We start from the raw sequence: 230,686 nt of genomic DNA on the forward strand, positions 1-230,686 counted from the left end.
ACGACATTACGCTTTCCGGCGCGACCTTAATCTCCCCAAAAACCCAGCATAGCCTTGTTGCGCCGTGGCAGGGCCAGTGTCTGGATATGGCGAAAATAACGGAGCTTCTGGCCCATATTTCTGACTGGTATATCAGCCGGGGATATATCACCAGCCGCGCCTTTCTTACCGAGCAGGATCTCTCCGGTGGTCAGCTGAATATTGTTGTACTGGAAGGCCGGCTGGAAGCAATCCGTCTGGAAGGTGAAACGCCGCGGATGCTGAAAATGGCGTTTCCGGGGCGCGTGGGACGCATCCTTAATTTACGCGACATCGAACAGGGTATGGAGCAAATAAACCGTTTGCGCGCCGAGCCGGTTCAAATTGAAATTCTGCCGGGGACGCAGGCCGGATATTCGATTGTTAATCTCACGGCAAAACCGGAATTTCCCTTAAGTGCATCCGTAAGCCTGGATAATAGCGGCCAGAAGAGCACCGGTGAAGACCAGCTGAACGGCGTACTCACCGCGAATAATATGCTGGGGCTGGCGGATAAATGGTTTGTCAGCGGCGGGCGCAGCAGTGATTTTGCCAGCGCGTACGATGCGCAGAATTTTCAGGCGGGCGTCAGCGTGCCGTTTGGCTATGGTTTGCTGGACTACAGCTACGTCTGGAGTAACTACCGCACCACCATCAATAACCAGGGGTTCAACTGGCTCTCCACGGGCGATACTAAAACCCACCGCGTCAACGCGTCGTGGGTGGTTTTCCGCAACGGGGATGTGAAAACCGGCATCGCGGCAGGCGTGGTTCAACGTTCAAGCCGTAACTGGCTTAACGACGCGCCGCTTCAGAGCAGCACGCGCAATCTCTCCAGCCTGATCCTCGGGGTTACCCACACGCAAAAAATGCTGGGCGGCGTGGCGACCTTCAACCCGACCTGGAGCCACGGCATGCCGTGGTTCAATGCCGAAACCGATGAAAATAAATCCGGCGATATGCCGCGGGCAGAATTCCGCAAATGGAGCCTGAACGCCAGCTTCCAGCGTCCTGTCGCCCGTAACGCCTGGTGGCTGACCAGCGCCTACGGCCAGTGGTCGCCTGACAGGCTGTACGGCTCCGAGCGCCTGACGCTCGGCGGTGAAAGCTCCGTGCGCGGTTTTAAAGAGCAGTATCTGTCCGGGGATAACGGCGGCTACTGGCGTAACGAGCTGGGTTACTCCCTCTTCACCCTCCCGGTGATTGGCGCGGTGAGCGCAACGGTCGCCGTTGACGGCGGCTGGCTGGAAAAAGACAGTCAGGACCGCTTTGCCTCCGGCACGTTATGGGGAGCCTCTGTGGGGCTGAGCAGCGCAGGGCGCTGGTACAGCAGCCAGGTTTCAGTCGGCACGCCGCTGCACTACCCCGACTGGCTCGGCCCGGATCATGTGAGCGTTAACTGGCGCATTGCCTTTATGCTTTAAGAGACTCTACGACTATGGATACCCGTCACCCACCCGTTCGTTTCTCGCAGCGTCTGATTAGCTGGATTGTCTGCGGCTTAATGGTCTGGCAGCCGATGGCACCCGCCGTCGCGGCGGCGCTCACGCCGACCGGGCAGACCACGGTGGATCAGGCGGGGAACGGGGTTCCGGTCATCAATATCGCCACGCCGAACGGGGCGGGCATTTCGCATAACCAGTTCCAGGATTACAACGTCGGCAAAGAGGGGCTTATCCTCAACAACGGCACGGACCGCTTAACTCAGACCCAGCTGGGCGGGCTTATCCAGAACAACCCCAACCTGCAGGCCGGGCGGGAAGCAAAAGGCATCATCAACGAAGTCACGGGAGCTAACCGCTCCCAGCTTCAGGGCTATACGGAAGTCGCCGGCAAGGCGGCAAACGTCATGGTGGCTAACCCGTACGGTATCACCTGTAACGGGTGCGGATTTATCAACACCCCCAACGCCACGCTGACCACGGGTAAACCGCAGTTTGACGCTAACGGTAACCTGCTGGCGCTGGATGTAACGAAAGGCGCCATCACGGTCGAAGGCCAGGGGCTGGATGCCAGCAAGAGCGACGCGCTGTCGATTATTGCGCGCGCAACGGAAGTGAACGCCGCGATTCACGCGAACGACCTGACGGTAACGGCAGGGGCAAACCGCGTGGGCGCGGATGGCAGCATTAAGCCGATTGCCGGTGAGGGCGCTGCGCCCGTGGTGGCCGTGGATACTGGCGCACTCGGCGGGATGTATGCCAACCGTATCCGTCTGGTCTCCAGCGAGAAGGGGGTTGGAGTAAATCTCGGCAACCTCACCGCGCGCCAGGGGGATATTCAGCTTGATGCGGGCGGCAAACTGACGGTCACGAACAGCGTGGCCAGCGGATCGATCGCCGCGAATGGCGCGGGGGTGACTCTCAACGGTAGCCATCAGGCCGGTGGCGCGCTGAACGTGACCAGCTCGCAGGATGTGGCACTCAATAACAGCACGCTCGCCAGCAGTGGCGACATGCGCCTTTCCGGTGAGGGGAAAGTGCAGATCGCGGGCGGCAGTGTGACCAGTAAAGGTGCGCTCAGCGTGGCGGCCGGAAAGGATATCGCGCTGACCCATACCCGCAGTGGAAGCGATACCCGCACGACGCTGACCAGCGGCGGCACGCTGTCAGCCACGGGCAGTGCGATCTCGGCAGGGGAGAACCTGGCGCTGAGCGGCGGACAGCTGGTGCTGGACGGCCAGAGCCGGGCCGATGCCACGGATGATATCCGCCTGACGGGCAGCACTGTCAGTAACCAGGGACAGGTGAATGCGGGGCGCGACCTTATGCTCTCCGGCGACAGGGTGTCAAACGGCGGGCAGCTGGCGGCGAAAGGCCATCTGGATGTGAACGCTGGAGACCTGACGAACGGCGGCACGGCGCAGGGTAACGAAATCACCCTGAAGGGCCAGACGGTCATCAATAATGGCACCCTGCAGAGCGCCGGAAAACTGACGTTAAATGCCGATACTCTGGAGCAACAGGGCACGCTGAGTGCGAAAGGCGATGCGAACGTCACGGCGCAGCAAACCCTGCGTAACGGTGGCAGCCTGCTGGCTGACGGCGCGATGAACGTGACCGCAGGCACCCTTGAACAGAACGGCACCCTGTCCGGCGCGACGGCGCTGACGGCGCAGGCCGATACCCTGACGAGCGGTCAGGCGTCCCGTATCACCAGCCAGGGCAACGTCCAGCTTACCGCGACCCGCAGCGCCAGCCTGAACGGGCAGACGGACGCGGCGGGAGCATTAACCGTTTCCACCCGCGATCTGATCACCGATCGGGATGCCCACCTGCAGAGCGGACAGGCGCTTACTCTTCAGGCGCAGAATGCGACGCTGAACGGCACCCAGGCGGCGAAAGGGGCGCTGTCGGTGACGGCGGGCACGCTGATGCACGCCGGGAAATCCACTGCTAACACCCTGAGTTTTAACGCGACCAACGACCTGACCAGCAGCGGGGAACTTTCCGCCGGTACGCTCAGCCTCAGTGGAGAGAACATCCTCCACTCCGGCGTCGCAAAAGCGGACCGCATGACCCTGACGGCAGCCGACCGCATCACCACCCGTGCTTCGCTTGTGGCCGATAGCCTGTCGCTGGACGGTGCGTCGGTAGAGAACGGCGGGCTGCTGCAGGGAACCACTCTGCTCAATCTGAAGACCGGATCGCTCGCGAACCTGGCCGGGGGCTCAATCTACAGCGCGCAGGATTTAACGCTGAACATACCCGTGCTGGCTAACAGCGGGCTTATCACCACCGACGGCACGCTGCGCGTCACAGGCGACACGCTGACAAATCAGGGTGAAATCAACGGCGTCAACCTGAGCAGCGATTATCTCAACCTGACCAACAGCGGACGCCTGCTGGCGGACGAGCAGGTCACGCTGAACGGCACCACGCTGGTTAACGCGGGCAATATTGCGGCCAGCGACCTGCACGTGACGGCGAACAGCCTTCAAAACCAGGGCACCGTGCAGGGGGAAGATACCCTGACGCTCGGCGTGGCAGACATCACTAACCGTGGCGCGCTGCGCAGCAGCGGAACGCTGACGCTTAGCGGCGACACGCTTGCCAACAGCGGCGAGCTCAGCGCCACCGCGCTTCTGCTGAACCTGACCCGCCAGGCCAGCAACGATGCCGACGGGCGGGTGATTGCCCGGGACGGCCTGACCCTGACCGCCGCCAGCCTGACGAACAGCGGGCTGATGGCCGGTACCGACGCGCGGTTCAACAGCGTGGCGGTCATCAACGGCGGCACGCTGCAGGGAACCCATTCCCTGACGGCGACGGGGGCACAGCTCAGCAACCAGCAGTCGGGCATGCTGCTCTCCGGCGGCGCGCTCGAACTGCACCACACCACGTTAAACAATGCCGGGCTGTTGCAGGGCAAAACGCTAAATCTGGCCACCGGCGAGTGGATCAATACCGGTAATGCGCTGGGAGAAATGGGCGTGACGGCGGCGGTGACCGGAGCGCTGACCAACAGCGGCAAGGTGCTCAGCCAGCAGGCGCTGGACGTGCAGGCTGGCAGCACCGATAACCGGGGCCAGTTGCTGGCGAAAGTGCTGACCCTGCGGGGCGATCTGCAGAACAGCGGTCTGCTTCAGGGGAGCAGCACGCTGGCCTGGTCCGGCGATACCTTCGCGAACCAGCCTCAGGGGCAGGTGACGGGCGGCGAGACCCTGACCCTGAGCGGAAAAAACCTCAGTAATGCGGGCAGCCTGCAAGGGCGCAGCGCGACGCTTGGCGCAGAAAACCTGAGCAACCAGGGCAGCGTTCAGACGCTGGACGCCCTGACGCTTTCCACGACCGGCAGGCTGGACAACAAAGGGGCCCTGCTCAGCCAGAACCTGTTTACGCTGACGGCGGCGCAGCTGTTTAACGACGGTCAGCTGGCCGGGAAAACGCTGACGGTGAAGGCCGCGCAGCTGACCAACACCGGCATTCTGCAGGGTAACGACGCGCTGTCGCTGACCACCCGCGCGCTGAGCAACGGCTCCACCGGACAGCTGGTGAGCGGCAGCGGCCTGAACGTGTCCCTCGATACGCTTGATAACGCCGGTCTGCTGCTGGTGGACGGCGGGTTCACCCTCCGGGGAAGTGGCCTGACTAACCAGGGTGATATTCAGGCGCAGAGCCTGGATCTTGGCCTGAGCAACACCCTGACAAATACGGGGAACCTCGTTGCCACTGACGATGCCGCGCTTAACGCGACGATGTTGACCAACAGCGGCACGGCGGCGGGCAAAACGCTGACCGCAGGCGCAGCGGAGCTACGCAACAGCGGCCTGATGCAGGGCAGCAACGCCGTTAACGCCACCGCCGATCGCTTTATCAACGAGCTGAACGGCAAATGGCTCTCCGGCGGCGGCTTCACGCTGAAGGGTGGGCAAGTGACGAACGCCGGTACGCTGCAGGGCGCGACGCTGGGCATGACGGGCAGCACCCTCATCAACAGCGGTACGGTGAACGGGCAGACGGGACTCAGCGGCACGCTCAGCGGGGCATTAACAAATACCGGGCTGCTGCAGAGCGGCGGCGCAACGACCTTCACCGCGGACACCCTGGCGAACCCGGGGCGCATCATGGGCGGCACGCTGTCCCTCAACGCCCGCGATCTCAACAACGGCGGGCTGATGCAGGGAACGAACGGCCTGGCGCTCACCGGCACCACGCTGAGCACGGGGGCAAACTCGCGCACGCTTTCCGGCGGCATGCTGATGCTGGACGCAGACCAGCTGACCACCCAGGGCACGCTGCAGGGGAATGGCGCAGAGATCGGCGCTACCGACTGGTCGCACGGCGGGTCACTGCTCAGCCAGGGAACGCTGACGGCAAATGCAGGCGGCACGCTGACCTCAACCGGCTCGCTGATGAGCCAGGGCGGAGCGGATATCACCGCCCGGACGCTGGATAACCGCGGGCAGCTTCTCAGCGAGGATAACGTCACGCTCGGCGGCAGCACGCTCAAAAACAGCGGCACCGTGCAGGGGAACAGCCTCACGCTGGGTCAGAGCAACATCAACAACCAGGGCACCTTAACCGGCCTGCAGAGCCTGACCCTGCAGGGGCAGCAGCGGCTGATGGCACGCATGGCGATGGCCGCGCCGCAGCAGGAACTCATTAACGGCGCAGGCGGCAAGCTGCTCACCCAGGGCACCCTGACGATAGCGTCCGGTGCGGTAACCAACGCCGGTAGCTGGCAGGCACAAAACATTCTGCTTAACGCCCAGTCGCTTACCAACAGCGGCGCGGTGCAGAGCGCCGACGCGCTGCAGATGACGCTGGCCGACGCGCTCACCGGGACCGCAGGCAGCAAGATCACCGCGCTGGGCAGCGCGACGCTGCAGGCCGCCACGCTGGCGAACCAGGGGCAATGGGCGGCGAAAAACCTGACGCTGAAAAGCGGCACGCTCAGTAACAGCGGCGCCATCAGCGGCGTGAACGGTCTGACCCTCAGCCAGACCGGCGCGGTGAGCCAGCAGTCATCCGGCACTATGCTCTCCGGTGGGGCGCTGAACGTCACGGCGGCGTCCGTTACCAGCGACGGGAAGATTCAGGGGAGCACGCTCGGTATCACCACCGGGACGCTCACCAACGGCGGACGTCTGCAGGGCGATAACGGCGCGACGCTGGCCCTCAGCGGCACGCTGACCAACAACGGCGGGGGCGAAATCGTCAGCCGCGATGGCCTGACGCTGACCACGCCCACATTATTTAACTACGGCCTGATTCAGGGCGGCGGCGAGACGCGCGTGACCGCCTCCTCGCAGGCGCGTAATGACGGCAGGCTGCTTTCTGGCGCGCGGCTGACGCTCGGCACGCCGCAGTTCACCAGCACCGGCTGGCTGCAGGCCACCGACCTGATCCTCAATGCGGCGAACGCCACTAACGGCGGAACGTGGGTGGCCGATCGCGCCACGCTGACCGGCACCACGCTTGCCAGCCAGGGCACTACCCAGGCGGGAGAGCTGGCGGTTAACTACGGCCAGCTGAACAACAGCGGCATGCTGCTCGGCAACGCGCAGCTGAGCATCAATGCCGACCAGGTGACCCAGAGCGCGGGGGGCAAGCTGCTGAGCGGCGGCAACCTGTGGCTGCAGAGCAAGGGGCTGGACGCGGTTGGTCAGCTGGTCTCTCTCGGTGATTTAACGCTGCAGCTGACGAACGCATATACCAGCAAAACCGCCGTGGCGGCGGGCAGAACCCTGACCATCAATAGCGGCGGCGACATCGATAACCGCAGCGTGCTGCAGGGGCAGGCGGTCAACCTCAGCGCGGGTGGGCAGCTCAGCAATAACGGACAAATCACCATCGGCGGCGGTGCCAGTACGCTCTCCGGCAGCAATGTGGCGCTAAACGCCGCGGGCTCGGTGCAGGGCGGGGGCGACATCACCGTTGCCAGCCGGAGCAATATTACCGTCGACGGATTTACCGGCACGCGCGGCTCGCTGACCCTCAGCGCGCCGGGCTCCATCGTCAACACCGCGCTGCTGTACGCGGCGAATAACCTGGCGCTATTTGCCGACAGCATCACCAACCAGCGCGGCGACATCATGGCGGGAAACAACCTGTGGATGCAGCGGGATGCGGCGGGGAATGCGAACAGCCAGGTGGTGAATACGTCGGGGAATATTGAGACGCAGGGTGGGGATATTGGGATCAGGACGGGGCATTTGCTGAATACCCGTGATGGGCTTTCGGTAAATAGCTGGACGGAAACTTCACAACTGGCTGAAAACGTCGGTGATGCAACGATTGAACTTCTTGTCCTGAGTCTCCCTTCAACGTCTTACAGCATTAGCAATACGAAAAGCAAAGGGTATCGCAATTGCACATGTGCAATTGAATACGATATTTACAGTTCATCATTTGTTCCTACCGCAGAGAGCAGTCAAATGCGCTTTGCTGGCTCAGTGGTGCATTTTGATGTGAGTGCGAGTGGTGGCGCGGGGCGCATCGCTTCGGGACGTGATTTGGTTATCAATGCTGGTGCTCTGGAAAATAAATCAAGTCAAATACTGAGTGAACGTAACGCATTTCTTTCAGGCTCACAGCTGAACAATGAGAGTTATCAATCAGGAACAACGGGGACTTTTTATAATTATAAATATCTCAGGTCTACAGGGGGATCATCTTCGGAAACGGGATATCCTGGACCAAAAGCCAACTCGACCTTTATTTATGAGTTACAAGGTCTGACGAATGAATCGGTGGAGGGCGAAACCTTACGCGCCGTCATCCAGGCAGGCGGCAACGTCACCGCGAACTTCACCAGCAACATCAGCAACACCAATACCACCGCTAACGCGGGCGGCGTTAGCACCGTTATCTCCACGCCGTCCCTGAACACCCTCAGCAACCAGACCATCGGCAGCGGGGTGCAAAAACAGGGGCTGAGCAATACCGGCACCGTGGCGGTGAATTCCCCGCAGTGGAACGATCAGCTCCAGGGTGCGCTGCAGCAGCTTAACGGCGGCGGCGCGCTGGAAACTAGCGGCGCGTCTGGCACCTCTCTCAGCAACATTGCCACCACGCAGAAAGGCAACGCCAGCCTCGGCCAACTGGGCGCACTGGCGAACGCCGGGGCCACCACCGCCGATCTCAAAACCGCTCAGGGCGGTACCGTCGGGCACTATCAGGGCCAGCGCGTCGATACCAGCGCTTACCCGCTGCCGTCGGGCAACAGCGGCTATTTTGTCTTCAACGACAATCCGAAAAGCCCGTACCTGATCAACATTAACCCGAAACTGAACGGTCTCGGGCAGCTCGATCCCGCCCTGTTTGCCGATCTGAACGCCATGCTCGGGGTCAAGCCGTCGTCCACTGCCCCGCAGGAGACGCGGCTGGCCTTTACTGACGAGAAGCAGTTCCTCGGCTCGTCTTATATGCTGGGCCGCCTCAACCTGAATCCGGACTACGATTACCGCTTCCTGGGCGATGCGGCGTTCGATACCCGCTATGTCTCCAACGTGTTGCTCAACCAGACCGGCAACCGCTACCTGAACGGCATCGGCTCCGATCTGGATCAGATGCGCTATCTGATGGACAACGCCGCGGCGGCGCAGCAGTCGCTGGGCCTGCAGTTTGGCGTTTCGCTGACTGCGGATCAGATTGCCGCGCTCGACCACAGCCTTTTATGGTGGGAGAAAGCCACCGTCAACGGCGAAACCGTGATGGTGCCGAAACTCTACCTGTCGCCGAAGGACGTCACCGTCAATAACGGCAGCGTGATCGCGGGCAACAACGTCACACTGAAGGGCGGCAGCATCACCAACAGCGGCAGCTCAATGCTGGCGAATAACAGCCTGACGCTCGACAGCCAGAACAGCATCAGCAACCTCAACAACGGCCTGATGAAAGCGGGCGGCGACCTGAACCTGAGCGCCATCGGCGATATCAATAACATCAGCTCCACCATCAGCGGTAAAACGGTCGCGCTGGAGAGCCTGGACGGCAGCATCAACAACCTGACCCAGGTTGAGCAGATTGATATCAATGCCACAGGGAAATACGGCAACATCAGCCTGAAAGACACGCTTCTGGGCAACACGGCGTCCATTACCGCGCAGGATGGCCTGTCGCTTGAGGCGGGGAAAAACATCACCGTGACCGGGGCGAACCTGGCCTCCGGCGGGGATATGCTGCTGAACGCGTGGGGCGATATTGCCGTCAACGCGAACCAGATCAACGACGCGTACAGTTCCAGCCGGGAGAAAACCAGCCGCTCGTCCGTCACGCATCAGGGCAGTAGCGTCACCGCGGGCGGCAACCTGCTGGTGAATGCCGGGCACAACCTTGACGTGACCGCCAGCGACCTGAGGGCGGGCGGCAGCGCGGGGCTGAGCGCGGGCAACGATCTCAACCTGAACGCGGCACAGACCAGCGAAAGCAGCCAGAAAGGGAAAAGCGAATCCCACAGTACCGGGATCGACCGCACCACGATTTCCGCAGGCGATAACCTGGTGCTGAAGGCCGGGCAGGATATCAACGCGCAGGCCGCCGCGCTGGCGGCGGAGAAAAGCGTCGGGCTGCAGGCGGGGCGCGACGTGAATCTGGCTGCGGAAGAAACCACGCAGGGCGACAGCTACAGGTCAGGCAAGAAAACCGTTATTAACGAGTCGGTACGCCAGCAGGGAACGGAGATCGCCAGCGGGGCGAATACGCAGATCCTCGCCGGACGCGATGTCACCACTGAAGCCGCGCAGGTGACGGCGAAGGGAGATATCGGCGTGGCAGCAGGCCGCGACGTCAGCCTCGATACCGCAACCGAAAGCGATTATCACTACAAAGAGGAGACCAAAACTAAAAAAGGACTCTTCAAGAAAACCACTACGCACACTATCGATGAGGAGAGTGCGACTTACGAGAAAGGATCGTCATTCAGCGGAAATAACGTCACTGTCACAGCCGGAAATGATGTGACAGTGAAGGGGTCCTCGATCATTGGTGATAGTGATGTTGTTCTCAAAGCGGGTAACGATGTCAATGTTGTGGCCGCGACCAATGAGCAATCTTCATATCATTTGAAAGAGAAGAAAACCAGCGGCCTGATGGGTAGCGGTGGTATCGGCTTTACGATCGGGACCAATTCCACTCGTCACCGGGTTAACGAAGACGGCACGACGCAAAGCCAGAGCGTGAGTACCATCGGCTCCACTGGCGGTAATGTCAGCATTATTGCGGACAGCAAAGCACATATTAGCGGTGCAGATGTAATCGCTGCTAAAAACCTGAATGTAGCTGCCGGAGAAATTGCAGTTGACCCGGGCAATGATCTGCTTCGCCGAAAAGAAACGTATGAACAGAAGAAAAGTGGCCTGACGCTGTCCGTTTCGTCTGCCATTACTGATGCGGCAATGGCGGCAAATAACGCCATTAAGCGCGGCAGCGAAGTCAGCAACGATCGCCTGAAGGCTCTTTATGATGTAAAAGCCGCGCAGGAAGCCTGGGTTGCTGGCTCTGGTGTAGCTTCCATGGTTGGCGGCGCAGCCGGTGGTGACATGAATGCTGTTCGGGTGGAACTGAATATTGGCTCCAGCAAAAGTAAGTCCACTTCTGAACTGAAGCAAAATGAAGTCCGAGGCAGCACACTCACTGCCGGAGGCGACGTGAATATGGTCGCTACCGGGAAAAATGGGGCGAGCGGCGATTTGCATATTACAGGCAGTGGTGTAACGGGAAATAACGTTACGCTAGTGGCGCAGAACGATCTGATACTTAATGCTGCCTCCAATAATCGTGATCAAAAAAGCTCTAACAACAGTAGTGGGTGGGCTGCTGGTGTGCATGTCTCGGTCGGAAAGGAAACAGGGATTGGTGTTCAGGCGAGTGGCTATCAGTCCAAAGGTGGTGATGACGGGAAAACGACCGAGCATGTGAATAGCCGTGTCAATGCCCGCGACGATCTGAGCATGAGCAGCGGACGTGACATGGTCATTGCCGGTGCGCAGGCGCTGGGTGACAAAATTACTGCCGATGCGGGCCGCGACCTGCTGATAACCAGCCTGCAGGATACTGATGACTACCGCAGCTGGCAGAAAGACGTCAGCGGGGGAGCCAGTTTCACGTTCGGTACCATGACGGGGTCAGCTTCACTCAACATCAGTAACAGCAAAACTAAAAGTGAGTATGCGAGCGTCGGTGAGCAGAGTGGCCTTTTTGCGGGGGAAAAGGGTTTTGATATCACCGTCGGCAAACACACGCAGCTGGACGGGGCTGTCATCGCCAGCACATCTACAGCGGATAAAAACTCTCTGGAAACGGGCACTCTTGGCTGGCGTGACATCCATAACAATGCCGAATATAGCTCAGACACGAAAGGAATCAGTGCAGGATACGCAGGCGACAAGAATGGAAGCGGCGGTAGCGCAGTACCAGTTATTGGAATAGGGGCGCAGGGTGATAAGTCCGGCACGACACATTCTGCAATAGCTGACGGCGCAATAACCATTCGTGAAAAGGAAAATCAACAACAGGATGTCGCTGAGTTAAGTCGCGATACGAATAACGCCAACGGCCATATTGATAAGATCTTCGACAAAGAAAAAGTTCAGGAGCAGCAGGAATTAGCTGGCCTGTTCGGCCAGATCGCGAATCAGGCTGCTGGCGACCTCGGCGCTAAAATGGGCTGGGGTGCAGACAGCAAAGAGAAAGCCGCTATTCATGGCGTAATTGGTGCGCTTCAAGCGAGCCTGGGTGGCGGAAATGCCCTGGCTGGCGGTGTTGCAGGTCTTAGCAGCGAAGCCTTTGGCGAAATGGTAACGGATTATCTGGGCACCCATACGTCACTCGGTGAAAGTGAGAAAGGGGCGATTGTTCAGTGGGCGGCAGCGATAAGCGGCGCCACCATTGGCGGGATCATTGCCGGAACGAACGGGGCGCAGTCGGGGGCGGCGGCTTCAATAGATTCTGTGCGTTACAACTACCTTAATCATAAAGAGGCCGAGCGTAAAAAACAGGTTGAATATCAGCTTGAGAACGGTGATTTAACCGCAGAAGAACGTCAGACGCTAACGCAGGAACTGGCTGATATCAACGCCATGGATAAAGCCCGCGATCAGCAAATTTTGGATGTCTGTACCCAAGGAAACAAGAGCAGTGCAGGCTGTGGACAACTTGTTGTACAAGCACAGAAAGCATTGGAAGGATATGGCGATAGCGCAGCGGGTTATAGATTATCATACAAGGACATCTTCCCAGAAGATTACAGTAATGCTGCCGCAATTATGGAAGGTCTTGATTCTGGGAGCATAACTCGCGATGCGGCAATTAAGGGTATAGTTGATAGCACTGGCAAAAAATGGGATGAAGTGGCTAAAGCCTATGATGACGCAATGCAGACACATGCGATTGTGAGCATCATTGCAGGAATGAAAGGAACTGATTCTGTAACACCAAAAACAACTGTTGTTGAAACGGCATCCGGTCAAAAAGCTACAATAAAAACCACAGGTAACGTTGCAGAAGTAACTTATCCTGACGGAATTAGCTTTAAAATAAACCAACCTGCTCATCTTTCAACACTTGATGGCTACTCGCAGAAAAAAGGCATAACTGGCGCGCATAATGCAGAGGAATTTTATGCTGCGGCAAAAAAATACAATGTCAAAATTGTTAGTAAAACGTATACTGAGACAAAAGGAATAACTCAAGTAACTTATCAGATACCGTCCTACGATAGAGCCGGAAATGTGACTGGATACAAAGCTGCAGAGTTACCTAAAACTATTTATGATCCTAATGTTTTCACTGATAGCAAAATGTTGGAGTTAGGACAACAAGCAGCAGCCAGCGGTTATGAGGCAGCTATGAAACAGGGGTTGCAGGCATATGATGCCCATGCTGGGGGTGTGAGTTTTAGAGTTTATATCGATAAAGCTACTGGCATGGTCAATAATTTCCATCCTCAGTGAAAGGTAATAAAATGAGCAAAGAGTTATTTGGACAACCATATGATAAAAATGATCCATATTGGATTGTTAAGTCATACTTCGATCGAATGTACGGAAGTGGATTGTTCATTAAGGCTATCGGTTACATGGCCGAAAAAAATAGTTTCCATCTTGATGGCGCATATTGCAGCTTTCCTGATATGGACAGTTGCTTTGAGGAAGAGCATTTTGAAGGGGTTGAATTTTCATATGGCTATCCTCCAGATGATAGCGATACGATCATTGTAAGTGAAAGTATTTGCTATAAATACCTTGCAAAAGCTTGCGATAAATATTTAAAGTATCATCCAGAAGATGATTTAAAAGTCAACTCCATTTTGGGAAGATCATTTCTTAAAAATGGTTAATTGATGACTAGATTCTCTTTTATGATCACCTTGAGTCTTGAAGTCAATGGTTTCTTTATATAGGATTACATTTTAATTAAAACCTTTGACTATTTAAGCTGTGGGTGATCGCTAAAGATTATCATTGAGACGTAATCGAAAATTCATCTCCTTATGCTCGTATGAGTAACTTTTTTTAATTAAAGATAGAGCGATTGTCAGGGCTATAATATATGGAAATTAATACTTTAAAAATTTTCATATTTTTAATTCCACCTAAGATTAGGTAATTTTATTCTTCTCAACCATTAATGATTGATTTGCATCTTTCAGAGAGTTGATTAATCTCCGGCGGTCTGGCCTCACCAGCCCCTTTATATGGTTAAGCAGGGCTGGGTATCTGGGGTTCTTTATTGGCATGATTCGCTGAAGCGAGATGCGGAAAAACAGTCTCCGTACTCCTGGAGACTACCCCAGCCTCTCCACCCTCGTCTCCCCCTCCGCCATAGACAGCTGATACAGCGAAAACGATCTCTGCTTCTCAATCAGCTTCGCCAGCTCCGGCGAGTGGCTGGTGAGCCAGATCTGCGAGTAGCGGCTGGCCTCGGCGATTAAGCTCGCCAGCGCGGGCAGCATCTGCGGGTGCAGGCTGTTTTCCGGTTCGTTCAGTGCGATAAACGCCGGTGGGCGCGGGCTTAACAGCGCCACCGCCAGGCACAGAAAGCGCAGGGTGCCGTCGGAGAACTCCGCCGGTTCCAGCGGCCTGCTCAGCCCCTCGCGCTGCATCATCATGCGAAAACGTCCGCCGGTGTTGTCGCTGTAAAACACGCAGCCGGGGAAGGCCTGGTCGAGAATGCGCATCAGCAGCAGCTCGTCGCCAATCTCCACGATGGTCTGAAATGCGGCCGCCAGGTTAGCGCCGTCGCTGGCCAGCACCGGAGAGCGGAAACCGACCTGTGGGGCGCGCATCGCCGAGCCGGATGAGACGGAAAACTCATGATAAAAGCGCCAGTTACGCAGGGATTCGCGCATCTGCGACACTTCCGGGTAAAGATGTGGTTCACCGAGCTGCCCGAATACCGATTCGTTCTCATACAGCGTGCCGCTGTGGGTCACTTTCTCGTGATGCACGTTGTTCAGAAACACCGCCTGATTCCTGCGCTTCATCAGCTGTGACGACGGTCGACGGTGCTGGCCGCTCAGCCAGATGGACTCCTCTTTGATCACCGGGTCGAGCTGAAACTGCGAGGGATAGGGCAGCTTCTCCACAAACCCGACCTGCAGCTCGTATTCGTAAGTCTCTGTTTCCACCGCCAGATTCATCCGCCGCAGCCGGTCGCTACGGGTTTTGCCTGCCCAGAACACCTTCAGAATGCCGCCCTCGTTCGCCAGCGCCTGGGAAAACTGCCCCTGGGCGGCGCTGTGCATCAGGTGTATCGCCTTGTAAATATTGGATTTCCCGGTGCCGTTCGGCCCGAAGACGATATTGAGCTGCTCCAGATCCAGCGACATCTCGCGGATGGAGCGGTAGTTTTGGATGTGCAGGGTGTTGATCACAGGCAGGCCCCTTTTTGCAGAATAAGCCTGTATATAATCACAGTCTTTAAGATGAAATGCAAAAAAGAGACGACAGTGAGGATGTCGTCTAAACGGGGTACTGCTTTGGGCCTCTATGGGTCAATGGGGCCTTCGCATTTTATGATCACTTGACTGCCAGACGCAGACTCAAATCATCAGGATAGGGATCAAAGTAGTTTTGCGTCATCAGATACCGGTCGGGGTATTCGGCCAGGTAGTGCTTCAGCAGCGTGATCGGGGCGAGGATAGGCAACTGTCCGTTGCGATAGTGCAGGATCACGTCGCGCAGCTCGCCGCGCTGGCGGGTGTTGAGCTGGTTACGAAAATACCCCTGAATATGCATCAGCACGTTGGTGTGATTCTTCCGCGAGGCGGGTTTTTTCAGGATCGTCATCAGCTTTTCCCGGTACGCCACGAAGAAGGCGTCCAGGTCTTCCCACTCGTGCAGCGAGGCAACGAACGGGCCGATTTCACGGTAGCCTGCCTGATGGTGCGCCAGCAGCTGGAGCTTATAGCGGCTGTGGAAGTCCAGCAGCGCGCGGCGCGTGAGGCCATTTTTACGCAGCGTGTTCAGTTCGTGCAGCGCAAAAACGCGCTCGACGAAGTTTTCCCGCAGCACCGGGTCGTGCAGGCGTCCGTCTTCTTCCACAGGCAGCCACGGCCAGGTTTCAAGGAGGGCGGCGGTGAACAGCCCGACCCCCTCCTTGCGGCCCCGGTTGCCGTTTTCATCGTACAGCCGCACGCGTTCCATGCCGCAGCTTGGTGATTTTGCGCAGACGATAAAACCAGCGAGATCGCCGATTTTCGGCAAAAAGTCTGCCGTAAAGTCAGCCATTTTCTGCGTGAGGTCATCATGAGGCGGCTTGCTGAAACGGAGTTGAGTTTCGCCGCAGTCCGTCAGCGTCAGGCGTATGGCCGGGCGAGGGGTCGGCAGGCCAATGGCCATTTCCGGGCAGACGGGCCTGAAATTCACCCACTGGGCCAGCTCATCCATGACGAAGCCCATACGCTTGTGTCCGCCGTCAAAGCGAACGGCGGAGCCGGTCAAACATCCGCTAATACCGAGCACAGGTTTCGTTGTCATGGTGTAGTCCTCCCGTTCATATAACTAAAACTTACACAACATGACTAATTTGTCCAAGTATTCGCGGAACTATTTTTTATAATTCTTTAAAATCAAGGCGTCTCAACTGCCCTTGTAGGTTGAGTAGCCGTACTGGCTCAGCAGAAGCGGGATGTGCAGCTTTTCGTTAGTGCGGGTCACGGTAAACAGCACCGGGACTTCCGGGAAGAAGGAGTCCAGCTTTTTGCCGTGGAAGTATTCTGCGGTTTTAAAGGTCACTTTGTACACGCCGGGCTGCATGTCCTGATCCTGCGGATAGAGCGATTTGATGCGACCGTCATGGTCGGTTTTACCGCTGGCAATTTGAGTCCACTTGTCCTGCTGTTGCTTTTCGAGGGTCACGGTCACGTCCGACGGTGGCATCCCGGTTTGCTGGTCGAGAATGTGGACGCTCAGCGTGCCGGCAGGGGCGCTAAAGGCAGCAGGGGCAAAGGCCATCGAGGCCAGGATCAGCAGAGGGGCAGTTTTTTTCATGGTGTTTTCCTGTGGAGTTATTCGTCACAGGAAAACGTTAGCATCTGCGGCGCGGGAAAATATTCAACTTTTCGTGAAGATTCCCGCAGGAGAAAATTATCAGAGGATAATCACTTCAAGCGATACCTGCTGCTGCCACTGCTCCACCTGCTTTTTCCGCCCGGCGTTGAGTTTGCCGCTGGTGACCAGAAGCCATTTGCGCTCCGGGAAAATTTCCGGTGCCAGCGCGTCAGGCGGAACAGGCAGGATGTCGATGCGGTGGCCCTGCCCGGTGCGCGTCAGGGCTTCGAGCCAGATCTCGCATGGGTCGTTCAGGTGCCAGCCGCTGAGCAGAATATTATCGCCCGGCGCTTTTTTATCGCCTTCGAGGCAAAACGAGGTGTAGGCGATGATGATGCCGTCGAGGATCGCGCGTAGGGTCATGGCGGCGGCGACGTTGGCCGAAACCTGGCTGCGCAGCGGACGCAGTACGTTCGCGACCAGCTCTGGCCTTGGGTATTCGCGTCCGGCGTCGTAAATCATCTGGCGCAGGGACTCGACTTTGCCGTCCTGCAGGCGTTGCAGCATGTTTTGTTGCAGGGTTTGCCAGTTGTTGGTCCGCCCCGGCGTCGGACGTTCCAGCAGCGGTTTGACCTGGCCGATCGGGACGCCTTTTTTTACCCAGTCGAGAATTTTTAGCGCCTGCTGGACGTCCTCATCGCTGTACTGGCGGTGGCCGCCTTCCGTGCGCTTTGGCTTGAGTAAACCATAGCGACGCTGCCACGCCCGCAGGGTGGTGGCGGTGATGCCGCTGAGTCTGGCGAATTCGCCGATGGAGTAAGCCATGTCCGTGTCCAGAGTGAAGGAATACTCTCAATATACTACGAATTTTCCCGAACGGGATGAAGCGCCGAAACGGTGCACTACACTTAACGTCCAACCGTGCAAATGAAAGGAATTCTCATGAAGCTATGGCCTGTTGTGACCGGTGTTGCCATTGCGCTGACGCTGGTCGCCTGTAAATCCCCTACGCCGCCGAAAGGTGTGCAGCCTATTACCAACTTTGAAGCCAGCCGCTATCTCGGCAAATGGTACGAAGTCGCCCGTCTGGAAAACCGCTTTGAACGCGGGCTGGAGCAGGTGACGGCGACCTATGGCGAGCGCAGCGACGGCGGCATCAGCGTGCTTAACCGGGGTTTTGATCCGGTGAAGAACAAGTGGAGCGAGAGCGAAGGGAAAGCGTACTTTACCGGCGAGCCGACCACCGCCGCGCTGAAGGTGTCGTTCTTCGGCCCGTTCTACGGCGGATATAACGTGATCAGGCTGGACGATAAGTACCAGTACGCGCTGGTTAGCGGCCCCAACCGTGACTACCTGTGGATCCTGTCGCGCACGCCGACCATCCCGGATGCGGTGAAGCAGGATTACCTGAACACCGCGCGCAGTCTGGGCTTCCGGGTTGACCAGCTGGTGTGGGTGAAGCAGTAAAAATCGTGCTTTCTTCCTGGAGCGTTACAGCAGTTACAGGATATTCACCTTGCGGCAGGCGTGCCGATGGAAAACGTGACCGTGGTGGTACCGAGGGATGGGGTGATGGGGAACAGATCGCAAAGAGTGGATTGAATAAGTTCGGTTTTTTATTCATGATCCCCCCATGAAAATAGAAACCGCACTCCCCATACACTTTGAACGTCTGGTTGCGATCTGGGAATCTTCCGTTCGCGCTACCCATCACTTTCTACAAGAAAGCGATATTGCGGCGCTGCGCCCGTTATTGCTTAACGCTTATCTGCCTAACCTCAAGGTCGTGATAGCTCGCGATGACGCAGGCGTTATTCACGGCTTTTTGGGCGTGGATGAAAACCGCATTGAAATGCTTTTTGTGGATGACGCGAGCCGAGGGAAGGGCGTCGGGAAATTGCTGCTGCAACACGCCATCGCAGAGTTCGGCGTGAACGAGGTGGACGTGAATGAGCAAAACCCGCAGGGCGTCGCATTTTATCGCTATATGGGGTTTGAGCAGGTCGGACGCTCGGAACTGGACGGGCAGGGGAATCCGTTTCCGTTGTTGCATATGCGGTTGGGTGAGTATAAATAATTATTAGATAATTTAAAATGTTACCGTAATTTTTCAGGAATATAATTACACCCTTATCATTCATTAAAAAAATAATTGTATTAAGTTACGGTGATATTAATATAGCTCTCGCAAAAGGAGAGCGCAGATGAGCGATGGAATAAAAATTGGCGGAGTGCGACTGCTAACGCTCGGTGAAATTAACCTTGCCAAAACGCTTTATGGTTTAAGTATTCGTTATAATGAAGTGTGGATTCATCGGGGAAGTTATTTGCCCTTCAATATGCAGAATTTCAGAACCGCAATGACGCCAAACGGTGAGATTTACTTTATGGAAGGTACGTATGAAAACGACTTTTCCATGTCCCATCAAAGAATGTCTCGTATCGTCGGAGCACATCTTTTTCTGCATGAAATGATGCATGTTTGGCAGCATCAGCACGGTATGATGGTACGCCTTCGTGGAGCATTCTCCTGGGCTGTCGACTATTCCTACCATTTAGATAAACATCACTTGCTTGATTACGGTCTCGAGCAACAAGCCTCTATCGTCAGTGATTTCTGGCTGCTCAATACCTATGGATTTGATCCCCGCAGCAACCTGCATAAGCTCATTGATTACGACCCATCGGAACCAAAACAGGATCTTCTCAGGCGGTATGAAGCTATTTTAGGAGACTTTCCACAGTGAAACTAAAAATTCTTTTCATTCCGATTATCTCAATGTTGACCGGTTGTCCGGGTGAAAACCTGAATATTCCTGAGCAGCGAACGATCATGATAAATGGCAATCATTTTTGTTTTAGTGTTGACGAAAAAGATATTTTGAATGGATATACTATTTCGTCTATGCAACAAGGTGAATATAAAGAGTTTGCGGCCGAATTTCAAAGGCGTTCATATCCAGATAGTTGTATCGAGATTGCCCTGCCAGCTGGCTATGCCTATGAAATCTCTTATACCTTGAATGAGCGAAATTATTACTATCCATTTTTCAAGGATAATGACGGCAGAGTCATCAATTATCATTAAGAGGAAAGTCAATGTCATTACCCGCATACATGTTTCTTTATGATGAAAATGGAAACCCGATCAAAGGCAGCTGCAATGTTTCGGGCAGAGAAGGTGCGATTGAGATCCTTAACAGCAATTACCACATCCATCAGGTTTGCAGCGCCAGCACGGGCAATCTTATGGGGGCCAGAGAACATGGGGCATTTACTATCCATAAGCAGATCGACAAAACGTCCCCTTACTTTGCAGATGCCTTATGTCAAAGCAAAAGGCTACAGAAAGCGGTTATCCACTACTTTGATGTAAACGAAGCAGGATTTGAATTCGAGGTGTACCGCATAACGCTGGATAGTATCGTGATTATGTCTGTCGATGCTGCCCATACCTGGGTTCCGGGGGCGCCTGGTCATAATATGATGGAAAGCATCGGGATCCGTTATCGCGGTATCGAGTGGTTTTATCTGGAAGGACACATTAAATATGAGGATCACTGGAATAAGGTGCCTCAGTGAGGCCGTAGTGAAGATTGGATCCCTGTCCCTATAGGGAGGGGGCTAAATGATTTAGTTAGTGCACTGAACTTAATAATCGTAAAGAGCATTTATGTTCTTTTTGATAAAAGAATGTATAAACCTACGATTGTAACAAAAATCCATATTAAATTCATTGCGGTTTTTTCTGGTAGCCATGTTACAGCAAACAAAGCAAAAATAATAACACATAGTAATGGTACTAAGCCTCGAAGAATGAAGAGAATTTGTTCTTTTAACCAGAGCTTGATACTATTCATTACAGTCCACTTTTAGTATAGTCATCTCAAATGTTCTCATAATTTTTACTTTGTCTTTTATATGTGCCTTGTTCAAAATAAAAATCATCCGCCGACTTTGGTCTCATTAAAAAGCTTAATATGCGGAGTGAAATTAAACTGTGACTAACCTTGCAAAGCCTCCAACAATAAATGCGATAAAATATTAACAATTAGCGCGATGAATATTTTATATCTATCAATAGATAAAAAGAATGTGCTAAAGCTTATTGAAAAATAAAAAGAGGCTTTCATGTAGGGAGACATCTCATATGTCGCCTCCCTCTTTTTGAAGATTAACCCAACTCACTTGTAGTATGCCAGAAACAGCCGCTAAGCCGGGTGGTTTGTATTTGATTTTGCGAGGCGCTTTCCAGCATGTGGAATTTGGATCGCTGCAAGCGCATCCTCTATCTCAATAAGCTTTGCTTTCGTCCGTTTATAATCATCCTGCAACCGCTGCTCCTGCTCGTTATACGCCACCAGAACGATGCACCCTTTCATGACCTTTACCGTGACCTGCTGTCCGGTATCAAAACCTGCCGCGCGCAGCCACTTGCCGGAAAGGATGATTTTTGGCGTAGATTTGTCGTAAACATTCGGGCGGTATCCCACAATTAACGAACGCTCGGTTCCGGATTGGTCGGTGTCTGGGGTAGAATGCGAATCAGCCATAATCAACTCCTTGATAGTTGTTGAGGTTAGCTCTCGTCCGGTATTGCGAGTACCTGGCGAGGGCGTTTCAATCTCAGGTTATCGTGTGTCAAAGTGCGTACATGTCAACAGCTAAACGCGATCCTAACAAATCAACATCCGGAAAAGCACCGAGTTTTCAGATACGTATTACGCCAGAGTTGAAGACGCAGTTTGAGGCTGCGGCGAAGGCTGAAGGGGAGAGTTTGGTGAGTTGGTTGAAAAATTTAGGTCGAAATGAATTAAATAGATTGAAAAAGAAGTTATAACGGATCTAGTACAATCTCAAATCTTGAATTTGATTTTCTAGCCTGTATAAAACTGATATGATTATAGTCGGTTCGTGAACTTACTAACCTGAACATTTTAGTTTTAAAATGTTCTGAGGTATTGCAACCAAAAATTATCGTTTTGATAGCACCGGATGGTAGTTCATAGAGATCAAATTCTTTTTCATATACATTAATTGTTTTACCAGAATTCGCCTGTGGTAATAACATTCGCCATTCATGTTCATATTCCCAATCTTTGCTTTTTATTAAGAAGTGATTTATTTGTTCGTCTGAGAGTGGATCCAAAAACGGATATTCTTTCTGATATATAACTTTTCGTAAATAACCAAATTCATCTTTTTGACTGCGACGTTGTGAGAAAAATGGATGGTTGATATCAAACTCAATAATAAACCCGCTGTGTGCCTGTGCGTAGTGTCCCCACATTAAAATATTTGTAGGGATTTCTGTTAATGATAGAATTCTCGTTATTCCTATTAACTTTGAGTTAAAACCCTGCATTGTGGTGTCTGCTGCTCTTATTATATTTTCTTTTTCTTTTTTATATATCCAGAGCATTGTTTTTTTTGCATCTTTAAGTATCTTGGTGGCAATTTCTTCAGGCAGTTTTTCAATCTGATTTAATAATCCGGCTGGAATTTCTTTGAGAAGGTCTAAAGTGCTTAACGAATCGTATAAATTGGATTCAAAGCTACTAAGGTTAAAAGAAGTATTGAATTCAAATGGATCGTTAAAATTTAAAGGGTTATTAAAACATATTAAGTTATTTTCAAGTATATCAATTCTTTCTGAGGGAAGATATTTATACATGTTATTAACTCTGAAAGTAGATTTAGTTGTATTTTGGCGGAAGATCACAGGAGTCGAACCTGCCCGGGAACGCTGGCGTCCCCAACTGGATTTGAAGTCCAGCCACCTCACCGGAGATGACGATCTTCCGCGCCTCGATTGCTACATGGAGGCGGGGCGCATTATAGCTACTTTCAGGCATTTACCACATACCCCACACCACTTTTTTCACCTCTCTTTTGACCTTAACCCCCCTGTTTCAGTTAATTCTTAAGAAAATCCTCAGGTTAGCATTTTGTGCTCGCCAACCTTTATCCCGATCACAAAAAACAAGAAACGTAACCTGCTAACCAGAAAACGCAATACTCGCTAATGAAACAATGGTTTAAAAAACGGTAACCGGTCTCAGCGCCCCCTACAGCGTGAAGGATAAAAAATATGAGCGAAGTATTGTCAGTAAAAGAGAAGATTGGCTACGGCATGGGAGACGCCGCCAGCCACATCATTTTTGATAACGTCATGTTGTACATGATGTTTTTCTACACCGATATTTTCGGCATTCCCGCCGGGTTTGTCGGCTCCATGTTCCTGCTGGCCCGCGCGCTGGATGCGATCTCCGACCCGTGCATGGGGCTGATAGCCGACCGCACCCGCAGCCGCTGGGGCAAGTTCCGTCCGTGGATTTTGTTCGGCGCGATCCCGTTCGGCATCGTCTGCGTGCTGGCCTATACCACGCCGGACCTCAGCCTTAACGGCAAAATGGTTTACGCCGCCGTGACATACACTCTGCTGACCCTGCTCTATACCGTGGTCAATATCCCCTACTGCGCACTGGGCGGCGTGATCACCAACGACCCGACGCAGCGTATCTCCCTTCAGTCCTGGCGCTTTGTGCTGGCGACCGCGGGCGGCATGCTCTCCACGGTGCTGATGATGCCGCTGGTGAACCTGATTGGCGGCGACGATAAGGCGTTCGGCTTCCAGGGCGGGATCGCCGTGCTGTCGGTGGTCGCGTTCCTGATGCTGGCATTCTGCTTCTTCACCACCAAAGAGCGCATCCAGGTGCCGCCGAGCACCACCTCCATGCGGGAAGACCTGCGTGATATCTGGCAAAACGACCAGTGGCGCATCGTTGGTGTTCTCACCATCCTCAACATCCTCGCCGTCTGCGTGCGCGGTGGCGCGATGATGTACTACTGCACCTGGATCATGGGTTCGCCGGAGGTGTTCGTCGCGTTCCTTACCACCTACTGCGTCGGTAACCTGATCGGCTCCGCGCTGGCGAAACCGCTCACCGACTGGAAGTGCAAGGTCAGTATCTTCTGGTGGACCAACGCCGCGCTGGCGGTGGTCAGCGTGGCGATGTTCTTCGTGCCGATGCATGCCACCGTGCTGATGTTCGCCTTTATCTTCGTCATCGGCGTATTGCACCAGCTGGTGACGCCGATTCAGTGGGTGATGATGTCCGATACCGTCGACTACGGCGAATGGACCAACGGCAAGCGCCTGACCGGCATCAGCTTTGCGGGCACGCTGTTCGTGCTGAAACTCGGCCTGGCGCTGGGCGGGGCGATGATCGGCTGGATGCTGGCAGGCGGCGGCTACGACGCGGCAGCCAAAACCCAGAACAGCGCGACCATCAGCATCATTATCGGCCTGTTTACCCTGGCCCCGGCGGTCTGCTACGTGCTGAGCGCCATTATCGCCAAACGCTACTACACGCTGAAAACCCCCTTCCTGACCAAAATCCTGGGCGAGCTAGCGCAGGGCGCACGCCGCAATCAGCAGGAGTTTGAAACCCTGCCGGTCAGTAAAGAATTGCAGAACTAAGAGGACGAAAGCATGAAAATCAGTGATGGAAACTGGCTTATTCAACCGGGCCTGAACGTGACGTATCCGGTTCAGGTGTTCGATGTGGAGCAGCAGGGAAATGACCTGGTGGTGTATGTTGCGCCGCGCGACGTGCGCGAACGCACCTGGCAGCTCGACACGTTGATGTTTACGGTGCGCCTGTTTGCCCCGCAGGAAGGGATCGTTGGGGTGCGCATCGAGCACTTCCAGGGCGCGCTGAATAACGGCCCGCACTATCCGCTGAACGTTCTGAAGGATGTGAAGGTAGAGATTGAAAACAACGCCGAGTTTGCCGAGTTGAAAAGCGGTAGCGTCAGCGTGCGCGTCACCAAAGGCGAGTTCTGGGCGCTGGATTTCCTGCGCAACGGCCAGCGCATTACCGGCAGCCAGCTGAAAAACAACGGCTACGTGCAGGACAGCAATACCGACCGCAATTACGTGTTCGAACGTCTGGATCTGGGCGTGGGGGAAACGGTCTACGGCCTGGGCGAGCGCTTTACCGCGCTGGTACGCAACGGCCAGACGGTCGAAACCTGGAACCGCGACGGCGGCACCAGCACCGAGCAGTCCTACAAAAATATCCCGTTCTACCTGACCAACCGCGGCTACGGCGTGCTGGTTAATCACCCGGAAAACGTCTCGTTTGAAGTCGGCTCCGAGAAAGTCTCCAAAGTGCAGTTCAGCGTGGAAGGGGAGTATCTCGAGTACTTCGTGATCGACGGCCCGACGCCGAAAGAGGTGCTAAACCGCTATACGCAGTTCACCGGGCGTCCGGCGCTGCCGCCTGCGTGGTCGTTCGGCCTGTGGCTGACCACTTCATTCACCACCAACTACGACGAAGCCACGGTGAACAGCTTTATCGACGGCATGGCCGAGCGCGACCTGCCGCTGCACGTGTTCCACTTCGACTGCTTCTGGATGAAGGCCTTCCAGTGGTGCGATTTCGAGTGGGACCCGGTGACCTTCCCGGATCCTGAAGGCATGATCCGCCGCCTGAAGGAGAAAGGGCTGAAGGTCTGCGTGTGGATCAACCCGTACATCGGGCAGAAATCGCCGATCTTCCGGGAGCTGAAAGAGAAGGGCTACCTGCTCAGGCGCCCGGAAGGCTCCCTGTGGCAGTGGGACAAATGGCAGCCGGGGCTGGCGATTTACGACTTCACCAACCCGGACGCGTGCCGGTGGTATGCCGACAAGCTGAAAGGCCTGGTGGATATCGGTGTCGACTGCTTCAAGACCGACTTCGGCGAGCGTATCCCGACGGACGTGCAGTGGTTCGACGGGTCCGATCCGCAGAAGATGCACAACCACTACGCCTACATCTATAACGAGCTGGTATGGAACGTGCTGAAAGAGACGGTGGGTGAAGAAGAGGCGGTGCTGTTTGCCCGCTCCGCGTCCGTCGGTGCGCAGCAGTTCCCGGTGCACTGGGGCGGCGACTGCTACGCCAACTATGAGTCGATGGCGGAAAGCCTGCGCGGCGGGCTGTCGATTGGCCTGTCCGGCTTCGGGTTCTGGAGCCACGATATCGGCGGGTTCGAAAACACCGCTCCGGCGCACGTCTACAAGCGCTGGTGCGCGTTCGGGCTGTTCTCCAGCCACAGCCGCCTGCACGGCAGCAAATCCTACCGGGTGCCTTGGGCGTACGATGACGAGTCCTGCGACGTGGTGCGCCACTTCACGCAGCTGAAGTGTCAGCTGATGCCGTACCTGTATCGCCAGGCGGCGCTGGCCCGCGAGTTCGGCACGCCAATGCTGCGGGCGATGATGCTGGAGTTCCCGGACGATCCGGCGTGCGATTACCTCGACCGCCAGTACATGCTGGGGGATGCGGTGATGGTCGCGCCAGTCTTCTCCGAGGCGGGGGACGTACAATTCTACCTGCCGGAAGGCCGCTGGACGCACCTGTGGCACAACGATGAAATTGAGGGCAGCCGCTGGCATAAGCAGCAGCACGATTTCATGAGCCTGCCGGTCTACGTGCGCGACAACACCCTGCTGGCGCTGGGCAACAATAACCAGAGGCCGGACTACGCGTGGAACGCGGGAACGGCCTTCCAGCTGTTTAACCTGGGCGATGGCGCAACGGCGGTGAGCGAAGTCCCTGCGGCGGATGGCTCCGTGGCGTTTACGCTGAAGGCGTCACGTCGGGGCGACACCGTGACCTTTACCGGCACGGGAGACGCGCAAAACTGGTCGGTGTGCTTGCGCAACGTGCAGAAGGTGAGCGGTGTGAAGGGCGGTTCACACGCGGCCAGCGAGTGGGGTGTGGTGGTGAAAGCGGAGGGGAATGAGGTGATGGTTTACCTTTAATTCCCCTCACCCTAACCCTCTCCCCAAAGGGGCGAGGGAATGGTTTGCTCCCTCTCCCTTTTAGGGAGAGGGCTGGGGTGAGGGTGGTGTCGATACCACACCGCCCGTCATGGTCTGCTGCACCTGCTGTTTATCCATATTCACCGCGTTCAGCTTGCCGTTCACCGTCGGCTTAAGCGGGGCATTCGCCTGCACGCTGCCGCTGGCGGTCATCTGAATATTGCCGTCGCCCGTAATCGGCAGCGCAGGCCAGCCCCACTGCTGCAGCACGTTAAGCGGCACGCCGCGCCCGTTCAGGCTCACCGTGGCCTGCCGCTGTGGCAGCTGCGAAACCGTCGCCGTGGCTTCCAGAATGCCTTTCTCGGTAAACGCGCTCAGGTCGGTAATGTTCACCGTGGCGGCGTTTGCATTCAGCGCCAGCGACGGACGGCGAACGTCCACGCGATTAAAGGTTGCCGCCGCGCCGTTCAGGGTTGCGCTGCCGCCCCAGACGCCCCACTGGCGATCTTTTACCAGCTGCAGGTTTGCACCATAGCCGTCCAGAGAGGTGATCTGCCACGGGAAAGCGGGATCGATGTCGATCACCAGGTTGCGGCTCAGGCCAAATTTTTGCAGCGTGACGCTGTTCAGCCATTCCGGCAGCGGTTCCATCCACAGTGTTTTCCAGTTTTCAGGCAGGGTGTATTCCAGCCCGGCGATGGCAACATCGTCCAGCACCAGCGCTTTGCCGTCGCGCAGCCAGTTGCCGGACGTGCGCACCATGCCGCCCTCCCAGCGGGAGGTGAACTGGCGCAGCGCCATGCCCTGCGGGGAAAACTCCGCATTCAGGATCGGGTCAAACAGATGCAGCGAGCCGTAGATAAACTCGCTGGCGTTCATGGACAGGCGGCCTTCCTGGCTCTGCCAGTCGCCTTTGCTCAGCGTCAGGTTGCGCAGGCTTAAATCGAGATCGGTCACCGCCCAGTCCGGGCCCTGCAGGCGGGCATCGGTGACCTCCAGACGGCCAATTTGCAGGGAAGGAATATTGGCCAGCGGTGCAAAGAATGCTTTCAACATTTTGTCGCTCTGCAGGCGGATCTCGTTCAGGCGCATGGTGTCGATTACCCAGCTTCCGTCGGCGTTGCGCAGGGCGGAGCCTGTGAGTGAGCCACGGGCCATGTCGGCACCAATGGTGTTCAGCACCACTTCCTTGCCGTTAAGCCGGCCTTCGATCAGCACGTTGGTGGCCGGTACGCCGTTCAGGGTGAGCGAGCCCGCGCTCATCTGGATGTGCGCGTTTTTACCCAGCACGTTGCCCGCTTCCGGCTGCCACGGGCTGACGCCGCCCGTGACCTTCTGCGCGCTCAAGTCCCATTCGGTATTCGGGCTGTTAAAGGCCATGTTGTTCAGCTGCAGACGATCGGCCTGGAAGGGCAGCGGCGCCGTTTGAGGCGAGAGATTCAGCGTACCGTCGAACAGGGTGATGGTGCCCATATGCAGCGGATCGGTGATCTGACGGCTGCTCAGGCCAATATCGACTTTTTTGGCAACTAATGTGGCGGGTTTACCGTCCCGCCCAAAGGTGACATTTTCCAGAATGAGGTGGGAAGGCGACGAAAAGCGGTGATTCATCTTATCGAAACTGAGTTCGTAGTCGGTATTCACCGTAATCCAGCTGCTGACCTGCGCCGCGCCCCAGCGGGTCTGGAGCAGAATATACAGCGCCAGCACGACGATAAGCAGGGCTATCAGCAGATAGACGAGTAGCTTTCCAATAAATTTCATGGTCTTCCATCCCGCAAAACGAACATAAGGGAGTTATGCACGATTTATGCGCAATGCTCAAGGCGGGAATGGTGTAATTAGATGTCACGGCAGGCATTGACGGCCTGCCGTGAGGGAGATCAGTTCTTCTCAGGCGGAAAAACGAGGTTAAGCACGATAGCGGTGATACCACCGGCGGCAATGCCGGAAGATAGCAGGTTTTTCACCCAGTCAGGCGCAAACTGCAGAATCAGCGGCTGCTGGGATACGCCCAGACCGACGGCCAGCGACAGCGCGATAATCATGATCGCGCGGCGGTTCAGCGGCTCGCGGGAGACGATACGCACGCCGGAGGCCGCGATAGTCCCGAACATCACCAGCGTTGCGCCGCCCAGCACCGGCTCAGGAATGTGCTGCACAAAGCCGCTCACCGCCGGGAACAGGCCGAGGACGATCAGCATCAGCGCCACCACGAAACCAACGTAGCGGCTGGCCACGCCGGTCAGCTGGATCACGCCGTTGTTCTGGCCGAAGCAGGAGTTCGGGAAGGTGTTGAATACCGCAGAGACAAACGAGTTCAGGCCGTTCGCCAGCACGCCGCCTTTCAGGCGCTTCATGTACAGAGGGCCGGACACCGGCTGCTCGGAGACGTCAGAGGTGGCGGTGATATCACCGATGGTCTCCAGAGAAGTAATCATAAAGACCAGCATCAGCGGCAGGAGCAGGCCCCAGTCAATGCCCAGACCGTAGTAAAGCGGTGTGGGAACGGTGATCAGCGCGCTGTTGGCCGGCGCGGTGTTCTCCGGCAGCATCCCCAGCGCCCACGCCAGCAGATAGCCCGCCGCCATGGCGATCACCAGCGAGGCCACGCGCAGGTAAGGGTTACGCTGGCGGTTAAGCAGAATGATGATCGCCAGCACCACGCCCGCCAGCAGCAGGTTTTTCGGCGCGCCGAAGGTGTGGTCGCTCATTGCGGCATAGCCGCCGCCGATGGAGGTGAGGCCCACCTGAATCAGCGACAGGCCGATAATCATAACGACGACGCCAGAAACCAGCGGAGTAATGACGCGGCGAGCCAGGTGCAGAATACGGGAGATGACCATCTCCGTGCAGCTGGCTAGCATCAGGGTGCCGAACAGTGCTGCCATCATGGTTGGGACATCCGCACCGCCTGTTTTCAGGGCTGTGCCGCCCATGATCAGTGGCGCCACGAAGTTAAAGCTGGTGCCCTGAATCGACAGTAACCCCGACCCCACCGGCCCCCACGCTTTAATTTGAATAATGGAGGCCACGCCGGAGGCAAAGAGGGACATGCTGATGATGTGCTGCGTATCCTGCGCCGGTAAGCCGAGCGCCTGACAAATCAGCAGCGCCGGGGTGATCACCGCAACAAACATCGCCAGAAGATGCTGGCAGGCGGCGAAAAGCGTCTGCGGCAGCGGCGGTCGGTCTTCAAGGCGGTAAATCAGTTCGCTATTTTGCTTCTGCGCAATCGGTTGCGCATCAGGCGACTCTATGGTGTTAACGGACATCGGCGGCAATCCCACGGTGGAAAAGCGGGCATTTTATCTGACCACCTGGTAAAAGCAAACGATTGCCAACAAAAAAAGACAAGAAAATCTGCCGCCGTGAGCAGGTTTTCTACAACCCATCGGAAAAAAAAATTACACTTTTTGCGCCGGGGGCTCATGAAGAGCGCAACCCGGCCCAGGATAACGCCGCGTGTGTATGGAACACGCGCATAACAGGAGCCTTTTATGATTCATCTCGATACGTTGTCGACCCTTGTTGCCGCAACGCTGGTTCTTCTGCTTGGTCGCAAGCTGGTTCACAGTGTTTCCTTTCTGAAAAAGTACACCATTCCTGAACCTGTCGCCGGTGGTCTGCTGGTGGCGCTGGCCTTGCTGATACTGAAAAAAAGCATGGGCTGGGAAATTGATTTTGATATGTCCCTGAAAGACCCGCTGATGCTGGCTTTCTTTGCCACTATCGGCCTGAACGCCAACCTGGCGAGCCTGCGCTCGGGCGGTAAGGTGCTCGGCGTATTTCTGATTGTGGTGGTGGGGCTGCTGCTGATGCAAAACGCGATTGGCATCGGTATGGCAACGCTGCTGGGGCTGGATCCGCTGATGGGGCTGCTGGCGGGGTCAATTACCCTTTCGGGCGGTCACGGGACCGGCGCGGCGTGGAGCAAGCTGTTCATCGAGCGCTACGGTTTTGAAAACGCGACGGAAGTGGCGATGGCCTGCGCCACCTTTGGCCTGGTGCTGGGCGGCCTGATTGGCGGCCCGGTAGCGCGTTATCTGGTGAAGCACTCCACCACGCCGAACGGCAGACCCGACGATGAAATGGTGCCGACCGCGTTCGAAAAGCCGGACGTTGGCCGCAGCATCACCTCACTGGTGATGATTGAAACCATTGCCATGATAGCGATCTGCCTGACGGTGGGTAAGGTCGTTGCGCAATGGCTGGCGGGCACGGCTTTTGAATTGCCGACCTTTGTCTGCGTGCTGTTTATCGGGGTTATTCTGAGCAACGGTCTGGCGCTGATGGGCTTTTACCGCGTGTTTGAACGTGCGGTATCGGTGCTCGGCAACGTCTGCCTGTCGCTGTTCCTGGCGATGGCGCTGATGAGCCTGAAACTGTGGGAGCTGGCCTCGCTGGCGCTGCCGATGGTGGCGATTCTGGCGGTGCAGGCGCTGTTTATGGCGCTGTACGCCATGTTCGTGACCTGGCGCATGATGGGGAAAAACTACGATGCGGCGGTGCTGGCGGCCGGTCACTGTGGGTTTGGTCTGGGGGCGACCCCAACGGCTATCGCCAACATGCAGGCGATCACCGAACGGTTCGGGCCATCGCACATGGCGTTTCTGGTGGTCCCGATGGTCGGGGCGTTCTTTATTGATATCGTCAACGCGCTGGTGATCAAGCTGTACCTGATGCTGCCGATGTTTGCCTGAGATCAGGCGTTGGAATACCGTTCGGTTTCCGGCATCCAGCGCTCAATTAACGCTGCCGCCTGTTCGGGGTAGCGTTCATGAATATGGCGTGCAAGGCGCTGAACTTCGGGGATCATGGCCTGATCGCGCAGTAAATCCGCCACTTTGAATTCCGCGTTCCCCGTCTGACGCGTGCCGAGCAGTTCGCCCGGGCCGCGTATCTCAAGGTCTTTTTGCGCAATCACAAAGCCGTCGTTGCTGTCGCGCAGCACCTGCAGCCGCATCTGGGCGGTTTTGGAAAGCGGGGCTTTGTAGAGCAGCACGCAGTGGGACGCTACCGCGCCGCGGCCAACGCGCCCGCGCAGCTGATGGAGCTGGGCAAGCCCCAGACGTTCCGGGTTTTCGATGATCATCAGGCTGGAGTTGGGCACGTCCACACCCACTTCGATGACCGTCGTCGCGACCAGCAAATGCAGTTCCCCCTGTTTGAAGGATTGCATCACCGCCTGCTTCTCGGCAGGCTTCATGCGGCCATGCACCAGGCCAACGTTCAGCTCGGGCAGTGCCAGCTTGAGCTCTTCCCACGTGGCTTCGGCGGCCTGGGCTTCCAGCAGCTCAGACTCTTCAATCAGGGTACAGACCCAGTAGGCCTGGCGCCCTTCATGGGTGCAGGCGTTGCGCACGCGGTCAATGATGTCGCTGCGGCGCGTATCCGGTATGGCGACCGTCGTCACCGGCGTTCGGCCTGGGGGCAGTTCGTCGATGGTGGAGGTATCCAGATCGGCGTAGGCGGTCATCGCCAGGGTACGTGGGATCGGCGTGGCGGTCATGATCAGCTGATGCGGGTGGAAGCCCTGCTGCAGCCCTTTTTCCCACAGCGCCAGACGCTGATGCACACCGAAGCGGTGCTGTTCGTCGATAATCACCAGCGCGAGGCCGTTAAACTGCACCTGCTCCTGGAATATCGCATGCGTACCGACAATCATCTGTACCTGACCGCTGGCGATGGCCTCCTGCTGCGCAAGACGCGCTTTGCCTTTTTGCTTCCCGGCAAGCCAGCCCACCTCAATTCCGAGCGGTGCGAACCAGGCGCGGAAATTATTGGCATGCTGCTCGGCCAGCAGCTCGGTCGGCGCCATCAGCGCGACCTGTTTGCCGTGGGCAATCGCGCGCAGGGCCGCCAGGGCGGCAACCAGCGTTTTACCGGAGCCTACGTCGCCCTGCACCAGGCGCATCATCGGCACGTCGAGCGCCATATCGCGTTCAATCTCGGCGGTAACACGTGCCTGCGCGCCAGTCGGTTTAAACGGCAGCGAGGCCAGCAGCTTATCTTTGAGCTCATCACGCGGGCTTAATGGCTGGGCGTGGAAACGCTGTGCGCCAGCGCGAAGCGCCAGCATGCTCAGGTTATGCGCCAGTAATTCCTCAAGGATAAGACGCCGTTGGGCGGGGTGTTGACCGCTTTCTAAATCGCTGAGCTGAAGCGTGGGCGGCGGGCGATGCAGGGTACGCAGCGCCTCGGGCAGGCTCATCATACCCTGCGCCAGTTCTGGCGGCAGCAGCTCGGCAATGGCGCAGGTATCGAGCAGTTCCAGCGCCTGATCGGTGAGCTTACGCAGCGTCGCCTGCTTGATGCCTTCGGTCGTCGGGTAAACCGGCGTGAGCGTCTCCTGCAGCTCCGGCGTGCTGAGATCGCCCTGTACGCGGTATTCCGGGTGGATCATCTCCGCGCCGTATTTCCCGCGTTTGGCTTCGCCATAGGCCAGCACTCTGCGGCCTGTCGCCAGGCTGTTTTTCATCGCCGCGCTGAAGTTGAAGAAACGCATGGTGAGGATGCCGGTGCCGTCGCTGATCTGACAGGTCATCATCCGGCGGCCGCCGAAAGTGATGTTGCAGTTCAGGACTTCGCCCTCAACGGTGGCGTAAATGGCGGGAAGAAGATCGCCAATCTTGTAGAGCTGAGTGCGGTCTTCGTAACGCAGGGGGAGGTGAAGCAGGAGATCCTGCACGGTGTGCAGACCAATTTTTGCCAGCTTATTGCTTTGCGCCGCGCCCACGCCCGTCAGGCTGTTGAGCGGGATAGCATCCAGCAGGCGGCCTTTCATCGGTTACCCGGCGTACTGCATGGTGGCCCACCACTCGGCATCGGCTTCAATCTCGCCCTGCGCGTTGACGTGGGGGTAAGGCAATTTTTTCTGCTTCGCAACGCGTGCCAGCACCGGATAGCCTCCTTCAAACAGCAGGCGCTGCTGTTCTTCTTCCGGGAGCATACTGTTGCTGCGCTCGTACATCCCGGCATTCTGACGCTGGCGCTGCGCTTCATAGAGAATGAGCGCGGACGCCACGGAGACGTTAAGGGACTGAACCATGCCGATCATCGGAATGATGATGTCCCGATCCGCCAGATCCAGCGCTTCCCGGGAGATCCCGGTTTTCTCCTGACCCATCAAAATGCAGGTCGGGCGGGTATAGTCGATCTCGCGGAAATCTACGGCTTTTGCGGACAGGTTTGTCGCCAGGATCTGCATCCCGCGCCCTTTCAGGTGCGTTACGGCATCGCCAATCGTCTGGTGAGATTTGACGGACACCCAGCTGTTACTTCCCGCAGCCGCAGAGACCATGGTTCGCATCCGGTGACCCGGCCAGACGGCGTGCACTTCATGCACACCGACGGCATCTGCGGTACGGACGATGGCAGAGACGTTATGAGGTTTATGCACCTGCTCCATGCAGACCGTCAGGTCAGGCTGTCGCCTGGCGAGCATTTCGCAGATACGGGCATAACGTTGTGAATTCATAAACCTAGTTTCGGTTTCGGGTGACTTTAATCACGTCCGGCATGACGCGGATTTTGCGCATAATATTCGCCAGATGCACGCGGTCGCGGGCGGTCAGACGAATAAAGGCGCTATAGACGCGACCATCTTTTTCTTCCGTGTTCAGGCTCTGAATGTTGGAAGAAGCCGTGTTGATGGCTGCCGTCAGGTTCGCCAGTGCACCCTGGTGGTTGAACATATCCACCTTAATTTCGGTGATAAATTCCTGCGCCGTCTCTTTATCCCACTCGACTGCCATAAACTTCTCGGCTTCTTTCTGGTAGCCGCGAATGTTACGACAGGATTCATGGTGGATAACCAGCCCTTTGCCCGGGCTGACGTGCGCAATAATCGGGTCGCCAGGAATTGGACGGCAACATTTTGCGAAGGTGATCAGCACCCCGTCCGCGCCTTTGATCGGCAGATGGGCATGGCCGGATGCACCAGGAGCCGAAGGCGTCGCTTCGCCCTGCTGCAGGTTTTTCGCTACCACGACGCTCATCGCGTTACCCAGACCAATTTCCGCCAGCAGATCGTCCAGAGACGTCAGCTTCATACGGTCGAGTTCACGCTGAATATGCTCCGGTGGGATCTCAGCCAGTTTACGGCTGCCGCCCAACGCGTGGTTGAGCAGACGACGCCCCAGACTGACGGAATCATCACGCTTGAGGTTTTTCAACAGCTGACGAATTTTTGCGCGCGCTTTGGAGCTCACGACAAAGTTCAGCCAGGCCGCGTTCGGACGTGCGCCCGGCGCGGTAATAATTTCGACCGTCTGGCCGCTGGAGAGCGGCTGAGACAGCGGGTAAGGCTGTCTGTCGACGCGCGCGCCCACGCAGGCGTGCCCGATATCGGTATGCACGGCGTAAGCGAAGTCGACCGGCGTTGCGCCCGCAGGCAGTTCGACAATGCGACCTTCTGGGGTGAAAACGTAAATCTCATCCGGGAAGAGATCGGATTTAACGCTCTCGATAAATTCGAACGAGCTACCCGCACTCTGCTGAAGTTCCAGCAGGCTCTGCATCCAGCGCTGGGCGCGGATTTGTGCGGTCGTGCTGCTTTCGCCACCGTGCTCTTTATACGCCCAGTGTGCGGCTACACCCATCTCTGCCATCTGGTCCATGTCTTCGGTGCGGATCTGCACTTCAACAGGCACGCCGTGCGGACCGATCATCGAGGTATGCAATGATTGATAGCCGTTCGCTTTTGGAATGGCGATGTAATCTTTCATGCGCCCCGGACGCGGTTTGTAGAGGCTGTGCATCTGCCCCAGCACGCGGTAGCAGGTGTCCGAGTCGTGGACGATAACGCGGAACGCGTAAATATCCATGATTGAGTGAAAACGCTGCTCTTTGAGCACCATTTTGCAGTAGATGGAGTAAAGATGTTTTTCGCGACCGCTGACACGGCACGGAATTCCCGCTTCCTGCAAACGCCCTTCAATTTCCGAGAGGATCTTTTGAATCATCTCTTTACGGTTTCCGCGTGCGGCTTTCACTACCTCTTTAATCACGCGATAGCGGTTCGGGTACAACGCCTCAAAACCCAGCTCTTCCAGCTCGGTTTTGATGTGATGGATACCTAAACGGTGCGCCAGCGGACTGTAAATTTCGAGGGTTTCACGGGCAATGCGGCGACGTTTATCCGGGCGAAGTGAGCCCAGCGTGCGCATGTTGTGGGTACGGTCAGCGAGTTTGATGAGAATGACGCGGATATCCTGCACCATCGCCATAATCATCTTGCGGAAGTTTTCGGCTTGCGCCTCTTTCTTGTCGCGGAATTTCAGCTTATCAAGCTTAGAGACCCCTTCCACCAGCTCGGCAACGCTTTTGCCAAACAGCTGTTCCATATCCTGGTAGGTGGCAGGGGTATCTTCGATCACGTCGTGCAGCAGGGCGGCCATCAGCGTTTCGTAGTCGAGTTTCATCTCGGCCAGAATACAGGCTACCGCAACCGGGTGCGTGATGTAGGGTTCACCGCTTGAACGTGTCTGGCCCTCGTGAGCGTCACGTGCAACGAGATACGCCTGCTGAAGACGCTTAATCTGGTCTTCAGGCAGGTAGGTTTGAATCAGTTGATTCAGGCTTTCAAACAGATACAAGGGCGACCCGCAGGTTTAATTAACGACGACCTTCAGCAATGGCGGTTACGGCCTGCAGTTCTGCGGCTTCCTGCTCTTGCTGCTCCTGGCGCTCACGTACGTCGAGGATCTGGTTGTTGATCAGACCTTCTTCGATTTCGCGAAGTGCAATAACGGTGGTTTTATCGTTTTCTTCCGGTACCAGCGGATCTTTACCGCCTACCTGCATCTGACGAGCGCGACGCGCGGCGACCAGCACCAGGTCAAAACGGTTACCAATTTTCTCTACAGCGTCCTGAACAGTTACGCGTGCCATACTTAAAATGCTCCACAGGTGAAGAAATGACTGGGCATGATACTGAAAGTGGGTTCAGTCTGCCAACAGTTTGGTGATTAATGCGTCATGTCGCTGCTTCTGGCGGCTCATACGCAGACGTTCTGCGCGAAGAATGGTTTTGAGATCGCTCAGCGCGGCATCAAAATCATCATTCACAATAAGGTAATCATATTCCGCGTAATGGCTCATTTCTGCAACTGCCTGTTCCATACGCTTTGCGATGACTTCTTCACTGTCCTGACCGCGGCCACGCAGGCGACGATCCAGCTCATCTTTCGACGGCGGTAAAATAAAGATACTGCGCGAGTCAGGCATTTTCTTGCGAATTTGCTGCGCGCCCTGCCAGTCGATGTCCAGGAACACATTCACGCCCGTGGCCAGAACCTGCTCAATGGTTTCACGCGAGGTGCCGTAGTAGTTACCAAACACTTCTGCGTGTTCAAGAAACGCGTCTCTGGCGATCATCGCTCTGAACTCGTCGTGATCCACAAAGAAATAGTGTTCTCCGTGCACTTCACCCGGACGCGGCGCGCGCGTGGTATGAGAAACAGAAACCTGTGTATCGTACAACGGTTGGGTTTTTAACAGTGCCTGAATAAGGCTGGATTTACCCGCGCCGCTAGGGGCAGAAACAATATAAAGCGTGCCTTGAGCCATGAGAGTCTTTTGTATGTGTTAGCGAAGAAGTCCTACATACGGGCTTATTATACACGTCGGCGCAGTGTGACGTAGCCTTTGTCACACTTTTTCCCCTGGATTATTGAATTTTGCGTACCGTTTTCAGGTTTTACCTGCGGTTTGCAGCAATAAAAATTAATGCTGGATAGCGCCTCGCAAGGTGAGAGGTTGCTATTAGCGTCGTTTCTCACGCCAGGTTATACCTCCTGCACTGCAAAGGAGGGGTAGCGATGTGGCGATGGATAAGCGGATTCATGTTGTTGTGGTGTGGTTACGGGGCGGCGGTGTGTCCGGTGTGGTCACCGGCAAAAGCCGCGAAAGAGATTGCGTCTTTAAGCGCACAAATCAAACGCTGGGATGATGCCTACTGGAAGCAGGGGGTGAGCGAGGTCAACGACGACGTGTATGACCAGCTCAACGGGCGCTTAACCCAGTGGCAGCGCTGTTTTGGCAACGAACTTGCTGAGAACACGCTTCCTGCATTAACAGGAAGCGTAAAGCACCCTGTCGCCCATACGGGGGTACGTAAAGTCGCCAGCAAAGAAGCGCTGGGCCAGTGGATGCACGGGCGGAGCCCGTTATGGATGCAGCCAAAGGTCGACGGCGTGGCGGTAACGCTGGTGTATCGCAACGGAAAGTTAGCCCGGGCCATCAGCCGTGGTAATGGCCTTAAAGGCGAGGACTGGACGGCACAGGTGCGTTTAATTCCGTCCGTGCCTAAGGACGTGTCCGGCGCGCTGGCAAACAGCGTTTTACAGGGTGAGCTGTTCTGGTTGCGCGAGAATCACGTCCAGCGGCAGATGGGCGGAATGAATGCACGGGCAAAAATTGCGGGTGCGATGATGCGGCAGAAAGACAGCGCACTTCTGAACCAGACGGGAATATTTATCTGGGCCTGGCCGGATGGGCCGCAAAGGATGGAAAGCATGCTGTCTGAACTGTCCAGGGCAGGATTCTCCCTGACGGCGCGCTATACCCTGCCCGCACAAACTGCTGATGTTGTTGAAAAGCAGCGTTTGGCCTGGCAAAACACCGCCTTACCCTTTGCCACGGATGGCATTGTGGTTAGGTCTGCGGAGTCTCCTTCAGGGGAGCACTGGCTGCCTGGTGAAGGCAACTGGGTTGTCGCATGGAAATATTCGCCTGCTGCACGGGTTGCCGAAGTCAGGGATATTCATTTTTCCGTGGGACGCACGGGCAAAATTTCTGTCGTGGCGGCCCTGGAGCCTGTACAGCTGGATGATAAACAGGTGCAGCGGGTGAGCCTGGGGTCGGTCGGGCGTTGGCAGAGACTGGACATTGCGCCGGGCGATCAGGTGCAGGTGAGCCTGGCCGGGCAGGGTATTCCCCGGTTTGATAAGGTTGTCTGGCGAGGGACGGACAGACGAAAACCAGCGCCACCGGACTCGCGTTATCACTCCCTGAGCTGCTTTTATGCCTCGCCGGAATGTATGGAACAGTTCTTTGCCCGGCTGACGTGGCTCAGTTCGAAGCAGGTTTTCAACATTGAAGGACTGGGAGAATCAGGCTGGCGGACGCTCTGGCAGGCGCATCATTTTGAACATCTCTTTTCATGGCTGCTGTTAACGCAGGAACAGCTGCAGTCGACGCCGGGATTCTCTGCCGCACGCGGGCTGGCGCTCTGGCATCGCTTCAATCAGGTGCGCGAGCAACCTTTTATCCGCTGGATTATGGCGCTGGGTGTTCCGCTGCCACAGGCCTCGCTGAAGGCGTTAAGGGATGTGTCGTGGCAGAAGATGAGCGAACGCAGTGAAAAGGCCTGGCAGGCCTTGCCGGGTACGGGAGAAGAGAAGGCGCGGCAAATAATTACCTGGCTGCACGCGCCAGAGATCGATGTGCTGGTCAGGTGGCTTGCTCAGCAGCACATCAACGGGTTCTTGGATCAGTGAGCGCTGTGCTTATAGTGAAACACGGGCAATCCGAGCTTCAGACGCAGCGCCAGCATGCGGGCCGTAAAGCCAAATAGCAGCGTGGAGATGACCACCACGTCATGGTTCGAAACGTAGTGCTGCAGGGCAATGTAGAGCACCGCTGCGGCGAAAGAGATGCCGGCATACAGCTCTTTTTGGAAGACCAGAGGAATGCGTTTGCAGAACATATCGCGCAGCACGCCACCGAAAACGCCCGTCACCACGGCAGCAATGGTGGCGATAACCGGGCCTTCCCCCATATCGAGCGCGATTTGCGCGCCGATGATAGAAAAGACGATCAGCCCCAGCGCGTCAAGCACCAGGAACAGGCGGCGAAGATGAGGCATAACGGGTGCCACTATGGTGGTTAATACGGCAGCCGTTGCGACGATAATGACATACTCGGGATGCTTCACCCAGCCGAGCGGGTAATGGCCCAGCAGGATATCGCGCACGGAACCGCCGCCCAGCGCGGTCGCAGTGGCAATAATGATCACGCCGAAGGTGTCCATCCGGCGACGCCCTGCAGCGAGCGCCCCAGTCATGGCTTCTGCGGTGATACCAATGAGATAAAGAACGTGAAGCAGCATATACCCTCCGGTGTGAACGCGGGAAGGTTAGCGATTTGTGCGCAAGATCACGATTGAGATTTTCTAAGGTGAGTCACTTTGCCCTATAAATTTTTATCAATTTACAGGTAATGGTACTGATAGTTGGCGGTAAAGAAACAAAACAAGATAAAGAAAGGATTAGAAATAGTAATGGGTGGCCCCAGCCGACGCCACCCAGATGACATTACTCGATGTTGGATCTGCTCATTGAGTAATTGCTATAAACCCTTGTGTTTAGCTGATTTGTTGTTTCGTGATTTTTTGTTGGGTACACCCTTGGGTACAAAGCAAAAGAGAGTGCTCAATTACTGGTCGGTGAACAGGTGGGGATCCAGGCAGGGGGATTTCTTTCCGGCGGTCTACGTTTTGCTACGGCGAACGGTTTTACCGGCGGGCTGTGCCCTAACTATTTTTCACGACAAACGCGCGCGTGCGCGAGTACACCGAGAGGTAAATTTAGTCAATTTGATGTCGCCATTCCGATCGGCATAACGCGAAAACAAAAAACACACTTCTATACGTATGCTCAAAAAACCTGTTTCAGCTGTTTCTCTGTTTCAGTACCCCTGCAAGCCTTGTGCCGCAAGGGTTGTATTGAAACAACAAGATAAAACAACTTATGATTCAACTGTTTCACAGTTTTATACTCTGGTTTTTTGTTCGAAGATGATTGGTTTTTAGGGGAATATCTTGCGATATTTTGCAAGAAGCACAAAAAAGCCCGCGTCATGATGACTGTCGGGCCTGTTTGCTGTTTTTTACATGTTTATTTCGCTGGTTCTGCTGTCTCTTCCTCTGCTATTGGCACCAGCATGAGGGCATACGTCCTGTGCTGTTGCCCATTTATGCGCGGGGTTAGTGACTGGTAAGAATTCGGGTCTTTCTTCATCAATAAACCTTCCGCATGCAGCACCTTCAAAGATTGTGTTGGCGGCTTACCGGGGATCGCCTCAGCTTTGAATACCGCGGGCAGTACGTAATAAACGCTTCGACCGTCTGGCGACCCGTTCAGCGCCAGCCACCCCGCTCGACGTGCGATATCCGTTGATAACTTGGGAATATCATCCGGGCTGTAGATAACGTCAAAGCGGTTCTCGTTCACCAGCAGAAAGTTTTCAACCATCTCAACCAGCTGTCCGTGCTCACGATTTCCCGTACCGTATAGCGAGATCCACTGGTTAAAGCTGTGCTCTATTGCTGCCCGGCATTCTGTAGCCTCCCAACCGGTCAGAGGGGCCGACAGGATGAGGGCCGCTTCCAGAATAGCGAAGCAATCGGCAACACGGCCCGCCTGTTCGCCACCCCGTGCCGGCAACAGCCCCTTCCATCGTTGTTTCGCCGCGGCTACGGCTTCCTGAGTTGCTTTCGGGTTCTCCGCGAGCGTTGATATCCATTTACGCCCGACAGCTCCATAGTGGTTCTGGTAAGCGGTTTTAAGCGCATCCGCATGAGACTTACCATCGGGCAGGGAGTGAAAGTCACTGGCACGGGTTAACGGGATATTCAGCAGGCGCACCAGCTGCCCCGCGTTAATACTGCCACCATCTTCCCGAATGAAACTTTCGAGATCTGTCTCGCCGGTGCTCAACGCCACCGTGGTGTAGCGCATTACCTCCCGGTTGCCACCGTCCCGCCGCCCCTGCAGCTTACCGACGCCGTTAAAGAGGGCGTACGCCGATTCGGCAACGTCACGGCGCCGGGTGTTCTGGCTGATCTCGTCCAGCGCCATGAAACCATCATTGTGCGCTGCGGCTTCATTCACCATACCCAGCGCCGTACCGTACCAGGTCAGTTTTGTTTTATCCGGTGAACCATAGAGACTGGCAGCTGTGTTGGCGGTTGTCGTTTTACCGGCGCTGGACTGCTCATAGAAATGAATACCGAAACCGTCAGCGCCCACCAGCGACAGCATAGGTGCAGCGAACGCAGCTGCAATGGCGGTCACCATTGATGAGTTGCCAGCCGCCAACCGGGCAACATTATCGCGCCAGCTCTCCGGCGTACCTTTGACGGTGTAACCCTGTGCCGTGGCTGAGTGGCCGCAGAAAATAACCGGCTTAGAGGATGTGCCCAGGATCTCTCCGTCCGGCATGATGTACGCGCCATGCTGCCAACCCGTTGTTTTTGCCACATTCCATCGGGCCAGCTCGTCGTGCAGTTGAAGATAATCCCCCAACACTGCCCGGAGACTGTTTTTAGACGTTACGTTAAGGCCACCGGCTTTCATCCGTCGCCAGCCATCCCGCTCGCCGATATCGCACAGCGGGATCGCCTCAGTGACTTTACGCACGTTGCACTGCCATGACAGTACAATGAACTCCTCGCTTCCATCGGTACCACGGCCAAGCACATCGACTGCCGAACAAAGCCAGGCAGGGGGTTGTTCTTCAATTTCACCAGTCCGCTTATTGATTCGGGGAACGATGTAATACATCCCATCGTCCCGCCTTTCCACACGGGGATTTAAGCGATCTGCGGCACGTTTGGTTGCTGCGTTGACCCAGCCCAGCGCCTGTGCATCTGCAAAGATGGCTTTATAGCTGGTTTTGTCCGGCTCCAGACCTTCCCATCGTGCAGCTGCTCCTTCAGATAAATCCTCCTCATAGGCGTCCTGCGCTGTTACCGACCAGTCTATCCATAGCTGCCGCGCGTCGTCCTCGAAATCGGTTCCTTTGAGAGAGGCCAGCCGGTAACCCTGATCAATCCATGCGCCGTTGTCGTGTGCCTTTTGCAGCATGCCAGGATGCCAGAGAGCACTACGCAGGTCGGAGATGACAGAGGTATCCGGCCCGATACTCAGATCGTCAAAATCTGCATCCGTTTCCGGAGATGCTTCATGCCCGGCCTGTTTTTTAGCTTTTGGTTTAGGCGCTGCTACTGGTTGAGCTGGTTCCGGGAGCGCATCAACGGCAATTACCGCTCCCGCATGCAGCTGGCTTTTGGCGCCGACATGCGGACAGTAAAGATAGCTCTGAGCACCGTAGACGCTGCGGTCAAGTACCAGATAGTTACTGCCGCTCTCCCAACGGGCTTTTTGACCCGTAAGGTTGGCCAGAGTAAAACTGGCTTCCTGCATCAGCATCGACTCTGTGGCCTCACAGACCGCCCGCCGCTCGTCTGGCTCCACCAGCCGGGAAAACTCATAGACAATGCGCATACGTGGGCTGGCAGCGGTGTGGCTGGCCGTCTGGTAAATCAGCACTGAATGACGAGTGAGCGATGCTAAAAGCGCCTGCATAGCGCCCGGGCTACTCTCGTCGATATCAGCACATCCAAAGGCGCACGCGGCCATATTACCCACGATCCGGCGCTGACCAGCCTGCTGTGTTGGGGCAGAGAACCAGTACAGCTTTTGCTTTTCCTCGCGCCGCTCTTCATCAGTCATCTCTGGTCTGATGGAAATTCGTACACTATGCGATAGAATAGCTTTGCAAAGCTCATTAAAGCTGTTTGCGGTAAAGCGGGCGGGGGTGAGGGTTATCCCCCGGTCCATCAGGTAACCAAATCCGCTCATAGCTTCCTTTCCTTGCGTAACATAGCTTTGATCCGGCGACGTGTAAGTCGGTTGTCGCCGGCGTCGGGAGTTACATCACCTTGTGTGTTATAGCTGAATCCCTCCATTACTACCGGGTTGCCGAGTTGGCGGGTACGGACAGCAAAGAGATGTGCGCTAGAGTTGTTTTTACGCATGATTTGTCCCCCGCGGGTAATTATTCCAAACGACACGTGTACGACGCTCTCTACGATTAGGGGTGGTCACTGGTGCTACCTCCCTGTTGATTCGCTTCAACAATATCCGCAGTCGACTCCATAAAACCCGTCATAAAATCCACTGCTCGAGCCATATCGGCGGTGTGTTTCAGGAACAGCCCAAGAGCCTGCAGATCTGTTTGATGGTCGCTATAGTTCTCGTTTTCACAGGCCCAAAAAATCAGATTGCCGATAGCGCCGAGACCGCGCAGATAAGCTGTATGAGCTTCATCACCCGTTGCGGCCAGCATGCGTAAATCACCAGGACTAGCTTCGGTAATCTCACCAGTCAAAGGAATAGTGAAAAGTTTCCATGTAGTTGGATTAAGCATTGTCGTTCCCCTGTCCGTTGTGTGCGTTTGCCGCATGAGCTGCAGTTTCCTGCGCCCATGCAATAAGGTCTGCGGCGAGATCTTTGCCATTTGGGTCAAGTACGATGAACTGTGCGGCTTCCAGAGCTATGGCAATCGGGCGCAGAATGTCTTTAGGACTGGTGTACACTTCGAGAATGTCGCGCTCATGCATGGCGCACCTCCTGAACTGGCAGGACGGCGGCAAGAGACAGGATGTAGTGAGCGGCAAGCACCTTACGCGCTTCGTACTCGCTGGTGGCCTCCACGATGATTTTGCAGGGCTTCGCCAGACGGTCAGCGCGATCGAGCGCCATAAAACGGTACTGATATTTGGGGTGAGAGAGGGCCGCCCCGGTTTGGGGTGTGATAGTATTGCTCATAGCTACCTCGTTACTTTCGCTAACGTTGGTGGTCAGACGCCCTGTATGTGTTGCGAGCACTACGGGGCGTTGCTTTTTGGGTGAACCGAATTTAAAGTGGTTCATACCGTTTAAAATAACATTAGCATAGTGGTATGAACCGATGCAAGAATCCCCGATAAAGAACAAAACAGACCGCACAAACAGCACGCGAAAGATCATTCGCTTTGAAGATGGGCTGCTGGAACAGATCAACGAACTTGTAGGTGAAGGCAATTTCAGCTCGTGGGTTAAGGATGCCTGCCGTGAGAAATTGCGTAATGCCGGCATCAAGCCAAAAGCCTGATCTCGATGTACCGGGCAGGGTGTGTACACGGTGGCGTTAAGCATGCTGGCCCCCGATTCGCTGTTCATTCCATTGGCGCACCGCCGCGGCGTCAAAAACAGTAACACCGTCAGTTAGCCGATGAGGTTTTGGAAAATCAGAACGCTGTGCGTAACGCCATACCGTGCTGATATGTACGCCGAGGTAGTGGGCGACATGCCGGGCGCGGGCGTTGCCACTGGTGGGGAAGGTGAATTGTTGCGACTTCATGCGATTACCTGCTATTGAGTGAGAAGGTAATCGCAAGGCTACGGATTAGGTGGTTATGGGTGGGGGAGTTATGAAAAACTCACCGGAGTTATGAAAACTCAGTTACCGAACCCCTCCCTTTTTCAACCAGTCAGTAAGGGTATTATCATCTATTTCGGGATCGCCGATTGAAGGGATCCGGTTAGATATCTTGATTCTCAGGTCTCCAATGCTCCCCTTAAAATCATCGTCAGTCAGGTTATACGATCTGAGTAATGCGACGATAAAGCGGCATTGCTTAGCGGTGACACGCTCAGGCGTTGGTTTTTTTTCATAAGGTTGACACGTCAAAAAGCACCATACCTTTTGCAATTCGGCGCCCGGTATTCGTAATTTTTCCCTACCATAAGTTTCCCTTAACGCTTCGCAAAGCCCTTCCCCGTTATCATTGTGAGCGTTGTAGTGCGGGTCTGTTGGTATCCATAGAGACCGATCACTGAATTCGCTATCAGAGCCATATTCTTTCACTGAAAAGTTAGCATTTAAGTTCGGTGGGTAATCAACTCTTAGCCAGAACAGGTTAAAGCTATTCGGATCTACAGATAACAGAAAGCTGTGACCATGCCCGGGAAAATTAACATCCTCACAGGCTATGTAGTCAGGCAACGAGAAGCACAGCTCGATAACTCCTTGGCTCCACAGTTCCAATAAATCGTTGCCGGTACAATTTGCTCCCTTGCCGGTCAGCATCTCTGCTGCTCGGACAAGATCATAACTTGGTAGAGGGGAATAAAAATCAGTCATTCACGTTCGCCTTACACGTTCTCGCCTGGATAGTTGCTGAGGCAGGCGGTCAGGCGTAGACCGCTTTTCTCCCCGTCGGGATAGCCTCTGTTTCATTGTGTCAGATAGAGAAATTCCAGCAAGCCAAAAAATACGGGCAGGGGAGATAGCGAAAATGTCAATCTTGCCTTATACCTTGCGGCGCAGCTCCTTGCCGGCGCTGACGCTGGGCTCGCGGCTGGTATAAGTTCCATCGGTCGCAATGATCAAATATGGCGCCGGAAATTGACGTTTCACTTTGACGTTACTTTGATCTGAATATCTATAAGGCTGCTGGTGGCCAGATGATTTTTCTCCCGGCAAGGACACCGGTGATATTGCTTTTTTTCTAGGACTTTGGTTTTTCATCAAATGAAAAACGGCGCAGCTTACGCCGCACCGCCTCTTATTAACAACGGACTAAGAAAGCCCACGCTTCATACCCATATTCATGAGCATCAAGCACTTTGTTGGATTTCCCACGCACCTTACGGTAGCGGCAGAATACCCAGCGGAACCCTTTAGGGGCCGCTTTTTGTACAATTGAACGTAAACCCATTCATAAAACACCTCCTTACCGAGAGAGATTTTTCCCTTGAACATCCTCCCCGAAGGTGTTAATTTCGGGCTGTCTATGAAGTTGTTCACGGTGGTGACGCCTCTTGGATTCATCACCTAGAAACCCCTTGCATTGGTTGCCGCCTTGCAGGGGGTTTTACATTTTACTCAACTGATATCGTGCTGCGATGAGCGATACCCCGCATATCTCAGCGACTTCCTCAGCTGTCATATCCCTTAGCACGTTGGCATGCATTGCGGGCACTAGTAGCTCCCCGCTAAAGCACTTTGCCTGCCATTCACTACTTTCAAAGGGCCGAATCTTAACCCCAGGGGCCGCACGCGCGAACGCGATGTTTTTATGCATGAGTAGGTGGCCTAACTCATGTGCTGCGGTCATACGATCACGGCCCACCCCGTTTAATGCCCCTTCGTAAATATCTTCGCGAAGGATCAGTAAATGGTCTTGGGGATAGGTAAGCCCGTGTGTCTCACCCATCTCTTCCATTCCACCAATTTGGAATTCGAAATCCGGTATCAATCGGGGTAATGCGAACTCGATCACCCCCATGATAGGAAACTGTAATCCTGTGATGCCGAATGTGGTTCGTAGCGTTCTCACCAGAGAGCGTATTGACTCACGATTCTGCGGGGGTACACGGTAATCTTGTCCGCTCAAGTGGCCTCCTACTGCACTTTCTTATTCAAAATCTGACGTAAATTACGGAAATCTTCTTCGCTTAACTCATCGAAACTGCGAGCAAACGCAATTGCGACCTCACGAGCATGGCCGTTCCTACCTGACAAGCTGATCTCTACTGATTGCTGAGAGTCACGAGCCGCATTGATAAGCTTTTCTTTTTGTTTTTCATCCGCATTGAGATAGCCAATGATGCTATCAAGTACGGGTTTAGTGACCGCCCTTTTACCAGTTTCAATTGCTGAAAGATAAGACGAGGTCATGCCAATAGACTCGGCCATGCTTTTCAGCGTGATCCCTAGGTCTATGCGCATTTTTCTTACTGTCTTACCAAACGGCGTTAACATGGTTGTATCCTCGTTGATTACTGGTGAGCAAGCGTGTTGCTATGCTTGCCTAGTTTTAGATTAACAGGCTTTAAAATAAAATCAACACATTTTTGTTGATTTGTTGTCTTGGTTTCGCGCATCTATGCAACGGATGCCGAACGATTTCATATACTATCTTAATACCTACTCCTGCATTTATCGATAAACGCCTTCACGTTTCTGCGTTCGTAGCGCACTACCTTCGCGGAGAACCTGATCGGCGCCAGTGTTGCTCGGTGTCGATGGTGGATATTCCATGCGCAAAGCGTTTTCTGAGTAATCCCGCCCAGCAGTTCGCACACTTCGTCAGGGGTTAGAAGATCGTCGTCAGACAGGTTCTGAGGCTTCATGTTAGTAATATCTCCGGTGGTCAAATGGGACCACCATATTATTCATAAAGGAGATTTATTGTGCAGAAGTGTGATTACATGAGTGACAAGGAACTCTTTGAGTTATTGGATAAAAAGCGAAGCGCCGTATACAACTTAATTAAAAAGCATGGGTTTCCGCCTCCGGTTTTAACGCACCCTGCGAGATTTAGCCGCAGAGCCGTCGAAAAATGGCTAAGCGATGGAGGTGTGAATAGAAGGAAGGTTGCACAAGATGAATAATTAATAATTCATCGCCACCCGTAACAATAACAAGGCCACATCATCATGGCCTTGTTATTATCAATATCCTGAGCGCATGCATGGTGAAAATATGAATACAATGCTTCTTTTAATGGCAGAGTACGAAACCTCCAATATCCTTTTGGCTGATATTTCCGAGAAGTATCTCGGAATGGCGTCATCCACTGCCAACAAGAAAGCAGCGGCGGGCCTACTACCATTCCCCGTCTACCGTATAGGGAACAGCCAAAAAGCCGCCTGGGTAATCCACGTGCAAGAACTGGCGGAGCATATCGATAAACGAAGAGACGCAGCAAAAGCAGAGTGGCAGGCTACGAGAACATCGCTTGCCACCGTAACGTAACTGGGTTAATCACTTACCCTAATTACTCGCAGGGGGCGAATTTTCGTGATCCAATCTGGCATCCATTATGATTTTTATAGCAAAAGGTTTGGTTTGCTCTTGAAAAAGTGCTCTTATCTTTTGCTGTTGTACAGGGGAAAGTTCTGGTCCAGCAGCATAAACGGCTTTTGTCTCGAATGATCTACAGCTTTGAATTGCTGCTATAGCTGCCGTTTCCGCAGATTCCGAGCTCTTGGAATACTTTAATGATTCTCTTTTAACACAAGAATAATACTGATACCGGGGATCATTTTCCCTGGACGGGTTTGCGGAACATAATGCCGGCAGGAACAGGATTAGCAGAAATAGCTTTTTCATAGCGTTCAATCCAAGATTGATAAGAGATTGTATTTTATGGGCAATACTTACCATCTACTGTTACATCATTTCTGTCCATCTTTCCATTTTACCCAGCCGTTATACGCTTTAGCTCCACCAGCCAATAAAGAGCTACCTGCGTCTATATAGCCTGCAGTCGCTGCATTACTACCGCTAAATCGCGCAGCCTGCGCCTGCGCCTGTAATCGGCTAGCGGAGTTCGCGCCGTTTAGGATGGTCTGGTAGGCGTCCTGCTCCGAATCTTCGGTAATGCCGGAAGTGATCCGCAGCGCGGTACCTTCGCCAGTCTCGACGCCGGATGAAGCCAGAGAGGCGTTAGCCGCCGCGGCCTGTTCACGCCCCGCTTTACGAATACGTTCGGCTTCAACCTTCGCCGCGGCTTTTGACGCGTCGGCGTCAGCTTCTGCCTGGGCGGCCTGATAGTTCGCCATTTTTTTTTTGCTGTTGTCCGCTGTACACCGCCCCACCAGCTGCCAGTGCTGATGCAGTTGCGCTTAGGGCGACGGCTTCAAGTCCTGTACACATATGATTTCTCCAAGGGTAATCTGGCTACTCATGTAGAAAAAATAACCTTTTTATTATAGTTTTTATAGAAAATAATTCTCTTGCAGTGGTGTGTTTATGCCTGTTGTTGTGTCCTACCGCTGCGACTGGTTTCGCATCATCGAAGATATTTCGCGGACAGGGGTACCGCTGGCCAAAGTGGCGAGCGAGATAGAGGTTTCGAAATCGGCTCTTCTGGGTTGGAAGTCAGGCGCAGAGCCAGCGCACCGGGCGGGGGAGAGGCTTATCGAGTTCTGGTGTTTTGCTATGGAAAGGAAACGGGAAGATCTCCCGGTGCTGGTACACTCACGCCGGTTTATGCGCACTCCTAAGATGGTTCATTCAAATGACCCCGCCTCTGCTTAACGCAGAAGAAAAATACTCCCCGCAATAAACATCCCGAAGAAAAATAATCTCTTTGCATAAGTCATCCCTCTAGGGGGTGTGGGCTTGGCGCATCATCAAAATTTGGATGATGATTATAATCAATGCGTTATGGAGTTTCTGAGGGGGCGGGCTGGCATCTTTTCGGGCAGGGGGTGAAACAACTACGGGAAAACCTGTTTCAGCAGTTGTTTCACTTAATATACTGATTTAACGTAATAAATATATGATTGAAACAATGAAACAACTGAAACAGGTAAAATAAAGCTCGTATGTGAGAGAATTACGCACCACGAATCATAGGCACAACGTTGTATTTTTCTCCCTGCTCCAGGGAAACCAGTAGGCCGGCCCATAACTCCAACGCTGCCCGGCGTTCCTCGAAGTACTGGTGTCTGTTGTAAATCCCCTCCACACCTTTGATTCGGTGATTCAGGCAGCGTTCGGCAACTACGGGATCGACGCCCAGCGCTGCTAAGTGGGTACGGGCGGTGCGGCGGAAGTCGTGAATGGTGAAGTTTGGTACATCGGGCATTTCATGGCGTACTTTGGCCAGCGCCACGGGGAGGGTGCTTTCCTGAATGTGGGGGATCATTCGGTGCTGCATTTTCCGTGCTGGCAGAACCCACTTACTCTCACTGCCCGCTATACTCCGCAGCTCCCGCAGCCATCCCACCGCTGGTGGGGGCAGGGGAATATCTATCGCATCGCCGTTTTTAGCGCGTTCTGCTGGCAGGTGCCATATTGCATCGCTTAAATCGAATTCGGCCCACTGAGCGCCGCACAGCTCCATTTTGCGGCAACACAGGCACAGTATCAGCTTCATCGTGAGTTCGTTCTCCCGGCTAAACCCTTTGGCCATACGCATCGCCTGGAAAAACTGGATAAGCTCCTCACGTGTCAGCCAGCGTTCGCGGCTTTTCTCCTGGCCGCCGGCGTCAGCAATTTCAAAAGCACCGGTAGGATTGACCTCAAGCATATGCCGCCTGATGCCATAATCGAAGATACGGCGCGTCCAGCGCAGTACATCGTTGGCAATGGTTGGCGCACCACGGGAGACGATCTTTTGCAGCATATCGTCGATGTGGCGCGGGCGAACGTCTTCAACCTTGAGGTTGCCTATGTTGGGGTTTATGTCCTTATCAATTCGGCGGCGCAGTATATCCGGATGTTTCCAGCGGCCCAGAATCTGCCGTTCGAAATACTCAGCTGCTAATTCTGAAACCCGGAGAGCATTTTTCTCCTGTTCCATTTTCTCGATAGCGGCCGCTTTACGTTCTTGCTTTTCCCCGGCGACATCGAACCCAAGGGCAACTCGTGCCGACAGTTCTCTGACCGTCTCCCGCGCTCTGGATAGCGACATCTCGCCGTAAGAGCCGATCAGCATTACCCGTGATTTACCGGCAAACTGGTATCGGAAGCGCCACACAGGAACTTTATCCCCTGCCCGGTAACGTAGGTACAGTCCGCTCCCGTCTGAACGTCCTTCAAAGCGTTCTCCCACTTTAATCCATGCCTTTATCTGGATATCTGTCAGTTTGGCCATTGTTTCACCTGAACATTGATTAGTTCTTTGTACCCAAAATGGATCTCTGAAATTGCTTAGGGTACAACCATGGGTACAAAGAGTTTGCGCGATGTTATGCAATCATATGCGACGATATGAAAATAAAAAAGCCCGCATTTAGCGGGCGTTACTGGTTTTTTGCGATTCTATGCGACGGCATGCAAAATCATTCGATGTTCTGGATCTGCTCGCGCATCTGCTCAATCAGAACCTTGAGTTCAATCGCTGAGTTGGTCACTTCAGCATTGATAGACTTAGACGCCAGGGTATTCGACTCGCGGTTGAACTCCTGCATCATAAAGTCCAGACGGCGGCCTACAGCTTCCTTCTTCTTCAGGATGTTGTAGGTTTCTTTCACGTGCGCTTCCAGACGATCCAGCTCTTCGGCGACGTCAATACGCTGCGCCATCAGCACCAGCTCTTGTTCCAGACGGGTGTTTTCCAGCTGAACTTCTGCTTCTTCCAGCTTTGCGACCAGGCGCTCGCGCTGCCATTGCAATACTTCTGGCATATGGGTGCGGACTTTGGCTACTTCGGTGCTCACGCCTTCAAGACGCTGCTCAATCATCGCTTTAAGCGCCTGGCCTTCGGTTTCACGAGCAACGATAAAATCATCCAGCGTGCCGTCGAGGGCTGCCAGGATTTCTGCCGCAATGGCATCCAGATCCTGTTCACCGGCGGCCATGACGCCAGGCCAGCGCAGAATATCAACCGGGTTGATTTCGCCTTCATCACTCTGCATTTTGACCCAGTTCGCCGCATTCACGAGCTGTTTCGCCAGCTTTTCGTTGAGGATCAATTCGCCCTGCGCGCTGGCATCTGGCTCAAAGCGCAGGTTGCATTCCACTTTCCCGCGGGTCAGACGCGTGCGGATACGCTCGCGCACCACAGGTTCAAGGCTGCGGAACTGTTCCGGCATACGGAAATATGTTTCCAGATAGCGCTGGTTTACCGAACGCATTTCCCAGGTAGCGCTACCCCAGCTACCCTTGATTTCACGCCGGGCGTAGGCGGTCATACTGCGGATCATAGACATTCCCGTTTTTAAAGGAGAGATGGGGGGATTATAGCTTTCGGGGGCTTCTCAGGATAGGAATAAGCGTCCTTTATCCGTATAATGCGCAGCCACATTCGTTTCAAGCCGGAGAATCCATCATGCGTCCATCAGGTCGTAGCGCCAACCAGGTGCGTCCCGTCACCCTGACCCGTAACTATACAAAACACGCTGAAGGCTCCGTGCTGGTTGAGTTTGGTGACACTAAAGTGCTGTGCACCGCCTCCATCGAAGAAGGCGTTCCGCGCTTCCTGAAAGGTCAGGGCCAGGGCTGGATCACCGCCGAGTACGGCATGCTGCCACGCGCAACGCATACCCGTAATGCCCGTGAAGCGGCAAAGGGTAAGCAGGGCGGTCGTACCATGGAGATTCAGCGTCTGATCGCGCGTGCGCTGCGCGCCGCCGTTGACCTGAAAATCCTCGGCGAATTCACCATCACTCTCGATTGCGACGTCATTCAGGCTGATGGCGGTACGCGTACCGCGTCCATTACCGGTGCCTGCGTAGCGCTGGCCGATGCCCTGAACAAGCTGGTTGCGGCCGGTAAGCTGAAAACCAACCCAATGAAAGGGATGGTCGCGGCGGTTTCTGTTGGTATCGTTAACGGCGAAGCGCTTTGCGATCTGGAATACGTTGAAGATTCCGCAGCCGAAACCGACATGAATGTGGTGATGACCGAAGATGGTCGCATCATTGAGGTGCAGGGCACGGCAGAAGGCGAGCCGTTCACCCATGAAGAGCTTCTCTCCCTGCTGGCATTGGCCCGAGGGGGAATCGAATCCATTGTAACGACGCAGAAAGCGGCGTTAGAAAATTGATTTTAAAGGCGACCAATGAGTCGCCTTTTTTTTGCCTGTAAGACAGAAAAACCAAAGGAGCAAATCCATGAAATCGTATCAGCGCCAGTTTATTGAGTTTGCGCTTAACAAACAGGTGCTTAAGTTTGGCGAGTTTACGCTGAAATCCGGGCGTAAGAGCCCCTATTTCTTCAACGCCGGGCTGTTTAATACCGGGCGCGATCTGGCACTGTTAGGCCGTTTCTATGCCGAAGCGCTGGTGGATTCCGGGATTGATTTTGACCTGCTGTTTGGCCCGGCCTACAAAGGCATTCCGATTGCGACCACCACTGCGGTGGCGCTGGCGGAACACCATGACCGCGATGTGCCCTACTGCTTTAACCGCAAAGAGGCTAAAACCCACGGGGAAGGCGGGAATCTGGTCGGCAGCGCGCTGCAGGGCCGCGTCATGCTGGTGGACGATGTGATTACCGCAGGCACGGCGATCCGTGAGTCGATGGAGATTATCCAGGCCAACGGTGCGACGCTAGCCGGTGTGCTGATTTCTCTGGATCGTCAGGAGCGTGGCCGCGGCGACATTTCCGCTATTCAGGAAGTCGAGCGTGATTACGCCTGCAAAGTGACTTCCATCATCACCCTGAAAGACCTGATTGCGTATCTGGAAGAGAAGCCAGAGATGGCGGACCATCTGGCGGCGGTACGTGCGTACCGGGAAGAGTTCGGGGTGTAGTTAAATTGCCCGGTGGCGCGACGCTTACCGGGCTTACGGATTACTGCAACTGAGCAGCCACTAACGGCCAGCGGGCGTCAAAATCGTCCGTTGGACGGTATTTGAATTCGCTGCGCACGAAGCGGGAGAGCATGCCTTCACAAAACGCCAGTATCTGGCTTGCCAGCAGCGTTTCATCAATGCTGTATCCTTCGCCTTCACGCATTTTCTTCTCGCGCAGTACCTGGCGCAACTGCGCTTCAATACGTTCGAAAAGCTGATTGATGCGGCCCTGCAGCCTGTCCTGCTCAAACATCAGTGCGTGGCCGGTCAGGATACGGGTTAAACCCGGATTGCGTTCCCCAAAGCCCAGAATTAACAGCACAATCAGACGCAGACGCGCGGTGGTGTCTTTTTCGTCTTTCAAAATCAGGTTGATGCGCGTGATCAGGCTGTCTTCGATAAACTCGATCAGGCTGTCGAACATCCGGGTTTTGCTCGGAAAATGACGGTACAGCGCCGCCTCAGACACGCCCACAGAGGCGGCCAGTTTGGCGGTGGTGATGCGTTGACTGCCATCGCTGGATTCAAGCATCAGAGCCAGAGATTGAAGTATTTCTTCGCGACGATTCCTTTTCGCGGTTTGTTTTTCTGCCATGTTACAAAATACCCCTGAAAATAAGCACTTGCCAGGCTGGCATCCACACAGCGACCGCAAACTGACGTTTGCGGTTTGTTATTGCATTATGGCGCTGCGAGATACGTATATGTCGGGCGGTTATTTGCGCCCGGAATGGCCGAAGCCGCCTTCGCCACGGTCGGTGGCATCAAAGTCTGCCACCAGGTTAAATTCTGCCTGAACCACCGGTACAAAGACCATCTGCGCGATACGCTCGCCGGGTTCAATGGTGAAACTGTCCTGACCACGGTTCCAGACGGACACCATCAGCTGACCCTGGTAGTCGGAGTCGATCAGGCCGACCAGGTTACCCAGTACAACGCCGTGCTTATGTCCCAGGCCAGAGCGCGGCAGGATTACTGCTGCCAGAGACGGGTCAGCAATGTGGATCGCAAGGCCAGTCGGGATCAGGGTAGTAGCACCCGGAGCCAGTTCTACGGCGTCATCGAGACAGGCGCGCAGGTCAAGTCCAGCAGAGCCGGAGGTGGCATAGGTTGGCAGCGGGAATTGCTCACCAACACGCGGGTCCAGAATCTTAACGTCGATTTTTTTCATCATAACGGGTAACGATCTCGTCCAGTAATTGTTGGCCCAGGAGTTCCTTGCGCTCAAGCGGTAAGATTTTATCTCCATCCTGCCAGAAAAGGTGCAGTGCGTTGCTGTCGCTGTTAAATCCTTGCGTGGCCAGCGATACGTCGTTCGCGCAAATTAAATCGAGGTTTTTGCGGGTACGTTTTTGCCGGGCATATTCTTCCACATTATTCGTTTCTGCGGCAAACCCAACAACGTAAGGACGATGGCTTTTTAATGCGGCGACACCAGCAACGATGTCCGGGTTTTTCACCATTTTCAGTGTTAATTCATCGCCTTGCTTTTTGATTTTCGACTCGGCGATGGTCTCGGCGCGATAGTCTGCCACGGCCGCACAGCCGATAAAAATCTGCTGACTTTGCGCATGGGCCTGCACGGTGGCTTCCATCTCCAGCGCGGTGGTCACATTAATACGCTGCACAAAAGGTGGCGTAGGTAACGAAACCGGGCCGCTGACCAGCGTGACGTTAGCACCGCGTTTTGCCGCTGCGGCAGCAATTGCAAAGCCCATTTTACCGGAACTGTGGTTGGTGATGTAACGCACCGGGTCCAGCGGCTCGCGCGTCGGGCCCGCGGTAATCATGATGTTGAGATGTTGCAGGTCGTTGACAGGCGAGAAATGGGCGGCGGCCATATCGACAATCGTCAGAGGGTCGAGCATACGCCCCGGGCCAACGTCGCCGCAGGCCTGGCTGCCGCTGTCCGGGCCCCAGATAAGCAGGCCGCGCGAGGCCAGTGTCTCCAGGTTGTGCTGGGTGGCAGCGTTGCGGTACATCTGCTGGTTCATGGCCGGCACGACGGCGACGGGTGCTGGCGTTGCGAGACAAATGGTCGAAACCAGATCGTTCGCCATTCCGGCCGCCACGCGGGCAATTAAATCTGCCGTGGCAGGGGCAAGAATAACCAGGTCTGCCCATTTACCCAGCTCAATGTGGCCCATCGCGGCTTCGGCTGCGGGATCGAGCAGGCTGTCAGATACCGGGTAACCTGAAACCGCCTGCAGGCTCAGAGGGGTGATAAAGGCTTTACCGCCTTCCGTTATCGCGACCCGCACATCCGCCCCGCGCTCACGCAGACGACGCACCAGCTCCGGCGCTTTATAGGCGGCAATACCGCCACTTACGCCAAGAACGATTTTTTTACCGGCCAGGCTCATCATGATTCTTTCCTGTTGGGTTTCACCAGAGAGCGGGCATTTTATCACAATCCCTAAAACGGGGTGATGATGTCCTTTGGTCACTTTGCGAGGCGCTACGCAAGAACGTAACGTCGCCGTCGAGTCCCCGATCCTGCTGTGGCAGCATGTGAATAAACACAGGGAGAAAGAGCATGGAAGAAGAGGATGAACTGCTATTGCCGCGTGAAAAAATGCTGCGCTATGGCGTCACGTTGTTAAAAGATGACGAGTTGCTGGCGCTCTTTTTGCGGACCGGGACACCGGGAAAAACGGTCTTTACGCTGGCAAAAGAGCTGATTGCGCATTTCGGTTCACTGTATGGTTTGCTGACCGCCGAACTGGTGCAATTTAAAAACGTTGAAGGAATTGGCGTGGCGAAATATGCCCAGTTGAGGGGCATTGCTGAACTTGCCCGCCGTTTTTACAACGTCCGCATGGAGATGGAAGATCCTATCCTGACACCCGCGATGACGCGTGAATTCCTGCAAAGCCAGTTAACCGATGTCGAACGCGAGATCTTTATGGTGATCTTTCTCGACAACAGGAACCGGGTACTGAAGCACAGCCGCCTGTTTTCAGGTACACTGAGCCACGTTGAGGTACATCCGCGTGAAATTGTGCGTGAAGCGATAAAAGTGAATGCAGCGGGCGTGATCCTCGCGCATAATCACCCCTCTGGCTGTGCAGAACCGAGCAGAGCTGACAAAGAAATCACCGAACGCATTATCAAATGCTGTCAATTCATGGACATTCGTGTGCTGGACCATTTGATAATTGGCCGCGGAGAGTACATTTCTTTTGCCGAACATGGCTGGATTTAGGCTATTTCTGGCGATCCATCGGGATCTTTGTCTGTTCGGGACTTGAGCACACCGCCGAGTCAGCGTATACTACGCCACCTTTGAGAATCTCGGGTTTGGCATTTGGGCCTGGCAATCGAGAGTTCACTTAGAACTACGCGATGACCGGGCTGTAAAGCCTGACGAGGCGCCGATACCCCATACGAAGCTCGAGCTAATTTGATTTTTGGAGAATAGACATGTCCCGAGTCTGCCAAGTTACTGGCAAGCGTCCGGTGACCGGTAACAACCGTTCCCACGCACTGAACGCGACTAAACGCCGTTTCCTGCCGAACCTGCACTCTCACCGTTTCTGGGTTGAGAGCGAGAAGCGTTTTGTCACCCTGCGCGTATCTGCTAAAGGTATGCGTGTAATCGATAAGAAAGGCATCGATACAGTTCTGTCTGAACTGCGTGCCCGTGGCGAAAAGTACTAAGTACTTAAAGAGGAAATAAATCATGGCTAAAGGTATTCGCGAGAAAATCAAGCTGGTTTCTTCTGCTGGTACAGGTCACTTCTACACCACCACGAAGAACAAACGTACTAAGCCGGAAAAACTGGAACTGAAAAAATTCGATCCAGTTGTACGCCAGCACGTACTGTACAAAGAAGCTAAAATCAAATAATTTTAGCCTCCTTGTATTGAAAAACCCCGCAACTGCGGGGTTTTTTGCATTCTGCATCTCAACGGAGGAACCATGCCTGAATTACCTGAGGTAGAGACCAGCCGTCGCGGCATTGAGCCCCATCTGGTCGGCGCGACTATTCTTCATGCTGTCGTTCGCAATGGGCGACTGCGCTGGCCGGTGTCCGATGAGATCCACGCGTTAAGCGACAAACCCGTCCTTAGCGTGCAGCGCCGCGCGAAATACCTGCTGCTGGAGCTACCTGACGGCTGGATTATTATCCATCTTGGGATGTCGGGGAGCCTGCGCATCCTCACTGAAGAACTGCCTGCGGAAAAGCACGACCACGTCGATCTGGTGATGAGCAACGGCAAAGTGCTGCGTTACACCGATCCAAGGCGTTTTGGCGCGTGGCTGTGGACGAAGGAGCTCGACGGACACAACGTGCTGGCGCATCTCGGGCCTGAACCACTCTCAGACGCGTTTAACGCGGAATACCTGAAAGAGAAGTGCGCGAAGAAAAAGACCCCGATTAAGCCCTGGCTGATGGATAACAAGCTGGTGGTCGGCGTGGGGAATATTTACGCCAGTGAATCGCTGTTTGCGGCCGGGATCCATCCCGATCGGTTGGCCTCGTCGCTGTCCGCGCAGGAGTGTGAGCTGCTGGTTCGGGTCATTAAAGCGGTACTGCTGCGCTCTATCGAGCAGGGCGGGACGACGCTGAAGGACTTCCTGCAAAGCGACGGTAAACCGGGCTATTTTGCCCAGGAGCTGCAGGTGTATGGCCGTAAAGGTGAGCCATGCCGGGTATGCGGGACGCCGATCGTTGCCGCGAAGCACGCCCAGCGCGCCACCTTCTACTGCCGTCAGTGTCAGAAATAGGGCTACTTTAGCTTTTCCATCAGCGCCTGGTGGACGTTATTCGGCAGGAAATGGGTAACGTCCCCGTGATGGCGCGCCACCTCTTTCACCAGCGTGGACGAGATAAACGACCACTCTTTTGACGGCATCAGGAATACGCTTTCCAGCTCCGGCATCAGGTGGCGGTTCATGTGCGCCAGCTGCATTTCATACTCGAAATCTGCCACCGCGCGGAGACCACGAATCAGAATATTGGCCTGCTGGGTGCGAGCAAAGTTCGCCATCAGGTCGCTGAACCCGACGACTTCAACATTCGGCAGGTGCGCAATCGCATCGGTGGCAAGCGCCACGCGCTCGTTGAGATCAAACATCGGTTTTTTGCTGGGGCTGGCGGCAATCGCCAGAATCACCTTGTCGAACATGCTCGCCGCACGGGTAATGATATCAAGATGACCGTTAGTGATCGGATCGAAGGTACCCGGATAAATCGCTTTTGTGCTCATGGCTCACGTTTTCTCTGAGTAGCCGCGGCAGAGCGCCCACAGCTCGGTGTATTTGTTGAAAGTATACTGGGCATTCACTACCGCGAGTAACCAGCCCTGCTTACCGTCCAGCACGCCGCCGCGCAGCAGCAGCGTTTTCAGGAACGCCCCCAGCGTATGGGTGAAGATACCCGTCAGCGAAGCCTTCTTGCCGCGCTGGTGACGCTCCTGCGCCCATGCGGTGGCATAGTTGAGCTGCTTTTGCTGGAAGCTCGCGAAATCCCGGCAGGTCAGGTGCAGCAAATCACCCGTCAGGGGGATGACCCGGGCGCTGTCGCAGGCCAGTGACTCATGGACCAGGTTGTCGTTGTACTGATAGCGCTCGCGCTCGTAGAGGCGCATCACGCGGTCGGGATACCAGCCGCTGTGGCGCATGAAGCGGCCAAGGAAGTAGTTACGACGCGCAATGCTGTAGACCGCGCCAGGCTGAGGAGCGGTGAGTACGGCCTGAATGGCTTGCTGAAGCTCCGGCGTGATGCGTTCGTCGGTGTCGAGCATCAGCACATAATCACCGGTGGCATACCCCTGTGCGCGCTGGCGCTGGATGCCATAGCCTTGCCAGTCAGTATCGGTAAAGACTTTTGCACCCGCTGCCCGGGCAACGTCCACCGTGTTGTCCGTGCTTCCGGAGTCGAGGATAACAATTTCGTCGGCCCAGGCGACGGAGGCCAGGCAGTCCGGAAGCAGGTCGGCGGCGTTTTTGGCGATCATCACGACCGACAGACGCGTTGACATTAGTGGCTCCGCTGAGGCAGATAAGGTTGCAGAAGCTGCAGCAGACGGGTGAGTGCGCCCTGATTCTGATGCAAGACTTCGACGGCGTGGCGACCGTACCACAGGCGGTAATCTTCGTCCGTCAGAAGGGTCGATACCTCTTTGACGACCGAATCCGCATCGGTCACGGTAATTAAACCATCGGCCTGCTGCAATTTCGCGCAGATATCTTTGAAGTTAAACGTGTGTGGGCCCATCAGCACCGGAATGGCGTGTGCTGCGGGTTCCAGCGGGTTATGACCGCCGCGCTCGACAAGGCTGCCGCCGACAAACGCGAGGTCAGCAATGCCGTAGAGCAACATCAACTCGCCCATCGTATCGCCAATCACTACCTGAGTGCTGCCGGAGGGGATCTCTCCGCTGCTGCGCAGCGTGAAGCTGAAGCCGCCTTTCTGCACCATTTCACGGGCATCTTTAAAACGCTCAGGATGGCGGGGAACCAGAATCAGCAGTAAATCCGGGAATGTTTCCAGCAGCTTACGGTGAGCCTGGAGGATAATCGCCTCTTCGCCGTCGTGAGTACTGGTCGCAATCCAGACCTGACGACGCGGCGCCCACTGGCGACGCAGCGTGATGGCGCGGGCAGCCAGTTCAGGGGTCACGGAAATATCGAATTTCAGGCTGCCGGTTACGGCAAGCTGATTGCGTTTCAGGCCCAGCGCGATAAAACGCGCCGCGTCTTCTTCATTTTGCGCGGCAATCAGTGTGATTTTGCTTAGCAGACGACGCATAAATTTGCCCAGCTTGCCGTAGCCCTTCGCCGAACGCTCAGACAGGCGCGCGTTGGCAATCACCAGCGGAATTTTACGGGCATGCAGAGCGGAAATCATGTTCGGCCACAGTTCGGTTTCCATCACGATCACCAGCTTCGGGCGAACGGTGTTCAGGAAACGATTCATGGCGCAGGGCAGATCGTAAGGCAGATAGACGTGATGCACGTCTTTACCAAATGCGGATAACGCGCGCTCTGAGCCGGTTGGCGTCATGGTGGTGACGGTTATCGGCAGAGATGGGTAGCGGTGACGCAGGGCGCGAACCAGCGGGATTGCCGCCAGCGTTTCACCGACAGAAACGGAATGGAGCAAAATACCGTCCGGGGCGACTTTATTGCGGCAAAAGCCATAGCGTTCAGCCCAGCGTTTACGATACGCAGGCGCTTTACGGCTACGAAGCAACAGTCTCAGCCACACCAGTGGCTGAATGATATAGAGCAGGGCGGTATACAACAATTCCAAGCGATTATCCGTCTTTTTAGTTTCGGCGGGCAAATTCTAAGCATTTAAGCCAGGTAAAGCTATCTCTTATGCCAGATACCGTTTTAAACGGAAGTAGCGTCGGCCCAGGCGCCAGCGCAAACGCGGGCTTTTGGCACTTTTCCAGATAAGCTTCCAGATCCCGGTATCGAAGAACTCTTTGATAATCATTGTTTTCTTCGTCTTATCCTTCATGTTGTCGAAGGTATGAATGATCCCGAGCCCCTCTTTGGCGATTTGCCAGTGGCAGGCGGGGATATTTTTCACTTTATCCGGGTAACGCTGGTTAATGGCATCAAGCATCTGCAGGATTTTCATGTAATGGCGCGCGGAGCGAATCAGCGTGTCGTCATTATCCGGCATGTGCGATACCGAGGCAGAGTGAATGTAGTAGTCATAAAAGCGTTCGCTGGTGTACTGAACGCGCTCTGCGGCAAGCAACACTTCGGTGGTCCACGGGATATCCTGATGGCGCAGGCCGGGTTCGAAATGGAAACGGTGCTTACGGATAAAATCGTGGCGGTAGATATTAAGCCAGGTCACGTGCAGGAATTTACGCGAATCCAGCGCCATTTTTAGCCATGCCGGGCCCGTCATAACGCCCGTCGAGGCGAGTTTATCCTCAGGGAAGATAGGACGAGATGGTTTCTTATCATTTTCCCAGACGTAGTTGCCGTTGCAGGTGGCGACATCCAGATCCTGCGTAACGGCCATATCCAGCAGACGCTGGTACATGCCTGGTTTGAAGACGTCATCAATATCCGGGAAAGAGAGATATTGACCAGTTGCAACGGCCAGGCCGGTATTACGCGCGATGGAAACGCCCTGGTTTTGCTGTTCAATCACCTGCAGCTGCGGCAGTTTTTCACGCCAGCTTTCGACGATCTGCAGCGAGCGGTCAGTCGAGCCGTCATTAACAATGATGACTTCCATGCTGTCGATGCGTTGATTCACAAGGCAGGTAAAGAACTGATCCAGAAAAGCTTCGCCGTTATATACGGCAACCACCACGCTTAACAATGGCGCTGAATTTTGCATAAGAAACCTGATTATTTTTGATTGTCGACCAAAGCAATGTATTGCTGGCAAATGGCATTAATACCGAACGACGCAATCGTTGCATCGCCAACGACCGGTGGGGCGGTATAAATGTCCACCAGCGTTTTTGCCAGTGACGCGTCATCTAGCTCTGCCAGCCCGCGCGCTAAGGATCCGGTGAGGATTTCTGCGGGGCCGCCGGGGCAATTGGTACTGACCGGTGGCGTCTGGCAGATAATGGATTCCACCAGCACATTACCAAAACCTTCGCAGTCAGAACTTAACACTAAGAGGCGTGCCCCTTTTATCCAGGGGTAAGGGTTGGCGTCGAAGGGACGGAAAACCGTTTTATTTTCAATACCCAAGTCGCGGGCAAGCTGTTTGAGCTTTTGAATTTTGGCGTCGGAACCATTGCCCATCATGACAAGCGTAGTGTCAAGCTGACTCAGCGCGAACGCGCGTAAAAGGCGGTCGTGACGCTTGTGTTCATGGAAGCGGCCTACGTGGATGATGTAATCCTCCCCTTGCATCTCAAAGGGAGCACCTGCCAGACGCTGAATTTCAGGGATATCGAAAGGATTGTGGATAACCGCCTGGCGCCGAAGCTTGAGGGCCAGCGTCTCTGAAAGATCTTTCAACACGGCGCCGGAGACGGCGACAACGTTTCGGTTTTCGTAGGTATGACGAATTTTAAGGTGTTTAAACCAGCGTGAAAGCCCGCTGCGATGGCGAAGATAAGAGAACGAGAACATGCCATGCACGCAGAACCAGACTTTATCACGCTCCAGCGCGCGGCAGTGCGCCACAATGCGGTCCGTTTTGTGCAGGTGAGAGAACACCACGTCAAATTTTCCACTGCGTTCAGCCCGCTCAATTGCCTGATCCAGCAGACGGGCGCGGCGTGGGATCTCCGTCAGCTTTCGCCACGGTTTTTTGCAGGTATCCTGAACGACCTGATAATCGATGCCTTCCGGGATGGCGTAGTCGCACACTTTCCGCAGAGAGAAGAGAGAGACCTGATGCCCCATCTCTGTTAATCCACTGGAAAGTGTAAGAACCGTTTTTTCAGCTCCCCCACCGGGTAAACCATCAATAATCATTAGGATGCGCATTTTTAATCCAGTAATTTTTGATAAAGCGTAATAAGCTGACTTGACAGTTTTTCAGGGGTGGCGTCTTTAACACGTTCACGTGCCGCTTGCCCCATATTGTTATTTTTTCCCAGAGAAGGGGTTGCAGCAATCGCTTCCTTCAATGTGTGGATATCAAGTGCGTCACAATAAAATCCGTTCCGGCCTTGCTGAATAAATTCGGCACCTCCACAACTTTCTGAAGTAATGACGGGCAATCCGCAGGCCATCGCTTCAAGAATGACGTTTGGAAAGGGATCATACAGCGTTGGCAGCAGTAAACCATCGGATAGCTGATAAAAAGGCAGCGTCTCTTTTTGCACCCCCAGGAAGCGGATTTGACCTTCGCAGCCTAATGAGCGGGCGAGGTCGCGATAACGGCTTTCTGCTTTATCCTGTCCCACCACAATCAGCCAGGCTGCTGTGCCTGCGATAGCGCGTATAGCGCTGGCCAGGCCTTTTCGTTCAAACCCTGACCCAACGAAGCAAAATATTACGGCATCGGCTGGCAAGCCAAACTGCTGACGTAGTGTAATACGCTGTGCCTCTTCAACCGGAACGAAACGGGTGGAATCTATTGAATTATAAATCACATGTATTTTTTTTGCGTCAATATCAAAGTCTTCTACGATTTCGCGTTTGATCATCTCCGCATTACAAATAACCGCTTTCAACTCGGGCGCCTGGTACATTTCACGTTCGGCGTGCATCACGTAGCGGTGATAGCGGTCGACCATCAGCATTTTCGCGCGCCAGGCGGGCAGAATGCGCGCGCGCTGCAGCAGCCAGCGTCGATGGACGCCATCGCCAGCGCGGTAAATGTCGCAGCCCGGAATTCGCTCGTGGCTTTGCACAATATCAAACTGCTGTTGCTGCCACAGCGCACGGGCAGCATGGGCAAACCCGCGCTCGCGGCTAATTCGGCCCCATTTGCGTGGGTCGCAAATATGGATATGCCAGTCGTCCTGCTTCTCGCCCTGCCACTCACGCGTAATGACGTTGAGTTCAAGATTCTGGTTGCTCAACGCGGTGAGCGCACGTGAAACGAAGCGCTCCGCTCCGCCATCAGGGCGATATTTTTGGCGAACAATCGCCAGACGATGGTGTTTCATGGCAAATATCTCCTTGCAGCGGAGACGACAGCATCAACAGGAATGGCGTCGAGATAGCGTTCTTTCGTTTTGGTATCAATAGCGTCGGGATCGGGGAGGGGGCCGTAGTCGCCAGCCCAGATGACTTCACCGTTGACTTGCCATGGAGACCAAAACGTCAGTTTGGAAGGACCAAACAGCGCCACGCAGGGCGTCTGCAGCGCGGCGGCCATATGCATTGGAACGGAGTCAACGCCAATAAAAAGACGCGCGTGATCGATAAGTGAGGCCAGCTGGCGCAACGTGAGCTGGCCCGCCAGCGAGACGACTCCCGTCTTCGGTGAGGTGGCGAGAATGCGTTCGATCATCGCCAGCTCTTTTTTATCCGGCCCGGCCGTGAGTACGATAGTGTGACCATCCTGCTGCAGCGCGGTGATGGTTTGCGCCATTTTGCCTTCGTCCCAGCATTTAAAGAACCAGCGCGACGTAGGCTGAATCACGATGTAGTTGTCGCCCACACCGTTTTGCCTCAGCTTTTGATGAGCGTCGTGCCAGTCTTCGGCACGGTAGGCCATGGTCACAGCAGGTTGAGCGGTTACCGGTAATGGCGACAAAATGGCGAGGTTCTGTTCGACAGTGTGTAGCGTGTTGTGACCGGCCACAGAGACCAAATCGCTATGGCAAAACCGCCAGAATGCGTTGTTGCGCTTGTTAAAAGCGAAGCCAAGTCGAACCGGCGCACCGGTGAAACGGGTGACGATAGCGCTGCGCCACTGATCGGCAAGATTGATCACCAGGTGATAGTGCTGTTTTCGTAACGTGCTGAGCAACTGCCACTCTTTTTGCAGATGTTTCAGCGTGCCCAGCTGCTTCCATTTACGATCGATCCCGTAAACAGTACCGATCGCCGGGTGCGCAGCGAGCATATCGCGGGTTTCTTCATACAACAGCACATCAATCTGTGCCTGCGGCCATTTTTGACGTAATGAATCAATGACGGGAGTGGTCAGCAACATATCGCCGTGATGGCGGAGTTTGATAAGTAAAATGCGCAAATCAGGCGTGTCAGGTAAGTTATTCATCATCATCTTATCGGCGTTGTACTGTTGGCAATTCTAATAGACCTGATAGCGACTTGCACTCTTTCTCCATAATCTCAGGAATTTCCCAGGAAGGGTTTACTCAGGCTTTGGAGAGTGCGTAACATAGCGCTAACTTCCCTGTCTTGCGGACTCATTATGAAAAAACCAGCGTTTATCATCACGATTGATACTGAGGGCGATAATCTCTGGCAGAACCACCGCGTCATTAAAACGGAAAACGCGCGCTATCTGGCCCGGTTCCAGACCCTGTGTGAGCGTTTTGGTTTTAAGCCCGTCTGGCTGACAAACTATGAGATGGCGATCGAGCCCGTTTTCATCGAATTCGCAAGGGACGTGATCGCCCGTGGTCAGGGGGAGGTGGGAATGCACCTTCACGCATGGAATAGCCCCCCTGAGCACGATCTCACGGGAGATGACTGGCGCTGGCAACCTTATCTGATTGAATTTTCAGACGAGATGATGCGTGAGAAAGTGCTGTACATGACCCGTCTGCTGGAAGAGACATTCCAGACCAAAATGCTGAGCCACCGCGCCGGTCGTTGGTCATTTGATAGCCGCTATGCAAAATTGCTCGTTGAGCTGGGCTACCAGGTTGATTGCTCCGTGACGCCGCGCGTGAACTGGCGCAACGCGAAAGGCGCCCCGCAGGGGAATGGCGGAACGGATTATCAGCATTTCCCCGACCATGCCTATTTTATGGATTTGGATACGATTTCCCGGGCAGGCAATAGCCCCTTACTCGAAGTGCCGATGAGCATTCAGTATAAACATCCGGCCTGGCTGAATACGATCAAACAGGGATACGATCGGCTTCGCGGTAAATATCGTTCGCCCTCCGTGAACTGGCTACGACCGACCGGTGGCAATGCCTCGCAGATGATTCAGGTGGCGCAGCAATGCCTGTCGCAGGGGCAGGATTATGTGGAGTTTATGCTTCACTCGTCTGAATTTATGCCGGGTGGAAGTCCTACGTTTAAAGACGAAGCGGCGATTGAAGGGTTATATCAGGATTTAGAAGCGCTTTTTAGCTGGCTATCCGATAAGACGACAGGGATGACGCTGGCGGAGTTTTATCAATACAAGAAAAAATAATGCCCGCCAGGCGGGCATTATCGCTTAGTGATGTTGTCTGGTTTGCGAGAACGGTGTGCTCAGTGCAAACACGGTGACAAAGAAGATTAGGGCTTCTGAGCTCAGTAAAATAACGTCCGTCAGGCCATAAAGTAATAAAAGCAGCATGGTCGATAGCAGCAGGCCATTTCTGTTCTTCAGCGCGTACGCGATCATCGAAACGAAGAAAAAGAGTAATATCGCCAGACCCGGAAGCCCCTGCAGGGAGTATTTTTCGATGAATTCGTTGTGCAGATGTATCCTAATATACTGCAGCGCCGAGACGAGGTGGGGATGCCCCTCTTGAATATAACGCTGCGTCCATACCTCTCGCTCTTCAATTGATTGTCCCAGTGGGTGGGCAAGTCCGTTCTGAATACCAACAATCCACATGGAAAAACGCGCGCCGAGTGACGTGGCGTCATAGCCTTGTTGGTAGCGCTCTACTTCCATCTGCGTTTGATCTATTTTTGGCGAGATCAACGGCTTGTAGCTAACGATAATAATGCCCGCCACAACACATAAGAAAATGAGCATCGATTTAAGATGAATTCTTCTGAAGTGGTAAAGCGTTAGCACAATCGCCAGAAGCAAATACAGCCCCATTGCAGCACGCGTCCCCGTCAAAAGAATGACGAACCAGGAAATTAATACGGTGAAACCCGCTACCACATACAGTTTTCTGTTTTTTTGAAGATAAAGACTGTATACCAACGCCAGCGACAGAACAGAGTAAACATAGGCCGATACGGTAGGACGATTTATGGCCATCTCAACACGATCTACACCCTGCGTCGCCTGCCACAAGCCATATCCCGTGGCGAGGACAAACCCTGCACCTGCCGCGTACAGGAAGTACTTCTGGAAAGCGCGTTTATCGACGTAAGTTTTAAAGCGGTCAAGATAGAAAACGAGAACGCTCGCTAAGATCAGTTTCTTACTGGCACCCAGATAATCGCTGTAAGCGTTTAAACCTTCGCTATGATATTCGTACACCATATACCAGACAAGATTGAGCAACCCAATCAGCAATATGGGGAGCGCGATTGAAAAGGGGCACAGGGTGATTTTTTTATATTCGCAAGCTAAGCCGATAATGCTGGCATAAACCGCAATATAGAAAAATTCACGTTGTTTACCTGAGCTCACCAGCGCCAGTGCAAACGAAATGAGGCTCAAAATCAGCGTCAGCTGATAGAGCCGCAGTTTTACTTTTTCCATAATGCCTCAATGACCCTTTTTTTGTAGCTGAAACGTACATCTCCGGAGAGGAAGAAAGAGAAAGAATAAAGTGCGTTTACCCGCTGCTTAACCAGTATGAGCTGCGGGTCGGTCAGATGTTGCCGATGGTTACTGTAGATATCAAACCAGTGGCAATTAACAAGATGCTTAAACGAGCGCGGGAATGTTTTTTCCATCTGTAACGTACATTCAACGAGCGTAGTGATTTTACCGGCGTCGAGACGGCTCGATAAACTGTCGCTGCGTTTGATGTAATAATAGTGCCCCTGACGCTGGTAGAATATTTTACCCGCTTGCATCAGCATGCCGGGAAATACCGCGAAATCCTCATAACAAACCATTGAAGGGATCGGATTGCGTGCATAAAGTTTGCGATGCACGAATTGCCCGATGAGATGCGCCTGAAAATCTTTGTGCTGCAGGAAACGCTTTATTGCATCGCTTTGCGACAATATGGCAGGCGTGAATCCCTGCCAGTCGGAGGTGATTTTCCGCATGTCCCGTATTTCCAGCAGGCGCGTCAGCAGCATATCAGGCCGCTCTGCTTTCAGGAATGCGACGGCGTCCCGGATGCTGCCTGGTTTCAACAGGTCATCGCTATCCAGCATCGTAATGTATTCGCCTGATGCCAGAGAGACCGCGCCGTTTCGAACATGTCCTACGTTACGGTACTCAACGTATCGGGATTGCGCATTCGGAAGCTTTGGTAACCACGTATCAATGATATCCTGAGTGGCATCATCGGAACTGTCATTAAAGATAATGATTTCTACATCATCGCCTGCATTCTCTATCGCGTTTTGCAGGCTTTCCAGCGTGGCGTGAAGCGTGTTTTCGGCATTATGTACGGCAATAATGATGCTGAGAAAAGCCATAGTAATTAGTTTCCCTGCGCATCAAAGGCAGAATTTGCTGTTGGCAGCCCGCAAATGAAATATTTGAGTTCGTCCAGCGATTCATCTGTTACCGCGAAGAGCTCTTCCCGGCTTTGTGAGAAGTAATAACGAGTTTCAAAAACATACGAGCAAATGTTGTCATCGTTGCCTATCAGCAACACGTTGCCAAGCGGGCGCTGCTCGTAGTGACAGCACGGGCCGAACAGTAAGACGACCGGCACGCCCACTGCATCGGCAATATAGACATTTCCGGAGTCAGACGCGATATAGCAGTCCATCTTAGAAATGGCCCACGGAAGTTCTTCCAGCGAGAGCTTGCCAATAAGATTAATAAAGTTGGGCAACTCACCGTAAGCGCGGGTGATATCGTCCATCCATGATTGTTCATTTGGCGCGCCAAACACGTAAAACTCGCAGGGCAGGTCGGCGAGGCGATCGGCAATCCGTTTCCAGATGCCCGGTGGAACGGTTTTCGCTTTATTCCCTGCGGCGATACTGATGCCAATGCGGATAACGCCGGGTTTATCAAGAATAGCCGGATAGGTTGCGGGTTTAAACAGTGGCTTTGTGGCATGCTTGGGAGAGTCTTTCCAGGTCAGCGAGCGATCCGCCAGCTTAAGATAGTTCGTGACGGACAGCGTCTTCTTTTCGTGCTCAACCGTACCGTCTGCCGTTGCATAGAAAATACCGTGATACCACCTGCGCGTGTAAGTGCTCAAAAATTGCTTGTTTTTAGCATTGCACACGGAGGCGAAAAAGAGATTTACGCTGTTGGGTTGCAGGAGATAGACGTTGTCATAGCGGTTCATGATCCTGCAGGCAAAGAGCAGCTTTCGCCACAGGTTACGCTTATGCTGCTCGATAAAAAAAATCTCTTCGATTGTCTCATCATTCTTCGCCAGCGCGCCTACGCCGCGACTGATGAGCACGTCGCTTTTTTGCAGCCAGGCCAGAAGGGGCGTTGCATTAACAAAATCGCCGATTTTGGCTGTCTGAATGACCAGGTTTTTCCCTGTCTCTTTGCGGAACAGCTTTCGGAGAAGCTTTACCGGAAAGAGTAAAATCAGCAGAAATACGTAACTCATGGGTTAAATATCCCTGTTGGAAAGCCAATGGCTGCCCTGTAAAAATGAAAAAATTGCATCTGCGCTGATATCCTTCGTTTGCTGAGTCGGGCTGACCATCTGATGCTGGTTTTTGCCATAGCCCCCGATCAGGCCGGGATCGGTCGGGCCAAAAAGAGTGATATTTGGACGATCCAGCGCCGCGGTTAAATGGCTTAAACCCGTATCCACGGAAACGACGGCGTTAGCGCCTGCCAGCTCTGCGGCAACCTGTGCCAGCGTGAGTTTGGGTAACACCTCGACGTGGGTAAAGCCTGCTGCCAGACGCTCCGCACGTTGCCGCTCATGCTCAGCGCCCCACGGGAGTTTAATATGGATACCGGCGGGTTGCATTAGTTCAATCAGCCTTCGCCAGTGCGTTTCCGGCCAGTGCTTATCGTCGCGCGTTGTGGCATGCAGGAAGACAAGATAAGGCTGAGCAGAGGGATCTGTATTGTGCAAAAAATGCTGTGCAATGGCATAGTCACCCTGGGTTTCCGGTTTCGCATAGCCCAGGCTTTTCGCGAACAGCTCGCGGGTGCGTTCCACAGCGTGCTGCTGCTTCGCAATATGATGGCGACGGTTATAGAACAGGCTCGCCAGCGGTTCGCGGGCGGTGTGCCAGTCCATGCCGTGCTTTATGCCGTGCGCTAAACGCGTCACCAGCGCGGCGCTTTTGACCAGCCCCTGCGCGTCGATAATCGCGTCGTAACGCTGCGCCTGCACCGCCTCGCGGAAGGCTTTGCGTTCGGCCTTAATCGGTGCGGAGAACCACGCTTTGCGCCAGCGGCGAATCGCCACCGGGATCACGCGGTCAACCGCTTCATGCCAGGTGGGGATCTGCGCGAAGCCTTCTTCCACCACCCAATCAAAACGGATGCCGGGAATGGCCCGCACGGCGTCCGTCAGCGACGGCAGCGTATGCAGAACATCGCCCATCGAGGAGGTTTTTACGATCAATACCCGCATCCGTTATCCTTCTTCGCTCAACAGCAGTGCGTTGAGCTCTTCGAGAACACGCTGGGGGGTAATGTCGATCAGGCTCTGATGGTAACCTTCTGCGGCGTCGCCTTTGCGTACCTTGTGGTAGCCGGTGATCAAACGAATTACGCGCGCTTTGTGCGACAGCGGCGGCGTGAAGTCCGGGCTGCTTGGGCCATACAGCGCGACCAAAGGACGGTCCAGTGCGGCGGCGACGTGCATCAGACCAGAGTCGTTGCTGACCACGGCCTTACAGGCGGCAATCAGGATAACCGCCTGCTCGAGCTGCGTTTCGCCGGCCAGATTGCGGCACCAGGCCTGCTGCTCGGTGCTCAGCGTGGCGAGAATTTCGTTGCCCGCCTCGTGATCCTTTGCCGAGCCAAACAGGACAATCTGATAACCTTCGTCGATCAGCTGTTTTGCCAGCTCGGCGTAGTGGTAGTGCGGCCAGCGTTTCGCCGGGCCAAATTCCGCGCCAGGGCAGAAGCCAATCATCGGGCGTTCGGACGAAATGCCAAACGCGTTACAGATTTGGGATTTCTCCCCGTCGTTAACCTGAAGCTGCGGCCACAGCAGCGGCTGCGGCAGGTCTTTCGCGCTGCGCATCACGCCTTTGTCGTAGGCCAGCGCCACGTAGCGCTCCACCATCAGCGGCCAGGCCTCTTTATCCAGCACTCGCGCGTCGTTCAGCAGGCCGTAGCGCATTTCACCGCGCCAGCCGGTACGGTGCGGGATGCCCGCAAAGAAAGGCACGAGGGCGGATTTAAAGGAGTTTGGCAGCACGTACGCGCGGTCATAGCGCTTCTCGCGAAGGCTATGGCCGAGCTTGCGACGTTCGCCGATCTCCAGCGCCCCGTGGCCAAGCGGCATCGGGATCGCCTCGTTTACTTCCGGCATACGCGATAACAGCGGACGGCACCATGCGGGTGCCATCACGTCGATTATCGCCTGGGGATAACGCGCCTTGAGCGTGCGATAGAGACTTTGCGACATCATCATGTCGCCCACCCATGACGGGCCGATCACCAGAATCTTCATGCTTATGCGTCGCGGTTCAGCCAGGACATATATTCCGTTACGCCTTCGGCAACGGTCTTGAACGGCTTGTCGTAGCCCGCGGCGCGCAGGTTGGTCAGGTCAGCCTGGGTGAACGCCTGGTAGCGGCCTTTCAGCTTGTCCGGGAACGGAATGTACTCAATGCTGCCTTTCTTATGGTATGCCAGCGTCGCGTCAGCCACCGCCTGGAAGGATTCTGCGCGGCCCGTGCCCAGGTTAAAGATGCCGGAGACACCGTTTTCCCAGAACCACAGGTTTACGGCCGCAACGTCGCCCACGTAGACGAAATCACGCTTAAAGCCGTCGCTGCCTTCGAACAGTTTCGGGCTTTCGCCGTTATTCAGCTGGGTGTTCAGGTGGAACGCCACGCTCGCCATGCTGCCTTTGTGGCCTTCGCGCGGACCGTAGACGTTGAAGTAGCGGAAGCCGACAATCTGCGAGTTCGCTTCTGGCAGAACCTGACGCACGTATTCGTCGAACAGGAACTTGGAGTAGCCATAGACGTTCAGCGGCTGCTCGTACTCGCGTGACTCGATGAAGTCAGAGGTGCGGCCGCCGTAGGTTGCCGCGGAGGAAGCATACAGGAACGGAATTTCACGCTCCAGGCAGTAGTGCAGGAGCTCTTTGGAGTACTGATAGTTGTTGTCCATCATGTACTTGCCGTCCCACTCGGTGGTGGAGGAGCACGCACCTTCGTGGAAGATGGCCTCGATCTCGCCGAACTCTTCACCCGCCATAATCTGGATAAGGAAGTCTTCTTTATCCATGTAGTCAGCGATGTTCAGATCCACCAGGTTAACGAACTTGGTGCCGTCTTTCAGGTTGTCCACCACCAGGATGTCGGTGATGCCTTTGTCATTGAGGGCCTTGATAATGTTGCTGCCGATAAAGCCCGCGCCGCCGGTAACGATGATCATAACTGTAACCTTTGAAGTGTGGAGCCCGGGGACAATCCCGGACGCTAATATTCATATCATATCATTAGTATGGCGACCCTTCAGCCATTCACCGATATGCAGCAGGGTTACACGTGATTTATGCTGCAAAAACGAGAAGAGATACTGCGTCATCTCGTCATGAACTATAGGTTTGGGTAATATGTGCCGAAATTTGCCGAGTCTGGAGAATTGCAATGCGTGGTGATTTTTACAAACAGTTAAACAGCGACCTCGACACCGCACGTGCGGAAGGGTTGTTCAAGGAAGAGCGTATTATCACGTCTGCTCAGCAGGCGGACATCACCGTTGCCGACGGCAGCCACGTGATCAACTTTTGTGCGAACAACTATCTGGGGCTTGCGAATCACCCTGAGCTGATTGCCGCTGCAAAAAACGGCATGGACACCCACGGTTTCGGCATGGCCTCCGTACGTTTCATCTGCGGTACGCAGGACAGCCACAAGCAGCTTGAGCAAAAGCTGGCGAGCTTCCTTGGGATGGAAGACGCGATTCTATACTCCTCCTGCTTCGACGCCAACGGCGGTCTGTTTGAGACCCTGCTCGGCGCAGAAGATGCGATTATCTCCGACGCCCTGAACCACGCCTCCATCATCGACGGCGTACGCCTGTGTAAAGCGAAGCGCTTCCGCTACGCCAACAACGACATGGTTGAGCTGGAAGCCCGCCTGAAAGAGGCCCGTGAAGCGGGTGCTCGCCACGTGCTGATCGCCACCGACGGCGTGTTCTCCATGGACGGCGTGATCGCTAACCTGAAGGGCGTGTGCGACCTGGCGGATAAATACGACGCGCTGGTGATGGTCGATGACTCTCACGCGGTTGGCTTTGTGGGTGAAAACGGCCGTGGTTCCCATGAATACTGCGACGTGATGGGCCGCGTGGACATCATCACCGGTACGCTGGGCAAAGCGCTCGGCGGCGCGTCCGGCGGCTATACCGCCGCGCGTAAAGAGGTGGTCGAGTGGCTGCGCCAGCGCTCCCGCCCGTATCTGTTCTCCAACTCCCTGGCACCGGCGATTGTGGCTGCGTCCATCAAAGTGCTGGAGATGGTGGAATCCGGCGCCGAACTGCGCGACCGCTTGTGGTCCAACGCCCGCCTGTTCCGTGAAAAAATGAGCGCCGCAGGGTTCACCCTGGCCGGTGCCGACCATGCGATCATTCCAGTGATGCTGGGCGATGCGGTCATCGCGCAGAAGTTTGCCCGCGAGCTGCAGAAAGAGGGGATCTACGTCACTGGGTTCTTCTTCCCGGTGGTGCCAAAAGGTCAGGCGCGTATCCGCACCCAGATGTCTGCGGCGCACTCGCCTGAACAAATTGAACGTGCGGTGGAAGCCTTTACCCGCATCGGTAAACAGCTGGGCGTAATTGCCTGAGGACGTGTGATGAAAGCGTTATCCAAACTGAAAGCGGAAGAAGGGATTTGGATGACCGACGTGCCGGAGCCGGAAGTCGGTCATAACGATCTGCTGATCAAAATTCGTAAAACCGCCATCTGCGGTACTGACGTTCACATCTACAACTGGGACCAGTGGTCGCAGAAAACCATTCCGGTACCGATGGTTGTCGGTCACGAATATGTCGGCGAAGTGGTCGGCATCGGCCAGGAAGTGAAAGGCTTCAAGATTGGCGATCGCGTCTCCGGTGAAGGCCATATTACCTGCGGCCACTGTCGTAACTGTCGCGGCGGACGCACGCACCTGTGCCGCAACACCGTCGGCGTGGGCGTAAACCGTCCGGGCTGCTTCGCGGAATACCTGGTGATCCCGGCGTTTAACGCGTTCAAAATCCCGGACAATATCTCTGACGATCTGGCCTCCATCTTCGACCCGTTCGGCAACGCGGTACACACCGCGCTCTCCTTCGACCTGGTGGGTGAAGACGTGCTGGTCTCCGGCGCGGGCCCAATCGGCATTATGGCCGCCGCCGTGGCGAAGCACGTGGGTGCGCGCAACGTGGTGATCACCGACGTAAACGAATACCGCCTGTCGCTGGCGCGCAAAATGGGCGTCACTCGCGCGGTGGATGTCTCGAAAGAGAGCCTGACCGACGTGATGGAAGAACTGGGCATGACCGAAGGCTTTGACGTGGGTCTGGAGATGTCCGGCGCGCCGCCGGCGTTCCGCACCATGCTGGACACCATGAACCACGGTGGCCGTATCGCGATGCTGGGTATTCCGCCGTCAGATATGTCCATCGACTGGAACAAAGTCATCTTCAAAGGGCTGTTCATCAAGGGCATTTATGGCCGCGAGATGTTCGAGACCTGGTACAAGATGGCGGCGCTGATCCAGTCCGGCCTGGATCTGTCCCCGATTATCACGCACCGTTTCTCCATCGATGAGTTCCAGCAGGGCTTCGACGCGATGCGTTCCGGCCAGTCAGGGAAAGTGATCCTGAGCTGGGATAAGTAATAAAAAAGGGGGCCAGCGGCCCCTTTTTTTACTGATTCTTTTTCTCTTCGTCCGTCAGATAACGCACCTTGCGGGTGTAATCCTGACCTTTGAACAGCAGCTTATTATCCGGCGATTCAAGATACTTCTGCCATTCGGAAAGCGGGAAACCACCGTGCGCGCCAATCACCTCTTTCGGCACAACGGCTTCCTGACCGCCGATCTTCTTGGACACCGGCCAGTTCATCCAGTCGCCCAGGTTAACCGTTTTTAAATCCAGCATGTCCAGCAGCGCGGCGAGCGGCAGCTGATCGGTCGGCGGCTGCGTGTCGTCCATCAGCTCCCAGGTATCCTGGAACAGCGTCAGCCACAGCGGGCAGATTCGGCGCCAGGTCTTTTTAGTTGCCGCAAGAAACGCGCCGTTAACGTGATCGACCAGATATGGACGCACCGTCTCTTTGTAATACGCCGGCACTTTCTCCGCTGGCGCACCGTCCAGCTTGGCAATCATTTTGCCCTGACGGAAGCTGGAGTAGATGTGCATATCGGCCATGTTAATTTCCGGCATTTTCAGCAGGTTGAGATCGGAGTCGATCATCAATACCCCTTCACCGCGCGCCTGCAGCGGAGCGTTCAGCTTCACCAGACGGCTGAGGTAGATCTGCTTATAGCGGTAACTTTCCTCGCGTACCGGAAGGGTAAGCGTAACGACGCGGGTTTTTGGCGGCAGTTCGCCGAAAGCGGATTCAGGCTGATCGCTGACGATAACAATTTCGCTGACGCCGGTGGCATAACGCTCTGCAAAGGTCGCTGACAACAACGCTTCTTCTACGAAATCCGCGCCCGTACATGGGATCACGATGGAGTCCACCGCCACGAGCTCGCGCGTGACCGGAAGGGAAGCGTACGGAATGTTATGTCGCCCGGTGATGTGGCGGTAGCGGGCATTCAGGAATTTAAACATGTTGTTCTCGTTTGGTTATTGCGCGCCAAGCACGGCCTCGACACCGTTAACATAGCTTTCAATGGCATACACGTTGCAGACATTCTGATGCGCAGCCGCGGCGAGCCGGGCGCGTAATTCAGGATCCTGCCAGATATTATCCAGATGTTGAGCAAGTTGCGATACATCGCTCCACGGGAAAAGCAGCCCGGTCGACTCGTGGTCGATCAATTCTGCCGTGCCGGTCACCTTTGAACCAATGACGGGGATTTTCAGCAGCATCGCTTCCAGCACGACGCGGGGAAGACCTTCGCTCTGCGAGGCGAGAATAAACGCGTCAAAGGTAGCGAGATAGTCAAAAGGCGTATTCTGGAAACCGGTAAAAATCACGTGTTCAGCAATACCCAGCGCGTCAGCCTGTGCTGCCAGTGCGCCACGCTCACCCCCTTCACCAACCAGCACCATTTTCCATTTTGCCTGAGGGTGCTTCTGGCTGAACTGGGCCAGTGCCTCCAGCGTGTGGTGGTTGGCCTTGCGAGGGATCAGCGACCCAATGCTGCCGAACACAAACGTCTCATCATCAATGTTCAGGCGCTGGCGCATGGCGCGTCGGTCGGGCAAAGGCTGGTGGATGTCGATGGCATTGTTGACCGTGGTACACAGTTCGGGCCGGACGCCATGCTGAAGTAACACGCGCTCAACGCCGTGTGACACGGCGATGATTTTTGTGGCATGGGCATTCACCAGCTTCACCAGCGGCGGCGTCAGCACCGGTTCAATGCGGCAGTGCTGGATGATCCGCGCGCGCAGCTTCGCGCCCGCCAGATAACCTTCTTCGTTAGAGCCCGGCTGATTGTTCATGTAAAGCGTATCGAAACCGCCATCCCTGAAAATCGTCTCGATCTTGCTGACGTTGGGGCGAATGCGCCACAGGGTATCAATATGGCGCGTAAACGCCTTCCGCGCGCTGCGCGAGAAAAACAGCAGGCTGCGGCCCAGCTCTTTGGCAATCTTCGCCCATGCAGGCTGCTTATCCTGAGGAATGACAATTAAGGGGATGCCAATGCCGTTCAACACCTGGCCGATGGTTTGCCCTTCGGCCCGACTGTAGTCACTGTAAAAACAACAGGTAATATCGAACTTCTCGCGGTTAATGCGCTTCAGAAGTTCGAGCATGCTGTTGGTGCCTCCTCCCCACTCTTTACCGGTATCGAGGAGGAGAATCTTGTGTCGTTGCGGCATTTTTCTACCTTAATCGCCTGTCACTGGGGTTGGTTCGCTGAGACTTTTTTACCCCATCCCTGCCACTGGTGCTGGAAGTATTGCACCAGCGTACTCTGGCCCACGCTTTCGCTGATGACCGTAAAGAAGCGGGATGCATGCACCGGCTCGATCGGCTTTTTCAGTGTGCAGTTCTTCACGCCGCGGAACGGATTACGCGGCTGCGTTGCCGGAGGTTGAGCGCTCTCCGGACGAGACGTATCTACCTGCGGTTCATTGAGCAGATCGCTCGGGCGTACCAGCGTGATATCGGCGGGTAAGGTCGGCAGCATTTGCTGTAAAACGCGAACGGTAGATGGATGCGGGTGCCCAATGGCAATGGCCGAACCGTTACGGCGCGCAAGCTGCACGGCGCGGTTAAACTGCGCGCGAATGTCAGCTTCGTTCTGGGTATCGTCAAGAAACACCTTGCGCTTAATCACCTTTACGCCCGTACCCTGAGCGGCACGCATCGCCTGGCTGTTGCCGATGGTCATGCTGTCGAGGAAGTAGAGATTGTAGCGTTCCAGCGCCTGCATCACTTTCAGCATTCCGTACAGGCTGGAGGTCATCGCGCTGCCCATATGGTTGTTCAGGCCTACGGCATACGGCACTTTGTTGTAGGCGTCGCGGATGATGCGCTCGATCTCATCGCTGCTCATATCCGGGCGCAGGGTATCTTTTTCCAGCGGCTGCTTGCTGAGCGGTGCCATCGGCAGATGGATGAGCACCTGATGACCGCTATTGTGTGCTTTGGTCGCCATCTCATGCGCGTGCGGCGCATTCGGCAGGACGGCGACGGAAATGGCCGACGGCATCGCCAGCACCTGATTTTCATAGTGTGGACGATAACCGAAGTCATCAATCACGATGGCGAGTTTACCTGCGTATACCGGTGCAGCCAGCGCCAGCGCGCTGACGACGGAGAGAATCATTCGACGAAACTGAAGCAAAACTTATCTTCCCAACCACGGCTGTGGATTGACCGCCTGACCCTGACGACGAATTTCGAAATAGAGTGACGGGCGGCCCTGACCGCCACTGCTGCCCACAAGGGCGATGGGTTGGCCCGCGCGCACCTGGGTGCCGACGCTGACCAGCGCGCTCTGGTTGTAGCCGTAAAGACTCATGTCGCCTTTACCGTGTTCGACCACCACCACCAGCCCGTAACCCTGCAGCCAGTCGGCCAGGATCACGCGGCCATCGGCGATGGCTTTCACTTCGCTACCTTCAGACGCACCGATAACGATCCCTTTCCACCGTAGCTCACCCTGCAGCTGTTCGCCATAGCGATGCAGAATAGTGCCGCGAACGGGCCAGTAGGCCTGGCCGCGAGGGGAACCCAGACCGCCGGTACGGGACATCAGGGAGCGTTCGCTTTCGCTTGGCTTGTAGGTGGTCCCTTTGCGGGAGGCTTCCTGCTGCTTGTCGCGAACCGCCTGCGCCTCGCGGGCCTCTTTTTCGGCACGCGCCTTCGCTGCGGCTTCCGCACGGGCGATACTGTTACGCAGTTTCGATTCGTTGGCGCGCATTTCGCTCAGTTGGCTCTGACCTTCCTGAATGGAGGATTCAAGACCGGACAGCGTTTTCTTGCGCTCGTTACGGGCCTGCTCAAGTTTTGCCTGCTGCGCTTTTTGTTCGTAGAGCAACGTCTGCTGCTGGCTCTGCTTCTCTTCCAGCTCCGCTTTTTGGGTGGAGACCTCTTCACGCGTTTGTTTCAGCTGCGCAATCGTCTCCTGACGCGCCTGGTTCAGATAGCCGAAATAGGCCTGCAGACGCTGGCCGCGCTGGCTCTCTTCACCGCTGAGGATAAGCTGCAGACCGGTGTGTTCACCCTGACGGAAGGCGGCATCGAGCTGAGCCGCGAGGTTGCGTTCCTGTGCATCACGCTGGCGTTCCAGTTTGGCAATCGACGCGTTCATTTCGTCGATCTGTTTATTCAACTGAGCGAGGGTGTTTTGCGTTTCACGTAACTGACGCGCTGCAGCGGAGATCGCCTCTTCCTGCTTTTTAAGCTGGGCGAGCAGGGTGGCGCGCTGCTGTTGCTGCTGGCGTACCGCACGCTCTTTGGCGGCGATATCGGCCTGAATGGATTTCAGCTGGTCGCGGTCATCCGCGTGGGCGGATGCGGCGCACAGCAATACGCCAGCGCTGAGTGCGCTGGCGCAAAGCAGAGGTCTGACTGATAGCCTAAGCGGCTTCACGACCCATGTGATTGAAAAAATCGCCTTTCCCCTCATGGGGAGCGATTATTCCACGATGAACAGCGGCTTACCAGTCATCTCTTCAGGGATCGGCATGCCCATCAGCGACAACATGGTTGGCGCGATATCGGAAAGCTTGCCGCCTTCTACTGCTTTCAGTGATTTATCACCCACATAAATCAGCGGAACCGGCAGGTTGGTATGGGCGGTGTGCGCCTGACCGGTCGCCGGGTCGCGCATCTGCTCGGCGTTACCGTGGTCAGCGGTGATCAACAGCTGGCCGCCAACGGATTCAACCGCTTTCGCAACCTGCTCAACGCAGTGATCCAGTGCTTCAACCGCTTTAACCGCCGCTTCCATCACGCCAGTGTGGCCCACCATGTCACCGTTCGGGTAGTTACAGATGATGGTGTCGTACTTGCCGCTTTCGATGGCCGCAACCAGTTTTTCAGTCAATTCTGCAGAGCTCATTTCTGGCTGCAGATCGTAAGTCGCCACTTTCGGCGAGTTGATCAGAATGCGCTCTTCGCCTTTGAACGGCTCTTCAACGCCGCCGTTAAAGAAGAAGGTCACGTGCGCGTATTTTTCGGTTTCGGAGATACGCAGCTGCGTTTTGTCGTTCTTCGCCATCCACTCGCCGAAGGTATTGGCCAGCGAGGCAGGTGGGTAAGCGCAAGGCGCTTTGATGTCTGCCGCGTATTCGGTCAGCTGGATGAAGTCGAGTTTAACCACTTTTTTACGGGCGAAACCGTCGAAATCGCTATTCACGAACGCACGGGTGATTTCGCGCGCGCGGTCAGCGCGGAAGTTCATGAAGATCAGCGCGTCGCCATCTTCCATGGCGGCATCGGCCTGGCCTTCAGCGCGGATCACACTTGCTTTCACGAATTCATCGTTTTCATCACGCGCGTAAGCGGCTTCCAGCGCTTCAACCGCAGTCGCGAACTGGAATTCCCCTTTTGCCAGGGTCAGCAGGTCATAGGCCTGTTCAACGCGATCCCAGCGGTTATCGCGGTCCATAGCGTAGTAACGGCCAATGATGGACGCTACGCGGCCTTTACCCAGCGCGGCGAATTTCTCTTCGAAGGCTTGCAGAGAGCCTTTTGCACTGCGCGGTGGCGTATCGCGGCCATCAAGGAAGGCGTGCAGGTAGATTTTTTCCGCACCGCGTTCAGCGGCCAGCTCAACCATCGCCATGATGTGATCTTCGTGGCTGTGCACGCCGCCCGCGGAGAGCAGACCCATGATGTGCACCGCTTTACCTGCCGCAACGGCTTTATCTACCGCACCGCAGAGAACCGGGTTCGCGAAGAAGGTGCGTTCTTTGATTTCGACGTCCAGACGGGTCAGATCCTGATACACGATACGGCCTGCGCCGAGGTTAACGTGACCCACTTCGGAGTTGCCCATCTGGCGATCCGGCAGGCCGACTTCCAGACCGGATGCATCAATCAGGGTATGCGGACGTTTTGCCCACAGCGCATCCATGACCGGGGTTTTTGCGTTGAAAATAGCGTTATCCTGGCTGTCTTCACGGTAGCCGTAGCCATCCAGAATCACCAGTACCATAGGTTTTTTAGAAACCGACATTGCAACAACCTCATGCTCAAGAGTCAAAAATTTGCGTAATTTTACTACAGCTGAATCGATCAAATAGCCGCAGAAGATCAAAGAAAGCGCGGGGGCAAGGTACTGACCAGACCATTTTGAGGCATTTTTTTAGGTGGCATGCCGCAGAAAATGGATTAGGTTATGGTCGCTGGCTGTATTTGCCAGAACGCACAGGTATACTCCTGTCCTGGTTTTTTTATCACTTAGTCGGGAGTAGTTACCCTCCATGCAAGAAATTATGCAATTCGTTAGCCGCCATCCGGTTCTGAGCATCGCGTGGATTGGCCTGCTGGCTGCTGTGCTGTTCACCACATTTAAGAGCCTGACGTCTAAGATTAAGGTTATCACCCGTGGTGAAGCGACGCGTCTGATTAACAAAGAAGATGCCGTCGTTGTCGATCTGCGTCAGCGTGACGATTTCCGTAAAGGTCACATTGCTGGCGCAATCAACCTGTTGCCAGCGGAAATCAAAGCCAACAACGTCGGCGAGCTTGAGAAACACAAAGCCCAGCCGATTATCGTTGTTGATGCGACCGGTATGCAGGCGCAGGAATCTGCCAGCGCGCTTTATAAAGCGGGCTTCGAAAATGTAACGGTACTGAAAGAAGGGATTTCCGGCTGGAGCGGGGAAAATCTTCCTTTGGTTCGCGGTAAATAAGGAGTTCAGTCATGGCCAATATTGAGATCTACACCAAAGCGACGTGCCCGTTCTGCCACCGTGCGAAAGCGCTGTTGAACAGCAAAGGCGTCACGTTCCAGGAACTGCCGATCGACGGTGACGCGATTAAACGCGAAGAGATGATTCAACGTAGTGGTCGTACGACGGTTCCGCAGATTTTTATTGATGCGCAGCACATTGGCGGCTGTGATGACTTGTATGCGCTCGACGCCCGTGGTGGACTCGATCCGCTGCTGCGCTAAGAGACTTTAGGACAATTAAAAAGGGTATTTCCATGTCAGAACAAAACAACACCGAAATGACTTTCCAGATCCAGCGTATCTACACCAAGGATGTCTCTTTCGAAGCGCCAAATGCGCCGCACGTTTTCCAGAAAGACTGGCAGCCAGAGGTTAAACTTGATCTGGATACCGCATCCACCCAACTGGCGGATGACGTGTATGAAGTCGTACTGCGTGTGACCGTGACCGCCTCTCTGGGCGAAGAAACTGCATTCCTGTGCGAAGTACAGCAGGGCGGCATCTTCTCCATCGGCGGCATCGAAGGCAACCAGATGGCGCATTGCCTGGGTGCATACTGCCCGAACATCCTGTTCCCGTATGCCCGTGAATGCATCACCAGCCTGGTTTCTCGCGGTACATTCCCGCAACTGAACCTTGCGCCAGTGAACTTTGATGCGCTGTTCATGAACTATCTGCAGCAGCAGGCTGGCGAAGGTGCCGAACAACATCAGGATGCCTGATGAGCACTGTTAATGCGTCAATGACTGTGATCGGTGCCGGCTCATACGGCACCGCTCTTGCCATCACGCTGGCAAGAAATGGTCACGACGTGGTCCTGTGGGGCCACGATCCAAAACATATCGCCACGCTGCAGCATGACCGTTGCAATGTGGCGTTTCTCCCGGACGTTCCGTTCCCTGACACCCTGCACCTGGAAAGCGATCTTGCGACCGCGCTGGCGGCCAGCCGCAACATTTTGATTGTGGTGCCGAGCCATGTCTTTGGCGACGTGCTGAATCAGATCAAGCCGCTGATGCGTCCTGATGCGCGTATCGTCTGGGCGACCAAAGGGCTGGAAGCGGAAACCGGACGCCTGCTGCAGGACGTTGCCCGCGAAGCGCTGGGTGATGAGATCCCGCTGGCGGTCATCTCCGGGCCGACCTTTGCCAAAGAGCTGGCTGCGGGCCTGCCGACAGCGATTTCGCTGGCATCCACTGACCAGACCTTCTCTGACGATCTCCAGCAACTGCTGCACTGCGGCAAGAGCTTCCGCGTCTACAGCAACCCCGATTTCATCGGCGTGCAGCTGGGCGGCGCGGTGAAGAACGTGATTGCCATCGGTGCCGGGATGTCTGACGGTATTGGCTTTGGCGCCAACGCGCGTACAGCGTTGATTACCCGCGGCTTAACCGAGATGTCCCGTCTGGGCGAAGCGCTGGGTGCCGATCCGGCCACCTTTATGGGGATGGCGGGCTTGGGCGATCTGGTGCTGACCTGTACCGACAACCAGTCTCGTAACCGCCGCTTTGGCATGATGCTCGGACAGGGCAGCGATGTAAAAAGCGCGCAGGAGAAGATTGGACAGGTGGTGGAAGGCTACCGCAATACCAAAGAAGTTCGCGAGTTGGCGCACCGGTTTGGTGTCGAAATGCCAATAACCGAGGAAATTTATCAGGTATTGTATTGCGGAAAAAATGCGCGCGAGGCAGCATTGACCTTATTAGGTCGTGCGCGCAAGGACGAGCGCAGCAGTAACTAGTCGGAACCGTTGTCACCTGAATGACCCAGCCAGCGCAGAACTGGCTGGTCATTATACTATCGTCTGGAGTTAGCAATGCCGTGTGAAGAACTGGATATCGTCTGGAATAACATTAAAGCCGAAGCCCGGGCGCTGGCCGACTGTGAGCCAATGCTGGCCAGTTTCTACCACGCGACGTTACTCAAGCACGAAAATCTCGGCAGCGCGCTGAGCTATATGCTCGCCAACAAGCTCGCCTCCTCGATCATGCCCGCTATCGCCATTCGTGAAGTGGTGGAAGAGGCTTACGCCGCAGACCCGGAAATGATCGCCTCTGCCGCCTGTGATATCCAGGCCGTGCGCACGCGTGACCCGGCGGTGGATAAATACTCTACGCCGCTGCTGTACCTGAAAGGTTTCCACGCGCTTCAGGCTTACCGCATCGGCCACTGGTTATGGAATGAAGGCCGCCGCGCGCTGGCGATCTTCCTGCAAAACCAGGTCTCCGTGACGTTCCAGGTTGATATTCACCCGGCGGCGAAGATTGGCCGCGGGATCATGCTCGACCACGCCACCGGGATTGTCGTCGGGGAAACGGCGGTGATTGAAGATGACGTCTCAATCCTGCAGTCGGTCACTCTGGGCGGTACCGGTAAAACCAGCGGCGATCGCCACCCGAAAATCCGTGAAGGGGTGATGATTGGCGCGGGGGCTAAGATTCTCGGGAATATTGAAGTCGGGCGCGGCGCGAAGATTGGTGCGGGCTCGGTTGTGCTCCAGCCCGTGCCGCCGCATACCACCGCCGCTGGCGTACCGGCGCGCATCGTTGGTAAGCCAGACAGCGATAAGCCGTCGATGGATATGGATCAGCACTTCAACGGCATTCACCATACCTTCGAGTATGGTGACGGCATTTAACTTCTGAGAATGGCGCCGGGATAACCCAGCTGGCGCCAGGCTTCATACACCACCACCGACACCGCGTTCGACAGGTTCATGCTGCGGCTGTCCGGCATCATCGGAATACGGATTTTTTGCTCAGCGGGCAGGGCATCCAGGATCGTGGCCGGCAGGCCGCGGGTTTCCGGGCCAAACATCAGATAGTCACCTGCCTGATAGCTTACGGCGCTGTGCGCTGGCGTGCCTTTGGTGGTCAGGGCGAACATGCGCTGCGGCTTCTCGGATTCCAGAAACGCGGCGTAATCGTGATGGCGCACCACGGCGGTAAATTCATGATAATCCAGACCCGCGCGGCGCAGACGTTTGTCGTCCCACGTAAAGCCCATCGGCTCGATAATGTGCAGGCGAAAACCGGTGTTGGCGCACAGGCGGATGATATTGCCGGTGTTTGGCGGAATTTCTGGTTCGAATAAAACGATGTTAAGCATGCTGCCCCCTTAATTGCGGGGGCAGAATAGCAGAAAAGAGAGGAACTACGCGACGCCGGGTTCCTGCGAGCGGCTGTACAGCATTTTATAGACGGTTGCCGCCGCGGCCACCAGGGCGGGCACGCTGAGGATCATTAAAATACTGTCTGCCTGCCACTGCATGGAAAGAAGCTGGGCGCTGGTCATGGTGCCCGCCACGCCGCCAAAGCGGCCGATCCCCTGCATCCAGGCGATGCCCGTCGCGCGGCACTCGGTAGGGTAAAAGGTGGCGGCCAGAGTCTGCATGCCCGACTGCGCGCCGTTCATGGCGATCCCCATCAGGAAAATCAGCCCGCCAAACAGGGCGATATGGTTATGCTCAAGGCCGAGTAACAGGATCAGGCCCATCGTCAGGACAAATCCCCCTGCGACCACCTTGTGCGCTTCCCAGCGGTCCATCATCCAGCCCGCGAGCAGAATGCCTGCGGTGCCGCCGAAGGTGAACAGCGAGGTGAGCCAGGCGGATTCCGCCAGCGCATAACCCATCCCCTGCATCAGCGTCGGCATCCAGCTCAGCAGGACGTAGTAAATCACCAGTCCCATAAAGTAGGTCACCCACAGCATCAGGGTGCCGGGCAGCCAGGGCATGGAAAACAGCTGCGACACGCTCCCTTTTTTAGACGTGATTTTCTCCTCCGCCAGGAAAAAGCCCGTGACGCTCTCCAGCGTACTGCAGGCGAACCGGCTGGCGATGCGGCGAACCTGCATAACGTCCTTCCCGCGCTGCACCAGAAACTTCACCGATTCCGGCAACAGCAGCGCCAGCAGCACGGTTAAAATCAGCGGGGCAATCGCGCCGGTCAGCAGCACGCTTCGCCAGCCGTGGTGGGGAATAAGCCAGGAAGAGATCGCGCCGCCGCCCGCCGCACCCAGAGGGAAGCCGCAGTACATGGTGTTAATCGCCATGGCGCGACAGCGCTGGGGAGCGAACTCCGAAATCAGCGTGATGGCGTTTGGCATCGCGGCACCGAGCCCGAGACCCGTCAGAAAGCGCCACAGCGTCAGGGTATTCAGGCTTTGCGCCCAGGCCGTACCCAGGCTCGCCAGGCCGAAGAACAGGCATGAAAAGACCAGCACGCGCTTGCGTCCCATCCGGTCCGATACCGGGCCTGCAATCAGGGCGCCCAGCGACAGCCCCAACAGCGCCGCGCTCAGCACCGGCCCCAGATCCTGTTTGTGTATCCCCCATTCTGCCGACAGCGTAGGCGCGATGTAGCCCATCGCTGCCGTATCAAAACCATCGATCGCCAGAACCAGAAAGCCCAGCACGATAAGAAGCCAGTGAAACCCTGAAAAGGGACTCTCATCGATTACCTGCTGAATATCCACCTTACCTGAATAGGCCATACGCTCCTCTCTGATGTGATGTTGTTTTTGTGCTCTTGTATTTGCTTGTCTATACAATTGCGAACCGGAGGGGTGTGTCAAATTTTCTTATCCAGAATGTTACGTAGGTGTTATTTTCGACAAAAAAAAGCGCCCGAGGGGAAATCGGGCGCATGAGAAAGGGAGTTTAACCGGAGGAGATCAGGCCGCGTTTCCCTGAGAAAGGGGGGCCAGCGCCGCAGGCAGCTTACTCAGCTCCTGCACCAGCGAGTCCTTGCTGATTTCGCTGATCGACTTCGCACCGGTCAGCGTCATCGCCACCTTCATCTCTTTCTCGATCAGATCCAGCAGGTTCGCTACGCCCGCCTGACCGCTGGTGGCCAGCGCGTACAGATACGCACGGCCCAGCAGCACGCTGTCGGCGCCCAGCGCAATCATGCGCACCACGTCCAGCCCGTTGCGGATGCCGCTGTCGGCCAGGATCGCGATATCGCCTTTCACCGCATCGGCAATGGCGGGCAGCGCGCGGGCAGAAGAGAGTACGCCGTCGAGCTGGCGTCCACCGTGGTTAGAGACCACGATCCCGTCCGCGCCAAAACGCACCGCGTCGCGGGCATCCTCCGGGTCGAGGATCCCTTTGATCACCATCGGGCCGTCCCAGAATTCACGGATCCACTCCAGGTCTTTCCACGAGATCGACGGATCGAAGTTGTTCGCCAGCCAGCCGATGTAATCCTCCAGCCCGGTCGGTTTACCGAGGTAGGCTGAAATATTTCCCAGATCGTGTGGACGGCCGTTCACGCCCACATCCCACGCCCACTGCGGATGCGTAACCGCCTGCCAGTAGCGGCGGAGCGCAGCATTCGGGCCGCTCATGCCGGAGTGGGCATCACGATAGCGCGCGCCGGGTGTCGGCATGTCGACGGTAAAGACCAGCGTGGAGCAGCCCGCCGCTTTCGCGCGCTCGAGCGCGTTACGCATAAAGCCGCGATCCCGCAGGACGTACAGCTGGAACCACATCGGGCGCTTGATGGTTGGGGCGACTTCTTCAATCGGGCAGACGGACACGGTTGAGAGGGTAAACGGAATGCCTTTGGCATCCGCGGCGGCGGCGGCCTGCACTTCGCCCCGGCGGGCGTACATGCCGCATAAGCCGACAGGCGCGAGCGCCACGGGCATGGAAAGCGTTTCGTTAAACAGCTTCGTCTCAAGGCTCAGGTCAGACATATTCTTCAGCACGCGCTGGCGCAGAGCCACCTCTGACAGATCCTCCACGTTGCGGCGCAGGGTGTATTCGGCATACGCCCCGCCGTCGATGTAGTGGAACAGGAACGGCGGCAAAATGCGCTGCGCCGCGGCGCGGTAGTCACTGGCTGCTGAAATAATCATGCTTTGTTCTCCCTGGAAATATCACTGTCGCCAGGCAGACGGGTAATACGCGCCTGTCGGGCCTGGTCTTCATCGAATCGTTTAATGGTGGTGTGCACGAAGCCCAGATGCGCCATCATCGCTTTTCGCGCGGCTTCGGCATCACCGGCCAGAATGGCGTTGAGCACCGCCTCGTGCTGTTCGGTCAGCCGGGCAAACACCGGCGGGACCAGATACATGCGCTGGCGGCTCTGCTTCACGGAGGATTGCAGCAGGTCGAAGAACCCGCGCATGGTCTGGAGCAGCACCACGTTGTGCGACGCCTCGGCAATCGCCAGATGGAAGCGGACATCCGCCTGGGAGGCGATGTCCGGGTCGCTGCTTTGCGTGGCTTCGAAGCAGGCTTTGAGCTTCTCTTTATCGTCCTCCGTTGCCCGCATCGCCGCGTGCCACGCGGTACTGGTTTCGATGGCGTGGCGCGCTTCAAGAATGTCGAAGCTGTAGTCCGGGTCGTTTTCCATCAGCGTCTTCAGCGGCTGGACGATGTTTTGCTCGGACCAGTCGTCATGCTGCCAGCGCACAAAGGTGCCGCCGCCGCGACGGCTCACCAGCACGCCTTCGCTGACCAGCGTCGCCAGCGCCTCGCGCAGTGAGTTACGCGACACGCCAAGCTGGGCGGCGAGTTGACGTTCGGCGGGCAATTTCATGCCCGCTTCCAGCTGTTGTTCTTCAATCAGCGCCCGCACGCGAGAGGCAATCTCGTCGGACAGGCGTCTGGGCATCACTATCATGGGATCATCCAGGTTAAGACATAGGCCTGCAGGGTGGTGATCACCCCGACCATGCAGGTGAATATCAGGCTGTGTTTAACGGTAAAGCGGAACAGGTCGGACTCTTTACCCACCAGCCCCACCGCCGCACAGGCAATGGCGATGGACTGCGGGGAGATCATTTTCCCGGTTACGCCGCCGGTGGTGTTCGCGGCGACCAGCAGCACGTCCGACACGCCAATCTGCTGAGCCGCCGTTGCCTGCAGGGCGGCGAACAGGGCGTTAGACGAGGTATCTGAACCGGTCAGGAACACCCCCAGCCAGCCGAGGAACGGTGAGAAGAAGGTAAACGCGTGTCCGGTGTGGGCCAGCGCTAACGCCAGCGTCGACGACAGGCCGGAGTAGTTCGAGATAAACGCGAACGCCAGCACCATGCCGATGGAGTAGATCGGCAGCATCAGCTCTTTAATCGTTGCTGCAAAGGTTTGTACTGCCGCGGCAGGCTTCATGCGCAGCCACACCACGGAAAGGAGTGCCGCAAACAGAATCGCCGTACCGGTGGCGGAGAACCAGTCAAACTTAAACACCGCTGCATACGGGGTGGCGTCGTGCACCACCGGCGGCATACGGGCGACCATCTTGTCGAGGAACGGCACGGAGATGTTAATCACCATGTCGTACAGCGCGCCGCCGGGAGCGAACAGCGCTTTAAACAGCGGTATGCTCCACAGCGTCACGGTGGCGGTCAGGAACAGGAACGGCGACCAGGCGCGAACAATTTGCCCGGCGGTATAGCCCGTGCGGGCGAGGGTCTGATCCACGTGCGACGCGCCCATGTCGGCAAAACGGAAGATGCGCACCGGCTGCCAGCGTTTCAGGAACAGCGTCAGACAGACCAGAGACACCAGGGAAGAGATAATGTCCGGCAGTTCCGGGCCGAGGAAGTTGGAGCTGAGATACTGGGCAATGGCGAACGAACCGCCCGCTACCATCACCGCAGGCCAGGTCTCCTTCACGCCGCGCCAGCCGTCCATAATCGCCATGATCCAGAACAGGACGATGATGGTCAGGAACGGCAACTGGCGGCCCACCATCTGGCCGATCTCAAAGCTGTCCAGCCCGGTCACCTGTCCTGCTACCAGAATCGGAATACCCATCGCGCCAAACGCAACCGGGGCGGTGTTCACAATCAGGCACAGGCCCGCGGCATACAGCGGGTTAAAGCCCAGCCCGACCAGCAGCGCGGCGGTGATTGCCACCGGTGCGCCGAAACCTGCCGCGCCTTCCAGAAATGCCCCGAAGGAGAAGCCGACAATCAGCATCTGCAGGCGCTGGTCCGGCGTGATGGAGAGAATCGACGAGCGAATAATGTCGAACTGCCCGGTTTTCACCGAGATTTTATAAACAAACACCGCGGCGATGATGATCCACGCAATCGGCCACAGGCCGTAGAAGAAACCGTAGACGACGGAGGCCAGCGCGCGATCGACCGGCATTTTATAGAAGAACAGCGCCACCAGCAGGGCGATAGCAACGGTATACGTCGCGGCGAGGTAGCCCTTCAGCTTGAGCTTAATCAGCGCAAAGAAGAAGAACAGGATCGGAAGCGATGCGATCAGGCTCGACAGCCAGATATTACCGGCCGGGTCGTAGTTTTGTTGCCAGAGGCTCATGCAGGTCTCCTGGGGACCATACAACCAGTGCTGCGGGTGAGTCTCCGCTCATCTCTGCGTCACAGGTTGTGTAAAAGTGGTCCTGCCAATGTTGTGTTGTAGGGTTAATGACAACAAATGGTTAACCAGATGTTATGGAGTGGCAATGGTTTTGTGAGCGGAAATAATTGAATTGTGAACCAGGGAAGGAAGAAAAGGGGGATTGGTTGGGCCAATTTGAAGCGGGAGTGTGGCTGAGGCCCCCCCTCACCCTAACCCTCTCCCCAAAGGGGCGAGGGGACTAAACTGTGCGGTTTTCTCCCTCTCCCTTTGGGGTGTACGGTCCGGGGACATGGTAGACAGGTGTTCGGGGACATGGTGAACACTTTTTAACATCCTTTACCCATGGTGATCGACTTTTTCTTCAGGTCGATCACCCCCACTTTCGTGCTGTACCACCACACTTCATAGCTGCCGTCTTCCTGCGTCTCCTTCAGCCCCACCCGTTCTCCCCTGAACGCCTTGCCTGCACTCAGGCTTACCCCTTTCACGCTCAGCTTTCCGCTGATATCCACTTTCCTGACCATCACGCCTTCATCATATTCCGGCGGCGTTACGCTCCCGCTGTACTGCCGGGCAGACGGCTGATACCGCGAGGCCGGTACCGCCATATCCAGCCCCTCATGCGGGCGTTCAAGGTTGTAGACCGTCCGCCAGTGGTCGAAGGCGCGCTGCAGCTCTCCGCTGTCCGCGAACCATTTTCCCTGCAGCACTTCCGACTTCAGGCTGCGGTGAAAACGCTCCAGCTTGCCCTGCGTCTGCGGATGGTAAGGCCGGGAATGCCCCACCCGGATACCGTGGCGCATCAGCCACAGCTCCAGCGCCGTCCAGGTACCGGTGGTGTCGCCCCACGGTGAGCCGTTGTCCATCGTCATCCGGTCCGGCAGGCCGTAGCGTTCAAACACGCTGACCAGCTGCTGCTGCACGGTCTCACGCCGTTCATCGGTACAGGGCGCCAGGCACAGGGAAAAACGGGAGTGGTCGTCCAGCAGGGTGAGCGGATGGCAGCGGCCACCGCCAAAGGGAAAGTGGCCCTTAAAATCCATCTGCCAGAGGCGGTTCGGCGCGTCGTGTTCGAAGCGTCCCGTGGCCGGAATGCCCGGTGAAACGCCCGGCAGCAGGCCATGACGGGCCATCAGGTGATGGACGGTGCTGAAGGCGGGCATGGTGTGCCCCTGGTCCTCGAGCCAGCGCTTAATCTTGCGTGCGCCCCAGCGTTCATGACGGTCATGCGCCATGCGCAGCAGGGCCGTGGTGTCGTCTGACGAGCGGTTCGGGGAGTGATGAGGTGCGCGGGAGCGGTCCTGAAGGCCGGATACGCCTTCCTGAACCCAGCGCTGAAGCCACTTGTAGCCGGTGGCAGGAGAAATGCCGTACTGACGGCAGAGGAAACGGATGTTCGCCCCGTCCTGCGAGGCGAACAAAACAAACTCGGTACGTAATGACATGGTATCTCTCGCATCCCAGGGCATAAGCGACTCCATAAACGGGTTCTTATGCATCAGTTGTAAGTGTCTACCATGTCCCCGAACAAGTGTTCACTATGTCCCCGGACCGTACAGGGGAGAGGGCGGGGTGAGGGGAAGAACGGTTAAAAAGCCGTCTTACAAAAACCCGTCATCTCTTTCAGGCCCATTTCACGGCCAAGCTCGGTCATCGGGTGCACCACCACCAGGCCACGGACGCTTTTCTTCAGCTTGCCCATATCGGCCTGTTCTTTTTTGGTGATCGCGCGGCGGTGCGGCATGTTCATCAGCTTCTGCGCTTCTTTACTCAGCTTCTGGCCTTTCACTTCGCGCAGGTGCTCGATTTCCGCTTCCAGCTTCGTGGTCTCTTTCTCCAGCTCGGCGTACTTCTCGGCGGAATCAACCAGTGACAGGCCAGCCATCTGGTGACGGATCAGATCCAGACGGTCGCTCAGGCGTTTAATTTCGTTTTTTTCGACTTCTTTCATGACAAATGACTCTGAAAACGGGGAATTTACAGGGAAGGATACACCAATGTGGACGGGCTTACTTCTGAAACGCTTTTTTTAAGCTGATTTTAGAAATCAGCTCAGTCAGGGAGAGGACCATCGTGGAACGGACAACCTGTTGATAGCGCAGCTTTTGCATCGCGTACAGCTCAGGGTCGCTGTTATCAAAATGGGGAGCAGGGGGCAGGGCAGTGACACAGTGAAGTTCGCCGAAAGGTCCCAGAATCTCATCATCGGTAAAGGTGTACTCATTACCGTCATGATTGAGTTCTTCGCGCAGCGCCATTAACAGTTCCGCATCTTCATACTCTTGTCGGTTGAGCACGCCAAGCCCATAAATCAGCTTCAGACGCACCGACAGATCGCCCAGCGGTCCGTCTCCGTCCAGTAACGGTTCTACAGCATACTTTACCGCGTAGTCGTCTTTGCGAAACACCTGAAGCACCAGAATGTTCACCGCCTCGGTCAGTAATTCGACGGCGGCAATCAGGAAGCTTCGTACGGTTTTGCCAGCATTCAGACGCTCAAGCACACGATTTTCAAAGGCCTGGGTTTGTTCCATTATTGCCTGCATATCTGACAATCTGTTATTCGGGCGCAGGCTAACCTGCGCCGGATTCTGCATCATTTGGTTGCGTTGTATGCGTTAACCGCCTCCGCAACCACGTCGCTGTTGGCGTCCAGACCGGAAATCTGCGCCAGCGCAGCCTGCGCGCCTTTGTCATCAATCAGCTGAGCCAGCTCAATCGCCTGCGGGTCCTGCTCGCTGCGGTAGTGCATCGCGGCGGCAATCCCTTTCACCAGGTTGGCGTGCGGCAGGCCGTATTCCAGCGTGCCCAGCAGCGGCTTAATCAGGCGGTCACCCGCGCTGAGTTTACGCAGCGGCTGACGGCCCACGCGCTCAACGTCATCTTTCAGATACGGGTTTTCAAAACGACCGAGGATTTTCTGGATGTATGCTGCGTGTTTATCAGCATCAAAACCGTAGCGTTTGATCAGCACCGCGCCGCTCTCTTCCATTGCCCCTTTTACCACCGCGCGGATCTGCTCATCGAGGATCGCGTCACGAATGGTCTGATGACCGGCCAATTTACCGAGGTACGCGGTTATAGCATGCCCGGTGTTCAGCGTGAAGAGTTTGCGTTCGACAAATGCCATCAGGTTATCGGTTAATTCCATACCCGGAATGGTCGGCAGTTCGCCCTTAAACTGGGTTTTATCCACGATCCACTCGCTGAAGGTTTCAACAGTGACTTCCAGCAGATCGTGGGTGGCGGATTCGGACGGCGGAACGATGCGGTCCACGGCGGAATCAACAAACCCGACGTGCGCTTCCACCCAGGCTTTATCGTCGTCAGCCACGGCTGCCATAACGTGACCTTTCAGCTGCGTGGTGCCGCGTACCATGTTTTCGCAGGCGATGATGTTCAGCGGAGCGTCGTTGCCCTGCGCTTTGCGTTTAGCCAGGCCTTTCGCGACCGCAGGGGCGATGCGCTCAAGCACCACCGGACCCACGGCGGTGGTCATCAGATCAACGCTGGCGATCAGGTCGATAACGTCGTCGCCGATGCTGCTGACCGCGTTGACGCCAGAGACGGTTTCAACCTGCTCGTTTTCACCCACCACATGAACCTGGTAGCTATGACGGGCATTCAGGGCATCCAGAACCACCTGATTCACATCGGCGAATGTCAGGGTAATGCCCGCGTCTGCCAGCAGTTTACCGATAAAGCCACGACCGATATTACCTGCGCCAAAATGTAATGCTTTCATAGTGTTAACCTTTATCAATGTTTTTACCCGAGAGGGCTGGGGTGAGGAAACGCATAACTTTCCCCTCACCCTAGCCCTCTCCCCAAAGGGGAGAGGGAAGAGGCGCTGTTATTTGTTAAGCAGAGCCAGAACTTCTTCAACGCTTTCAGTTTGTGCCAGGCGCTCGATGACGGACTCGTCGTCCAGCGCGTTGGTCAGGCTGGTAATCACCTGAATGTGCTCGTTATTACGAGCGGCGATACCAATTACCAGACGGGCGATGTCGTCCTCTTCTTCACCGAAGCGCACGCCATCTGGATACTGACAGAACACCACGCCGGTTTTCAGCACGCGGTCTTTCGCTTCAACCGTACCGTGCGGAACCGCGATGGATTCACCCAGGTAGGTTGGCGTCAGTTTTTCACGTTCCAGCATCGCGTCAACGTATTCTGGCTGAACGTAGCCGCCTTTCACCAGTTGCTCACCCGCGAAGCGAATCGCCTCTTCTTTGGTGCTCGCGGTACGGCCGAGGAAGATGTTCTCCGCGCCCAGCTTAAACAGGTGAGCATTGCTCTCGTCAAAGCTGTCCTGCAGGCTGGTACGCACTTTCACTTCGTTGTCTTCGTGACGCTGCGCGGCAACCAGACGTTCGGTCAGGCTGGTGTACAGGCCGCTGTCCAGGAAGTTGGTCAGAGAGATGTGCTGTGCCTGCGGTACCTGACGCATAGCGCGCTCGGTCAGATCGCGGTGCGTGATCACCAGGTCAACGTCCGGCGGCAGGTTGTTAATCGCGCTGTTGGTCACGGAGATATTGGTCAGACCCGCATCCTGCACTTTCTTACGCAGCACGCCTGCACCCATCGCGCTGGAGCCCATACCAGCGTCGCAGGCAACGATGATTTTACGCACGTGGCTCAGGTCGTTAGAGACATCGCCAGCCGCCAGCGGGGTCGCGCCTTTGGATTCGGCTTTCATATCGTGCATACGACGGGTTGCCGCTTCGATATCGTCGTCTTCTTTCACCTTGCTGGTTTTCAGAAGGATAGAAGAGACCACGAAGGAGACCGCCATCGCCGCACAGATAGCTGCGATATTCGCGAAGTACGCGCCTTTCGGGGTCATTGCCAGCACTGCCAGGATTGAACCCGGAGAAGCAGGGGAGACCAGACCGCCGCCCAGCACGCTCAGAGTGAACACGCCGGTCATACCACCGAGGATTACGGCCAGGATCAGACGTGGGTTCATCAGCACATACGGGAAGTAAATTTCGTGGATACCACCCAGGAAGTGGATGATAGCCGCACCGCCAGCAGACTGCTTCGCGCTGCCGCGGCCAAAGAACATGTACGCCAGCAGAACGCCCATACCCGGACCCGGGTTCGCTTCAATCAGGAAGAAGATGGACTTGCCGAGATCGTGAGACTGCTGAATCCCCAGCGGCGAGAAGATACCGTGGTTGATGGCGTTGTTCAGGAACAGGATTTTCGCTGGTTCAACGAAGATAGACGCCAGCGGCAGCATGTCGTGCGCCACCATGAAGTTAACGCCCGCAGCCAGCAGTTTTGAGAGCACTTCAACCGCCGGACCAATGCCGAGGAACGCCAGAATCGCGAGGATCATCCCGATGATGCCCGCAGAGAAGTTGTTCACCAGCATTTCGAAGCCGGATTTGATCTTGCCATCAACCCAGACGTCGAATTTCTTAATCGCCCAGCCGCCCAGAGGACCGGCAATCATCGCACCGAGGAACATCGGCATATCCGCACCGACGATAACACCCATGGTTGTGATGGCACCCACGACGCCACCACGGTCACCGCCCACCAGACGACCACCGGTATAACCGATGAGCAGCGGCAGGAGATAGGTAATCATTGGGCCAACAAGTTTCGCCAGCGTTTCGTTAGGCAACCACCCTGTCGGAATGAACAATGCGGTGATAATACCCCACGCGATAAACGCGCCGATATTTGGCATCACCATGTTGCTGAGGAAACGACCAAAGCTTTGAACTTTGATCTTGAAATCGGATGACATAAAACACCCCTTCTTATGTTTACGCTTAGGCTTGCGGCCCGAGGTTTATCGTTAATGTGCGGCGGCAGAGGTAGCCGGGCCCTGTTCTGATGCTGTGAAATCTGGCACTGAATCGTTCAACTGTCCAGACAATGAAAATTTATGTGACGTGTGTCACGTAAATGTGGGGGGTTGAGAGATTAATGAGGTGATCTGAATCACAAAATAAGTGGGCAAAAAAAATACGATGGCGATAAATGAAGCAAAAACCACCCATTTCTGTGATTGCGATCTCGTTTTGATTTTGTGGCTTTGTTTCTGGATTGTGACTGATTTCACAAAATATTTTTATGCAGAAATCTCCGACTGCGATCGGCGTCAGGATGGCCTGAAGTGACACGGAAAGCTAAAAAAACACTTTTCAGATGTAGTATGGCGGAAAGTTAAAACGTGGATTACGCTCATAATGTAAGGTTAAGTATATTATTATTCAGGATATATTTTGACACGCTTATAAACTTGCATGGAGATATTATAAAAAACGATACTCCCCGGCTCTGAAATAACCAGCATACCTTTTGTATTTAAAAATAAATTAATTAGGTTGCGTACTGTTTTATTAATTTAATGAGTTGACGTGGTTTAAGTGAGGAGAATATGTTTCTCAACTATTTTGCGCTGGGCGTGTTGATTTTTGTATTCCTGGTTCTTTTTTACGGAATCATCGCCATTCATGATATTCCCTATAATATGGCCAAAAAGCGTAATCATCCCCATGCCGATGCGATTCACACGGCTGGCTGGATCAGCCTGTTTACGCTCCATGCCATCTGGCCGTTTCTGTGGATTTGGGCCACGCTGTACCGCGAAGATCGCGGCTGGGGCATGCAGAACCACATCACTAAGCCTGATGAGGTTCCGGGTATGGATGCGCTGGCTAAACGCGTGGCCGAATTAGAACAAAAGCTGGCAGCGGTACAGCCCGCGGCTGATAAGAACACGCTGGAGCGCTAATCATGGATCTGTTGATTATTCTGACCTATGTGGCATTTGCCTGGGCGATCTTTAAAATATTCCGTATTCCGGTCAACCAGTGGACGCTTGCTACCGCGACGTTGGGCGGAGTATTTATTGTCGCCGGGCTCATTCTGCTAATGAACTATAACCATCCGTACACCTTTACGGCGCAAAAAGCGGTTATTTCTATTCCGATTACGCCACAGGTTACGGGGGTGGTTACTGAAGTCACTGATAAAAATAACCAGCTCATTAAAAAAGGCGAAGTGTTATTTAAACTGGATCCAGGCCGTTATCAGGCGCGCGTCGACAGGCTCCAGGCTGACCTGGTGACCGCGACGCACAATATCGACAATCTGAAAGCGCAGCTGTCGGAAGCGGTTGCCAATACCACCCGCGTGTCTGCGGAACGCGATCGCCTGTTTAAAGATTATCAACGCTACCTGAAAGGCAGCCAGGCGAAGGTGAATCCGTTCTCTGAAAGCGATATTGATAACGCGCGGCAGAACTACCTGGCGCAGGATGCCATGGTGAAAGGCTCCGTTGCTGAACAGACGCAGATTCAAAGCCAGTTAGACAGCATGGTGAACGGCGAGCAGTCGCAGATTGCCTCGTTACGCGCTCAGCTTGCTGAAGCGAAATATAACCTTGAACAGACCGTGGTGCGCGCGCCGAGCAATGGCTATATCACCCAGGTGCTGATCCGTCCGGGAACCTATGCCGCCGCGCTGCCGCTGCGCCCGGTGATGGTGTTCATTCCTGAACAGAAGCGCCAGATTGTGGCCCAGTTCCGTCAGAACTCGCTGCTGCGTCTGAAGCCGGGCGATGAAGCGGAAGTGGTGTTTAACGCGCTGCCGGGCCAGGTGTTTACCGGTAAGCTCACCAGCGTTCTGCCGGTGGTGCCGGGCGGGTCGTATCAGGCGCAGGGCGCGTTACAGGCACTGACCGTTGTGCCGGGTACGGATGGCGTACAGGCGCTGATTGAGCTGGAGCCTAACGCCGACGTCGATGCACTGCCAGACGGTATTTATGCCCAGGTGGCGGTCTATTCGGACCATTTCGCCCACGTCTCGGTGATGCGTAAAGTGCTGTTGCGTATGACCAGCTGGATGCACTACCTCTATCTCGATCACTAATCCTTCCTGGGCAGGAATGCGACACGCATACCTGCCCTTTTTTCATCGCTTGATCCATACTGACTCTTTTCCGGCATCAAGGATCAGGCAATGAAACTCATCGGTAGCTACACCAGTCCCTTCGTGCGAAAAATTTCGATTCTCCTGCTGGAGAAAGGAATTGAATTTGAATTCGTCAATGAACAGCCCTACAACGCCGAAAACGGCGTCGCGCAGTATAACCCGCTGGGGAAAGTTCCGGCGCTGGTAACGGACGAGGGCGAATACTGGTTCGATTCCCCGATTATTGCGGAGTATATCGAACTGCTGGGCGTCGCCCCGGCAATGCTGCCGGCTGACCCAAAAGCGGCGCTGGCGATGAAGCAAATTGAAGCCCTGGCCGACGGCATTATGGATGCGGCACTCACCTCCGTTCGCGAGCAGGCAAGACCCGCCGCCCAGCAGTCAGAAAGCGAGCTGTTGCGCCAGCGGGAAAAAATCAGCCGCAGTCTGGATATGTGCGAAAAGCTTATCCGGGAGGGCAAGATTCACGCCGACAGCCTGAACCTGGCAACCATCGCCATCGCCTGCGCCATTGGCTATCTCAATTTCCGCCGGGTGTCCCCTGGCTGGTGCGTGGACCGTCCGCTGCTGGTGAAACTCGCAGAAACGCTTTTTAGCCGCGAGAGCTTTGCCCGTACCGAACCGCCAAAGGCTTGACGCGGGTTATAACACTTCGGCGTCGGAGGCGGTACAATCCCTCCACATGTTAACTCCCTCTCCCGTCGGGAGGGGGGAAGATATTTACTCGCCAGGCGCTTTCATGACTACTCATCATTCGCTGTACAGCCAGATCCCCGCGACCGACCGACTTCTTCGCGATCCCCGCATTCATGCTGCCGTTGAGCGCTTCGGCCATACCGCGACGGTGGAGATGCTGCGTCTGCTTCAGGATGAAGCCCGTGGTCATATCCAGGCTGAAAACGCCTTGCCCGACTGGTGCGCAGCGTGGGAAAAAGAAGTTGAGCATCGGCTGGGCGAGAAGGCGCAAAGCGCGTTACGCCCGGTGATTAACCTGACGGGGACCGTGCTGCACACCAACCTGGGACGCGCCCGGCAGGCGGAAGAGGCGGTGGCTGCGGTCGTGCAGGCCATGCGCTCGCCGGTAACGCTGGAGTACGATCTGGACGGCGCCGGTCGCGGGCATCGCGATCGCGCGCTGGCGGAACTGCTGTGCCAGCTGACCGGCGCGGAAGATGCCTGCATTGTGAATAACAACGCGGCGGCGGTGCTGCTGATGCTGGCGGCGACCGCGAGCGGCAGAGAGGTGGTGGTGTCCCGCGGCGAGCTGGTGGAGATTGGCGGTGCGTTTCGCATCCCGGACGTGATGCGCCAGGCGGGCTGCACGCTGCATGAGGTGGGTACGACTAACCGTACCCATGCGAAAGATTATCGCGCGGCGGTGAATGAAAACACCGCCCTGCTGATGAAGGTCCACACCAGCAATTACCATATTGAAGGCTTCACCAAAACGGTTGAAGAGGCCGAGCTGGCGTCGATGGGGCAGGAACTGAATATTCCGGTGATTGCCGATCTCGGCAGCGGCTCGCTGGTGGATCTGAGCCAGTACGGGCTGCCAAAAGAGCCGATGCCGCAGGAAATGATTGCCGCCGGCGTCAGCCTGGTCAGCTTTTCCGGCGACAAACTGCTGGGCGGGCCGCAGGCCGGGATTATTGTCGGCAAGCGTGAGATGATTGCGAAGCTGCAGCAGCACCCGCTGAAACGCGCCCTGCGAGCCGATAAAATGACCCTTGCCGCGCTGGACGCGACGCTACGGCTCTATCTCCACCCGGAGAAACTGGCGGACAGCCTGCCCACGCTGCGTCTGTTAAGCCGGGATGCCGCTTCGATTCGCGCGCAGGCCGAACTGCTGTTGCCGCGCATTGCCCCGCACTACCCCGATTTTGACGTTCGCATTGAGCCCTGCCAGTCGCAGATTGGCAGCGGTTCGCTGCCGGTGGACAGGCTGCCGAGTGAAGCGCTGACCTTCACCCCGCGTGACGGGCGCGGTAGCCGCCTTGAGGCCCTGTCGTTGCGCTGGCGCGGCCTGCCGACGCCGGTCATCGGGCGGATTTACGACGGCCGAATGTGGCTGGATCTACGCTGCCTTGAAGATGAAGAGCGATTTCTGGAGATGTTGTTGAAATGATTATTGCCACCGCCGGTCACGTCGACCACGGAAAAACCACGTTGCTGCAGGCGATTACCGGCATTAACGCCGACCGCCTGCCGGAAGAGAAAAAGCGCGGCATGACCATCGATCTGGGCTATGCCTACTGGCCCCAGCCGGATGGCCGCGTGCTGGGCTTTATTGATGTTCCGGGGCATGAAAAGTTCCTTTCTAACATGCTGGCGGGCGTTGGCGGCATTGATCACGCTCTGCTGGTGGTGGCCTGCGATGACGGCGTGATGGCGCAAACGCGTGAGCATCTGGCGATCCTCCAGCTGACCGGCAACCCGCAGCTGACCGTGGCGCTGACCAAAGCCGATCGCGTGGACGACGCGCGCGTCAGCGAGGTGCGCGAAGCGGTACAGACGACCTTACGGGAATATGGTTTTGCCGATGCACCGCTTTTTGTCACCGTGGCGACTGAAGGGCGCGGTATCGACGAACTTCGCCATCATTTGCAGCAGCTTTCGTCGCGTGAGCACGCCAGCCATCACCGTTTCCGTCTGGCGATCGACCGGGCATTTACCGTCAAAGGCGCGGGCCTGGTGGTCACTGGTACGGCGCTGAGCGGTGAAGTGAAGGTGGGCGATAGCCTGTGGCTGACGGGCGTTAACAAACCGATGCGCGTGCGCGGGTTACATGCGCAAAACCAGCCCGCGGAGCACGCCCACGCCGGGCAGCGGATCGCGCTCAACATTGCCGGGGATGCAGAAAAAGAGCAGCTTAACCGCGGCGACTGGCTGCTGGCCGACGCCCCGCCCGAGCCGTCTGACCGCGTCATCGTCTCCCTGCAGGCTAATGTGCCGCTGACCCAATGGCAGCCGCTGCATATTCACCATGCGGCGAGCCATATCACCGGGCGCGTGTCCCTGCTGGAAAACGATCTTGCCGAACTGGTTTTTGATTCGCCGCTCTGGCTGGCGGACAACGACCGGCTGGTACTGCGGGATATTTCCGCGCGGGAAACGCTGGCCGGAGCGCGGGTGGTGACGCTGAACCCGCCGCGACGCGGCAAGCGTAAACCTGAATACCTGCAATGGCTGGCTGCGCTGGCGAAGGCCAGCGACGATAACGCCGCGTTGCATGTTCATCTTGAACGCGGGGCGGTGAGCCTGAGTGATTTTGCATGGGCACGCCAGCTGAGCGGTGAAGGGTTACGCCAGCTGAGCCAGCAGCCGGGCTTTATTCAGGCAGGAAACAATCTTCTGAACGCCCCGGTTGCGGCAAACTGGCAGCGTAAGATCCTGAACACGCTCGCCATTTACCATGAACAGCATCAGGATGAGCCTGGCCCAGGCCGCGAGCGCCTGCGCCGCATGGCGCTGCCGATGGAAGACGACGCGCTGGTGCTGCTGCTGATTGAAAACATGCGTGAAAGCGGGGTGATTAAAAGCCACCACGGCTGGCTGCATCTGCCGGATCACAAGGCCGGGTTCACCGCAGAGCAGGACGCAGTATGGCAAAAAGTGGCCTCGCTGTTTGGCGATGAGCCGTGGTGGGTTCGCGATCTGGCGCGTGAAACGAACACCGACGAGCAGGTGATGCGCCAGGTATTGCGCCATGCGGCGCAGCAGGGGCTGATAGTCGCGATCGTGAAAGATCGTTATTACCGTAACGATCGCATTGTGGCGTTTGCTAACCTGATCCGCGAACTGGATCAGGCGCGCGGCTCCACCTGCGCAGCGGATTTCCGCGACCGGCTGAACGTTGGCCGCAAGCTGGCGATTCAGATCCTGGAGTATTTCAACCGCATCGGCTTTACCCGTCGCCGGGGTAATGACCATCTGCTTCGCGACGCGCAGCTGTTTCCCTGAGGATTACGTGTCGCGGGAGAGTTTCTGCTTAGCCAGCCATACCGCGCCCAGTCTTCCCGCCTGGTTACCCAGCTCGCAGGGCAGAATGGGCACCTTGAGAGCCTCCCACTCCTCGAAACGCTGCAGATATTTATCGAGCAGGAGATAGATTTTCTCCTGCTCGCTTATTCCGCCGCCTATCAGCACGGCCTGTGGATCGAACATCGAGATCACGCTGTAAACGCCGCGCGAGAGGCAATGCGCCCACTCCTCAATGGCCTCACGCAGATGCACGTCGCTGTCCATACGTTTAAACAGCTCTTCACCGTCAGGCATCTCTTCTTCTGATACGGCCAGCGCGCGACGACAGGCTTTCATCAGGCCGCTGGCCGACGCCACATCATGCATGGGTTCGCCGTTATTGCCCACGGGCAGCACGCCAAATTCACCAGCACGGTAATGCGACCCGCGATAAAGATCGCCTTCCATCACAATCCCACCCCCGATGCCGGTGCCGATGGTGATGCAGACAAAATGCTCGTAGTCCTTACCCGCGCCCTGCCAGCGCTCGCCCAGCGCCGCACAGTTGGCGTCGTTTTCTACGGTAACGGGAAGGTCGGTCAGCCCGGCGAAAAGCTCGCACAGATTTTCGCCGTCGAGATAGTCGAGCGCGCCCGCTTTTGCTGCTTCGCCGCTGTGGTGGTTAATATGGCCGGGAAAGCTCACGCCGATGCCGACGATGTCATGTTCTTTCTGATACCCTTCAACCACCGCTTTCCACTTCTTTTTGAAGGTGTTTTCATCTTCAGGGGTATCGTACTCGTCCGTCGTCAGCTCCTTGCCATTTTCATCAATCACGCCGTGTTTGATGTGGGTTCCGCCTACGTCAAAACCGATAAACAGCCGCATCGCATCGTTCCTCATGAGCCCTTGAGCTGTTAAGTATGGCTCAGTAGCAGAAACGAAACGTAAAGTACGGTAATCCGTGATACGGCTCGTAAACCCGTCACCCACTGGCGAGAAAACCGCCAGCCGGGGCTACCCTTGTTGTACACCAACAGCAAGGAGACGGTCATGACAAACAATCCTCCCTCTTCGCGTATCCAGCCCGGCGAGTATGGTTTTCCCCTCAAGCTGAAGCCCCGTTATGACAACTTTATCGGCGGCGACTGGGTGGCCCCCGTCGATGGCGAATACTATTCCAACCTGACGCCCGTTACCGGCCAGCCGCTGTGCGAGATCGCCAGCTCCGGCAAGCGGGATATCGATCTGGCGCTGGATGCGGCGCACAAAGCGAAAGATAAGTGGGGCCACACCTCCGTTCAGGATCGTGCGGCCATCTTGTTCAAAATCGCCGACCGGATGGAGCAGAACCTGGAGCTGCTGGCGACGGCGGAAACCTGGGATAACGGCAAGCCGATCCGGGAAACCATGGCCGCAGACGTGCCGCTGGCTATCGACCACTTCCGCTATTTTGCCTCCTGTATTCGCGCGCAGGAGGGCGGAATAAGCGAAGTGGATAGCGACACCGTGGCGTACCATTTCCACGAACCGCTGGGGGTAGTCGGACAAATTATTCCGTGGAACTTCCCGCTGCTGATGGCGAGCTGGAAAATGGCGCCCGCGCTGGCGGCCGGGAACTGCATTGTGCTCAAACCGGCGCGTCTGACTCCGCTCTCGGTTCTGCTGCTGATGGAAATCGTTGGCGATCTTCTGCCGCCGGGCGTGATTAACGTGGTCAACGGTGCGGGCGGTGAGATAGGGGAATATCTGGCTACCTCAAAACGGATCGCTAAAGTGGCGTTTACCGGGTCGACGGAAGTGGGCCAGCAGATTATGCAGTACGCTACGCAGAACATCATTCCGGTGACTCTGGAGCTGGGCGGGAAGTCCCCGAACATCTTCTTCGCAGACGTGATGGAGGAAGAGGACGCCTTCTTCGATAAGGCGCTGGAAGGGTTTGCGCTGTTTGCCTTTAACCAGGGCGAAGTCTGCACCTGCCCAAGCCGCGCGCTGGTGCAGGAGTCCATCTACGAGCGCTTTATGGAGCGGGCCATTCGCCGCGTCGAGACTATCCGCAGCGGTAACCCGCTCGATAATGTCACCCAGATGGGGGCGCAGGTCTCGCACGGACAGCTGGAAACCATCCTCAACTATATTGATATCGGCAAGAAAGAGGGCGCGGATGTTCTGACCGGCGGTCGCCGTAAAGTGCTGGGAGGGGATCTGCAGGAAGGGTATTACCTGGAGCCGACGATCCTCTTCGGGCAGAACAACATGCGCGTGTTCCAGGAGGAGATTTTCGGACCGGTGCTGGCGGTGACCACCTTCAAAACGATGGAGGAGGCGCTGGAGATTGCCAACGACACGCCGTATGGACTGGGGGCAGGCGTCTGGAGCCGCAACGGCAACCTGGCCTATAAAATGGGCAGGGGCATACAGGCCGGGCGCGTATGGACTAACTGCTATCACGCTTACCCGGCGCACGCGGCATTTGGCGGGTATAAGCAGTCGGGCATCGGGCGTGAAACGCACAAGATGATGCTGGAGCATTACCAGCAGACGAAATGTCTGCTTGTCAGCTACTCCGATAAACCGCTGGGGCTGTTCTAATCGCCCAGCTCAGGCCGTCCATGGGCGGCCTGAGCGATTTGCTGGCGCAGGCAGTTGAGGACACCATCCAGAACATACTGTACGCGCCAGGGCTGATATTCGCGCTTGCGGAAGATGGCGGTCAGATCGAGCCACCACTCTTCCTGATGCGGGAAGCAGGGAACCAGCATCCCTTGCGTTAATTCTTTTCTCAGGCTCTCTTTCGGCGCGAACACAATGCCAAGGTTATTTCTTGCCAGCTCCAGGGCTGTCTGCGTATTGTCGCAAATATAATTTCCGGTGACCCGGTAGTCATTGACGTTATCACTGCCATGTACGCGAAAACGCCAGATGTTTGCGTCATCAACCAGCATAGAATCTATCAGGATACAGGAGTGATTAATTAAATCCTCCGGCCCGGATAAGGGATGGTTATTTAAATATTCACGGGTTGCGAATGCCGTAACGGAATATTTTGTTAATACGCTGGCGACCAGACTTTCATCTTTTGGCTGAGCATAGGTAATTAAAATATCGCAGTCATCGGGGAAGGAAACGCCTTCTGAAAACTCATTGCGATCCAGATTGTAGGTTTTCAGGCAGATGCGAATGTCACCGATGTCGTTTATCTGGTGGATCACATGGCGCGCGAGATAGGTCACAATCCCCGTTGGGGCGTAAAGGGTCACTTTTCCGCTTTTTTCATGCTTATAATCGGCAATGAAATTAGCAAGTTGGTTGTTTTTTTCCAGCGTGGCGTCCACATACGGAAGCAACGCTTCACCGAACTGGGTAAGGGCCAACTGGCGCGTGGTACGCTCGAAAACCTTAAGCCCAACTCGCGTTTCAAAATCAGAAAGATATTTGCTGACGTTGGCCTGCGCCATACCCAGCAGGGCGGCGGCATCACCAATGCTGTGGGTGGCTGCGATGACGGAGATTATTTTTAATTCGCGTGGCTTTAGCTGTAATTTATTCATCATGCGCACCCATCTATATGGTTTTATATATAATATTATATAAACCGCAGCGTTGCACAGGCAAATTTGTAACCATTATTATTCGCCCCGCTTATTTGGCGTTTAAATGGATTACTTCACATGACTATTAAATACAATTTACTCATTGCTGCCACGTTATTTGCAACATCTTCTGCAATGGCCGGTGACTTTTCACTTGGCGCGGGGGCCGTATTTAATGAGTCTCCTTACAAAGGCTATAACGAAAATACCACCGCGGTGCCGTTAATTAGCTATGAAGGCGATCGCTTCTATGTTCGCCAGACCACGGGCGGATGGATCCTGTGGAAAGACGCAAAAAATGAATTCAGCCTGACCGCATCCTGGATGCCGCTGCATTTTGATCCGGATGATAACGACGACCATCAGATGAAGCAGCTGAATGAGCGTAAAGCCTCTGCGTTCCTCGGCGGTGCGTACTACCGCCATGAAAGCTGGGGCTCGCTGAAAGTTGCCGTTTCGGGTGATGCGATGGATGAAAGCGGCGGCGTGGTGGGTGAGGTCTCTTACTTCCGCCCAATCAGGATGGAACGTCTGACCCTGACGCCTTCTGTCGGTATTTTCTACAGCGACGAAAGCTATAACGATTACTACTACGGCGTATCCGGCAGCGAGTCTCGCCGTTCAGGACTGGATGAATACACCGCCGGTGACAGCTGGACGCCATACATTGGCCTGGCGGCTAAATATCAGTTAACCCAGAAGCTGTACCTCAACGCCAGCGCGGTTTACACCGTGTTGCCTGATGACGTGAAGAACAGCCCGATGATCGACCGTGACGACAGTTTCGCGCTGATGACCGGCCTGACCTGGCGTTTCTGATGCGGTAAAGCCGGGTGGCGGCGTTGCCTTGCCCGGCCTACGATCGTGCCTGCATATTTGTCTGCAATACAATGTATTCCTTTTTCATTTCTCGATGCTTCTTCCCGTTCCGTCAAAACACCGCTGCACTGATGTTCCTTGTGCGCTAATGTGATTTAACCCGGTAGTAATGGTGTGTATCATGTGTATAATCATGGAAGGGTTGGGATGTGAAAAGTGCGGATGTCATTACCGTTCTGATTGGCCACGGCTGGAAATGTGTCAGAACGAAAGGAAGCCATCATCAGTTTCGCCATCCCGTGCAGAAAGGACTGGTTACCGTCCCACATCCTAAAAAGGATATTAAACCGGGCACGCTCGCGCAGATATGGCGGCAGGCGGGAATTAAACACTGATATCAGGAGTAGTTATGTTTTATCCGGCTTACATTCATTCTGACACCGACGGCAGTGCCAGCGGCTTTTTCCCTGACGTTCCAGGCTGTTTTTTTGCAGGTGATTCCCTGGATGACGCATTTCAGGATGCACGTGAGGCGCTCACAGCGCACTTCGAAGCGCTGTTTGAAATGGATGAAGCGTTGCCGCTCCCGGGTAACGTGGAAGCGCACCTGGAAAGTCACCCTGACGACTTCACTGGCGGACAATGGCTGCTGGTGGATATTAATATGAAACAGTTCGACGGCAGGGCCGAGCGAATCAACATCACGATGCCTCGTCGTTTACTGATGAAGATTGATTCCTTTGTCAGCGAGCATCCTCAGTTCAGCAATCGAAGTGCGTTTCTGGCTGAGGCAGCACGTCGCGTGCTGCCTGGATAAAAATTAATTATATAGTGCTGCTGTTGCTTTCAGGATGTCTGCAAAGGAATAGATATCATCGACTGTCGATATAGGGTGACGCGTTTCGTTTTTTTCTATGTCGAAAAGTCCGATGTATTTTTGCGTACGATTAAAATGCAATCGGCAAATTGGTTTGCGGTTGTTATCGTCAACAAGGATGCCAAAGTAGCTTTTGGTATCTCTGTGAGTGATACGTGATGCCTCTAGCACTGCTCTGGTGATTGCTTTAACTACATGATATCCTTCAAGTTCTTCTAGCGTTGTTATCACATCGCTTTCATCTTTATGGTCTTCTTCTTCAATATGCGATGGCTCATTTGATGTTTCGGTAATTACTGGGGTTATACCCGTAATGGCAGACTTAAGGCGCTCATTAACTTGATCATTTATATACTGACTTGAAGCCTTTTTAGTTAAATTTAAAAATGAATCTCTTACTTTTTGAGTCAGAATTCCATCATAAACTCTGGATGCAAAAAATTTCACAAAATCATCTTCGGGATTATTAAGCTGAGAATGTAGAATTTTTTTGATTTGGCTAACATATTTTAACTCACCAGCAGCATTGATAATTGATTCGAGATCAAATGAAGATTTCGTTAGTTTCTTTAGTTCAGGTATTATATTTTCGTCAATATCAAGTAGGTCCACTTCCAGAAATGGTTTCTCGTCCATTTTGTTCGGTGCGTCAAGGTCAGTGAAAAATTTATAATTTCGACCATTGGTAAGAATTGAAATCCTTGCGTTTGTTACGTGAAAATATCTAAACAACTGCGACGCATGATTTATATTTAATGGTTCGCCAATTTTCTTACATTCAATAAGTATTTGTACGTCATTATTTTTCATTATGGCGTAATCGATTTTTTCGCCTTTTTTTGTGCCAATGTCACAGACAAATTCAGGTGTTACCTCTGAAGGATCAAAAACATCGTAGCCCAGGACATTATGAATGAATGGCATTACAAATGCAGTTTTTGTTCCTTCTTCAGTATTAATTACATCAATTTGTTGTTTTATTTTATTTGATAAGGCATTTAATCTTTCAGTGAATTCCATGGGATATCCTTATTTTTAGCTGTGTGTCTTTATGGAATAACACTAAAATGTGTACCAGACAATGGTATGCTGAGGTGATGGGCACCAAAAAAACAATACCGAGGGTTAGATCACATTGTTTTTCGATTGATAATAAATCACAGAGCTCGGCATCACCGAGCTCGATAAAAATATTATATATTATGAAAATTAGTATTGCCCTTATTTATGCTTCATCCACCCATATCCGCATTTCCCCTTCTCCCCGGTTAGCCCAGCTAAACCACGGAATAAAGGTCAACGTCTGGGGCGGACGCTGTACCGGCGAGCAATCGTACTGCCACAGTGCATTCGTGTCCTTTGCCTGGCACCCAATCCCCTCTGTCTGTATCAGCATCTTGTGCGCGAAAATGCCTTTGCCTTCAAACAGCCGGAACTCGCTATCCTGAGGCAAGGAGAGGTTATGCAGGTTGGCGCCGTTATCGGCTTCTTCCAGGCAGTAAACGAGCGGTCCGCGCTGAAGCGCGACTTTACCCGCCTGCTGGCGCACCATCGGGTTGCCGTACACGCGGCGGACCGGCATCGGTAGCGTCAGGGTCAGGGTGTCGCCTTCATGCCATTGGCGGGTGAGGTAGAGATATCCGCGTGACACCTCACCGGTCATGGCTTCGCCATTCAGCGAAACGACAGGCTCTGTGCACCAGTCCGGCAGCCTGAGTGCCAGCGTGTGGGTGACCGGAACAGGCGAGGTGATTTCGATCTTCACCTGTTCTTGCCACGGATAGTTACCGCTAATGCGCAGCTGTAGAGCGTTATCGCCAACCGGAATGGCGACGTCGTTCCCCACGTACAGATTGATCAACAGCGCATCCGGGCGAACGGTATAAATGTAGTGCCCCAGCGAGGTCAGCACGCGGGCGATATTCGGCGGGCAACAGGCGCAGCCGAACCAGCGCTGGCGTACCGGCTTCACGTGGTCATAGATATGGTTAAAGGCCAGCGTTTTCGGATGCACTTCCAGCGGGTTCACATAAAAGAAATGCTTACCGTCCAGCGCCATCCCGCCCAGCACCGTGTTGTACAGCGCGCGCTCCATCACGTCGGCGTAGTGGCCGTCTGCCTCCATCTCCAGCATCCGGCGGGCAAACATCATCAGGCCGATTGAGGCGCAGCTTTCGGCGTATACCGTATCGTTGGGCAGGTCGTAATCGCTGCTGAACGCCTCCCCGCTGCTCTGCGAGCCAATCCCACCGGTAATGTACAGCTGGCGCTGCGCCATGTTGTTCCACAACCGCAGACAATCCTGGCGTTTACCTTCGTCGTTGCTCAGGCGCGCCAGATGCGCCATGCCCGCCATCAGGTAGACGAAACGCACGGCGTGACCGATGGCCGTTTGCTGCTCGGCAAGCGGCTGATGCGCCTGGCTGTAGGCTTTGTCCTTGACCATCCACGCCGGGCCATAGATGTTCCAGTATGACGTTTTGCCGCGCTTCTCATATTCAATGTCGTAGAAGTGAGGTTGCGCGCCGCGTTCCTCAATAAAATATTTCACCAGATTGAGGTAACGCGGCTCCTGCGTCACGTCGTAGAGCCGCATCAGCGCCAGCTCGATTTCCGGGTGGCCAGGGTAACCGTGTAGCTGTGTTTCGCCCGGGCCAAACACGCCGTCGATATGGTCCGCCAGCCTGCACACCACGTCCAGCAGGCGACGTTTTCCGGTTCCCTGGAAATACGCCACGCCCGCTTCAATCATATGCCCGGCGCAGTATAGCTCGTGGCATTCGGCCAGATTCGTCCAGCGTTCCTCGGGAGCTTTTACCGTAAAGTAGGTGTTGAGGTAGCCATCTTCACACTGCGCTGCCGCGACCAGCTCGATCACCTCGTCGGCGGTTTTTTCCAGTTCGGCATCCGGCTTCTGGCACAGCGACCACGCCACGGCTTCGAGCCATTTCGCCACGTCGCTGTCCTGAAACACCATCCCGTAAAACTCCCCCCGTTCCTGACCGGCCGCAATGCGGAAGTTGGCGATGGCGTGGCTGGGTTCGGCCTCCGCCACGCGGTCGTTAAGCGCATCCCACTGGTAAGGGATCACCACGTCACGGACCAGCCGTTGGTACTGACCAAGAAACGGGTCGTTGATTTTCAGCTGATGCAGGTCGGGTTCCATTATGGACATAGCATTCTCCTCAGGACGTTACGTGACGCTGGCGCAGGTCGGTGGCAATGCGCGACATCATTGGGTTGTTAAGCCTGCACCAGCGGATAGCGACCGCCAGCAGCAGGTGGAAAAGGGCAGGCAGCAGCGTCTCCATGGCGGTGATGCCCTGCAGTGAGGCTGGCGTCTGGTTGCCCGCGCCTGGCTGATAGGCCACGGCAATAAACACCAGGCTGATAATCCCGGCGCTGGATGCCCACGCAAGCTTGATGAAAAACAGGTTGAAGGCGAAGTTCATGCCCGACGAACGCACGCCGGTTTTCCACTCGCCGTAGTCATCGGCAAAGGCCATTAGCGAGAAGTGCAGCGGCAGGGTGAAGCCCAGGATCACGCCGTTGCTTAAAATGACGATCAGCCAGAGCGTCTGGTGCGCCGGGCCACCCGGCAGGAACCACATGCCCACCGCAAGCGCCGCGAGCACCAGGTTGGTGTAGTAGTAGAGTTTGACGGTATCAATTCGGCGCGACAGCGGGTTGACGATCACCGCGCCCAGAATGGCGGCAAAGGTCACCATCGTGAAAAACAGCGAAGTGTACGCCGTGCTGCCCTGAAGCACGTAGGTGATGAAATACATGTACCCGCCGCCGCGAATGTTGAAAACGTTGATCAGCAGAAACGACATCACCAGCATCAGCAGCAGCTGATCGTTTTTACGCAGGCCCGCCAGATGCTCGCGCAGGGTGAATTTGCCCATCAGCGCCAGCGGGACGCGCTCGCGCACCCAGAAGAAGCAGCACAAGAACATCACCACGGCGATGGCGCACAGCACGCCGACGCCGAGCTGATAACCCCTGGCGGCATTGCCCTGGCCCAGCTCCGCCACCAGCCACGGCAGGCCAACGGAGACCAGAAAGCCTGCCACGCCGCACAGCACAAAGCGCCAGGACTGGCAGGAGATGACCTCGTTGTGGCGGGTGGTCATGGTGTTGATCAGCGCGCAGTAGGGCACGTTGATGGCGGTATAACCCACGGACAACAGCAAATAGGTGCCGAACGCCCAGGCGATTTTCACGCCCATGCTGGCTTCCGGAACGGTGAAGGTCATTACGCCGATAACGCCTATCGGGACGGCGACCCACAGCTGCCAGGGACGAAAACGCCCCCATCGGCTCTGCGTGCGGTCAGCAATCACGCCCATCACCGGATCGGAAATCGCGTCGAACACGCGAAGGGCAATAAACAGCGTACCCACGAGTGCAGGGGTGAGGCCAAATACATCGGTATAGAAAAAGGTCAGAAAGTTCATGATCAGGCAGGTAATCACCGTGCCGCCCGCATCACCCAGGCCATAGCCAATTTTTTCGCGGACGGACAACCGGTCATCTGCCGCGCCTTGTGTCACGTCTGATTCTGTAATCGGTGTGGAAGTCATGAAGTAACTCCTCGGAGATCGAATTTATTATCGTATTTATGCAAGGTACCTCTTTATTCTGCATCGAACGGGAAGGCCAACAAGGGAAGGGAAAAGTATAAAAAGGTGACGATTCCGACCTGATGATAAAAATGTGATTCCGATCGGACAGATATTCGAATATTGATTAATAATCAACGTGTAAGTCGAATATTAACGGCAATAAAAGCGGAATGGTGAATATCCATGCTCGAATTATCCATAGCGCTTCCGATTAAGGTTCAAAATGGCGGGCTATTTATCTCCCGCGGAGTGGGCCGCCATCCTGCGCGAAAATTAACGTCGTGGGAGATTATTTTTGTCGAAAAAGGGACATTAACGATCCAGGAAGAAAATCATGTTTTTGTCGTTAATGCGGGAGAGAGTTTGTTGCTCTGGCCGCAGCGTCGGCATGTGGGCGTGGAGGATTTCCCGCCGGATCTGCGTTTTTACTGGCTGCATTTTGAGGTGGAGCCGCAAGATTCTACGTTACCCAACGCGGCTCCTCTGGCAATAGAACAACACTGTCGCGTAAGGGATGCGGAATATGTGATTGCGCTCTTTCGGCAATTTCTCAGCGAGCAGGAGAAATTACAGCGCAGCCTGGCGCTGGAGATGATTTTATTATTGATTTTACAGCAGGTGTCGAACTCTTCAGGATATGAAGACAGCGCCGATCAGGCCGGCGCGGCGATGGCATGGAAGGCAAAACAGCTTATTCGCACGCAGTTTCATTTACCGATATCCACCTCGCAGCTGGCGAAAGCGTTGCACTGTAATGCGGATTACCTCGGGCGCGTCTTTCGCCGGACATTCCATTTAACCCTGACGGAGGCGATACATCGCCAGCGCGTCAGGGCGGCGGAAAAACTGCTGCTCAACGACGCTGCGTCATTAACCGAGGTAGCAGCGCGCTGCGGCTTTAACGACGTGGGGTATTTCCGGCAGATATTCTCGAAGCACACCGGGTTAACCCCCGCCGTCTGGAAACGGCGGTACTGTAAGGAGCATATTAACTCCGGTTGATTATTGCCCGTAATAGGCATTCGCCCCGTGCTTGCGCAGATAATGCTTGTCCAGCAGCGCCTGCGGCATAGCCGGTAACTGTGGCGCGAGCTGGCGTGAGAACAGGCCCATATAGGCGCACTCTTCCAGCACGACGGCATTGTGTACCGCATCGGCAGCGTCTTTACCCCAGGCGAACGGGCCATGGGAGTGAACCAGTACCGCCGGGATCTGCATCGGGCTGAGATCGCGCTCCTCGAAGGTTTTAATGATCACTTCGCCCGTCTGGTATTCGTATTCCCCTGCAATTTCTGCCGTGGTCATCAGCCGCGTGCAGGGGATCGCCCCATAGAAATAGTCCGCGTGCGTTGTGCCCCAGGCGGGTAAATCCTGGCCCGCCTGCGACCAGATGGTGGCGTGGCGGGAATGGGTATGTACAATGCCGCCAATCTCCGGGTAACGGCGATACAGTGCCAGATGGGTTGGTGTGTCAGAGGAGGGTTTTTTACTGCCTTCGACCATCTGTCCGGTGGCGATGTTCACCACCACCAAATCCTCCGCCGTCATCACGTCGTACTCCACGCCGGACGGCTTGATCACCATCATGCCGCTTTCGCGATCTATTGCACTGACGTTGCCCCAGGTAAAGGTCACCAGCTGGTGGGCGGGCAGCGCCAGGTTTGCCGCCAGCACCTCGGCTTTGAGTTGTTCTAACATGTCATGCCTCCTTCCTGCATACGGGCTTCAATCCAGCGGCGTGCCTGAATGATCTCCAGCACCGGCTCTTTGGCTTTTTCGGTCCACATTTCAATCAGAAACGCGCCGCGATAGTTCAACTGATTCAACGTGTTAAACACGCCGACAAAATCGACGCAGCCATCGCCAAACGGCACGTCACGGAACTGTCCGGGGCTTTGCGCGGTCACGGGCTGGGTGTCTTTCAGGTGAATAGCAGCAATGCGGTCAATGCCCAGCGTCAGCTCGGCGGTAACGTCGTTACCCCACGCGCTGAGGTTGCCGACGTCCGGGTAAACGCTGAACCACGGCGAGGCGAGCATGTCGTCCCACTTCTTCCACTTGCTGATGGAATTCATAAATGCGGTATCCATGATCTCGACTGCCAGCATCACCTGTGCGGCGGCGGCCTGCTCGACGGCCCAGGCCAGTCCTTCGGCAAAGCGCTGCTGCGTGCCTTCATTGTGCTCTTCGTAATAGACGTCATAACCCGCAAGCTGAATAGTGCGAATGCCTAAGTCGCGTGCCAGCCTGATGGCTTTGGTCATGATCTCACGGGCGCGCTGGCGCACCGTTTCGTCGCGGCTGCCAAACGGGAAGCGACGGTGGGCGGACAAACACATTGACGGGATCGCCACGCCCGTTTCGAGCATGGCTTCGACCAGGGATGCACGCTGCGTGGTGCTCCATTCAAGGCGCGATAAACGCTCGTCGGTTTCATCAACCGACATCTCAACGAAATCGAATCCGCAGCTCTTCGCCAGGACCAGGCGTTCCGGCCAGGAGAGATCTTTCGGCAGCGCTTTTTCATAAATACCTAACGGATGTTGACGCATGGTTACGCTCCCCAGATATCGCGGATTTGCGAATGGAATGCCTGTGCCACCTGCGGCGGATTGGCAGCGCCTGCCAGCGCGCGCCCGGCGATAAACGCTTTCACGTTGATTTGCTTAAACAGGGGGAGATCGGCAGGCGTGATGCCGCCGGTAATTGAAAGCTGTAAACCGATATCTGAGAGGGCTTTCATTCTGGCGAGATCCGCCTCGCCCCACAGCTGACCGCTGGCCTGCGCGTCTCTTCCGCGGTGGTATATCGCCTGTTTTACGCCGATACGGTGCCATGCGCGCGCGTCGTCCAGCGTCCAGTTGCCAAAGAGCTCTATCTGGATTTCTCCCCCGCAGCGCAGTGCCACCTCGTGGCCTCGCTCAACGGTCGCCAGCGGGGCGGCGCAGATGATGGTCATCCAGTTGGCGCCCGCGCCAAACGCCTGTTCTGCCAGCGTCTCCCCTGCATCGGCGACTTTCCAGTCCGCCACGATAATTTTCTCCGGGCACTGTTTGCGCAGCTCGCGGACGGCGCTTAGCCCTTCGGTCAGGCATAAAATGGTACCTGCTTCGACGATATCGACGTGATCCGCAAGCAGGGCAACATCGCGCTGCGCGGCCTGAAGTGAGGTGTGATCGAGCGCCAGCTGCAGTAATGGTCGGCTCATAGGTCGTGCTCCTTAACCTGGGCGTGATAGCCCTGTAATGCTGAAATCAGTAACTGGTAGCGGTGATATTTGCGTTGATAGGCCGCATGGGCGCCCATGTCGGGTTCAATCACCCGGATATCATGTTTAAGGGCGCGTTGCGCCGTGTAGAAATCGGGATAGATGCCTGTACCGACCAGTGCGGCCAGCGCTGCACCGGAACAGCCAGTCTCTTCGACCTGGGGTAGTTGAATTGTCAGACCGCTGACGTCCGCAAGCATCTGCATCCACACGTCCGAATGGGCCGGGCCACCCGTGACGCGCAGTGCCTGCACCTGGGTAAAGCGCTCAAGCATACGGTTAAGATGGGTCATATGGCTGAACACCACGCCTTCGTAAACCGCCTGTAGCAGGTGCGCGCGAGTGTGCAGCACCTGCATGCCGTAGAAACCGCTGGTCATCTCCAGCCCGGCGTTGCTGCCGTAGAGGAACGGCAGGAAGAACAGATCGCTTCCGGCTTTTGGCAGACCGGCGACGGCATGGTTGATTTCATCGAATGACATATCGCCCCACTGCGCGGTGAGCCACTCAAGGTTGCCGGAGGAGGTGGGGCTGGCTTCGTGAACGATATACTGCTGCGGATGAACGTAGCGGCCATAGACGTAGGGGAACGGCTCGCTGTCGCGGATGCCGTGCGCAATCCCGCTGGTGACGGCCCAGGTGCCCATCACGGCATTCAGCGTATGTTCGTCGTGCAGACCGGCGCAGATCGCGGTGGAAACCACATCAAACAGTCCACCAACGACGGGCGTGCCCGCCGCGAGACCGGTCAGGGCGGCTGCCTGAGCGGTGATTTCCCCGCAAATTTCTGCTGAGCCGACAATCGGCGGCAGGGCGCCGTCAATTTCGCTGATACCGAGCCAGCGCGTAAGTTGTGGGTTGTATTTCCCGGTATTCATGTTGTAGAGGTTGGACTCGGAGATATTGCTCTCCTCGCAGCTTTTCACGCCGGTCAGACACCAGCGCAGATAGTCGTGCGCCATCATTACGCTGCCAATCTGCTGGTAACGCTGCGGTTCGTTCTCTTTGACCCAGCGCAGAAGCGAGGCCGGGTGCCCGGTCCACAGCGTCTGGCGCGTATGCGGATAGAGCTTTTCGGGAATGCCGTCCTGTTGCCAGCGTTGCACAATCTCCAGCGCCCGGCGGTCAGAAGAGAGCATGGCGTTGCCCAGGGGGCGATCCTGTTTATCGAGAAGAAACAGTCCTTTACCCTGCGCAGAAATGCCGACGCCTTTGATCTGCTCTCCGTCTACGCCTGAACGTTTGAGCAGCGTGGCGACGGTAGCGTGGCAGTGCTCCCACAGTGACGGCATATCCCGCTCCGCATAGCCTGCGCGCGGGCTGAGCGTGGCCACCGAGCGACGTTCGATACACACTTCCTTTCCCTGGCGGTTGTATAATCCGGCTTTCAGATAAGTACCGCCACAATCGATACCCAGCCAGAAGGGCTCTTTTTCACTCATCTTTGACTCTCTCGTCTTGCTCCCTCTCCCCGTGGGAGAGGGCTGGGGTGAGGGCATCAGGCCGCACGCTTATGCGGATTCACCGTGGGATTGGGTTCTGCTCCGGCATCACATTTCGCTGGTAACAGCAGTGCCAGCAGCGCGGCCAGTGCCAGAGAAATCGCCAGGCAGTAAACCCCCGCGTCTTTGCTGTACAGCGTAATCAGTACGCCTACCGCATAAGGGCCGCAGAATCCGCCGAGGTTGCCAAGCGCATTGATCACACCGCGCGCACCGCCTGCCATTTCGGCGCTGAACAGACGTGCAGGAATCGTCCAGAACACCCCAGCGGCGGACTGCAGGAAGAACCCACAGCCGACCAGGGCGGCATAGGCCAGCCAGGTGTTTGCTTTCAGCGCCACGGAGAGGAACATGCAAAGCGCGAAGCCAATCAGCGGCAGGGAGACAAACAGCTTGCGCTTGCCGGTGCGGTCAGAAAGCGTAGAGAACAGGAACATCCCCGCAATGGCACCGATGTAAGGCAGAATGGCGAGCATCCCGACCTGGCCGATGCTGGTGTGCGTCAGCTCTTTCAGAATGGTTGGCAGCCAAAGGGTGTAACCGTAAATCCCGGTCTGGTAGAAGAAGTTCAGGGCGATTAATTGCCACATGGTTTTGTCTGACAGTACCGCGCTGAGAGAGGCATTTCTCACCTCTTTTCCGGCAATGGCCTGCTGTTCAGCGGCCAGCGTTTGCACCAGATAGTTTTTCTCGGCCTCTGAGATCCAGCGGGCTTCCTGCGGACGGTCATAAACGGTGAACGCCCAAAGCACCAGCACAACGATGGACATCAGCCCTTCAATGATGAACAGCCAGCGCCAGTCGAGTGCGGTGATGATCCAGCCAGAAAGCGGCGCGGTGATGATCCCGGCAATCGGCACGAACATGATCACAATCGCGTTGGCGCGGCCACGTTCGGTATCGGGGAACCAGTTACTTATCATCGTTAACACAACGGGCAGCATCCCGCCTTCCGCCACACCGAGCAGGAATCGCAATACCAGCAACTGATACTGGTTGGTGACAATACCGGTCAGGACTGAGATGACTGCCCAGGCGACCAGGGACCAACCTATAAACTTCTTGCCGCTACCATGAACAGCAATCTTGCCACCCGGAACCTGCAGGAACAGATAGCCGATAAAGAAGATCCCGCCTGCCAGGCCTGCCATGGTGGCGGAAATACCCAGTTCTTCATCCATGCCACCGGGCATCGCAAAAGCGATATTTACGCGGTCCATATACGAAATAATACAGGCGATAAGAATAGGGGGAATGATTCTTAGCCAGCGCTGGCGCGGAATATCCGCATGTAGAGCATTCGTTGAAATATTCATGGTTAATGTCTCAGTGAATGTAATCGGAATACGTTTTTATTTTTATTGTGTCGCTTTATTCATAGCGCTAATGCCGTCACGCAAAATGGCGATGCGATGGCTGACATCAGCATTAGCATTTATTTCCAGTAATTTAATACCGGAGAATTTCAATGTTGCGGCGCTCGCCGCAGTAAAGAGTGATGTAGCCTGTTCAGTCGTCATTAAACTGTCGGCACAGAACGAAGAAAACGGCGCGTGCAGATCCTGCCACTCCCCATATTCGCCGCAGGTGGTGGTGCCGGAGAACATCAGCGCGCCCAATTTTCCGGCTTTACATGCGGCCTGAACGTGTTCAAGCGGAACGGTGGAATTACGCCCTTCAATGGCTGACCGTGCCCAGTTGATGCAGACGTTGATGTCGGTGTCTTTCACCACCTCCAGCACCTGTTTTAAGGGCAGGAAACCCTTGCGCGGTGCCGGGCCGTTCATGGCATCGCAGTGTTCCAGCACCAGATCGCAATCCCAGTCCCAGCCCGCGATTTCCCGAATCGAGCGGGAAAACGCTTCGGTAGCCTGTTCGACGGATGTATTCCCGGCCTGCGGCGCCGCCTGCATTTCCAGGGCTATGACTTTTCCTGGAAAACGTGCATTTACAGCGTCAATTTTCTGGTGCAGATGCCGGTAAAAGTCTACACATGTTTTACGCTGCGCTTCGTCGGCTGACGCCAGGCCAAACGCGCCGTTCGTGCCACGACGGCGCATGGTTTCCATCACCGCCGTGACGACGATTTGCCACTCGCCCGGCGTATGACGGAACAGCCACTCGTCACCAAAAGGATGAAGGTTTTCCAGGCAAGGTTGTTCCAGCCCGCGTATATACGGTGTGTCGGAAAGTTCCCGCCAGAAGGATTGTTCTTCTTGTTCCCCTTTCTGGTGAAACGAGGGTGCGCAGGGGTACGCACCAATAATAAAACCGGTGTTGGTCATTTCGCGTTCCTGTATTTGTCAGAAAATTACAATAATTCGCTGATTGCCACTTTCACCACAATTTTACGAATTACCGTTTCCTTGTTTTTAATACAGGCAGGACGATGCTTATCCTGCGGGAAAAATATGGCATAACTGCCGGGTGTCATTTCGATAAACGACTCATTTTCGCTGTCGTGATAAAAAATAATATCTCGTTGTTCCAGTAATGATTCGCTTATTTCGTTATTTCCGGTATCAATAGCGATACCGATTTTCTCTTCACCCCAGGCCAAAAACTGAATATCCAGATAGCGGCGGTGCACTTCAGGACGGTTTTCGTGTTGTTCCTTTGTGGTGAGGTCGAGCACCTGGGCAAAAATAGTGCGGCCTTCAATTTCCACCACGCCTGGCGCCAGGGTGGTGAAATCCGTAGTGCGCAGAAAATGAAGCGCTTTTTCAATCGCCAACGGCAGGCGACACGGATTGGGCTGGGAAATATGTCCGAATATCATGGTCCACTCCTTACAGAGACTGGATTTTCGCCCATACACTGTCGTCAATGGTGATGCCGTTGCGACGGTTCTCTTCCTGCAGACGCGTGAATTCATGTCCCGGCAGACGAACGGCAACATTTTCATCAGCGCGTTCGGCGGTAGTGATGAAGTCCATGATGCGTTGCAGTTTTGCATCGCGGGTTGGCCCGTCGATCAGGCGATCCACTTCGATGGCGATAAAGATCTGCGATACGCCATATTCGTCGCTGTTGTCCTGGGTCACTTCTGCGACGGAAGATCCGTTCGAGAGCAGGGTGGCGATCATGTCGAGCACGATGGATAAGCCTGAACCTTTCCAGTAGCCCATCGGCAGAATACGGCGGTTTTTCTCAATCACGCCAGGCTCTCGGGTGAGATTGCCCTCGTCGTCAAAGCCGCCATCTACAGGCAACTCGCGCCCGGCCAGGCGGTTCACTTCCAGCATGCCGTAGGAGAACATCGACATCGACATATCGACCATGGTGATGGGATTCGACGGGATAGAGACGATCAGCGGGTTTGTGCCGATGCAGCATTCTTTTGATCCCCATGCGGGCATAACGGCAATGGAGTTGGTCCAGCAAATTCCAATATAACCTTTCTCAGCCGCCTGCCAGCCGTAGCTGCCGCCGCGCATCCAGTGGTTGGCGTTACGCAGCGCCACCAGGCCGATACCGTGGTCGGAAGCCAGTTCGGTGGCGCGATCCATCATCTTTTTCGCCGTCAGGTTGCCAATGGAGCGTCGGGCATCCCACTGTTCGATGGCGCCTAATGAGGTCACCCGCTGTGGCTGGGCGTCAGGAATGATGTCGCCAGCATCCAGTTGCTGAATAAAACGCGGGAAGCGGTTTACGCCATGCGAGTAGACACCGGATTCGGTGGTGCGGGCAAACATCTCTGCGCAGGCATCGGCAGTCTCCACTTTTACGCCGCGATCGAGCAGAACCCGATTGAACGCCGCTTTCAACTCTTCGAAGGTCACTTTCATCCCTGTTCTCCTGTTTTTTAGGGGTAATTGCGAATGCTTTTTTATCGCTAAATTTCACTATGCGAAATCTGATTTCAAATATAGCGATCAAATTTTGTCAGATCAACGACATTCATGTTTTTCAAAAACCATTAAAATCAAATGGTTGTGTTTTTTCTGTTGAGATCGTGAACTAAACCACACTTTGCGCTACCATCAGGAGCGCGATAAAAAGGAGTGATTTGATGAGCATGAAAGAGAGCGAAATAACGCAGGAAAAAGAGAGGCCAGCAGGCAGCCAGAGCCTGTTTCGCGGCCTGATGCTGATTGAGATCCTCAGCAACTACCCGAACGGGTGCCCGCTTGCGCATTTATCGGAACTGGCAGGTTTGAATAAGAGCACCGTCCACCGGTTACTCCAGGGACTGCAGTCGTGCGGGTACGTTACCCCGGCGCCAGCGGCGGGCAGCTATCGTCTGACCACTAAATTCATTGCCGTCGGGCAAAAGGCGCTGTCATCGCTCAACATTATTCACGTGGCGGCCCCGCATCTTGAGGCGCTGAACATTGCCACTGGCGAAACGGTGAACTTTTCCAGCCGGGAAGATGACCACGCGATCCTAATCTACAAGCTTGAACCAACAACCGGCATGCTGCGTACACGTGCTTACATCGGCCAGCATATGCCGCTCTATTGTTCTGCAATGGGCAAGATCTATATGGCCTTTGGTCATCAGGATTACGTGGCGAGCTACTGGCAAAGCCATCAGGAACAGATCCAGCCTTTGACCCGCAATACCATCACTGAACTGAGTGCTATGTATGATGAGCTGGCGGAAATTCGCGATCGCAGCATGGCAATGGATAAAGAAGAGAACGAGCTGGGTGTCTCCTGTATCGCCGTGCCGGTGTTTGATATTCATGGTCGCGTGCCGTATGCGATCTCCATTTCGCTGTCGACGTCCCGGATGAAGCAGATTGGCGAGAAAAACCTGCTCAAGCCTCTGCGCGAAACGGCAGAGGCGATATCAAAAGAGCTGGGTTTTAACGTGCGTGAGGGGTAGCGTGTTACTGACCGCCTTCGTGCCACGCTTTTTCAATTTCTTCAGCGAGAATTTTGACGCCCGCTTCGATTTTTTCCGGATCGGGCACGTAGTTCATGCGCATGCACTGGTGCGTATGCGGCCAGGGCTTATCCAGACCCGGGAAGAAGTAATCGCCCGGCACCATCAGCACGCCGCGCTTTTTCAGGCGCTGGTAGAGCAATTCTGTGGTGATCGGCAAATCCTTAAACCACAGCCACAGGAAAATCGCTCCTTCAGGTTTGTGGATCAGGCAGCGTTCTTCCGGTAAGTAGCGGCGAAGCGTCGCAATCGTCTCCTGAACGCGCTGGTAATAGAATGGCTTGATGACGTCATTAGACAGACGCAGCAGGTCGTTGCGCTTGATCATTTCGCACATCATCGCCGGGCCGATACCGCCCGGTGAAAGGCTGATAATGCCGTTCATATTGGTAATGGCGGTGATGATTTTCTCGTTGGCGATGATGATACCGCAGCGGCTGCCCGGCAGACCCAGCTTGGAGAGGCTCATGCAGAGGACAATGTTCGGGTTCCACAGCGGGCGTGCTTCGCTGAAGATAATGCCCGGGAACGGTACGCCGTAGGCGTTATCGATAACCAAAGGGATGCCGTGCTGATTCGCCAGGACATCCAGCTTCATCAGTTCGTCATCGGTAATCACGTTGCCCGTTGGGTTAGTCGGACGTGATACGCAGATCATGCCCGTCTCTTCACCAATATGCAGGTGTTCAAAATCGACGTGATATTTGAACTGGCCTTCCGGCAGCAGCTCGATGTTCGGGCGCGCGGAGACGAACAGATCCTCTTCCAGGCCGGAATCAGCATAGCCGATATACTCCGGGGCCAGCGGAAACAGCACCTTTTTGGTGGTGCCATCGGCACGACGCCCTGCGAACAGGTTAAACAAGTAGAAAAACGCGCTCTGGCTGCCGTTTGTTAGTGCAATATTCTGTGGTTCGATATCCCAGCCCAGCTCTACACGCAGCATTTTGGCAAGGAGAGACAGCAGCTCGGTTTTACCCTGCGGACCGTCGTAATTGCAAAGCGCCTCGGTTGCTTTGCCGTTTTCCAGCATCTGCGTCAGTAGCGTCTGGAAATAGGTCGTCATCTCCGGAATTTGCGCCGGGTTTCCGCCGCCGAGCATGATGGCACCCGGTGTGCGCAGCCCGTCGTTGAGATCCTCCATCAGGCGAGTAATACCTGAATGGCGGGTGAATTTGTCGCCGAAAAGTGAAAACGTCATAGCAGGTGTTCTATCGAGCTTATTTTGAAAGTGGGTAACCATAACGCTAGCACCGTGCTGGTGCAAATCGGGGGATGTGGTCGGATTTGTTGTTTTGTATGGCGGAGTTGGATTTGGGGAGTGAATAGTTCTGGTGGGTTTTCCACCCCTCACCTTAACCCTCTCCCCAAAGGGGAGAGGGTTAAGGTGAGGGGTGGGGGAAATTATTGATTACCCGCCCATACCACCATCACCTTATCGCCATTATGCTCACGCACAAAGCCGTACCCCTCTTTTAGCGACAGCGTGGTTTGCTTGCCTTCACCGATCGCCGGATGGCGGGCGCGGAACTGGCCCAGCGTTTGCCAGTGGGCGACGGTTGAGGCCTGCTTGCCCGTGACGTCCTGCCAGTTCATATCCGAACGGGTACCCTGCAGCGGGTCGGACCCCGTTGGGCCGAACGGACGCTCTGATTCATCCCCGTAATAGATTTGTACGCTGCCCGGCGCGAGCAGGAGCAGCTCGGCTGCGCGCTGGCCTCCTTCGCGGAACAGGCGGGTATCGTGTGAGGAGAGATAGCTCAGCACGTTGAAGCTTTGCAGCTTTTCCGCCATCTGCTGCCAGGTAAGATCCATGTCGGCCAGGCAATCCACCGCTTTTGCTGCCTGCTCCTGATAATCAAAGTTGATCATCGCGTCGAAACCGTGGCGGTAGTAGTCGCTTTGCATCACCCCGTGGCCCCAGGACTCGCCGGTCATCCAGAAGGGCGCGTTATCGAGCTTTTTGTCCGGGTTGGCCCCTTTCCACGCGGCCAGCGCCTGGCTTGCCTGATCCTTTAACTGTTGCCATGCCGCAAGCTCAACGTGCTTCGCGGTGTCCACCCGGAAACCGTCGATGCCGTAGTCGCGTACCCACTGGCTGAGCCAGTGGGTGAGGTAGTCGCGCGGGGTATATCCCGGGATGGCCTTCGCGTGGGTATCGGAATTGTGCTGATAAAAGTTGGGTAATCCGGAAGGGACGGTGGATTCCGTTTTCAGATCCGGGAGAAACGCCAGCGACATGGTCAAATCGTCGAAGCCGGGGTTGTCGTAATCACCGATGTCGGTGCGGATCCATTTCTTGCCCCACCATTTTTCCCATGCGGCTTTGTCGCTAAAGTTAATGTAATCGTTGAAGCTATGCCAGCTTTGGCCCGCGCCCGGCTTCCAGTCTGTCCAGCGTTCGCCCAGGGTTTTTTTTAGCTCATCACCCTGCAGATACAGCGCGCCAAACTGGTACGCCTGCATGTCCGCAAGCGTCGCGTAGCCCGCGTGGTTCATGACGATATCGAACAGGACGCGAATGCCGCGCCTGTGCGCTTCATCAATAAGATGGCGCAGGTCATCCTCGGTGCCCATGTTGGCGTCGAGCTTCGTCCAGTCCTGGGTGTAGTAGCCGTGATAGGCGTAGTGTGGGAAGTCTCCTTTGGTGCCGCCGCCTACCCAGCCGTGGATCTGCTCAAGCGGCGAGCTTATCCAGAGCGCGTTCACCCCCAGCTGTTGTAAATAGTCGAGCCTGCTGGCGAGCCCTTTGAGATCGCCACCGTGAAAGGTGCCAATCTCCTGCATGCCGTCTTTGTGGCGGCCATAGCTATTATCGTTGCCCGGGTCGCCATTCACAAAGCGGTCGGTCAGCACAAAATAGACGGTGGCGTTCTGCCAGCTAAACGGCGCAGGTTTGTCGGTTTCGGCGCGCTCAAGGAGCAGCAGGCCATTACTGCCCGCGGCGGGCTGCAGGGTTATATTTCCATTCTGTACCGTCGCGGTCTGTTTGCTGTAGAAGTCACGCACCACGGTGCCTTCCGGGAAGGTATGGCTGACGTCCAGCGTCAGCGGTTTACCGTCCCACTTCGGGCACTGGCGGATAACGCTTGCAACCGGCTGTTCTGTAGTACTCTGAATTGTCAGCAACAGGGTGGGCGTGCCGGATCGGGTATCAATCCGCATCTGGTATTCACCGTCGCGGAAAAGGCGCCACGGCGGCGGAGACCCGTCGCAGGGCTTGAGCGACAGCATCTCATTGAGTTTTATCGCGTCAGCAGGCTGCCAGCACGTCTTGTCAAAACTCAGCGTCAGAGGACGCGTACCCTTCGCAAGCTTTGCCTGGCTGGTAAAAACTCCGGTGCCTTCGGCGTTAAATGCGTCAAACCCCGGCGATGACCAGTCAGCATGTGCCAGAGCGGGTAACATCAGAAAAGCTAATGCGGTGCGTTTCATTCCATTTTCCTGTCGCGGCATTTTTGACCAGTGTGCCATCAGGTGGAGGGTAAAAACTCATCCCCCATCGCTTTCTGCCAGGAGGACGCGTGAGGATGAGTGATCCCGCGCAAAATGAGGCAGTTATCTGCGATAGCGCACACATTTTTTCAGCAATGATGTTTTTATGAGCAAGTTTCAGGTGACATAGTTTCGGATTTGGACTATTTCTATACGTGCTCTTGAAGTCTATTTTTGATATGATTTGAGATTCCGCTCTCAAATTTGTGAAAAAATAAGGTGTTGGGATGATTACATCCGACCAGGAGACCTAATGATATCGACTCCCATTCGACGATATGGGGCTGCGATACTCATGTTACTCACCACGGCATTTTCGGGTGAGGTGCTTGCGAAGACGCACACGGATACAACGAGTAAGAAAGCCCACGTAATAAAGACGACAAGTAGTAAGGTTAGCAGTAAACAAGAGTATTCTCGCAATAGTGCAAAGAGTAGTTCACTTCCTGATTTGCGAAAATACCCTTCCGGAACACCAAGAAAAAAAGCGTTTCTCCGGACGGTAATGCCTTACATCACAAGTCAAAATGCCGCGATTACGGCAGATCGAAACTGGTTGATTTCCAAACAGTACGATAGCCGCTGGTCGCCGTCTGAACGCGCACGTCTGAAAGACATCACGAAGCGCTACAAGCTGAGCTGGAACGGTAACACGCGCCGCGTGCCGTGGAATGCGCTTCTTGAGCGTGTGGACATTATCCCGGGCAGCATGGTTGCGACCATGGCAGCAGCCGAAAGCGGCTGGGGAACGTCTAAGCTGGCGCGTAACAACAACAACCTGTTCGGCATGAAGTGTGCGAAAGGGCGTTGTAATAATGCGCCCGGCAAGGTGAAGGGCTATTCTCAGTTCGAATCAGTTAAAGATTCCGTGAATGCTTACGCGGTGAATCTTAATACGCACCCGGCCTACTCATCGTTCCGTAAATCACGCGCTCAGTTGCGTAAAGCGGATCAGGAAGTGACGGCCAGTACGATGATTCACAAGCTGAAAGGGTATTCCACTAAAGGACAGAGCTATAACAACTATCTGTTCGCGATGTACCAGGATAACCAGCGCTTAATTGCCGCCCATATGTAATCTCAAAACAACGCCTTCCACTGGAAGGCGTTTTCTTTTCTAGATCAGCACTTCGCTGTGGCGATCCCGATACTCTTTCGGCGTGGTGTCATACTCTTTGCGAAACACTGAATAGAAATACTGCAGCGACGGGTAGCCGCACATCTGCGAGATTTCGTTGATCGACAGTGACGTGGAGACGAGCAGGCTGCGGGCCTTCTCCAGCTTCTCCGCATGAATGACGGCATGGATGGTTTCGCCCACTTCTTCTTTGAAACGCTTCTCCAGATTCGAGCGGGAAATGCCCACCGAATCCAGCACCTGATCGACCTTAATCCCTTTGCAGGCGTGGTTGCGAATATAGTGCATGGCCTGAATGACGGCCGGGTCGCTTAAGGAGCGATAATCGGTTGAGCGGCGCTCAACGACGCGGACGGGTGGCACCAGCAGTCGCTGAAGCGGTAGAGCCTCTTTATCCAGCAGACGGTGCAACAGCTTCGCCGCCTGATAGCCCATCTGACGTGTGCCCTGGGCAACGGAGGAGAGCGCCACGCGAGACAGATAACGGGTCAGTTCTTCATTATCAATACCAATCACGCACAGTTTTTCGGGCACCGGGATGTGCAAATGTTCGCAGACCTGCAGCACGTGGCGGGCGCGGGCGTCCGTCACGGCAATAATCCCGGTCTGCGGCGGCAGCGTTTGCAGCCAGTCCGCCAGGCGGTTTTGCGCGTGCTGCCAGTTTTCCGGCGCGGTCTCCAGCCCCTGATAGACCACGCCGCGGTACTTCTCCTGCGCGACCAACTGGCAAAACGCGTGCTCGCGCTCGACGGCCCAGCGTTTGCCGCTGGTGGCGGGTAACCCATAAAATGCGAAGCGATGGACACCTTTCTCCTTTAAATGGAGAAAGGCGGCCTCGACCAGGGCATGGTTATCGGTAGCGATATAGTGAACCGGGGGATAGTGTTCGGGTGAATGGTAGGAGCCGCCGACGCCCACTATCGGGACGTCGACGTCGGTCAGCAGTTGTTCGATGACGGGATCGTCATAGTCAGCAATGACGCCATCACCCAGCCAGTCTTTGATGTTCTCCAGACGGGTGCGAAAATCTTCTTCAATAAAAATATCCCATTCGGATTGCGACGCCTGCAAATATTCACCCACGCCTTCAACCACCTGACGGTCGTAGGCTTTGTTGGCATTGAATAACAACGTAATGCGGTGACGCTTTTCAAACATGGCTCGCTTCCCAATTAAGTCACAATGCGGTTATCAGGCTCGTCGCTTGGTGGCAGAGTCCATCCAGACTGCCAGTAAAAGAATGGCCCCCTTGACGATATACTGCCAAAACGTCGGGACGTCCATCATACTCATCCCGTTATCCAACGACGCCATGATAAATGCCCCCATGACCGCACCCGCCACGCTACCGATACCGCCTGCGAGGCTGGTACCACCGATGACGCAGGCGGCGATAGCATCCAGCTCGGCGATGTTACCGGCGGAGGGAGAGCCTGCCCCCAGACGCGAACTGAGGATCAACCCGGCGATAGCGACCATCAGGCCGTTAATGGCGAAAACCGCCAGCTTGGTGCGTTCGACGTTAATACCCGACAGGCGAGCGGCTTCAAGATTGCCGCCGATGGCATAAATACGACGGCCAAACGCGGTGCGCGTCGCCATAAACATGCCGCCGAGCAGCAACAGCGCCAGCAGCAGTACCGGCGTCGGAACGCCGCGATAGTCGTTAAGAAGCCAGATGGCGCCCAGCACAATAACCGCCGTCAGCGCCTGACGTCCCACCACCGACGTTGATGCAGGCGACGCCAGACCCATCGCCTGACGGCGCATGCGTCCCCGCCACTGCCACGCGACAAACGCCAGCAGCCCCACCACGCCGATCGTAAAGCCTATGCTGTCGGAGAGGTAACTCTGGCCAATTTGCGACATCGCCGCGCTGGTCGGGGAGACAGTCGTACCGTTGGTAATACCGATCAAGATCCCACGGAAGGCCAGCATTCCCGCCAGGGTAACAATGAACGATGGCACTTTACGATAGGCAACCCACCAGCCATTCCAGGCCCCTAAAACCAGCCCCAGCACCAGCGTGACAGCCACGGTCAGCGGCAGCGGCCAGCCGAGCCAGACGTCAAAAATAGCCGCCACGCCGCCGAGAAGACCCATCATCGACCCGACCGACAGGTCGATTTCCGCAGAGATGATCACGAACACCATGCCCACGGCCAGGATGCCGGTGATGGCGGTCTGGCGGAGCAGGTTTGAGACGTTACGCGCGCTTAAGTACGAGCCATCCGTCATCCACGTGAAGAACAGCATGATGACGATAATCGCCGCGATCATCACGAAAACCTGCAGGTTCAGTGCTTTTAGCCCCGCGAACGCGCCGGGCGTCGGAACAGCGACTTTGATATCAGACGGATTGCTTTTCGACATGACGTTCGCTCCTTAAAGCGGCTTCCATCACCTGCTCCTGCGTCAGGTTTTGGTTAATCAGGTTGGCTTTCAGTTTTCCCTCGTGCATGACCAGCACGCGGTCGCTCAGGCCGAGCACTTCGGGTAACTCAGACGAGATGACAATGACGGCAATCCCTTGCTGTACAAGCTGATTAATCAGTTTGTAGATTTCGTATTTGGCACCGATATCAATCCCGCGCGTCGGCTCATCAAGGATTAATATGCGTGGATTGAGGAGCAGGCAGCGCGCCAGAATCGCCTTCTGCTGGTTACCGCCGCTCAGGCGGCCGATCGCCAGTTCCGGCGAGGAGGTTTTGACCTTCAGCCGGGCAAGTGACTGAAGGATGCACTGCTGCTCGGCGGCATCATCCAGGCTGCTCAGCGCGCCGGAGAACCGATCGAGCGCTGCAAGGGTGATGTTTTTACCCACCGCCATCACCGGCACGATGCCGTCTTTTTTGCGGTCTTCCGGCACCATGGCGATGCCGCGGGCAATCGCCTGCTGGCAGTTGTCGATTTTCACCGGCTGACCGTCGATATAAATCGAGCCCTCCCAGCGCCCCGGCCACACGCCAAACAGGCACTGCACGGCTTCGGTGCGCCCGGCACCGACGAGCCCAGCAATCCCAAGAATTTCGCCGCTGTGAAGGGAAAACGAGACGTTATTTACACGCTTGATGTGGCGGTTAACGGGGTGCCACGCGGTCAGGTTTTCCACGCGCAGTACTTCATCGCCCTGAGTGTGGGGCTCATTCGGGTAGAGTGCGGTCAGCTCGCGGCCCACCATCATGGTGATGATGTCATCTTCACTCATGCCCGCGGCTTCACGCGTGCCGATGTGTTGCCCGTCGCGGATCACGCAGATGGTGTCCGAAATGGCTTTTACCTCGTTCAGCTTGTGCGAAATGTAGATGCAGGCGATACCGTGGTTTTGCAGATCGCGGATGATATTGAGCAGAACCGCAGTTTCCTGTTCGGTGAGAGACGCCGTTGGCTCATCGAGGATCAGCAGCCTGACCTGTTTATTCAGCGCCTTCGCAATTTCGACCAGCTGCTGTTGCCCGAGGCCCAGATCCCCCACGCGGGTATCCGGTGAAATGTTGAGGCTCACCTGCGCCAGCAGCTTTTCACAGCGGAGCGTCATGGTGTCGTAATCCAGCACGCCGTGGCGGGAAATCTCGGCTCCGAGGAAGATGTTCTCCAGCACGGTGAGATGCTTCACCAGCGCCAGCTCCTGGTGGATGATGGCGATGCCTTTACGTTCGGTGTCGCGAATGTGCGTCGCCTGGATGACTTCACCGGCAAAGACAATTTCGCCTTCGTAACTGCCGTGCGGGTAGATCCCACACAGGACTTTCATCAGCGTTGATTTGCCCGAACCGTTCTCGCCACACAGCGAAACCACTTCGCCGGGGTTCAACCGGAGACTGACGTTGTCGACGGCTTTCACCGCGCCGAAGCGCTTGGTGATGCTTTTCATTTCAAGTAAATAAGGCATAACTGCTCCACATAACCCGAGGGAAGAACAGTACAACGTGATGCGCCCCCGCAGAGCAGGGGCAGCGCCGGATTACAGTTCGCTCTTCTTGTGGAAACCGTCTTTAATCACGGTGGCGTCAATGTTCTCTTTATTGACTTCAATTGGCGTGAGCAGGCGAGCCGGAACGTCTTTCAGGCCGTTATTCAGCGTCGCGTCTGCTTTAGGTTGCTTACCGTTCCCCAGCTCAACGGCAATTTCCGCCGCCGTATTGGCAAGCTCGGTAATCGGTTTGTAGACCGTCATGGTCTGAGTCCCTGCGATAATGCGTTTTACGCCCGCCAGGTCGGCATCCTGACCAGAAATCGCGACTTTACCGGCCAGCCCCTGGGCACTCAGAGCCTGAATAGCCCCGCCTGCTGTGGCATCGTTGGAGGCCACGACAGCATCAATTTTGTTGTTATTGGCCGTCAGCGCATTTTCCATAATCTTCAGGGCGTTTTCTGGCAACCATCCGTCGGCCCACTGATCGCCAACCACCTTAATTTTCCCGCTGTCGATGTACGGCTTAAGAACCTTCATTTGCCCTTCGCGGAACAGTTTGGCGTTGTTATCCACCGGCGAACCGCCCATCAGGAAATAATTGCCCTGAGGCACTTTGTCGATCAGGCTTTGCGCCTGTAATTCGCCCACTTTTTCATTGTCGAAAGAAATATAATAATCAATATCCGCATTATTAATCATGCGGTCATAAGCGAGAACTTTTATGCCTTCCTGCTTCGCTTCTTTCACCACGTTACTTAATACCTGGCCGTTATAAGGGATAATGACCAGAACATCGACACCGCGGTTGATCATATTCTCGATCTGCGACATTTGCGTTTCTTCATTACCGTTAGCCGACTGAACAAACACATTCGCACCGAGTGATTCCGCTTTTTTCACAAAAATATCGCGATCTTTTTGCCAGCGCTCCAGACGCAGGTCATCAATCGCCATACCAATTTTGACCTCCTTGGCATGCCCTGCAAAGCTTGCAAGGAGGAGCGTAGTGCAGAGCGTTAGGGTCAGGTTCTTTATCTTCATAATTATTAGGCCTTTTTGTAGGGGTATGTGTTGCTGAGATAAAAGAAACATTCACTGCTGGGTCGCAGCAAATTTTTAACGCGGAAAGGCGGGCTGGCAATTACAGATTTTTATCTTCTCATTACGATATTTGGTTTATTTCTGAATTTATGACCGCGATCGGATTTTAAAATTCGTAACGCCTTAATTACATTTGATTCTGGAATGTGCGCCGAAAAATAGTTTGTCTGCGCATTATTTTGCGAGCCAGCGCACAGTTGTGCATTCTCTCAATAGCAGTGTGAAATAACGTAATTGAGCAACCCAAAATGTCTATTCACTATTACTCCTGTATCAACGACTCGCCGCATACCCTGATTATGGAGCTCAATATGCAAGCTTATTTCGACCAACTCGATCGCGTTCGTTACGAAGGCCCAAAAACGACCAATCCTTTAGCATTTCGTCACTACAATCCGGATGAGCTGGTGCTGGGTAAGCGCATGGAAGATCATCTGCGCTTTGCCGCCTGTTACTGGCATACCTTCTGCTGGAACGGCGCCGATATGTTCGGCGTGGGTTCCTTTGACCGCCCGTGGCAGCAGCCGGGTGAGGCGCTTGAGCTGGCGAAACGCAAAGCCGACGTGGCGTTTGAGTTCTTCCACAAGCTGAATGTACCGTACTACTGCTTCCATGACGTGGACGTGTCGCCGGAAGGCGCGTCGCTGAAAGAGTACCTGAACAATTTTGCGCAGATGGTGGACGTGCTGGCAGAAAAACAGCAGCAAAGCGGCGTGAAGCTGCTCTGGGGCACGGCAAACTGCTTTACGAACCCACGCTACGGTGCGGGTGCGGCCACCAACCCGGATCCGGAAGTGTTTAGCTGGGCGGCTACGCAGGTGGTGACGGCAATGAACGCCACGCATCAGCTGGGCGGCGAAAACTATGTCCTGTGGGGCGGCCGTGAAGGCTATGAAACCCTGCTCAACACCGATCTGCGCCAGGAGCGCGAGCAGATTGGCCGCTTTATGCAGATGGTTGTCGACCATAAGCACAAAATCGGCTTCCGCGGCACGCTGCTGATCGAGCCGAAGCCGCAGGAACCGACGAAGCACCAGTATGACTACGACGTGGCGACGGTGTATGGCTTCCTGAAGCAGTTCGGTCTGGAAAAAGAGATTAAAGTGAACATTGAGGCCAACCACGCCACGCTGGCGGGCCACTCTTTCCATCACGAAATCGCGTCTGCGATTGCGCTGGGTATCTTTGGCTCTGTCGATGCTAACCGTGGCGATCCACAGCTGGGCTGGGATACCGATCAGTTCCCGAACAGCGTGGAAGAGAATGCGCTGGTGATGTACGAGATCGTCAAAGCGGGCGGCTTCACCACCGGCGGCCTGAACTTTGACGCCAAGGTGCGTCGCCAGAGCACCGACAAATACGATCTGTTCTACGGCCACATTGGCGCGATGGACACCATGGCGCTGGCGCTGAAAGTGGCGGCCCGTATGATTGAAGACGGCGAGCTGGATAAACGCGTGGCGAAGCGTTACAGCGGCTGGAACAGTGAGCTGGGCCAGCAAATTTTGAAAGGCCAGTTATCGCTTGCGGACATCGCGAAGTACGCTGAACAACAGCAGCTGGCGCCGCAGCATCAGAGCGGGCATCAGGAACTGCTGGAAAACCTGGTTAATCACTACCTCTTCGATAAATAACAGCCTGCAGGCCCGGTAAGCGGAAGCTCTACCGGGCATTTCTGTCAAAGGAGTCACCACAATGTATATCGGCATCGATCTTGGCACATCGGGTGTGAAAGCCATCCTGTTGAGCGAGCAGGGCGAGGTGTTAGCCACTCAAACGGAAAAGCTGCAGGTTTCACGTCCGCATCCGCTGTGGTCGGAGCAGGATCCGGAGCAGTGGTGGCAGGCGACGGATCGCGCGATTAAGGCGTTAGGCGAGCAGCACAGCCTGCGCGAGGTGAAAGCGCTGGGGATTGCCGGCCAAATGCACGGCGCTACGCTGCTGGATAGCCAGCATCGCGTGCTGCGTCCTGCGATCCTCTGGAACGATGGCCGCTGTGCGGAAGAGTGTGCGCTTCTTGAGGAACGCGTACCCGCTTCCCGCGAGATCACCGGTAACCTGATGATGCCGGGCTTCACCGCACCAAAACTCTTGTGGGTACAGCGCCACGAGCCGGAGATTTTCCGTCAGGTGGCGAAAGTTCTGCTGCCAAAAGACTATCTGCGTTTTCGCATGACGGGCGATTTCGCCAGCGACATGTCCGATGCCGCGGGCACCATGTGGCTCGACGTGGCGAAACGCGACTGGAGCGAGGTGATGCTGGATGCCTGCCATCTAACCCGTGAACATATGCCCGCGCTGTTCGAAGGTAGCGAGGTGACAGGCACGCTGCTGCCGGACGTTGCCGAACGCTGGAACATGCCTGCCGTACCGGTGGTAGCTGGCGGTGGCGATAACGCCGCGGGCGCTGTCGGCGTTGGGATGGTTGAAGCGGGGCAGGCGATGCTTTCGCTGGGAACCTCCGGCGTCTATTTTGCCGTTAGCGACGGGTATCGCAGCAACCCTGAAAGCGCCGTACACAGCTTCTGCCACGCCCTGCCTGGGAAATGGCATTTGATGTCGGTGATGCTCAGTGCGGCGTCCTGCCTGGACTGGGCCGCAAAACTCACCGGCATGGCCGACGTTCCGGCGCTCATCTCCGCGGCGCAGCAGGCGGATGACGCAGCGGGTACGGTCTGGTTTTTACCGTATCTTTCCGGCGAGCGTACGCCGCACAACAACCCGGAAGCAAAAGGGGTGTTCTTTGGTTTAACCCATCAGCACGGCCCGGCAGAACTGGCGCGTGCGGTGCTGGAAGGCGTGGGGTATGCACTGGCCGACGGAATGGACGTGGTGCACGACTGCGGCCTGAAGCCGACGAGCGTCACCCTGATTGGCGGCGGCGCGCGAAGCCCTTACTGGCGACAGATGCTGGCGGATATCAGCGGCTTGCAGCTGGATTTCCGCACCGGCGGGGATGTTGGGCCCGCGCTCGGTGCCGCGCGTCTGGCGCAGATCGCCATGAACCCGGAAAAACCGCTTTCGCAGCTGTTACCGCAGCTTACGCTTGAGCAGACGCATCTCCCGGACGCGGCACGCCATGCGCGTTACGCGGAAAGGCGCAGTGTGTTCCGCAAAATCTATCAGCAGCTGCTGCCGCTAATGTCGTAAATACGGTTGTCTGGCAGAGGCACGAGGATGTCCTTTTTTGGTCTGTTCGTGCCTTCGTTTTCTCGTCAGGATAAGGTCATACCCACCGACGAGGAGTTCCATTATGTCCCGCATCGCATTAATCAACATCGATACTCAGCAGTCATTCCATCACCGCAATTACTGGCAGGAAAGCGAGATCCCTGCCTTTCAGCAGGCAATGCTGGGGCTGATTGAAGGCTGCCAGGCGCGCAATATTCCGGTCGTTGATATTTTTCATGTGGATGAAGACGGCCCCTTCACCCTGGAAAGCGGCTATGTCAAACCGATGGCCTTTTTGCGTCATCAGCCGGATGTGATTTTCCAGAAACACGTCCATAATGCCTTCACGGATACCGGGCTTGACCGCTGGCTGCGTGAACGCGACATCAACCAGCTGATTATCTGCGGCATTCGCACTGAACAATGCTGTGAAACCACCGCTCGGGTGGCATCCGATCTGGGTTATGCTGTGACCTTTGTGAGCGAGGCAACGCTGACGTTTCCCATGACGTACAAGGGCATTACCCTTAGCGCAGCGGAGATTCGCCATCGTACCGAGACGGTGCTGGCCGGGCGTTTTGCCGAGATTAAAACGGTAGCGGAGACGCTGGAGTCACTGTAATGCGTATCGACGTCTGGTTTGTGATGTTGCCCGGGGTGCTGTCATTAGACATGACCGGCCCGGCAGAAACCTTTGTTCTGGCAGGCGATGCGTTTCGCCTGCATTACATAGGCCCGCAGCCTGATGTTCAGACGTCGATTGGCCTGTCGATGAGCGGCATTCAGCCGCTGCCGGAAAGCCTGCCTTCAGGCAGCCTGCTGGTATTGCCGGGTGTGAGCGACTCCCGATTTCAGTTCTCAACCCCACAGGCGCAGCAGATCCAGCACTGGCTGATGCGGCTGCAGCCGCAAATACAGTGCCAGGAAATCACCGTGATGTGCGTCTGTTCAGGGGCGCTGCTGGCGGCGAAGTCGGGCCTGCTGAACAACCGACAGTGCACAACCCATCATGATGTCATTAGCCGTTTACGCTCCGCGGCCCCTACGGCGACGATTAAAGAGAACCGGATATTTGTGCAGGATGAAAATATCTGGACCAGCGCAGGGATTACCTCCGGTATCGATCTGGCGCTGCACACGATCAACCGCCTGTGCGGCCCCGAAAAGGCGCTGGCCGTGGCGCGTGAGATGGTGGTCTGGTTCCGCCGTTCCGGTGACGATCCCCAGCTTTCTCCGTGGCTACGCTACCGCAACCATCTTCACCCGGCGATTCATCGGGCGCAGGATGCCCTCATCGCCGAGCCGCAAAAAACGTGGAGCTTGCCTGATATCGCCGCGCTGGCGCACGTCAGCCCGCGCCACCTTACCCGGCTTTTCCAGTCATATTTAGGGATTAGCGTTCGCGATTATCTGGAGCAGCTGCGTCTGGCGGTGGCGGAGCAGTGGCTGATGCAGGGACGCGGCGTGGAGCAGGCCTCACTGGCGGCAGGGTTTTCCTCCCCGCGCCAGTACCATCGCGCCCGGCAGCGAAGCATTAGCTGACGAAGCGGCGAACGTCTATTTTTTGCAGCAGCATCGACAGCAGCAGGCTGACAGCCAGCGTGGCGGCAAAAATCCAGATGATATCCAGCACCGGCCAGCTTTTTAGCTCAACGCCCCGCGTTCGCAGCACGTGGATCACCAGCGCGTGAAAACCGTAAATCCCGAGAGAGTGCCGCGAGATAACGTTTAGCACGGGGAGAGGGCGTGTATTCAGAGTGTTTTTAACCAGCGTGAGCAGCGAAACGGCACAGATAAAGACCATCGGCCCGCAATACAGATACCAGGTATCGGCAAAATTGCCGCGCCATTGCAGCTCATGCAGCGTTCCGCGTGAAATCACCGCCACGCCTGCGATAAACAGCGCCCCGCAGAGCCAGTTCAGACCGCGTTTTTGCGTGTCCATCATCCCGATGGCGCGCCCGAGCATGCCGTAAAGCACGTAGTAGAAGGTATCGCCATTGATATAGAGGTTCACCGGCAACCACTCAAATCCGTCGATTTTCTGCGAGATCGTATTCGGGTTGGCGAGGATGCCAATCACTACCATCAGAGCCAGGAGCATTTTTCCGCTGACGTTTTTCACCTGAATAAGCGGCGAGACCAGATAGATCACGATAATGGCGAAGAAGAACCACAGGTGATAGAAAACCGGCTTTTGCAGCAAATATTTGAGGGATAACTCAGCATTAATGGAGGTGAACAGGGTGATATAGAGCAAGGCAACGGCGCTGTAGAAACCCAGACAGGCCGCGATGCGGATAAAGTGCCTCGGTTGCGCGCTACGCTCGCCAAAAAAGAGAAAACCGGAAATCATAAAGAACAGCGGCACGCTGACGCGCGACGCGGAGTTAAGGATATTGGCAATATCCCAGTTAACGGGGCTGACGCTGTGGGCATTCGTGACGTACCAGGTCGTCGTGTGGATCATGACCACCATCAGACACGCTATTCCCCGCAGGTTATCAATCCAGTTAATTTTTGACGGCATCAGTTCCTCTGTATTCCCTGTAAAGTGAGTGTGACTCCCATTGTCCAAAAGTCTTCGTTTGGAAAATTCTGAGTTTTATGCGCAGGCTTGCCGGGAGACCGTGAGATTCGCAGAATGGAAGACCTTAATCTATAAAAGTGTTGATACTAAAAATAACAGCCGCTGACCAGGACGGTAATAAAAATGATGATGAAGCGTGGGATATCACTCTTTCTGCTGCTTTTGTTGGCAGGATGCAGTGCTTCTCAGGAAGCACCTGTGCAAAAAGCGCAGCAGGGAAAAATAAGCCCGGAGCGTTCACTGAATATGGAAGAGCTCTGTAAAGATCGGGCCGCCCGCCGCTATAACTCGGACGTTCAGAAAATTAACGTCATCGGATTCGAGCGCTTTCAGGGTAGCTATGAGCTTAGAGGATATACTGCGCGTAAAGAGGGCTTTGTCTGCTCGTTTGATGCGGATGGTCAGTTTTTACACCTCTCCATGCGCTAACCTGCTTGCATAATCAACAGCCAGACGCCGTATGCCTTCTGGCTGGAAAGCTTATTTCCCAATTTTCCCTAAACAACCCCGTTTCGTACTGTATATCTTGCAGCCAGCGGGTATACTGGTCCCTTCCATTTAAAACCACACGTATCCAGCACGAAATACTATGCAAAAGTTTGATACCAAGACCTTCCAGGGCCTGATCCTGACCTTACAGGATTACTGGGCTCGTCAGGGCTGTACCATTGTTCAACCTTTGGACATGGAAGTCGGCGCCGGCACTTCACACCCGATGACCAGCCTGCGCGCGTTGGGGCCAGAGCCAATGGCGACCGCGTATGTGCAGCCTTCCCGTCGTCCGACCGATGGTCGTTACGGTGAGAACCCGAACCGTCTGCAGCATTACTATCAGTTCCAGGTGGTGATTAAGCCATCACCCGATAATATTCAGGAACTGTACCTCGGGTCGCTGAAAGAGCTGGGTATGGATCCAACCATCCACGACATTCGTTTCGTGGAAGACAACTGGGAAAACCCAACGCTGGGTGCCTGGGGTCTGGGCTGGGAAGTGTGGCTGAACGGTATGGAAGTGACCCAGTTCACTTACTTCCAGCAGGTTGGCGGTCTGGAATGTAAGCCGATCACCGGTGAAATCACCTACGGTCTGGAACGTCTGGCGATGTACATTCAGGGCGTAGACAGCGTTTACGACCTGGTCTGGAGCGACGGCCCGCTGGGTAAAACCACTTACGGCGACGTGTTCCATCAGAACGAAGTGGAGCAATCCACCTATAACTTCGAATATGCGGACGTGGACTTCCTGTTCACCTGCTTCGAGCAGTACGAGAAAGAAGCGCAGCAGCTGCTGGCGCTGGAGACTCCGCTGCCGCTGCCTGCCTACGAGCGTATTCTGAAGGCCGCCCACAGCTTCAACCTGCTGGACGCCCGCAAAGCCGTCTCCGTGACTGAACGTCAGCGCTACATTCTGCGTATTCGTACCCTGACCAAAGCCGTTGCAGAAGCTTACTACGCGTCCCGTGAAGCCCTTGGCTTCCCGATGTGCAACCGAAACAAATAAGAGGCGGCCATGTCTGAGAAAACTTTCCTGGTGGAAATCGGCACCGAAGAGCTGCCACCAAAAGCCCTGCGCAGCCTGGCTGAATCTTTTGCTGCGAACGTGACCGCCGAGCTGGATAACGCTGGCCTGGCTCACGGTAAAATTGAGTGGTTTGCCGCCCCGCGTCGTCTGGCGCTGAAAGTGGCAAATCTGGCGGCGTCTCAGCCGGATCGTGAAGTCGAAAAACGTGGCCCGGCGATTGTCCAGGCGTTCGACGCGGAAGGCAAGCCGAGCAAAGCGGCAGAAGGCTGGGCGCGCGGCTGCGGCATCACCGTTGATCAGGCCGAGCGTCTGACCACGGACAAAGGCGAATGGCTACTGTATCGCGCGCACGTGAAAGGCGAAAGTGCGGAAGCGCTGCTGCCGGACATGATCGCCACTTCTCTGGCGAAGCTGCCGATTCCTAAGCTGATGCGCTGGGGCGCGTCCGACGTGCACTTCGTGCGCCCGGTGCACACCGTGACCCTGCTGCTGGGCGATACCGTTATTCCGGCGACCATTCTGGGCGTGGCGTCCGATCGCGTGATCCGCGGCCACCGCTTTATGGGTGAGCCTGAGTTCACCATCGACAATGCTGACCAGTACCCGCAGATCCTGCTGGAGCGCGGCAAGGTCATTGCTGACTACGAACAGCGTAAAGCCAAAATCAAAGCGGACGCAGAAGACGCGGCGCGCAAAATTGGCGGTAATGCCGATCTGAGCGACAGCCTGCTGGAAGAGGTGACTTCGCTGGTCGAATGGCCGGTTGTACTGACCGCGAAATTCGAAGAGAAATTCCTGGCCGTTCCGGCAGAAGCGCTGGTTTACACCATGAAGGGTGACCAGAAGTACTTCCCGGTCTACGCCAACGACGGCAAGCTGCTGCCAAACTTCATCTTTGTGGCGAATATCGAATCGAAAGATCCGAGCCAGATCATCTCCGGTAACGAGAAAGTGGTGCGTCCGCGTCTGGCAGATGCTGAGTTCTTCTTCAATACCGACCGTAAAAAGCGTCTGGAAGATAACCTGCCGCGCCTGCAGACCGTGCTGTTCCAGCAGCAGCTGGGCACACTGCGCGACAAGACTGACCGCATTGCGGAGCTGTCCGGCTGGATCGCCCGTGAAATCGGTGCCGACGTCAACCACGCGACGCGTGCTGGCCTGCTCTCTAAATGCGACCTGATGACCAACATGGTGTTCGAATTCACCGACACTCAGGGCGTGATGGGCATGCACTACGCGCGTCACGATGGTGAAGCGGAAGACGTGGCCGTGGCCCTGAACGAGCAGTATCAGCCGCGCTTTGCGGGTGACGATCTGCCGTCCAACCCGGTTGCCTGCGCCGTGGCGATTGCCGATAAGATGGACACCCTGGCAGGTATCTTCGGTATCGGTCAGCATCCGAAAGGTGACAAAGACCCGTTCGCGCTGCGTCGTGCCGCGCTGGGCGTGCTGCGTATCATCGTAGAGAAAAACCTGAACCTCGATCTGCAAACGCTGACCGAAGAAGCGGTGCGTCTGTACGGCGACAAGCTGACTAACGCGAAGGTTGTGGATGATGTTATCGACTTTATGCTCGGTCGTTTCCGCGCGTGGTATCAGGACGAAGGTTATACCGTTGACACCATTCAGGCGGTGCTGGCGCGTCGTCCGACCCGCCCGGCTGATTTCGATGCGCGCATGAAGGCGGTTTCCCACTTCCGTACGCTGGAAGCGGCATCCGCGCTGGCTGCGGCTAACAAGCGTGTGTCCAACATCCTGGCGAAATCCGACGAGACGCTGAACGAGCGCGTGAACGCCGCGACCCTGAAAGAGCCGGAAGAGATCGCCCTGGCGATGCAGGTTGTGGTGCTGCGCGACAAGCTCGAACCGTACTTCGCTGAAGGCCGCTATCAGGAAGCGCTGGTGGAGCTGGCCGAACTGCGCGATGTTATCGATGCCTTCTTCGAGAAAGTAATGGTCAACGTAGAAGATAAAGATCTGCGTATTAACCGCCTCTCCATGCTCGAAAAACTGCGTGAGCTGTTCCTGCGCGTGGCGGATATTTCGCTGCTGCAGTAATGTGCCCGTCGTTACAAATGCTAAAAACCCGCTTCGGCGGGTTTTTTAATACCGTGTCGCCCAAAATTTAACCTTGAAATGGTCAACACATTACCGCTATTCTTATCACCGTTAAATTTCTCGCGCTGGAGCGCCCCCCAAAAATGAACAAACACGACTGATGAATTTCGATCCTTGCTAAACGCTACCGCGTCGGCAGGGGATGTTTTGATTTCATTCAGGAGTGCTTATGGCTCATTTTGCGCAGTCCCCTTCTTTTATTTTGCATCAGGTCACCTGTCAGTTTGCGACGGGCGATACCCTTTTTGGTCCACTGAGTTTTTCGCTGGAACCGTCTCCGTGCGCGCTGGTTGGCCGCAACGGCAGCGGGAAAACGCGTCTGCTGCGTCTGCTGGCGGGGCTTGATGAGCCTGCAAGTGGGCATATCGAACGTACCGGAACACATGTCTATGTGGCTCAGCAGCAGGACATTTTGCCGCACACGACGCTTGCTGAGCTGCTCGGGTACGAGGCTATCTTCGCGGCGCGAGCGCGCATCGACAGTGGCGATTACCAGCCTGACGATCTGGAAACGCTTGATGGATTCTGGGATTTAGCTGAACGTCTGGGCGAGGCGTTTGCCCGGGCGAAGCTCCCGCCGTTTGACCCGAATAACCCTGCCGGTGAACTCAGCGGCGGCGAGCGCATTCGCGCCCTGCTGTGCGGGGCATTTGCGGCGGACGCGGACTTTCTTCTGCTGGACGAGCCCACAAACCACCTGGACCGACAAGGCCGGGCGTGGTTCAACGACCAGCTTAGTCGTTACCAGGGCGGCGTGCTCGTCGCCTCCCATGACCGTGAGCTGCTGGCGCAGGTGCCGCGTATTCTTGAGCTGAGCAGCGGCGGCCTGCGCAGCTACGGCGGGAATTATGCGGATTATCAAACTCAGCGCAACGCCGAACAGCAGGCGGCTCGCGCGGCGCTGGAGCATGCTGCGACGGAGCGCAAACGCACTCGGGCGCGAATGCAGAAAGAGCATGATGACAGCCAGCGGCGTTCGGCAAAAACATTGCGCACCGTCGATACCCTCAATATCGCGTCGTTCGAGCGGGTCAAATATAAAGGCGCGGCGAAGGAGCGGATCGGCTCCTGGAAAAAACAGCATAGCGAGCAAAATGAAGCCCTGAACGCCGCGGTGAATAAGGCGCGTGAGCGGGTTGAAGAAGATAACCCGGTGATGTTCACCCTGCCGGGGAGTCAGATCCCGGAAGGCAAACAGGTGCTGGTGCTGGAAGATCTGGTGCTGCCGCATGTGCCTGTTCCTCCACTCAACTGGCGGATAGACGGACCAATGCGCGTGGCGCTAAAAGGACCGAACGGCTGCGGAAAATCGACGCTGTTAAAAACTATCCTCGGCGAGATTGTCCCCCGTTCGGGTACCTGTAAGGTTTCAGTCAGCTGCGCTTATCTCGATCAGCATCTGTCCCGGCTCGATCTCTCGCAGTCGGTCATGACGCACCTCAACCTGAGCAATACGCCCCTGGAAGAGGGCGTATTACGAACCCGTTTAGCCCAGCTTCAGCTGGGGGCCGACAAAGTCACGCTCCCGCTGGCGGAACTGAGCGGCGGTGAGCGTATTAAGGCTGCGCTGGCCTGCGTGCTTTGGCGCGTGGAGGCCACGCAGCTCCTGTTGCTGGATGAACCGACCAACCATCTGGATCTGGCCTCGGTCCAGGCGATTGAAGCGGCACTGGCCGGTTTCCCCGGCGCACTGCTGGTAGTGTCACACGATGAGGCATTTTTAAGAGGATTAACGTTGACGCACGAGATGGTGTGGGAGGAGACGGGCTGGCGTTGCGAGAGCCTTTAAACACAAGCCCCCGCAGAGGCGGGGGCGTTCAAACTTCACTACGCAATCTGTTTGCTGAGTGCAGGGTTGGCCTGAATCAGGCGCATCAACTTTAACTCGGTTGGGGTGGGTTTCTCTCGTTTTGACTCCCACTCCAGCACCATAGCCACGCTGACACCCATCGCTCTGGCGAATTCTTCAGTTTTCAGTCCTGTCCCTTTGCGCAATTGCTCATATTCTGTAAAGGGATTGGATTTTTGTTGCAGGGTAATGGTCTGCGGTACATCTTTAAAAACGATCTGTTCCAGACTGCTCAGCAGCTCAAACTCAGGATCTTTATATTCCATTGAGAACTCCTCTTAAATCTCACATCGTGATCAAGAACATCAGAGAGCCAATTAAGAATAGTCCCTAATACAAACCGAGGATCGTCACGGTTGTGATTAATTGTGCGGTAACGATCGCTTTACGCGATTCAGCCATATGGATAGTTATGCTAATTCCCTGATTAACCATATGTCGGCTTCGCCAGGTATTTTTTTGTAAATGGTAAGAAATAAATCGGCAATAGCCGTTTTACATGAAAAGAGTATCTTGCAAGGCTGACCTGGACTATCCTTGTCAGCGTCGGGCACGCGTGTGCCGGTGTGCGCTTTTTTGGGTGAAAGGAGTAATAAAATGGCGACAGGAAAGTCCTGCTCTCGCTGGTTTGCGCCTATTGCGGCGTTGTTGATGGTTGTTAGCCTGAGTGGGTGTTTTGATAAAGAAGGCGATCAGCGCAAAGCGTTTATCGATTTTCTGCAGAATACAGTGATGCGCAGCGGCGAGCGTTTGCCGACGCTGACTGCGGATCAGAAAAAACAGTTTGGCCCCTTCGTGTCCGATTACGCCATTCTTTATGGTTATTCACAGCAGGTGAGCCAGGCGATGGATTCCGGTATCCGCCCGGTAGTGGATAGCGTGAACGCCATCCGTGTTCCCCAGGATTACATGACTCAGCGCGAGCCGCTGCGCCAGTCCAACGGCGCGCTCGGCGTGCTGAGCCAGCAACTGCAGAATGCGAAAATGCAGGCTGACGCGTCACGTTCTGCGTTGAAGCAGGGCGAAGATCTTAAACCGGTCTTCGATAAAGTGTATGAGAAAGTGGTGACGAAACCGTCTGAAGCGATACAACCGCTGATTCCGGCCGCGCAAGTCTTCACTCAGCAGCTAGTTCAGGTAGGGGACTTCATCTCGCAGCAGGGCACTCAGGTGAGCTTTGTTGCCAACGGCATTCAGTTCCCAACCTCGCAGCAGGCAAGTCAGTACAATACGCTGATTGGGCCGCTGGCCGCCCAGCACCAGGCCTTTAGCCAGGCGTGGAGTGCAGCCGTCGCTGCCACAGAATAACCCGAAAAACCCCGCTTCAGGCGGGGTTTTTTTATGCCTGCTGAAAATAACGCTTGTCATTCCTCTACCACATCGGTATAACTATCCCCGTCGGTTTGTTACACAGACCTAAAGCAGTTTAGTAAAGCAGTCCAGATTGTTATCCATAGATACCCTTCGTAGTGACCCTTCCTTCATCGCTTAAAAATCTGTAACGCAATCCATCAAGCCGGAAGGCACAATATATTTGTTAATAAGGTAATTTCTATGTCTGCTAAAATGACTGGTCTGGTTAAATGGTTCAACGCTGATAAAGGTTTCGGCTTCATCACTCCTGACGATGGCTCTAAAGACGTGTTCGTACACTTCTCCGCTATCCAGAACGATGGCTACAAATCTCTGGACGAAGGTCAGAAAGTTTCCTTCACCATCGAAAGCGGCGCTAAAGGCCCAGCAGCTGGTAACGTTGTAAGCCTGTAAGCTTCCAACCCAGTAGCACAAAATTCAAAAACCCGCCTTCTGGCGGGTTTTTTCGTTTCTACTGTTGGATCTGCGGGTTAACGCAGTTCTTATCCACTTTTCCGGCAAGCGCGGCAATCAGGTTGTCTACCGCCGTCGCCGCCATGTTGTAGCGCGTTTCGTGGGTAGCAGAGCCGATGTGGGGAAGGGCAACGACGTTTGGCATGCTCAGTAGCGGGGAATCCACCGGCAGCGGCTCCTGTTCAAACACGTCCAGACCGGCGGCGTGGATCTCACCGTTTTGCAGCGCTTCAATCAGCGCCTGCTCATCCACCACCGGGCCACGACCCGCGTTGATGAAAATGGCGGATTTCTTCATTTTCTCAAACGCGGATTTGTCAATCAGATGACGCGTTTCATCCGTCAGCGGCAGGATCAGGCAGACGAAATCGGCTTCCTGCAACAGCGTATCCAGCTCGCAGTAACGCGCGTTGAAGCGTTCTTCAGCTTCACTGTGATGACGGCGCGCGTTATACAGAATCGGCATGTTGAAGCCGAAATGCGCGCGCTGCGCCAGCGCCAGCCCGATACGCCCCATACCCACGATGCCCAGCGTTTTGCCATGCACATCCACGCCGAACCAGTCCGGCCCAATGCTTTTCGTCCATTCGCCGGCTTTCACACGCTCGGCCACTTCCACCACGCGGCGGGCCGTGCTGAGCACCAGCGCCATCAGCGTGTCCGCCACGGTTTCCGTCAGGGCATGCGGCGTGTGCATCAGCAGGATTTTACGGGCGTTCAGGGCATCCACGTCGAAATTGTCATAACCCACGGAAACGGTAGAGGTAGCACGAAGCTTCGGCATTTTCTCCAGCAGGGTGATATCCACTTTTTCGCTTGAACCCAGCAGGCCTTCGGCGCTGGCGAACGCATCGGCGTGCTGCGCCACGGTTTCCGGACTCAGGTTCTTCACCTGCGTAACGGTGAAGTGGTCTTCCAGGCGTTTCTGCAGATCTTCCGGCAGAGCTTTATACAAAATGACGGACGGCTTCATGCTAATCTCCGTTGATTTTTAAGGATTCAGGCGTGACGAGCGCCGACGGGGTGCTGTTGATTATTAGCAGGCTTAACAATCAGAGTAAGCCACACGGAGGCGAAAAGCGCCACCCCCATAAAGATGTACGACGCGGACGGACTGCCGGTGGCACCGTTCAGGTAGCCGACAAACCAGGAGCCGCAGAACGACCCCAGCGCGCCCATACTGTTAATCAATGCCATCGCGCCACCCGCGACGTTACGCGGCAGCATTTCCGGGATGATGGCAAAGAACGGACCGTACGGGGCGTACATGGCGGCACCGGCAATCACCAACAGGGTATAAGAGGCCCAGAAGTGATTTGCGCCCACGGCCCACGAGCCGATGAAGGCGAAAGCAGCAATCAGCAGCAGCGGCCAGACGAACAGCTTGCGGTTTTGCAGCTTGTCCGACGCCCAGGAGACGATAATCATGGCGATGGTCGCGGCCAGATACGGTACGGAAGAGAGCCAGCCCACTTCCACCATGCCGAGGTTTACGCCGCCGCTGCGGATAATCGACGGCAGCCACAGCACAAACCCGTACACGCCGATACTCCAGGCAAAGTACTGCGCGCAGAGCAGGATAACGTTGCGGGAGCGGAACGCTTCACCGTAGTTACGTACCGCCTTCAGCCCCTGCTGCTCTTTATCCAGCTGCGCCTGCAGTGCGGCTTTTTCATCTTCGGAAAGCCACTTCGCCTGGGCAGGCTTATCTTTTACCAGCACCCACCAGCAGAATGCCCAGATAATCGCGGGTACCCCTTCGATGATAAACATCTCGCGCCAGCCGAAGGACTGGATCAGGTAGCCGGAGACTACCGACATCCACAGTACGGTGACCGGGTTACCGAGGATCAGGAAGGTATTCGCGCGTGAACGCTCAGATTTGGTAAACCAGTTGCTGATGTAAATCAGCATCGCCGGCATGACCGCCGCCTCAACGACGCCGAGGATAAAGCGAATGGCGGCCAGGGCAGGAATATTATTCACCACGCCGGTCAGTGACGCGCAGGCGCCCCACAGGATCAGGCAGATGAAGATCAGCTTACGCACGCTGCGGCGTTCCGCGTAAATCGCACCGGGGATCTGGAAGAAGAAGTAGCCCAGGAAGAAAAGGGCGCCCAGCAGGGATGAAATACCTTTGGTGATCCCGAGGTCTTCGGTGATCCCCGCCGCGGACGCGAAGCTGAAGTTGGCACGGTCGAGGTACGCCAGGCTGTACGTGATAAACACGATTGGCATGATGTACCACCAGCGTTTTACTGCATTGGTCGAACTGTTCATAGGCTTGCCTCTGTTGTTGAGGTTGTTACCACCCGTTGTCTGTAGGGTACACGGTGGCTTAATTATTTGGTGCGGCTTGCTGCCCTCACCCTGACCCTCTCCCTGTGGGAGAGGGAATTTAAACGCCGAGCTCTGCTCGCGTTGGCAATCCTTCGCTGTCTCCCTGCACCTGAATGGCCAGTGAGCCAATCTTGTTACCCCGCGCGATGGCCTGCTGCAGCGGTTTGCCTTCCAGCAGCGCGCTAATGACGCCCACGGCAAAGCCATCGCCCGCGCCGACGGTGTCGACCACGTTCTCAACCTTCACCGCCGCGACCGCGCCCTCTTCGCCGTCGGCCGTTTTGAACCATGCGCCATCGGCTCCGGTCTTCAGCACGACCGCTTTTACCCCTTTGTTCAGGTAGAAATCAGCAATGCCTTCCGGCGTATTTTCACCCGTCAGGATCATCCCCTCTTTCAGGCCCGGCAGAACCCAGTCCGCCTGGAACGCCAGTCGGTTCAGCTTCTCGACCATTTCCGCTTCGCTTTTCCACAGCACCGGGCGCAAATTCGGATCGAAAGAGATCGTTTTGCCCTGTGACTTCATGGTCGTTGCCGCATGGTCCAGCAGTTCATAGGAACTGTCAGAGAGCGCTGCCGCCACGCCGCTGAGGTGCAGATGGCGAGCGGAGGCAAAATAGTCGGCGTGATAGTCTTCCACTGAAAGATAGCTTGCCGCCGATCCCTTACGGAAATACTCCACAATGGGATCGGTTCCATTTTCGACTTTTGATTTAAGCTGAAAGCCGGTCGGGAAGCGTCCGTCGAGGGTGACGCCGGCGGCATCAATACCCTCTTTTTTCAGCGAGTCGAGAACGAAATGGCCAAAGCTGTCATCCCCCACGCGGCTGACCCAGCCGACGTTCAGGCCGAGACGCGCAAGTCCCGTCGCGACGTTCAGCTCTGCGCCCGCCACGCGTTTGATAAAGTGCTCTACCGCGCTCAGCTCGCCCGTTTCGGTGGCGACAAACATCGCCATGGCTTCGCCAATGGTGATGACATCCAGCGTCTTGTGCATGGTTTACTCCTCGCGCAGCAGGTTGACGTAATGGCGGGTAACGGCGGTCAAATCCGCCCCTTCCAGCGGGAACTCGATACCGCGCGGGGCATCGGCGGGCAGCTGGCCGAGCAGATCCAGCCAGCGCGCATCGGCACGATCTGGTGCCACGGCGCGGAAGTTATCTTTATGCGGCACGGCAGCTTTAACGTGGATATAGCTCACCGCAGGAGCCAGGTGACGCGCGGCCTCTTCGGGAGAATCGCCGACCCACAGCCAGTTGCCCATGTCGAAGGTCAGCGTGACGGGCAAGGCCAGTTTCCGGCAGGCGGTCTGGAAGCGACGCATGGGCGCGAGCTGCCCGCAGTCGGTCTGATCGTTCTCCACGACCAGCGCCATACCGCTGGCATTCAGCAGGGCGCGCAGGGCGTCGAGAGGCTGAGCAGCGTCGCGGAAATGGCCCAGAGAAACCTTCAGCCACAGGGCGTTAAGGGTGTTGGCCTCAGAGAGATAGCGGGGCAGGTCCGGGTTGAGAGTGCCGTCGGACATAAACAGGGCGGCGGGCGCAGAGTAGCACGCCAGCAGACCCATCAGCTCAATGGATTCGCTCAACGCAGGCAGCGCCAGCAGCTCTTCGCTGTTGAACAGTTCGCGGCGGATCTCCACGCCGTCGGCGCCTGCACCCGCAATAACGGGAAGCATCGCCCGCTGACCGCCTGCCTGTCGCACCTGTTCCGCGCCATACGCGGCGGTGACCACCATGATTTTCCTGCCCATCTTCGGACTCCATCGCAACCTATCAATACTATTACGCTAGATGGAACCGGTTCCAAAGAAAAGATCAGGATGTCGAATTTATGATCGGTATCACAAGGGGAAATTAACGGGCAGTGGAGCCGCGGACGATCAGTTCACCGGAGAAGACCTGCTCGCGTACGGCATCGCGGGTGCCTTCTATACGACGAACCACTTGTTCGACAGCGGCATAGCCAATCTGCCAGGTGGGTTGTTTGAGAGTCGTAATGCCAACGCCTGCCAGCTCCGCCCACTCCAGCTCATCAAAGCCCAGCAGACCGATATCGCTGCCCCAGTGCAGGCCAATGCGCTTGAGCGAGCGGGCGACCTGAAGCGTCAGCGCCCCGTTGGCTGAGATAACGGCTTTGCGCATCCCGCGATGGCGGGTATGGAACTGGCGCAGGGTGTTGTCAATCTGGTCGGCTTCGTGAAGCGGCGTTTCGGCATTTTCGGCGATCGCGCCGGGATAACGGGCAAGCGTGGCGCGAAATGCCGCCAGGCGATCGCGTCGGGTATTTACCATGCCCAGCGGTTCGCTCAGGAAAAGAATCGCTTCGAAGCCCTGTTCGATCAGGTGCTCGGTCGCGGTTGTGGCCGCCTGGGTGTTATCCAGCCCAACCACATCGCAGGCGAATTCCGGGATTTTACGGTCGATGAGGACCATGGGTAGGGAGGATTGCTGCAGGCGGTTCAGGCCCTCTTCACGCATGCCTACCGCGTTAACCACAATCCCTTCCACCTGGTAGCTGCGCAGCAGATCGAGGTAGTGCAGCTCCTGGTCAACCTCGTTATTGGTATTACAGACCAGCGGCGTGAAACCCTTCTCGCGGCAGGCGGCTTCAATACCGCTGAGGACGTTGACGGAGTATGGGTTGGTGATATCGGCGATGATAAGGCCAATCAGTCGGGTGCGGCCGCGTTTGAGCCCGCGCGCCATCAGGCTGGGGCGGTAGTCGAGATCGGCGATAGCCTGTTCAATACGCGCCAGCAATGCGTCGGACAGCAGATGTTTCTCGCCGTTAAGGTAGCGCGAAATGCTGGTTTTACCGGTTTTGGCGGCTTTCGCCACGTCGCTGATGGTGGCCCTGGCTGGTTTGCTCATCGCTGATTTCCCTGAATTTAGTGAGAATACCTTAGCGGGAAAATCAACGATGGCAAGTGGTTCATTATGGAAGGTGCTGCTTGATGCCCTCACCCCAACCCTCTCCCACGGGAGAGGGTGCAAACACTAAAAACGGCAACGGGGTTGCCGTTTTGCTTTTACCTACTGCACAGGACTCAACGTAATCTCTACGCGACGGTTCTGCGCTTTACCTTCCGCCGTGCTGTTGCTGGCGATAGGGTTGGCAGGGCCCATGCCGCTGGTGCGGATGCGGTTTGCTTCAACGCCCTGGGTAATCAGGGAGCTGGCCACGGAATCGGCGCGCTGCTGAGAAAGACGCATGTTCAGATCCTGGCTGCCGGTGCTGTCGGTGTAGCCAATCACGTTCACGGCGGTCTTGTTGTACTCTTTCAGCACCATCGCCACGCCGGTCAGGGTGTTCGCGCCCGCAGGTTTCAGCGTGGCGCTGCTGCTGTCAAAGGTCACGTTGTTCGGCATGTTCAGGATAATGTTGTCGCCGCTGCGGGTGACGCTCACGCCGGTTCCCTTCATTTTGTCACGCAGTTTTGCTTCCTGTACGTCCATGTAATAACCGACGCCGCCGCCCAGCGCTGCGCCTGCTGCTGCGCCAATCAGCGCACCTTTGCCGCGGTCTTTCTTGGAGGAGGAGAGCGCCCCAACGCCTGCGCCGACCAGCGAGCCGATGCCTGCGCCGATGCCGGATTTACCCGCTTCGCGTTCGCCGGTGTGAGGGTTGGTTGTGCAGCCAGAAACAGCCAGTGCACCGCTCACCAGAGCGGCAATAACGAGTACGCGTTTTTTCATCTTCTTTCCTTAATCCTTTTTATTCTTTGCCACGGCGAGCGTGGCAGTTGATTATGACGTCCAGATACGGAGAAAATTCCGGGTATAACTCTGAAATTTGTGACAAACCATAAACGGTCTCAACGAGAAGGCCGTAATACCTGCACGCAACCAGGAGCGCACGCTTGAGCACCTCAACAAAAACCATTCTGACCGCCGCCCACTGGGGGCCGATGCTGGTCGAAACCGATGGCGAAAATGTTCTGTCGTCCCGCGGGGCACTGCCAACCCAACATCCCAACTCGTTACAGACCGTCGTGCGCGATCAGGTGCATAGCAAAACGCGCGTGCGCTGGCCGATGGTGCGTAAAGGTTTTCTGGCCTCTCCGGATAAACCGCAGGGGATCCGTGGTCAGGATGAGTTTGTTCGCGTGAGCTGGGATGACGCGCTGGCGCTGATCCACGCCCAGCATAAGCGCATCCGCGACAGCTACGGTCCGTCGTCCATTTTCGCCGGCTCTTACGGCTGGCGTTCGAACGGCGTGCTGCACAAGGCCTCGACGCTGCTGCAGCGCTACATGAGCCTGGCGGGAGGCTATACCGGTCATCTTGGAGACTATTCGACCGGCGCGGCGCAGGCGATCATGCCGTACGTCGTGGGGGGAAATGAGGTTTACCAGCAGCAGACCAGCTGGCCGCTGGTGCTCGAGCACACCGACGTGGTGGTGCTGTGGAGCGCCAATCCGCTGAATACGTTGAAAATTGCCTGGAATGCCAGCGACGAGCAGGGAATCGGGTATTTCGACGCGCTGCGCAAAAGCGGCAAGCGCATCATCTGCATTGACCCGATGCGCTCTGAAACCATGGACTTCCTCGGTGACAGCGCCGAGTGGGTTGCCCCGCATATGGGCACCGACGTGGCGATGATGCTGGGTATCGCCCATACGCTGGTGGAGAACGGCTGGCACGACCGCGATTTCCTCGCCCGCTGCACCTCCGGCTTCGACAAATTCGCCGACTACCTGACGGGCCAATCCGATGGGGTAGTGAAAACGGCAGAGTGGGCCGCGGAAATTTGTGGCGTCCCTGCCGCTAAAATCCGCGAACTGGCGGGGCTTTTCCATAAAAACACCACGATGCTCATGTCCGGCTGGGGAATGCAGCGCCAGCAGTTTGGCGAGCAGAAACACTGGATGCTGGTGACCCTTGCCGCAATGCTCGGACAGATTGGTACGCCGGGCGGCGGTTTTGGTCTTTCCTATCATTTTGCGAACGGCGGTAACCCAACGCGTAAAGCGGCGGTGCTGGCGTCCCTCCAGGGCTCGGTGCAGGGCGGTGTGGATGCTGTGGATAAAATCCCGGTGGCGCGTATTGTTGAAGCCCTGGAAAACCCCGGCGGTTTTTATCAGCATAACGGTCTGGACCGCCACTTCCCGGACATTAAGTTTGTCTGGTGGGCGGGCGGGTCGAACTTCACGCACCATCAGGATACCAATCGCCTGATCCGCGCCTGGCAGAAGCCGGAGCTGGTGGTGATTTCCGAGTGCTTCTGGACCGGCTCGGCTAAACATGCCGATATCGTGCTGCCGGCGACCACGTCGTTTGAGCGTAACGATCTCACCATGACCGGCGACTACAGCAACCAGCACATGGTGCCGATGAAGCGCGTGGTAGCCCCGCGCGATGAGGCGCGTGATGATTTTGACGTGTTTGCCGAACTGAGCGAACTGTGGGAAGCGGGCGGCCGCGCGCGTTTTACCGAAGGGAAAAATGACCTGCAGTGGCTGGAGAGTTTCTACCAGATCGCCGGGCAGCGCGGTGCGGCGCAGGGCGTAACGCTGCCTCCTTTCGCCGAATTCTGGGAAGCGAACCAGATTTTTGAGATGCCGGAGAGCGAACAGAACGCGCAGTTTGTCCGTTTCGCCGATTTTCGCCGCGACCCGGAGAACCATCCTCTGAAAACCGAGAGCGGCAAGATTGTGATCTACAGCGAGCGCATCGCCAGCTTTGCCTATGCCGACTGCCCGCCACACCCTATGTGGCTTGAGCCGGACGAGTGGCACGGCAACGCCCAGCCGGAGCAGCTCCAGGTGCTGTCTGCCCATCCGGCGCATCGTCTGCACAGCCAGCTCAACTACACCTCTCTGCGCGAGCAGTATGCGGTCGCCGGGCGAGAGCCGATTACGCTGAACACCCTTGACGCCAAAGCGCGTGGGATTGCGGACGGTGACGTGGTGCGCGTCTGGAACCAGCGTGGGCAGGTGCTGGCAGGGGCGGTGGTGAGCGACGGGATTAAGCCTGGCGTTATCTGTATACACCAGGGAGCATGGCCCGACCTTGAACCTGCCGAAGGTGGGATCTGTAAAAACGGGGCGGTTAACGTGCTGACCAAAGATCTCCCCAGCTCGAAGCTGGGGAATGGTTGCGCGGGGAACACGGCGCTGGCCTGGGTTGAGAAATATCAGGGGCCGGAACTTACGTTGACGGCGTTTGATCCGCCTGCCAGCTCATAATCCACGTCGGGTGCTGGGTATCATCCTGCCAGGCGCTGTCTTCGATGCGAAAGCCCTGAGCGTGGTAGAAATTCACCGCCCGGACGTTTTTCTGGTACACCTCCAGGCTTAAGTGCGGGAAGCGCTGTTGAACATGATTCAGCAGCGCGCGCCCGATGCCTTTTCCGATATACGCAGGCGTAACGAACAGCGCCCCCACAAACTGCGACTGTATCACGCTGATAAACCCGCGCGGCGTGCCGTCCTCTTCCCACACCCAGGTTTCCGCCGCGGGCAGGTAGACTTCCCGCACCATGGCTTCGTTCTCTTTCCAGTAGCTTGCGCTAATAAACGGGTGCGCCTCGGTGGTGCTTTCAAGCCACAGGCTCAGGAGCGGGTCAGCATTTTCACTTTGCCATTTGCGGATCATGTTGCCTCCCCGGATGACAGAAGCAGCCGGTAACATGGTCATTGACCAGGCCACAGGCCTGCATAAAGGCGTAGCAGATGGTGGAGCCGACGAACTTGAAGCCGCGTTTTTTCAGCGCCTTCGAGAGCGCGTCCGACGCGGGTGTGGACGCCGGGATCTCCGCCAGCGTGGCGGCCTGCGTGATTTGCGGATCGTTATCCACAAACGACCAGACAAACTCTGAGAACGACTCGCCGTTTTGCTCCATCGCCAGCCAGGCGCGGGCATTGCCGATGATGGCCTGGATCTTACCGCGATGGCGGATGATCCCGGCATCCAGTACCAGCCGCTCTACGTCATCTTCGGTCATGGCGGCGACGGCAACAGGATCGAACTGGTGGAAGGCGTTGCGGTAGTTTTCGCGTTTCTTCAGCACCGTAATCCATGACAACCCCGCCTGCTGGCCCTCCAGGCAGATCATCTCAAAGAGTTTTTTGCCATCCGTCTCCGGCACGCCCCATTCCCGATCGTGATAGTCGATATAAAGCTGATCCTGGCTTACCCAACCACAACGTTCCATCCGACATCTCCCTTATTGATACTGATTTCGAAAAAATTTCATTCCGTCTGTCTTGACGTGCCTGGTATAAAGACAATAGTTAATACAGGGCCATATGCTCTCTAAAGTCTTCCTGAATAACGACAAATATCGCCGAATTCGGCTCTCTCTGGGGTCGCTTTGATGATGATAAAAACAATCAGTGGTCGCCATGCTGTTTCTGGCCTGGTGGGGATTTCAGCCTGCCTGTTATTGTGTAATACAGCGTTTGCCTGGCAACAGGAATATATCGTTTCAGACGCCCAAAATAATACGGCGGAACGCTATACATGGGACGCGGATCACCAACCGCGTTATGAGGATATTCTTGCTGAGCGTATTCAGTCTTCCCAAAATTCGCCTGGGCTGGCGCTGGCTGTGCCCTCTGGCGCCAAAACGGAAGCGTCGATGAGCGTAGGCTGGAATTTTCCGGTTTCAGCGCGGGTAACCACCGGTCCGGTGATGGCCTGGCGGTACGACGGCTCGACGCCGATGATGGTCAATGAGTTTGGTGACAGCGCGACGACGCAGGGACTTGCCGACCCGCTCTGGCATGCCAGCGTCAGTACGCTTGGCTGGCGCGTGAATACCCGGTACGGCGAGCTTCGTCCCTGGGCGCAGATCAGCTATAACCAGCAGTTTGGTGAAAACCAGTGGAAATCGCAGTTTGGCATGCCGCAGACCCCAACTCCGGCACAAAACGGTAACTGGATGGATGTCACCGTGGGAACCGATATTCCGTTTAACACCCACATGGCGGCGTATGCGTCGCTGGCTCAGGGGGAACGTACCACCACCGGTGAGGAGTTTCTCTATACTCTGGGCGTAAGTGCGAATTTCTGAAGTTGTTACTTTTTTAAACGTTGCGATAACATCTCGAATACAATAATCACAGGCTTTACAGCGATAGCAGGCACTAACTCGCTATCGCTTTATTCTCAGTCCAGGCTATTCATTCCCGATTCCAGGCATTTCATTCCGTTCCGCCTGCATTTCATGCCGTTTTACCCCAGGCATATTAAGGATTTGTTTATCGTTGTCCTCAGCGAACTTCCTTAATTTCTGTTGCAGGACAACGGCCATGAACACATCAACCTATAACCGTACGCGCTGGCTCACGCTTTTTGGCACCATCGTTACCCAGTTTGCACTGGGTTCGGTCTATACCTGGAGCCTGTTTAACAGCGCGCTTTCTGACAAACTCGACGCGCCGGTCAGCCAGGTGGCGTTCTCCTTTGGCCTGCTGAGCCTGGGTCTGGCCATTTCGTCTTCCGTTGCGGGCAAACTGCAGGAACGTTTTGGCGTGAAGCGTGTGACCATGGCCTCCGGCATTCTGCTGGGCGTGGGCTTTTTCCTGACGGCGCATTCCAGCAACCTGATGATGCTGTGGCTGAGCGCTGGGGTGCTGGTGGGGCTGGCAGACGGTGCGGGTTACCTGCTGACGCTGTCGAACTGCGTAAAGTGGTTCCCGGAGCGTAAAGGCTTGATTTCCTCGTTTGCTATCGGCTCCTATGGCCTGGGCAGCCTCGGTTTTAAATTTATCGACGCCCACCTGCTGGCGTCCGTTGGCCTGGAAAAAACCTTCATGATTTGGGGCGCTATCGTTCTGGTGATGATTCTGTTCGGCGCCACGCTGATGAAAGATGCGCCGCAGCAGGAAGTGAAATCCGTTAACGGTGTAGTGGAGAACGACTTTACCCTCGCGCAGTCCATGCGTAAGCCACAGTACTGGATGCTGGCGGTGATGTTCCTGACGGCCTGCATGAGCGGTCTGTATGTCATCGGCGTGGCAAAAGATATCGCGCAGGGGATGGTAAAACTGGATGCCGCGACGGCGGCGAATGCGGTAACCGTTATCTCCATTGCCAACCTCTCCGGTCGCCTGGTCCTCGGCATTCTGTCTGACAAAATTGCCCGCATCCGCGTGATTACGATTGGACAGGTGGTTTCGCTGGTGGGTATGGCGGCGCTGCTGTTCGCACCGCTGAATGAAGCGACCTTCTTTGCCGCGATTGCCTGCGTGGCCTTTAACTTCGGCGGCACCATTACCGTCTTCCCGTCGCTGGTGAGCGAGTTTTTCGGCCTGAACAACCTGGCGAAAAACTACGGCGTGATTTATCTCGGCTTCGGCATCGGCAGTATCTGCGGCTCGCTGATTGCTTCCCTGTTCGGCGGGTTCTATGTGACCTTCTGCGTAATCTTTGCCCTGCTGATTATTTCGCTGGCGCTGTCCACCACGATTCGTCAGCCGCAGCGTGAAGTGTATAAAGAAGCGCATGCTTGATTTGATAAAAAGAGGCCGCAGGGCCTCTTTTTTTATCTCCGCATCGCCGCCTGGCCTGTTATTTTGTAAAAATCTTCATCGATCACATTCTCTGCTGCCACTTTTTTCCCCGCTGTGGTCTACTTATCGCGCTTGTAGACGTTTCTGATAACGGTTTCTCTCGCACCTACTTACTCTGTCTGCTTTCTCAATGAGATTCGGCGGGTCTTTATACCCCTTCCCCCAGGGTTGTTTGCATGAAATATATTAGGTCTCTTACCCAGCAAAGATTGTGTCTGATGCTGGCTGTCTATATCGGTTTGTTTCTGAATGGCGCGGTGCTGTTCAGAAGAGTGGAAGGTTATTTAGAACACCTCACCGTAAGAAATGGGATTTTCGCCGCGATTGAAGTGTTTGGCTCTGTTCTGGCTACTTTCTTCCTGTTACGTCTGCTCTCTCTCTTTGGCCGCCGTACCTGGCAAATTCTGGCCTCGCTGGTGGTGATTATTTCCGCCGCCGCAAGCTATTACATGACATTCATGAACGTGGTGATTGGCTACGGTATCGTTGCCTCGGTGATGACCACGGATATCGACCTCTCGAAAGAGGTGGTAGGTAAAGGCTTTATCGTCTGGACGATTTTAACCTGCCTGATACCGCTCTTCTTTATCTGGAGTAATACCTGCCGCTATACCTTATTACGCCAGCTGCGTACGCGTGGGCAGCGGATCCGTAATATCGTCGTCGTCCTGCTGGCCGGCCTGCTGGTGTGGGCGCCTATTCGCCTGATGGAAACACAGCAAAAACGCATCGAAAAAGCGACGGGCGTGGATATGCCAAGCTATGGCGGCGTAGTGGCGAACTCCTATTTGCCGTCTAACTGGCTGTCAGCGTTAGGTCTGTATGCCTGGGCACAGGCGGACGAATCCAGTGATGTGAAGTCGCTGATCAATCCACTGAAAAAATTCAAATACGAACCGCCGGCGGACGGACTGGATGATACTTACGTGGTCTTTGTCATCGGCGAAACGACGCGCTGGGATCATATGGGTATTCTCGGTTATGACCGTGATACCACGCCAAAACTGGCGCAGGAAAAGAACCTGGTGGCCTATCGGGGTTACTCCTGCGATACCGCAACGAAGCTTTCGCTGCGCTGTATGTTTGTGCGTGAAGGTGGGGCAAGCGATAACCCACAACGCACGCTGAAAGAGCAAAACGTCTTTGCCGTGCTGAAGCAGCTTGGATTTAGCGCTGACCTGTTCGCCATGCAGAGTGAGATGTGGTTCTACACCAACACGCTGGCAGATAACATCGCGTACCGCGAGCAGATTGGCGCCGAACCGCGTAACCGTGGCAAAAACGTCGACGACATGCTGCTGCTTGAGGAGATGTCCCAGTCTCTGAAGAATCACCCGCAGGGTAAGCATCTTGTCATTCTGCATACCAAAGGGTCGCACTACAGCTATTACCAGCGCTACACGCGTGATTTCGCGAAGTGGCAACCTGAGTGCGTTGGCATTAATAAAGACTGCAGCAAGCAGGAGCTGATCAACGCCTACGATAACTCGGTGCTGTACGTGGACACTTTCCTGAGCCGCGTGATCGACCAGCTGCGTGATAAAAAAGCGATTGTTATCTACGCCGCAGACCACGGTGAGTCGATCAACGAGAAAGAGCACCTGCACGGTACGCCGCGTAAGCTGGCACCGCCGGAGCAGTTCCGCGTGCCGATGATCATGTGGATGTCGGATAAGTACCTTGAAAACCCTGACAAAGCCAAAATGTTTGCCCATCTGAAACAGCAGGCTGAGATCAAAGTGCCGCGCCGCCACGTTGAACTGTACGACACCATTATGGGTTGTCTCGGCTATACCTCACCGAACGGTGGGATTAACGAAAACAACAACTGGTGTAAGCTCCCTGATAACACCACAAAAGCCGCGCAGTAGCTGCTCTGGCGAGAATATCGCCAGTTGAATGGCTTTTTGAAAATAAGGGATTGACGGGGGCGCACCTCAGCAGTAAGATGCGCTCCGCATTCGGCGAGTAGCGCAGCTTGGTAGCGCAACTGGTTTGGGACCAGTGGGTCGGAGGTTCGAATCCTCTCTCGCCGACCACATTCTGAAAAGGGCTAACCGCAAGGTTAGCCCTTTTTGCATTAACGGCTTACTCATCCTGATTCAGTAAAATGCCCCTTATCCCCGCTTCTTCCTGCCTGTTAACGATTTTGTGACATAATCCATTGTATTTTTTTATATATAGATTGATCTTTTTTCGCGTTGCTTATGGATAACCTCAGCATTTTTCGCTGTGCGTTTTAACGTTCGCGGTATTTAGTGCTCAGATAATCACCATTCTGCAAGAAAATTTATCCATTCTGAATAAAAGTTAATCACTGATTGTTGCGAAATATGAAGATATTTGTGCTGCAACATGGCGAGTAGCATAAATTTCCCTGCTGAAAACTGGCGTTCAGGGTTTTTTTAATCTTTGTTTGCGGTTTCTCACACTCAGCGCAAATCCCCGTCACCTGTATTGACGTTTTCACATTCTGTTGACAGATTGTAGGGCATGAGGGGCATTTCAGGGACGATCTGCGCTGCAACTCAAACGCTCTTCTGAAAGGATTCTCCATCCCTTTAACGCCTTCGGGCACCTCCGACCGGACCGGGTAAAAAATAAATAAAGGTCTGGCGGCGTAACACAACAAAGCAAAACATCACATTGGAGCAGAATAATGAGTATTTCCTTGAAGAAGTCAGGGATGCTGAAGCTTGGTCTGAGCCTGGTGGCTATGACCGTGGCAGCAAGCGTACAGGCAAAAACCCTGGTTTATTGTTCTGAAGGCTCGCCGGAAGGCTTTAACCCACAGCTCTTTACCTCTGGTACGACTTACGACGCAAGCTCTGTACCGATCTATAACCGTCTGGTTGAATTCAAAACCGGCACCACGGAAGTGATCCCGGGACTGGCCGAGAAGTGGGACATCAGCGAAGACGGTAAAACTTATACCTTCCACCTGCGCCAGGGCGTGAAGTGGCAGGACAGCAAAGAATTCAAACCAACGCGCGACTTTAACGCCGACGACGTTGTGTTTTCCTTCGACCGTCAGAAAAACGCCCAGAACCCGTACCATAAAGTGTCTGGCGGCAGCTACGAATACTTCGAAGGGATGGGTCTGCCGGACCTGATCGCCGAAGTGAAAAAAGTGGACGATAAAACCGTTCAGTTCGTACTGACCCGTCCGGAAGCGCCATTCCTGGCTGACCTGGCCATGGACTTCGCCTCTATTCTCTCTAAAGAGTACGCGGACAACATGCTGAAAGCCGGCACGCCGGAAAAAGTGGACCTGAACCCAATCGGTACCGGCCCGTTCCAGCTGCTGCAGTACCAGAAAGACTCCCGCATTCTGTATAAAGCGTTCCCGGGCTACTGGGGCACCAAGCCGCAGATCGACCGTCTGGTCTTCTCCATCACGCCTGATGCGTCCGTGCGTTATGCAAAACTGCAGAAAAACGAATGTCAGGTTATGCCGTACCCGAACCCGGCTGACATTGCGCGCATGAAGCAGGATAAAAACATCAACCTGCTGGAGCAGGCGGGCCTGAACGTGGGCTATCTCTCCTTCAATACCGAGAAGAAACCGTTTGATGACGTGAAAGTGCGTCAGGCGCTGACCTACGCGGTGAACAAAGAAGCGATCATCAAAGCCGTTTACCAGGGCGCGGGCGTTGCGGCCAAAAACCTGATCCCACCAACCATGTGGGGCTATAACGACGATGTTAAAGACTACAGCTACGATCCTGAAAAAGCGAAAGCGCTGCTGAAAGAAGCGGGTCAGGATAAAGGCTTTACCGTTGAGCTGTGGGCGATGCCTGTTCAGCGTCCGTACAACCCGAACGCACGCCGTATGGCGGAAATGGTTCAGGCTGACTGGGCGAAGATCGGCGTTCAGGCCAAGATTGTGACCTACGAGTGGGGCGAATATCTGAAGCGCGCCAAAGCGGGTGAGCACCAGGCGGTAATGATGGGCTGGACCGGTGACAACGGGGATCCGGACAACTTCTTCGCCACCCTGTTCAGCTGCGCGGCCGCGAAAGACGGCTCTAACTACTCTCGCTGGTGCTACAAGCCGTTTGAAGACCTGATCCAGCCGGCGCGTGCGACCGACGATCACAACAAACGTATTGAACTGTACAAGCAGGCTCAGGTTGTTATGCACGATCAGGCTCCGGCGCTGATTGTTGCTCACTCCACCGTGTACGAGCCAGTGCGTAAAGAAGTGAAGGGCTACGTGGTTGATCCACTGGGCAAACACCACTTCGAAAACGTATCGGTTGAATAATAAGTAGGGTGTTCTCCCTCTCCCTGTGGGAGAGGGCAGGGGTGAGGGTCGTGCATGCATCCCCTCACCCTAACCCTCTCCCACAGGGAGAGGGAATTTACATTTGTGAGCAATACAGACGTCACGCCACTGGTCGTGCGTCATCAGAGAGAATCCGGGTTATGTTGCAGTTCATCCTCCGACGTCTGGGACTTGTTATCCCGACGTTTATCGGTATCACCCTTCTCACTTTTGCCTTCGTCCATATGATCCCCGGCGACCCGGTAATGATTATGGCGGGCGAGCGTGGTATCTCCCCTGAACGTCATGCGCAGCTGCTGGCTGAACTCGGCCTCGATAAGCCGATGTGGCAGCAGTACCTCCACTATATCTGGGGGGTGATGCACGGCGACTTAGGGATTTCGTTAAAAAGCCGTCTTCCGGTGTGGGACGAGTTCGTGCCGCGTTTTAAAGCGACGCTGGAGCTCGGGGTCTGCGCCATGATTTTCGCCACTGCGGTGGGTATTCCTGTCGGAGTACTGGCTGCCGTTAAGCGTGGCTCTATTTTCGACCATACCGCCGTCGGCCTGGCGCTGACCGGCTACTCCATGCCTATCTTCTGGTGGGGCATGATGCTGATCATGCTGGTCTCGGTGCAATTGAACCTGACGCCGGTCTCCGGGCGCGTCAGCGATATGGTCTTCCTTGATGACACCAATCCGTTAACCGGCTTTATGCTGATCGACACGGCCATCTGGGGCGAGGAGGGCAACTTCATTGATGCCGTCGCGCACATGATCCTGCCTGCCATGGTGCTGGGCACCATTCCTCTGGCGGTGATCGTGCGTATGACCCGTTCCTCCATGCTGGAAGTACTGGGCGAAGATTACATCCGTACCGCGCGCGCCAAAGGGTTAACCCGGATGCGCGTCATCATCGTCCACGCGCTGCGTAACGCTATGCTGCCAGTGGTGACCGTTATCGGTCTGCAGGTAGGTACGCTGCTGGCGGGGGCGATCCTGACGGAAACCATCTTCTCCTGGCCAGGCCTCGGACGCTGGCTGATTGATGCGCTGCAACGCCGTGACTATCCGGTGGTGCAGGGCGGGGTACTGCTGGTCGCGACGATGATTATTCTCGTCAACCTGCTGGTCGATTTGCTGTACGGCGTGGTGAACCCGCGTATTCGTCATAAGAAGTAAGGGGCCATCATGTCACAGGTTTCTGAAAACAAAGTTGTTGCTGCACCGGTTCCGATGACGCCGCTGCAGGAATTCTGGCACTACTTCAAGCGCAATAAAGGCGCGGTAGTCGGGCTGGTGTATGTCGTTATTATGATTTTGATCGCGGTGTTTGCTAACGTCCTGGCACCGTATAACCCGGCGGATCAGTTCCGTGATGCGCTGCTGGCACCTCCTGCGTGGCAGGACGGCGGTAGCCTGGCGCACCTGTTAGGTACTGATGACGTGGGCCGCGATGTGCTGTCGCGTCTGATGTACGGCGCGCGTTTGTCGCTGCTGGTCGGCTGCCTGGTGGTGGTGTTGTCTCTCATTATGGGGATCGTCCTCGGTCTGGTTGCCGGTTACTTTGGCGGCATCGTTGATAACATCATCATGCGCGTTGTCGACATTATGCTGGCGCTGCCAAGCCTGCTGCTGGCGCTGGTGCTGGTGGCGATCTTCGGTCCGTCGATCGGTAACGCTGCGCTGGCGTTGACCTTCGTGGCGCTTCCTCACTACGTGCGTTTAACCCGTGCGGCGGTGCTGGTGGAAGTGAACCGCGACTACGTCACAGCGTCTCGCGTGGCAGGTGCCGGTGCGATGCGCCAGATGTTCGTTAATATCTTCCCTAACTGCCTTGCGCCGCTGATCGTTCAGGCGTCGCTCGGCTTCTCTAACGCCATTCTTGATATGGCCGCTCTTGGCTTCCTGGGCATGGGTGCGCAGCCACCAACACCGGAGTGGGGCACCATGCTCTCCGACGTGTTGCAGTTCGCACAAAGCGCCTGGTGGGTTGTCACCTTCCCGGGTCTGGCAATCCTGCTGACGGTGCTGGCATTTAACCTGATGGGTGATGGTCTGCGTGATGCACTTGATCCCAAACTGAAGCAGTAAGAGGCACGAGATGGCGTTATTAAATGTAGATAAATTATCGGTGCACTTCGGCGACGAAGGCACCCCGTTTCGCGCCGTGGACCGCATCAGCTACAGCGTCAATCAGGGCGAAGTGGTTGGTATCGTCGGGGAGTCCGGTTCCGGTAAGTCGGTGAGTTCACTGGCCATCATGGGGCTGATTGATTACCCGGGCCGCGTGATGGCGGAAAACCTGCAGTTCAACGGTCAGGACCTGAAGCGCATTTCTGAGAAACAGCGCCGCCAGCTGGTGGGCGCCGAAGTGGCGATGATCTTCCAGGACCCGATGACCAGCCTGAACCCGTGCTACACGGTAGGCTTCCAGATTATGGAAGCGATTAAGGTGCACCAGGGTGGTAACAAGAAAACCCGTCGCCAGCGCGCGATCGACCTGCTGAACCAGGTGGGTATTCCTGACCCGGCATCGCGGCTGGACGTATACCCGCACCAGCTTTCCGGTGGGATGAGCCAGCGCGTGATGATCGCTATGGCGATTGCCTGTCGACCAAAGCTGCTGATTGCGGATGAACCGACAACGGCGCTGGATGTGACCATCCAGGCGCAAATCATCGAGCTGCTGCTGGAGCTGCAGCAGAAAGAGAACATGGCGCTAGTGCTGATTACGCACGACCTGGCGCTGGTGGCCGAAGCGGCGCATAAAATCATTGTGATGTATGCAGGCCAGGTGGTCGAGACCGGGGATTCGCACGATATCTTCCGCGCACCGCGTCACCCGTATACGCAGGCTCTGCTGCGCGCGCTGCCGGAGTTTGCTCAGGACAAAGCGCGTCTGGCATCGCTGCCGGGCGTGGTTCCGGGTAAATATGACCGTCCGCAGGGCTGTCTGCTGAACCCTCGCTGTCCGTATGCGACGGATAAGTGCCGGGCGGAAGAGCCAGAGCTGAACCAGCTTGCTGACGGTCGTCAGTCGAAATGCCACTACCCACTCGATGATGCCGGGAGGCCAACACTATGAGTACGCAACAGGCCACCACGCAACAACCGCTGTTGCAGGCCATCGAACTGAAAAAATACTACCCGGTGAAGAAGGGGCTGTTTGCCCCTGAACGCCTGGTGAAAGCGCTGGACGGCGTCTCTTTTAACCTCGAACGCGGTAAAACGCTGGCTGTGGTGGGGGAGTCAGGGTGCGGTAAGTCCACCCTGGGCCGCCTGCTGACGATGATTGAAGTGCCGACCGGTGGTGAGCTCTACTATCAGGGACAGGATCTGCTCAAGCACGATCCGCAGGCGCAGAAGCTGCGTCGTCAGAAAATCCAGATTGTGTTCCAGAACCCGTATGGTTCTTTGAACCCGCGTAAAAAAGTCGGGCAGATTCTGGAAGAGCCGCTGCTGATCAACAGCAATCTGAGCAAAGAACAGCGCCGTGAAAAAGCGCTGGCGATGATGGCGAAGGTCGGGCTCAAAACCGAGCATTACGACCGCTACCCGCATATGTTCTCCGGCGGCCAGCGTCAGCGTATCGCTATCGCCCGCGGGCTGATGCTCGATCCGGACGTGGTGATTGCCGATGAACCGGTTTCGGCGCTCGACGTTTCCGTCCGTGCGCAGGTGCTGAACCTGATGATGGATCTTCAGCAGGAGTTGGGGCTCTCTTACGTGTTCATCTCCCACGACCTGTCGGTGGTGGAGCATATTGCCGATGAAGTGATGGTGATGTACCTGGGGCGCTGCGTGGAGAAGGGGAGTAAAGATCAGATCTTTAATAATCCTCGTCATCCGTACACCCAGGCGCTGCTGTCTGCGACGCCGCGTCTGAACCCGGACGATCGTCGCGAGCGCATTAAGCTGACGGGCGAACTGCCAAGCCCGCTGAATCCGCCACCGGGGTGTGCCTTCAACGCGCGCTGCAGTCGCCGCTTTGGTCCTTGCACCCAGCTGCAGCCGCAGCTGAAGGATTATGGCGGTCAGCTGGTCGCCTGCTTCGCGGTCGATCAGGATGAAAATGGCGAGAAGCCACACGCATAACGAAAAACCGGCGTTAAGCCGGTTTTTTTATGTCTGCCTGGCTATTTCCGCAGGCGAATCTGGTCGACGGCGTGCTTCTCGCTCTTGGTGAGGATCAGGCTGGCGCGCTCGCGCGTCGGAAGGATGTTCTCTTTGAGGTTCACGTAGTTGATCTCATTCCACAGCCCCCTCGCCACATTGATCGCCTCTTCTTCAGAAAGCTTGGCGTAGTGGTGGAAATAGGAATCCGGGTCGGTGAATGCCCCTTCGCGGAACTTCAGGAAGCGGTTGATATACCAGTTCTGCAGCAGATCTTCCGGCGCATCAACATAGATAGAGAAATCGACGAAATCCGAAACGAATACATGATGCGGGTCATGAGGATAATCCATGCCGCTTTGCAGGACGTTTAACCCTTCGAGAATCAGAATATCCGGTTGTACAACCGTTTTATCCCCATCCGGGATGCGATCGTAAATCAGGTGCGAGTAAACCGGCGCAGTGACGTTTGGAGCACCGGATTTGAGGTCGGAAACGAATTTCACCAGACGGTGCATATCATAAGAGAGCGGGAAGCCCTTCTTCTTCATCAGCCCGCGTTCTTTTAAGACCTCGTTCGGGTGCAGGAAGCCGTCGGTGGTGATCAGCTCTACGCTGCGGTGTTCCGGCCAGCGGCTCAGCAGCGCCTGCAGCACACGTGCGGTGGTACTTTTACCCACGGCCACGCTGCCTGCAATACTAATGATATAAGGAATGCGCTGGCCATTGGTTCCGAGGAACTGCTCCAGCACCGCCTGACGGCGCAGGTTGGAGCTGATATAGAAGTTAAGCAAGCGAGAGAGGGGGAGATAAATTTCTGCCACCTCTTCCAGGGACAGATCTTCGTTTATCCCTTTTAACCGTGCGATTTCACCTTCCGTCAGCGTCATAGGGACGGAATCACGCAGGGCAGCCCACTGGCTGCGGTTAAAGTGAAGATAAGGCGTCATTAACGTTTGCTCTTTTTTGCTCATAAGCATGCTTCAGTGAGCCAGCGCTATGCTGCCGGGACGTGGCTCATCACACAGTTAATTTTGGACAATGGGCAGGAGGTTAACACCAGATGGCGGGAATAATAAGAAAAAAGATGGAAAGCGCTGCGTTACGCGGAAGCCGTCACGCTACGGTGTATGCGGTGTAAATCACGTATGTATGTTGATTATTTGACCCGCAATGGCTACTTTTACAGCGCTTAGCGCTGCGTTCGCATAAAATGTGAGCGAAAGAACGTTTTATGCAAATTTTTAGTTGCATGACCGCGCAGGTATCCATAGAATGCGCGCTACTTGATGCCGACTTAGCTCAGTAGGTAGAGCAACTGACTTGTAATCAGTAGGTCACCAGTTCGATTCCGGTAGTCGGCACCATCAAGTCCGGTGGGGTTCCCGAGCGGCCAAAGGGAGCAGACTGTAAATCTGCCGTCACAGACTTCGAAGGTTCGAATCCTTCCCCCACCACCACTTTCTGGCAGCGTAAATGCCGCCGGAGCTGGTTGGAAAAATTAGCCAGCTCAAACTGAAAAAGAGAGAAATCTCTTTTTTTGTTACAGAAAGAACTGGGTAGCCGAGTTTCAGGATGCGGGCATCGTATAATGGCTATTACCTCAGCCTTCCAAGCTGATGATGCGGGTTCGATTCCCGCTGCCCGCTCCAATACGTGCTGATATGGCTCAGTTGGTAGAGCGCACCCTTGGTAAGGGTGAGGTCCCCAGTTCGACTCTGGGTATCAGCACCACTTCACTTCTCCTTCCCGTTTCTCTCTGTTTCAATTTTACTGTATTCAACAATTCAGGCATTTCGCCTGGTTGATGTGGTGATATCACCGATTTATCCGTGTCTTAGAGGGACAATCGATGTCTAAAGAAAAGTTTGAACGTACAAAACCGCACGTTAACGTCGGTACTATCGGCCACGTTGACCATGGTAAAACAACGCTGACCGCTGCAATCACTACCGTTCTGGCAAAAACCTACGGTGGTTCTGCTCGCGCATTCGACCAGATCGATAACGCGCCAGAAGAAAAAGCTCGTGGTATCACCATCAACACCTCTCACGTTGAGTACGACACCCCGACTCGCCACTACGCACACGTAGACTGCCCGGGCCACGCCGACTATGTTAAAAACATGATCACCGGTGCTGCGCAGATGGACGGCGCGATCCTGGTTGTTGCTGCGACTGACGGCCCAATGCCTCAGACCCGTGAGCACATCCTGCTGGGTCGTCAGGTAGGCGTTCCTTTCATCATCGTGTTCCTGAACAAATGCGACATGGTTGATGACGAAGAGCTGCTGGAACTGGTAGAGATGGAAGTTCGTGAACTGCTGTCTCAGTACGATTTCCCAGGCGACGACACTCCAATCGTTCGCGGTTCCGCGCTGAAAGCGCTGGAAGGCGACGCAGAGTGGGAAGCGAAAATCATCGAACTGGCTGGCTTCCTGGATTCTTACATCCCAGAACCAGAGCGTGCGATTGACAAGCCATTCCTGCTGCCAATCGAAGACGTATTCTCCATCTCCGGTCGTGGTACCGTTGTTACCGGTCGTGTAGAGCGCGGTATCATCAAAGTTGGCGAAGAAGTTGAAATCGTTGGTATCAAAGAGACTGCGAAGTCTACCTGTACTGGCGTTGAAATGTTCCGCAAACTGCTGGACGAAGGCCGTGCTGGTGAGAACGTTGGTGTTCTGCTGCGTGGTATCAAACGTGAAGAAATCGAACGTGGTCAGGTTCTGGCGAAGCCAGGCTCAATCAAGCCACACACCAAGTTCGAATCTGAAGTGTACATTCTGTCCAAAGACGAAGGCGGCCGTCATACTCCGTTCTTCAAAGGCTACCGTCCACAGTTCTACTTCCGTACAACTGACGTGACCGGTACCATCGAACTGCCAGAAGGCGTTGAGATGGTAATGCCAGGCGACAACATCAAGATGGTTGTGACTCTGATCCACCCAATCGCGATGGACGACGGTCTGCGTTTCGCAATCCGTGAAGGTGGCCGTACCGTTGGCGCGGGCGTGGTTGCTAAAGTTCTCGGCTAATTGCTGATAACATTTGACGCAATGCGCAATAAAAGGGCATCATTTGATGCCCTTTTTGCACGCTTTCACGCCAGAACCTGGCTCATCAGTGATTATTTTTGTCATAATCATTGCTGAGACAGGCTCTGCAGAGAGCGTATAATTCGAAAAGCGAATTAGCATTTCGATTTGGTTTGCCTCGCGATCGCGGGGTGAAAATGTTTGTAGAATACTTCTGACAGGTTGGTTTATGAGTGCGAATACCGAAGCTCAAGGGAGCGGGCGCGGCCTGGAAGCGATGAAATGGGTAGTAGTAGCCGTTCTGCTGATCGTAGCGATTGTCGGCAACTACCTTTATCGTGACATTATGCTGCCGCTACGCGCGCTTGCAGTGGTAATTCTGATTGCTGCAGCGGGTGGTGTCGCGCTGTTGACGACGAAAGGCAAAGCGACTGTCGCTTTTGCCCGCGAAGCGCGTACCGAAGTCCGCAAGGTAATTTGGCCGACTCGCCAGGAAACATTGCACACCACGCTGATCGTAGCGGCGGTTACCGCTGTAATGTCACTGATCCTGTGGGGACTGGATGGTATTCTGGTTCGCCTGGTATCCTTTATCACTGGCCTGAGGTTCTGAGATGTCTGAAGCCCCTAAAAAGCGCTGGTACGTCGTTCAGGCGTTTTCCGGTTTTGAAGGCCGCGTAGCAACGTCGCTGCGTGAGCATATCAAATTACACAACATGGAAGAGTTGTTTGGCGAAGTTATGGTTCCGACCGAAGAAGTGGTTGAGATCCGTGGCGGCCAGCGTCGCAAAAGCGAGCGCAAATTCTTCCCGGGTTACGTGCTGGTTCAGATGGTTATGAACGACGCGAGCTGGCACCTGGTGCGCAGCGTACCGCGCGTGATGGGCTTTATCGGCGGCACGTCTGACCGTCCGGCGCCAATCAGCGACAAAGAAGTTGATGCGATTATGAACCGCCTGCAGCAGGTGGGTGATAAGCCGCGTCCGAAAACGCTGTTTGAACCGGGTGAAATGGTTCGTGTTAATGACGGTCCGTTTGCTGACTTTAATGGCGTGGTTGAAGAAGTGGACTACGAGAAGTCCCGCCTGAAAGTTTCTGTTTCTATCTTCGGTCGTGCGACCCCGGTAGAACTGGACTTTGCTCAGGTCGAAAAAGCCTAAGTAGCGATCAAAAAAGCGACGATTTAATCGTTGCACAAGGCGCGAGATTGGAATACAATTTCGCGCCTTTTGTTTTTATGGGTTACGGCCCGTAAAACGAATTTTATTCACGGGGAGCCTCCCTGAGGCGCTATTACCCAATCAGAGGATTTTAGAATGGCTAAGAAAGTACAAGCCTACGTCAAGCTGCAGGTTGCAGCTGGTATGGCGAACCCAAGTCCACCAGTTGGTCCAGCTCTGGGTCAGCAGGGTGTGAACATCATGGAATTCTGTAAAGCGTTCAACGCAAAAACTGAATCCCTGGAAAAAGGTCTGCCAATCCCAGTTGTAATCACTGTTTACGCTGACCGTTCTTTCACTTTCGTTACCAAAACCCCTCCAGCAGCAGTTCTGCTGAAGAAAGCGGCTGGTATCAAGTCTGGTTCCGGTAAACCGAACAAAGACAAAGTGGGTAAAATTTCCCGCGCTCAGCTGCAGGAAATCGCGCAGACCAAAGCTGCCGACATGACTGGTGCCGACATTGAAGCGATGACTCGCTCCATCGAAGGTACTGCACGTTCCATGGGCCTGGTAGTGGAGGACTAAGAAATGGCTAAACTGACCAAGCGCATGTCCGTGATCCGTGACAAAGTTGATGCGACCAAACAGTACGACATCAACGAAGCTATCGCTCTGCTGAAAGAACTGGCAACTGCTAAGTTCGTTGAAAGCGTTGACGTTGCTGTTAACCTGGGCATCGACGCTCGTAAATCCGATCAGAACGTTCGTGGCGCAACTGTACTGCCACACGGTACTGGCCGTTCCGTTCGCGTAGCTGTATTTGCTCAGGGTGCAAACGCTGAAGCTGCTAAAGCTGCCGGCGCTGAACTGGTAGGTATGGAAGATCTGGCTGATCAGATCAAGAAAGGCGAAATGAACTTTGACGTTGTTATTGCTTCTCCAGATGCAATGCGCGTTGTTGGCCAGCTGGGCCAGGTTCTGGGTCCACGCGGCCTGATGCCAAACCCGAAAGTGGGTACTGTAACGCCTAACGTTGCTGAAGCGGTTAAGAACGCTAAAGCAGGTCAGGTTCGTTATCGTAACGACAAAAACGGCATCATCCACACCACCATCGGTAAAGTGGACTTTGACGCTGACAAACTGAAAGAAAACCTGGAAGCTCTGCTGGTTGCGCTGAAAAAAGCAAAACCAACTCAGGCGAAAGGCGTGTACATCAAGAAAGTTAGCATCTCCACCACCATGGGTGCAGGTGTTGCAGTTGACCAGGCTGGCCTGAGCGCTGCTGCAAACTAATGCCTTTACGTGGGCGGTGATTTTGTCTACAATCTTACCCCCACGTTTGCTAACGAAAGTTAGCGGCTAAAAGATTTGTTCGTTGGAGCCTGGCCTAATCCAGGCCTCCGTCGAAGACCGCAGGTGTTTCGCAAGAGACTTAATCCCCTGCGTAGACGGTGACAGAACGCTAAGATTATTTTTAATACTCTGGCTTGTTTCTGCTCACCGTATTAAGACGCTCTTCCCGTTGGGTCGAGTGAAGTGAGTTCCGGAACATGAGTTCCGGCAAACATCCAGGAGCAAAGCTAATGGCTTTAAATCTTCAAGACAAACAAGCGATTGTTGCTGAAGTCAGCGAAGTAGCCAAAGGCGCGCTGTCTGCAGTAGTTGCGGATTCCCGTGGCGTTACTGTAGACAAAATGACTGAACTGCGTAAAGCAGGTCGTGAAGCTGGCGTATACATGCGTGTTGTTCGTAACACCCTGCTGCGCCGCGTAGTTGAAGGTACTCAGTTCGAGTGCCTGAAAGACACGTTTGTTGGTCCGACCCTGATTGCATACTCTATGGAACACCCGGGCGCTGCTGCTCGTCTGTTCAAAGAGTTCGCGAAAGCGAATGCAAAATTTGAGGTCAAAGCTGCAGCCTTTGAAGGTGAGTTGATCCCGGCATCGCAAATCGATCGCCTGGCAACCCTGCCGACCTACGAAGAAGCAATTGCACGCCTGATGGCAACCATGAAAGAAGCTGCGGCTGGCAAACTGGTTCGCACTCTGGCTGCTGTACGCGATGCGAAAGAAGCTGCTTAATCGCAGTTATCTTTATAAAGCATTTGCTTACGTATAAACTTATTCTGATTTTCAGGAACAATTTAAATGTCTATCACTAAAGATCAAATCATTGAAGCAGTAGCAGCTATGTCCGTAATGGACGTTGTAGAGCTGGTTTCTGCAATGGAAGAAAAATTCGGTGTTTCTGCTGCTGCTGCTGTAGCTGTAGCTGCGGGCCCGGCTGAAGCTGCTGAAGAAAAAACTGAATTCGACGTAATTCTGAAAGCTGCTGGCGCGAACAAAGTTGCTGTTATCAAAGCAGTACGTGGCGCAACTGGCCTGGGTCTGAAAGAAGCTAAAGACCTGGTAGAATCTGCTCCAGCTGCGCTGAAAGAAGGCGTGAGCAAAGACGACGCAGAAGCACTGAAAAAATCTCTGGAAGAAGCTGGCGCTGAAGTTGAAGTTAAATAAGCCAACTTTTCTGGTTGCAGCCTAAGAAATTAGGCTGATGGCTGGTGACTTTTTAGTCACCAGCCTTTTTGCGCTGTAAGGCATCAGTAGCATTTCACACTGTTTGACTGCTGATTGTCCTGACAATGCTTGTTTCTATCGACGACTTAATATACTGCGACAGGGTGCTCGCTCTGTGTAAATCGCAATGAAATGGTTTAAGCGTGATAGCAACAGGTATTGCGGAAAGTATTCAATTTTCCGGTCCACAAAATGGTGTTGCACAAACTGTCCCTTCGTCGGACAGATGGGTCGACTTGTCAGCGAGCTGAGGAACCCTATGGTTTACTCCTATACCGAGAAAAAACGTATTCGTAAGGATTTTGGTAAACGTCCACAAGTTCTGGACATTCCATATCTCCTTTCTATCCAGCTTGACTCGTTCCAGAAGTTTATCGAGCAAGATCCTGAAGGGCAGTACGGTCTGGAAGCAGCCTTCCGTTCCGTGTTCCCGATTCAGAGCTACAGCGGTAACTCCGAGCTGCAGTACGTCAGCTACCGCCTTGGCGAACCGGTGTTTGACGTTCAGGAATGTCAGATCCGTGGCGTGACCTATTCCGCACCGCTGCGCGTAAAACTGCGTCTGGTGATCTACGAGCGCGAAGCGCCGGAAGGCACCGTAAAAGACATTAAAGAACAAGAAGTCTACATGGGTGAGATTCCACTCATGACAGACAACGGTACTTTCGTTATCAACGGTACTGAGCGTGTTATCGTTTCCCAGCTGCATCGTAGCCCGGGCGTCTTCTTCGACAGCGATAAAGGTAAAACACACTCTTCCGGTAAAGTACTGTATAACGCACGCATCATTCCTTACCGTGGTTCATGGCTGGACTTCGAGTTCGATCCGAAAGACAACCTGTTTGTCCGTATCGACCGTCGTCGTAAACTGCCTGCAACCATCATTCTGCGTGCACTGAACTATACCACTGAGCAGATCCTGGACCTGTTCTTTGAGAAAGTGATCTTTGAAATCCGCGACAACAAGCTGCAGATGGAGCTGGTGCCGGAACGTCTGCGTGGTGAGACCGCGTCGTTCGACATCGAAGCCGACGGCAAAGTGTATGTGGAAAAAGGTCGCCGTATCACCGCGCGCCACATCCGTCAGCTGGAAAAAGATGATATCAAACACATCGAAGTTCCGGTTGAATACATTGCAGGAAAAGTAGCCGCGAAAGATTACGTTGATGAATCAACTGGCGAGCTGATCTGCCCGGCTAACATGGAGCTGAGCCTGGATCTGCTGGCTAAGCTGAGCCAGGCTGGCCACAAACGTATCGAAACGCTGTTCACCAACGATCTGGACCACGGTCCGTACATCTCTGAGACTGTACGCGTCGACCCAACCAACGATCGTCTGAGCGCGCTGGTAGAAATCTACCGCATGATGCGTCCTGGTGAGCCACCAACTCGCGAAGCGGCTGAAAGCCTGTTCGAGAACCTGTTCTTCTCCGAAGACCGCTACGATCTGTCCGCGGTTGGTCGTATGAAGTTCAACCGTTCTCTGCTGCGCGACGAAATCGAAGGTTCCGGTATCCTGAGCAAAGACGACATCATTGAAGTGATGAAGAAGCTCATCGATATCCGTAACGGCAAAGGCGAAGTGGACGATATCGACCACCTCGGCAACCGTCGTATCCGTTCCGTAGGCGAAATGGCGGAAAACCAGTTCCGCGTTGGCCTGGTTCGTGTAGAGCGTGCGGTGAAAGAGCGTCTGTCACTGGGCGATCTGGATACCCTGATGCCTCAGGATATGATCAACGCCAAGCCGATTTCTGCAGCAGTGAAAGAGTTCTTCGGTTCCAGCCAGCTGTCTCAGTTCATGGACCAGAACAACCCGCTGTCTGAGATTACGCACAAACGTCGTATCTCTGCACTCGGCCCAGGCGGTCTGACCCGTGAACGCGCAGGCTTTGAAGTTCGAGACGTACACCCGACTCACTACGGTCGCGTATGTCCAATCGAAACGCCTGAAGGTCCAAACATCGGTCTGATCAACTCCTTGTCCGTGTACGCACAGACGAACGAATACGGTTTCCTTGAGACCCCGTATCGTAAAGTGACTGACGGTGTTGTTACCGACGAAATTCACTACCTGTCTGCTATCGAAGAAGGCAACTACGTTATTGCTCAGGCGAACTCCAACCTGGATGACGAAGGCCACTTTGTAGAAGATCTGGTTACCTGCCGTAGCAAAGGCGAATCCAGCTTGTTCAGCCGCGACCAGGTTGACTACATGGACGTATCCACCCAGCAGGTGGTATCCGTCGGTGCGTCCCTGATCCCGTTCCTGGAACACGATGACGCCAACCGTGCATTGATGGGTGCGAACATGCAACGTCAGGCCGTTCCAACTCTGCGCGCTGATAAGCCGCTGGTTGGTACCGGTATGGAACGTGCTGTTGCCGTTGACTCCGGTGTTACTGCAGTTGCTAAGCGTGGCGGTACCGTTCAGTACGTTGACGCATCCCGTATCGTTATCAAAGTTAACGAAGACGAGATGTATCCGGGCGAAGCGGGTATCGACATCTACAACCTGACCAAATACACCCGTTCTAACCAGAACACCTGTATCAACCAGATGCCTTGTGTCTCTCTGGGTGAGCCAGTTGAGCGCGGCGACGTGCTGGCAGACGGTCCGTCCACCGACCTCGGTGAACTGGCGCTCGGTCAGAACATGCGCGTAGCGTTCATGCCGTGGAACGGTTACAACTTCGAAGACTCCATCCTCGTTTCCGAGCGTGTGGTTCAGGAAGATCGTTTCACCACCATCCACATTCAGGAACTTGCCTGTGTGTCCCGTGACACCAAGCTGGGGCCAGAAGAGATCACTGCCGACATCCCTAACGTGGGTGAAGCTGCGCTCTCCAAACTGGATGAATCCGGTATCGTTTACATCGGTGCGGAAGTGACCGGCGGCGACATTCTGGTTGGTAAGGTAACACCGAAAGGTGAAACTCAGCTGACGCCAGAAGAGAAACTGCTGCGTGCAATCTTCGGTGAGAAAGCGTCTGACGTTAAAGACTCTTCTCTGCGCGTACCAAACGGTGTTTCCGGTACGGTTATCGACGTTCAGGTCTTCACTCGTGACGGCGTTGAGAAAGATAAGCGTGCGCTGGAAATCGAAGAGATGCAGCTCAAACAGGCTAAGAAAGACCTGTCTGAAGAACTGCAGATCCTCGAAGCTGGTCTGTTCAGCCGTATCTATGCGGTGCTGGTTGCCGGTGGCGTTGAAGCTGAGAAGCTCGACAAACTGCCACGCGATCGCTGGCTGGAACTCGGCCTGACCGACGAAGAGAAACAAAATCAGCTGGAACAGCTGGCTGAGCAGTATGACGAACTGAAACACGAGTTCGAGAAAAAACTCGAAGCGAAACGCCGCAAAATTACTCAGGGCGACGATCTGGCACCAGGCGTGCTGAAGATTGTTAAGGTGTATCTGGCTGTTAAACGTCAGATCCAGCCTGGTGATAAGATGGCAGGTCGTCACGGTAACAAGGGTGTTATTTCTAAGATCAACCCGATCGAAGATATGCCGCACGATGCTAACGGTACGCCGGTAGATATCGTACTGAACCCACTGGGCGTACCGTCTCGTATGAACATCGGTCAGATCCTGGAAACCCACCTGGGTATGGCTGCGAAAGGTATCGGCGACAAGATCAACGCCATGCTGAAACAGCAGCAGGAAGTCGCGAAACTGCGCGAATTCATCCAGCGTGCCTACGATCTGGGTACCGACGTTCGTCAGAAAGTCGACCTGAACACCTTCAGCGATGAAGAAGTGCTGCGTCTGGCAGAGAACCTGCGCAAAGGGATGCCAATTGCAACGCCGGTATTCGACGGTGCAAAAGAAGCTGAAATCAAAGAGCTGCTGCAACTGGGTGGTCTGCCAACGTCTGGTCAGATTACGCTGTTTGACGGCCGTACCGGTGAACAGTTTGAGCGTCCGGTAACCGTAGGTTACATGTACATGCTGAAACTGAACCACCTGGTCGACGACAAGATGCACGCTCGTTCTACCGGTTCTTACAGCCTGGTTACTCAGCAGCCGCTGGGTGGTAAGGCTCAGTTCGGTGGTCAGCGCTTCGGGGAGATGGAAGTGTGGGCGCTGGAAGCATACGGCGCAGCATACACCCTGCAGGAAATGCTCACCGTTAAGTCTGATGACGTGAACGGTCGTACCAAGATGTATAAGAACATCGTGGACGGCAACCATCAGATGGAACCGGGCATGCCAGAATCCTTCAACGTACTGTTGAAAGAGATTCGTTCGCTGGGTATCAACATCGAACTGGAAGACGAGTAATTCTCGCTCAAACAGGTCACTGGTGTCGGGTTAACCCCCGACACCGGATTGTGCTAACTCCGACGGGAGCAAATCCGTGAAAGATTTATTAAAGTTTCTGAAAGCGCAGACTAAAACCGAAGAGTTTGATGCGATCAAAATTGCTCTGGCTTCGCCAGACATGATCCGTTCATGGTCTTTCGGTGAAGTTAAAAAGCCGGAAACCATCAACTACCGTACGTTCAAACCTGAGCGTGACGGCCTTTTCTGTGCGCGTATTTTCGGGCCAGTAAAAGACTACGAGTGCCTGTGCGGTAAGTACAAGCGCCTGAAACACCGCGGTGTGATCTGTGAGAAGTGCGGCGTTGAAGTGACCCAGACCAAAGTACGCCGTGAGCGTATGGGCCACATCGAGCTGGCGTCTCCAACTGCTCACATCTGGTTCCTGAAATCTCTGCCGTCCCGTATCGGTCTGCTGCTGGATATGCCGCTGCGTGATATCGAACGTGTACTGTACTTCGAATCTTATGTGGTTATCGAAGGCGGGATGACGAACCTGGAACGTCACCAGATCCTGACTGAAGAGCAGTATCTGGACGCGCTGGAAGAGTTCGGTGACGAATTCGACGCGAAGATGGGTGCGGAAGCTATTCAGGCCCTGCTGAAGAGCATGGATCTGGAGCAGGAGTGCGAGCAGCTGCGTGAAGAGCTGAACGAAACCAACTCCGAAACCAAGCGTAAAAAGCTGACCAAGCGTATCAAACTGCTGGAAGCGTTCGTTCAGTCTGGTAACAAGCCAGAGTGGATGATCCTGACCGTTCTGCCGGTTCTGCCGCCAGATCTGCGTCCGCTGGTTCCGCTGGATGGTGGTCGTTTCGCAACGTCCGATCTGAACGATCTGTATCGTCGCGTGATCAACCGTAACAACCGTCTGAAACGTCTCCTGGATCTGGCTGCGCCGGACATCATCGTACGCAACGAAAAACGTATGCTGCAGGAAGCGGTAGATGCCCTGCTGGATAACGGTCGTCGCGGTCGTGCGATTACCGGTTCTAACAAACGTCCTCTGAAATCTTTGGCCGACATGATCAAAGGTAAACAGGGTCGTTTCCGTCAGAACCTGCTCGGTAAGCGTGTTGACTACTCCGGTCGTTCTGTAATCACCGTAGGTCCATACCTGCGTCTGCATCAGTGCGGTCTGCCGAAGAAAATGGCACTGGAGCTGTTCAAACCATTCATCTACGGCAAGCTGGAGCTGCGTGGCCTGGCCACCACCATCAAAGCCGCTAAGAAAATGGTTGAGCGTGAAGAAGCTGTCGTTTGGGATATCCTGGACGAAGTTATCCGCGAACACCCGGTACTGCTGAACCGTGCACCAACACTGCACCGTCTGGGTATCCAGGCATTTGAGCCAGTCCTGATCGAAGGTAAAGCTATCCAGCTGCACCCGCTGGTTTGTGCGGCCTATAACGCCGACTTCGATGGTGACCAGATGGCTGTTCACGTACCGCTGACGCTGGAAGCCCAGCTCGAAGCGCGTGCGCTGATGATGTCTACCAACAACATCCTGTCTCCAGCGAACGGCGAACCAATCATCGTTCCTTCTCAGGACGTTGTATTGGGTCTGTACTACATGACCCGTGACTGTGTTAACGCCAAAGGCGAAGGCATGGTGCTGACTGGCCCGAAAGAAGCTGAGCGTATTTATCGCGCTGGCCTGGCCTCTCTGCATGCGCGCGTTAAAGTGCGTATCACTGAATACGAAAAAGATGCAAACGGCGAATTCGTTGCGAAAACCAGCCTGAAAGACACGACCGTTGGCCGTGCCATTCTGTGGATGATCGTACCGAAAGGTCTGCCTTTCTCCATCGTCAACCAGGCGCTGGGCAAGAAGGCTATCTCCAAAATGCTGAACACCTGTTACCGCATTCTGGGTCTGAAGCCGACCGTTATCTTCGCTGACCAGACAATGTATACCGGCTTTGCTTATGCAGCGCGTTCAGGTGCATCTGTTGGTATTGATGACATGGTCATCCCAGAGAAGAAACACGAGATCATCTCTGAAGCGGAAGCCGAAGTTGCTGAGATCCAGGAGCAGTTCCAGTCTGGTCTGGTTACCGCGGGCGAACGCTACAACAAAGTTATCGATATCTGGGCAGCGGCGAACGATCGTGTATCCAAAGCGATGATGGATAACCTGCAGACCGAAACCGTGATTAACCGTGACGGCGTCGAAGAGCAGCAGGTTTCCTTCAACAGCATCTACATGATGGCCGACTCCGGTGCGCGTGGTTCTGCAGCACAGATTCGTCAGCTGGCAGGTATGCGTGGTCTGATGGCGAAGCCAGATGGCTCCATCATCGAAACGCCAATCACCGCGAACTTCCGTGAAGGTCTGAACGTACTCCAGTACTTCATCTCCACGCACGGTGCGCGTAAAGGTCTGGCGGATACCGCACTGAAAACAGCGAACTCCGGTTATCTGACGCGTCGTCTGGTTGACGTTGCGCAGGATCTGGTTGTGACCGAAGACGATTGTGGCACCCTCGAAGGTATCACCATGACCCCGGTTATCGAGGGTGGTGATGTTAAAGAGCCACTGCGCGATCGCGTTCTGGGTCGTGTGACCGCGGAAGACATTCTGAAGCCGGGCACCGCAGACATTCTGGTTCCACGCAATACGCTGCTGCACGAACAGTGGTGTGATCTGCTGGAAGCGAACTCTGTTGACTCCGTGAAAGTGCGTTCCGTTGTATCCTGTGACACCGACTTTGGTGTGTGCGCGCACTGCTACGGTCGTGACCTGGCGCGTGGCCACATCATCAACAAAGGTGAAGCCATCGGCGTTATCGCGGCACAGTCCATCGGTGAGCCGGGTACACAGCTGACGATGCGTACGTTCCACATCGGTGGTGCGGCATCTCGTGCGGCTGCTGAATCCAGCATTCAGGTGAAAAACAAAGGTAGCATCAAGCTCAGCAACGCGAAGTCTGTTGTTAACTCCGCAGGCAAGCTGGTTGTGACCTCTCGTAACACCGAGCTGAAGCTGATCGACGAATTCGGTCGTACCAAAGAGAGCTATAAAGTGCCTTACGGTGCGGTTATGGCGAAAGGTGATGGCGAGCAGGTTGCCGGCGGTGAAACCGTTGCAAACTGGGATCCACACACCATGCCGGTTATCACCGAAGTAAGTGGTTTCATCCGCTTTACTGACATGATTGACGGCCAGACCATTACTCGTCAGACCGACGAGCTGACCGGTCTGTCTTCTCTGGTGGTTCTGGATTCTGCTGAACGTACTACCGGCGGTAAAGATCTGCGTCCTGCACTGAAAATCGTTGATGCTCAGGGTAACGACGTTCTGATCCCAGGTACCGATATGCCTGCGCAGTACTTCCTGCCGGGTAAAGCGATTGTACAGCTGGAAGATGGCGTACAGATCAGCTCTGGTGACACCCTGGCGCGTATTCCTCAGGAATCCGGCGGTACCAAGGACATCACCGGTGGTCTGCCACGCGTTGCGGACCTGTTCGAAGCACGTCGTCCGAAAGAGCCTGCAATCCTGGCTGAAATCAGCGGCATCATCTCCTTCGGTAAAGAGACCAAAGGTAAGCGCCGTCTGGTTATCACCCCAGTAGATGGCAGCGAGCCGTACGAAGAGATGATTCCTAAGTGGCGTCAGCTCAACGTGTTCGAAGGTGAACGTGTAGAACGTGGTGACGTGGTTTCCGACGGTCCAGAAGCACCGCACGACATCCTGCGTCTGCGTGGTGTGCATGCTGTTACTCGTTACATTGTTAACGAAGTACAGGACGTATACCGCCTGCAGGGCGTTAAGATTAACGATAAGCACATCGAAGTTATCGTTCGTCAGATGCTGCGTAAAGCAACCATCGAAAATGCGGGCAGCTCCGACTTCCTGGAAGGCGAGCAGGTTGAATACTCACGCGTTAAGATCGCTAACCGCGATCTGGAAGCGAATGGCAAAATCGGTGCGACCTTCGCACGCGATCTGCTGGGTATCACCAAAGCGTCTCTGGCAACCGAGTCCTTCATCTCTGCAGCATCGTTCCAGGAAACCACGCGTGTCCTGACCGAAGCCGCTGTTGCAGGTAAACGTGATGAACTGCGCGGTCTGAAAGAGAACGTCATCGTGGGTCGTCTGATCCCGGCCGGTACCGGTTATGCGTACCACCAGGATCGTATGCGTCGTCGCGCAGCGGGCGAACTGCCAGCTGCACCGCAGGTTACTGCTGAAGATGCATCCGCGAGCCTGGCAGAACTGCTGAACGCAGGTCTGGGCGGTTCCGACAACGAGTAATCGTTGATGCCGTAAATAAAAAACCCGCCTCGGCGGGTTTTTTTATATCTGCATGTCTTCAATTCACTAGCGGGATCCGACGATAAAGTTCAATCATATCGCCCGCCAGATCCTGAATAACCATCGCGTTCATCAGGTGGTCCTGAGAGTGAACGGTAATCAGGTTTACCGGGAGTTTTCCAGTCCCTTCGTCAAGACCGATAAGCTGCGTCTGGATCGTATGCGCATGCTTCACATATTCGCGGGATTCTTCCATCGCTTTTTCAGCTTCGTCAAAATCACCTTTACGCGCCATCTGGAGCGCCGTCAGGGCCGCACTGCGCGCCGCACCAGCATTGACCAGCAGTTCCATGATCGTTGTTTCTAAGTCTTCCATTATGACTCCAGCAGTTTGAGCGCTTTTTCCAGTACGGCATCACCTTTCATCATGCCGTAGTCCATCATGTCGATCACCGCGACCTTTTTGCCGAGCGGGTCGGCCTGCGCCTGCAGTTTTGCCTGCTCGTATTTAACCTGTGGACCCAGCAATACGATGTCGGCCGTCGCGATGTTGTCTTTAAACTCCGCAACCGGAACGGCTTTAATGGTGACTTCAACCCCTTTTTTCTGCGCGGCGTCTTTCATACGTTGAACCAGCATGCTGGTTGACATTCCCGCTGCACAGCATAAAACGATGTTCTTCATAATCAGCCTCGATCTACATGTGTTTATTGATAATTATCCCGCACAGAGAGCTTCAACAACCGCTTTACCGCGATTGTGTGTCAGGCATCACAAAGAAAGCGGCATTTTTCTGAAACCGGTTACAATTCTTCGAGTAAGAGAGAAAGTCAGCCGATGGCAGTGCGAACAATACGGTTTTTTCCCTGCTTTTTAGCACCGTAGAGCGCGTTATCAACACTACCTACAAATTGTTCCAGCGGTTCGGAGTGCCATTCACCCAGACCCGCACTGAACGTGACGTGCAGATTTTCTTCCCGCCAGACGCGTCTTTCAACGGCGGTGCGCCATGCGTCGAGCAATGAAAATGCGGTAGCGATCTGCTCGGCCTGGAAAATCACCGCGAACTCTTCGCCACCGTAGCGATAGACCGAGACGTGGTGGGGCTGCATTATCTGGATCCCTTCGCGCGCCACGTTGCGCAGAACAATATCACCGGTCAGGTGACCCAGCGTGTCGTTAATCGACTTGAAGTTATCAATATCAACCAACGCCATTGCGAAGGGCTGGTGGGCGCTTAATAATTCCTCCACATCGCTATCGAACGCGCGACGGTTTTTGCAGCCGGTTAGCGCATCGTGAGTGGCCTGGCGAACATAGGCCATTTCACGCTCTTTATTGGACTGGATGGTGTGGCTCAGCATCGCTTCCAGACGCGGTGCCTGGCTGACATCGCCCGTTTTGATCGCGTTGATAATGGTCATCAATACGGTACGCGAGGCATGACGCAGGTAAAGGCCGAAGAGGATGATAACGATGGCCGCCAGGGCAAACCCCCAGCCAACGATCGTCGTTTCGTGGCGGGTGATGTCGGCGAGCGTTGCGCCAGAGACCCGGTAGATAACAAACCAGTCCGGATTGGTAAAAGAGTAGTAGTAATACCAGGCGTTGCTTTTCCGATCATAAAGGTGGCCTTCGCCGTTGGTCATTTTGTCCATCAGCGCTTCGCTCACGTACTGTTTGAATAGCGCGCCCGTATCCGGATGTAGCACCACGGCGCCGTCACGTTCGACGACAAAGAACTCGCCCTGAACAGGCGCTACCATCTGACGCAGGGTGTAGCCCATCGACGTCAGGTCGAGATGAAAAGCGAGTGTGCCTTTCAGACGGCCTTCGGGTGAAATCAATGGCTTAAAGAGTGTAACCGTCGGATGGCCGGTGAAGTAGTCCATGTAGGGGCGGGTATAGTGGCTGAAGATACTGGCTTCTGCCTGAGCGACAAACCACGGACGCGTCCGGGGATCGAACGTTTTACTCTCTTTTGTGGGAAAGACTTCCGGCGCGCGCAGGTAATGTCCCTGGGTGTCTGCCAGCGAAATGGATGACACGGTCGGCATCAGGTTCTGCAAATGCATCATCATCTGCAGCCCTTGCGTTGGGTTGACGTTGAGCGTCTCGTTTAGCCTGTCATCGCGTGCAAAGTACATCGCGGAGCGGCCCAGGATATAGTCGTTTTCACGCAGGATAGATTCGGTGTAGTTCACCGCCAGGTTATGCGTGAAATTACTATTAATCTTATGATAGTCCTCGAGAAAATCCTTTCTCTGCGAAAGCATCACCACCACTGCGATCAACGCAAAGCTGCACAGGATCCCCGCGAAGCTGAGCATAATGGGCCGGGTGAAAGAGAGCCTTTTGCTGTGAAGTGCCATGAGTTGTACATCGATCCTGATGGTGAATATTTTTCGTCTGCCGATATCCTCTCAGCATAGTCGCTGTCCTGCGGTTAGCGGTGAATTATACGGAACACGATTTCAGGCGAGATGATTTATCTTAAGAATCACTAAGAAATACCTTATTCATACTTTTGTGCCCCTCTTATGCATGGAATCGGAGGCAGGGCGAAACGAGGAAGAAGCTTTTCGCCCTGGTCAGCGTCCGTTGCTGACCTGATGACAATAAAAAACCGGACGATCGCTGACAATCATCCGGTTTTGCCTTTCCGTAACGCCTCGATAATTTTTTACCGTGTTGCAGTGCGTTACATCGTCATTGCGAGGCTCTTCCCAGCCAGCTGTCCCAGTCTTTCCAGACAGGCTGCAGACCCTGTGCCGTCAGGGCGGCGGCAACGGCTTCCGGACGTCGTCCGTCATGCGGTGCAAACTGCTCCAGCTCCGGATGGTCGTCTGCATACCCGCCCGGCTGCGTTTTGGAAAACGCGCTGACGTTGTTAATCGCCAGCGGGATGACGCGATCGCGAAACGCCGGGGACTCACGTGTTGAAAGCGATAATTCCACTTCAGGGGCGAGCAGGCGAAACGCGCAGATGGTCTGTACCAGCTGGCGTTCATCCATCAATGAAGCGGGTTCAATGCCTCCTGCGCAGGGGCGTAGCCGGGGGAAAGAAATGGAGTAGCGGCTCTGCCAGTAGTGTTGCTGCAACCACAGCAGATGTTCCGCCACCATGTAGCAATCTACCCGCCAGCTATCGGAAAGCCCGATTAGCGCACCCAGACCGATTTTGTCGATCCCGGCGCGACCCAGCCTGTCCGGCGTTTCCAGCCGGAAGAAGAAGTCCTGTTTCTTTCCCTTCAGGTGATGCCGGGCGTACGTCGCCTCGTGGTAGGTTTCCTGATAGACCATGACGCCATCCAGCCCGAGCGTTTTTAACTCTGCATACTCGTCCTGTGACAGGGGCTGAACCTCCATCTGCAACGACGCAAACTCCCGACGTATCGCGGGCAGATGCTGGCGGAAATAGTCCATCCCCACTTTGCCCTGATGCTCGCCCGTCACCAGCAGAAGATGCTCGAACCCCATTTCACGAATGGCCGCACACTCGCGCGCAATTTCACCTTCATCGAGCGTTTTGCGCTTGATGCGGTTGCTCATGGAGAAACCACAGTAGGTACAGTCGTTGGCGCACAGATTTGAAAGATAGAGCGGCACGTAGAAGCTTACCGTGTTGCCAAAACGCTGGCGGGTGAGGCGCTGCGCACGTTGAGCCATCGGCTCAAGGTAAGCGCTGGCCGCCGGAGAGAGCAGGGCCATTAAATCCTCACGGCTCAGATGGCGGGCGTTCAGCGCGCGCTCGACGTCAGCTGCCGTTTTGCTGTTGATGCGCAGGGCAATATCGTCCCAGTTAAGCTCGCGCCAGCGATCCGTAAAGCTGGTCATCAGAGCGCCTCCAGAAAACCGGTCAGCGGGCTGGTGGCCTGTGCCTGAAAACTGCGCGAGCCGGGGCCGGACTCTCTGGCCAGCACGCCAGCCTCCACCGCGAGACGAAACGCGCGCGCCATCATTACCGGGTCGTCGGCAACCGCAATAGCGGTATTCACCAGCACCGCGTCGGCGCCCATTTCCAGCGCCTGTGCGGCATGGCTGGGTACGCCAATGCCCGCATCCACCACCACCGGCACGGTAGCCTGCTCGATGATGATCTCCAGCATCGCGCGGGTTTCCAGCCCCTGATTAGAGCCAATGGGTGCCCCTAACGGCATAACGGCGGCACAGCCGACCTCTTCCAGACGCTTACACAGCACGGGATCGGCGCCGCAGTAAGGCAGAACGGTAAACCCCTGCTGCACCAGTTTTTCTGCGGCTTTCAGGGTTTCGATCGGGTCGGGCAGCAGCCAGCGGGCGTCCGGGTGAATTTCCAGCTTCAGCCAGCGGGTGCCGAGTGCTTCCCGCGCCAGCTGTGCGGCGAAAATCGCCTCTTCGGCCGTTTTCGCGCCCGAGGTATTGGGCAACAGCGTAACGCCTGCCTCCAGTAACGGGGCAAGAATGGCATCGTTGTGCTGGCGAAGGTCCACACGCTTCATCGCCAGCGTCACCAGCTGGCTACCGCTTTCACGGATGGCTTCCACCATCAGTTGCGGCGAGGAAAATTTGCCTGTTCCGGTAAACAGATGAGAATCAAAGACTTTATCAGCAATACGTAACATCTCAGCCCCCTGCGATAACCTGAAACAGCAGGATCTGGTCGCCTTCATTGACCTGCTGACGTTCCCACTGCTCGCGCGGCAGGATCTGTTGATTGAGCGCCAGCGCCGTTCCCGGCTTGAGCTGACGTAATTTATCGAGCAGTACGGCAACGGTGAGGCCGTCGTCGCAGCTTATTGGCTCATCATTAAACAGAATGCGCATCACGGCCTCCGCATACCGGGCAGTGGCTGGCGCGGTGTAGCGCCAGATGGCGCCAGCCGCTGGAACGGGCATCGAACAGCCGCAGCGTGTTGCGCTCCGTTTCCATGCCGCTGAGCAGCTTGATGGCCTCCAGCGCCTGCAGCGTGCCCATCACGCCCACCACCGGACCAAGCACACCCGCCGTGCGGCAGTTGCGCTCTGGCTCGGCATCGTCCGGCCACAGGCAGCGATAGCACCCCTGCGCCCACGGCGGCGTCAGGACCATCATCTGTCCGCCGAAACCGACCGCGCTGGCGGTAATAAGCGGCGTATTCTCTGCCACGCAGGCCGCGTTGATCGCCTGACGCGTCGCCATATTGTCGGTACAGTCCAGTACCGCGTCGGCAAGGGCGACTTCACGGCGCAGGCTTTCACCGCTGAGCCGCGCCTGCAGAGCAATCAGTTCGATATCCGGGTTAAGCTGGCTCAGCCGCTGCCGGGTAATCTGCGCTTTTGGCTGGTTAATATCCTCTGTCGTAAAGAGAATTTGCCGCTGCAGGTTGCTGAGGTGCACCTCGTCGTCGTCAGCCAGTACCAGCGTGCCCACGCCCGCACCGGCCAGATAGAGCGCGGCAGGCGCGCCTAACCCGCCCAGACCGACAATCAACACCCGGCTGGCGAGCAGCGTTTGCTGCCCGTCAATGGCGATATCCTCCAGCAGGATCTGACGGCTGTAGCGCATAAAGTCGCGATCATTCATCGCCTGCTCCTGCCAGCTGTAAAAGCTGTTCGGTGGCGGAACGCCAGTCCGCCGCCTGGGTGATGGCGCTTACGACGGCGATACTGCCGACGCCGGTCTCCAGCACCGCCGGGGCGCGTTCAACGCTGATCCCGCCGATAGCGACAGTGGGGTAATCGGCAAGGCGTTCGACGTGGCTCGCCAACTGTTTCAGCCCCTGCGGCGCGGACGGCATCTGCTTGGTTTGCGTCGGGAAGACGTGACCCAGCGCGATGTAAGAAGGGCGGGCCGCCAGCGCCACGTCGATCTCCATATCGTCGTGTGTTGACACGCCAAGGCGTAGCCCAGCTTCGCGGATGGCGTTCAAATCGGTTGTCTCCAGGTCCTCCTGACCCAGATGTACGCCGTACGCCCGGTGCTTAATGGCCAGCCGCCAGTAATCGTTGATAAACAGGCGGGCGTTGTAGCGACGCCCCAGCGCGATGGCAGCAACCACATCGGCTTCTACCTCTTCATCGCGTTTATCCTTGATGCGCAGCTGGAGGGTGCGCACGCCAGCCTCCAGAAGGCGTGCGATCCACTCCACGCTGTCCACCACCGGATAGAGCCCCAAGCGGAAGGGGACGGGAGGAAAATCAGGCTGGTACATTACGCCTCCTCTTTTTTGAGGTAGATCTCGCCGCCTCTGGCGCGGAAGGTTTCTGACATATCCGCCATGCCGACTTCAATGGTCTGCGCGGCGGCGTAGTCGCGCACTTCCTGGCTGATTTTCATCGAGCAGAACTTCGGCCCGCACATGGAGCAGAAGTGCGCCACCTTGCCCGATTCCTGCGGCAGGGTTTCGTCGTGATAGGCGCGGGCGGTGAACGGATCTAGCGCCAGGTTGAACTGGTCTTCCCAGCGGAATTCAAAGCGCGCCTTGGACATGGCGTTGTCGCGGATTTGCGCGCCCGGATGGCCTTTCGCCAGATCCGCCGCGTGGGCAGCAATTTTGTAGGTAATCAGCCCCTGCTTCACGTCCTCTTTGTTCGGCAGGCCGAGGTGCTCTTTCGGCGTGACGTAGCAGAGCATGGCGCAGCCGAACCAGCCGATCATCGCCGCGCCAATCCCGGAGGTGAAGTGGTCGTAGCCCGGCGCAATATCGGTGGTCAACGGTCCCAGGGTGTAGAACGGCGCTTCGTGGCAGTGCTCCAGCTCCTCGGTCATGTTGCGGCGGATCATCTGCATCGGCACGTGTCCCGGGCCTTCAATCATTACCTGCACGTCATACTCCCAGGCGATTTTGGTCAGCTCGCCCAGGGTATGCAGCTCGGCAAACTGCGCTTCGTCATTCGCGTCGCGAATAGAGCCCGGACGCAGGCCGTCGCCCAGCGACAGAGAGACATCGTACGCGGCACAGATTTCGCAGATCTCGCGGAAGTGCTCGTAGAGGAAGTTTTCCTGATGATGGGACAGGCACCACTTCGCCATGATGGAGCCGCCGCGCGAGACGATGCCGGTCAGACGTTTCGCCGTCATCGGCACGTAGCGCAACAGCACGCCCGCGTGAATGGTGAAGTAGTCCACGCCCTGCTCGGCCTGCTCCAGCAGCGTGTCGCGGAACGCCTCCCAGGTGAGGTTTTCGGCGATGCCGTTGACCTTCTCCAGCGCCTGATAAATCGGGACGGTACCGATCGGCACCGGGCTGTTACGCAGGATCCACTCGCGGGTTTCATGGATGTAGCGGCCAGTGGAGAGGTCCATCACCGTGTCCGCACCCCAGCGCGTGGACCAGACCAGCTTTTCCACCTCTTCTTCGATGGAGGAGGTCACTGCCGAGTTACCGATGTTCGCGTTGACCTTCACCAGGAAGTTGCGGCCAATAATCATCGGCTCGGATTCCGGGTGGTTGATGTTGGCGGGGATAATGGCGCGCCCGGCGGCCACTTCGTCACGCACAAACTCCGGCGTGATGTTCTCCGGCAGGCGAGCGCCGAAGCCTTCACCCGGATGCTGGTAGCGCAGCACTTCGCTGCGGATACGCTCGCGGCCCATGTTTTCACGAATGGCGATGAACTCCATCTCCGGCGTAACGATGCCCTGGCGCGCGTAGTGCAGCTGGGTTACGCATTTGCCTGCTATGGCGCGTTTTGGCGTCAGCAGGCCGGTAAAGCGCAGCTCGTCCAGACCGTCGTCGGCCAGGCGCTCTTTGGTGTACGCCGAGCTGCGCACGCTCAGCTCTTCGCAGTCGTTACGCGCGTCAATCCAGGGCTGGCGCAGCTTTGCCAGACCCTGCTGCACGTTGATGGCAACATCAGGGTCGCCGTACGGACCGGAGGTGTCGTATACCGGTACGGCTTCGTTGTCTTCGTACTGCGGGTTATCTTTGCTGCCGCCGATAAGCGTCGGGCTGAGCTGGATTTCACGCATTGGGACGCGGATATTGGCCTGCGAGCCGGAAATGTAGATGCGTTTCGAGTTCGGGAAAGCGGTGCCTTCCAGGGTGTCGATGAAGCGTTGGGCGTGTTCGCGCTGTTCGCGGCGGGTCAGTTTAGTAGTAGACATAGCTCATTCCAAAAGTGAAGGACATGGCTTGTCAGACGACGGATGAAGCAAGAGAAGATCGCCCGGGGGCGATACAACAGCAGTGTGACTCTTGTTCCCTTCGCAGGTATTAGCCTGATCAGGTTCCGCGGATCCCGAATTAACGGTCTCAGCCCGTGCTTTCACACTGGGCACTCCGACAAGAAAAATCCCCCTCGTGAGAGGGGCGAATGGTTGTAAATTACTCGTTAACGATTAAGAACTCAAGCAGGGCGCACGACGTTCTCTTCGTTAATGATGTTCAAATCATGGTCCAGTGCGAGGGCAATCAGCTTATCTTCCAGCGTGAATCGTTCTTCCAGCGCTTCACCGAGGTCGGATAGCGCCTGCTGGAACTCAAGATAATTATCGTGATCGATGGCATTCTCGAGCGTGGAATCGTAGTAATCCATGATCTGCTGAGTGTTGGCTTCCAGCAGCGGACAAAGTTTGCTGGCCGCTAAACAGGGGGTTGTGCCTTCCATTTCGCGGATAATGCGTTCATAAATGTTGAAATGGCCGTCGGAAAGGTAGTCGACCAGGCTCTGACAAAAATCATCCAGCGCTTTTTCATTCAGCCGCATAAAGGATTCTTTGCCAGGCTTAAGACCGACCAGATTGTAATACGCCACGAGGAGATGCTTGCGTACATGTAGCCAGCGATCCACCAGTGTGTTACTTCCTCCAACGCGCTCCGTCAGGCTTTCTAGCTGGTTTAACATGGTCGACTCCGCAAAGTTTAGAATGGGATCTACTTACCCAAAATGTAACCACAATGCTAACAACATGTCAGTGAAGCGAAGGTAGTGCAATAGATATGGATCGTATTATTGAAAAATCAGATCTGGGTTGGTGGATCGTCAGCCACGAACAAAAGTTGTGGCTGCCCGGTGGAGAAATCCCCTACGGTGCGGCAGAAATCTTCGATCTTGTCGGTCAGCCCGCTCTGCGAATCGGCGAGTGGCAGGGCGATCCGGTGTGGTTGATCCGGCAATCCCGGCGTCAGGATATGGGATCCGTTCGCCAGGTGCTGGATCTGGACGCGGGGCTGTTCCAGCTGGCGGGGCGGGGCGTGCAGCTGGCGGAGTTTTATCGCTCGCACAAATACTGCGGTTACTGCGGACACACCATGCACCCGAGCAAAACCGAGTGGGCTCTGCTCTGCGGCCACTGCCGTGAACGCTACTATCCGCAGATTGCGCCGTGCATCATCGTCGCCATCCGCCGGGACGATTCCATCCTGCTGGCGCAGCATACCCGCCATCGCAACGGCATTCATACCGTGCTGGCCGGTTTCGTCGAAGTGGGCGAAACGCTGGAGCAGGCGGTGGCGCGCGAGGTGATGGAAGAGAGCGGAATCAAGGTGAAAAACCTGCGCTACGTGACGTCGCAGCCGTGGCCGTTCCCGATGTCGTTGATGACCGCGTTTATGGCGGAATACGACAGCGGCGAGATCGTTATCGACCAGAAAGAGCTGCTGGAGGCGAACTGGTATCGTTATGACGATTTGCCTCTTTTACCCCCACCGGGTACGGTGGCGCGTCGGCTGATAGAAGATACCGTGGCGATGTGTCGGGCCGAGTATGAGTAGTGTTACACTGAGGCCATGACGCTTAAGGAACTGCAAAAATGACCGAACTGAAGAACGATCGTTATCTGCGTGCGCTGCTGCGCCAGCCCGTTGATGTCACCCCGGTGTGGATGATGCGCCAGGCGGGACGCTATCTGCCAGAGTACAAAGCCACGCGCGCGCAGGCGGGTGATTTTATGTCGCTGTGCAAAAACGCCGAGCTGGCCTGTGAAGTGACGCTCCAGCCGCTGCGCCGCTACCCGCTGGATGCCGCCATTCTCTTTTCGGACATTCTGACCATCCCGGATGCCATGGGCCTTGGGCTCTATTTCGAAACTGGCGAAGGTCCGCGCTTCACCTCCCCAATCAAAAGTAAAGCCGACGTGGATAAGCTGCCGATCCCCGACCCGGAAGGCGAGCTGGGCTATGTGATGAACGCTGTGCGCACTATTCGCCGTGAGCTGAAAGGTGAAGTGCCGCTGATTGGCTTCTCCGGCAGCCCGTGGACGCTGGCGACCTATATGGTTGAAGGGGGCAGTAGCAAAGCCTTCACCATGATTAAAAAGATGATGTACGCCGAGCCGCTGGCCCTGCATGCGCTGCTCGACAAGCTGGCGAAGAGCGTTACCCTCTATCTGAACGCGCAGATTAAAGCCGGTGCGCAATCGGTGATGATTTTCGACACCTGGGGCGGCGTGCTGACCGGGCGTGATTATCAGCAGTTCTCCCTGTACTACATGCACAAAATCGTTGACGGCCTGCTGCGTGAAAACGAAGGTCGCCGCGTGCCGGTGACGCTGTTTACCAAAGGCGGCGGTCAGTGGCTGGAAGCGATGGCGGCGACCGGCTGCGACGCGCTGGGCCTCGACTGGACGACCGATATTGCCGATGCGCGCCGTCGCGTGGGCGACAAAGTGGCGCTGCAGGGCAACATGGATCCGTCCATGCTCTATGCGCCGCCAGCACGTATTGAAGAAGAAGTGTCGACTATACTGTCTGGTTTCGGCCAGGGTGAAGGGCACGTCTTTAACCTCGGCCATGGCATTCATCAGGATGTGCCGCCAGAACACGCTGGCGTATTTGTGGAGGCGGTGCATCGGCTTTCTGCCCAGTATCACAAGTAAGGAGTGGTTATGGATCTCGCGTCGCTACGCGCTCAGCAAATCGAACTGGCTTCATCGGTGATCCGCGAGGATCGTCTGGATAAGGATCCTCCGCAGTACATTGGCGGAGCGGACGTTGGGTTCGAGCAGGGCGGCGAAGTGACGCGAGCGGCGATGGTGGTGCTGAAATACCCTTCGCTGGAGCTGGTGGAGTACAAGGTAGCGCGTATCGCGACCACCATGCCGTACATCCCCGGCTTTCTCTCCTTCCGCGAATATCCCGCGCTGCTGGCCGCGTGGGAGCAACTTTCGCAAAAACCTGACCTGCTGTTTGTTGATGGGCACGGTATTTCCCATCCGCGTCGCTTAGGCGTGGCCAGCCACTTTGGGCTGCTGGTGGACGTGCCGACCATTGGTGTCGCCAAGAAACGCCTGTGTGGGGCGTTTGAACCTCTTTCTGCCGAGCCGGGTGCACTGGCGCCGCTTATCCATAAAGGCGAGCAGCTGGCGTGGGTCTGGCGCAGCAAGGCACGCTGTAATCCATTGTTTATCGCGACCGGGCACCGTGTGAGCATGGACAGCGCGCTGGCGTGGGTGCAGCGTTGCATGAAGGGCTACCGTTTACCGGAGCCGACGCGCTGGGCTGATGCCGTTGCCTCCTCGCGACCGGCTTTTGTTCGTTGGCAGGAAATTCAGCCGTGATTCAGGTAAACTGCGGCTAATTTCCGATTCGAGACATCATCATGTTACAAAACCCGATTCATCTGCGCCTTGAGAAGCTGGAAAGCTGGCAGCACGTGACGTTTATGGCTTGCCTGTGCGAGCGCATGTACCCCAACTATGCCGCGTTCTGCAAGCAAACGGAGTTTGGCGAAGGCCAGATTTATCGTCGTATCCTGGATTTAATCTGGGAAACGCTGACGGTGAAAGACGCGAAGGTAAACTTCGACTCTCAGCTCGAAAAGCTGGAAGAGGCGATCCCGGCAGCGGATGATTTCGACCTGTACGGCGTCTACCCGGCCATTGATGCCTGCGTGGCGCTGAGCGAGCTGATCCACTCCCGTCTGAGCGGGGAAACGCTGGAGCACGCCATTGAAGTCAGTAAGGCATCCATTACGACCGTCGCGATGCTTGAAATGACCCAGGCAGGCCGCGAAATGACCGACGAAGAGCTGCGTGCTAACCCGGCCGTTGAACAGGAATGGGATATTCAGTGGGAGATTTTCCGCCTGCTGGCAGAATGTGAAGAACGCGATATAGAGCTGATCAAAGGGCTGCGCGCGGACCTGCGTGAGGCTGGTGAGAGCAATATTGGTATAATTTTTAACCAATGAGACAACAAAACGTGATTTAACGCCTGTTTTGTCGCACCTCGACTCTTCCCTTCTGCCCCCCGTCTGGTCTACATTTGGGGGGCGAAAAAAAGTGGCTATCGGTGCGTGTATGCAGGAGAGTGCTTTTTTGGCATTTTCGTCGCACTCGATGCTTAGCAAGCGATAAACACATTGAAAGGATAACTTATGAACAAGACTCAACTGATTGATGTAATTGCGGACAAGGCTGATCTGTCTAAAGTGCAGGCTAAAGCTGCTCTGGAATCTACCCTGGCTGCTATTACTGAGTCTCTGAAAGAAGGCGATGCTGTACAACTGGTTGGTTTCGGTACCTTCAAAGTGAACCACCGCGCTGAGCGTACTGGCCGCAACCCGCAGACCGGTAAAGAAATCAAAATCGCCGCAGCTAACGTGCCGGCATTTGTTTCTGGTAAAGCACTGAAAGACGCAGTTAAGTAAGACGCGTGGCAGTGAACAGTTTTAACGAAGGGGCGGCAACGCCCCTTTTGTCATTCTGGCGCGGAACGCTCGCGCTGGCGGGCATGCTGCTGTTATCCGCCTGTAGCCACGACACCTCCCTGCCGCCGTTTACCGCCAGCGGCTACGCTGACAACCAGGGTGCGGTCAGGATCTGGCGAAAAGATTCTGGCGGTGAAGTGCATCTGCTTTCTGCCTTCAGCCCGTGGCATAACGGCAATACGTCGACTGCGGAGTATCGCTGGCAGGGAGATGACCTGTCGCTGATCGAACTGAACATCTACAGCAAGACCCCCGAACACGTGAAAGTGCGTTTTGACGACCACGGCGAGCTGAGCTTTATGCAGCGCGAAGTCAGTGGTCAAAAACAGCAGCTTTCCAGCGATCAAATCGCCCTCTACCGTTATCGTGCCGAACAAATCCGTCAGACAAGCGACGCGCTGCGTCTGGGACGCGTTGTGCTGCGCCAGGGGCGCTGGCATGCCGATGGGACGGTGACCACCTGCGAAGGGCAGACGGTCAAGCCTGAGCTCGAATCCTGGGCAACAGAACACATTCAACGCCGTCAGCGTCATTCATCAATGGAAGTGAGTGTGGCTTGGCTTGAAGCGCCGGAAGGCTCTCAGCTGCTGCTGGTGGCGAACGAAGACTTCTGCACCTGGCAGCCGACAGAGAAGAGTTTCTAAAGGGGCTGCGAGCGGTTCCCTCTCCCCTTAGGGGAGAGGGTGAGGAGAGAGTTACTCTCCCTGCTCCCGCGCAATCGCACGATAACCAATATCCTGACGGCTGAAGCTGCCGTTCCAGTGAATATCCGCCATCAGCGCATAGGCGCGTTTCTGCGCTTCTGCCACGGTATGACCCAGCGCGGTTGCACACAGCACGCGGCCGCCGTTGGTGAGGACGCGATCGTCGTCAGCCAGCTTCGTACCGGCATGGAACACCTTCGCGCCGTCAATCTCTTCCAGCGGCAGGCCGTGGATCTCATCCCCGGTGCTGTAGTTGCCCGGATAGCCACCCGCAGCAATCACCACGCCCAGAGACGCGCGCTCATCCCACTCGGAGGTTTTCTCGTCCAGCTTGCCTTCGCAGGCCGCCAGGCACAGATCCACCAGATCGGATTTCATGCGCAGCATGATCGGCTGCGTTTCCGGATCGCCAAATCGGCAGTTGAACTCGATGACCTTCGGGTTACCCTGCTTGTCGATCATCAGACCCGCATAGAGGAAACCGGTGTAGGTGTTGCCTTCCGCCGCCATCCCTTTCACGGTTGGCCAGATGATGCGGTCCATGGTGCGCTGGTGCACTTCATCTGTCACCACCGGGGCAGGGGAATAAGCGCCCATCCCACCGGTATTCGGGCCGGTATCGCCGTTGCCCACGCGCTTGTGGTCCTGGCTGGTGGCCATCGGCATAACGTGCTCGCCGTCGACCATCACGATAAAGCTCGCCTCTTCGCCGTCGAGGAACTCTTCGATCACGATGCGGTGGCCCGCGTCACCAAAGGCGTTACCCGCCAGCATATCCTGAACCGCGGCTTCCGCTTCTTCGAGCGTCATCGCCACGATAACGCCTTTACCGGCGGCCAGGCCGTCGGCCTTGATAACAATCGGCGCGCCTTTTTCACGTAAGTAAGCCAGAGCAGGCTCCACTTCGGTGAAGTTCTGGTATTCCGCCGTCGGGATGTTATGACGCGCGAGGAAATCTTTGGTGAAGGCTTTGGAGCCCTCCAGCTGTGCGGCGCCTTCCGTTGGACCGAAGATTTTCAGGCCCGCGGCGCGGAAGGCGTCAACCACGCCAATGACCAGCGGCGCTTCCGGGCCGACGATGGTCAGGTCGATGTTCTCGCTCTGAGCAAAACTCAGCAGGGCCGGGATGTCGGTCACGCCGATAGCCACGTTCTGTAGCGCGGGTTCCAGTGCGGTACCGGCGTTGCCCGGCGCCACGAAGACCGTTTTCACCAGCGGAGACTGCGCCGCTTTCCACGCCAGAGCGTGCTCGCGCCCGCCGTTTCCAATCACTAATACTTTCATTTTCTGCTCCGGGGATTAATGGCGGAAGTGACGCATGTCGGTGAAGATCATCGCAATGCCGTGTTCGTCGGCTGCGGCAATCACTTCGTCGTCGCGGATAGAGCCGCCAGGCTGGATCACACAGGTGATACCCACCGCAGCAGCCGCGTCGATGCCGTCACGGAACGGGAAGAAGGCATCAGAAGCCATAGCGGAGCCTTTCACTTCCAGACCTTCATCGCCTGCTTTAATGCCGGCAATTTTTGCGGAGTAGACGCGGCTCATCTGGCCTGCGCCTATCCCGATGGTCATGTTCTCTTTGGCGTAGACGATAGCGTTGGATTTCACGAACTTCGCGACCTTCCAGCAGAACAGCGCGTCGCGCAGTTCCTGTTCGCTCGGCTGACGTTTAGTCACTACGCGCAGGTCGGCTTCTGCCACCATACCCAGATCGCGATCCTGAACCAGCAGGCCGCCGTTCACGCGCTTGAAGTCCAGGCCCGGCACGCGTTCAGCCCACTGACCGCAAACCAGCACGCGCACGTTCTGTTTCGCCGCGGTGATTTTCAGCGCTTCTTCGGATGCGGATGGCGCGATGATCACTTCGACAAACTGGCGGGAGATGATGGCCTGCGCGGTTTCAGCATCCAGCTCGCGGTTGAAGGCGATAATGCCGCCGAACGCGGAGGTCGGGTCGGTTTTGTAGGCGCGATCGTAGGCATCCAGAATAGAGGTGCTTACCGCGACGCCGCATGGGTTGGCGTGCTTGACGATAACGCAGGCTGGCTCGCTGAACTCTTTCACGCATTCCAGCGCGGCGTCGGTGTCGGCAATGTTGTTATAGGAGAGCGCTTTGCCCTGAACCTGCTGGGCAGTCGCAACAGACGCTTCTTTTATCTCTTCTTCAATATAGAAGGCAGCCTGCTGATGGCTGTTCTCGCCGTAACGCATATCCTGCTTCTTAATGAAGTTCAGGTTCAGGGTGCGCGGGAAGCGGCCAGAAGGATCTTTGCTTTCACCGTGGTAGGCAGGCACCAGGCTACCGAAGTAGTTGGCGATCATGCTGTCGTAGGCTGCGGTGTGTTCGAAGGCTTTGATGGCGAGGTCGAAACGCGTTTCCAGTGTGAGCGACCCTTCGTTAGCATCCATCTCATTAATAATGCCGTTGTAGTCGCCGCTCTTTACCACGATAGCCACATCTTTATGGTTCTTGGCTGCGGAGCGCACCATGGTCGGGCCGCCGATATCGATATTCTCTACGGCATCTTCCAGAGAGCAGCCTTCGCGGGCGACGGTCTGGGCGAAGGGGTAGAGGTTAACGACAACCATATCGATTGGGGCGATATCATGCTGTTCCATAATACAGTCGTCCTGCCCGCGACGGCCAAGAATGCCGCCGTGCACTTTCGGGTGCAGGGTTTTGACGCGTCCATCCATCATTTCCGGGAAACCGGTGTAATCGGACACTTCGGTTACCGGCAGACCTTTATCTGCTAACAGGCGAGCGGTACCGCCTGTAGAAAGCAGCTCCACACCGCGTGCGGAAAGTGCCTGAGCGAATTCGACGATACCGGCTTTATCAGAAACACTGAGCAGAGCGCGGCGGACTGGACGACGTTGTTGCATGGTAAATCCCCTGGATTTCACGATTACAGAGAGCGTTAGATGAATTTTCCTCCGAAAAACTCATCTAACACACCTGACGGGGCATCCTTATTAAGCGCGAGCATTTTAACGAAAACGTTTGCGCAACGCTCGCACATTTTCACTTTTTCGTATCATTGTGGATAACTCTGTGTGTAAAAAGGTATAAGGCGGGGTTTTGCTGTGGAATGCAGCAGTCAGTCATTTTTCTGTCATTTAGCGGTTGCGGCCTGCGGAGAACTCCCTATAATGCGCCTCCATCGACACGGCGGATGTGAATCACTTCACAAACAGCCGGTTCGGTTGAAGAGAAAAAATCCTGAAATAACGGGTTGACTCTGAAAGAGGAAAGCGTAATATACGCCACCTCGCAACGGTGAGCTGAAAGCCGCGTTGCAACTGCTCTTTAACAATTTATCAGACAATCTGTGTGGGCACTCAAAGTGACATGGATTCTTAACGTCGCAAGACGAAAAATGAATACCAAGTCTCTGAGTGAACATACGTAATTCATTACGAAGTTTAATTCACGAGCATCAAACTTAAATTGAAGAGTTTGATCATGGCTCAGATTGAACGCTGGCGGCAGGCCTAACACATGCAAGTCGAACGGTAGCACAGAGAGCTTGCTCTCGGGTGACGAGTGGCGGACGGGTGAGTAATGTCTGGGAAACTGCCTGATGGAGGGGGATAACTACTGGAAACGGTAGCTAATACCGCATAACGTCGCAAGACCAAAGAGGGGGACCTTCGGGCCTCTTGCCATCAGATGTGCCCAGATGGGATTAGCTAGTAGGTGGGGTAACGGCTCACCTAGGCGACGATCCCTAGCTGGTCTGAGAGGATGACCAGCCACACTGGAACTGAGACACGGTCCAGACTCCTACGGGAGGCAGCAGTGGGGAATATTGCACAATGGGCGCAAGCCTGATGCAGCCATGCCGCGTGTATGAAGAAGGCCTTCGGGTTGTAAAGTACTTTCAGCGGGGAGGAAGGCGATAAGGTTAATAACCTTGTCGATTGACGTTACCCGCAGAAGAAGCACCGGCTAACTCCGTGCCAGCAGCCGCGGTAATACGGAGGGTGCAAGCGTTAATCGGAATTACTGGGCGTAAAGCGCACGCAGGCGGTCTGTCAAGTCGGATGTGAAATCCCCGGGCTCAACCTGGGAACTGCATTCGAAACTGGCAGGCTAGAGTCTTGTAGAGGGGGGTAGAATTCCAGGTGTAGCGGTGAAATGCGTAGAGATCTGGAGGAATACCGGTGGCGAAGGCGGCCCCCTGGACAAAGACTGACGCTCAGGTGCGAAAGCGTGGGGAGCAAACAGGATTAGATACCCTGGTAGTCCACGCCGTAAACGATGTCGACTTGGAGGTTGTGCCCTTGAGGCGTGGCTTCCGGAGCTAACGCGTTAAGTCGACCGCCTGGGGAGTACGGCCGCAAGGTTAAAACTCAAATGAATTGACGGGGGCCCGCACAAGCGGTGGAGCATGTGGTTTAATTCGATGCAACGCGAAGAACCTTACCTACTCTTGACATCCAGAGAACTTAGCAGAGATGCTTTGGTGCCTTCGGGAACTCTGAGACAGGTGCTGCATGGCTGTCGTCAGCTCGTGTTGTGAAATGTTGGGTTAAGTCCCGCAACGAGCGCAACCCTTATCCTTTGTTGCCAGCGGTTAGGCCGGGAACTCAAAGGAGACTGCCAGTGATAAACTGGAGGAAGGTGGGGATGACGTCAAGTCATCATGGCCCTTACGAGTAGGGCTACACACGTGCTACAATGGCGCATACAAAGAGAAGCGACCTCGCGAGAGCAAGCGGACCTCATAAAGTGCGTCGTAGTCCGGATTGGAGTCTGCAACTCGACTCCATGAAGTCGGAATCGCTAGTAATCGTGGATCAGAATGCCACGGTGAATACGTTCCCGGGCCTTGTACACACCGCCCGTCACACCATGGGAGTGGGTTGCAAAAGAAGTAGGTAGCTTAACCTTCGGGAGGGCGCTTACCACTTTGTGATTCATGACTGGGGTGAAGTCGTAACAAGGTAACCGTAGGGGAACCTGCGGTTGGATCACCTCCTTACCTTAAAGAACCTGCCTTTGTAGTGTCCACACAGATTGTCTGATGAATGATGAACTTCTGAATGTACTTTTGAGTGCATTAAGAAGTTTTGCTCTTTAAAAATCTGGATCAAGCTGAAAATTGAAACGACACACATGTTATGTGTGTTCGAGTCTCTCAAATTTTCGCAATCAGAAGTGAAACATCTTCGGGTTGTGAGGTTAAGCGACTAAGCGTACACGGTGGATGCCCTGGCAGTCAGAGGCGATGAAGGACGTGCTAATCTGCGAAAAGCGCCGGCGAGGTGATATGAACCTTTGACCCGGCGATGTCCGAATGGGGAAACCCAGTGCAATCCGTTGCACTATCGTTAACTGAATACATAGGTTAACGAGGCGAACCGGGGGAACTGAAACATCTAAGTACCCCGAGGAAAAGAAATCAACCGAGATTCCCCCAGTAGCGGCGAGCGAACGGGGAGCAGCCCGGAGTCTGAATCAGCTTGTGTGTTAGTGGAACGGTCTGGAAAGTCCGACGGTACAGGGTGATAGTCCCGTACACGAAAGCACACAGGTTGTGAACTCGAAGAGTAGGGCGGGACACGTGGTATCCTGTCTGAATATGGGGGGACCATCCTCCAAGGCTAAATACTCCTGACTGACCGATAGTGAACCAGTACCGTGAGGGAAAGGCGAAAAGAACCCCGGCGAGGGGAGTGAAAAAGAACCTGAAACCGTGTACGTACAAGCAGTGGGAGCCTCTTTATGGGGTGACTGCGTACCTTTTGTATAATGGGTCAGCGACTTATATTCTGTAGCAAGGTTAACCGTATAGGGGAGCCGAAGGGAAACCGAGTCTTAACTGGGCGTTAAGTTGCAGGGTATAGACCCGAAACCCGGTGATCTAGCCATGGGCAGGTTGAAGGTTGGGTAACACTAACTGGAGGACCGAACCGACTAATGTTGAAAAATTAGCGGATGACCTGTGGCTGGGGGTGAAAGGCCAATCAAACCGGGAGATAGCTGGTTCTCCCCGAAAGCTATTTAGGTAGCGCCTCGTGAACTCATCTTCGGGGGTAGAGCACTGTTTCGGCTAGGGGGCCATCCCGGCTTACCAACCCGATGCAAACTACGAATACCGAAGAATGTTATCACGGGAGACACACGGCGGGTGCTAACGTCCGTCGTGAAGAGGGAAACAACCCAGACCGCCAGCTAAGGTCCCAAAGTCATGGTTAAGTGGGAAACGATGTGGGAAGGCACAGACAGCCAGGATGTTGGCTTAGAAGCAGCCATCATTTAAAGAAAGCGTAATAGCTCACTGGTCGAGTCGGCCTGCGCGGAAGATGTAACGGGGCTAAACCATGCACCGAAGCTGCGGCAGCGACACTATGTGTTGTTGGGTAGGGGAGCGTTCTGTAAGCCGTTGAAGGTGGCCTGTGAGGGTTGCTGGAGGTATCAGAAGTGCGAATGCTGACATAAGTAACGATAAAGCGGGTGAAAAGCCCGCTCGCCGGAAGACCAAGGGTTCCTGTCCAACGTTAATCGGGGCAGGGTGAGTCGACCCCTAAGGCGAGGCCGAAAGGCGTAGTCGATGGGAAACAGGTTAATATTCCTGTACTTGGTGTTACTGCGAAGGGGGGACGGAGAAGGCTATGTTAGCCGGGCGACGGTTGTCCCGGTTTAAGCATGTAGGCGGAGGTTCCAGGTAAATCCGGTACCTTTTAACGCTGAGGTGTGATGACGAGGCACTACGGTGCTGAAGTAACAAATGCCCTGCTTCCAGGAAAAGCCTCTAAGCATCAGGTAACACGAAATCGTACCCCAAACCGACACAGGTGGTCAGGTAGAGAATACCAAGGCGCTTGAGAGAACTCGGGTGAAGGAACTAGGCAAAATGGTGCCGTAACTTCGGGAGAAGGCACGCTGATATGTAGGTGAAGCCCCTGCGGGTGGAGCTGAAATCAGTCGAAGATACCAGCTGGCTGCAACTGTTTATTAAAAACACAGCACTGTGCAAACACGAAAGTGGACGTATACGGTGTGACGCCTGCCCGGTGCCGGAAGGTTAATTGATGGGGTTAGCGGCAACGCGAAGCTCTTGATCGAAGCCCCGGTAAACGGCGGCCGTAACTATAACGGTCCTAAGGTAGCGAAATTCCTTGTCGGGTAAGTTCCGACCTGCACGAATGGCGTAATGATGGCCAGGCTGTCTCCACCCGAGACTCAGTGAAATTGAACTCGCTGTGAAGATGCAGTGTACCCGCGGCAAGACGGAAAGACCCCGTGAACCTTTACTATAGCTTGACACTGAACACTGGTCCTTGATGTGTAGGATAGGTGGGAGGCTTTGAAGCGTGGACGCCAGTCTGCGTGGAGCCGTCCTTGAAATACCACCCTTTAATGGCTGGTGTTCTAACGTAGACCCGTGATCCGGGTTGCGGACAGTGTCTGGTGGGTAGTTTGACTGGGGCGGTCTCCTCCCAAAGAGTAACGGAGGAGCACGAAGGTTAGCTAATCCTGGTCGGACATCAGGAGGTTAGTGCAATGGCATAAGCTAGCTTGACTGCGAGAGTGACGGCTCGAGCAGGTGCGAAAGCAGGTCATAGTGATCCGGTGGTTCTGAATGGAAGGGCCATCGCTCAACGGATAAAAGGTACTCCGGGGATAACAGGCTGATACCGCCCAAGAGTTCATATCGACGGCGGTGTTTGGCACCTCGATGTCGGCTCATCACATCCTGGGGCTGAAGTAGGTCCCAAGGGTATGGCTGTTCGCCATTTAAAGTGGTACGCGAGCTGGGTTTAGAACGTCGTGAGACAGTTCGGTCCCTATCTGCCGTGGGCGCTGGAGAATTGAGGGGGGCTGCTCCTAGTACGAGAGGACCGGAGTGGACGCATCACTGGTGTTCGGGTTGTCATGCCAATGGCACTGCCCGGTAGCTAAATGCGGAAGAGATAAGTGCTGAAAGCATCTAAGCACGAAACTTGCCCCGAGATGAGTTCTCCCTGAGACTTTAAGTCTCCTGAAGGAACGTTGAAGACGACGACGTTGATAGGTCGGGTGTGTAAGCGCAGCGATGCGTTGAGCTAACCGATACTAATGAACCGTGAGGCTTAACCTTACAACGCCGAAGATGTTTTGGCGAAGAGACACGATTTTCAGCCTGATACAGATTAACAGAATTTGCCTGGCGGCTTTAGCGCGGTGGTCCCACCTGACCCCATGCCGAACTCAGAAGTGAAACGCCGTAGCGCCGATGGTAGTGTGGGGTCTCCCCATGTGAGAGTAGGGAACTGCCAGGCATCAATTAGAAGAACCCCGTACCGTAAGGTGCGGGGTTTTTTGCTTTTGTTTTCTACCCCCTCCTTGAAACTTTCTCACCTTTCGCTTGCAGACTCGACATTCATACCGTTTCTGGGTATCGTTAGCTGTCTGGATGTCTAAACGTTTATACGTATGCTGTGAGGATTTAAGGTTATGCCGATTCGGGTGCAGGACGAGCTACCAGCCGTCAATTTCTTACGTGAAGAAAACGTCTTCGTCATGACAACTTCACGCGCTTCAGGTCAGGAAATTCGCCCGCTGAAGGTGCTTATTCTCAACCTGATGCCCAAAAAGATCGAAACGGAGAATCAGTTCCTGCGCCTGCTGTCGAACTCCCCGCTGCAGGTCGATATTCAACTGCTGCGGATCGATGCCCGTGAGTCACGCAACACCCCCGCTGAGCATCTGAATAACTTCTACTGTAACTTTGACGACATCCGCGATGAGAACTTTGATGGGCTGATCGTCACCGGCGCGCCGCTCGGCCTGGTTGAGTTTAACGATGTCGCCTACTGGCCGCAGATAAAACAGGTTCTGGAGTGGGCAAAAGATCACGTTACCTCCACGCTGTTTGTCTGTTGGGCCGTACAGGCCGCACTGAATATCCTCTACGGAATTCCCAAACAAACCCGCAGCGACAAGCTTTCTGGCGTATACGAACACCATATTCTTCACCCCCACGCGCTGCTGACGCGTGGTTTCGATGACGCCTTCCTGGCCCCGCATTCTCGCTATGCCGATTTCCCGGCACAACTGATCCGTGATTACACCGATCTGGAGATCCTGGCCGAAACGGAAGACGGCGATGCCTATCTGTTTGCCAGCAAAGACAAGCGCATCGCGTTCGTTACGGGGCATCCTGAGTACGATCCCGATACCCTCGCGTCAGAGTATTTCCGTGACGTTGAAGCAGGTCTCAATCCTGATGTCCCGTACAACTATTTCCCGAAAAACGATCCGCAAAACACGCCTCGGGCGACCTGGCGCAGCCACGGAAATTTGCTGTTTACTAACTGGCTCAACTATTACGTCTACCAGATTACGCCATACGATCTTCGTCACATGAATCCGACGCTGGAGTAATCGTCTGCGTTAAACGATCCTAAAGCGTTTCAGCTATTCAAATCAGGCACCTTCGGGTGCCTTTTTTATTTCCGAAATACCACTCATCATCCAATAAAAATTTAATCCCATATTAATCAAATAGTTGCATTGCAAAATAAATTAAAATGGAAATTGTTTTTGATTTTAGAAAAATTACAGATAGTCTTAATTCTGCTGAGCGAAAACTACACAACGATCTTTCGTTCGCATTGGGGGCGTGATTTTGGATCTTTGATGAGGAGTAGAAAGATGACTCAACAGGCAACAACGGTCGATGAACTGACCTTTACCCAGCCGTATGGTGAGCAAGAAAAGCAAGTTTTGACGGCGGAAGCGGTAGAATTTCTGACTGAACTGGTGACCCGCTTTACGTCACAGCGTAATAAGCTGCTGGCGGCACGTATTCATCAGCAGCAGGAAATCGATAACGGCAAGTTGCCTGGATTTATTTCGGAAACCGCTTCCATTCGTCGTGGTGAGTGGAAAGTCCGCGGCATTCCTGAAGATTTACAGGATCGCCGCGTTGAGATCACCGGTCCGGTAGAACGCAAAATGGTGATCAACGCCATGAACGCTAACGTTAAAGTCTTTATGGCGGATTTTGAAGATTCGCTGGCCCCGGACTGGAACAAAGTTATCGACGGGCAGATCAACCTGCGCGATGCCGTAAACGGCACTATCAGCTACACCAACGAAGCTGGCAAAATTTACCAGCTCAAACCGAACCCGGCGGTGCTGATCTGTCGCGTACGCGGTCTGCATCTGCCTGAAAAGCACGTGACCTGGCGCGGGGAAGCCATCCCGGGCAGCCTCTTTGATTTCGCGCTCTATTTCTTCCACAACCATAAAAGCCTGCTGGCCAAAGGCAGCGGCCCCTATTTCTACCTGCCAAAAACACAGTCCTGGCAGGAAGCGGCCTGGTGGAGCGAAGTGTTCAGCTACGCCGAGGATCGTTTTGACCTGCCACGCGGTACCATCAAGGCCACGCTGCTGATTGAAACGCTGCCTGCGGTATTCCAGATGCATGAAATCCTGCATGCGCTGCGCGATCACATTGTCGGGCTGAACTGCGGACGCTGGGACTATATCTTCAGCTACATCAAAACCCTGAAAAATTATCCCGACCGCGTGCTGCCGGATCGCCAGGTCGTGACCATGGATAAACCGTTCCTCAGCGCCTACTCGCGTCTGCTGATTAAAACCTGCCACAAGCGCGGTGCCTTTGCGATGGGCGGCATGGCGGCCTTTATCCCGAGCAAAGACGCGGAGCGCAACAATCAGGTGCTCAACAAGGTGAAAGCCGATAAAGAGCTTGAAGCCCGTAACGGCCACGACGGCACGTGGATTGCACATCCGGGTCTCGCCGATACGGCGATGGAGGTCTTCAACCGCGTACTCGGCGACAACAAAAACCAGCTGTTTGTCACGCGCGAAGAAGATGCTCCAACGGCTGAAGAACAGCTGCTGGCACCGTGCGCAGGTGAGCGTACGGAAGAGGGCATGCGCGCCAATATCCGCGTCGCGGTCCAGTACATCGAGGCGTGGATCTCCGGAAACGGCTGCGTGCCTATCTACGGCCTGATGGAAGATGCTGCCACGGCGGAAATCTCCCGCACCTCTATCTGGCAGTGGATCCACCATCAAAAAACGCTCAGCAACGGCAAGCCGGTGACAAAAGCGCTGTTCCGCCAGATGCTGGCCGAAGAGATGCGCGTCATCCAGGACGAACTGGGCGAACACCGCTTCAGCAGCGGACGTTTTGACGACGCGGCGCGCCTGATGGAGCAAATCACCACCTCAGATGACTTAATCGACTTCCTGACCCTGCCGGGCTACCGCTTCCTGGCGTAACTCACCACATAACAATATGGAGCATCTGCACATGAAAACCCGTACCCAACAAATCGAAGAATTAAAGAAAGAGTGGACTCAACCGCGCTGGGAAGGCATCCGTCGCCCGTACAGCGCAGAGGAAGTGGTGAAATTACGCGGCTCGGTCAACCCGGAATGCACGCTGGCGCAAAATGGCGCGGCGAAAATGTGGAAGCTGCTGCACGGTGGTTCCAAAAAGGGTTATATCAACAGCCTCGGCGCGCTGACCGGCGGTCAGGCACTGCAGCAGGCAAAGGCCGGTATTGAGGCGATTTACCTCTCCGGCTGGCAGGTCGCGGCGGACGCCAACCTGGCCTCCAGCATGTACCCGGATCAGTCGCTCTATCCGGCTAACTCGGTGCCGTCGGTGGTGGATCGGATCAACAACACCTTCCGCCGTGCGGATCAGATCCAGTGGGCCGCCGGTATCGAACCTGGCGATCCGCGCTTTATTGACTACTTCCTGCCGATCGTCGCGGATGCGGAAGCGGGCTTCGGCGGCGTGCTGAACGCCTTCGAGCTGATGAAATCGATGATTGAGGCCGGTGCAGCGGCCGTTCACTTCGAAGACCAGCTGGCGTCAGTGAAAAAATGCGGACACATGGGCGGTAAGGTGCTGGTTCCGACTCAGGAAGCGATTCAGAAGCTGGTTGCCGCGCGTCTGGCTGCTGACGTGCTCGGCGTGCCGACGCTGGTGATTGCCCGCACCGATGCGGATGCGGCGGACCTGATCACCTCTGACTGCGATCCGTACGACAGCGAATTTATTACCGGCGAGCGCACCAGCGAGGGGTTCTATCGCACGCATGCCGGTATCGAACAGGCCATCAGCCGCGGTCTCGCCTATGCCCCTTACGCCGACCTGGTCTGGTGTGAAACCTCCACGCCGGATCTGGCGCTGGCGAAGCGTTTTGCCGATGCGATTCATGCGAAATATCCGGGCAAGCTGCTGGCCTATAACTGTTCGCCGTCCTTCAACTGGCAAAAAAATCTGGACGACACGACCATTGCCAGCTTCCAGCAGCAGCTGTCGGATATGGGCTACAAGTACCAGTTCATCACCCTGGCGGGTATCCACAGCATGTGGTTCAACATGTTCGACCTGGCGCAAGCCTACGCGCAGGGCGAAGGCATGAAGCACTACGTTGAAAAGGTACAGCAGCCAGAATTTGCAGCAGGAAAAGAGGGCTATACCTTTGTTTCTCACCAGCAGGAAGTGGGAACCGGCTACTTCGACAATGTGACCACGATTATTCAGGGCGGCACTTCCTCCGTCACGGCATTAACGGGTTCAACCGAAGAAGCACAGTTCTAATTTTTCCCCCTCTCCCCTTTGGGGAGAGGGCAGGGGTGAGGGGGAATATATGTCGCGTGGTCTGGAATTATTGATTGCCCAAACCATTCTTCAGGGCTTTGACGCCCAGTATGGTCGTTTTCTCGAAGTGACATCCGGCGCGCAGCAGCGCTTTGAACATGCAGACTGGCATGCGGTTCAGCAGGCCATGAAGCAGCGTATCCATCTCTACGACCACCACGTGGGTCTGGTGGTGGAGCAACTGCGCTGTATTACCGACGGTAAAAGCCCGGACGCGGATTTTTTACTGCGCGTGAAGGAGCACTACACCCATTTGTTACCCGACTACCCGCGCTTCGAGATTGCGGAGAGCTTTTTCAACTCCGTCTATTGCCGGTTATTTGACCACCGCTCATTATCTCCTGAGCGGTTATTTATTTTCAGCTCCCAGCCCGAGCGACGCTTTCGAACCATTCCGCGTCCGCTGGCGAAAGATTTCTTTCCCGAGCGCGGCTGGGAAAAGCTCCTGCACCGCGTATTAACGGATTTGCCGCTGCGCCTGCCCTGGGAGAATAAAGCCCGGGATATCGGCTATATCCACGCGCATCTCAACGAAACCTTCGGCGCGGAGGTGCTCAGGCACAGCCATTTGCAGGTGGCCAACGAGCTTTTCTACCGCAATAAAGCCGCCTGGCTGGTGGGCAAACTGGTTACGCCGACGGCCATCGTGCCGTTTCTGCTGCCGATTCACCGTACCGACGACGGGGAACTGTTTGTCGATACCTGCCTGACCACCAGCGCCGAGGCCAGCATCGTATTTGGCTTCGCCCGCTCCTATTTCATGGTGTACGCCCCGCTACCTGCCGCGCTGGTGGAGTGGCTGCGCGAAATCCTGCCCGGCAAAACCACCGCCGAGCTGTATATGGCGATTGGCTGCCAGAAGCACGCCAAAACGGAAAGCTACCGGGAGTACCTGCGCTATGTCACCACGGCCGATGAGCAGTTTATCGAAGCGCCAGGCATTCGCGGCATGGTGATGCTGGTTTTCACACTGCCGGGCTTTGACCGGGTGTTTAAGGTGATAAAAGACAGATTCGCGCCGCAGAAAGAGATGAGCGCCGCTCACGTCCGCGCCTGCTATCAGCTGGTTAAAGAGCACGACCGCGTTGGACGCATGGCGGATACGCAGGAGTTTGAAAATTTTGTGCTGGATAAGCGGCAGATCGATCCGGCTTTAATGGCCCTGTTACTACAGGAAGCACCGGCAAAAATCACCGATCTGGGCGACAAAATAGCGATTAGTCATCTGTATATCGAGCGCCGCATGGTGCCGCTGAATATCTGGCTGGAGCAGGCCGAAGGTCAGGCTCTGCGGGATGCCATTGAAGAATACGGCAACGCGATTCGCCAGCTTGCCGCCGCCAATATTTTCCCCGGCGATATGCTGTTTAAAAACTTCGGCGTCACTCGTCACGGGCGGGTGGTGTTCTATGATTACGACGAAATTTGCTACATGACCGAGGTGAACTTCCGCGATATCCCGCCGCCCCGTTACCCGGAGGATGAGCTGTCCAGCGAGCCGTGGTACAGCGTCTCGCCGGGAGATGTGTTTCCTGAAGAGTTTCGCCACTGGCTGTGCGCTGACCCGCGTATCGGGCCGCTATTTGAAGAGATGCATGCCGATCTGTTCCGCGCCAGCTACTGGCGCGGGCTGCAAACGCGGATCAAAAATGGGCATGTGGAAGATGTGTACGCTTACCGCCGCAAGCAGCGGTTTTGTGTGCGGTTTAACGAATCCCACCATACGCCAGCGTCACCTCTTTCGCGGCCTTAATCACCAGCGCGCCCAGCTCGGTCACCCGGTCGTCTGTCATGCGTGAAATCGGTCCGGAGATGGAGATCGCGGCAAACGGCTCGCGGTGCTCGTCAAAAATGCAGGACGCGAGGCAGCGCAGGCCCAGGGCATGTTCTTCGTCATCAAACGAATAGCCGCGCTTGCGGGTCAGAGCCAGATCTTCTTTCAGATGCACCGGCGACACCAGCGTGGCGTGGGTGTAGGCATGCAGACCTTTACGGTGCAGCAGACCCGTCACCTGCTCTTCGCTAAGCTGCGAGAGAAACGCTTTCCCTGCGCCAGAGGCGTGCATCGGCAGCTTGCCTCCAATCGGCGCGGACATACGCATCAGCTGCGTACACTGCACCTGGTCGATGATAATCGCCTGGTGATCGCTCTGGTCCAGCACCGCCAGGTTGACCGTCTCGCCGGACTCCTCCATCAGCTTGCGCAGAATAGGGTGCACAATCGCCAGCAGGTTACGGCTTTGCAGGAAGCTGCTGCCGACAATAAACGCATGCGCCCCCACCGCCCAGTGCCCCAGCTCGCCTACCTGGCGGACAAAACCCAGCTGTTGCATGGTGGTCAGCAGGCGGTGCGTGGTGGAGTTCGGCAGGCCAGCCTGCTGGGCCAGCTCGGTCAGGGCCACGCTGCCGTGCGACTCGGCTATCCACTCCAGCAGCTTCAGACCGCGCGTCAGGGATTGAACCTGTCCGCCGGGTTGTACAGCGGTGGTGGCAGCAGGTTTTCTGCCGCGTTTGGCGGGAACGGTCGCGACCATGACGATCTCCTTTTTCTGTATCGTGGAAATCATTTTCGTTTTATTTGGTGAATTTGCAACCGCTTTCCTGACTGATCGGAGGAGTGATGGTGAACATGTCTCATGTTACCCCTGAGTGGCTTTTCCACCCTGCGAGATTGTGCCAGTATGGAACGCAGCCTTTTGGCCTTGTTGAGCGTTGTCGGGAGCAAGTGTGAGCAGCAAAGTAGAGCAACTGCGTGCGCAGTTAAATGAACGAATTCTGGTGCTGGACGGTGGCATGGGCACCATGATCCAGGGCTATCGCCTGAGCGAAGACGATTTCCGCGGCGAGCGCTTCGCCGACTGGCCCTGCGACCTGAAAGGCAACAACGACCTGCTGGTGCTCAGCAAGCCGTCCGTGATTAAGGATATCCACAACGCCTACTTCGAAGCAGGTGCGGATATCGTTGAAACCAACACCTTCAACTCGACAACCATCGCCATGGCGGATTACCAGATGGAATCCCTGTCGGCGGAGATCAACTTTGAAGCCGCGAAGCTGGCGCGCGCCTGCGCCGACGAATGGACGGCCCGCACGCCGGACAAGCCGCGCTACGTTGCCGGGGTGCTTGGCCCAACGAACCGCACCGCGTCGATTTCACCGGACGTCAACGACCCGGCGTTTCGTAATATCACCTTTGACCAGCTGGTGGCCGCCTACCGTGAATCGACCAGAGCGCTGGTGGAAGGCGGCTCCGATCTGATTCTGATTGAAACCGTATTCGACACCCTCAACGCCAAAGCGGCGATTTATGCGGTGAAAGAGGAGTTTGAGGCGCTGGGCGTGGACCTGCCGATCATGATTTCCGGCACCATCACCGACGCCTCTGGCCGTACCCTGTCCGGCCAGACCACCGAAGCGTTCTATAATTCCCTGCGTCACGCCGACGCGCTCTCCTTTGGCCTTAACTGCGCGCTGGGGCCAGATGAACTGCGCCAGTACGTGCAGGAGCTTTCGCGCATTGCCGAATGCTATGTCACCGCCCACCCGAACGCCGGACTGCCGAACGCGTTCGGTGAATACGATCTCGATGCTGACACCATGGCGGCGCAAATCCGCGAGTGGGCCGAGTCTGGCTTCCTGAACATCGTCGGCGGCTGCTGCGGCACCACGCCGGAGCACATCGCCGCCATGAGCAACGCCGTGGCCGGGCTGCCGCCGCGCAAGCTGCCCGAGCGGCCGGTTGCCTGTCGCCTTTCCGGCCTGGAGCCGTTGACCATCGGCGACGACAGCCTGTTTGTGAACGTGGGTGAGCGTACAAACGTTACCGGCTCCGCAAAGTTCAAGCGCCTGATTAAAGAAGAGAAGTACAGCGAAGCGCTGGACGTTGCCCGCCAGCAGGTGGAAAGCGGCGCGCAGATTATCGATATCAATATGGACGAGGGCATGCTCGACGCCGAAGCGGCGATGGTGCGTTTCCTCAACCTGATTGCCGGTGAGCCGGACATTGCCCGCGTGCCGATCATGATTGACTCCTCCAAGTGGGAAGTCATTGAAAAAGGGCTGAAGTGCATTCAGGGCAAAGGCATCGTTAACTCCATCTCGATGAAAGAGGGCGTGGATATCTTTATCCACCACGCGAAGCTGGTGCGCCGCTACGGTGCCGCCGTGGTGGTGATGGCCTTCGACGAAGTAGGCCAGGCCGACACCCGCGAGCGCAAAATTGAGATATGCCGCCGCGCGTACAAGATTTTGACCGAAGAGGTAGGATTCCCGCCGGAAGACATTATCTTCGACCCGAATATCTTCGCCGTCGCGACCGGCATCGAAGAGCACAACAACTACGCGCAGGACTTTATCGGCGCATGTGAAGACATTAAACGCGAGCTGCCGCACGCGCTGATCTCCGGCGGCGTGTCGAACGTCTCGTTCTCGTTCCGCGGTAACGACCCGGTGCGTGAAGCGATCCACGCCGTGTTCCTCTACTACGCCATCCGCAACGGCATGGACATGGGCATCGTTAACGCCGGACAACTGGCGATTTACGACGATTTGCCTGCCGAGCTGCGCGATGCCGTTGAGGACGTGATCCTTAACCGCCGTGACGACGCCACCGAGCGCATGCTGGACCTGGCGGAGAAATACCGCGGCAGCAAAGCGGATGAATCGGCCAACGTTCAGCAGGCCGAGTGGCGCTCCTGGGATGTGAAAAAGCGTCTGGAATACTCGCTGGTGAAAGGCATTACCGAGTTCATCGAGCAGGATACCGAGGAAGCGCGTCAGCTGGCAGCCCGCCCGATTGAGGTGATCGAAGGGCCGCTAATGGACGGCATGAACGTGGTCGGCGATCTGTTCGGCGAAGGTAAGATGTTCCTGCCGCAGGTAGTAAAATCCGCTCGCGTGATGAAGCAGGCCGTGGCCTATCTGGAGCCCTTTATCGAGGCCAGCAAAGAGAAAGGCTCCAGCAACGGCAAGATGGTCATCGCCACCGTGAAGGGGGACGTGCACGACATCGGCAAGAATATCGTCGGCGTGGTGCTGCAGTGTAATAACTACGAGATTATTGACCTCGGTGTGATGGTTCCGGCGGACAAAATCCTCAAGACCGCGCGCGAAGTGAACGCCGACCTGATTGGCCTCTCCGGGCTGATTACCCCGTCGCTGGACGAGATGGTCAACGTGGCTAAGGAGATGGAGCGTCAGGGCTTCACCATTCCGCTGCTGATTGGCGGGGCGACCACCTCCAAAGCGCACACGGCGGTGAAAATCGAGCAGAACTACAGCGGCCCGACGGTTTACGTGCAGAACGCCTCGCGCACCGTCGGCGTGGTCTCCGCGCTGCTCTCCGACACTCAGCGCGACGATTTTGTGGCGCGCACCCGCAAAGAGTACGAAACCGTCCGCATCCAACACGGCCGTAAGAAGCCGCGCACCCCGCCAGTATCACTTCAGGCGGCGCGCGATAACGACCTGGCCTTTGACTGGTCCAGCTATACGCCGCCGGTCGCGCACCGTCTGGGCGTGCAGGACGTGACGGCCAGCATCGAAACGCTGCGTAACTACATCGACTGGACGCCGTTCTTTATGACCTGGTCGCTGGCGGGCAAATATCCGCGCATCCTGGAAGACGAGGTGGTAGGCGAGGAGGCGAAGCGCCTGTTTAAAGACGCCAACGACATGCTCGACAAGCTGAGCGCTGAGAAAGCTCTCAACCCGCGCGGCGTGGTGGGGCTGTTCCCGGCGAACCGCGTGGGCGACGACGTGGAGATCTACCGCGATGAAACCCGCACCCACGTGCTGGCCGTGAGTCGCCATCTGCGGCAGCAAACCGAGAAAGTGGGCTTTGCCAACTACTGCCTGGCGGATTTTGTTGCGCCGAAGCTGAGCGGTAAGGCCGACTATATCGGCGCCTTTGCGGTTACCGGTGGTCTGGAAGAAGACGCCCTGGCGGACGCGTTCGACGCGCAGCACGATGATTACAATAAGATCATGGTGAAAGCGATTGCCGACCGCCTGGCGGAAGCCTTTGCCGAGTACCTCCACGAGCGCGTGCGTAAGGTGTACTGGGGCTATGCGGCGAATGAGAACCTCAGCAACGAGGAGTTGATCCGCGAAAATTACCAGGGCATTCGTCCGGCGCCGGGCTATCCGGCCTGCCCGGAACATACCGAAAAAGGCACTATCTGGAAACTGCTGGACGTGGAAGCGCATACCGGCATGAAGCTTACCGAGTCGTTCGCCATGTGGCCGGGCGCGTCCGTCTCGGGCTGGTACTTCAGTCATCCGGACAGCAAGTACTTCGCCGTGGCGCAGCTGCAGCGCGACCAGATCGAAGATTACGCCCTGCGCAAAGGCATGAGCGTGTCTGACGTTGAACGCTGGCTGGCGCCGAATTTAGGCTACGACGCGGACTAACGTCACTTTTCCTTACAACAAACAGGGCACCACAACGGTGCCCTGTCTCTTTCTTACGTTTAAACCCTTATACTCAATCATAAAATCTATAACGATAAGGAGAACCCACTTCCGTGCTGACGTTGTTACATTTGCTTTCGGCAGTCGCACTGCTCGTATGGGGTACCCATATTGTCCGCACCGGCGTGATGCGCGTGTTTGGCGCACGTTTACGTACCGTTCTCAGCGGCAGCGTTGAGAAGAAGCCGCTCGCCTTCTGCGCGGGGATTGGCGTCACGGCGCTGGTGCAAAGCAGCAATGCCACCACCATGCTCGTCACCTCGTTTGTGGCGCAGGATCTGGTCGCGCTCGCCCCGGCACTGGTGATCGTACTGGGTGCCGACGTCGGTACCGCACTGATGGCGCGTATCCTGACGTTCGATCTCTCCTGGCTGTCGCCGCTGCTGATTTTCATTGGGGTCATCTTCTTCCTTGGCCGCAAGCAGACGCGTGCCGGGCAGCTGGGCCGCGTCGGCATTGGCCTCGGCCTTATCCTGCTGGCGCTTGAGCTGATTGTGCAGGCGGTGACGCCGATCACCCAGGCCAACGGCGTGCAGGTCATTTTCGCCTCGCTGACTGGCGATATCATGCTGGATGCGCTAATCGGGGCGGTATTTGCCATTGTCAGCTACTCCAGCCTGGCGGCGGTGCTGCTGACGGCCACGCTTACCGCCGCGGGCGCGATCTCCTTCCCGGTGGCGCTGTGTCTGGTGATCGGCGCTAACCTCGGCTCTGGCCTGCTGGCGATGCTCAACAACAGCGCCGCCAATGCCGCTGCCCGCCGCGTGGCGCTGGGGAGCCTGCTGTTTAAGCTGGTGGGCAGCCTGATTATTCTGCCGTTTGTGCACCCGCTGGCGAACCTGATGGACAACCTCCCGCTGCCGAAAGCGGAGCTGGTAATCTACTTCCACGTCTTCTACAACCTGGTGCGCTGTCTGGCGATGGTGCCGTTTGCCGCGCCGATGGCCCGCTTCTGCGAGCGCCTTATCCGTGATGAACCGGAGCTGGACGCGCGCCTGAAACCGAAGCATCTGGATACTTCCGTACTGGACACGCCCGCGCTGGCTATCGCCAACGCCGCCCGCGAAACGCTGCGCATGGGTGATGCAATGGAAACCATGCTTGAAGGGCTGCAGAAGGTGATGCACGGCGAGCCGCGCGAAGAGAAAGAGCTGCGCAGGCTGGCGGACGACATCAACGTGCTCTATACCGCCATCAAGCTTTATCTGGCGCGTATCCCGCAGGACGAGCTGGCGGAGGAGGAATCCCGCCGCTGGGCGGAAATCATCGAGATGTCGCTTAACCTCGAGCAGGCTTCGGATATCGTTGAGCGTATGGGCAGTGAGATCGCCGATAAGTCGCTGGCCGCGCGTCGCGCATTTTCTGTAGAAGGGCTGAAGGAGCTCGAAGCGCTCCACGAACAGCTGGTGAGTAACCTTAAGCTGGCGATGTCAGTCTTCTTCTCCAGCGACGTGCCGAGCGCGCGCCGCCTGCGCCGCAACAAACACCGTTTCCGCATCCTCAACCGCCGCTACTCGCACGCCCATGTTGAGCGTCTGCACCAGCAGAACGTGCAGAGCATCGAGACCAGCTCCCTGCACCTGGGGCTGCTGGGAGATATGAAACGCCTGAATTCGTTGTTCTGCGCGGTGGCGTACAGCGTGATGGAACAGCCGGATGAAGATGACGAACGGGACGAGTATTAATCTCTGAAAGCGCCTCGCAAAACCGTTTTGCGAGGCGTGACACCTTATAAAGCAGCATTTACTCTTCAGACCTTACATTTTGAAGGGAATAGAAAATGCTCGTTTATTACGCTACACTTCGTCAATTCATGCGCATTCCGATGGGGGTTCTCATGCGCACTACTCCTGGCATTAAAAAATCAGTCAATGTGTCGTTAGCACCAGACATTCTTGAAGAGGCGCGACGGCTTAAACTTAATCTTTCCGCTGTGCTCACGGCTGCACTGCAGGAACAGTTTCGTGCGCATCAGCGCGCAGAGTGGTTAGCAGAAAATAAAGCTTCTATCGAGGCCATTAACCACTGGGTTGATGAAAACGGCTCCTTTAGTGATTTTCAGAGGTCGTTTTGATGGAGCAATATTTTGCTTATGAGAATGAAGGTAGGGGAAAAACTGCCTATCCCTGGCTAATCAATATGCAGCATCCCGTGGCTAATGTGATGAAGCATGTTCTGGTTGCCCCCGCAGTTGAGCTTAGCCACCTGGGAGGCATTCAGCCGCCTGCGAAAGTGTGCCCCGTCGTTGAGATAGCGGGTAAGCCCTGCGTGGTCATGATGCACATGATGGCTGGCATATCGCCAAGAGAGTTAGGTGAGCGTGTTGCCGATCTTACGCAAAACCGGGCTTCATTGCGGGATGCACTCGATTTTTTAATCAACGGTTACTAACACTTTTTTGTCAGCCGCAAGGTAAGGTATATTTCGCCCTTCACAGGAGAAACTATGCTGCCAACTCAATCAACCCGATTAAACAAATACATTAGCGAGAGCGGGATCTGCTCACGTCGCGAGGCTGACCGTTACATTGAACAGGGTAACGTGTTTCTTAACGGCAAACGCGCCACCATCGGCGATCAGGTGGTCCCTGGCGATGTGGTTAAAGTGAATGGTCAGGTCATCGAACCGCGTGATGCAGAAGACCTGGTGTTTATCGCGTTGAACAAGCCGGTTGGGATTGTCAGCACCACGGAAGATGGCGAGCGGGACAACATCGTTGATTTCGTGAACCACAGCAGCCGTATCTTCCCGATTGGCCGTCTGGATAAAGATTCTCAGGGGCTGATTTTCCTCACTAACCACGGCGATCTGGTCAACAAAATTCTGCGTGCCGGTAACGACCACGAGAAAGAGTATATCGTTACGGTGAACAAGCCGGTGACTGACGAATTTATCCGTGGCATGGGCGCAGGCGTGCCGATCCTGGGCACCGTGACGAAGAAGTGTAAGGTCAAAAAAGAAGCACCGTTTGCGTTCCGTATCACGCTGGTGCAGGGCCTGAATCGCCAGATCCGCCGCATGTGCGAGCACTTCGGCTATGAAGTGACGAAGCTGGAACGCACGCGCATCATGAACGTTAGCCTGACCGGGATCCCGCTGGGCGAGTGGCGTGACTTAACGGATGACGAGCTGATTGAACTGTTCAAGCTTATCGAGAACTCCTCGTCCGAAGCGAAGCCGAAAGCTAAAGCGAAACCGAAAACGCAGGCGATAAAGCGTCCGGTCGTGAAGGCACCGCAGGCGGAAGAGAAAGGGCGAGGCAAGCCGGGCAACGGAAAACGCTTTACCCAGCCGGGGCGCAAAAAGAAAGGGCGCTGATTAGCGCCTTCCACGGGTTGATGTCGTGGCGGACCAGGAAAAGGTCGCCTCTGCATCCGGCTTATAAGCCTGCTCTTTTTTCAGCTTGCGGGCTTTCTTCGCCGCAGCCTCACGTTGCGCCATCAGCTTATCGATGTACTCTTTTTTCACCTGATTGGTTTCGGCGTTCGTCAGCGTGCGGCCATGCGCGATGCGGGCGCGGTCGAGAAGCGTTTTCAGTTCGCGCTGCTCGGCTTCCGTCATGTCTTTCTGGGTCAAACGTGGTGTAGCCATTGCTGAAGCCTCCTGATGGGGAGGCTTCAGTGTAAAGCATACTGACAGACAGATATATGATTACCACGAGCGCGGTTAAATCATTTTGAGTCTTATTTAGCGCAAAACATAGTGTCCTTCACGAGACAGGTTCCAGTTGTGGCCATCCAGTGGATATACGCTTTTCTTTTTGGCAATACTCGTTAAGTCGCTGTTAATGCTTAAAAGCAAACTTGCATCCCCTGTTGCCACATAGGACTTCATGTTTTTATTTGCGCGTTCATAAAGCGAGAAGTTATCACCCACGACGACGCCTGCTCTGGCTTCGAACTCATCTTCGGGGTCGTCATTTCTGTTTGTCGGACCAATAAATAAATTACCCGGTAGCCAGGCATAGAACGACGCAAAGTCGTCAAAATAGTCAGGAAATGCCGCCGCAGGATTATTGGTCACCGTGCCGTTGATTATCATATCGATAAGGTTTGCTGTTCCCGCTAAATCGTCGGCGTTAACAGCACAATTTCCTGCGCTGGCATAATCTCGCAGATTATCCCGGAGAGTCAAAAATAGACTACGAAGTTTAGGTAACGCTTTTTCTTGCAGCGCCCGGTTATAAAAATCGCGCAGCAGGTTGTAAGGGATGATGTGATGCCTTGATACATGAACAGGCTCAGTGCCGCCAGCAACAGTAAGGTCTTTACTGTAATTAGGCATGGCAGGGAAACATGAACCATTACGAACGTTCGGCATAGTGATTTTGTAGGCACCGGCAGCGATGGGCCGTGGGGCCGCCAGTGCCTGGTGGGTAAATACGAAGAGTGTTGCGATAACGATCAGGGCTTTTTTCATCTCATTTTTCCTTCAGCAAAAGAGTGTGCCTGTTGAAAATAAAGAAAGTTCCGCTGACAGAAAATTTGCCTTATGCCCTGTGATATTTGACCGGGTGATACAACGAAATAAAAAGCCGGGCACAGGGCCCGGCTTATCTTTTTTGCGAAAAAATTATTCAAACAAATTCTGATGAAGTTTCTGCACCACCTGCTCAGCCTGATCGGCAGGGACCAGGAAGCAAAGGTTATAGCTTGATGCGCCGTAACAGATCATGCGGATGTTGAACGGATCGAGCACGCCGAAGACCTCTTTGCCCACGCCACAGGCGCGCGACAGTTTGTTACCGATGATGGCCACCAGCGCCAGGTCTTCTTCCACTTCCACGCGGCACAGCTCAGACAGCTCAATCAGCAGCGACTGCGTCAGCAGGGTGTCACCCGTGGAGGTGGAACCCGTGGTGTCGAGCGTCAGCGCAATGCTCACTTCGGAAGTGGTAATCAAATCTACAGAGATATTGTGGCGCGCCAGGATGCCAAACACTTCCGCCAGGAAACCGCGGGAGTGCAGCATATTGTGGCTGTGCAGCGTGACCAGCGTCTGGCGGCGGCGCAGGGCCAGCGCGCGGAACAGCGGCGGGTTCTCGGTTTTCTTGCAGACCAGCGTCCCGCCCGCTTTTGGATCTTTACTGGAGCCAACGAAGACCGGAATATCGCTGCGCACGGCAGGCAGCAGCGTTGCCGGATGCAGCACTTTCGCGCCGAAGGTGGCCATTTCCGCCGCTTCTTCAAATGCGATCACATCAATACGTTTTGCCGCAGAGACCACGCGCGGGTCGGTGGTGTAAATACCCGGCACGTCAGTCCAGATATCCACGCGGGTCGCGTGCAGCGCTTCGCCCAGCAGCGCGGCGGTGTAGTCGCTGCCGCCACGGCCAAGCGTGGTGGTGCGTCCTTTTGCTTCGCTGCCGATAAAGCCCTGGGTGATCACCATGCCTTCTGCCAGGCGCGGCGCCAGCTGCTGGTTGGTGAGCTCGGCCAGCATCTCAACGTCCGGTTCGGCGCGCCCAAAACGATCGCTGGTACGCATCACTTTACGCACGTCAAACCACTGGGCCTGAACGTTACGCTCGCGCATGATTTCAACAAACAGCAGGGTGGACATCAGCTCGCCGTGGCTGACCAGTTCATCGGTCAGGGCGGTGGAGGTTGCCAGTGACGCGGCTTCTGCCAGGGTGGTGATATTTTCCAGCAGGCGCTCCACTTCCTCACGAATAACGTTCGGGTTTTGCAGACGTTCAAGAATATCGAACTGAATTTTGCGCAGTGCATCCAGCTTCACGAAACGTTCGGTCGCTTCCAGTCCTTCAGACAAAGAAACCAGCAGGTTCGTCACGCCGGCGGATGCAGAGAGCACCACCAGGCGGGTATTCGGATCGGCCAGCACCACATCGGCGCTGCGGTTCATGGCATCGTAATCGGCCACACTGGTGCCGCCAAACTTGGCGACCACAAAACTCGTCATAACAACCTCGTGTCAGGGAATGAATAAGCGACCTTGGCACAAGAGTGAAACGAAAACAGGTGCAGGCGCAAAATACGGCCCTATAAATAAAATGCGGGGGAGGTCCTGTCAATGCTGGGATTATGCGGATTTTTTATGGGGGGGTACCCCTGAGAAACAGGACTTATAACAGGCCCATATTTTATGCTCCTTTTTACCCCCTTTTGACCAACATTTCGCCACGCCGGAAGGGCGCGACAGCAGCTATACTTTTCGGGTCTTTTCACCTGCGTTTGATGCAGACCAGGGCAATGGCATAAAAACCATCACAATTTTTATTTGCAGGCGCTACAATCGACCGCAGTCACAATTCTCAAATCAGAAGAGTATTGCTAATGAAAAACATCAACCCAACGCAGACCGCTGCCTGGCAGGCACTACAGAAACATTTTGATGAAATGAAAGACGTCACCATCGCGGACCTGTTCGCGAAAGATGCCGATCGTTTCACTAAGTTCTCCGCGACCTTCGACGACCTGATGCTGGTGGATTTCTCCAAGAACCGCATTACCGAAGAGACGCTGGCAAAACTGCAGGACCTGGCGAAAGAGACCCAACTGGCAGACGCCATCAAATCCATGTTCTCCGGTGAGAAGATCAACCGCACCGAAGACCGCGCCGTGCTGCACGTGGCCCTGCGTAACCGTAGCAATACGCCAATCATCGTTGACGGCAAAGATGTCATGCCGGAAGTGAACGCGGTGCTGGAAAAGATGAAAACCTTCTCCGAAGCGATCATCTCAGGCCAGTGGAAAGGCTACACCGGCAAAGCAATCACCGACGTGGTGAACATCGGTATCGGCGGCTCTGACCTCGGTCCGTTCATGGTGACCGAAGCGCTGCGTCCGTACAAAAACCACCTCAATATGCACTTTGTCTCTAACGTCGATGGTACCCACATCGCCGAAGTGCTGAAAAACGTGAATCCGGAAACCACCCTGTTCCTGGTGGCGTCCAAAACCTTTACCACGCAGGAAACCATGACCAACGCCCACAGCGCGCGCGACTGGTTCCTGAAAACCGCAGGCGACAACAAGCACGTGGCGAAACACTTTGCGGCGCTCTCCACCAACGGTAAAGCCGTGAGCGAGTTCGGTATCGACACCGCGAACATGTTCGAGTTCTGGGACTGGGTTGGTGGCCGCTACTCTCTGTGGTCTGCAATCGGTCTGTCCATCATCCTGTCCGTGGGCTTCGACAACTTCGTTGAGCTGCTCTCCGGCGCGCACGCGATGGATAAACACTTCTCTACCACTGCCCCTGAGAAAAACCTGCCGGTGCTGCTGGCGCTGATCGGTATCTGGTACAACAACTTCTTCGGTGCGGAAACCGAAGCGATTCTGCCTTACGACCAGTACATGCACCGCTTTGCGGCCTACTTCCAGCAGGGCAACATGGAATCCAACGGTAAGTACGTTGACCGTAACGGCAACGCGGTGGATTACCAGACCGGCCCAATCATTTGGGGCGAGCCGGGCACCAACGGCCAGCACGCGTTCTACCAGCTGATTCACCAGGGCACCAAAATGGTACCGTGCGATTTCATCGCCCCGGCTATCACCCACAACCCGCTGTCCGACCACCATCCGAAGCTGCTGTCTAACTTCTTCGCACAGACCGAAGCGCTGGCGTTCGGTAAATCCCGCGAGGTGGTAGAGCAGGAATACCGTGACCAGGGTAAAGATCCGGCAACCCTGGACCACGTTGTGCCGTTCAAAGTGTTCGAAGGCAACCGTCCAACTAACTCCATCCTGCTGCGCGAAATCACCCCGTTCAGCCTGGGTGCGCTGATTGCCTTGTATGAGCACAAGATCTTCACGCAGGGCGCTATCCTGAACATCTTCACCTTTGACCAGTGGGGCGTTGAGCTGGGCAAACAGCTGGCGAACCGCATTCTGCCAGAGCTGGGTGACGATAAAGCCATCGACAGTCACGACAGCTCTACAAACGGTTTGATCAACCGTTATAAAGCATGGCGTGCGTAATTAATATGTCATGAAAAATGCCGGCGATATGCCGGCATTTTTTTATCGGATAATTCCTGATGTCTGTTAGTTAACTCAAATTCCGGCTCTGAGTTTAATCCGAAAAAGACGGTTAACCCGTTAATTGCTGCGGTTTATTTTAAGAAAATACGCAGCATGTAGTGAATGTGATTATATTATAACTATTTGATTTTAATTGCTTATATATTTAATTTATTTTTCTTTCGTTTCAGTTTTATCCATTAGTCCGAAAACCCACTCCCTATTTCCAGCCACGGTAAACCCTCTGCTTTAGTTGTGTATACTCGATTCCGCCTGAATTTCTTTTCGGGCAAATCTCCATTCATTCATTGAAGGGAAATTGTTATGAAGAAAGTACTGTATGGCATTTTTGCCATATCTGCACTTGCGGCGACGTCTGTCTATGCAGCTCCGGTCCAGGTCGGGGAAGCAGCAGGGTCGGCAGCGACGTCTGCGTCTGCGGGGAGTTCTACCGCAGCCAGCACCAGCGCCGTAAGTTCAGCCGTGGGTGTCGCGCTGGCGGCAACCGGTGGCGGTGATGGCTCCAATACCGGAACCACGACCACTACGACGACCAGCACCCAGTAATACCGGGTGTTTTAATCATAACCACACTTCGGTGTGGTTATTTCGCCCCTTCGGAGAAGAGTCGTGAAGCGACCTGCAATCATTCTGATTTGCCTGCTGTTGCAGGCGTGCTCAGCCACCACCAAAGGGCTGGGAACCTCACTGTGGGAAAGCATGTTCGGCACACCGGGCGTGCAGTTGACCGATGACGAACTTCAGAACATGCCGTATGCCAGCCAGTACATGCAGCTTAATGATGGCCCGCAGCTGTTTGTGGTGCTCGCTTTCGATGAAAACGGGCAGCAGAAATGGGTGACGCAGGATCAGGCCACCATCGTGACGCAGCATGGCCGAATGGTGAAAACGCTGCTCGGCGGCGACAACCTGCTTGAGGTCAACAACCTCGCGGAAGATCCGCTTATCAAGCCGAATCAGATCGTCGATGGCGCAAGCTGGACGCGCACCCTGGGCTGGACCGAGCACAAGCAGGTTCGTTATGCCACGGCGCGCTCTACCTTCCGCTGGGACGGTACAGACAGCGTGAAAGTGGGTAGCGACGAAACGCAGGTGCGCGTGCTGGACGAAGAGGTGACGACTGACCAGGCTACGTGGCATAACCGCTTCTGGATTGATGAGGAAGGGCAAATTCGTCAGTCCTTGCAATATCTCGGTGCCGGTTTCTTCCCGGTGAAAACCACCCTGATCAAGGCGGCGAAATCATGAAAACGCTCATCCACGTTGCGCTTCTCGCCAGTCTTGCCGCGCCGCTGGCATGGTCCGCAGGAACGGTAAAGGTCTACACGCCGGACAGTGAAAAACCCAAAACCTTAACCAATGCAGAGCATCTGCTCGATCTCGTCGGGCAGCCAAGGCTGGCCAACAGCTGGTGGCCGGGGGCCGTGATCGGCGAGCGCCAGGCGACGGTTGAGACGGAACAACAACATCGTGCCCTGCTGGCCCGCCTGACGGGTCTGGCGGAGCAGGAAGACGGCGACGATGCCGCTGCCATTAACAGCGTTCGCCAGCAGCTTCAGGCGCTGAAGGTGACAGGCCGCCAGAAGGTGAATCTGGATCCCGATAAAGTGCGCGTTACGGAAAACGGCAACCCAACGCTGGTAGGGGATTACACGCTCTGGCTGCCGGTGAAGCCGACGACGGTGACCGTAATGGGGCTTATCAGCAGTCCCGGTAAAAAGCCCTTTACGCCCGGTCGTGATGTGGCGAGCTATCTCGACGAACAAAGCCTGCTGAGCGGCGCGGATAACAGCTACGCGTGGATTATTTATCCGGACGGGCATACGCAAAAAGCGCCGGTGGCGTACTGGAATAAACGCCATATCGAACCCATGCCAGGCAGCATTATTTTTGTCGGTTTTGCCGACCATTTCTGGACGAAGGCGTATGACGGGCTTAACGCCGATATCCTTCACTCCCTGACACAGCGGATACCGGAATAATGAAAAGAACCTATCTCTACAGCATGCTGGCGCTTTGTGTGAGCGCCGCCTGCCATGCAGAAACCTATCCGGCACCCATTGGCCCGTCTCAGTCAGACTTCGGCGGCGTCGGTTTGCTGCAAACGCCCACCGCGCGCATGGCGCGTGAAGGGGAAATTAGCCTGAACTATCGCGATAACGACCAGTATCGCTACTATTCCGCCTCCGTACAGCTGTTCCCGTGGCTCGAAACCACGCTGCGCTACACCGACGTGCGTACGAAACAGTACAGCAGCGTCGATGCGTTCTCCGGCGATCAGACCTACAAAGATAAAGCTTTCGACGTCAAACTGCGCCTGTGGGAAGAGAGCTACTGGATGCCGCAGGTCTCCGTGGGGGCAAAAGATATCGGCGGGACCGGCCTGTTCGACGCGGAATACATCGTGGCCAGCAAGGCCTGGGGACCGTTTGATTTTTCTCTCGGTCTTGGCTGGGGCTATCTCGGCACCAGCGGCAACGTCAAAAACCCGTTCTGTACCTACAGCGATAAATATTGCTACCGCGATAACAGCTACAAGAAAGCGGGTTCCATCAACGGTGACCAGATGTTCCACGGCCCCGCCTCGCTGTTTGGCGGTGTGGAATACCAGACACCGTGGCAGCCGCTGCGCCTGAAGCTGGAGTACGAAGGTAACGACTACTCCCAGGATTTCGCCGGGAAGGTTGAGCAGAAGAGCAAGTTTAACGTCGGCGCCATTTACCGCGTCACCGACTGGGCCGACGTTAACCTCAGCTACGAGCGTGGCAACACGGTGATGTTTGGCTTCACGCTGCGCACCAACTTCAACGACATGCGGCCGCACTACAACGATAACGCGCGGCCAGCCTATCGGCCGGAGCCGCAGGATGCGATTCTGCAGCACTCCGTGGTGGCAAACCAGCTGACGCTGTTGAAATACAACGCTGGCCTGGCCGATCCGAAAATTCAGGTGAAAGGCGATACGCTGTACGTCACCGGCGAGCAGGTGAAATACCGCGACTCGCGGGAAGGGATCGAACGCGCCAACCGGATCGTGATGAACGATCTCCCGGACGGGATCCGCACGATCCGGGTGACGGAAAACCGCCTGAATCTGCCGCAGGTCACCACCGAAACCGATGTCGCCAGCCTTAAGCGCCATCTGGAAGGCGAACCGCTCGGGCATGAAACCGAACTGGTGCAAAAACGCGTAGAGCCGATCGTGCCGGAAACCACCGAGCAGGGCTGGTATATCGACAAATCACGCTTTGATTTCCATATCGATCCGGTGCTGAACCAGTCCGTCGGCGGGCCGGAAAACTTCTACATGTATCAGCTGGGCGTCATGGCAACGGCGGATCTGTGGGTCACCGACCACCTGCTGACCACCGGCAGCCTGTTCGGCAACATCGCCAACAACTACGACAAATTCAACTACACCAACCCGCCAAAAGACTCGACGCTGCCGCGCGTACGTACCCGCGTGCGTGAGTACGTGCAGAACGATGCCTACGTGAATAACCTGCAGGCTAACTACTTCCAGTACTTCGGCAACGGCTTCTACGGCCAGGTGTACGGCGGGTATCTGGAAACCATGTACGGCGGCGCGGGGGCAGAAGTGCTTTATCGCCCTGTCGACAGCAACTGGGCGTTTGGCATTGATGCCAACTACGTTAAGCAGCGTGACTGGCGCAGCGCGCAGGACATGATGAAGTTCACCGACTACAGCGTCAAAACCGGCCACCTGACCGCCTACTGGACGCCGTCGTTCGCGCAGGACGTGCTGGTGAAAGCCAGCGTCGGCCAGTATCTGGCGGGCGATAAGGGCGGCACGCTGGATATCTCCAAACACTTCGACAGCGGCGTCGTGGTGGGCGGCTACGCCACCATCACCAACGTTTCGCCGGACGAGTACGGGGAAGGGGACTTCACCAAAGGGGTGTACGTGTCGATTCCGCTGGATCTGTTCTCATCAGGCCCAACCCGCAGCCGTGCGGCAGTGGGCTGGACGCCGCTGACGCGCGACGGCGGTCAGCAGCTTGGACGTAAATTCCAGCTGTATGATATGACCAGCGATAAGAACATTAATTTCCGCTGATGCTTATTTGCCCGGTGGCGCTGCGCTTACCGGGCCTACGAGAGTGTTTTTGTAGGCCGGGCAAACGCAGTGCCGCCCGGCAAGAATGTTCATCTGGACAAAACATAAACAAAAAATATAGATCCCCGTCACATTTTTGCGTTATACAGGAACCTCGCCCTGGAGAATGAGGTGCTGTATGACATCCCTGACTCGTCCGCGCGTTGAGTTTATCTCAACGATACTCCAGACCGTGCTGAACCTCGGTCTGCTGAGCCTTGGCCTGATCCTGGTCGTCTTTCTCGGTAAAGAGACGGTGCATCTGGCGGATGTGCTGTTCGCCCCTGAGCAAACCAGCAAATATGCGCTGGTGGAAGGGCTGGTGGTCTACTTTCTCTACTTCGAGTTTATTGCCCTGATTGTGAAGTACTTTCAGTCCGGCTTTCACTTCCCGCTACGTTATTTTGTCTACATAGGTATCACTGCGATTGTGCGGCTGATCATCGTCGATCATAAATCCCCGCTCGACGTGCTGATCTACTCGGCGGCGATCCTGCTGCTGGTGATCACCCTCTGGCTGTGCAACTCGAAGCGGCTGAAACGCGAATAAAAAAATGGCGCTCCGAAGAGCGCCGAATAACAGTCACAAGTTGGGTCAATACAATACGTCTAAAGTTGAGGGTTGCAGTGGCATAACAAATGAAACTTAACCTTTCACGCCGCCCGCCGTCAGGCCATTCACCAGCCAGCGCTGGGCCAGCAGGAACACCACGGTAATCGGGATGGCGGAGAGTACGGCCGCCGCGGCAAAGTCGCCCCACAGGTAGTTTTGCGGGTTGAGGTATTGCTGCATACCTACGGCCAGGGTGTAGCTGTTCACATCGCGCAGTAACAGTGAGGCGACCGGTACTTCGGTGATCGCCGCGATAAACGACAGGATAAATACCACCGCCAGAATCGGCACGGACAGCGGCAGCAGCACCAGACGGAACGCCTGCCACGGGGTAGCGCCATCCAGCGACGCTGCCTCTTCCAGCGAGCCGTCGATGGTTTCGAAATAGCCTTTGATGGTCCACACGTGCAGGGCGATACCGCCGAGATAGGCGAAGATCACGCCGCCGTGGGTATTCAGGCCGATAAACGGCACATACTGGCCGAGACGGTCAAACAGGGCATACAACGCGACCAGAGACAGCACGGCCGGGAACATCTGGAAAATCAGCATCCCTTTCAGCAGCGTCGCTTTGCCCGGGAAGCGCATACGGGCGAAGGCATAAGCACAGGTGGTGGAGAGCGTCACGATGCCAATCGCCGTAATCGTTGCCACTTTCACCGAGTTCCACAGCCACAGCAGCACCGGGAACGGAGGCGGCGTGACGCGGCCATCGGCGTGCTCAACGCTGAAGCCCAGCGCGAGCTTCCAGTGCTCCCAGGAGATTTCATCCGGGATCAGGCTCCCCGTCGCAAAGTTACCCGAACGCAGGGAGATGGCGATGACCATCAGCAGCGGGAACATAATCGCCGCGATGAAAATCAGCAGGCCTAAGTGCGTCGCGAGGAGGCGCAGTTTCTGAGATTTGGGTTGTACCATTGCCATGATCGATGCCCTCCTTAGTCAAATTTCATTCGTGTGGCTTTCAGGTTAACAATCGCCAGGGCGCCAACCAGCAGGAAGATCAGGGTGGCAATCGCCGCCGCCAGGCCGAAGTCCTGACCGCCGCCGCCCTCGAAGGCGATACGGTAGGTGTAGCTCACGAGCAGGTCGGTATAGCCTGCCGGCGTGGTGGTGCCGAGACGGTCCGGGCCACCATTGGTCAACAGCTGAATCAGCACGAAGTTGTTAAAGTTAAAGGCGAAGCTGGCAATCATCAGCGGGGTCAGCGGCTTGATGAGCAGCGGCAGCGTAATTTTAAAGAAGTTCTGGAACGGACCCGCGCCGTCCATCGCCGAGGCTTCGTAAAGATCGTCCGGGATAGCCTTCAGCAGCCCCATGCACAGAATCATCATGTACGGATAACCCAGCCAGGTATTCACGATGATAATCATCGAGCGGGCGGTGGTCGGGTCGCTGAACCAGGCCGGTTTGATGCCGAACAGCGCGCTCAGCATCATGTTGATTTCACCGAAGCTCTGGTTAAACAGCCCTTTGAAAATCAGAATCGAGATAAACGACGGTACGGCGTAAGGCAGAATCAGCAGCACGCGGTAAATCGCTTTGCCTTTCAGCGACTCCCACTGCACGAGACAGGCCAGCACCATGCCCACGGCCACGGTCAGGATCACCGTCAGCACCGAGAAGACCACCGTCCAGACGAAGATGGCGAAGAACGGTTTCTGGATGCCTTCGTCGGTAAACACGCGGGTAAAGTTGTCCCAGCCGATGGTGACGGTATAGCCCGGGCTGAGTTTGTCATCACCCCATTTGCCGTCGGCCGTTATGGACTGATAGAAACCAATATCATTGTTCGGACGGTACTTCACGCCGCTCTGGTTGTTGGTCAGCGTGCCGTCGTCCGCCAGGGTATAAAGCGGCTGCGTGCCGGAGAACTGGCGCAGCGAGCTCATGGTCACTTTGCTTTCGTCTGGCAGCACGGCGGTGAGCTGGGTCAGCGCCTGGCGATTCTGGGTGATGATTCGCAGGTTGGCACGTTCACCTTCCGGCAGGGCCGCGGACTCTTTTAAGGCCAGCGTCTGCTCGCCGCCAAATTTGAACGCGTCGGAAATATAGTTTTTGCCGCTCTCACCGTCAGTAAGCGCTAACTTCCACTCGTCACCCGCAGGATACAGGCCGAAGTTAAAGGTTTTACCCGCCTGATAAGAGCGATCCAGAAGCACCTGAGTAGCGCGCTCCTGCGCGAGCTGGTTGGTACTGCTGTAGTTGGTGAACGCAATGGCGATGGTACAAATCAGCGGGAAGAGAACAAACAGCCCCATCCCGGCAACCCCTGGGTAAACATAACGCCAGGCATAGGCTTTACGGTTGGCGAAAATATACAGGCCAGCAGAGCTTAAGATCAGCGTCATGATGGCAAACAGATATTCCCCTTGTACGTACATTAAAACAACAAGGTAACCCACCAGCAGACACAGCAGACCTATCACTGACCACTTCAGTGCGTCGCTTTGCCACCAGTGCTTCTTTTTAATGACATCCATGGGGTTCTTCCTCTACAACGGTGGAAACTTTTCGTCAGGTGGCGCTGCGCTTACCTGACCTACGGATCGTGCCGTAGTTGTAGGGCGGGCGGCGTACGCGCCACCCGCCGTTCTTCTGCTTACTTGGTAATACGACCCTGAGCATCCTTCAGCGCGGCATCGACAGTCTGACGACCGCTTGCAGCGTTGATGACGGCGGTACGGGTGGCGTACCAGAACGCAGCCATCTGTGGGATGTTCGGCATGATTTCGCCTTTCTGGGCGTTATCCATGGTTGCCGCGATGCGTGGGTCTTTCGCCAGCTGATCCTGGAAGGATTTCAGCGCCACGGCGCCCAGCGGTTTGTCCTTGTTCACTTCATCCAGACCCTGATCGGTCAGCAGGTAGTTTTCCAGGAACTCTTTCGCCAGCTCTTTGTTCGGGCTGGCGGCGTTGATGCCCGCGCTCAGCACGCCCACGAACGGTTTAGACGGCTTGCCGTTGAAGGTTGGCAGCAGCGTCACGCCGTAGTTGATTTTGCTCTTGTCGATATTGGTCCAGGCCCACGGACCGTTGATGGTCATCGCGGTTTCGCCTTTGTTGAACGCCGCTTCCGCGATGGAGTAGTCGGTATCGGCGTTCATGTGTTTGTTCTTAATCAGGTCAACCAGGAAGGTCAGGCCTTTTTTCGCGCCCGCGTTATCCACGCCCACGTCTTTCACGTCATATTTGCCGTTTTCAAACTTGAACGCGTAACCGCCGTCGGCAGCAATCAGCGGCCAGGTGAAGTACGGCTCTTGCAGGTTGAACATCAGGGCGGATTTACCCTTCGCCTTCAGCTCTTTATCCAGTTTCGGGATCTCTTCCCAGGTTTTCGGCGGGTTAGGCACCAGGTCTTTGTTGTAAATCAGAGACAGGGCTTCAACCGCGATAGGGTAAGCAATCAGCTTGCCGTTGTAGCGAACGGCGTCCCAGGTGAACGGGAACAGCTTGTCCTGGAAAGCTTTGTCCGGGGTGACTTCAGCCAGCAGGCCAGACTGCGCGTAACCGCCGAAACGGTCATGCGCCCAGAAGATAATGTCCGGGCCATCGCCGGTTGCCGCAACCTGCGGGAACTTCTCTTCCAGTTTGTCCGGGTGTTCTACGGTAACTTTGATACCGGTGTCTTTCTCGAATTTTTTGCCCACTTCGGCCAGGCCGTTATAGCCCTTGTCGCCGTTAATCCAGATAACCAGCTTGCCTTCTTCAATTTTGGCGAGCGCTGGGGCGGAAACCATCATTGCTGCAAGGGCGGACAATGCGAAAACGCGTGCGCCAGTCTTGATATTCATATCTGCCATCCTTTTTGGTGATGTGCTCGTGGATACATAAGGTGGTTCAACGTGACTCAGTCTCCTTATTTGACATCCTCTTTCCATCCTCCCAACCCCTACGCCCCACCCCCCGTTTGTGTGATCTCCGTTGCATAAATTTAAGTTATGAGTGCTGGCGCACATAAAAACCCACCGAATTTTGCAGGCGGCTTCACGAATTTCGCCTCAGCCCCCCGGATGCGGTCGCAGAGCCTGCTCTCTCATCCTCCCGCCTCCTCCCCCATAAAAAAGGCGGGGGGTGGAGGATTCACGAAAGTAATGGATACCCCATAGTGAACTTATCTTGAATGTTTCTGTCGGTGACAGGTTGTAACGAAGGGAGAAGGGCATGGCGAGCGTACAGCTGCGTAATGTAACGAAAGCCTGGGGCGACGTAGTGGTGTCGAAAGATATCAATCTGGACATCACCGAAGGCGAATTTGTAGTGTTTGTCGGCCCATCAGGCTGTGGTAAATCGACTCTGCTGCGTATGATTGCCGGTCTTGAAACCATCACCAGCGGCGACCTGCTGATCGGTGATACCCGAATGAACGACATCCCGCCTGCCGAACGCGGCGTAGGCATGGTGTTCCAGTCTTATGCGCTTTATCCCCATCTGTCCGTTGCCGAGAACATGTCCTTTGGCCTGAAGCTGGCCGGCGCGAAGAAAGAGGTCATCAACCAGCGCGTCACGCAGGTCGCGGAAGTGTTACAGCTGGCTCACCTGCTGGAGCGCAAACCGAAAGCGCTCTCCGGCGGTCAGCGTCAGCGCGTGGCGATTGGCCGTACGCTGGTGGCCGAACCGCGCGTGTTCCTGCTTGATGAACCTCTCTCTAACCTGGATGCCGCCCTGCGCGTCCAGATGCGTATCGAAATCTCCCGTCTGCATAAGCGCCTTGGCCGCACGATGATTTACGTCACCCACGATCAGGTCGAAGCGATGACTCTGGCCGACAAAATCGTGGTGCTGGACGCAGGTCGCGTGGCGCAGGTGGGCAAACCGCTGGAGCTGTACCACTATCCGGCAGACCGCTTTGTTGCGGGCTTCATTGGCTCGCCAAAGATGAACTTCCTGCCCGTCAAAGTGACGGCGACAGCGATTGAACAGGTACAGGTTGAGCTGCCAAACCGCCAGCAGGTCTGGCTGCCGGTCGACAGCGCCAACGTACAGGTAGGGGCAAATATGTCCCTCGGTATCCGTCCTGAGCATCTGCTGCCGAGCCACATCGCCGATGTGACCCTGGAAGGTGACGTTCAGGTCGTCGAACAGCTTGGTCACGAAACACAGATTCATATCCAGATCCCCGCCATCCGTCAGAACCTGGTCTACCGCCAGAATGACGTGGTGTTGGTAGAAGAGGGTGCCACATTCGCTATCGGCTTGCCGCCAGAGCGCTGCCATCTGTTCCGTGAGGATGGCACTGCATGTCGTCGGTTGCATAAAGAGCCAGGCGTTTAAGCAATCCCAAAAGAAGACACGAAACCGACAGGTGAAGTGTTCAAAGAAAAGCAATGATCTCAGGAGATAGAATGATGATTACTCTGCGCAAACTTCCTCTGGCAGTTGCCGTCGCAGCGGGCGTAATGTCTGCTCAGGCACTG

At 55.5% G+C, this 230,686-nt stretch carries 198 protein-coding genes, 6 tRNA genes, 3 rRNA genes, 2 pseudogenes and 1 riboswitch (2 of these 210 only partly in view); of the genes and pseudogenes, 102 read left to right on the forward strand and 107 right to left on the reverse strand.

Annotation, left to right across the window (positions count from 1 at the left end; genetic code table 11):
* The 3 genes in view from MX657_RS00295 to cdiI are tightly spaced (at most 14 nt apart) and all read left to right on the forward strand, a layout consistent with a single transcriptional unit that may run on beyond the window.
* Nucleotides 1-1,442, forward strand: the 3' portion of a protein-coding gene (locus tag MX657_RS00295) for a ShlB/FhaC/HecB family hemolysin secretion/activation protein (protein ID WP_346806892.1). 199 nt of this gene lie to the left of the window's left edge; the window shows 1,442 of its 1,641 coding nt (coding positions 200-1,641); its start codon lies off the left edge, out of view; its stop codon occupies nucleotides 1,440-1,442.
* 14 nt (nucleotides 1,443-1,456) lie between these two features.
* Nucleotides 1,457-13,414 (forward strand): hemagglutinin repeat-containing protein, encoded by an 11,958-nt coding sequence (locus tag MX657_RS00300; RefSeq protein WP_346806894.1) that lies wholly within the window; start codon nucleotides 1,457-1,459, stop codon nucleotides 13,412-13,414.
* Between the two features lie 11 nt (nucleotides 13,415-13,425).
* A complete protein-coding gene (cdiI, locus tag MX657_RS00305; protein ID WP_119916775.1) occupies nucleotides 13,426-13,800 on the forward strand; it encodes a ribonuclease toxin immunity protein CdiI in 375 nt (124 codons plus the stop codon).
* Nucleotides 13,801-14,247: 447 nt separating this feature from the next.
* Here cdiI and MX657_RS00310 read toward each other — a convergent pair whose 3' ends face one another.
* The 4 genes from MX657_RS00310 to MX657_RS00325 all read right to left on the reverse strand — a co-directional run bounded on the left by MX657_RS00310 (nucleotide 14,248) and on the right by MX657_RS00325 (nucleotide 17,779).
* Complete coding sequence (locus MX657_RS00310) at nucleotides 14,248-15,336, reverse strand: AAA family ATPase (protein ID WP_119916777.1); 1,089 nt, start codon at nucleotides 15,334-15,336, stop codon at nucleotides 14,248-14,250.
* Nucleotides 15,337-15,481: 145 nt separating this feature from the next.
* The gene (locus MX657_RS00315) at nucleotides 15,482-16,441 is read right to left on the reverse strand and encodes a YbgA family protein (RefSeq protein WP_119916778.1); all 960 of its coding nucleotides are present in this window, start codon (nucleotides 16,439-16,441) and stop codon (nucleotides 15,482-15,484) included.
* Between the two features lie 102 nt (nucleotides 16,442-16,543).
* On the reverse strand, nucleotides 16,544-16,954 hold the full coding sequence (gene uraH / locus MX657_RS00320; protein ID WP_080329805.1) for a hydroxyisourate hydrolase: 411 nt from the start codon (nucleotides 16,952-16,954) through the stop codon (nucleotides 16,544-16,546).
* 99 nt (nucleotides 16,955-17,053) lie between these two features.
* Nucleotides 17,054-17,779, reverse strand: coding sequence for a MerR family transcriptional regulator (locus tag MX657_RS00325; RefSeq protein WP_119916780.1), 726 nt, complete (start codon nucleotides 17,777-17,779; stop codon nucleotides 17,054-17,056).
* Nucleotides 17,780-17,896: 117 nt separating this feature from the next.
* On the opposite strand from MX657_RS00325, the gene MX657_RS00330 reads away from it, so the two are divergent.
* The 6 genes and pseudogenes from MX657_RS00330 to MX657_RS00355 all read left to right on the forward strand — a co-directional run bounded on the left by MX657_RS00330 (nucleotide 17,897) and on the right by MX657_RS00355 (nucleotide 20,536).
* Nucleotides 17,897-18,421 (forward strand): lipocalin family protein, encoded by a 525-nt coding sequence (locus MX657_RS00330; protein ID WP_119916781.1) that lies wholly within the window; start codon nucleotides 17,897-17,899, stop codon nucleotides 18,419-18,421.
* A 15-nt stretch (nucleotides 18,422-18,436) separates the two neighbouring features.
* Nucleotides 18,437-18,556: pseudogene (locus MX657_RS00335) on the forward strand (class I SAM-dependent methyltransferase); the annotation flags it as partial.
* Between the two features lie 31 nt (nucleotides 18,557-18,587).
* Nucleotides 18,588-19,031 (forward strand): GNAT family N-acetyltransferase, encoded by a 444-nt coding sequence (locus MX657_RS00340; RefSeq protein ID WP_346806896.1) that lies wholly within the window; start codon nucleotides 18,588-18,590, stop codon nucleotides 19,029-19,031.
* Nucleotides 19,032-19,158: 127 nt separating this feature from the next.
* Complete coding sequence (locus MX657_RS00345; RefSeq protein ID WP_039263512.1) at nucleotides 19,159-19,701, forward strand: hypothetical protein; 543 nt, start codon at nucleotides 19,159-19,161, stop codon at nucleotides 19,699-19,701.
* Nucleotides 19,698-20,042, forward strand: a complete 345-nt coding sequence (locus tag MX657_RS00350; RefSeq protein ID WP_346806898.1) for a putative T6SS immunity periplasmic lipoprotein — start codon at nucleotides 19,698-19,700, stop codon at nucleotides 20,040-20,042. The genes MX657_RS00345 and MX657_RS00350 overlap by 4 nt, the downstream gene beginning before the upstream one ends.
* An 11-nt stretch (nucleotides 20,043-20,053) precedes the next feature.
* A complete protein-coding gene (locus MX657_RS00355; protein ID WP_346806900.1) occupies nucleotides 20,054-20,536 on the forward strand; it encodes an Hcp family type VI secretion system effector in 483 nt (160 codons plus the stop codon).
* A 629-nt stretch (nucleotides 20,537-21,165) separates the two neighbouring features.
* Here MX657_RS00355 and MX657_RS00360 read toward each other — a convergent pair.
* The gene (locus tag MX657_RS00360; protein WP_059295693.1) at nucleotides 21,166-21,507 is read right to left on the reverse strand and encodes a SymE family type I addiction module toxin; all 342 of its coding nucleotides are present in this window, start codon (nucleotides 21,505-21,507) and stop codon (nucleotides 21,166-21,168) included.
* Between the two features lie 101 nt (nucleotides 21,508-21,608).
* Between MX657_RS00360 and MX657_RS00365 the strand changes: the two genes are divergently transcribed.
* A complete protein-coding gene (locus MX657_RS00365; protein WP_346806902.1) occupies nucleotides 21,609-21,794 on the forward strand; it encodes a toxin-antitoxin system HicB family antitoxin in 186 nt (61 codons plus the stop codon).
* On the opposite strand, the gene MX657_RS00370 is transcribed toward MX657_RS00365, so the two are convergent.
* Nucleotides 21,789-22,628, reverse strand: a complete 840-nt coding sequence (locus tag MX657_RS00370; RefSeq protein WP_346806903.1) for a DUF2971 domain-containing protein — start codon at nucleotides 22,626-22,628, stop codon at nucleotides 21,789-21,791. The genes MX657_RS00365 and MX657_RS00370 overlap by 6 nt on opposite strands.
* 34 nt (nucleotides 22,629-22,662) lie before the next feature.
* A tRNA-Sec gene (locus MX657_RS00375) sits at nucleotides 22,663-22,757 on the reverse strand.
* A 288-nt stretch (nucleotides 22,758-23,045) separates the two neighbouring features.
* Between MX657_RS00375 and MX657_RS00380 the strand changes: the two genes are divergently transcribed.
* Both MX657_RS00380 and yicI read left to right on the forward strand, forming a co-directional pair.
* Entirely contained in the window at nucleotides 23,046-24,437 is a 1,392-nt protein-coding gene (locus MX657_RS00380; RefSeq protein ID WP_346806904.1) for a glycoside-pentoside-hexuronide family transporter, read from the forward strand.
* Nucleotides 24,438-24,449: 12 nt separating this feature from the next.
* Nucleotides 24,450-26,768 carry an alpha-xylosidase gene (gene yicI / locus MX657_RS00385; protein ID WP_346806906.1) on the forward strand — a complete coding sequence of 773 codons (2,319 nt, stop codon included), beginning with the start codon at nucleotides 24,450-24,452 and terminating at the stop codon, nucleotides 26,766-26,768.
* Between the two features lie 60 nt (nucleotides 26,769-26,828).
* On the opposite strand, the gene MX657_RS00390 is transcribed toward yicI, so the two are convergent.
* A complete protein-coding gene (locus MX657_RS00390) occupies nucleotides 26,829-28,532 on the reverse strand; it encodes an AsmA family protein (protein WP_346806907.1) in 1,704 nt (567 codons plus the stop codon).
* A gap of 119 nt (nucleotides 28,533-28,651) precedes the next feature.
* A complete protein-coding gene (xanP, locus tag MX657_RS00395) occupies nucleotides 28,652-30,043 on the reverse strand; it encodes a xanthine/proton symporter XanP (RefSeq protein WP_080329818.1) in 1,392 nt (463 codons plus the stop codon).
* A 225-nt stretch (nucleotides 30,044-30,268) separates the two neighbouring features.
* Here xanP and gltS point away from each other — a divergent pair, with 225 nt between their 5' ends.
* Entirely contained in the window at nucleotides 30,269-31,471 is a 1,203-nt protein-coding gene (gltS, locus tag MX657_RS00400) for a sodium/glutamate symporter (RefSeq protein WP_116342955.1), read from the forward strand.
* Between the two features lie 2 nt (nucleotides 31,472-31,473).
* Here gltS and recG read toward each other — a convergent pair whose 3' ends face one another.
* The 5 genes from recG to gmk are packed head-to-tail and all read right to left on the reverse strand — an operon-like array spanning nucleotide 31,474 to nucleotide 37,340.
* Nucleotides 31,474-33,555 carry an ATP-dependent DNA helicase RecG gene (recG, locus tag MX657_RS00405; protein WP_346806910.1) on the reverse strand — a complete coding sequence of 694 codons (2,082 nt, stop codon included), beginning with the start codon at nucleotides 33,553-33,555 and terminating at the stop codon, nucleotides 31,474-31,476.
* Between the two features lie 3 nt (nucleotides 33,556-33,558).
* Nucleotides 33,559-34,248, reverse strand: coding sequence for a tRNA (guanosine(18)-2'-O)-methyltransferase TrmH (gene trmH, locus MX657_RS00410; protein ID WP_346806911.1), 690 nt, complete (start codon nucleotides 34,246-34,248; stop codon nucleotides 33,559-33,561).
* A gap of 4 nt (nucleotides 34,249-34,252) precedes the next feature.
* On the reverse strand, nucleotides 34,253-36,367 hold the full coding sequence (gene spoT, locus MX657_RS00415; protein ID WP_028015011.1) for a bifunctional GTP diphosphokinase/guanosine-3',5'-bis pyrophosphate 3'-pyrophosphohydrolase: 2,115 nt from the start codon (nucleotides 36,365-36,367) through the stop codon (nucleotides 34,253-34,255).
* A gap of 19 nt (nucleotides 36,368-36,386) precedes the next feature.
* Nucleotides 36,387-36,662, reverse strand: a complete 276-nt coding sequence (gene rpoZ, locus MX657_RS00420; protein WP_000135058.1) for a DNA-directed RNA polymerase subunit omega — start codon at nucleotides 36,660-36,662, stop codon at nucleotides 36,387-36,389.
* A 54-nt stretch (nucleotides 36,663-36,716) separates the two neighbouring features.
* The gene (gmk, locus tag MX657_RS00425) at nucleotides 36,717-37,340 is read right to left on the reverse strand and encodes a guanylate kinase (protein WP_080329821.1); all 624 of its coding nucleotides are present in this window, start codon (nucleotides 37,338-37,340) and stop codon (nucleotides 36,717-36,719) included.
* A 251-nt stretch (nucleotides 37,341-37,591) separates the two neighbouring features.
* Here gmk and ligB point away from each other — a divergent pair, with 251 nt between their 5' ends.
* Nucleotides 37,592-39,271 (forward strand): NAD-dependent DNA ligase LigB, encoded by a 1,680-nt coding sequence (gene ligB / locus MX657_RS00430; protein WP_346806913.1) that lies wholly within the window; start codon nucleotides 37,592-37,594, stop codon nucleotides 39,269-39,271.
* Here ligB and MX657_RS00435 read toward each other — a convergent pair.
* The 5 genes from MX657_RS00435 to MX657_RS00455 form a co-directional block, all read right to left on the reverse strand.
* Nucleotides 39,265-39,882 carry a trimeric intracellular cation channel family protein gene (locus MX657_RS00435; RefSeq protein ID WP_010426435.1) on the reverse strand — a complete coding sequence of 206 codons (618 nt, stop codon included), beginning with the start codon at nucleotides 39,880-39,882 and terminating at the stop codon, nucleotides 39,265-39,267. The two genes, ligB and MX657_RS00435, sit on opposite strands and share 7 nt — an antisense overlap.
* A gap of 787 nt (nucleotides 39,883-40,669) precedes the next feature.
* Nucleotides 40,670-43,417, reverse strand: a complete 2,748-nt coding sequence (locus MX657_RS00440; protein ID WP_346806915.1) for a DUF927 domain-containing protein — start codon at nucleotides 43,415-43,417, stop codon at nucleotides 40,670-40,672.
* Between the two features lie 232 nt (nucleotides 43,418-43,649).
* Complete coding sequence (locus MX657_RS00445; RefSeq protein ID WP_346806917.1) at nucleotides 43,650-43,985, reverse strand: hypothetical protein; 336 nt, start codon at nucleotides 43,983-43,985, stop codon at nucleotides 43,650-43,652.
* The gene (locus tag MX657_RS00450; RefSeq protein ID WP_023240556.1) at nucleotides 43,978-44,178 is read right to left on the reverse strand and encodes a hypothetical protein; all 201 of its coding nucleotides are present in this window, start codon (nucleotides 44,176-44,178) and stop codon (nucleotides 43,978-43,980) included. Before MX657_RS00450 ends, MX657_RS00445 begins: the two co-directional genes overlap by 8 nt.
* A complete protein-coding gene (locus tag MX657_RS00455; protein WP_346806918.1) occupies nucleotides 44,171-44,386 on the reverse strand; it encodes a host cell division inhibitor Icd-like protein in 216 nt (71 codons plus the stop codon). The genes MX657_RS00450 and MX657_RS00455 overlap by 8 nt, the downstream gene beginning before the upstream one ends.
* Before the next feature lie 142 nt (nucleotides 44,387-44,528).
* Here MX657_RS00455 and MX657_RS00460 point away from each other — a divergent pair, with 142 nt between their 5' ends.
* On the forward strand, nucleotides 44,529-44,711 hold the full coding sequence (locus MX657_RS00460) for a YlcI/YnfO family protein (RefSeq protein ID WP_346806919.1): 183 nt from the start codon (nucleotides 44,529-44,531) through the stop codon (nucleotides 44,709-44,711).
* A gap of 36 nt (nucleotides 44,712-44,747) precedes the next feature.
* Here the strand turns inward: MX657_RS00460 and MX657_RS00465 are convergent, their stop codons facing one another.
* From MX657_RS00465 to MX657_RS00485, 5 genes are all read right to left on the reverse strand, one after another.
* Nucleotides 44,748-44,960 carry a helix-turn-helix transcriptional regulator gene (locus MX657_RS00465; protein ID WP_115233695.1) on the reverse strand — a complete coding sequence of 71 codons (213 nt, stop codon included), beginning with the start codon at nucleotides 44,958-44,960 and terminating at the stop codon, nucleotides 44,748-44,750.
* Nucleotides 44,961-45,062: 102 nt separating this feature from the next.
* Entirely contained in the window at nucleotides 45,063-45,743 is a 681-nt protein-coding gene (locus tag MX657_RS00470) for a hypothetical protein (protein WP_346806921.1), read from the reverse strand.
* 168 nt (nucleotides 45,744-45,911) lie between these two features.
* Nucleotides 45,912-46,130 carry a hypothetical protein gene (locus MX657_RS00475; RefSeq protein ID WP_346806923.1) on the reverse strand — a complete coding sequence of 73 codons (219 nt, stop codon included), beginning with the start codon at nucleotides 46,128-46,130 and terminating at the stop codon, nucleotides 45,912-45,914.
* Between the two features lie 346 nt (nucleotides 46,131-46,476).
* Complete coding sequence (locus MX657_RS00480; RefSeq protein ID WP_346806925.1) at nucleotides 46,477-46,890, reverse strand: ImmA/IrrE family metallo-endopeptidase; 414 nt, start codon at nucleotides 46,888-46,890, stop codon at nucleotides 46,477-46,479.
* Between the two features lie 116 nt (nucleotides 46,891-47,006).
* Entirely contained in the window at nucleotides 47,007-47,366 is a 360-nt protein-coding gene (locus tag MX657_RS00485; protein ID WP_346806927.1) for a helix-turn-helix domain-containing protein, read from the reverse strand.
* Nucleotides 47,367-47,815: 449 nt separating this feature from the next.
* Here MX657_RS00485 and MX657_RS00490 point away from each other — a divergent pair, with 449 nt between their 5' ends.
* Nucleotides 47,816-47,998, forward strand: a complete 183-nt coding sequence (locus MX657_RS00490) for a helix-turn-helix transcriptional regulator (protein ID WP_346806929.1) — start codon at nucleotides 47,816-47,818, stop codon at nucleotides 47,996-47,998.
* Between the two features lie 91 nt (nucleotides 47,999-48,089).
* Complete coding sequence (locus tag MX657_RS00495) at nucleotides 48,090-48,362, forward strand: pyocin activator PrtN family protein (RefSeq protein ID WP_346806930.1); 273 nt, start codon at nucleotides 48,090-48,092, stop codon at nucleotides 48,360-48,362.
* A gap of 422 nt (nucleotides 48,363-48,784) precedes the next feature.
* On the opposite strand, the pseudogene MX657_RS00500 reads toward MX657_RS00495, so the two are convergent.
* From MX657_RS00500 to MX657_RS00510, 3 genes and pseudogenes are all read right to left on the reverse strand, one after another.
* Nucleotides 48,785-49,265 (reverse strand): annotated as a pseudogene (locus MX657_RS00500) (hypothetical protein).
* Nucleotides 49,266-49,950: 685 nt separating this feature from the next.
* Nucleotides 49,951-51,213: a tyrosine-type recombinase/integrase gene (locus MX657_RS00505; protein ID WP_346806931.1), complete on the reverse strand. Its 1,263-nt coding sequence runs from the start codon at nucleotides 51,211-51,213 to the stop codon at nucleotides 49,951-49,953.
* 187 nt (nucleotides 51,214-51,400) lie between these two features.
* A complete protein-coding gene (locus MX657_RS00510) occupies nucleotides 51,401-52,264 on the reverse strand; it encodes a YicC/YloC family endoribonuclease (protein ID WP_023309886.1) in 864 nt (287 codons plus the stop codon).
* Between the two features lie 125 nt (nucleotides 52,265-52,389).
* Here MX657_RS00510 and rph point away from each other — a divergent pair, with 125 nt between their 5' ends.
* The gene (rph, locus tag MX657_RS00515) at nucleotides 52,390-53,106 is read left to right on the forward strand and encodes a ribonuclease PH (RefSeq protein WP_010426431.1); all 717 of its coding nucleotides are present in this window, start codon (nucleotides 52,390-52,392) and stop codon (nucleotides 53,104-53,106) included.
* A gap of 67 nt (nucleotides 53,107-53,173) precedes the next feature.
* Nucleotides 53,174-53,815, forward strand: a complete 642-nt coding sequence (gene pyrE, locus MX657_RS00520; RefSeq protein ID WP_023334015.1) for an orotate phosphoribosyltransferase — start codon at nucleotides 53,174-53,176, stop codon at nucleotides 53,813-53,815.
* A gap of 40 nt (nucleotides 53,816-53,855) precedes the next feature.
* On the opposite strand, the gene slmA is transcribed toward pyrE, so the two are convergent.
* The 3 genes from slmA to coaBC all read right to left on the reverse strand — a co-directional run bounded on the left by slmA (nucleotide 53,856) and on the right by coaBC (nucleotide 56,220).
* Nucleotides 53,856-54,452 carry a nucleoid occlusion factor SlmA gene (gene slmA / locus MX657_RS00525; RefSeq protein WP_008502690.1) on the reverse strand — a complete coding sequence of 199 codons (597 nt, stop codon included), beginning with the start codon at nucleotides 54,450-54,452 and terminating at the stop codon, nucleotides 53,856-53,858.
* A gap of 120 nt (nucleotides 54,453-54,572) precedes the next feature.
* Nucleotides 54,573-55,031 (reverse strand): dUTP diphosphatase, encoded by a 459-nt coding sequence (dut, locus tag MX657_RS00530; protein WP_015570042.1) that lies wholly within the window; start codon nucleotides 55,029-55,031, stop codon nucleotides 54,573-54,575.
* Nucleotides 55,009-56,220, reverse strand: a complete 1,212-nt coding sequence (gene coaBC, locus MX657_RS00535; protein WP_218729047.1) for a bifunctional phosphopantothenoylcysteine decarboxylase/phosphopantothenate--cysteine ligase CoaBC — start codon at nucleotides 56,218-56,220, stop codon at nucleotides 55,009-55,011. The genes dut and coaBC overlap by 23 nt, the downstream gene beginning before the upstream one ends.
* A 173-nt stretch (nucleotides 56,221-56,393) precedes the next feature.
* Between coaBC and radC the strand changes: the two genes are divergently transcribed.
* From radC to mutM, 4 genes are all read left to right on the forward strand, one after another.
* A complete protein-coding gene (gene radC / locus MX657_RS00540) occupies nucleotides 56,394-57,062 on the forward strand; it encodes a RadC family protein (protein WP_252002747.1) in 669 nt (222 codons plus the stop codon).
* A gap of 218 nt (nucleotides 57,063-57,280) precedes the next feature.
* On the forward strand, nucleotides 57,281-57,517 hold the full coding sequence (gene rpmB / locus MX657_RS00545; RefSeq protein ID WP_002436699.1) for a 50S ribosomal protein L28: 237 nt from the start codon (nucleotides 57,281-57,283) through the stop codon (nucleotides 57,515-57,517).
* 22 nt (nucleotides 57,518-57,539) lie between these two features.
* Complete coding sequence (rpmG, locus tag MX657_RS00550; RefSeq protein WP_003024094.1) at nucleotides 57,540-57,707, forward strand: 50S ribosomal protein L33; 168 nt, start codon at nucleotides 57,540-57,542, stop codon at nucleotides 57,705-57,707.
* A 72-nt stretch (nucleotides 57,708-57,779) separates the two neighbouring features.
* Nucleotides 57,780-58,589 (forward strand): bifunctional DNA-formamidopyrimidine glycosylase/DNA-(apurinic or apyrimidinic site) lyase, encoded by an 810-nt coding sequence (gene mutM / locus MX657_RS00555; RefSeq protein ID WP_346806938.1) that lies wholly within the window; start codon nucleotides 57,780-57,782, stop codon nucleotides 58,587-58,589.
* A 2-nt stretch (nucleotides 58,590-58,591) separates the two neighbouring features.
* Here mutM and coaD read toward each other — a convergent pair whose 3' ends face one another.
* From coaD to rfaQ, 7 genes are all read right to left on the reverse strand, one after another.
* A complete protein-coding gene (gene coaD / locus MX657_RS00560) occupies nucleotides 58,592-59,071 on the reverse strand; it encodes a pantetheine-phosphate adenylyltransferase (RefSeq protein WP_346806940.1) in 480 nt (159 codons plus the stop codon).
* A 3-nt stretch (nucleotides 59,072-59,074) separates the two neighbouring features.
* A complete protein-coding gene (locus MX657_RS00565; RefSeq protein ID WP_346806942.1) occupies nucleotides 59,075-59,845 on the reverse strand; it encodes a glycosyltransferase family 2 protein in 771 nt (256 codons plus the stop codon).
* Nucleotides 59,845-61,119 carry a lipid IV(A) 3-deoxy-D-manno-octulosonic acid transferase gene (gene waaA / locus MX657_RS00570; protein ID WP_080329829.1) on the reverse strand — a complete coding sequence of 425 codons (1,275 nt, stop codon included), beginning with the start codon at nucleotides 61,117-61,119 and terminating at the stop codon, nucleotides 59,845-59,847. Before waaA ends, MX657_RS00565 begins: the two co-directional genes overlap by 1 nt.
* Nucleotides 61,120-61,185: 66 nt before the next feature.
* On the reverse strand, nucleotides 61,186-62,175 hold the full coding sequence (locus MX657_RS00575) for a glycosyltransferase (protein ID WP_346806943.1): 990 nt from the start codon (nucleotides 62,173-62,175) through the stop codon (nucleotides 61,186-61,188).
* 11 nt (nucleotides 62,176-62,186) lie between these two features.
* Nucleotides 62,187-63,287, reverse strand: a complete 1,101-nt coding sequence (locus MX657_RS00580) for a glycosyltransferase (RefSeq protein ID WP_265195308.1) — start codon at nucleotides 63,285-63,287, stop codon at nucleotides 62,187-62,189.
* Nucleotides 63,288-63,289: 2 nt separating this feature from the next.
* A complete protein-coding gene (locus MX657_RS00585) occupies nucleotides 63,290-64,417 on the reverse strand; it encodes a glycosyltransferase family 4 protein (protein ID WP_346806945.1) in 1,128 nt (375 codons plus the stop codon).
* Nucleotides 64,414-65,484, reverse strand: a complete 1,071-nt coding sequence (gene rfaQ, locus MX657_RS00590) for a putative lipopolysaccharide heptosyltransferase III (protein ID WP_346806947.1) — start codon at nucleotides 65,482-65,484, stop codon at nucleotides 64,414-64,416. Before rfaQ ends, MX657_RS00585 begins: the two co-directional genes overlap by 4 nt.
* A 150-nt stretch (nucleotides 65,485-65,634) precedes the next feature.
* On the opposite strand from rfaQ, the gene MX657_RS00595 reads away from it, so the two are divergent.
* Complete coding sequence (locus MX657_RS00595; protein WP_346806949.1) at nucleotides 65,635-66,591, forward strand: polysaccharide deacetylase family protein; 957 nt, start codon at nucleotides 65,635-65,637, stop codon at nucleotides 66,589-66,591.
* A 24-nt stretch (nucleotides 66,592-66,615) separates the two neighbouring features.
* Here the strand turns inward: MX657_RS00595 and MX657_RS00600 are convergent, their stop codons facing one another.
* From MX657_RS00600 to rfaD, 6 genes are read right to left on the reverse strand one after another with little or no spacing between them, the layout of a single operon-like run.
* Nucleotides 66,616-67,830 (reverse strand): O-antigen ligase family protein, encoded by a 1,215-nt coding sequence (locus MX657_RS00600; protein WP_346806951.1) that lies wholly within the window; start codon nucleotides 67,828-67,830, stop codon nucleotides 66,616-66,618.
* Nucleotides 67,818-68,726 (reverse strand): glycosyltransferase family 2 protein, encoded by a 909-nt coding sequence (locus MX657_RS00605; protein ID WP_346806952.1) that lies wholly within the window; start codon nucleotides 68,724-68,726, stop codon nucleotides 67,818-67,820. The genes MX657_RS00600 and MX657_RS00605 overlap by 13 nt, the downstream gene beginning before the upstream one ends.
* A gap of 5 nt (nucleotides 68,727-68,731) precedes the next feature.
* Nucleotides 68,732-69,832: a glycosyltransferase family 9 protein gene (locus tag MX657_RS00610; protein WP_346806953.1), complete on the reverse strand. Its 1,101-nt coding sequence runs from the start codon at nucleotides 69,830-69,832 to the stop codon at nucleotides 68,732-68,734.
* A gap of 3 nt (nucleotides 69,833-69,835) precedes the next feature.
* Nucleotides 69,836-70,819: a lipopolysaccharide heptosyltransferase RfaC gene (gene rfaC, locus MX657_RS00615; protein ID WP_119916654.1), complete on the reverse strand. Its 984-nt coding sequence runs from the start codon at nucleotides 70,817-70,819 to the stop codon at nucleotides 69,836-69,838.
* Between the two features lie 3 nt (nucleotides 70,820-70,822).
* A complete protein-coding gene (gene rfaF / locus MX657_RS00620; RefSeq protein WP_346806955.1) occupies nucleotides 70,823-71,869 on the reverse strand; it encodes an ADP-heptose--LPS heptosyltransferase RfaF in 1,047 nt (348 codons plus the stop codon).
* Nucleotides 71,870-71,871: 2 nt separating this feature from the next.
* Nucleotides 71,872-72,804: an ADP-glyceromanno-heptose 6-epimerase gene (gene rfaD, locus MX657_RS00625; RefSeq protein ID WP_346806956.1), complete on the reverse strand. Its 933-nt coding sequence runs from the start codon at nucleotides 72,802-72,804 to the stop codon at nucleotides 71,872-71,874.
* Nucleotides 72,805-73,019: 215 nt separating this feature from the next.
* Here rfaD and kbl point away from each other — a divergent pair, with 215 nt between their 5' ends.
* Both kbl and tdh read left to right on the forward strand, forming a co-directional pair.
* Nucleotides 73,020-74,216 (forward strand): glycine C-acetyltransferase, encoded by a 1,197-nt coding sequence (gene kbl / locus MX657_RS00630; RefSeq protein WP_080329841.1) that lies wholly within the window; start codon nucleotides 73,020-73,022, stop codon nucleotides 74,214-74,216.
* A gap of 9 nt (nucleotides 74,217-74,225) precedes the next feature.
* The gene (tdh, locus tag MX657_RS00635; protein ID WP_042717745.1) at nucleotides 74,226-75,254 is read left to right on the forward strand and encodes an L-threonine 3-dehydrogenase; all 1,029 of its coding nucleotides are present in this window, start codon (nucleotides 74,226-74,228) and stop codon (nucleotides 75,252-75,254) included.
* Nucleotides 75,255-75,282: 28 nt separating this feature from the next.
* On the opposite strand, the gene MX657_RS00640 is transcribed toward tdh, so the two are convergent.
* The 5 genes from MX657_RS00640 to gpmM are packed head-to-tail and all read right to left on the reverse strand — an operon-like array spanning nucleotide 75,283 to nucleotide 81,230.
* Nucleotides 75,283-76,197 (reverse strand): hypothetical protein, encoded by a 915-nt coding sequence (locus MX657_RS00640; protein WP_252002752.1) that lies wholly within the window; start codon nucleotides 76,195-76,197, stop codon nucleotides 75,283-75,285.
* Between the two features lie 15 nt (nucleotides 76,198-76,212).
* Nucleotides 76,213-77,418, reverse strand: a complete 1,206-nt coding sequence (locus MX657_RS00645) for a glycosyltransferase (RefSeq protein ID WP_346806959.1) — start codon at nucleotides 77,416-77,418, stop codon at nucleotides 76,213-76,215.
* A gap of 20 nt (nucleotides 77,419-77,438) precedes the next feature.
* On the reverse strand, nucleotides 77,439-78,389 hold the full coding sequence (locus MX657_RS00650; protein WP_080329844.1) for a divergent polysaccharide deacetylase family protein: 951 nt from the start codon (nucleotides 78,387-78,389) through the stop codon (nucleotides 77,439-77,441).
* 3 nt (nucleotides 78,390-78,392) lie between these two features.
* Nucleotides 78,393-79,652 (reverse strand): murein hydrolase activator EnvC, encoded by a 1,260-nt coding sequence (envC, locus tag MX657_RS00655; RefSeq protein WP_252002795.1) that lies wholly within the window; start codon nucleotides 79,650-79,652, stop codon nucleotides 78,393-78,395.
* 33 nt (nucleotides 79,653-79,685) lie between these two features.
* Nucleotides 79,686-81,230, reverse strand: coding sequence for a 2,3-bisphosphoglycerate-independent phosphoglycerate mutase (gpmM, locus tag MX657_RS00660; protein ID WP_080329846.1), 1,545 nt, complete (start codon nucleotides 81,228-81,230; stop codon nucleotides 79,686-79,688).
* Nucleotides 81,231-81,477: 247 nt separating this feature from the next.
* Between gpmM and MX657_RS00665 the strand changes: the two genes are divergently transcribed.
* The 5 genes from MX657_RS00665 (at nucleotide 81,478) to cysE (ending at nucleotide 84,588) form a co-directional block, all read left to right on the forward strand.
* Nucleotides 81,478-81,909, forward strand: a complete 432-nt coding sequence (locus tag MX657_RS00665) for a rhodanese-like domain-containing protein (RefSeq protein WP_014882007.1) — start codon at nucleotides 81,478-81,480, stop codon at nucleotides 81,907-81,909.
* 11 nt (nucleotides 81,910-81,920) lie between these two features.
* A complete protein-coding gene (gene grxC, locus MX657_RS00670) occupies nucleotides 81,921-82,172 on the forward strand; it encodes a glutaredoxin 3 (RefSeq protein ID WP_080329847.1) in 252 nt (83 codons plus the stop codon).
* Nucleotides 82,173-82,204: 32 nt separating this feature from the next.
* Nucleotides 82,205-82,672, forward strand: coding sequence for a protein-export chaperone SecB (gene secB / locus MX657_RS00675; protein ID WP_003860835.1), 468 nt, complete (start codon nucleotides 82,205-82,207; stop codon nucleotides 82,670-82,672).
* On the forward strand, nucleotides 82,672-83,691 hold the full coding sequence (gpsA, locus tag MX657_RS00680; RefSeq protein ID WP_080329848.1) for an NAD(P)H-dependent glycerol-3-phosphate dehydrogenase: 1,020 nt from the start codon (nucleotides 82,672-82,674) through the stop codon (nucleotides 83,689-83,691). Before secB ends, gpsA begins: the two co-directional genes overlap by 1 nt.
* A gap of 75 nt (nucleotides 83,692-83,766) precedes the next feature.
* A complete protein-coding gene (cysE, locus tag MX657_RS00685) occupies nucleotides 83,767-84,588 on the forward strand; it encodes a serine O-acetyltransferase (RefSeq protein ID WP_008502718.1) in 822 nt (273 codons plus the stop codon).
* Here cysE and trmL read toward each other — a convergent pair.
* From trmL to MX657_RS00735, 10 genes are all read right to left on the reverse strand, one after another.
* Nucleotides 84,585-85,058, reverse strand: a complete 474-nt coding sequence (trmL, locus tag MX657_RS00690) for a tRNA (uridine(34)/cytosine(34)/5-carboxymethylaminomethyluridine(34)-2'-O)-methyltransferase TrmL (RefSeq protein ID WP_346806963.1) — start codon at nucleotides 85,056-85,058, stop codon at nucleotides 84,585-84,587. The genes cysE and trmL overlap by 4 nt on opposite strands.
* A 45-nt stretch (nucleotides 85,059-85,103) precedes the next feature.
* Nucleotides 85,104-86,444, reverse strand: a complete 1,341-nt coding sequence (locus tag MX657_RS00695) for an MFS transporter (protein ID WP_346806965.1) — start codon at nucleotides 86,442-86,444, stop codon at nucleotides 85,104-85,106.
* Between the two features lie 180 nt (nucleotides 86,445-86,624).
* Nucleotides 86,625-87,812: an FMN-dependent L-lactate dehydrogenase LldD gene (lldD, locus tag MX657_RS00700; protein ID WP_119916643.1), complete on the reverse strand. Its 1,188-nt coding sequence runs from the start codon at nucleotides 87,810-87,812 to the stop codon at nucleotides 86,625-86,627.
* Nucleotides 87,809-88,582 (reverse strand): transcriptional regulator LldR, encoded by a 774-nt coding sequence (lldR, locus tag MX657_RS00705; RefSeq protein WP_119916642.1) that lies wholly within the window; start codon nucleotides 88,580-88,582, stop codon nucleotides 87,809-87,811. The genes lldD and lldR overlap by 4 nt, the downstream gene beginning before the upstream one ends.
* Nucleotides 88,579-90,234: an L-lactate permease gene (gene lldP, locus MX657_RS00710; RefSeq protein ID WP_346806966.1), complete on the reverse strand. Its 1,656-nt coding sequence runs from the start codon at nucleotides 90,232-90,234 to the stop codon at nucleotides 88,579-88,581. Before lldP ends, lldR begins: the two co-directional genes overlap by 4 nt.
* A 368-nt stretch (nucleotides 90,235-90,602) precedes the next feature.
* Entirely contained in the window at nucleotides 90,603-91,745 is a 1,143-nt protein-coding gene (locus MX657_RS00715; RefSeq protein WP_429844099.1) for an IS481 family transposase, read from the reverse strand.
* Between the two features lie 119 nt (nucleotides 91,746-91,864).
* The gene (locus tag MX657_RS00720; protein ID WP_346806968.1) at nucleotides 91,865-92,227 is read right to left on the reverse strand and encodes a YibL family ribosome-associated protein; all 363 of its coding nucleotides are present in this window, start codon (nucleotides 92,225-92,227) and stop codon (nucleotides 91,865-91,867) included.
* Between the two features lie 58 nt (nucleotides 92,228-92,285).
* A complete protein-coding gene (mtlR, locus tag MX657_RS00725; RefSeq protein WP_028015045.1) occupies nucleotides 92,286-92,876 on the reverse strand; it encodes a mannitol operon repressor MtlR in 591 nt (196 codons plus the stop codon).
* Nucleotides 92,873-94,021, reverse strand: coding sequence for a mannitol-1-phosphate 5-dehydrogenase (gene mtlD / locus MX657_RS00730; protein ID WP_346806970.1), 1,149 nt, complete (start codon nucleotides 94,019-94,021; stop codon nucleotides 92,873-92,875). Before mtlD ends, mtlR begins: the two co-directional genes overlap by 4 nt.
* 108 nt (nucleotides 94,022-94,129) lie before the next feature.
* Nucleotides 94,130-96,037, reverse strand: a complete 1,908-nt coding sequence (locus tag MX657_RS00735; protein ID WP_028015047.1) for a PTS mannitol transporter subunit IICBA — start codon at nucleotides 96,035-96,037, stop codon at nucleotides 94,130-94,132.
* 636 nt (nucleotides 96,038-96,673) lie between these two features.
* On the opposite strand from MX657_RS00735, the gene MX657_RS00740 reads away from it, so the two are divergent.
* The 5 genes from MX657_RS00740 (at nucleotide 96,674) to selB (ending at nucleotide 102,192) form a co-directional block, all read left to right on the forward strand.
* Entirely contained in the window at nucleotides 96,674-97,030 is a 357-nt protein-coding gene (locus MX657_RS00740) for a DUF3302 domain-containing protein (RefSeq protein ID WP_023334046.1), read from the forward strand.
* A gap of 2 nt (nucleotides 97,031-97,032) precedes the next feature.
* Complete coding sequence (locus MX657_RS00745) at nucleotides 97,033-98,169, forward strand: HlyD family secretion protein (RefSeq protein ID WP_119916637.1); 1,137 nt, start codon at nucleotides 97,033-97,035, stop codon at nucleotides 98,167-98,169.
* A gap of 90 nt (nucleotides 98,170-98,259) precedes the next feature.
* Nucleotides 98,260-98,868 (forward strand): glutathione S-transferase, encoded by a 609-nt coding sequence (locus MX657_RS00750; RefSeq protein ID WP_080329856.1) that lies wholly within the window; start codon nucleotides 98,260-98,262, stop codon nucleotides 98,866-98,868.
* 103 nt (nucleotides 98,869-98,971) lie between these two features.
* Nucleotides 98,972-100,357: an L-seryl-tRNA(Sec) selenium transferase gene (gene selA, locus MX657_RS00755; protein ID WP_346806973.1), complete on the forward strand. Its 1,386-nt coding sequence runs from the start codon at nucleotides 98,972-98,974 to the stop codon at nucleotides 100,355-100,357.
* On the forward strand, nucleotides 100,354-102,192 hold the full coding sequence (selB, locus tag MX657_RS00760; RefSeq protein WP_346806975.1) for a selenocysteine-specific translation elongation factor: 1,839 nt from the start codon (nucleotides 100,354-100,356) through the stop codon (nucleotides 102,190-102,192). The genes selA and selB overlap by 4 nt, the downstream gene beginning before the upstream one ends.
* 3 nt (nucleotides 102,193-102,195) lie before the next feature.
* Here the strand turns inward: selB and MX657_RS00765 are convergent, their stop codons facing one another.
* A complete protein-coding gene (locus MX657_RS00765; RefSeq protein ID WP_346806977.1) occupies nucleotides 102,196-103,080 on the reverse strand; it encodes an ROK family protein in 885 nt (294 codons plus the stop codon).
* 165 nt (nucleotides 103,081-103,245) lie between these two features.
* Between MX657_RS00765 and aldB the strand changes: the two genes are divergently transcribed.
* Complete coding sequence (gene aldB, locus MX657_RS00770; RefSeq protein WP_218728062.1) at nucleotides 103,246-104,784, forward strand: aldehyde dehydrogenase AldB; 1,539 nt, start codon at nucleotides 103,246-103,248, stop codon at nucleotides 104,782-104,784.
* On the opposite strand, the gene MX657_RS00775 is transcribed toward aldB, so the two are convergent.
* A complete protein-coding gene (locus MX657_RS00775) occupies nucleotides 104,781-105,746 on the reverse strand; it encodes a LysR family transcriptional regulator (RefSeq protein ID WP_080329861.1) in 966 nt (321 codons plus the stop codon). The two genes, aldB and MX657_RS00775, sit on opposite strands and share 4 nt — an antisense overlap.
* 117 nt (nucleotides 105,747-105,863) lie before the next feature.
* On the opposite strand from MX657_RS00775, the gene MX657_RS00780 reads away from it, so the two are divergent.
* The 3 genes from MX657_RS00780 (at nucleotide 105,864) to MX657_RS00790 (ending at nucleotide 107,421) form a co-directional block, all read left to right on the forward strand.
* Nucleotides 105,864-106,604: a MipA/OmpV family protein gene (locus tag MX657_RS00780; protein ID WP_218728064.1), complete on the forward strand. Its 741-nt coding sequence runs from the start codon at nucleotides 105,864-105,866 to the stop codon at nucleotides 106,602-106,604.
* A gap of 209 nt (nucleotides 106,605-106,813) precedes the next feature.
* Nucleotides 106,814-106,999, forward strand: coding sequence for a type II toxin-antitoxin system HicA family toxin (locus MX657_RS00785; RefSeq protein ID WP_151412682.1), 186 nt, complete (start codon nucleotides 106,814-106,816; stop codon nucleotides 106,997-106,999).
* Nucleotides 107,000-107,013: 14 nt separating this feature from the next.
* Nucleotides 107,014-107,421 (forward strand): type II toxin-antitoxin system HicB family antitoxin, encoded by a 408-nt coding sequence (locus MX657_RS00790; RefSeq protein ID WP_333017446.1) that lies wholly within the window; start codon nucleotides 107,014-107,016, stop codon nucleotides 107,419-107,421.
* A gap of 3 nt (nucleotides 107,422-107,424) precedes the next feature.
* On the opposite strand, the gene MX657_RS00795 is transcribed toward MX657_RS00790, so the two are convergent.
* The 3 genes from MX657_RS00795 to MX657_RS00805 form a co-directional block, all read right to left on the reverse strand.
* On the reverse strand, nucleotides 107,425-108,501 hold the full coding sequence (locus tag MX657_RS00795; protein ID WP_346806980.1) for a type I restriction endonuclease: 1,077 nt from the start codon (nucleotides 108,499-108,501) through the stop codon (nucleotides 107,425-107,427).
* A 205-nt stretch (nucleotides 108,502-108,706) separates the two neighbouring features.
* On the reverse strand, nucleotides 108,707-110,656 hold the full coding sequence (locus MX657_RS00800; protein WP_346806982.1) for a glycoside hydrolase family 127 protein: 1,950 nt from the start codon (nucleotides 110,654-110,656) through the stop codon (nucleotides 108,707-108,709).
* Nucleotides 110,657-110,666: 10 nt separating this feature from the next.
* Complete coding sequence (locus tag MX657_RS00805; protein ID WP_080329866.1) at nucleotides 110,667-112,067, reverse strand: MFS transporter; 1,401 nt, start codon at nucleotides 112,065-112,067, stop codon at nucleotides 110,667-110,669.
* A 225-nt stretch (nucleotides 112,068-112,292) separates the two neighbouring features.
* Between MX657_RS00805 and MX657_RS00810 the strand changes: the two genes are divergently transcribed.
* Complete coding sequence (locus tag MX657_RS00810) at nucleotides 112,293-113,111, forward strand: helix-turn-helix domain-containing protein (protein WP_346806985.1); 819 nt, start codon at nucleotides 112,293-112,295, stop codon at nucleotides 113,109-113,111.
* On the opposite strand, the gene araD is transcribed toward MX657_RS00810, so the two are convergent.
* Genes araD through yiaK form a run of 8 tightly spaced genes read right to left on the reverse strand, consistent with a single transcriptional unit; the run spans nucleotide 113,112 to nucleotide 120,667 of the window.
* On the reverse strand, nucleotides 113,112-113,807 hold the full coding sequence (gene araD, locus MX657_RS00815; RefSeq protein ID WP_346806986.1) for an L-ribulose-5-phosphate 4-epimerase: 696 nt from the start codon (nucleotides 113,805-113,807) through the stop codon (nucleotides 113,112-113,114).
* The gene (locus tag MX657_RS00820; protein ID WP_346806988.1) at nucleotides 113,801-114,661 is read right to left on the reverse strand and encodes an L-ribulose-5-phosphate 3-epimerase; all 861 of its coding nucleotides are present in this window, start codon (nucleotides 114,659-114,661) and stop codon (nucleotides 113,801-113,803) included. The genes araD and MX657_RS00820 overlap by 7 nt, the downstream gene beginning before the upstream one ends.
* Nucleotides 114,662-114,663: 2 nt before the next feature.
* A complete protein-coding gene (ulaD, locus tag MX657_RS00825; protein ID WP_218728073.1) occupies nucleotides 114,664-115,317 on the reverse strand; it encodes a 3-keto-L-gulonate-6-phosphate decarboxylase UlaD in 654 nt (217 codons plus the stop codon).
* On the reverse strand, nucleotides 115,314-116,819 hold the full coding sequence (locus MX657_RS00830) for an FGGY-family carbohydrate kinase (protein WP_346806991.1): 1,506 nt from the start codon (nucleotides 116,817-116,819) through the stop codon (nucleotides 115,314-115,316). Before MX657_RS00830 ends, ulaD begins: the two co-directional genes overlap by 4 nt.
* A 56-nt stretch (nucleotides 116,820-116,875) precedes the next feature.
* Nucleotides 116,876-118,195 carry an MFS transporter gene (locus MX657_RS00835; RefSeq protein WP_346806992.1) on the reverse strand — a complete coding sequence of 440 codons (1,320 nt, stop codon included), beginning with the start codon at nucleotides 118,193-118,195 and terminating at the stop codon, nucleotides 116,876-116,878.
* Nucleotides 118,196-118,237: 42 nt separating this feature from the next.
* Entirely contained in the window at nucleotides 118,238-119,164 is a 927-nt protein-coding gene (locus MX657_RS00840; RefSeq protein ID WP_346806994.1) for a DUF4862 family protein, read from the reverse strand.
* Between the two features lie 26 nt (nucleotides 119,165-119,190).
* Nucleotides 119,191-119,658: a YhcH/YjgK/YiaL family protein gene (locus MX657_RS00845; protein ID WP_346808585.1), complete on the reverse strand. Its 468-nt coding sequence runs from the start codon at nucleotides 119,656-119,658 to the stop codon at nucleotides 119,191-119,193.
* Between the two features lie 10 nt (nucleotides 119,659-119,668).
* Nucleotides 119,669-120,667: a 3-dehydro-L-gulonate 2-dehydrogenase gene (gene yiaK, locus MX657_RS00850; protein ID WP_346806996.1), complete on the reverse strand. Its 999-nt coding sequence runs from the start codon at nucleotides 120,665-120,667 to the stop codon at nucleotides 119,669-119,671.
* 224 nt (nucleotides 120,668-120,891) lie between these two features.
* Here yiaK and yiaJ point away from each other — a divergent pair, with 224 nt between their 5' ends.
* Nucleotides 120,892-121,710, forward strand: a complete 819-nt coding sequence (yiaJ, locus tag MX657_RS00855; RefSeq protein ID WP_217479256.1) for an IclR family transcriptional regulator YiaJ — start codon at nucleotides 120,892-120,894, stop codon at nucleotides 121,708-121,710.
* A 4-nt stretch (nucleotides 121,711-121,714) separates the two neighbouring features.
* Here the strand turns inward: yiaJ and avtA are convergent, their stop codons facing one another.
* Nucleotides 121,715-122,971 carry a valine--pyruvate transaminase gene (gene avtA, locus MX657_RS00860; protein WP_346806998.1) on the reverse strand — a complete coding sequence of 419 codons (1,257 nt, stop codon included), beginning with the start codon at nucleotides 122,969-122,971 and terminating at the stop codon, nucleotides 121,715-121,717.
* Between the two features lie 203 nt (nucleotides 122,972-123,174).
* Nucleotides 123,175-125,205, reverse strand: a complete 2,031-nt coding sequence (locus MX657_RS00865; RefSeq protein WP_346807000.1) for an alpha-amylase — start codon at nucleotides 125,203-125,205, stop codon at nucleotides 123,175-123,177.
* A gap of 313 nt (nucleotides 125,206-125,518) precedes the next feature.
* On the opposite strand from MX657_RS00865, the gene MX657_RS00870 reads away from it, so the two are divergent.
* A complete protein-coding gene (locus MX657_RS00870) occupies nucleotides 125,519-126,343 on the forward strand; it encodes a protein bax (RefSeq protein WP_119916611.1) in 825 nt (274 codons plus the stop codon).
* A gap of 39 nt (nucleotides 126,344-126,382) precedes the next feature.
* Here the strand turns inward: MX657_RS00870 and xylR are convergent, their stop codons facing one another.
* The 4 genes from xylR to xylF all read right to left on the reverse strand — a co-directional run bounded on the left by xylR (nucleotide 126,383) and on the right by xylF (nucleotide 131,360).
* The gene (xylR, locus tag MX657_RS00875; RefSeq protein WP_028015065.1) at nucleotides 126,383-127,561 is read right to left on the reverse strand and encodes a D-xylose utilization transcriptional activator XylR; all 1,179 of its coding nucleotides are present in this window, start codon (nucleotides 127,559-127,561) and stop codon (nucleotides 126,383-126,385) included.
* Nucleotides 127,562-127,594: 33 nt separating this feature from the next.
* Nucleotides 127,595-128,776, reverse strand: coding sequence for a xylose ABC transporter permease XylH (gene xylH, locus MX657_RS00880; protein WP_080329880.1), 1,182 nt, complete (start codon nucleotides 128,774-128,776; stop codon nucleotides 127,595-127,597).
* Complete coding sequence (locus tag MX657_RS00885; RefSeq protein WP_346807001.1) at nucleotides 128,754-130,295, reverse strand: xylose ABC transporter ATP-binding protein; 1,542 nt, start codon at nucleotides 130,293-130,295, stop codon at nucleotides 128,754-128,756. The genes xylH and MX657_RS00885 overlap by 23 nt, the downstream gene beginning before the upstream one ends.
* Nucleotides 130,296-130,367: 72 nt before the next feature.
* A complete protein-coding gene (gene xylF, locus MX657_RS00890) occupies nucleotides 130,368-131,360 on the reverse strand; it encodes a D-xylose ABC transporter substrate-binding protein (RefSeq protein ID WP_028015068.1) in 993 nt (330 codons plus the stop codon).
* A 371-nt stretch (nucleotides 131,361-131,731) separates the two neighbouring features.
* Here xylF and xylA point away from each other — a divergent pair, with 371 nt between their 5' ends.
* From xylA to MX657_RS00910, 4 genes are all read left to right on the forward strand, one after another.
* Nucleotides 131,732-133,054, forward strand: coding sequence for a xylose isomerase (xylA, locus tag MX657_RS00895; protein ID WP_119916682.1), 1,323 nt, complete (start codon nucleotides 131,732-131,734; stop codon nucleotides 133,052-133,054).
* A gap of 61 nt (nucleotides 133,055-133,115) precedes the next feature.
* Nucleotides 133,116-134,570, forward strand: a complete 1,455-nt coding sequence (gene xylB, locus MX657_RS00900) for a xylulokinase (RefSeq protein WP_346807004.1) — start codon at nucleotides 133,116-133,118, stop codon at nucleotides 134,568-134,570.
* A 103-nt stretch (nucleotides 134,571-134,673) separates the two neighbouring features.
* Nucleotides 134,674-135,213, forward strand: a complete 540-nt coding sequence (locus tag MX657_RS00905; RefSeq protein WP_346807006.1) for an isochorismatase family protein — start codon at nucleotides 134,674-134,676, stop codon at nucleotides 135,211-135,213.
* Nucleotides 135,213-136,133, forward strand: coding sequence for a GlxA family transcriptional regulator (locus tag MX657_RS00910; protein WP_119916607.1), 921 nt, complete (start codon nucleotides 135,213-135,215; stop codon nucleotides 136,131-136,133). The genes MX657_RS00905 and MX657_RS00910 overlap by 1 nt, the downstream gene beginning before the upstream one ends.
* On the opposite strand, the gene MX657_RS00915 is transcribed toward MX657_RS00910, so the two are convergent.
* Entirely contained in the window at nucleotides 136,126-137,121 is a 996-nt protein-coding gene (locus MX657_RS00915; protein WP_346807008.1) for an acyltransferase, read from the reverse strand. The two genes, MX657_RS00910 and MX657_RS00915, sit on opposite strands and share 8 nt — an antisense overlap.
* A 183-nt stretch (nucleotides 137,122-137,304) precedes the next feature.
* Between MX657_RS00915 and MX657_RS00920 the strand changes: the two genes are divergently transcribed.
* The 4 genes from MX657_RS00920 (at nucleotide 137,305) to MX657_RS00935 (ending at nucleotide 142,610) form a co-directional block, all read left to right on the forward strand.
* Nucleotides 137,305-137,610: a YsaB family lipoprotein gene (locus MX657_RS00920; protein ID WP_265195335.1), complete on the forward strand. Its 306-nt coding sequence runs from the start codon at nucleotides 137,305-137,307 to the stop codon at nucleotides 137,608-137,610.
* 160 nt (nucleotides 137,611-137,770) lie between these two features.
* Complete coding sequence (glyQ, locus tag MX657_RS00925) at nucleotides 137,771-138,682, forward strand: glycine--tRNA ligase subunit alpha (protein ID WP_346807009.1); 912 nt, start codon at nucleotides 137,771-137,773, stop codon at nucleotides 138,680-138,682.
* A 9-nt stretch (nucleotides 138,683-138,691) separates the two neighbouring features.
* Complete coding sequence (gene glyS, locus MX657_RS00930; protein WP_346807011.1) at nucleotides 138,692-140,761, forward strand: glycine--tRNA ligase subunit beta; 2,070 nt, start codon at nucleotides 138,692-138,694, stop codon at nucleotides 140,759-140,761.
* A 229-nt stretch (nucleotides 140,762-140,990) separates the two neighbouring features.
* On the forward strand, nucleotides 140,991-142,610 hold the full coding sequence (locus MX657_RS00935; protein ID WP_119916603.1) for an ABC-F family ATP-binding cassette domain-containing protein: 1,620 nt from the start codon (nucleotides 140,991-140,993) through the stop codon (nucleotides 142,608-142,610).
* A gap of 38 nt (nucleotides 142,611-142,648) precedes the next feature.
* Here the strand turns inward: MX657_RS00935 and MX657_RS00940 are convergent, their stop codons facing one another.
* On the reverse strand, nucleotides 142,649-142,936 hold the full coding sequence (locus tag MX657_RS00940) for an HTH-type transcriptional regulator (protein ID WP_080329887.1): 288 nt from the start codon (nucleotides 142,934-142,936) through the stop codon (nucleotides 142,649-142,651).
* A 331-nt stretch (nucleotides 142,937-143,267) separates the two neighbouring features.
* Between MX657_RS00940 and MX657_RS00945 the strand changes: the two genes are divergently transcribed.
* Both MX657_RS00945 and cspE read left to right on the forward strand, forming a co-directional pair.
* The gene (locus MX657_RS00945) at nucleotides 143,268-143,978 is read left to right on the forward strand and encodes a DUF3053 domain-containing protein (RefSeq protein WP_041911609.1); all 711 of its coding nucleotides are present in this window, start codon (nucleotides 143,268-143,270) and stop codon (nucleotides 143,976-143,978) included.
* Between the two features lie 246 nt (nucleotides 143,979-144,224).
* Complete coding sequence (cspE, locus tag MX657_RS00950; RefSeq protein ID WP_003860775.1) at nucleotides 144,225-144,437, forward strand: transcription antiterminator/RNA stability regulator CspE; 213 nt, start codon at nucleotides 144,225-144,227, stop codon at nucleotides 144,435-144,437.
* A 58-nt stretch (nucleotides 144,438-144,495) separates the two neighbouring features.
* Here cspE and ghrB read toward each other — a convergent pair whose 3' ends face one another.
* The 6 genes from ghrB to MX657_RS00980 form a co-directional block, all read right to left on the reverse strand.
* Entirely contained in the window at nucleotides 144,496-145,470 is a 975-nt protein-coding gene (gene ghrB, locus MX657_RS00955; RefSeq protein ID WP_346807014.1) for a glyoxylate/hydroxypyruvate reductase GhrB, read from the reverse strand.
* A 26-nt stretch (nucleotides 145,471-145,496) separates the two neighbouring features.
* Entirely contained in the window at nucleotides 145,497-146,777 is a 1,281-nt protein-coding gene (locus MX657_RS00960) for an MFS transporter (RefSeq protein WP_346807016.1), read from the reverse strand.
* Nucleotides 146,778-146,895: 118 nt separating this feature from the next.
* Nucleotides 146,896-147,834, reverse strand: coding sequence for a sugar kinase (locus MX657_RS00965; protein WP_346807017.1), 939 nt, complete (start codon nucleotides 147,832-147,834; stop codon nucleotides 146,896-146,898).
* Between the two features lie 3 nt (nucleotides 147,835-147,837).
* Nucleotides 147,838-148,590, reverse strand: a complete 753-nt coding sequence (locus MX657_RS00970; protein ID WP_346807018.1) for a sugar phosphate isomerase/epimerase family protein — start codon at nucleotides 148,588-148,590, stop codon at nucleotides 147,838-147,840.
* Nucleotides 148,591-148,693: 103 nt separating this feature from the next.
* Nucleotides 148,694-149,710, reverse strand: coding sequence for a LacI family DNA-binding transcriptional regulator (locus MX657_RS00975; protein ID WP_061096578.1), 1,017 nt, complete (start codon nucleotides 149,708-149,710; stop codon nucleotides 148,694-148,696).
* Nucleotides 149,711-149,872: 162 nt separating this feature from the next.
* A complete protein-coding gene (locus tag MX657_RS00980) occupies nucleotides 149,873-150,535 on the reverse strand; it encodes an OmpA family lipoprotein (protein WP_346807019.1) in 663 nt (220 codons plus the stop codon).
* A 212-nt stretch (nucleotides 150,536-150,747) separates the two neighbouring features.
* Between MX657_RS00980 and MX657_RS00985 the strand changes: the two genes are divergently transcribed.
* Nucleotides 150,748-153,027, forward strand: a complete 2,280-nt coding sequence (locus MX657_RS00985) for a molybdopterin guanine dinucleotide-containing S/N-oxide reductase (RefSeq protein WP_346808586.1) — start codon at nucleotides 150,748-150,750, stop codon at nucleotides 153,025-153,027.
* Here MX657_RS00985 and MX657_RS00990 read toward each other — a convergent pair.
* Nucleotides 152,990-153,436 carry an N-acetyltransferase gene (locus tag MX657_RS00990; RefSeq protein WP_080329892.1) on the reverse strand — a complete coding sequence of 149 codons (447 nt, stop codon included), beginning with the start codon at nucleotides 153,434-153,436 and terminating at the stop codon, nucleotides 152,990-152,992. The two genes, MX657_RS00985 and MX657_RS00990, sit on opposite strands and share 38 nt — an antisense overlap.
* Entirely contained in the window at nucleotides 153,414-153,995 is a 582-nt protein-coding gene (gene tag / locus MX657_RS00995; protein WP_217479242.1) for a DNA-3-methyladenine glycosylase I, read from the reverse strand. The genes MX657_RS00990 and tag overlap by 23 nt, the downstream gene beginning before the upstream one ends.
* 162 nt (nucleotides 153,996-154,157) lie before the next feature.
* Here tag and MX657_RS01000 point away from each other — a divergent pair, with 162 nt between their 5' ends.
* The 9 genes from MX657_RS01000 (at nucleotide 154,158) to dppF (ending at nucleotide 164,721) form a co-directional block, all read left to right on the forward strand.
* Nucleotides 154,158-154,856 carry an autotransporter domain-containing protein gene (locus tag MX657_RS01000; protein ID WP_346807020.1) on the forward strand — a complete coding sequence of 233 codons (699 nt, stop codon included), beginning with the start codon at nucleotides 154,158-154,160 and terminating at the stop codon, nucleotides 154,854-154,856.
* Between the two features lie 238 nt (nucleotides 154,857-155,094).
* The gene (locus MX657_RS01005; protein WP_346807022.1) at nucleotides 155,095-156,297 is read left to right on the forward strand and encodes an L-lactate MFS transporter; all 1,203 of its coding nucleotides are present in this window, start codon (nucleotides 155,095-155,097) and stop codon (nucleotides 156,295-156,297) included.
* Nucleotides 156,298-156,533: 236 nt separating this feature from the next.
* Entirely contained in the window at nucleotides 156,534-158,228 is a 1,695-nt protein-coding gene (eptB, locus tag MX657_RS01010) for a kdo(2)-lipid A phosphoethanolamine 7''-transferase (RefSeq protein WP_119916596.1), read from the forward strand.
* Between the two features lie 91 nt (nucleotides 158,229-158,319).
* Nucleotides 158,320-158,396 (forward strand) — tRNA-Pro (locus MX657_RS01015).
* Nucleotides 158,397-159,016: 620 nt separating this feature from the next.
* Nucleotides 159,017-160,624, forward strand: a complete 1,608-nt coding sequence (dppA, locus tag MX657_RS01020; RefSeq protein ID WP_080329898.1) for a dipeptide ABC transporter periplasmic-binding protein DppA — start codon at nucleotides 159,017-159,019, stop codon at nucleotides 160,622-160,624.
* 161 nt (nucleotides 160,625-160,785) lie between these two features.
* Nucleotides 160,786-161,805 carry a dipeptide ABC transporter permease DppB gene (gene dppB / locus MX657_RS01025; RefSeq protein WP_063437292.1) on the forward strand — a complete coding sequence of 340 codons (1,020 nt, stop codon included), beginning with the start codon at nucleotides 160,786-160,788 and terminating at the stop codon, nucleotides 161,803-161,805.
* 9 nt (nucleotides 161,806-161,814) lie between these two features.
* Entirely contained in the window at nucleotides 161,815-162,717 is a 903-nt protein-coding gene (gene dppC / locus MX657_RS01030; RefSeq protein WP_080329899.1) for a dipeptide ABC transporter permease DppC, read from the forward strand.
* 10 nt (nucleotides 162,718-162,727) lie between these two features.
* Nucleotides 162,728-163,711 (forward strand): dipeptide ABC transporter ATP-binding protein, encoded by a 984-nt coding sequence (gene dppD / locus MX657_RS01035; RefSeq protein ID WP_080329900.1) that lies wholly within the window; start codon nucleotides 162,728-162,730, stop codon nucleotides 163,709-163,711.
* A complete protein-coding gene (dppF, locus tag MX657_RS01040) occupies nucleotides 163,708-164,721 on the forward strand; it encodes a dipeptide ABC transporter ATP-binding subunit DppF (protein WP_080329901.1) in 1,014 nt (337 codons plus the stop codon). The genes dppD and dppF overlap by 4 nt, the downstream gene beginning before the upstream one ends.
* 41 nt (nucleotides 164,722-164,762) lie before the next feature.
* Here the strand turns inward: dppF and coaA are convergent, their stop codons facing one another.
* Nucleotides 164,763-165,713, reverse strand: a complete 951-nt coding sequence (gene coaA / locus MX657_RS01045) for a type I pantothenate kinase (RefSeq protein ID WP_346807025.1) — start codon at nucleotides 165,711-165,713, stop codon at nucleotides 164,763-164,765.
* Between the two features lie 317 nt (nucleotides 165,714-166,030).
* Between coaA and MX657_RS01050 the strand changes: the two genes are divergently transcribed.
* The 13 genes from MX657_RS01050 (at nucleotide 166,031) to rpoC (ending at nucleotide 180,097) form a co-directional block, all read left to right on the forward strand.
* A tRNA-Thr gene (locus MX657_RS01050) sits at nucleotides 166,031-166,106 on the forward strand.
* 8 nt (nucleotides 166,107-166,114) lie between these two features.
* Nucleotides 166,115-166,199 (forward strand) — tRNA-Tyr (locus tag MX657_RS01055).
* Between the two features lie 117 nt (nucleotides 166,200-166,316).
* A tRNA-Gly gene (locus tag MX657_RS01060) sits at nucleotides 166,317-166,391 on the forward strand.
* A 6-nt stretch (nucleotides 166,392-166,397) separates the two neighbouring features.
* Nucleotides 166,398-166,473, forward strand: a tRNA-Thr gene (locus MX657_RS01065).
* 118 nt (nucleotides 166,474-166,591) lie between these two features.
* Nucleotides 166,592-167,776, forward strand: a complete 1,185-nt coding sequence (tuf, locus tag MX657_RS01070) for an elongation factor Tu (protein ID WP_023309456.1) — start codon at nucleotides 166,592-166,594, stop codon at nucleotides 167,774-167,776.
* Between the two features lie 229 nt (nucleotides 167,777-168,005).
* Nucleotides 168,006-168,389 carry a preprotein translocase subunit SecE gene (gene secE, locus MX657_RS01075; protein ID WP_013094999.1) on the forward strand — a complete coding sequence of 128 codons (384 nt, stop codon included), beginning with the start codon at nucleotides 168,006-168,008 and terminating at the stop codon, nucleotides 168,387-168,389.
* Between the two features lies 1 nt (nucleotide 168,390).
* A complete protein-coding gene (nusG, locus tag MX657_RS01080; RefSeq protein ID WP_003862341.1) occupies nucleotides 168,391-168,936 on the forward strand; it encodes a transcription termination/antitermination protein NusG in 546 nt (181 codons plus the stop codon).
* Between the two features lie 156 nt (nucleotides 168,937-169,092).
* Nucleotides 169,093-169,521 (forward strand): 50S ribosomal protein L11, encoded by a 429-nt coding sequence (rplK, locus tag MX657_RS01085; RefSeq protein WP_008503452.1) that lies wholly within the window; start codon nucleotides 169,093-169,095, stop codon nucleotides 169,519-169,521.
* Between the two features lie 3 nt (nucleotides 169,522-169,524).
* Nucleotides 169,525-170,229, forward strand: coding sequence for a 50S ribosomal protein L1 (gene rplA, locus MX657_RS01090; protein ID WP_006810530.1), 705 nt, complete (start codon nucleotides 169,525-169,527; stop codon nucleotides 170,227-170,229).
* A 290-nt stretch (nucleotides 170,230-170,519) separates the two neighbouring features.
* A complete protein-coding gene (gene rplJ, locus MX657_RS01095; RefSeq protein WP_003862338.1) occupies nucleotides 170,520-171,017 on the forward strand; it encodes a 50S ribosomal protein L10 in 498 nt (165 codons plus the stop codon).
* A gap of 66 nt (nucleotides 171,018-171,083) precedes the next feature.
* Nucleotides 171,084-171,449 (forward strand): 50S ribosomal protein L7/L12, encoded by a 366-nt coding sequence (gene rplL, locus MX657_RS01100; RefSeq protein WP_002445276.1) that lies wholly within the window; start codon nucleotides 171,084-171,086, stop codon nucleotides 171,447-171,449.
* 319 nt (nucleotides 171,450-171,768) lie between these two features.
* Nucleotides 171,769-175,797: a DNA-directed RNA polymerase subunit beta gene (gene rpoB, locus MX657_RS01105; protein WP_008503453.1), complete on the forward strand. Its 4,029-nt coding sequence runs from the start codon at nucleotides 171,769-171,771 to the stop codon at nucleotides 175,795-175,797.
* A 76-nt stretch (nucleotides 175,798-175,873) separates the two neighbouring features.
* Nucleotides 175,874-180,097: a DNA-directed RNA polymerase subunit beta' gene (rpoC, locus tag MX657_RS01110; protein ID WP_080330432.1), complete on the forward strand. Its 4,224-nt coding sequence runs from the start codon at nucleotides 175,874-175,876 to the stop codon at nucleotides 180,095-180,097.
* A 58-nt stretch (nucleotides 180,098-180,155) separates the two neighbouring features.
* Here the strand turns inward: rpoC and MX657_RS01115 are convergent, their stop codons facing one another.
* From MX657_RS01115 to rsd, 10 genes are all read right to left on the reverse strand, one after another.
* Entirely contained in the window at nucleotides 180,156-180,473 is a 318-nt protein-coding gene (locus tag MX657_RS01115; RefSeq protein WP_003862327.1) for a PTS lactose/cellobiose transporter subunit IIA, read from the reverse strand.
* Nucleotides 180,473-180,781, reverse strand: coding sequence for a PTS sugar transporter subunit IIB (locus MX657_RS01120; protein ID WP_010425948.1), 309 nt, complete (start codon nucleotides 180,779-180,781; stop codon nucleotides 180,473-180,475). The genes MX657_RS01115 and MX657_RS01120 overlap by 1 nt, the downstream gene beginning before the upstream one ends.
* Before the next feature lie 146 nt (nucleotides 180,782-180,927).
* Nucleotides 180,928-182,469 (reverse strand): sensor domain-containing diguanylate cyclase, encoded by a 1,542-nt coding sequence (locus tag MX657_RS01125; RefSeq protein ID WP_346807030.1) that lies wholly within the window; start codon nucleotides 182,467-182,469, stop codon nucleotides 180,928-180,930.
* A 337-nt stretch (nucleotides 182,470-182,806) separates the two neighbouring features.
* The gene (gene thiH / locus MX657_RS01130; protein ID WP_119917238.1) at nucleotides 182,807-183,934 is read right to left on the reverse strand and encodes a 2-iminoacetate synthase ThiH; all 1,128 of its coding nucleotides are present in this window, start codon (nucleotides 183,932-183,934) and stop codon (nucleotides 182,807-182,809) included.
* Nucleotides 183,934-184,701: a thiazole synthase gene (gene thiG, locus MX657_RS01135; RefSeq protein WP_346807031.1), complete on the reverse strand. Its 768-nt coding sequence runs from the start codon at nucleotides 184,699-184,701 to the stop codon at nucleotides 183,934-183,936. Before thiG ends, thiH begins: the two co-directional genes overlap by 1 nt.
* A gap of 1 nt (nucleotide 184,702) precedes the next feature.
* Nucleotides 184,703-184,903, reverse strand: coding sequence for a sulfur carrier protein ThiS (gene thiS / locus MX657_RS01140; protein ID WP_119917240.1), 201 nt, complete (start codon nucleotides 184,901-184,903; stop codon nucleotides 184,703-184,705).
* Nucleotides 184,887-185,642 (reverse strand): HesA/MoeB/ThiF family protein, encoded by a 756-nt coding sequence (locus MX657_RS01145; RefSeq protein WP_346807032.1) that lies wholly within the window; start codon nucleotides 185,640-185,642, stop codon nucleotides 184,887-184,889. The genes thiS and MX657_RS01145 overlap by 17 nt, the downstream gene beginning before the upstream one ends.
* The gene (gene thiE / locus MX657_RS01150) at nucleotides 185,635-186,270 is read right to left on the reverse strand and encodes a thiamine phosphate synthase (protein ID WP_217479235.1); all 636 of its coding nucleotides are present in this window, start codon (nucleotides 186,268-186,270) and stop codon (nucleotides 185,635-185,637) included. The genes MX657_RS01145 and thiE overlap by 8 nt, the downstream gene beginning before the upstream one ends.
* The gene (thiC, locus tag MX657_RS01155) at nucleotides 186,270-188,165 is read right to left on the reverse strand and encodes a phosphomethylpyrimidine synthase ThiC (RefSeq protein WP_346807034.1); all 1,896 of its coding nucleotides are present in this window, start codon (nucleotides 188,163-188,165) and stop codon (nucleotides 186,270-186,272) included. The genes thiE and thiC overlap by 1 nt, the downstream gene beginning before the upstream one ends.
* Nucleotides 188,166-188,243: 78 nt before the next feature.
* A riboswitch (TPP riboswitch) is annotated at nucleotides 188,244-188,353 on the reverse strand.
* A gap of 54 nt (nucleotides 188,354-188,407) precedes the next feature.
* Nucleotides 188,408-188,905 carry a sigma D regulator gene (gene rsd / locus MX657_RS01160; protein WP_119917244.1) on the reverse strand — a complete coding sequence of 166 codons (498 nt, stop codon included), beginning with the start codon at nucleotides 188,903-188,905 and terminating at the stop codon, nucleotides 188,408-188,410.
* Between the two features lie 95 nt (nucleotides 188,906-189,000).
* Here rsd and nudC point away from each other — a divergent pair, with 95 nt between their 5' ends.
* The 6 genes from nudC to MX657_RS01190 all read left to right on the forward strand — a co-directional run bounded on the left by nudC (nucleotide 189,001) and on the right by MX657_RS01190 (nucleotide 193,353).
* Complete coding sequence (gene nudC, locus MX657_RS01165; RefSeq protein WP_080330441.1) at nucleotides 189,001-189,774, forward strand: NAD(+) diphosphatase; 774 nt, start codon at nucleotides 189,001-189,003, stop codon at nucleotides 189,772-189,774.
* A gap of 38 nt (nucleotides 189,775-189,812) precedes the next feature.
* Entirely contained in the window at nucleotides 189,813-190,877 is a 1,065-nt protein-coding gene (gene hemE, locus MX657_RS01170; RefSeq protein ID WP_061096556.1) for a uroporphyrinogen decarboxylase, read from the forward strand.
* 9 nt (nucleotides 190,878-190,886) lie between these two features.
* Nucleotides 190,887-191,558: a deoxyribonuclease V gene (nfi, locus tag MX657_RS01175; RefSeq protein ID WP_080330442.1), complete on the forward strand. Its 672-nt coding sequence runs from the start codon at nucleotides 190,887-190,889 to the stop codon at nucleotides 191,556-191,558.
* A 41-nt stretch (nucleotides 191,559-191,599) separates the two neighbouring features.
* A complete protein-coding gene (locus MX657_RS01180; RefSeq protein ID WP_119917246.1) occupies nucleotides 191,600-192,190 on the forward strand; it encodes a YjaG family protein in 591 nt (196 codons plus the stop codon).
* A gap of 186 nt (nucleotides 192,191-192,376) precedes the next feature.
* Nucleotides 192,377-192,649: a nucleoid-associated protein HU-alpha gene (gene hupA / locus MX657_RS01185; RefSeq protein ID WP_002445246.1), complete on the forward strand. Its 273-nt coding sequence runs from the start codon at nucleotides 192,377-192,379 to the stop codon at nucleotides 192,647-192,649.
* 11 nt (nucleotides 192,650-192,660) lie between these two features.
* Nucleotides 192,661-193,353: a DUF1481 domain-containing protein gene (locus MX657_RS01190; protein ID WP_080330444.1), complete on the forward strand. Its 693-nt coding sequence runs from the start codon at nucleotides 192,661-192,663 to the stop codon at nucleotides 193,351-193,353.
* Nucleotides 193,354-193,404: 51 nt separating this feature from the next.
* Here MX657_RS01190 and purD read toward each other — a convergent pair whose 3' ends face one another.
* Both purD and purH read right to left on the reverse strand, forming a co-directional pair.
* Nucleotides 193,405-194,697 carry a phosphoribosylamine--glycine ligase gene (purD, locus tag MX657_RS01195; RefSeq protein ID WP_346807036.1) on the reverse strand — a complete coding sequence of 431 codons (1,293 nt, stop codon included), beginning with the start codon at nucleotides 194,695-194,697 and terminating at the stop codon, nucleotides 193,405-193,407.
* A gap of 15 nt (nucleotides 194,698-194,712) precedes the next feature.
* The gene (gene purH, locus MX657_RS01200) at nucleotides 194,713-196,302 is read right to left on the reverse strand and encodes a bifunctional phosphoribosylaminoimidazolecarboxamide formyltransferase/IMP cyclohydrolase (protein WP_346807038.1); all 1,590 of its coding nucleotides are present in this window, start codon (nucleotides 196,300-196,302) and stop codon (nucleotides 194,713-194,715) included.
* 562 nt (nucleotides 196,303-196,864) lie between these two features.
* Between purH and MX657_RS01205 the strand changes: the two genes are divergently transcribed.
* The 7 genes from MX657_RS01205 to aceK all read left to right on the forward strand — a co-directional run bounded on the left by MX657_RS01205 (nucleotide 196,865) and on the right by aceK (nucleotide 207,813).
* Nucleotides 196,865-198,404, forward strand: a 16S ribosomal RNA gene (locus tag MX657_RS01205).
* 198 nt (nucleotides 198,405-198,602) lie between these two features.
* Nucleotides 198,603-201,506, forward strand: a 23S ribosomal RNA gene (locus MX657_RS01210).
* A 65-nt stretch (nucleotides 201,507-201,571) separates the two neighbouring features.
* Nucleotides 201,572-201,687, forward strand: a 5S ribosomal RNA gene (gene rrf, locus MX657_RS01215).
* The 16S, 23S and 5S rRNA genes sit together here, the layout of an rRNA operon.
* Before the next feature lie 175 nt (nucleotides 201,688-201,862).
* Nucleotides 201,863-202,792 (forward strand): homoserine O-acetyltransferase MetA, encoded by a 930-nt coding sequence (gene metA / locus MX657_RS01220; protein ID WP_080329914.1) that lies wholly within the window; start codon nucleotides 201,863-201,865, stop codon nucleotides 202,790-202,792.
* A gap of 270 nt (nucleotides 202,793-203,062) precedes the next feature.
* Nucleotides 203,063-204,664: a malate synthase A gene (gene aceB / locus MX657_RS01225; protein ID WP_346807040.1), complete on the forward strand. Its 1,602-nt coding sequence runs from the start codon at nucleotides 203,063-203,065 to the stop codon at nucleotides 204,662-204,664.
* A 31-nt stretch (nucleotides 204,665-204,695) separates the two neighbouring features.
* Nucleotides 204,696-206,000: an isocitrate lyase gene (aceA, locus tag MX657_RS01230; protein WP_346807041.1), complete on the forward strand. Its 1,305-nt coding sequence runs from the start codon at nucleotides 204,696-204,698 to the stop codon at nucleotides 205,998-206,000.
* Between the two features lie 49 nt (nucleotides 206,001-206,049).
* On the forward strand, nucleotides 206,050-207,813 hold the full coding sequence (aceK, locus tag MX657_RS01235) for a bifunctional isocitrate dehydrogenase kinase/phosphatase (RefSeq protein WP_346807043.1): 1,764 nt from the start codon (nucleotides 206,050-206,052) through the stop codon (nucleotides 207,811-207,813).
* On the opposite strand, the gene iclR is transcribed toward aceK, so the two are convergent.
* Nucleotides 207,767-208,594, reverse strand: a complete 828-nt coding sequence (iclR, locus tag MX657_RS01240; RefSeq protein WP_133300915.1) for a glyoxylate bypass operon transcriptional repressor IclR — start codon at nucleotides 208,592-208,594, stop codon at nucleotides 207,767-207,769. The two genes, aceK and iclR, sit on opposite strands and share 47 nt — an antisense overlap.
* A gap of 193 nt (nucleotides 208,595-208,787) precedes the next feature.
* Here iclR and metH point away from each other — a divergent pair, with 193 nt between their 5' ends.
* The 5 genes from metH (at nucleotide 208,788) to rluF (ending at nucleotide 215,849) form a co-directional block, all read left to right on the forward strand.
* Entirely contained in the window at nucleotides 208,788-212,471 is a 3,684-nt protein-coding gene (gene metH, locus MX657_RS01245; protein WP_346807045.1) for a methionine synthase, read from the forward strand.
* Nucleotides 212,472-212,584: 113 nt separating this feature from the next.
* Nucleotides 212,585-214,216 (forward strand): Na/Pi cotransporter family protein, encoded by a 1,632-nt coding sequence (locus MX657_RS01250; RefSeq protein WP_080329920.1) that lies wholly within the window; start codon nucleotides 212,585-212,587, stop codon nucleotides 214,214-214,216.
* 95 nt (nucleotides 214,217-214,311) lie between these two features.
* A complete protein-coding gene (locus MX657_RS01255; RefSeq protein ID WP_119916526.1) occupies nucleotides 214,312-214,605 on the forward strand; it encodes a type II toxin-antitoxin system CcdA family antitoxin in 294 nt (97 codons plus the stop codon).
* The gene (locus MX657_RS01260; protein ID WP_119916527.1) at nucleotides 214,605-214,922 is read left to right on the forward strand and encodes a CcdB family protein; all 318 of its coding nucleotides are present in this window, start codon (nucleotides 214,605-214,607) and stop codon (nucleotides 214,920-214,922) included. The genes MX657_RS01255 and MX657_RS01260 overlap by 1 nt, the downstream gene beginning before the upstream one ends.
* Nucleotides 214,923-214,976: 54 nt before the next feature.
* Nucleotides 214,977-215,849 (forward strand): 23S rRNA pseudouridine(2604) synthase RluF, encoded by an 873-nt coding sequence (gene rluF, locus MX657_RS01265; RefSeq protein WP_080329923.1) that lies wholly within the window; start codon nucleotides 214,977-214,979, stop codon nucleotides 215,847-215,849.
* Here rluF and MX657_RS01270 read toward each other — a convergent pair whose 3' ends face one another.
* From MX657_RS01270 to lysC, 3 genes are all read right to left on the reverse strand, one after another.
* Nucleotides 215,850-216,122, reverse strand: a complete 273-nt coding sequence (locus MX657_RS01270; protein WP_032662654.1) for a DUF3811 domain-containing protein — start codon at nucleotides 216,120-216,122, stop codon at nucleotides 215,850-215,852.
* A gap of 96 nt (nucleotides 216,123-216,218) precedes the next feature.
* Nucleotides 216,219-216,950 (reverse strand): hypothetical protein, encoded by a 732-nt coding sequence (locus tag MX657_RS01275; RefSeq protein ID WP_119916529.1) that lies wholly within the window; start codon nucleotides 216,948-216,950, stop codon nucleotides 216,219-216,221.
* A 153-nt stretch (nucleotides 216,951-217,103) separates the two neighbouring features.
* A complete protein-coding gene (gene lysC, locus MX657_RS01280; RefSeq protein ID WP_041911575.1) occupies nucleotides 217,104-218,453 on the reverse strand; it encodes a lysine-sensitive aspartokinase 3 in 1,350 nt (449 codons plus the stop codon).
* A gap of 374 nt (nucleotides 218,454-218,827) precedes the next feature.
* Here lysC and pgi point away from each other — a divergent pair, with 374 nt between their 5' ends.
* The 6 genes from pgi (at nucleotide 218,828) to psiE (ending at nucleotide 225,207) form a co-directional block, all read left to right on the forward strand.
* Nucleotides 218,828-220,477, forward strand: coding sequence for a glucose-6-phosphate isomerase (pgi, locus tag MX657_RS01285; RefSeq protein WP_080329926.1), 1,650 nt, complete (start codon nucleotides 218,828-218,830; stop codon nucleotides 220,475-220,477).
* Nucleotides 220,478-220,843: 366 nt separating this feature from the next.
* The gene (gene yjbE, locus MX657_RS01290; protein WP_003860341.1) at nucleotides 220,844-221,086 is read left to right on the forward strand and encodes an exopolysaccharide production protein YjbE; all 243 of its coding nucleotides are present in this window, start codon (nucleotides 220,844-220,846) and stop codon (nucleotides 221,084-221,086) included.
* Nucleotides 221,087-221,149: 63 nt separating this feature from the next.
* Nucleotides 221,150-221,788, forward strand: a complete 639-nt coding sequence (locus MX657_RS01295) for a YjbF family lipoprotein (RefSeq protein WP_080329927.1) — start codon at nucleotides 221,150-221,152, stop codon at nucleotides 221,786-221,788.
* Nucleotides 221,785-222,522, forward strand: a complete 738-nt coding sequence (locus tag MX657_RS01300; protein ID WP_119916531.1) for a capsule biosynthesis GfcC D2 domain-containing protein — start codon at nucleotides 221,785-221,787, stop codon at nucleotides 222,520-222,522. The genes MX657_RS01295 and MX657_RS01300 overlap by 4 nt, the downstream gene beginning before the upstream one ends.
* Nucleotides 222,522-224,618: a YjbH domain-containing protein gene (locus MX657_RS01305; RefSeq protein ID WP_346807049.1), complete on the forward strand. Its 2,097-nt coding sequence runs from the start codon at nucleotides 222,522-222,524 to the stop codon at nucleotides 224,616-224,618. The genes MX657_RS01300 and MX657_RS01305 overlap by 1 nt, the downstream gene beginning before the upstream one ends.
* Nucleotides 224,619-224,796: 178 nt before the next feature.
* Entirely contained in the window at nucleotides 224,797-225,207 is a 411-nt protein-coding gene (gene psiE, locus MX657_RS01310; protein WP_000202963.1) for a phosphate-starvation-inducible protein PsiE, read from the forward strand.
* Between the two features lie 96 nt (nucleotides 225,208-225,303).
* Here the strand turns inward: psiE and malG are convergent, their stop codons facing one another.
* The 3 genes from malG to malE all read right to left on the reverse strand — a co-directional run bounded on the left by malG (nucleotide 225,304) and on the right by malE (nucleotide 229,063).
* Nucleotides 225,304-226,194, reverse strand: a complete 891-nt coding sequence (gene malG / locus MX657_RS01315; RefSeq protein ID WP_006810496.1) for a maltose ABC transporter permease MalG — start codon at nucleotides 226,192-226,194, stop codon at nucleotides 225,304-225,306.
* Between the two features lie 14 nt (nucleotides 226,195-226,208).
* Nucleotides 226,209-227,753 (reverse strand): maltose ABC transporter permease MalF, encoded by a 1,545-nt coding sequence (gene malF, locus MX657_RS01320; RefSeq protein WP_252003063.1) that lies wholly within the window; start codon nucleotides 227,751-227,753, stop codon nucleotides 226,209-226,211.
* Nucleotides 227,754-227,872: 119 nt separating this feature from the next.
* Nucleotides 227,873-229,063, reverse strand: a complete 1,191-nt coding sequence (malE, locus tag MX657_RS01325) for a maltose/maltodextrin ABC transporter substrate-binding protein MalE (protein WP_023331781.1) — start codon at nucleotides 229,061-229,063, stop codon at nucleotides 227,873-227,875.
* Between the two features lie 370 nt (nucleotides 229,064-229,433).
* Here malE and malK point away from each other — a divergent pair, with 370 nt between their 5' ends.
* Together malK and MX657_RS01335 are read left to right on the forward strand one after the other, a co-directional pair.
* Entirely contained in the window at nucleotides 229,434-230,543 is a 1,110-nt protein-coding gene (malK, locus tag MX657_RS01330; protein WP_080329931.1) for a maltose/maltodextrin ABC transporter ATP-binding protein MalK, read from the forward strand.
* 71 nt (nucleotides 230,544-230,614) lie between these two features.
* Nucleotides 230,615-230,686: the 5' portion of a maltoporin LamB gene (locus MX657_RS01335; protein WP_154643332.1), read on the forward strand. The gene runs 1,266 nt beyond the window's last position; 72 of the gene's 1,338 nt are visible here — the first part of the coding sequence; it begins with the start codon at nucleotides 230,615-230,617; the stop codon falls past the right edge of the window.

Origin of the sequence: Enterobacter chuandaensis, assembly GCF_039718975.1 — a bacterium.
GTDB classification, from domain to species: domain Bacteria; phylum Pseudomonadota; class Gammaproteobacteria; order Enterobacterales; family Enterobacteriaceae; genus Enterobacter; species Enterobacter chuandaensis.

Bases quoted from the DNA above. Each gene is read 5' to 3' on its own strand.
- MX657_RS00300 (WP_346806894.1), top strand. From the start codon at position 1,457: ATGGATACCCGTCACCCACCCGTTCGTTTCTCGCAGCGTCTGATTAGC.
- cdiI (WP_119916775.1), top strand. From the start codon at position 13,426: ATGAGCAAAGAGTTATTTGGACAACCATATGATAAAAATGATCCATAT.
- MX657_RS00315 (WP_119916778.1), bottom strand. From the start codon at position 16,441: ATGACAACGAAACCTGTGCTCGGTATTAGCGGATGTTTGACCGGCTCC.
- uraH (WP_080329805.1), bottom strand. From the start codon at position 16,954: ATGAAAAAAACTGCCCCTCTGCTGATCCTGGCCTCGATGGCCTTTGCC.
- MX657_RS00325 (WP_119916780.1), bottom strand. From the start codon at position 17,779: ATGGCTTACTCCATCGGCGAATTCGCCAGACTCAGCGGCATCACCGCC.
- MX657_RS00330 (WP_119916781.1), top strand. From the start codon at position 17,897: ATGAAGCTATGGCCTGTTGTGACCGGTGTTGCCATTGCGCTGACGCTG.
- MX657_RS00340 (WP_346806896.1), top strand. From the start codon at position 18,588: ATGAAAATAGAAACCGCACTCCCCATACACTTTGAACGTCTGGTTGCG.
- MX657_RS00345 (WP_039263512.1), top strand. From the start codon at position 19,159: ATGAGCGATGGAATAAAAATTGGCGGAGTGCGACTGCTAACGCTCGGT.
- MX657_RS00355 (WP_346806900.1), top strand. From the start codon at position 20,054: ATGTCATTACCCGCATACATGTTTCTTTATGATGAAAATGGAAACCCG.
- MX657_RS00360 (WP_059295693.1), bottom strand. From the start codon at position 21,507: ATGGCTGATTCGCATTCTACCCCAGACACCGACCAATCCGGAACCGAG.
- MX657_RS00365 (WP_346806902.1), top strand. From the start codon at position 21,609: ATGTCAACAGCTAAACGCGATCCTAACAAATCAACATCCGGAAAAGCA.
- MX657_RS00370 (WP_346806903.1), bottom strand. From the start codon at position 22,628: ATGTATAAATATCTTCCCTCAGAAAGAATTGATATACTTGAAAATAAC.
- MX657_RS00380 (WP_346806904.1), top strand. From the start codon at position 23,046: ATGAGCGAAGTATTGTCAGTAAAAGAGAAGATTGGCTACGGCATGGGA.
- yicI (WP_346806906.1), top strand. From the start codon at position 24,450: ATGAAAATCAGTGATGGAAACTGGCTTATTCAACCGGGCCTGAACGTG.
- MX657_RS00390 (WP_346806907.1), bottom strand. From the start codon at position 28,532: ATGAAATTTATTGGAAAGCTACTCGTCTATCTGCTGATAGCCCTGCTT.
- xanP (WP_080329818.1), bottom strand. From the start codon at position 30,043: ATGTCCGTTAACACCATAGAGTCGCCTGATGCGCAACCGATTGCGCAG.
- gltS (WP_116342955.1), top strand. From the start codon at position 30,269: ATGATTCATCTCGATACGTTGTCGACCCTTGTTGCCGCAACGCTGGTT.
- recG (WP_346806910.1), bottom strand. From the start codon at position 33,555: ATGAAAGGCCGCCTGCTGGATGCTATCCCGCTCAACAGCCTGACGGGC.
- trmH (WP_346806911.1), bottom strand. From the start codon at position 34,248: ATGAATTCACAACGTTATGCCCGTATCTGCGAAATGCTCGCCAGGCGA.
- rpoZ (WP_000135058.1), bottom strand. From the start codon at position 36,662: ATGGCACGCGTAACTGTTCAGGACGCTGTAGAGAAAATTGGTAACCGT.
- gmk (WP_080329821.1), bottom strand. From the start codon at position 37,340: ATGGCTCAAGGCACGCTTTATATTGTTTCTGCCCCTAGCGGCGCGGGT.
- ligB (WP_346806913.1), top strand. From the start codon at position 37,592: ATGTGGCGATGGATAAGCGGATTCATGTTGTTGTGGTGTGGTTACGGG.
- MX657_RS00435 (WP_010426435.1), bottom strand. From the start codon at position 39,882: ATGCTGCTTCACGTTCTTTATCTCATTGGTATCACCGCAGAAGCCATG.
- MX657_RS00440 (WP_346806915.1), bottom strand. From the start codon at position 43,417: ATGAGCGGATTTGGTTACCTGATGGACCGGGGGATAACCCTCACCCCC.
- MX657_RS00445 (WP_346806917.1), bottom strand. From the start codon at position 43,985: ATGCTTAATCCAACTACATGGAAACTTTTCACTATTCCTTTGACTGGT.
- MX657_RS00450 (WP_023240556.1), bottom strand. From the start codon at position 44,178: ATGCATGAGCGCGACATTCTCGAAGTGTACACCAGTCCTAAAGACATT.
- MX657_RS00455 (WP_346806918.1), bottom strand. From the start codon at position 44,386: ATGAGCAATACTATCACACCCCAAACCGGGGCGGCCCTCTCTCACCCC.
- MX657_RS00460 (WP_346806919.1), top strand. From the start codon at position 44,529: ATGCAAGAATCCCCGATAAAGAACAAAACAGACCGCACAAACAGCACG.
- MX657_RS00465 (WP_115233695.1), bottom strand. From the start codon at position 44,960: ATGAAGTCGCAACAATTCACCTTCCCCACCAGTGGCAACGCCCGCGCC.
- MX657_RS00470 (WP_346806921.1), bottom strand. From the start codon at position 45,743: ATGACTGATTTTTATTCCCCTCTACCAAGTTATGATCTTGTCCGAGCA.
- MX657_RS00475 (WP_346806923.1), bottom strand. From the start codon at position 46,130: ATGAAAAACCAAAGTCCTAGAAAAAAAGCAATATCACCGGTGTCCTTG.
- MX657_RS00480 (WP_346806925.1), bottom strand. From the start codon at position 46,890: ATGGGGGTGATCGAGTTCGCATTACCCCGATTGATACCGGATTTCGAA.
- MX657_RS00485 (WP_346806927.1), bottom strand. From the start codon at position 47,366: ATGTTAACGCCGTTTGGTAAGACAGTAAGAAAAATGCGCATAGACCTA.
- MX657_RS00490 (WP_346806929.1), top strand. From the start codon at position 47,816: ATGAGTGACAAGGAACTCTTTGAGTTATTGGATAAAAAGCGAAGCGCC.
- MX657_RS00495 (WP_346806930.1), top strand. From the start codon at position 48,090: ATGAATACAATGCTTCTTTTAATGGCAGAGTACGAAACCTCCAATATC.
- MX657_RS00505 (WP_346806931.1), bottom strand. From the start codon at position 51,213: ATGGCCAAACTGACAGATATCCAGATAAAGGCATGGATTAAAGTGGGA.
- MX657_RS00510 (WP_023309886.1), bottom strand. From the start codon at position 52,264: ATGATCCGCAGTATGACCGCCTACGCCCGGCGTGAAATCAAGGGTAGC.
- rph (WP_010426431.1), top strand. From the start codon at position 52,390: ATGCGTCCATCAGGTCGTAGCGCCAACCAGGTGCGTCCCGTCACCCTG.
- pyrE (WP_023334015.1), top strand. From the start codon at position 53,174: ATGAAATCGTATCAGCGCCAGTTTATTGAGTTTGCGCTTAACAAACAG.
- slmA (WP_008502690.1), bottom strand. From the start codon at position 54,452: ATGGCAGAAAAACAAACCGCGAAAAGGAATCGTCGCGAAGAAATACTT.
- dut (WP_015570042.1), bottom strand. From the start codon at position 55,031: ATGATGAAAAAAATCGACGTTAAGATTCTGGACCCGCGTGTTGGTGAG.
- coaBC (WP_218729047.1), bottom strand. From the start codon at position 56,220: ATGAGCCTGGCCGGTAAAAAAATCGTTCTTGGCGTAAGTGGCGGTATT.
- radC (WP_252002747.1), top strand. From the start codon at position 56,394: ATGGAAGAAGAGGATGAACTGCTATTGCCGCGTGAAAAAATGCTGCGC.
- rpmB (WP_002436699.1), top strand. From the start codon at position 57,281: ATGTCCCGAGTCTGCCAAGTTACTGGCAAGCGTCCGGTGACCGGTAAC.
- rpmG (WP_003024094.1), top strand. From the start codon at position 57,540: ATGGCTAAAGGTATTCGCGAGAAAATCAAGCTGGTTTCTTCTGCTGGT.
- mutM (WP_346806938.1), top strand. From the start codon at position 57,780: ATGCCTGAATTACCTGAGGTAGAGACCAGCCGTCGCGGCATTGAGCCC.
- coaD (WP_346806940.1), bottom strand. From the start codon at position 59,071: ATGAGCACAAAAGCGATTTATCCGGGTACCTTCGATCCGATCACTAAC.
- MX657_RS00565 (WP_346806942.1), bottom strand. From the start codon at position 59,845: ATGTCAACGCGTCTGTCGGTCGTGATGATCGCCAAAAACGCCGCCGAC.
- MX657_RS00575 (WP_346806943.1), bottom strand. From the start codon at position 62,175: ATGCAAAATTCAGCGCCATTGTTAAGCGTGGTGGTTGCCGTATATAAC.
- MX657_RS00580 (WP_265195308.1), bottom strand. From the start codon at position 63,287: ATGCGCATCCTAATGATTATTGATGGTTTACCCGGTGGGGGAGCTGAA.
- MX657_RS00585 (WP_346806945.1), bottom strand. From the start codon at position 64,417: ATGAAACACCATCGTCTGGCGATTGTTCGCCAAAAATATCGCCCTGAT.
- rfaQ (WP_346806947.1), bottom strand. From the start codon at position 65,484: ATGATGATGAATAACTTACCTGACACGCCTGATTTGCGCATTTTACTT.
- MX657_RS00595 (WP_346806949.1), top strand. From the start codon at position 65,635: ATGAAAAAACCAGCGTTTATCATCACGATTGATACTGAGGGCGATAAT.
- MX657_RS00600 (WP_346806951.1), bottom strand. From the start codon at position 67,830: ATGGAAAAAGTAAAACTGCGGCTCTATCAGCTGACGCTGATTTTGAGC.
- MX657_RS00605 (WP_346806952.1), bottom strand. From the start codon at position 68,726: ATGGCTTTTCTCAGCATCATTATTGCCGTACATAATGCCGAAAACACG.
- MX657_RS00610 (WP_346806953.1), bottom strand. From the start codon at position 69,832: ATGAGTTACGTATTTCTGCTGATTTTACTCTTTCCGGTAAAGCTTCTC.
- rfaC (WP_119916654.1), bottom strand. From the start codon at position 70,819: ATGCGGGTATTGATCGTAAAAACCTCCTCGATGGGCGATGTTCTGCAT.
- rfaF (WP_346806955.1), bottom strand. From the start codon at position 71,869: ATGAAGATTCTGGTGATCGGCCCGTCATGGGTGGGCGACATGATGATG.
- rfaD (WP_346806956.1), bottom strand. From the start codon at position 72,804: ATGATCATCGTTACCGGCGGCGCGGGCTTTATCGGCAGCAACATTATC.
- kbl (WP_080329841.1), top strand. From the start codon at position 73,020: ATGCGTGGTGATTTTTACAAACAGTTAAACAGCGACCTCGACACCGCA.
- tdh (WP_042717745.1), top strand. From the start codon at position 74,226: ATGAAAGCGTTATCCAAACTGAAAGCGGAAGAAGGGATTTGGATGACC.
- MX657_RS00640 (WP_252002752.1), bottom strand. From the start codon at position 76,197: ATGTTTAAATTCCTGAATGCCCGCTACCGCCACATCACCGGGCGACAT.
- MX657_RS00645 (WP_346806959.1), bottom strand. From the start codon at position 77,418: ATGCCGCAACGACACAAGATTCTCCTCCTCGATACCGGTAAAGAGTGG.
- gpmM (WP_080329846.1), bottom strand. From the start codon at position 81,230: ATGTCGGTTTCTAAAAAACCTATGGTACTGGTGATTCTGGATGGCTAC.
- MX657_RS00665 (WP_014882007.1), top strand. From the start codon at position 81,478: ATGCAAGAAATTATGCAATTCGTTAGCCGCCATCCGGTTCTGAGCATC.
- grxC (WP_080329847.1), top strand. From the start codon at position 81,921: ATGGCCAATATTGAGATCTACACCAAAGCGACGTGCCCGTTCTGCCAC.
- secB (WP_003860835.1), top strand. From the start codon at position 82,205: ATGTCAGAACAAAACAACACCGAAATGACTTTCCAGATCCAGCGTATC.
- gpsA (WP_080329848.1), top strand. From the start codon at position 82,672: ATGAGCACTGTTAATGCGTCAATGACTGTGATCGGTGCCGGCTCATAC.
- cysE (WP_008502718.1), top strand. From the start codon at position 83,767: ATGCCGTGTGAAGAACTGGATATCGTCTGGAATAACATTAAAGCCGAA.
- trmL (WP_346806963.1), bottom strand. From the start codon at position 85,058: ATGCTTAACATCGTTTTATTCGAACCAGAAATTCCGCCAAACACCGGC.
- MX657_RS00695 (WP_346806965.1), bottom strand. From the start codon at position 86,444: ATGGCCTATTCAGGTAAGGTGGATATTCAGCAGGTAATCGATGAGAGT.
- lldD (WP_119916643.1), bottom strand. From the start codon at position 87,812: ATGATTATTTCAGCAGCCAGTGACTACCGCGCCGCGGCGCAGCGCATT.
- lldR (WP_119916642.1), bottom strand. From the start codon at position 88,582: ATGATAGTGATGCCCAGACGCCTGTCCGACGAGATTGCCTCTCGCGTG.
- lldP (WP_346806966.1), bottom strand. From the start codon at position 90,234: ATGAGCCTCTGGCAACAAAACTACGACCCGGCCGGTAATATCTGGCTG.
- MX657_RS00715 (WP_429844099.1), bottom strand. From the start codon at position 91,745: ATGCCCTGGGATGCGAGAGATACCATGTCATTACGTACCGAGTTTGTT.
- MX657_RS00720 (WP_346806968.1), bottom strand. From the start codon at position 92,227: ATGAAAGAAGTCGAAAAAAACGAAATTAAACGCCTGAGCGACCGTCTG.
- mtlR (WP_028015045.1), bottom strand. From the start codon at position 92,876: ATGATGCAGAATCCGGCGCAGGTTAGCCTGCGCCCGAATAACAGATTG.
- mtlD (WP_346806970.1), bottom strand. From the start codon at position 94,021: ATGAAAGCATTACATTTTGGCGCAGGTAATATCGGTCGTGGCTTTATC.
- MX657_RS00735 (WP_028015047.1), bottom strand. From the start codon at position 96,037: ATGTCATCCGATTTCAAGATCAAAGTTCAAAGCTTTGGTCGTTTCCTC.
- MX657_RS00740 (WP_023334046.1), top strand. From the start codon at position 96,674: ATGTTTCTCAACTATTTTGCGCTGGGCGTGTTGATTTTTGTATTCCTG.
- MX657_RS00745 (WP_119916637.1), top strand. From the start codon at position 97,033: ATGGATCTGTTGATTATTCTGACCTATGTGGCATTTGCCTGGGCGATC.
- MX657_RS00750 (WP_080329856.1), top strand. From the start codon at position 98,260: ATGAAACTCATCGGTAGCTACACCAGTCCCTTCGTGCGAAAAATTTCG.
- selA (WP_346806973.1), top strand. From the start codon at position 98,972: ATGACTACTCATCATTCGCTGTACAGCCAGATCCCCGCGACCGACCGA.
- selB (WP_346806975.1), top strand. From the start codon at position 100,354: ATGATTATTGCCACCGCCGGTCACGTCGACCACGGAAAAACCACGTTG.
- MX657_RS00765 (WP_346806977.1), bottom strand. From the start codon at position 103,080: ATGCGGCTGTTTATCGGTTTTGACGTAGGCGGAACCCACATCAAACAC.
- aldB (WP_218728062.1), top strand. From the start codon at position 103,246: ATGACAAACAATCCTCCCTCTTCGCGTATCCAGCCCGGCGAGTATGGT.
- MX657_RS00775 (WP_080329861.1), bottom strand. From the start codon at position 105,746: ATGATGAATAAATTACAGCTAAAGCCACGCGAATTAAAAATAATCTCC.
- MX657_RS00780 (WP_218728064.1), top strand. From the start codon at position 105,864: ATGACTATTAAATACAATTTACTCATTGCTGCCACGTTATTTGCAACA.
- MX657_RS00790 (WP_333017446.1), top strand. From the start codon at position 107,014: ATGTTTTATCCGGCTTACATTCATTCTGACACCGACGGCAGTGCCAGC.
- MX657_RS00795 (WP_346806980.1), bottom strand. From the start codon at position 108,501: ATGGAATTCACTGAAAGATTAAATGCCTTATCAAATAAAATAAAACAA.
- MX657_RS00800 (WP_346806982.1), bottom strand. From the start codon at position 110,656: ATGTCCATAATGGAACCCGACCTGCATCAGCTGAAAATCAACGACCCG.
- MX657_RS00805 (WP_080329866.1), bottom strand. From the start codon at position 112,067: ATGACTTCCACACCGATTACAGAATCAGACGTGACACAAGGCGCGGCA.
- MX657_RS00810 (WP_346806985.1), top strand. From the start codon at position 112,293: ATGCTCGAATTATCCATAGCGCTTCCGATTAAGGTTCAAAATGGCGGG.
- araD (WP_346806986.1), bottom strand. From the start codon at position 113,807: ATGTTAGAACAACTCAAAGCCGAGGTGCTGGCGGCAAACCTGGCGCTG.
- MX657_RS00820 (WP_346806988.1), bottom strand. From the start codon at position 114,661: ATGCGTCAACATCCGTTAGGTATTTATGAAAAAGCGCTGCCGAAAGAT.
- ulaD (WP_218728073.1), bottom strand. From the start codon at position 115,317: ATGAGCCGACCATTACTGCAGCTGGCGCTCGATCACACCTCACTTCAG.
- MX657_RS00830 (WP_346806991.1), bottom strand. From the start codon at position 116,819: ATGAGTGAAAAAGAGCCCTTCTGGCTGGGTATCGATTGTGGCGGTACT.
- MX657_RS00835 (WP_346806992.1), bottom strand. From the start codon at position 118,195: ATGAATATTTCAACGAATGCTCTACATGCGGATATTCCGCGCCAGCGC.
- MX657_RS00840 (WP_346806994.1), bottom strand. From the start codon at position 119,164: ATGACCAACACCGGTTTTATTATTGGTGCGTACCCCTGCGCACCCTCG.
- MX657_RS00845 (WP_346808585.1), bottom strand. From the start codon at position 119,658: ATGATATTCGGACATATTTCCCAGCCCAATCCGTGTCGCCTGCCGTTG.
- yiaK (WP_346806996.1), bottom strand. From the start codon at position 120,667: ATGAAAGTGACCTTCGAAGAGTTGAAAGCGGCGTTCAATCGGGTTCTG.
- yiaJ (WP_217479256.1), top strand. From the start codon at position 120,892: ATGAGCATGAAAGAGAGCGAAATAACGCAGGAAAAAGAGAGGCCAGCA.
- avtA (WP_346806998.1), bottom strand. From the start codon at position 122,971: ATGACGTTTTCACTTTTCGGCGACAAATTCACCCGCCATTCAGGTATT.
- MX657_RS00865 (WP_346807000.1), bottom strand. From the start codon at position 125,205: ATGAAACGCACCGCATTAGCTTTTCTGATGTTACCCGCTCTGGCACAT.
- MX657_RS00870 (WP_119916611.1), top strand. From the start codon at position 125,519: ATGATATCGACTCCCATTCGACGATATGGGGCTGCGATACTCATGTTA.
- xylR (WP_028015065.1), bottom strand. From the start codon at position 127,561: ATGTTTGAAAAGCGTCACCGCATTACGTTGTTATTCAATGCCAACAAA.
- xylH (WP_080329880.1), bottom strand. From the start codon at position 128,776: ATGTCGAAAAGCAATCCGTCTGATATCAAAGTCGCTGTTCCGACGCCC.
- MX657_RS00885 (WP_346807001.1), bottom strand. From the start codon at position 130,295: ATGCCTTATTTACTTGAAATGAAAAGCATCACCAAGCGCTTCGGCGCG.
- xylF (WP_028015068.1), bottom strand. From the start codon at position 131,360: ATGAAGATAAAGAACCTGACCCTAACGCTCTGCACTACGCTCCTCCTT.
- xylA (WP_119916682.1), top strand. From the start codon at position 131,732: ATGCAAGCTTATTTCGACCAACTCGATCGCGTTCGTTACGAAGGCCCA.
- xylB (WP_346807004.1), top strand. From the start codon at position 133,116: ATGTATATCGGCATCGATCTTGGCACATCGGGTGTGAAAGCCATCCTG.
- MX657_RS00905 (WP_346807006.1), top strand. From the start codon at position 134,674: ATGTCCCGCATCGCATTAATCAACATCGATACTCAGCAGTCATTCCAT.
- MX657_RS00910 (WP_119916607.1), top strand. From the start codon at position 135,213: ATGCGTATCGACGTCTGGTTTGTGATGTTGCCCGGGGTGCTGTCATTA.
- MX657_RS00915 (WP_346807008.1), bottom strand. From the start codon at position 137,121: ATGCCGTCAAAAATTAACTGGATTGATAACCTGCGGGGAATAGCGTGT.
- MX657_RS00920 (WP_265195335.1), top strand. From the start codon at position 137,305: ATGATGATGAAGCGTGGGATATCACTCTTTCTGCTGCTTTTGTTGGCA.
- glyQ (WP_346807009.1), top strand. From the start codon at position 137,771: ATGCAAAAGTTTGATACCAAGACCTTCCAGGGCCTGATCCTGACCTTA.
- glyS (WP_346807011.1), top strand. From the start codon at position 138,692: ATGTCTGAGAAAACTTTCCTGGTGGAAATCGGCACCGAAGAGCTGCCA.
- MX657_RS00935 (WP_119916603.1), top strand. From the start codon at position 140,991: ATGGCTCATTTTGCGCAGTCCCCTTCTTTTATTTTGCATCAGGTCACC.
- MX657_RS00940 (WP_080329887.1), bottom strand. From the start codon at position 142,936: ATGGAATATAAAGATCCTGAGTTTGAGCTGCTGAGCAGTCTGGAACAG.
- MX657_RS00945 (WP_041911609.1), top strand. From the start codon at position 143,268: ATGGCGACAGGAAAGTCCTGCTCTCGCTGGTTTGCGCCTATTGCGGCG.
- cspE (WP_003860775.1), top strand. From the start codon at position 144,225: ATGTCTGCTAAAATGACTGGTCTGGTTAAATGGTTCAACGCTGATAAA.
- ghrB (WP_346807014.1), bottom strand. From the start codon at position 145,470: ATGAAGCCGTCCGTCATTTTGTATAAAGCTCTGCCGGAAGATCTGCAG.
- MX657_RS00960 (WP_346807016.1), bottom strand. From the start codon at position 146,777: ATGAACAGTTCGACCAATGCAGTAAAACGCTGGTGGTACATCATGCCA.
- MX657_RS00965 (WP_346807017.1), bottom strand. From the start codon at position 147,834: ATGCACAAGACGCTGGATGTCATCACCATTGGCGAAGCCATGGCGATG.
- MX657_RS00970 (WP_346807018.1), bottom strand. From the start codon at position 148,590: ATGGGCAGGAAAATCATGGTGGTCACCGCCGCGTATGGCGCGGAACAG.
- MX657_RS00975 (WP_061096578.1), bottom strand. From the start codon at position 149,710: ATGAGCAAACCAGCCAGGGCCACCATCAGCGACGTGGCGAAAGCCGCC.
- MX657_RS00980 (WP_346807019.1), bottom strand. From the start codon at position 150,535: ATGAAAAAACGCGTACTCGTTATTGCCGCTCTGGTGAGCGGTGCACTG.
- MX657_RS00985 (WP_346808586.1), top strand. From the start codon at position 150,748: ATGCTGGTCGAAACCGATGGCGAAAATGTTCTGTCGTCCCGCGGGGCA.
- MX657_RS00990 (WP_080329892.1), bottom strand. From the start codon at position 153,436: ATGATCCGCAAATGGCAAAGTGAAAATGCTGACCCGCTCCTGAGCCTG.
- tag (WP_217479242.1), bottom strand. From the start codon at position 153,995: ATGGAACGTTGTGGTTGGGTAAGCCAGGATCAGCTTTATATCGACTAT.
- MX657_RS01000 (WP_346807020.1), top strand. From the start codon at position 154,158: ATGATGATAAAAACAATCAGTGGTCGCCATGCTGTTTCTGGCCTGGTG.
- MX657_RS01005 (WP_346807022.1), top strand. From the start codon at position 155,095: ATGAACACATCAACCTATAACCGTACGCGCTGGCTCACGCTTTTTGGC.
- eptB (WP_119916596.1), top strand. From the start codon at position 156,534: ATGAAATATATTAGGTCTCTTACCCAGCAAAGATTGTGTCTGATGCTG.
- dppA (WP_080329898.1), top strand. From the start codon at position 159,017: ATGAGTATTTCCTTGAAGAAGTCAGGGATGCTGAAGCTTGGTCTGAGC.
- dppB (WP_063437292.1), top strand. From the start codon at position 160,786: ATGTTGCAGTTCATCCTCCGACGTCTGGGACTTGTTATCCCGACGTTT.
- dppC (WP_080329899.1), top strand. From the start codon at position 161,815: ATGTCACAGGTTTCTGAAAACAAAGTTGTTGCTGCACCGGTTCCGATG.
- dppD (WP_080329900.1), top strand. From the start codon at position 162,728: ATGGCGTTATTAAATGTAGATAAATTATCGGTGCACTTCGGCGACGAA.
- dppF (WP_080329901.1), top strand. From the start codon at position 163,708: ATGAGTACGCAACAGGCCACCACGCAACAACCGCTGTTGCAGGCCATC.
- coaA (WP_346807025.1), bottom strand. From the start codon at position 165,713: ATGAGCAAAAAAGAGCAAACGTTAATGACGCCTTATCTTCACTTTAAC.
- tuf (WP_023309456.1), top strand. From the start codon at position 166,592: ATGTCTAAAGAAAAGTTTGAACGTACAAAACCGCACGTTAACGTCGGT.
- secE (WP_013094999.1), top strand. From the start codon at position 168,006: ATGAGTGCGAATACCGAAGCTCAAGGGAGCGGGCGCGGCCTGGAAGCG.
- nusG (WP_003862341.1), top strand. From the start codon at position 168,391: ATGTCTGAAGCCCCTAAAAAGCGCTGGTACGTCGTTCAGGCGTTTTCC.
- rplK (WP_008503452.1), top strand. From the start codon at position 169,093: ATGGCTAAGAAAGTACAAGCCTACGTCAAGCTGCAGGTTGCAGCTGGT.
- rplA (WP_006810530.1), top strand. From the start codon at position 169,525: ATGGCTAAACTGACCAAGCGCATGTCCGTGATCCGTGACAAAGTTGAT.
- rplJ (WP_003862338.1), top strand. From the start codon at position 170,520: ATGGCTTTAAATCTTCAAGACAAACAAGCGATTGTTGCTGAAGTCAGC.
- rplL (WP_002445276.1), top strand. From the start codon at position 171,084: ATGTCTATCACTAAAGATCAAATCATTGAAGCAGTAGCAGCTATGTCC.
- rpoB (WP_008503453.1), top strand. From the start codon at position 171,769: ATGGTTTACTCCTATACCGAGAAAAAACGTATTCGTAAGGATTTTGGT.
- MX657_RS01115 (WP_003862327.1), bottom strand. From the start codon at position 180,473: ATGGAAGACTTAGAAACAACGATCATGGAACTGCTGGTCAATGCTGGT.
- MX657_RS01120 (WP_010425948.1), bottom strand. From the start codon at position 180,781: ATGAAGAACATCGTTTTATGCTGTGCAGCGGGAATGTCAACCAGCATG.
- MX657_RS01125 (WP_346807030.1), bottom strand. From the start codon at position 182,469: ATGGCACTTCACAGCAAAAGGCTCTCTTTCACCCGGCCCATTATGCTC.
- thiH (WP_119917238.1), bottom strand. From the start codon at position 183,934: ATGACCAGCTTTACGGATCGCTGGCGCGAGCTTAACTGGGACGATATT.
- thiG (WP_346807031.1), bottom strand. From the start codon at position 184,701: ATGTTACGTATTGCTGATAAAGTCTTTGATTCTCATCTGTTTACCGGA.
- thiS (WP_119917240.1), bottom strand. From the start codon at position 184,903: ATGCGCATTCTGTTTAATGATGAGCCAATAAGCTGCGACGACGGCCTC.
- MX657_RS01145 (WP_346807032.1), bottom strand. From the start codon at position 185,642: ATGAATGATCGCGACTTTATGCGCTACAGCCGTCAGATCCTGCTGGAG.
- thiE (WP_217479235.1), bottom strand. From the start codon at position 186,270: ATGTACCAGCCTGATTTTCCTCCCGTCCCCTTCCGCTTGGGGCTCTAT.
- thiC (WP_346807034.1), bottom strand. From the start codon at position 188,165: ATGTCTACTACTAAACTGACCCGCCGCGAACAGCGCGAACACGCCCAA.
- rsd (WP_119917244.1), bottom strand. From the start codon at position 188,905: ATGTTAAACCAGCTAGAAAGCCTGACGGAGCGCGTTGGAGGAAGTAAC.
- nudC (WP_080330441.1), top strand. From the start codon at position 189,001: ATGGATCGTATTATTGAAAAATCAGATCTGGGTTGGTGGATCGTCAGC.
- hemE (WP_061096556.1), top strand. From the start codon at position 189,813: ATGACCGAACTGAAGAACGATCGTTATCTGCGTGCGCTGCTGCGCCAG.
- nfi (WP_080330442.1), top strand. From the start codon at position 190,887: ATGGATCTCGCGTCGCTACGCGCTCAGCAAATCGAACTGGCTTCATCG.
- MX657_RS01180 (WP_119917246.1), top strand. From the start codon at position 191,600: ATGTTACAAAACCCGATTCATCTGCGCCTTGAGAAGCTGGAAAGCTGG.
- hupA (WP_002445246.1), top strand. From the start codon at position 192,377: ATGAACAAGACTCAACTGATTGATGTAATTGCGGACAAGGCTGATCTG.
- purD (WP_346807036.1), bottom strand. From the start codon at position 194,697: ATGAAAGTATTAGTGATTGGAAACGGCGGGCGCGAGCACGCTCTGGCG.
- purH (WP_346807038.1), bottom strand. From the start codon at position 196,302: ATGCAACAACGTCGTCCAGTCCGCCGCGCTCTGCTCAGTGTTTCTGAT.
- metA (WP_080329914.1), top strand. From the start codon at position 201,863: ATGCCGATTCGGGTGCAGGACGAGCTACCAGCCGTCAATTTCTTACGT.
- aceB (WP_346807040.1), top strand. From the start codon at position 203,063: ATGACTCAACAGGCAACAACGGTCGATGAACTGACCTTTACCCAGCCG.
- aceA (WP_346807041.1), top strand. From the start codon at position 204,696: ATGAAAACCCGTACCCAACAAATCGAAGAATTAAAGAAAGAGTGGACT.
- aceK (WP_346807043.1), top strand. From the start codon at position 206,050: ATGTCGCGTGGTCTGGAATTATTGATTGCCCAAACCATTCTTCAGGGC.
- iclR (WP_133300915.1), bottom strand. From the start codon at position 208,594: ATGGTCGCGACCGTTCCCGCCAAACGCGGCAGAAAACCTGCTGCCACC.
- MX657_RS01255 (WP_119916526.1), top strand. From the start codon at position 214,312: ATGCTCGTTTATTACGCTACACTTCGTCAATTCATGCGCATTCCGATG.
- MX657_RS01260 (WP_119916527.1), top strand. From the start codon at position 214,605: ATGGAGCAATATTTTGCTTATGAGAATGAAGGTAGGGGAAAAACTGCC.
- rluF (WP_080329923.1), top strand. From the start codon at position 214,977: ATGCTGCCAACTCAATCAACCCGATTAAACAAATACATTAGCGAGAGC.
- MX657_RS01270 (WP_032662654.1), bottom strand. From the start codon at position 216,122: ATGGCTACACCACGTTTGACCCAGAAAGACATGACGGAAGCCGAGCAG.
- MX657_RS01275 (WP_119916529.1), bottom strand. From the start codon at position 216,950: ATGAAAAAAGCCCTGATCGTTATCGCAACACTCTTCGTATTTACCCAC.
- lysC (WP_041911575.1), bottom strand. From the start codon at position 218,453: ATGACGAGTTTTGTGGTCGCCAAGTTTGGCGGCACCAGTGTGGCCGAT.
- pgi (WP_080329926.1), top strand. From the start codon at position 218,828: ATGAAAAACATCAACCCAACGCAGACCGCTGCCTGGCAGGCACTACAG.
- yjbE (WP_003860341.1), top strand. From the start codon at position 220,844: ATGAAGAAAGTACTGTATGGCATTTTTGCCATATCTGCACTTGCGGCG.
- MX657_RS01300 (WP_119916531.1), top strand. From the start codon at position 221,785: ATGAAAACGCTCATCCACGTTGCGCTTCTCGCCAGTCTTGCCGCGCCG.
- MX657_RS01305 (WP_346807049.1), top strand. From the start codon at position 222,522: ATGAAAAGAACCTATCTCTACAGCATGCTGGCGCTTTGTGTGAGCGCC.
- psiE (WP_000202963.1), top strand. From the start codon at position 224,797: ATGACATCCCTGACTCGTCCGCGCGTTGAGTTTATCTCAACGATACTC.
- malG (WP_006810496.1), bottom strand. From the start codon at position 226,194: ATGGCAATGGTACAACCCAAATCTCAGAAACTGCGCCTCCTCGCGACG.
- malF (WP_252003063.1), bottom strand. From the start codon at position 227,753: ATGGATGTCATTAAAAAGAAGCACTGGTGGCAAAGCGACGCACTGAAG.
- malE (WP_023331781.1), bottom strand. From the start codon at position 229,063: ATGAATATCAAGACTGGCGCACGCGTTTTCGCATTGTCCGCCCTTGCA.
- malK (WP_080329931.1), top strand. From the start codon at position 229,434: ATGGCGAGCGTACAGCTGCGTAATGTAACGAAAGCCTGGGGCGACGTA.